General features: G+C 71.9%; 193 protein-coding genes, 1 tRNA gene, 2 pseudogenes and 2 riboswitches. Of the genes and pseudogenes, 79 read left to right on the top strand and 117 right to left on the bottom strand.

What is annotated here, in order from left to right:
• Together ACH4VO_RS20245 and ACH4VO_RS20240 are read right to left on the bottom strand one after the other, a co-directional pair.
• Nucleotides 1-492, bottom strand: a 492-nt coding sequence (locus ACH4VO_RS20245) for a helix-turn-helix domain-containing protein (protein ID WP_398441082.1), incomplete at its 3' end; no start/stop codon positions are given.
• Nucleotides 493-692: 200 nt separating this feature from the next.
• Nucleotides 693-2,420, bottom strand: coding sequence for a lytic transglycosylase domain-containing protein (locus ACH4VO_RS20240; RefSeq protein ID WP_360996217.1), 1,728 nt, complete (start codon nt 2,418-2,420; stop codon nt 693-695).
• Nucleotides 2,421-2,788: 368 nt separating this feature from the next.
• Between ACH4VO_RS20240 and ACH4VO_RS20235 the strand changes: the two genes are divergently transcribed.
• The gene (locus ACH4VO_RS20235; protein ID WP_360996215.1) at nt 2,789-3,661 is read left to right on the top strand and encodes a DUF4184 family protein; all 873 of its coding nucleotides are present in this window, start codon (nt 2,789-2,791) and stop codon (nt 3,659-3,661) included.
• Nucleotides 3,662-3,667: 6 nt separating this feature from the next.
• Here the strand turns inward: ACH4VO_RS20235 and polA are convergent, their stop codons facing one another.
• On the bottom strand, nt 3,668-6,379 hold the full coding sequence (polA, locus tag ACH4VO_RS20230) for a DNA polymerase I (RefSeq protein ID WP_360996212.1): 2,712 nt from the start codon (nt 6,377-6,379) through the stop codon (nt 3,668-3,670).
• Between the two features lie 166 nt (nt 6,380-6,545).
• On the opposite strand from polA, the gene ACH4VO_RS20225 reads away from it, so the two are divergent.
• From ACH4VO_RS20225 to ACH4VO_RS20195, 7 genes are all read left to right on the top strand, one after another.
• A complete protein-coding gene (locus tag ACH4VO_RS20225; protein WP_360996209.1) occupies nt 6,546-8,816 on the top strand; it encodes an FdhF/YdeP family oxidoreductase in 2,271 nt (756 codons plus the stop codon).
• A gap of 88 nt (nt 8,817-8,904) precedes the next feature.
• Entirely contained in the window at nt 8,905-9,375 is a 471-nt protein-coding gene (locus ACH4VO_RS20220; RefSeq protein WP_360996207.1) for a hotdog fold thioesterase, read from the top strand.
• Between the two features lie 593 nt (nt 9,376-9,968).
• Complete coding sequence (locus ACH4VO_RS20215) at nt 9,969-11,204, top strand: branched-chain amino acid ABC transporter substrate-binding protein (RefSeq protein ID WP_360996204.1); 1,236 nt, start codon at nt 9,969-9,971, stop codon at nt 11,202-11,204.
• Nucleotides 11,205-11,303: 99 nt separating this feature from the next.
• Complete coding sequence (locus tag ACH4VO_RS20210; protein WP_069172350.1) at nt 11,304-12,236, top strand: branched-chain amino acid ABC transporter permease; 933 nt, start codon at nt 11,304-11,306, stop codon at nt 12,234-12,236.
• Nucleotides 12,237-12,241: 5 nt separating this feature from the next.
• Complete coding sequence (locus ACH4VO_RS20205; protein ID WP_360996236.1) at nt 12,242-13,975, top strand: branched-chain amino acid ABC transporter permease; 1,734 nt, start codon at nt 12,242-12,244, stop codon at nt 13,973-13,975.
• A gap of 5 nt (nt 13,976-13,980) precedes the next feature.
• Complete coding sequence (locus tag ACH4VO_RS20200) at nt 13,981-14,865, top strand: ABC transporter ATP-binding protein (RefSeq protein ID WP_360996233.1); 885 nt, start codon at nt 13,981-13,983, stop codon at nt 14,863-14,865.
• Nucleotides 14,862-15,578 (top strand): ABC transporter ATP-binding protein, encoded by a 717-nt coding sequence (locus ACH4VO_RS20195; protein WP_360996199.1) that lies wholly within the window; start codon nt 14,862-14,864, stop codon nt 15,576-15,578. The genes ACH4VO_RS20200 and ACH4VO_RS20195 overlap by 4 nt, the downstream gene beginning before the upstream one ends.
• Before the next feature lie 71 nt (nt 15,579-15,649).
• On the opposite strand, the gene ACH4VO_RS20190 is transcribed toward ACH4VO_RS20195, so the two are convergent.
• Nucleotides 15,650-16,306, bottom strand: coding sequence for a response regulator (locus tag ACH4VO_RS20190; protein ID WP_360996197.1), 657 nt, complete (start codon nt 16,304-16,306; stop codon nt 15,650-15,652).
• Between the two features lie 94 nt (nt 16,307-16,400).
• On the opposite strand from ACH4VO_RS20190, the gene ACH4VO_RS20185 reads away from it, so the two are divergent.
• Together ACH4VO_RS20185 and ACH4VO_RS20180 are read left to right on the top strand one after the other, a co-directional pair.
• Nucleotides 16,401-16,483 (top strand) — tRNA-Leu (locus tag ACH4VO_RS20185).
• Nucleotides 16,484-16,568: 85 nt separating this feature from the next.
• Nucleotides 16,569-17,357 carry a helix-turn-helix domain-containing protein gene (locus ACH4VO_RS20180; protein ID WP_360996194.1) on the top strand — a complete coding sequence of 263 codons (789 nt, stop codon included), beginning with the start codon at nt 16,569-16,571 and terminating at the stop codon, nt 17,355-17,357.
• Between the two features lie 6 nt (nt 17,358-17,363).
• On the opposite strand, the gene pyk is transcribed toward ACH4VO_RS20180, so the two are convergent.
• The gene (pyk, locus tag ACH4VO_RS20175; RefSeq protein ID WP_360996192.1) at nt 17,364-18,797 is read right to left on the bottom strand and encodes a pyruvate kinase; all 1,434 of its coding nucleotides are present in this window, start codon (nt 18,795-18,797) and stop codon (nt 17,364-17,366) included.
• 339 nt (nt 18,798-19,136) lie between these two features.
• Here pyk and ACH4VO_RS20170 point away from each other — a divergent pair, with 339 nt between their 5' ends.
• Complete coding sequence (locus ACH4VO_RS20170) at nt 19,137-20,942, top strand: 5'-nucleotidase C-terminal domain-containing protein (RefSeq protein ID WP_360996189.1); 1,806 nt, start codon at nt 19,137-19,139, stop codon at nt 20,940-20,942.
• Between the two features lie 419 nt (nt 20,943-21,361).
• Here ACH4VO_RS20170 and ACH4VO_RS20165 read toward each other — a convergent pair whose 3' ends face one another.
• Entirely contained in the window at nt 21,362-22,678 is a 1,317-nt protein-coding gene (locus ACH4VO_RS20165; RefSeq protein ID WP_360996186.1) for a lipase family protein, read from the bottom strand.
• A 222-nt stretch (nt 22,679-22,900) separates the two neighbouring features.
• Between ACH4VO_RS20165 and ACH4VO_RS20160 the strand changes: the two are divergent.
• Nucleotides 22,901-23,228: pseudogene (locus ACH4VO_RS20160) on the top strand (transposase family protein); the annotation flags it as partial.
• Nucleotides 23,229-23,296: 68 nt separating this feature from the next.
• Here the strand turns inward: ACH4VO_RS20160 and ACH4VO_RS20155 are convergent.
• The 7 genes from ACH4VO_RS20155 to ACH4VO_RS20125 all read right to left on the bottom strand — a co-directional run bounded on the left by ACH4VO_RS20155 (nt 23,297) and on the right by ACH4VO_RS20125 (nt 33,839).
• Nucleotides 23,297-24,763: a serine aminopeptidase domain-containing protein gene (locus ACH4VO_RS20155; RefSeq protein WP_360996183.1), complete on the bottom strand. Its 1,467-nt coding sequence runs from the start codon at nt 24,761-24,763 to the stop codon at nt 23,297-23,299.
• Nucleotides 24,764-24,810: 47 nt separating this feature from the next.
• A complete protein-coding gene (locus tag ACH4VO_RS20150; protein ID WP_360996180.1) occupies nt 24,811-26,133 on the bottom strand; it encodes a prolyl oligopeptidase family serine peptidase in 1,323 nt (440 codons plus the stop codon).
• 405 nt (nt 26,134-26,538) lie between these two features.
• Nucleotides 26,539-27,945 carry a SidA/IucD/PvdA family monooxygenase gene (locus ACH4VO_RS20145; protein WP_360996177.1) on the bottom strand — a complete coding sequence of 469 codons (1,407 nt, stop codon included), beginning with the start codon at nt 27,943-27,945 and terminating at the stop codon, nt 26,539-26,541.
• Nucleotides 27,942-29,339: a pyridoxal-dependent decarboxylase gene (locus ACH4VO_RS20140; RefSeq protein WP_360996174.1), complete on the bottom strand. Its 1,398-nt coding sequence runs from the start codon at nt 29,337-29,339 to the stop codon at nt 27,942-27,944. The genes ACH4VO_RS20145 and ACH4VO_RS20140 overlap by 4 nt, the downstream gene beginning before the upstream one ends.
• A gap of 236 nt (nt 29,340-29,575) precedes the next feature.
• Complete coding sequence (gene pepN / locus ACH4VO_RS20135) at nt 29,576-32,134, bottom strand: aminopeptidase N (RefSeq protein WP_360996172.1); 2,559 nt, start codon at nt 32,132-32,134, stop codon at nt 29,576-29,578.
• 446 nt (nt 32,135-32,580) lie between these two features.
• Nucleotides 32,581-32,916 carry a chorismate mutase gene (locus ACH4VO_RS20130; RefSeq protein WP_360996169.1) on the bottom strand — a complete coding sequence of 112 codons (336 nt, stop codon included), beginning with the start codon at nt 32,914-32,916 and terminating at the stop codon, nt 32,581-32,583.
• A gap of 44 nt (nt 32,917-32,960) precedes the next feature.
• Entirely contained in the window at nt 32,961-33,839 is an 879-nt protein-coding gene (locus tag ACH4VO_RS20125) for an AraC family transcriptional regulator (RefSeq protein WP_360996167.1), read from the bottom strand.
• Nucleotides 33,840-33,963: 124 nt separating this feature from the next.
• Here ACH4VO_RS20125 and ACH4VO_RS20120 point away from each other — a divergent pair, with 124 nt between their 5' ends.
• Nucleotides 33,964-35,769: a beta-galactosidase family protein gene (locus ACH4VO_RS20120; protein ID WP_360996165.1), complete on the top strand. Its 1,806-nt coding sequence runs from the start codon at nt 33,964-33,966 to the stop codon at nt 35,767-35,769.
• A gap of 117 nt (nt 35,770-35,886) precedes the next feature.
• Here the strand turns inward: ACH4VO_RS20120 and ACH4VO_RS20115 are convergent, their stop codons facing one another.
• Nucleotides 35,887-36,663, bottom strand: coding sequence for a serine protease (locus ACH4VO_RS20115; RefSeq protein ID WP_360996162.1), 777 nt, complete (start codon nt 36,661-36,663; stop codon nt 35,887-35,889).
• A gap of 312 nt (nt 36,664-36,975) precedes the next feature.
• Between ACH4VO_RS20115 and ACH4VO_RS20110 the strand changes: the two genes are divergently transcribed.
• Nucleotides 36,976-37,908, top strand: a complete 933-nt coding sequence (locus ACH4VO_RS20110; protein ID WP_360996159.1) for a hypothetical protein — start codon at nt 36,976-36,978, stop codon at nt 37,906-37,908.
• 35 nt (nt 37,909-37,943) lie between these two features.
• On the top strand, nt 37,944-39,116 hold the full coding sequence (locus ACH4VO_RS20105; protein WP_360996157.1) for an ankyrin repeat domain-containing protein: 1,173 nt from the start codon (nt 37,944-37,946) through the stop codon (nt 39,114-39,116).
• A gap of 49 nt (nt 39,117-39,165) precedes the next feature.
• On the opposite strand, the gene ACH4VO_RS20100 is transcribed toward ACH4VO_RS20105, so the two are convergent.
• From ACH4VO_RS20100 to ACH4VO_RS20090, 3 genes are all read right to left on the bottom strand, one after another.
• The gene (locus tag ACH4VO_RS20100; protein WP_360996154.1) at nt 39,166-40,830 is read right to left on the bottom strand and encodes a DEAD/DEAH box helicase; all 1,665 of its coding nucleotides are present in this window, start codon (nt 40,828-40,830) and stop codon (nt 39,166-39,168) included.
• A gap of 194 nt (nt 40,831-41,024) precedes the next feature.
• Entirely contained in the window at nt 41,025-41,228 is a 204-nt protein-coding gene (locus tag ACH4VO_RS20095) for a cold-shock protein (protein WP_015607926.1), read from the bottom strand.
• 581 nt (nt 41,229-41,809) lie between these two features.
• Complete coding sequence (locus ACH4VO_RS20090; protein WP_360996151.1) at nt 41,810-42,553, bottom strand: VWA domain-containing protein; 744 nt, start codon at nt 42,551-42,553, stop codon at nt 41,810-41,812.
• Between the two features lie 323 nt (nt 42,554-42,876).
• Here ACH4VO_RS20090 and ACH4VO_RS20085 point away from each other — a divergent pair, with 323 nt between their 5' ends.
• Complete coding sequence (locus ACH4VO_RS20085; RefSeq protein WP_360996148.1) at nt 42,877-43,791, top strand: rhomboid family intramembrane serine protease; 915 nt, start codon at nt 42,877-42,879, stop codon at nt 43,789-43,791.
• A 197-nt stretch (nt 43,792-43,988) separates the two neighbouring features.
• On the opposite strand, the gene ACH4VO_RS20080 is transcribed toward ACH4VO_RS20085, so the two are convergent.
• From ACH4VO_RS20080 to ACH4VO_RS20070, 3 genes are all read right to left on the bottom strand, one after another.
• The gene (locus ACH4VO_RS20080; protein WP_360996145.1) at nt 43,989-45,449 is read right to left on the bottom strand and encodes a glutamate synthase subunit beta; all 1,461 of its coding nucleotides are present in this window, start codon (nt 45,447-45,449) and stop codon (nt 43,989-43,991) included.
• On the bottom strand, nt 45,442-50,019 hold the full coding sequence (gene gltB / locus ACH4VO_RS20075) for a glutamate synthase large subunit (RefSeq protein ID WP_360996142.1): 4,578 nt from the start codon (nt 50,017-50,019) through the stop codon (nt 45,442-45,444). Before gltB ends, ACH4VO_RS20080 begins: the two co-directional genes overlap by 8 nt.
• A 419-nt stretch (nt 50,020-50,438) precedes the next feature.
• Nucleotides 50,439-51,173 carry a VIT1/CCC1 transporter family protein gene (locus ACH4VO_RS20070; protein ID WP_069172369.1) on the bottom strand — a complete coding sequence of 245 codons (735 nt, stop codon included), beginning with the start codon at nt 51,171-51,173 and terminating at the stop codon, nt 50,439-50,441.
• A 246-nt stretch (nt 51,174-51,419) separates the two neighbouring features.
• Between ACH4VO_RS20070 and ACH4VO_RS20065 the strand changes: the two genes are divergently transcribed.
• The 7 genes from ACH4VO_RS20065 to ACH4VO_RS20035 are packed head-to-tail and all read left to right on the top strand — an operon-like array spanning nt 51,420 to nt 59,248.
• On the top strand, nt 51,420-52,484 hold the full coding sequence (locus tag ACH4VO_RS20065; RefSeq protein WP_360996230.1) for an ADP-ribosylglycohydrolase family protein: 1,065 nt from the start codon (nt 51,420-51,422) through the stop codon (nt 52,482-52,484).
• Nucleotides 52,481-53,845 (top strand): ADP-ribosylglycohydrolase family protein, encoded by a 1,365-nt coding sequence (locus ACH4VO_RS20060; RefSeq protein WP_398441072.1) that lies wholly within the window; start codon nt 52,481-52,483, stop codon nt 53,843-53,845. The genes ACH4VO_RS20065 and ACH4VO_RS20060 overlap by 4 nt, the downstream gene beginning before the upstream one ends.
• A complete protein-coding gene (locus tag ACH4VO_RS20055) occupies nt 53,781-54,974 on the top strand; it encodes an ADP-ribosylglycohydrolase family protein (RefSeq protein WP_360996139.1) in 1,194 nt (397 codons plus the stop codon). The genes ACH4VO_RS20060 and ACH4VO_RS20055 overlap by 65 nt, the downstream gene beginning before the upstream one ends.
• Complete coding sequence (locus tag ACH4VO_RS20050) at nt 54,971-56,338, top strand: ADP-ribosylglycohydrolase family protein (RefSeq protein WP_360996136.1); 1,368 nt, start codon at nt 54,971-54,973, stop codon at nt 56,336-56,338. The genes ACH4VO_RS20055 and ACH4VO_RS20050 overlap by 4 nt, the downstream gene beginning before the upstream one ends.
• Nucleotides 56,335-57,219 (top strand): ribokinase, encoded by an 885-nt coding sequence (gene rbsK / locus ACH4VO_RS20045; RefSeq protein ID WP_360996133.1) that lies wholly within the window; start codon nt 56,335-56,337, stop codon nt 57,217-57,219. The genes ACH4VO_RS20050 and rbsK overlap by 4 nt, the downstream gene beginning before the upstream one ends.
• Entirely contained in the window at nt 57,216-58,418 is a 1,203-nt protein-coding gene (locus ACH4VO_RS20040) for a CoA transferase (protein ID WP_360996130.1), read from the top strand. Before rbsK ends, ACH4VO_RS20040 begins: the two co-directional genes overlap by 4 nt.
• Before the next feature lie 2 nt (nt 58,419-58,420).
• Nucleotides 58,421-59,248, top strand: a complete 828-nt coding sequence (locus ACH4VO_RS20035) for a CoA ester lyase (protein ID WP_360996127.1) — start codon at nt 58,421-58,423, stop codon at nt 59,246-59,248.
• A 464-nt stretch (nt 59,249-59,712) separates the two neighbouring features.
• On the opposite strand, the gene lgt is transcribed toward ACH4VO_RS20035, so the two are convergent.
• The 11 genes from lgt to hisI form a co-directional block, all read right to left on the bottom strand.
• Nucleotides 59,713-60,708, bottom strand: coding sequence for a prolipoprotein diacylglyceryl transferase (lgt, locus tag ACH4VO_RS20030; RefSeq protein ID WP_360996125.1), 996 nt, complete (start codon nt 60,706-60,708; stop codon nt 59,713-59,715).
• Nucleotides 60,709-60,804: 96 nt separating this feature from the next.
• Complete coding sequence (locus ACH4VO_RS20025) at nt 60,805-61,629, bottom strand: thioredoxin domain-containing protein (protein ID WP_360996122.1); 825 nt, start codon at nt 61,627-61,629, stop codon at nt 60,805-60,807.
• 75 nt (nt 61,630-61,704) lie between these two features.
• Nucleotides 61,705-62,532, bottom strand: a complete 828-nt coding sequence (gene trpA, locus ACH4VO_RS20020) for a tryptophan synthase subunit alpha (protein WP_360996119.1) — start codon at nt 62,530-62,532, stop codon at nt 61,705-61,707.
• Complete coding sequence (trpB, locus tag ACH4VO_RS20015; RefSeq protein WP_360996115.1) at nt 62,529-63,797, bottom strand: tryptophan synthase subunit beta; 1,269 nt, start codon at nt 63,795-63,797, stop codon at nt 62,529-62,531. Before trpB ends, trpA begins: the two co-directional genes overlap by 4 nt.
• Before the next feature lie 148 nt (nt 63,798-63,945).
• Complete coding sequence (trpM, locus tag ACH4VO_RS20010) at nt 63,946-64,161, bottom strand: tryptophan biosynthesis modulator TrpM (protein ID WP_360996112.1); 216 nt, start codon at nt 64,159-64,161, stop codon at nt 63,946-63,948.
• Between the two features lie 9 nt (nt 64,162-64,170).
• Nucleotides 64,171-64,980: an indole-3-glycerol phosphate synthase TrpC gene (trpC, locus tag ACH4VO_RS20005; protein ID WP_360996110.1), complete on the bottom strand. Its 810-nt coding sequence runs from the start codon at nt 64,978-64,980 to the stop codon at nt 64,171-64,173.
• A gap of 115 nt (nt 64,981-65,095) precedes the next feature.
• Nucleotides 65,096-65,614, bottom strand: a complete 519-nt coding sequence (locus ACH4VO_RS20000; protein ID WP_398441067.1) for a DUF2752 domain-containing protein — start codon at nt 65,612-65,614, stop codon at nt 65,096-65,098.
• Between the two features lie 79 nt (nt 65,615-65,693).
• A complete protein-coding gene (locus ACH4VO_RS19995) occupies nt 65,694-65,945 on the bottom strand; it encodes an HGxxPAAW family protein (RefSeq protein ID WP_360996108.1) in 252 nt (83 codons plus the stop codon).
• A 139-nt stretch (nt 65,946-66,084) separates the two neighbouring features.
• Nucleotides 66,085-66,750, bottom strand: a complete 666-nt coding sequence (locus tag ACH4VO_RS19990) for a TIGR02234 family membrane protein (RefSeq protein ID WP_360996105.1) — start codon at nt 66,748-66,750, stop codon at nt 66,085-66,087.
• Nucleotides 66,751-66,792: 42 nt separating this feature from the next.
• Nucleotides 66,793-68,286 carry an anthranilate synthase component I gene (locus ACH4VO_RS19985; protein ID WP_360996103.1) on the bottom strand — a complete coding sequence of 498 codons (1,494 nt, stop codon included), beginning with the start codon at nt 68,284-68,286 and terminating at the stop codon, nt 66,793-66,795.
• A gap of 11 nt (nt 68,287-68,297) precedes the next feature.
• Nucleotides 68,298-68,678, bottom strand: a complete 381-nt coding sequence (gene hisI / locus ACH4VO_RS19980; RefSeq protein ID WP_360996099.1) for a phosphoribosyl-AMP cyclohydrolase — start codon at nt 68,676-68,678, stop codon at nt 68,298-68,300.
• Between the two features lie 84 nt (nt 68,679-68,762).
• On the opposite strand from hisI, the gene ACH4VO_RS19975 reads away from it, so the two are divergent.
• On the top strand, nt 68,763-69,395 hold the full coding sequence (locus tag ACH4VO_RS19975; protein ID WP_360996096.1) for a TIGR03085 family metal-binding protein: 633 nt from the start codon (nt 68,763-68,765) through the stop codon (nt 69,393-69,395).
• Between the two features lie 117 nt (nt 69,396-69,512).
• Here ACH4VO_RS19975 and ACH4VO_RS19970 read toward each other — a convergent pair.
• From ACH4VO_RS19970 to hisD, 11 genes and pseudogenes are all read right to left on the bottom strand, one after another.
• Nucleotides 69,513-70,885 (bottom strand): annotated as a pseudogene (locus ACH4VO_RS19970) (PucR family transcriptional regulator).
• Between the two features lie 224 nt (nt 70,886-71,109).
• Entirely contained in the window at nt 71,110-73,857 is a 2,748-nt protein-coding gene (locus tag ACH4VO_RS19965) for a LuxR family transcriptional regulator (RefSeq protein ID WP_360996093.1), read from the bottom strand.
• A gap of 372 nt (nt 73,858-74,229) precedes the next feature.
• Nucleotides 74,230-75,165, bottom strand: a complete 936-nt coding sequence (locus tag ACH4VO_RS19960) for an alpha/beta hydrolase (RefSeq protein WP_360996090.1) — start codon at nt 75,163-75,165, stop codon at nt 74,230-74,232.
• 364 nt (nt 75,166-75,529) lie between these two features.
• The gene (gene hisF, locus ACH4VO_RS19955) at nt 75,530-76,285 is read right to left on the bottom strand and encodes an imidazole glycerol phosphate synthase subunit HisF (protein WP_360996088.1); all 756 of its coding nucleotides are present in this window, start codon (nt 76,283-76,285) and stop codon (nt 75,530-75,532) included.
• Complete coding sequence (locus tag ACH4VO_RS19950) at nt 76,282-76,680, bottom strand: RidA family protein (RefSeq protein ID WP_360996085.1); 399 nt, start codon at nt 76,678-76,680, stop codon at nt 76,282-76,284. The genes hisF and ACH4VO_RS19950 overlap by 4 nt, the downstream gene beginning before the upstream one ends.
• Nucleotides 76,677-77,402 carry a bifunctional 1-(5-phosphoribosyl)-5-((5-phosphoribosylamino)methylideneamino)imidazole-4-carboxamide isomerase/phosphoribosylanthranilate isomerase PriA gene (priA, locus tag ACH4VO_RS19945; RefSeq protein ID WP_360996082.1) on the bottom strand — a complete coding sequence of 242 codons (726 nt, stop codon included), beginning with the start codon at nt 77,400-77,402 and terminating at the stop codon, nt 76,677-76,679. The genes ACH4VO_RS19950 and priA overlap by 4 nt, the downstream gene beginning before the upstream one ends.
• The gene (gene hisH / locus ACH4VO_RS19940) at nt 77,402-78,043 is read right to left on the bottom strand and encodes an imidazole glycerol phosphate synthase subunit HisH (protein WP_360996079.1); all 642 of its coding nucleotides are present in this window, start codon (nt 78,041-78,043) and stop codon (nt 77,402-77,404) included. Before hisH ends, priA begins: the two co-directional genes overlap by 1 nt.
• Before the next feature lie 11 nt (nt 78,044-78,054).
• A complete protein-coding gene (locus ACH4VO_RS19935) occupies nt 78,055-78,222 on the bottom strand; it encodes a hypothetical protein (RefSeq protein WP_351170823.1) in 168 nt (55 codons plus the stop codon).
• Complete coding sequence (hisB, locus tag ACH4VO_RS19930; protein WP_360996076.1) at nt 78,219-78,812, bottom strand: imidazoleglycerol-phosphate dehydratase HisB; 594 nt, start codon at nt 78,810-78,812, stop codon at nt 78,219-78,221. Before hisB ends, ACH4VO_RS19935 begins: the two co-directional genes overlap by 4 nt.
• Entirely contained in the window at nt 78,809-79,936 is a 1,128-nt protein-coding gene (locus ACH4VO_RS19925) for a histidinol-phosphate transaminase (protein WP_360996073.1), read from the bottom strand. Before ACH4VO_RS19925 ends, hisB begins: the two co-directional genes overlap by 4 nt.
• A complete protein-coding gene (gene hisD, locus ACH4VO_RS19920) occupies nt 79,933-81,255 on the bottom strand; it encodes a histidinol dehydrogenase (RefSeq protein ID WP_360996070.1) in 1,323 nt (440 codons plus the stop codon). The genes ACH4VO_RS19925 and hisD overlap by 4 nt, the downstream gene beginning before the upstream one ends.
• 160 nt (nt 81,256-81,415) lie before the next feature.
• Here hisD and ACH4VO_RS19915 point away from each other — a divergent pair, with 160 nt between their 5' ends.
• The 4 genes from ACH4VO_RS19915 (at nt 81,416) to ybaK (ending at nt 85,581) form a co-directional block, all read left to right on the top strand.
• Nucleotides 81,416-83,017 carry an oxidoreductase gene (locus ACH4VO_RS19915; protein WP_360996067.1) on the top strand — a complete coding sequence of 534 codons (1,602 nt, stop codon included), beginning with the start codon at nt 81,416-81,418 and terminating at the stop codon, nt 83,015-83,017.
• 223 nt (nt 83,018-83,240) lie between these two features.
• Complete coding sequence (locus ACH4VO_RS19910) at nt 83,241-84,275, top strand: hypothetical protein (RefSeq protein WP_360996064.1); 1,035 nt, start codon at nt 83,241-83,243, stop codon at nt 84,273-84,275.
• An 11-nt stretch (nt 84,276-84,286) separates the two neighbouring features.
• Nucleotides 84,287-85,063 (top strand): LON peptidase substrate-binding domain-containing protein, encoded by a 777-nt coding sequence (locus tag ACH4VO_RS19905; protein WP_360996061.1) that lies wholly within the window; start codon nt 84,287-84,289, stop codon nt 85,061-85,063.
• Nucleotides 85,064-85,080: 17 nt separating this feature from the next.
• Nucleotides 85,081-85,581 carry a Cys-tRNA(Pro) deacylase gene (ybaK, locus tag ACH4VO_RS19900; RefSeq protein ID WP_360996058.1) on the top strand — a complete coding sequence of 167 codons (501 nt, stop codon included), beginning with the start codon at nt 85,081-85,083 and terminating at the stop codon, nt 85,579-85,581.
• A gap of 442 nt (nt 85,582-86,023) precedes the next feature.
• On the opposite strand, the gene ACH4VO_RS19895 is transcribed toward ybaK, so the two are convergent.
• From ACH4VO_RS19895 to ACH4VO_RS19880, 4 genes are all read right to left on the bottom strand, one after another.
• Nucleotides 86,024-86,752 carry an ABC transporter permease gene (locus ACH4VO_RS19895; RefSeq protein WP_360996055.1) on the bottom strand — a complete coding sequence of 243 codons (729 nt, stop codon included), beginning with the start codon at nt 86,750-86,752 and terminating at the stop codon, nt 86,024-86,026.
• Between the two features lie 150 nt (nt 86,753-86,902).
• Entirely contained in the window at nt 86,903-87,754 is an 852-nt protein-coding gene (locus ACH4VO_RS19890; protein ID WP_398441059.1) for an ABC transporter permease, read from the bottom strand.
• A 37-nt stretch (nt 87,755-87,791) separates the two neighbouring features.
• The gene (locus tag ACH4VO_RS19885) at nt 87,792-88,775 is read right to left on the bottom strand and encodes an ABC transporter ATP-binding protein (RefSeq protein WP_360996219.1); all 984 of its coding nucleotides are present in this window, start codon (nt 88,773-88,775) and stop codon (nt 87,792-87,794) included.
• Nucleotides 88,776-88,880: 105 nt separating this feature from the next.
• Nucleotides 88,881-90,137 carry an NYN domain-containing protein gene (locus tag ACH4VO_RS19880; RefSeq protein ID WP_360996053.1) on the bottom strand — a complete coding sequence of 419 codons (1,257 nt, stop codon included), beginning with the start codon at nt 90,135-90,137 and terminating at the stop codon, nt 88,881-88,883.
• Between the two features lie 273 nt (nt 90,138-90,410).
• Between ACH4VO_RS19880 and ACH4VO_RS19875 the strand changes: the two genes are divergently transcribed.
• Nucleotides 90,411-90,578, top strand: coding sequence for a hypothetical protein (locus ACH4VO_RS19875; protein ID WP_360996050.1), 168 nt, complete (start codon nt 90,411-90,413; stop codon nt 90,576-90,578).
• 79 nt (nt 90,579-90,657) lie between these two features.
• On the opposite strand, the gene dnaE is transcribed toward ACH4VO_RS19875, so the two are convergent.
• Nucleotides 90,658-94,203 (bottom strand): DNA polymerase III subunit alpha, encoded by a 3,546-nt coding sequence (gene dnaE / locus ACH4VO_RS19870; RefSeq protein WP_360992561.1) that lies wholly within the window; start codon nt 94,201-94,203, stop codon nt 90,658-90,660.
• A gap of 245 nt (nt 94,204-94,448) precedes the next feature.
• Here dnaE and ACH4VO_RS19865 point away from each other — a divergent pair, with 245 nt between their 5' ends.
• The 4 genes from ACH4VO_RS19865 to ACH4VO_RS19850 all read left to right on the top strand — a co-directional run bounded on the left by ACH4VO_RS19865 (nt 94,449) and on the right by ACH4VO_RS19850 (nt 99,077).
• Nucleotides 94,449-95,783: a DUF2252 domain-containing protein gene (locus ACH4VO_RS19865; RefSeq protein ID WP_360992563.1), complete on the top strand. Its 1,335-nt coding sequence runs from the start codon at nt 94,449-94,451 to the stop codon at nt 95,781-95,783.
• Nucleotides 95,784-95,842: 59 nt separating this feature from the next.
• Nucleotides 95,843-96,568, top strand: a complete 726-nt coding sequence (locus ACH4VO_RS19860; protein WP_360992936.1) for a hypothetical protein — start codon at nt 95,843-95,845, stop codon at nt 96,566-96,568.
• Between the two features lie 43 nt (nt 96,569-96,611).
• Entirely contained in the window at nt 96,612-97,427 is an 816-nt protein-coding gene (locus tag ACH4VO_RS19855; RefSeq protein ID WP_360992566.1) for a DsbA family protein, read from the top strand.
• 669 nt (nt 97,428-98,096) lie between these two features.
• Complete coding sequence (locus ACH4VO_RS19850) at nt 98,097-99,077, top strand: zinc metalloprotease (protein ID WP_360992569.1); 981 nt, start codon at nt 98,097-98,099, stop codon at nt 99,075-99,077.
• A 63-nt stretch (nt 99,078-99,140) separates the two neighbouring features.
• Here ACH4VO_RS19850 and ACH4VO_RS19845 read toward each other — a convergent pair whose 3' ends face one another.
• Nucleotides 99,141-99,719, bottom strand: a complete 579-nt coding sequence (locus ACH4VO_RS19845; protein ID WP_360992571.1) for a dienelactone hydrolase family protein — start codon at nt 99,717-99,719, stop codon at nt 99,141-99,143.
• Between the two features lie 37 nt (nt 99,720-99,756).
• Between ACH4VO_RS19845 and ACH4VO_RS19840 the strand changes: the two genes are divergently transcribed.
• Complete coding sequence (locus tag ACH4VO_RS19840; protein WP_360992574.1) at nt 99,757-100,887, top strand: mechanosensitive ion channel domain-containing protein; 1,131 nt, start codon at nt 99,757-99,759, stop codon at nt 100,885-100,887.
• 23 nt (nt 100,888-100,910) lie between these two features.
• On the opposite strand, the gene ACH4VO_RS19835 is transcribed toward ACH4VO_RS19840, so the two are convergent.
• Genes ACH4VO_RS19835 through ACH4VO_RS19815 form a run of 5 tightly spaced genes read right to left on the bottom strand, consistent with a single transcriptional unit; the run spans nt 100,911 to nt 105,576 of the window.
• Nucleotides 100,911-102,497 carry a Na+/H+ antiporter gene (locus ACH4VO_RS19835; protein WP_360992577.1) on the bottom strand — a complete coding sequence of 529 codons (1,587 nt, stop codon included), beginning with the start codon at nt 102,495-102,497 and terminating at the stop codon, nt 100,911-100,913.
• A 42-nt stretch (nt 102,498-102,539) separates the two neighbouring features.
• Nucleotides 102,540-103,088, bottom strand: a complete 549-nt coding sequence (locus ACH4VO_RS19830; protein WP_360992580.1) for a GNAT family N-acetyltransferase — start codon at nt 103,086-103,088, stop codon at nt 102,540-102,542.
• Nucleotides 103,085-104,026: an RluA family pseudouridine synthase gene (locus ACH4VO_RS19825; RefSeq protein ID WP_360992583.1), complete on the bottom strand. Its 942-nt coding sequence runs from the start codon at nt 104,024-104,026 to the stop codon at nt 103,085-103,087. The genes ACH4VO_RS19830 and ACH4VO_RS19825 overlap by 4 nt, the downstream gene beginning before the upstream one ends.
• Nucleotides 104,027-104,049: 23 nt before the next feature.
• Nucleotides 104,050-104,658, bottom strand: coding sequence for a signal peptidase II (gene lspA, locus ACH4VO_RS19820; RefSeq protein WP_360992586.1), 609 nt, complete (start codon nt 104,656-104,658; stop codon nt 104,050-104,052).
• A 57-nt stretch (nt 104,659-104,715) separates the two neighbouring features.
• Entirely contained in the window at nt 104,716-105,576 is an 861-nt protein-coding gene (locus ACH4VO_RS19815) for a TraR/DksA C4-type zinc finger protein (protein WP_360992589.1), read from the bottom strand.
• A 566-nt stretch (nt 105,577-106,142) separates the two neighbouring features.
• Between ACH4VO_RS19815 and ileS the strand changes: the two genes are divergently transcribed.
• The gene (ileS, locus tag ACH4VO_RS19810) at nt 106,143-109,292 is read left to right on the top strand and encodes an isoleucine--tRNA ligase (RefSeq protein ID WP_360992592.1); all 3,150 of its coding nucleotides are present in this window, start codon (nt 106,143-106,145) and stop codon (nt 109,290-109,292) included.
• 461 nt (nt 109,293-109,753) lie between these two features.
• On the opposite strand, the gene ACH4VO_RS19805 is transcribed toward ileS, so the two are convergent.
• The 16 genes from ACH4VO_RS19805 to rsmH all read right to left on the bottom strand — a co-directional run bounded on the left by ACH4VO_RS19805 (nt 109,754) and on the right by rsmH (nt 127,807).
• On the bottom strand, nt 109,754-110,914 hold the full coding sequence (locus ACH4VO_RS19805; RefSeq protein ID WP_360992594.1) for a DivIVA domain-containing protein: 1,161 nt from the start codon (nt 110,912-110,914) through the stop codon (nt 109,754-109,756).
• 49 nt (nt 110,915-110,963) lie between these two features.
• Entirely contained in the window at nt 110,964-111,260 is a 297-nt protein-coding gene (locus ACH4VO_RS19800) for a YggT family protein (protein WP_069172417.1), read from the bottom strand.
• A 72-nt stretch (nt 111,261-111,332) separates the two neighbouring features.
• Complete coding sequence (locus ACH4VO_RS19795; RefSeq protein ID WP_069172418.1) at nt 111,333-111,944, bottom strand: cell division protein SepF; 612 nt, start codon at nt 111,942-111,944, stop codon at nt 111,333-111,335.
• Nucleotides 111,945-112,071: 127 nt separating this feature from the next.
• Nucleotides 112,072-112,791, bottom strand: a complete 720-nt coding sequence (locus ACH4VO_RS19790; protein ID WP_360992597.1) for a YggS family pyridoxal phosphate-dependent enzyme — start codon at nt 112,789-112,791, stop codon at nt 112,072-112,074.
• 3 nt (nt 112,792-112,794) lie between these two features.
• A complete protein-coding gene (gene pgeF, locus ACH4VO_RS19785) occupies nt 112,795-113,550 on the bottom strand; it encodes a peptidoglycan editing factor PgeF (RefSeq protein WP_398441052.1) in 756 nt (251 codons plus the stop codon).
• Nucleotides 113,547-114,758: a cell division protein FtsZ gene (gene ftsZ / locus ACH4VO_RS19780; protein WP_360992600.1), complete on the bottom strand. Its 1,212-nt coding sequence runs from the start codon at nt 114,756-114,758 to the stop codon at nt 113,547-113,549. The genes pgeF and ftsZ overlap by 4 nt, the downstream gene beginning before the upstream one ends.
• Nucleotides 114,759-115,034: 276 nt before the next feature.
• Complete coding sequence (locus ACH4VO_RS19775; protein WP_360992603.1) at nt 115,035-115,829, bottom strand: FtsQ-type POTRA domain-containing protein; 795 nt, start codon at nt 115,827-115,829, stop codon at nt 115,035-115,037.
• Between the two features lie 49 nt (nt 115,830-115,878).
• A complete protein-coding gene (gene murG / locus ACH4VO_RS19770; RefSeq protein WP_307127469.1) occupies nt 115,879-116,973 on the bottom strand; it encodes an undecaprenyldiphospho-muramoylpentapeptide beta-N-acetylglucosaminyltransferase in 1,095 nt (364 codons plus the stop codon).
• 6 nt (nt 116,974-116,979) lie between these two features.
• On the bottom strand, nt 116,980-118,437 hold the full coding sequence (gene ftsW / locus ACH4VO_RS19765) for a putative lipid II flippase FtsW (protein WP_360992607.1): 1,458 nt from the start codon (nt 118,435-118,437) through the stop codon (nt 116,980-116,982).
• 108 nt (nt 118,438-118,545) lie between these two features.
• On the bottom strand, nt 118,546-120,027 hold the full coding sequence (gene murD / locus ACH4VO_RS19760) for a UDP-N-acetylmuramoyl-L-alanine--D-glutamate ligase (protein WP_360992611.1): 1,482 nt from the start codon (nt 120,025-120,027) through the stop codon (nt 118,546-118,548).
• Complete coding sequence (mraY, locus tag ACH4VO_RS19755; RefSeq protein ID WP_307127466.1) at nt 120,009-121,079, bottom strand: phospho-N-acetylmuramoyl-pentapeptide-transferase; 1,071 nt, start codon at nt 121,077-121,079, stop codon at nt 120,009-120,011. Before mraY ends, murD begins: the two co-directional genes overlap by 19 nt.
• On the bottom strand, nt 121,076-122,494 hold the full coding sequence (murF, locus tag ACH4VO_RS19750; RefSeq protein ID WP_360992614.1) for a UDP-N-acetylmuramoyl-tripeptide--D-alanyl-D-alanine ligase: 1,419 nt from the start codon (nt 122,492-122,494) through the stop codon (nt 121,076-121,078). The genes mraY and murF overlap by 4 nt, the downstream gene beginning before the upstream one ends.
• Before the next feature lie 4 nt (nt 122,495-122,498).
• A complete protein-coding gene (locus ACH4VO_RS19745; protein ID WP_398441048.1) occupies nt 122,499-124,229 on the bottom strand; it encodes a UDP-N-acetylmuramoyl-L-alanyl-D-glutamate--2,6-diaminopimelate ligase in 1,731 nt (576 codons plus the stop codon).
• A 15-nt stretch (nt 124,230-124,244) separates the two neighbouring features.
• Complete coding sequence (locus ACH4VO_RS19740; protein ID WP_360992620.1) at nt 124,245-126,251, bottom strand: penicillin-binding transpeptidase domain-containing protein; 2,007 nt, start codon at nt 126,249-126,251, stop codon at nt 124,245-124,247.
• Nucleotides 126,252-126,255: 4 nt separating this feature from the next.
• The gene (locus ACH4VO_RS19735) at nt 126,256-126,792 is read right to left on the bottom strand and encodes a septum formation initiator family protein (protein WP_360992623.1); all 537 of its coding nucleotides are present in this window, start codon (nt 126,790-126,792) and stop codon (nt 126,256-126,258) included.
• A 49-nt stretch (nt 126,793-126,841) separates the two neighbouring features.
• Complete coding sequence (rsmH, locus tag ACH4VO_RS19730) at nt 126,842-127,807, bottom strand: 16S rRNA (cytosine(1402)-N(4))-methyltransferase RsmH (protein WP_360992626.1); 966 nt, start codon at nt 127,805-127,807, stop codon at nt 126,842-126,844.
• A gap of 406 nt (nt 127,808-128,213) precedes the next feature.
• Here rsmH and ACH4VO_RS19725 point away from each other — a divergent pair, with 406 nt between their 5' ends.
• From ACH4VO_RS19725 to ACH4VO_RS19710, 4 genes are all read left to right on the top strand, one after another.
• Nucleotides 128,214-128,771 carry a carbonic anhydrase gene (locus ACH4VO_RS19725; RefSeq protein WP_360992629.1) on the top strand — a complete coding sequence of 186 codons (558 nt, stop codon included), beginning with the start codon at nt 128,214-128,216 and terminating at the stop codon, nt 128,769-128,771.
• A 203-nt stretch (nt 128,772-128,974) separates the two neighbouring features.
• A complete protein-coding gene (locus tag ACH4VO_RS19720; protein WP_360992632.1) occupies nt 128,975-130,021 on the top strand; it encodes a MoxR family ATPase in 1,047 nt (348 codons plus the stop codon).
• Nucleotides 130,021-131,394 carry a DUF58 domain-containing protein gene (locus ACH4VO_RS19715; protein WP_360992635.1) on the top strand — a complete coding sequence of 458 codons (1,374 nt, stop codon included), beginning with the start codon at nt 130,021-130,023 and terminating at the stop codon, nt 131,392-131,394. Before ACH4VO_RS19720 ends, ACH4VO_RS19715 begins: the two co-directional genes overlap by 1 nt.
• Nucleotides 131,391-133,817, top strand: coding sequence for a DUF3488 and transglutaminase-like domain-containing protein (locus tag ACH4VO_RS19710; RefSeq protein WP_360992638.1), 2,427 nt, complete (start codon nt 131,391-131,393; stop codon nt 133,815-133,817). The genes ACH4VO_RS19715 and ACH4VO_RS19710 overlap by 4 nt, the downstream gene beginning before the upstream one ends.
• Nucleotides 133,818-134,427: 610 nt before the next feature.
• Here ACH4VO_RS19710 and ACH4VO_RS19705 read toward each other — a convergent pair.
• The 3 genes from ACH4VO_RS19705 to ACH4VO_RS19695 all read right to left on the bottom strand — a co-directional run bounded on the left by ACH4VO_RS19705 (nt 134,428) and on the right by ACH4VO_RS19695 (nt 136,687).
• Nucleotides 134,428-134,823, bottom strand: a complete 396-nt coding sequence (locus tag ACH4VO_RS19705) for a DUF3040 domain-containing protein (protein ID WP_360992641.1) — start codon at nt 134,821-134,823, stop codon at nt 134,428-134,430.
• 300 nt (nt 134,824-135,123) lie between these two features.
• Nucleotides 135,124-135,882, bottom strand: a complete 759-nt coding sequence (locus ACH4VO_RS19700; protein ID WP_360992644.1) for a methyltransferase — start codon at nt 135,880-135,882, stop codon at nt 135,124-135,126.
• 283 nt (nt 135,883-136,165) lie between these two features.
• Nucleotides 136,166-136,687: an SAV_6107 family HEPN domain-containing protein gene (locus ACH4VO_RS19695; protein WP_360992647.1), complete on the bottom strand. Its 522-nt coding sequence runs from the start codon at nt 136,685-136,687 to the stop codon at nt 136,166-136,168.
• 178 nt (nt 136,688-136,865) lie between these two features.
• On the opposite strand from ACH4VO_RS19695, the gene ACH4VO_RS19690 reads away from it, so the two are divergent.
• The 5 genes from ACH4VO_RS19690 (at nt 136,866) to ACH4VO_RS19670 (ending at nt 142,952) form a co-directional block, all read left to right on the top strand.
• On the top strand, nt 136,866-137,684 hold the full coding sequence (locus ACH4VO_RS19690; RefSeq protein ID WP_360992651.1) for an ATP-binding cassette domain-containing protein: 819 nt from the start codon (nt 136,866-136,868) through the stop codon (nt 137,682-137,684).
• Complete coding sequence (locus tag ACH4VO_RS19685; protein WP_360992654.1) at nt 137,656-139,758, top strand: YhgE/Pip domain-containing protein; 2,103 nt, start codon at nt 137,656-137,658, stop codon at nt 139,756-139,758. Before ACH4VO_RS19690 ends, ACH4VO_RS19685 begins: the two co-directional genes overlap by 29 nt.
• A 29-nt stretch (nt 139,759-139,787) precedes the next feature.
• Nucleotides 139,788-140,399, top strand: a complete 612-nt coding sequence (locus ACH4VO_RS19680; RefSeq protein WP_360992657.1) for a TetR/AcrR family transcriptional regulator — start codon at nt 139,788-139,790, stop codon at nt 140,397-140,399.
• Between the two features lie 398 nt (nt 140,400-140,797).
• Entirely contained in the window at nt 140,798-141,415 is a 618-nt protein-coding gene (locus tag ACH4VO_RS19675) for a DUF4126 domain-containing protein (RefSeq protein WP_360992660.1), read from the top strand.
• A gap of 31 nt (nt 141,416-141,446) precedes the next feature.
• Nucleotides 141,447-142,952 carry an NAD(P)/FAD-dependent oxidoreductase gene (locus ACH4VO_RS19670; protein WP_360992663.1) on the top strand — a complete coding sequence of 502 codons (1,506 nt, stop codon included), beginning with the start codon at nt 141,447-141,449 and terminating at the stop codon, nt 142,950-142,952.
• A gap of 34 nt (nt 142,953-142,986) precedes the next feature.
• Here ACH4VO_RS19670 and ACH4VO_RS19665 read toward each other — a convergent pair whose 3' ends face one another.
• The 6 genes from ACH4VO_RS19665 to ACH4VO_RS19640 form a co-directional block, all read right to left on the bottom strand.
• On the bottom strand, nt 142,987-143,943 hold the full coding sequence (locus ACH4VO_RS19665) for a hypothetical protein (protein WP_360992666.1): 957 nt from the start codon (nt 143,941-143,943) through the stop codon (nt 142,987-142,989).
• Nucleotides 143,944-143,990: 47 nt separating this feature from the next.
• On the bottom strand, nt 143,991-144,908 hold the full coding sequence (gene metF / locus ACH4VO_RS19660; protein ID WP_360992669.1) for a methylenetetrahydrofolate reductase [NAD(P)H]: 918 nt from the start codon (nt 144,906-144,908) through the stop codon (nt 143,991-143,993).
• A 145-nt stretch (nt 144,909-145,053) separates the two neighbouring features.
• Nucleotides 145,054-145,707, bottom strand: coding sequence for a thiamine phosphate synthase (gene thiE, locus ACH4VO_RS19655; protein WP_360992672.1), 654 nt, complete (start codon nt 145,705-145,707; stop codon nt 145,054-145,056).
• 256 nt (nt 145,708-145,963) lie between these two features.
• Nucleotides 145,964-146,329, bottom strand: coding sequence for an Rv2175c family DNA-binding protein (locus ACH4VO_RS19650; protein ID WP_360992675.1), 366 nt, complete (start codon nt 146,327-146,329; stop codon nt 145,964-145,966).
• 121 nt (nt 146,330-146,450) lie between these two features.
• Nucleotides 146,451-147,683 (bottom strand): FAD-dependent oxidoreductase, encoded by a 1,233-nt coding sequence (locus ACH4VO_RS19645; RefSeq protein WP_360992678.1) that lies wholly within the window; start codon nt 147,681-147,683, stop codon nt 146,451-146,453.
• A 28-nt stretch (nt 147,684-147,711) separates the two neighbouring features.
• Entirely contained in the window at nt 147,712-148,053 is a 342-nt protein-coding gene (locus ACH4VO_RS19640) for a hypothetical protein (protein ID WP_360992681.1), read from the bottom strand.
• 51 nt (nt 148,054-148,104) lie between these two features.
• Nucleotides 148,105-148,217: riboswitch (TPP riboswitch) on the top strand.
• On the opposite strand from ACH4VO_RS19640, the gene thiO reads away from it, so the two are divergent.
• From thiO to ACH4VO_RS19610, 6 genes are all read left to right on the top strand, one after another.
• Entirely contained in the window at nt 148,215-149,426 is a 1,212-nt protein-coding gene (thiO, locus tag ACH4VO_RS19635) for a glycine oxidase ThiO (protein WP_360992684.1), read from the top strand. Its footprint overlaps the riboswitch before it by 3 nt.
• A 74-nt stretch (nt 149,427-149,500) precedes the next feature.
• Entirely contained in the window at nt 149,501-149,731 is a 231-nt protein-coding gene (gene thiS / locus ACH4VO_RS19630; RefSeq protein WP_398441093.1) for a sulfur carrier protein ThiS, read from the top strand.
• 2 nt (nt 149,732-149,733) lie between these two features.
• On the top strand, nt 149,734-150,528 hold the full coding sequence (locus ACH4VO_RS19625; protein ID WP_360992690.1) for a thiazole synthase: 795 nt from the start codon (nt 149,734-149,736) through the stop codon (nt 150,526-150,528).
• A 137-nt stretch (nt 150,529-150,665) separates the two neighbouring features.
• Complete coding sequence (gene pknB / locus ACH4VO_RS19620) at nt 150,666-152,588, top strand: Stk1 family PASTA domain-containing Ser/Thr kinase (RefSeq protein ID WP_360992693.1); 1,923 nt, start codon at nt 150,666-150,668, stop codon at nt 152,586-152,588.
• A 44-nt stretch (nt 152,589-152,632) separates the two neighbouring features.
• Nucleotides 152,633-153,496: a deoxyribonuclease IV gene (locus ACH4VO_RS19615; protein WP_360992696.1), complete on the top strand. Its 864-nt coding sequence runs from the start codon at nt 152,633-152,635 to the stop codon at nt 153,494-153,496.
• A gap of 79 nt (nt 153,497-153,575) precedes the next feature.
• Nucleotides 153,576-154,109, top strand: a complete 534-nt coding sequence (locus ACH4VO_RS19610) for a DUF4396 domain-containing protein (protein WP_360992942.1) — start codon at nt 153,576-153,578, stop codon at nt 154,107-154,109.
• Between the two features lie 22 nt (nt 154,110-154,131).
• Here ACH4VO_RS19610 and ACH4VO_RS19605 read toward each other — a convergent pair whose 3' ends face one another.
• Complete coding sequence (locus ACH4VO_RS19605; protein ID WP_360992699.1) at nt 154,132-154,764, bottom strand: sulfite oxidase-like oxidoreductase; 633 nt, start codon at nt 154,762-154,764, stop codon at nt 154,132-154,134.
• A gap of 155 nt (nt 154,765-154,919) precedes the next feature.
• Between ACH4VO_RS19605 and bfr the strand changes: the two genes are divergently transcribed.
• The gene (gene bfr, locus ACH4VO_RS19600) at nt 154,920-155,399 is read left to right on the top strand and encodes a bacterioferritin (RefSeq protein ID WP_360992702.1); all 480 of its coding nucleotides are present in this window, start codon (nt 154,920-154,922) and stop codon (nt 155,397-155,399) included.
• Nucleotides 155,400-155,429: 30 nt separating this feature from the next.
• On the opposite strand, the gene ACH4VO_RS19595 is transcribed toward bfr, so the two are convergent.
• Nucleotides 155,430-155,696, bottom strand: a complete 267-nt coding sequence (locus ACH4VO_RS19595; protein WP_360992705.1) for a (2Fe-2S)-binding protein — start codon at nt 155,694-155,696, stop codon at nt 155,430-155,432.
• A 161-nt stretch (nt 155,697-155,857) separates the two neighbouring features.
• Nucleotides 155,858-157,210: a class II 3-deoxy-7-phosphoheptulonate synthase gene (locus tag ACH4VO_RS19590; RefSeq protein ID WP_398441039.1), complete on the bottom strand. Its 1,353-nt coding sequence runs from the start codon at nt 157,208-157,210 to the stop codon at nt 155,858-155,860.
• A 99-nt stretch (nt 157,211-157,309) separates the two neighbouring features.
• On the opposite strand from ACH4VO_RS19590, the gene ACH4VO_RS19585 reads away from it, so the two are divergent.
• The gene (locus tag ACH4VO_RS19585) at nt 157,310-157,366 is read left to right on the top strand and encodes a trp operon leader peptide (protein ID WP_079159714.1); all 57 of its coding nucleotides are present in this window, start codon (nt 157,310-157,312) and stop codon (nt 157,364-157,366) included.
• Nucleotides 157,367-157,463: 97 nt separating this feature from the next.
• Nucleotides 157,464-159,350 (top strand): anthranilate synthase family protein, encoded by a 1,887-nt coding sequence (locus tag ACH4VO_RS19580; protein WP_360992711.1) that lies wholly within the window; start codon nt 157,464-157,466, stop codon nt 159,348-159,350.
• 72 nt (nt 159,351-159,422) lie between these two features.
• Here ACH4VO_RS19580 and ACH4VO_RS19575 read toward each other — a convergent pair whose 3' ends face one another.
• The 4 genes from ACH4VO_RS19575 to ACH4VO_RS19560 all read right to left on the bottom strand — a co-directional run bounded on the left by ACH4VO_RS19575 (nt 159,423) and on the right by ACH4VO_RS19560 (nt 163,332).
• The gene (locus tag ACH4VO_RS19575) at nt 159,423-160,430 is read right to left on the bottom strand and encodes a 2-hydroxyacid dehydrogenase (protein WP_360992714.1); all 1,008 of its coding nucleotides are present in this window, start codon (nt 160,428-160,430) and stop codon (nt 159,423-159,425) included.
• Nucleotides 160,431-160,592: 162 nt separating this feature from the next.
• Nucleotides 160,593-161,300: a response regulator transcription factor gene (locus ACH4VO_RS19570; RefSeq protein ID WP_360992717.1), complete on the bottom strand. Its 708-nt coding sequence runs from the start codon at nt 161,298-161,300 to the stop codon at nt 160,593-160,595.
• Nucleotides 161,297-162,535 carry a MacS family sensor histidine kinase gene (gene macS, locus ACH4VO_RS19565; RefSeq protein ID WP_360992720.1) on the bottom strand — a complete coding sequence of 413 codons (1,239 nt, stop codon included), beginning with the start codon at nt 162,533-162,535 and terminating at the stop codon, nt 161,297-161,299. The genes ACH4VO_RS19570 and macS overlap by 4 nt, the downstream gene beginning before the upstream one ends.
• Nucleotides 162,536-162,612: 77 nt before the next feature.
• Nucleotides 162,613-163,332: a lysophospholipid acyltransferase family protein gene (locus ACH4VO_RS19560; RefSeq protein ID WP_360992723.1), complete on the bottom strand. Its 720-nt coding sequence runs from the start codon at nt 163,330-163,332 to the stop codon at nt 162,613-162,615.
• Between the two features lie 205 nt (nt 163,333-163,537).
• Between ACH4VO_RS19560 and ACH4VO_RS19555 the strand changes: the two genes are divergently transcribed.
• A complete protein-coding gene (locus ACH4VO_RS19555) occupies nt 163,538-164,317 on the top strand; it encodes an alpha/beta fold hydrolase (RefSeq protein WP_360992726.1) in 780 nt (259 codons plus the stop codon).
• Entirely contained in the window at nt 164,310-164,972 is a 663-nt protein-coding gene (locus tag ACH4VO_RS19550) for a hypothetical protein (protein WP_360992729.1), read from the top strand. Before ACH4VO_RS19555 ends, ACH4VO_RS19550 begins: the two co-directional genes overlap by 8 nt.
• 95 nt (nt 164,973-165,067) lie before the next feature.
• On the opposite strand, the gene ACH4VO_RS19545 is transcribed toward ACH4VO_RS19550, so the two are convergent.
• From ACH4VO_RS19545 to ACH4VO_RS19520, 6 genes are all read right to left on the bottom strand, one after another.
• Complete coding sequence (locus ACH4VO_RS19545; protein WP_360992732.1) at nt 165,068-165,829, bottom strand: endonuclease/exonuclease/phosphatase family protein; 762 nt, start codon at nt 165,827-165,829, stop codon at nt 165,068-165,070.
• A gap of 73 nt (nt 165,830-165,902) precedes the next feature.
• Nucleotides 165,903-166,844: an ROK family glucokinase gene (locus tag ACH4VO_RS19540; RefSeq protein WP_360992736.1), complete on the bottom strand. Its 942-nt coding sequence runs from the start codon at nt 166,842-166,844 to the stop codon at nt 165,903-165,905.
• Nucleotides 166,845-167,141: 297 nt separating this feature from the next.
• On the bottom strand, nt 167,142-167,621 hold the full coding sequence (locus tag ACH4VO_RS19535) for a DUF5304 domain-containing protein (RefSeq protein ID WP_360992739.1): 480 nt from the start codon (nt 167,619-167,621) through the stop codon (nt 167,142-167,144).
• Between the two features lie 80 nt (nt 167,622-167,701).
• The gene (locus tag ACH4VO_RS19530) at nt 167,702-168,883 is read right to left on the bottom strand and encodes an ArsA-related P-loop ATPase (protein WP_360992742.1); all 1,182 of its coding nucleotides are present in this window, start codon (nt 168,881-168,883) and stop codon (nt 167,702-167,704) included.
• Between the two features lie 4 nt (nt 168,884-168,887).
• On the bottom strand, nt 168,888-169,337 hold the full coding sequence (locus ACH4VO_RS19525) for an SRPBCC family protein (RefSeq protein WP_360992745.1): 450 nt from the start codon (nt 169,335-169,337) through the stop codon (nt 168,888-168,890).
• Nucleotides 169,338-169,456: 119 nt separating this feature from the next.
• Nucleotides 169,457-170,269 (bottom strand): metallophosphoesterase, encoded by an 813-nt coding sequence (locus tag ACH4VO_RS19520; RefSeq protein WP_360992748.1) that lies wholly within the window; start codon nt 170,267-170,269, stop codon nt 169,457-169,459.
• Nucleotides 170,270-170,549: 280 nt separating this feature from the next.
• Here ACH4VO_RS19520 and ACH4VO_RS19515 point away from each other — a divergent pair, with 280 nt between their 5' ends.
• The gene (locus ACH4VO_RS19515; protein WP_360992751.1) at nt 170,550-172,346 is read left to right on the top strand and encodes an AMP-dependent synthetase/ligase; all 1,797 of its coding nucleotides are present in this window, start codon (nt 170,550-170,552) and stop codon (nt 172,344-172,346) included.
• 109 nt (nt 172,347-172,455) lie between these two features.
• Here the strand turns inward: ACH4VO_RS19515 and ACH4VO_RS19510 are convergent, their stop codons facing one another.
• Entirely contained in the window at nt 172,456-173,598 is a 1,143-nt protein-coding gene (locus tag ACH4VO_RS19510) for a glycosyltransferase family 4 protein (protein ID WP_360992754.1), read from the bottom strand.
• 77 nt (nt 173,599-173,675) lie between these two features.
• Between ACH4VO_RS19510 and ACH4VO_RS19505 the strand changes: the two genes are divergently transcribed.
• Complete coding sequence (locus ACH4VO_RS19505; protein WP_360992757.1) at nt 173,676-174,944, top strand: glycosyltransferase family 87 protein; 1,269 nt, start codon at nt 173,676-173,678, stop codon at nt 174,942-174,944.
• Here ACH4VO_RS19505 and ACH4VO_RS19500 read toward each other — a convergent pair.
• The 4 genes from ACH4VO_RS19500 to ACH4VO_RS19485 all read right to left on the bottom strand — a co-directional run bounded on the left by ACH4VO_RS19500 (nt 174,901) and on the right by ACH4VO_RS19485 (nt 179,303).
• A complete protein-coding gene (locus tag ACH4VO_RS19500) occupies nt 174,901-176,154 on the bottom strand; it encodes a hypothetical protein (protein ID WP_360992760.1) in 1,254 nt (417 codons plus the stop codon). The two genes, ACH4VO_RS19505 and ACH4VO_RS19500, sit on opposite strands and share 44 nt — an antisense overlap.
• A 174-nt stretch (nt 176,155-176,328) precedes the next feature.
• Nucleotides 176,329-177,357 (bottom strand): C40 family peptidase, encoded by a 1,029-nt coding sequence (locus ACH4VO_RS19495; RefSeq protein WP_069173097.1) that lies wholly within the window; start codon nt 177,355-177,357, stop codon nt 176,329-176,331.
• Between the two features lie 304 nt (nt 177,358-177,661).
• On the bottom strand, nt 177,662-179,023 hold the full coding sequence (locus ACH4VO_RS19490) for an NYN domain-containing protein (protein WP_360992763.1): 1,362 nt from the start codon (nt 179,021-179,023) through the stop codon (nt 177,662-177,664).
• A 37-nt stretch (nt 179,024-179,060) separates the two neighbouring features.
• On the bottom strand, nt 179,061-179,303 hold the full coding sequence (locus tag ACH4VO_RS19485) for a hypothetical protein (RefSeq protein WP_360992766.1): 243 nt from the start codon (nt 179,301-179,303) through the stop codon (nt 179,061-179,063).
• A 168-nt stretch (nt 179,304-179,471) separates the two neighbouring features.
• Here ACH4VO_RS19485 and ACH4VO_RS19480 point away from each other — a divergent pair, with 168 nt between their 5' ends.
• Nucleotides 179,472-180,242 (top strand): rhomboid family intramembrane serine protease, encoded by a 771-nt coding sequence (locus ACH4VO_RS19480; RefSeq protein WP_360992769.1) that lies wholly within the window; start codon nt 179,472-179,474, stop codon nt 180,240-180,242.
• A complete protein-coding gene (locus ACH4VO_RS19475) occupies nt 180,239-180,520 on the top strand; it encodes an Lrp/AsnC family transcriptional regulator (RefSeq protein ID WP_003969641.1) in 282 nt (93 codons plus the stop codon). Before ACH4VO_RS19480 ends, ACH4VO_RS19475 begins: the two co-directional genes overlap by 4 nt.
• 84 nt (nt 180,521-180,604) lie before the next feature.
• Here ACH4VO_RS19475 and ACH4VO_RS19470 read toward each other — a convergent pair whose 3' ends face one another.
• The 6 genes from ACH4VO_RS19470 to ACH4VO_RS19445 all read right to left on the bottom strand — a co-directional run bounded on the left by ACH4VO_RS19470 (nt 180,605) and on the right by ACH4VO_RS19445 (nt 187,708).
• On the bottom strand, nt 180,605-181,981 hold the full coding sequence (locus ACH4VO_RS19470) for an aminotransferase class V-fold PLP-dependent enzyme (RefSeq protein WP_360992772.1): 1,377 nt from the start codon (nt 181,979-181,981) through the stop codon (nt 180,605-180,607).
• 179 nt (nt 181,982-182,160) lie between these two features.
• A riboswitch (SAM riboswitch) is annotated at nt 182,161-182,278 on the bottom strand.
• 84 nt (nt 182,279-182,362) lie between these two features.
• Nucleotides 182,363-183,427, bottom strand: coding sequence for an anthranilate phosphoribosyltransferase (gene trpD, locus ACH4VO_RS19465; RefSeq protein WP_360992775.1), 1,065 nt, complete (start codon nt 183,425-183,427; stop codon nt 182,363-182,365).
• A gap of 124 nt (nt 183,428-183,551) precedes the next feature.
• Complete coding sequence (locus tag ACH4VO_RS19460; RefSeq protein ID WP_360992778.1) at nt 183,552-185,177, bottom strand: ubiquinol-cytochrome c reductase cytochrome b subunit; 1,626 nt, start codon at nt 185,175-185,177, stop codon at nt 183,552-183,554.
• On the bottom strand, nt 185,174-186,226 hold the full coding sequence (locus tag ACH4VO_RS19455; protein ID WP_360992781.1) for a Rieske 2Fe-2S domain-containing protein: 1,053 nt from the start codon (nt 186,224-186,226) through the stop codon (nt 185,174-185,176). Before ACH4VO_RS19455 ends, ACH4VO_RS19460 begins: the two co-directional genes overlap by 4 nt.
• Nucleotides 186,223-187,032, bottom strand: a complete 810-nt coding sequence (locus tag ACH4VO_RS19450; RefSeq protein ID WP_360992784.1) for a c-type cytochrome — start codon at nt 187,030-187,032, stop codon at nt 186,223-186,225. Before ACH4VO_RS19450 ends, ACH4VO_RS19455 begins: the two co-directional genes overlap by 4 nt.
• Before the next feature lie 55 nt (nt 187,033-187,087).
• On the bottom strand, nt 187,088-187,708 hold the full coding sequence (locus ACH4VO_RS19445; protein WP_014045480.1) for a heme-copper oxidase subunit III: 621 nt from the start codon (nt 187,706-187,708) through the stop codon (nt 187,088-187,090).
• A 187-nt stretch (nt 187,709-187,895) separates the two neighbouring features.
• On the opposite strand from ACH4VO_RS19445, the gene ACH4VO_RS19440 reads away from it, so the two are divergent.
• A complete protein-coding gene (locus ACH4VO_RS19440) occupies nt 187,896-188,297 on the top strand; it encodes a hypothetical protein (RefSeq protein ID WP_360992789.1) in 402 nt (133 codons plus the stop codon).
• A gap of 48 nt (nt 188,298-188,345) precedes the next feature.
• Here the strand turns inward: ACH4VO_RS19440 and ACH4VO_RS19435 are convergent, their stop codons facing one another.
• The 4 genes from ACH4VO_RS19435 to coxB all read right to left on the bottom strand — a co-directional run bounded on the left by ACH4VO_RS19435 (nt 188,346) and on the right by coxB (nt 192,823).
• Nucleotides 188,346-189,599, bottom strand: coding sequence for an Ig-like domain-containing protein (locus ACH4VO_RS19435; RefSeq protein WP_360992792.1), 1,254 nt, complete (start codon nt 189,597-189,599; stop codon nt 188,346-188,348).
• A 127-nt stretch (nt 189,600-189,726) separates the two neighbouring features.
• Complete coding sequence (locus ACH4VO_RS19430) at nt 189,727-190,125, bottom strand: cytochrome c oxidase subunit 4 (protein ID WP_069172480.1); 399 nt, start codon at nt 190,123-190,125, stop codon at nt 189,727-189,729.
• Nucleotides 190,122-191,858: a cytochrome c oxidase subunit I gene (gene ctaD, locus ACH4VO_RS19425; RefSeq protein WP_360992795.1), complete on the bottom strand. Its 1,737-nt coding sequence runs from the start codon at nt 191,856-191,858 to the stop codon at nt 190,122-190,124. The genes ACH4VO_RS19430 and ctaD overlap by 4 nt, the downstream gene beginning before the upstream one ends.
• Nucleotides 191,855-192,823, bottom strand: coding sequence for a cytochrome c oxidase subunit II (gene coxB, locus ACH4VO_RS19420; RefSeq protein ID WP_360992798.1), 969 nt, complete (start codon nt 192,821-192,823; stop codon nt 191,855-191,857). The genes ctaD and coxB overlap by 4 nt, the downstream gene beginning before the upstream one ends.
• Nucleotides 192,824-193,094: 271 nt before the next feature.
• Between coxB and ACH4VO_RS19415 the strand changes: the two genes are divergently transcribed.
• A complete protein-coding gene (locus tag ACH4VO_RS19415) occupies nt 193,095-194,477 on the top strand; it encodes an aminotransferase class V-fold PLP-dependent enzyme (RefSeq protein ID WP_360992801.1) in 1,383 nt (460 codons plus the stop codon).
• Nucleotides 194,478-194,484: 7 nt separating this feature from the next.
• On the opposite strand, the gene ACH4VO_RS19410 is transcribed toward ACH4VO_RS19415, so the two are convergent.
• Nucleotides 194,485-195,459, bottom strand: a complete 975-nt coding sequence (locus ACH4VO_RS19410; protein WP_360992804.1) for a carbohydrate kinase family protein — start codon at nt 195,457-195,459, stop codon at nt 194,485-194,487.
• 157 nt (nt 195,460-195,616) lie between these two features.
• Between ACH4VO_RS19410 and ACH4VO_RS19405 the strand changes: the two genes are divergently transcribed.
• Entirely contained in the window at nt 195,617-195,814 is a 198-nt protein-coding gene (locus ACH4VO_RS19405) for a hypothetical protein (protein ID WP_360992807.1), read from the top strand.
• Nucleotides 195,815-195,948: 134 nt separating this feature from the next.
• A complete protein-coding gene (locus ACH4VO_RS19400; protein WP_360992809.1) occupies nt 195,949-197,394 on the top strand; it encodes a hypothetical protein in 1,446 nt (481 codons plus the stop codon).
• 83 nt (nt 197,395-197,477) lie between these two features.
• On the opposite strand, the gene ACH4VO_RS19395 is transcribed toward ACH4VO_RS19400, so the two are convergent.
• The gene (locus tag ACH4VO_RS19395; RefSeq protein ID WP_018103583.1) at nt 197,478-197,834 is read right to left on the bottom strand and encodes an iron-sulfur cluster assembly accessory protein; all 357 of its coding nucleotides are present in this window, start codon (nt 197,832-197,834) and stop codon (nt 197,478-197,480) included.
• Between the two features lie 221 nt (nt 197,835-198,055).
• On the opposite strand from ACH4VO_RS19395, the gene nadA reads away from it, so the two are divergent.
• A complete protein-coding gene (nadA, locus tag ACH4VO_RS19390; RefSeq protein ID WP_360992812.1) occupies nt 198,056-199,243 on the top strand; it encodes a quinolinate synthase NadA in 1,188 nt (395 codons plus the stop codon).
• Between the two features lie 143 nt (nt 199,244-199,386).
• Here nadA and ACH4VO_RS19385 read toward each other — a convergent pair whose 3' ends face one another.
• From ACH4VO_RS19385 to ACH4VO_RS19370, 4 genes are all read right to left on the bottom strand, one after another.
• Nucleotides 199,387-200,076, bottom strand: a complete 690-nt coding sequence (locus ACH4VO_RS19385) for a response regulator transcription factor (RefSeq protein WP_360992815.1) — start codon at nt 200,074-200,076, stop codon at nt 199,387-199,389.
• Nucleotides 200,073-201,347, bottom strand: a complete 1,275-nt coding sequence (locus tag ACH4VO_RS19380) for a histidine kinase (RefSeq protein ID WP_360992818.1) — start codon at nt 201,345-201,347, stop codon at nt 200,073-200,075. Before ACH4VO_RS19380 ends, ACH4VO_RS19385 begins: the two co-directional genes overlap by 4 nt.
• A 160-nt stretch (nt 201,348-201,507) precedes the next feature.
• Nucleotides 201,508-201,786 carry a hypothetical protein gene (locus tag ACH4VO_RS19375; protein ID WP_360992821.1) on the bottom strand — a complete coding sequence of 93 codons (279 nt, stop codon included), beginning with the start codon at nt 201,784-201,786 and terminating at the stop codon, nt 201,508-201,510.
• A 10-nt stretch (nt 201,787-201,796) separates the two neighbouring features.
• A complete protein-coding gene (locus tag ACH4VO_RS19370; protein WP_360992824.1) occupies nt 201,797-202,582 on the bottom strand; it encodes a PspA/IM30 family protein in 786 nt (261 codons plus the stop codon).
• Nucleotides 202,583-202,878: 296 nt separating this feature from the next.
• On the opposite strand from ACH4VO_RS19370, the gene ACH4VO_RS19365 reads away from it, so the two are divergent.
• From ACH4VO_RS19365 to ACH4VO_RS19355, 3 genes are all read left to right on the top strand, one after another.
• Entirely contained in the window at nt 202,879-203,478 is a 600-nt protein-coding gene (locus ACH4VO_RS19365) for a DUF3043 domain-containing protein (RefSeq protein ID WP_069172494.1), read from the top strand.
• 59 nt (nt 203,479-203,537) lie between these two features.
• Nucleotides 203,538-204,272, top strand: coding sequence for a class I SAM-dependent methyltransferase (locus ACH4VO_RS19360; protein ID WP_398441091.1), 735 nt, complete (start codon nt 203,538-203,540; stop codon nt 204,270-204,272).
• Between the two features lie 66 nt (nt 204,273-204,338).
• Nucleotides 204,339-205,412, top strand: coding sequence for a trypsin-like peptidase domain-containing protein (locus tag ACH4VO_RS19355; RefSeq protein WP_360992830.1), 1,074 nt, complete (start codon nt 204,339-204,341; stop codon nt 205,410-205,412).
• Nucleotides 205,413-205,481: 69 nt separating this feature from the next.
• Here ACH4VO_RS19355 and ACH4VO_RS19350 read toward each other — a convergent pair whose 3' ends face one another.
• Nucleotides 205,482-205,685, bottom strand: coding sequence for a hypothetical protein (locus ACH4VO_RS19350; protein ID WP_360992833.1), 204 nt, complete (start codon nt 205,683-205,685; stop codon nt 205,482-205,484).
• A gap of 85 nt (nt 205,686-205,770) precedes the next feature.
• Here ACH4VO_RS19350 and ACH4VO_RS19345 point away from each other — a divergent pair, with 85 nt between their 5' ends.
• Nucleotides 205,771-206,973, top strand: a complete 1,203-nt coding sequence (locus ACH4VO_RS19345) for a bifunctional adenosylcobinamide kinase/adenosylcobinamide-phosphate guanylyltransferase (RefSeq protein ID WP_360992836.1) — start codon at nt 205,771-205,773, stop codon at nt 206,971-206,973.
• A gap of 104 nt (nt 206,974-207,077) precedes the next feature.
• A complete protein-coding gene (gene cobT / locus ACH4VO_RS19340; RefSeq protein WP_360992839.1) occupies nt 207,078-208,223 on the top strand; it encodes a nicotinate-nucleotide--dimethylbenzimidazole phosphoribosyltransferase in 1,146 nt (381 codons plus the stop codon).
• 30 nt (nt 208,224-208,253) lie between these two features.
• Here the strand turns inward: cobT and ACH4VO_RS19335 are convergent, their stop codons facing one another.
• Nucleotides 208,254-209,021, bottom strand: a complete 768-nt coding sequence (locus ACH4VO_RS19335) for a hypothetical protein (RefSeq protein ID WP_360992842.1) — start codon at nt 209,019-209,021, stop codon at nt 208,254-208,256.
• Nucleotides 209,022-209,106: 85 nt separating this feature from the next.
• Here ACH4VO_RS19335 and ACH4VO_RS19330 point away from each other — a divergent pair, with 85 nt between their 5' ends.
• Nucleotides 209,107-209,886, top strand: coding sequence for an adenosylcobinamide-GDP ribazoletransferase (locus tag ACH4VO_RS19330; protein ID WP_360992845.1), 780 nt, complete (start codon nt 209,107-209,109; stop codon nt 209,884-209,886).
• Nucleotides 209,887-209,908: 22 nt separating this feature from the next.
• Here the strand turns inward: ACH4VO_RS19330 and ACH4VO_RS19325 are convergent, their stop codons facing one another.
• Nucleotides 209,909-210,748 carry an endo alpha-1,4 polygalactosaminidase gene (locus ACH4VO_RS19325; RefSeq protein WP_360992945.1) on the bottom strand — a complete coding sequence of 280 codons (840 nt, stop codon included), beginning with the start codon at nt 210,746-210,748 and terminating at the stop codon, nt 209,909-209,911.
• Between the two features lie 249 nt (nt 210,749-210,997).
• Between ACH4VO_RS19325 and ACH4VO_RS19320 the strand changes: the two genes are divergently transcribed.
• The 7 genes from ACH4VO_RS19320 (at nt 210,998) to ACH4VO_RS19290 (ending at nt 221,498) form a co-directional block, all read left to right on the top strand.
• The gene (locus ACH4VO_RS19320) at nt 210,998-212,554 is read left to right on the top strand and encodes a leucyl aminopeptidase (RefSeq protein ID WP_360992848.1); all 1,557 of its coding nucleotides are present in this window, start codon (nt 210,998-211,000) and stop codon (nt 212,552-212,554) included.
• A gap of 324 nt (nt 212,555-212,878) precedes the next feature.
• Nucleotides 212,879-214,267 (top strand): dihydrolipoyl dehydrogenase, encoded by a 1,389-nt coding sequence (gene lpdA / locus ACH4VO_RS19315; RefSeq protein ID WP_360992851.1) that lies wholly within the window; start codon nt 212,879-212,881, stop codon nt 214,265-214,267.
• A 58-nt stretch (nt 214,268-214,325) separates the two neighbouring features.
• Nucleotides 214,326-216,149 (top strand): 2-oxoglutarate dehydrogenase, E2 component, dihydrolipoamide succinyltransferase, encoded by a 1,824-nt coding sequence (gene sucB / locus ACH4VO_RS19310; protein WP_360992854.1) that lies wholly within the window; start codon nt 214,326-214,328, stop codon nt 216,147-216,149.
• Between the two features lie 148 nt (nt 216,150-216,297).
• Entirely contained in the window at nt 216,298-216,921 is a 624-nt protein-coding gene (locus tag ACH4VO_RS19305) for a GntR family transcriptional regulator (RefSeq protein WP_360992857.1), read from the top strand.
• A gap of 267 nt (nt 216,922-217,188) precedes the next feature.
• On the top strand, nt 217,189-219,870 hold the full coding sequence (gene aceE, locus ACH4VO_RS19300; protein WP_360992860.1) for a pyruvate dehydrogenase (acetyl-transferring), homodimeric type: 2,682 nt from the start codon (nt 217,189-217,191) through the stop codon (nt 219,868-219,870).
• Nucleotides 219,871-219,946: 76 nt separating this feature from the next.
• A complete protein-coding gene (locus ACH4VO_RS19295; RefSeq protein WP_360992863.1) occupies nt 219,947-220,915 on the top strand; it encodes a WYL domain-containing protein in 969 nt (322 codons plus the stop codon).
• A gap of 61 nt (nt 220,916-220,976) precedes the next feature.
• Nucleotides 220,977-221,498 (top strand): DUF4240 domain-containing protein, encoded by a 522-nt coding sequence (locus tag ACH4VO_RS19290; protein WP_360992948.1) that lies wholly within the window; start codon nt 220,977-220,979, stop codon nt 221,496-221,498.
• A 15-nt stretch (nt 221,499-221,513) separates the two neighbouring features.
• On the opposite strand, the gene ACH4VO_RS19285 is transcribed toward ACH4VO_RS19290, so the two are convergent.
• A complete protein-coding gene (locus ACH4VO_RS19285) occupies nt 221,514-222,041 on the bottom strand; it encodes an N-acetyltransferase (protein ID WP_360992866.1) in 528 nt (175 codons plus the stop codon).
• Between the two features lie 62 nt (nt 222,042-222,103).
• On the opposite strand from ACH4VO_RS19285, the gene ACH4VO_RS19280 reads away from it, so the two are divergent.
• Nucleotides 222,104-223,003, top strand: coding sequence for a TIGR01777 family oxidoreductase (locus ACH4VO_RS19280; protein WP_360992869.1), 900 nt, complete (start codon nt 222,104-222,106; stop codon nt 223,001-223,003).
• Nucleotides 223,004-223,269: 266 nt separating this feature from the next.
• Complete coding sequence (locus tag ACH4VO_RS19275; RefSeq protein WP_360992871.1) at nt 223,270-224,583, top strand: NAD(P)/FAD-dependent oxidoreductase; 1,314 nt, start codon at nt 223,270-223,272, stop codon at nt 224,581-224,583.
• A 16-nt stretch (nt 224,584-224,599) separates the two neighbouring features.
• On the opposite strand, the gene ACH4VO_RS19270 is transcribed toward ACH4VO_RS19275, so the two are convergent.
• Complete coding sequence (locus ACH4VO_RS19270; RefSeq protein ID WP_360992874.1) at nt 224,600-226,252, bottom strand: regulator; 1,653 nt, start codon at nt 226,250-226,252, stop codon at nt 224,600-224,602.
• Nucleotides 226,253-226,586 lie beyond the last annotated feature (334 nt).

Raw genomic sequence — 226,586 nt, 5'->3', positions numbered from 1 at the left:
CTTGCGGCCGGCCTGGCGGCCCAGGCTCTTGTGGCCGCCGCCGTCGGGGATGTTGCCGAGCTTCTTGATGTCCACGTGCACCAGCTCGCCCGGCGTGGACCGTTCGTAGCGGCGGATCACCCGTCCGGTGGCGCGGTCGAGATGAGCGAGACGGGCCAGCTTGTAGCGGGCCAGGACCCGGTGCACCGTGGACGGGTTCAAGCGCAGCAGGTAGGCGATGCGGGCCGGTCCCCAGCGGCGCAGGATGCGGACCTTGATGATCCGCCGCTCGGTGCGGGTCGGGGTCCGGCTCGGGCTGTGGTGCGGCCTGGACGAGCGGTCGCTCATGCCCGCCGCGCCGAGCTTGCGGTAGCGGTCCGCCCAACGCTGGGCCGTGGTCGGCGAGACCTGGAAGCGTTCGGCCGCCCTGCGCAGGGGCCAGCCGTCCTCGACCACGCAGCGGGCCAGACGCAGACGGCCAGTCTCCGTCAGGGGTGCATTACGGTGGGACACGAGGGCCTTTCTGTTGGTGTAGACGTCGCAATCCACACCGAACCGGAAGGCCCTCACCCGTTCAAGATCCCTCAGCCGAGACTTGGCTCACCCGTCCACAACCTCCCGGGACAGAACACCTAGGACCTGTATGGAGTTGTCCCGCGACTATGGAGTTGTCCCGCGGCGTCGCGGGACAACTCCATACAGGTCCTGCCGGATCAGGCGGCGGGCGCCTGGACCGTGAGCTCGACGGTGACCGTGGCACCGCTCGCGGTGGTGAGCCGCAGGGTGTAGGTGCCCGCGTTGTCGTCGGCGTGGATCTGCGGGAGCCGCAGGACTCCGTCGGCGCCGGTCGTCAGACCGAGCGTGCGGACGGGGGCGCCGGACGCGTCCTTGAAGTACGGGCCCTTGTCGTTCACGGCGGGTGCCTCCCCACCGGTGATCATCGTGGCCGTGACGGCGGTGCCGGCGACACCCACATTTTTGTAGGTGGCCTTGACCTCGACCGTGCCGGCGAACGCGGTGCCGGGGGCGGCCGTGAGGGCCTCGTCGCCGGTACGGACGAGAGTGTCGGCCCGGCGGGCGGTGACGGTCGCCGTGAAGGTGAGGGTGCGCGGCGCCGCGGTGCCGGCGACGGCGGTCACCGTGAACGTGCCGGTCTTCTCACCCGCCGTCAGGACCGGGGCGGTGACGGTGCCGTCGGCGGCGGTGGGCAGCGTGACCGCCGACTTCCCGCCGGCGAAGCGCGCGTCCGTGTCACCGGTGACCGTGAAGGTGACGTCCGTGCCGGCGAGCGGGGCGCCGAGGGTGTTCCTGGCGCGCACGCCGACGCGTCCGGCGAACTCCTCGCCCGCCGTGGCGGTGAGGGGGCCGGTGCCCGCGTTCTCCAGGCTGCCGAACCTCGCGGGCGGCGTCGGGGTGGGTGTGGGAGTCGGCCCGGTGGTGGGCGGCTTCGGCTCGGCGGGCGGGGTCGGCTTCGGCTCGGCGGGCGGGGTCGGCTTCGGCGACGGACCGGCCGTGCCCTTCCCGCCCGTGCCCGGTGTGCCGGGGGTCGGGTCCGCAGCCGTGTGCCTGCCGGGAGGCGTGGGCGAGGGCGAGGGCGTGTAGCCGCTGCCCCTGTCGGCAGGCAGGACGCCCGTACCGTCCGGGACCTCGTGGGTACCGCGCTTGTAGAACTCGAACCAGGAGCGCACCGTGCGCAGGTACTCCCGCGAGTGGTTGTAGCTCAGCACCGCCCGGTCGAGATCGGCCGCCACGGCCAGGTCGCGCGTGCCCGCGCAGAGGTAGCGTCCGGCGGCCAGTGCCGCGTCGTAGATGTTGTTGGGGTCCTTGCGCCCGTCACCGTTGCCGTCCTGGCCCCAGGTCGCCCAGGTCTGCGGGATGAACTGCATCGGGCCGACGGCGCGGTCGTGGGTGGAGTCCCCGTCGTACGCACCGCCGTCGGTGTCCTTGATGAGGGCGAACCCCTGGCCGTTGAGGGCCGGTCCGAGGATCGGGGAGAAGGTGGTGCCGTCGGCGCCGACCCTGCCGCCGCGTGCCTGCCCGGACTCCACCTTGCCGATCGCGGCGAGGAGCTGCCACGGCAGGCGGCAGGCCGCGTCGGTGCCCGCCACGTCCCGCTCGGCCTTCTTGTACGCGGCCAGGATGGAGGCCGGTATGCCTGCTTCCGCCTTGCCGGTCACCGGGAGGTTCACGGAGGTACCGGGCTTGTCGGGCGTGTTGAGCGGGGGCAGGTCCGTGTAGTAAGGCGAGTTGCCGGTGGCCGCGCCTCCGCCGTCACCGGTGGAGGTGGAGGTGGAACCGGCTGTCGGCTGGTCACCACCCGTCGCACTCCCGGCGAGTGGCGAGCCGGGAGCCTGGGAGGCGGACAGGGCCGCCACGGCGGCAGCCGCCACCGCGGTGGTGGTGGCCCCCCTGCGAAGCCGACGGCCGAATTGCGCTGCCATACGTTCTGGTCCCTCCCCGTCGACGGCTGTTCGCGCTCCCCGGCGCGAGGACTCAGGCGACCCTACGGCAACTCCTGCGGCCACAACACCGGCCCACGACCGCTTCTTACCGACTTTTCACGTTCCCGTCGCCACCTCGTTCCCGAACTCGTCCGAAGTGCTCCGAAGTCCTCCGAAGTGTTCCCGGCTCCTCGACGGCCGCCTCCGGGACGGCCGCTCCCCGACGACCGGTTCCTCGACGGCCGCCTCCGTGACGACGCTCCCCCACGACCGGTTCCGTGACGGCCGTCCCGGCGCGGGCCGCGCGGAGGCCACACCGCGGCGCCCGGCCCGGTGCGGGTGACGGTCACTCACGCATACTTGCCGCCATGCCGTTCACGCTCAGCCATGCCGCAGCCGTACTCCCCGGGATCCGCCGGTCCGGAACGGGCCGCGGTCCGCTGGTCGCCTCCGCCCTCGTCGCCGGTTCGTTCGCACCCGACCTGACCTACTACGCGGACACGGCGGTCCCCGGCGCCATGGAGTTCGGCGCCGTGACCCACGCCGTGTGGGGGGTCCTCACCGTCGACGTGCTCCTCACCGGAGCACTGGTCGCCCTGTGGCTGCTGCTGCGCGAACCACTCGTGGCGCTGCTCCCCACCGCCTCGCAGGGACGCGTCCACACCTTCCTGCGGGGGCGGCCGCGGACACCCGGCCGCCCGGCCCTGTCCGAGACCGCGTGGTTCGTCCTGTCCGCGGTCATCGGCTCGGGCACCCACGTCGTATGGGACGCCTTCACCCACCACGGCCGTTGGGGCACCGAACTGTTCCCCGTCCTCGGCCGGAGCGTCGGCGGCCATCCGGTCTTCCAGCTCGTCCAGTACGGGAGTTCGGCCGTGGCCCTCACCGTCCTCGTGTGGTTCACCCGCACCGGTCTGCGGCAGGCCGGCCCCGTCCCCCCGCCGCCGTCCGTGCCCGTGCTCGGCCGGACCCGCCGCCGGTGGGCGGGCGCACTGTTCACCGCGTGCGTGCTGCTGGGCGTACTCCACCGGTGCGCCCGCTGGTACGCCTACTTCGGGCACATCGACACCCCGCTCGACATCATCCCCACCGCCTGCTTCGGCGCGGGGGCAGGTCTCGCCGTAGGACTCCTGCTGTACGGGGCGTGGATGCGGCTGCCCGGACAGCCCGGCGCCCGGCCCGCGGACGGACCCGGAGCGGAAACCGCCCGGGCTCGTCCGGCCGGCAAGAACGCCGGCTGACCGGGATCAGTGCGCGGCGGACTCCCAGTCCGAGCCGACCCCGACGGACACGTCCAGCGGTGCACGCAGCTCCACCGCCGTGGACATCTCACGGCGCAGGATCTCCTCCACCTGCTTCCGCTCGCCCTTCGCGATCTCCAGGACGATTTCGTCATGGACCTGGAGCAGCATCCGCGACCTCAGCCCGGCCTCGGTCAGCGCCCGGTCCACGTGCAGCATCGCGACCTTCACGATGTCGGCGGCCGTCCCCTGGATCGGCGCGTTGAGCGCCATCCGCTCCGCCGTCTCACGCCGCTGACGGTTGTCGCTGTTCAGGTCGGGCAGATACCGGCGCCGGCCGAAGATCGTCTCCGTGTACCCGGTGGCCCTGGCCTCCTCCACGACCCTGCGCAGATACTCACGGACACCGCCGAACCGCTCGAAGTAGGTGTCCATCAGCCTGCGCGCCTCACCGGCCTCGATGTTCAGCTGCTGGGAGAGGCCGAACGCGGAGAGACCGTAGGCCAGGCCGTACGACATCGCCTTGATCTTGCGGCGCATCTCCGCGTCGACCGCCGACTTGTCGACGCCGAACACCTGCGAGGCGACCGTGGTGTGCAGGTCCTCCCCCGAGGTGAACGCCTCGATCAGCCCGGCGTCCTCCGACAGATGTGCCATGACCCGCAGCTCGATCTGGCTGTAGTCCGCCGTCATCAGCGTCTCGAAGCCCTCGCCGACGACGAACCCCCGGCGGATGGCCCGCCCCTCGTCCGTACGGACGGGGATGTTCTGGAGGTTCGGGTCGGTGGACGAGAGCCGCCCCGTCGCCGCGACCGTCTGGTTGAACGTGGTGTGGATACGGCCGTCCGCACCGATCGTCTTGATCAGGCCCTCGACCGTGACCCGCAGCTTGGCCTGCTCACGGTGGCGCAGCATGATGACCGGCAGCTCGTGCTCGGTCTGCCCCGCCAGCCAGGCCAGGGCGTCGGCGTCCGTGGTGTAGCCCGTCTTCGTCTTCTTCGTCCGGGGCAGCGCCAGCTCGCCGAAGAGGACCTCCTGCAGCTGCTTGGGCGAACCGAGGTTGAACTCGTGGCCCACCGCGGCGTGCGCCTCCTTCACCGCCTGCTGCACAGCGCCCGCGAACTGCTGCTCCATACTTTCCAGATGGGCCCGGTCGGCGGCGATGCCGTGCCGCTCCAGACGGGCCAGCATGATCGAGGTCGGCAACTCCATGTCATGCAGCAGCCCCGTGGCACCGACCTCCTCCAGACGCGTGGTGAACGCCTCCGAGAGGTCGAGCACCGCCCGCGCCTGCGCCATCAGGGCGTCGGCCTCCGCACGGTCGTCCGCGCCGAAGGCCAGCTGCCCGTCGGCCGCCGGGGCGGGGGCCAGCTCACGGCCGAGGTACTCCACCGCCAGCGCGTCCAGGGCGAAGGAACGGCGGCCCGGCTTGACCAGGTAGGCGGCGAGCGCGGTGTCCATCGAGACACCCTCCAGCTGCCACCCCTGCTCAGGGAAGACCCGCAGGGCGTTCTTCGCGTTGTGCAGGACCTTGGGCCGCTGCGGATCCGCGATCCACGCGGCGAGCGCCCGCTCGTCGGCCTCCCCGAGCCCGGCCGGATCGAGCCAGGCGGCCGCCCCGTCGGCGGCGGCCAGCGCGATCTCCGTGACCGTGCCCGTGCCCAGCGACCAGGTGTCCACCGTCATGACGCCCAGAGGCTGCCGCCCGTGGGCCTCCAGCCACGGCGCGACCTCGCCCTCCCCCAGCACCGCACCGTCCAGCTCGACACCGGCCGCGGGCTCCGGGGCCTTCGCCTCGGCGGCCCCGGGGTCGACGGCGAGCAGCCGCTCACGCAGGCTCGGGTTACGGATCTCCAGGATGTCCAGCACCCCGGTGACCGCCGTGCGGTCGTACGGGGCACGCTCCAGATCTGCGGGGAGCTTCGGCAGCTCGACGTCACGGACCATCTCGGTCAGGACGCGGTTCATCTTCACGGCGTCCAGGTGGTCCCGGAAGTTCTGGCCCGCCTTGCCCTTCACCTCGTCGGCCCGCTCCACCAGCTCCGCGAACGAACCGAACTGGTTGATCCACTTCGCCGCCGTCTTCTCCCCCACCCCCGGAATGCCCGGCAGGTTGTCCGACGGGTCCCCCCGCAGCGCCGCGAAGTCCGGATACTGGGCCGGCGTGAGACCGTACTTCTCCAGCACCTTCTCCGGCGTGAAGCGCGTCAGCTCCGAGACGCCCTTCGTCGGATACAGCACCGTCACGTTCTCCGTGATCAGCTGGAAGGAGTCACGGTCACCCGTGACGATCAGCACCTCGAAACCGGCCGCCTCGGCCTGCGTGGCCAGCGTCGCGATCACGTCGTCCGCCTCGAAGCCCTCCACCGCGAACCGGTCCGCGCGCATCGCGTCCAGCAGCTCGCCGATCAGCTCCACCTGCCCCTTGAACTCGTCAGGCGTCGTCGAACGGTTCGCCTTGTACTCCGGGAACTCCTGAGCGCGCCACGTCTTGCGCGACACGTCGAACGCCACCGCGAAATGCGTGGGCGCCTCGTCGCGCAGCGTGTTCGCCAGCATCGACATGAACCCGTACACGGCATTGGTCGGCTGCCCCGTCGCCGTCGTGAAATTCTCCGCGGGCAGCGCAAAGAACGCCCGGTACGCCAGGGAGTGCCCGTCCATCAGGAGCAGGCGCGGTCGGTTGTCTGCCGTCTTCTTCGATGCCGTCTCAGCCACGCCCCCGATCCTGCCACGGACCACTGACAATCCGGACCGGCCACCACCCGCCCCCCGCCACCGCCGGCCCGCCCCCGCCCGGCACCTCTCCCCGCCCTTCCCCCGGGGTCCCCACCCCGCGTGCGTGACAGGATCGGGGAAAGAAGCGAAGACGAAGGGGAGCACCATGGCCACCAAGCCCCCGACCGGTGACCCGGTCCAGGACGCCCCGCAGGTCCGGCCGGCCCGGCACGCCGCCGCAGGACTGACCGCCGTCGCCCACACCCTGCGCGTCGCCCAGCAGCAGATGGGCGTGCGCCGCACCGCCCGGACCCTCCTCAAGGTCAACCAGAAGGACGGCTTCGACTGCCCCGGCTGCGCCTGGCCCGAGGGCGACGAACGGCACACCGCCGAATTCTGCGAGAACGGCGCCAAGGCCGTCGCCGAGGAAGCCACCCTGCGCCGCGTCACCCCCGACTTCTTCGCCGCCCACCCCCTCACCGACCTCGCCACCCGCAGCGGCTACTGGCTCGGCCAGCAGGGACGCCTCACCCAGCCCATGTACCTCCCCGAAGGCGCCGACCGGTACGAGGCGGTGACCTGGGAACGCGCCTTCGAGATCATCACCGAGGAACTCACCGCCCTCGCCTCCCCCGACGAGGCGCTCTTCTACACCTCCGGCCGCACCAGCAACGAGGCCGCGTTCCTCCTCCAGCTCTTCGCCCGCGAATTCGGCACGAACAACCTGCCGGACTGCTCCAACATGTGCCACGAGTCCTCCGGATCCGCGCTCACCGAGACCATCGGCGTCGGCAAGGGCAGCGTCAGCCTCGACGACCTCCACCAGGCCGACCTGATCATCGTCGCGGGACAGAACCCCGGCACCAACCACCCCCGGATGCTCTCCGCCCTCGAAGAGGCCAAGGCCTCCGGAGCGAAGATCATCTCGGTGAACCCGCTGCCCGAAGCCGGCCTGGAACGCTTCAAGAACCCGCAGACCGCCCGCGGCATGGTCACGGGCACGGCACTCACCGACCTCTTCCTGCAGATCCGCATCGGCGGCGACCAGGCCCTCTTCCGGCTCCTCAACAAGCTGATCCTCGAGACCGACGGAGCCGTCGACACCGCCTTCGTCAGCGCCCACACCCACGGATACGACGCGTTCGCCGAAGCCGCCCGCGCCGCCGACTGGGACGACACACTCACCGCCACCGGCCTGGACCGCGAGGCCATCGAACAGGCCCTCGCCATGGTCCTCGCCTCCGAACGCACCATCGTCTGCTGGGCCATGGGCCTCACCCAGCACAAACACTCCGTACCCACCATCCGCGAAGTGGTCAACTTCCTCCTCCTGCGCGGCAACATCGGCAGGCCCGGCGCCGGCGTATGCCCCGTACGCGGCCACTCCAACGTCCAGGGCGACCGCACCATGGGCATCTTCGAACGCCCCTCCACCGCCTTCCTCGACGCCCTGGACAAGGAATTCGGCATCACCTCACCCCGCCACCACGGCTACGACGTCGTACGGTCCATCCAGGCACTCCGCGACGGCGACGCCAAGGTCTTCTTCGCCATGGGCGGCAACTTCGTCGCGGCCACACCCGACACGGCCGTCACCGAAGCCGCCATGCGCCGCGCCCGCCTCACCGTCCACGTGTCGACCAAACTCAACCGCTCCCACACCGTGACCGGCTCCCGCGCCCTGATCCTGCCCACCCTGGGCCGCACCGACAAGGACGTCCAGGCCGGCCGCAAGCAGTTCGTCACCGTCGAGGACTCCATGGGCCAGGTCCACTCCTCACGCGGCAACCTCACCCCCGCGAGCCCCCACCTCCTCTCCGAACCCGCCATCGTCGCCCGCCTCGCCCGCTCCGTCCTCGGCCCCCGCTCCACCACCCCCTGGGAAGACTTCGAGAACGACTACGCCACCATCCGGGACCGCATCTCCCGCGTCGTCCCCGGCTTCGAGGACTTCAACACCCGCGTCGCCCACCCCGGCGGCTTCTCCCTCCCCCACGCCCCCCGCGACGAACGCCGCTTCCCCACCGCCACCGGCAAGGCCAACTTCACCGCCGCACCCGTCGAGTACCCCCGACTCCCCGACGGCCGGCTCCTCCTGCAGACCCTGCGCAGCCACGACCAGTACAACACCACCATCTACGGACTCGACGACCGCTACCGCGGCATCAAGGGCGGCCGCCGCATCGTCATGGTCAACCCCGAAGACGCCCGCCGGCTCGGGCTCGCCGACGGCTCCTACACCGACCTCGTCAGCGAATGGAAGGACGGCGTCGAACGCCGCGCACCCGGCTTCCGCGTCGTGCACTACCCCACCGCACGCGGCTGCGCCGCCGCCTACTACCCCGAGACCAACGTCCTCGTCCCGCTCGACGCCACCGCCGACACCAGCAACACCCCGGCCAGCAAGTCGGTCGTCGTCCGGTTCGAGCAGACCTGAGACCCCCACGCCCTAAGCGTCCGCTCAGTCGTCTGATAAGAACAGTGCACACAGCACGGACGACCGCAGACGATCGGAGCAGGACGCCATGGGCGAGCACACCGCACCCACGTTCCCCCAGGAGATCATCGACGAGTACGCCGCACTCGGCGTCGACCTCCCCGCACTCTTCTCCGCCGGACACCTCGGCGAACGCATGGGCGTACGGATCGTCGAAGCCTCCGCCGAGCGCGTCGTGGGCACCATGCCCGTCGAGGGCAACACCCAGCCCTACGGACTCCTCCACGGCGGCGCCTCCGCCGTCCTCGCCGAGACCCTCGGCTCCATCGGCTCCATGCTCCACGGCGGCGCCACCAGGATCGCCGTCGGCGTCGACCTGAACTGCACCCACCACCGCGGCACCCGCAGCGGCCTCGTCACCGGCGTCGCCACCCCCGTCCACCGCGGCCGCTCGACCGCCACGTACGAGATCGTCATCACCGACGAGGACGGCAAGCGCGTCTGCACCGCCCGCCTCACCTGCCTGCTCCGCGACGCACCCCGCCCCGCCGCGGACTGACGCACCCTGCCCCACCCCCCGCTGCCCGGCCGGAAACGCACCGCATTCCGGACCGGGCAGACCCATATCCGCAACCCGGCCCACGCGTCGGCGGACACACACGGTCAACAGCCCTGACCTGCGCACACGTTCCCCCGGCCCGCACCCCATGCGAAGCGACGGTCTTCACAAGGGGCACACTTCTTCCAGATGTAACACTGCGTAACAAGTGTGCAATACACGAAAATTACCCGCACGCCCCCGCACCCCACCCCCGGGCAACGACACCGCGCCCCATGCGCCCCGATTCGGGCGACAGCACCAAGATCGCCCCAAGCCCCTTAGCAGAGCTGGGCGTTCTCACCATGCGGTCACTTCGGCGTCCAGGGAAAAGCCGTACATGTCCACACTCCGACCACCAAGCGTTCCCCATGGCATAACAAGACAGTCACATCATCAGCGGACCCGTCCCGCACCCCCTCACCTGCCCATAGAGTCACGGCCAGTCACCGCGCCGCCGGGCGACGGCACTGCACGGCCCTGTATCGACCAGTACAGCCCGGCGGACCACGGCACCTCATGCAGAGGAGGCCGCGCCAGGGAAAGGACCTTTCGTGCGACACCGTTCTTTGATCATCCTCACCACCGTGCTCACCACCGGTGCACTCACTCTCACCGCCTGCGGGTCGCGCGACGACAACAGCAAGGGCAGCAGCGACGGCGGCAGCAAGACCACCGTCGTCATCGGTGTCGACGCCCCGCTGACCGGCTCCCTCTCCGCACTCGGCCAGGGCATCAAGAACTCCGTGGACCTCGCGGCCAAGACCGCGAACAAGAACAACGAAGTCCCCGGCATCGAATTCAAGATCGAAGCCCTCGACGACCAGGCCGTCCCCGCCTCCGGCCAGGCCAACGCCACCAAACTCGTCGGCAACAAGGACGTCCTCGGCGCCGTCGGCCCCCTGAACTCCGGCGTCGCCCAGTCCATGCAGGGCGTCTTCGAGAAGGCCGACCTCACCCAGGTCTCCCCCGCCAACACCAACCCCGCGCTCAGCCAGGGCGACAACTGGGGCAAGGGCGACTCCAAGCGCGTCTTCAAGACCTACTTCCGCACCTGCGCCACCGACGTCGTCCAGGGCAAGTTCGCCGCCCAGTACCTCTTCAACGACGCCAAGAAGAAGAAGGTCTACGTCGTCGACGACAAGCAGACCTACGGCGCCGGCCTCGCCGCGATCTTCTCCGCGGAATTCGAACGCCTCGGCGGCAAGGTCGTCGGCACCGACCACGTCACGGTGAAGGAGACCGACTTCTCCAGCACCGCCGACAAGGTCAAGAGCTCCGGCGCCGACTCCGTCTACTACGGCGGCCAGTACCCCGAAGGCGGCCTCCTCTCCGACCAGATCAAGAAGACCGGCGCCAAGATCCCCACCATGGGCGGCGACGGCATCTACGACCCCGCCTTCATCAGCGCCTCCGGTGAGGCCAACGACGGCGACTTCGCCACCTCCGTCGGCTACCCCGTCGAAGCCCTCCCGACCGCCAAGCAGTTCATCGCGGACTACACCGCCGGCGGCTACAAGGACCCCTACGCGGCCTACGGCGGCTACTCCTACGACGCCGGATGGGCCATCATCCAGGCCGTCAAGGCCGTCGTCGCCGACAACGACGGCAAGCTCCCCGAGGACGCCCGCGCCAAGGTCACCGAGGCCATGGCCAAGGTCTCCTTCGACGGCGTGACCGGCAAGGTCTCCTTCGACGAGTTCGGTGACACCACCAACAAGCAGCTCACCGTCTACCAGGTCAAGAACGGCGCCTGGAAGGACGTCAAGAGCGCCACGTTCGAAGACTGACCACCCCGCACACCCACAGCACACGCTCCTGACCGCGCGAGGGCCCAAACAGCGCCCTCGCGCGGTGTCATATCCGACAAGCTCATCGGAGGCACTGCGGTGAACGAACTGCCGCAACAGCTGGCCAACGGTCTCGCACTCGGCGCGCTCTATGGCCTCATAGCCATCGGGTACACCATGGTGTACGGCATCGTCCAGCTCATCAATTTCGCCCACGGCGAGATCTTCATGATCGGGGGCTTCGGCGCCCTCACCACCTACCTGGCACTCCCCAGCGGAACATCGCTCATGGTGGTCATACCCCTCATGATCATCGGTGGCGCGATCGCCTCCGTCGCCGTAGCCACAGCCGCGGAACGCTTCGCCTACCGCCCCCTGCGCGGCGCCCCCCGCCTGGCCCCCCTCATCACTGCGATCGGCCTCTCGATCGTCCTCCAGCAGCTTGTCTGGGGCTTCTACCCCGACGCCAAAAAGCCGCGAAGCTTCCCCGAATTCCACGGCGAATCCTTCAAGATCTTCGACAACCTCTACCTCCAGCGCGCCGACGCCTTCATCCTCGTCCTCGCCCCCCTCTGCATGCTCGCCCTCGGCATGTTCGTCGCCAAGAGCCGCAGCGGCCGCGCCATGCAGGCCACCGCACAGGACCCCGACACGGCCAAGCTCATGGGCATCAACACCGACCGCATCATCGTGATGGCCTTCGCCATCGGAGCCGCGTTCGCCGCCGTCGCAGCCGTCGCCTACGGACTCGACAAGGGCCAGATCAACTTCGAGATGGGCTTCCTCCTCGGACTCAAGGCCTTCACCGCCGCAGTACTCGGCGGCATCGGCAACATCTACGGAGCCATGGTCGGCGGAGTCGTCCTCGGCCTCGCCGAAGCCCTCTCCATCGCCTACATCGAAGAAATCCCCGGCATGCAGCAGCTCGGCGGCGGCGCCTGGGCCAACGTCTGGGCATTCGTACTTCTCATCGTCGTCCTCCTCGTCAGGCCACAAGGCCTGCTCGGTGAGCGCGTCGCGGATCGGGCGTGAGAGCCATGACAACGGACACCACCACAACCGTCACCACCACCCCGGCCGACACCACCTCCCGGACCACCGGCCTGCGCCGCCTCACCGCCCTCGGCGGCATCGCGACCATCGCCAGCACCTTCCTGTCCTGGACCTACACCGACGAGTTCCCCGGCGACCTCACCGTCTACGGCTACCCCGGCGGCCTCCAGGTCCTCACCCTCGTCGCAGGCGCCCTCGTACTCCTGTACGCACTCGCCGCACTCGACATCAAGGGCCTCCGCTGGCTCGCCCCCACCGGCACCACCAAAGCCCTCCAACTCCTCGCCCTCGGCGCCTTCGGAACCACCTGGTTCACCGTCATCGCCATCGCCGTGGAACTCGGCGGCGTCGTCAACCTGGAACCCGGCGGCTACGTCGCAGCAGTGGCCTCCGCCATCCCGCTCGCCGCCTTCCTCCTCCCCGACGACACACACAAAGCCTCACGCCCCAGGAAACTCCCCTCCTGGGCCGAAATCCTCATCATCGTCGCCGCCTTCGGCACCGGCCTCTTCGTCGTCACCTACGGCATCGACACCGAATACGCCGAACTCTTCACCGGCTACATGCTCACCGCAGGCTTCGCCGTCGGCGCCCTGTTCAAATCCGGCCTCCTGGCCCGGCTCTCGGCACTCACCACCACCCACCGCTCCATCGCCGTAGCCGCCGCCTTCGTCGCCGCCGCCGCGTTCCCCTTCACCCAGACCACCGACCAGTACACCCTCATCGCGGTCAACATCCTCATCTTCGCGACCGTCGCACTCGGCCTCAACATCGTCGTCGGCCTCGCAGGCCTCCTCGACCTCGGATACGTCGCCTTCCTCGGCGTCGGCGCCTACACCGCCGCCCTCGTCTCCGGCACCACCGCCTCCGCCTTCGACGTCCACTTCCCCTTCTGGGCAGCCGTCCTCACCGGAGCAGCCGTCTCCCTCATCTTCGGCGTCGTCATCGGAGCGCCCACACTGCGCCTCCGCGGTGACTACCTCGCCATCGTCACCCTCGGCTTCGGCGAGATCTTCCGCATCACCGTCGGCAACCTCGACGGCGTATCCGGACCCCAGGTCACCAACGGCCCCAACGGCGTACCCAACATCCCCGACCTCGTCTTCTTCGGATACGACTTCGGCGAATCCCACACCATCCTGGGCATCGAACTCGGCGGATACGCCAACTACTACCTGCTCATGCTGCTCGCCATGATCCTCGTGGTCCTCGTCTTCAGCCGCGCAGGCAGCTCCCGCATCGGCCGCGCCTGGGTCGCCATCCGCGAGGACGAGACCGCCGCCACCGCCATGGGCATCAACGGCTTCCGCGTCAAACTCATCGCCTTCGCCCTCGGCGCCACCCTCGCCGGCCTCGCCGGCACCGTCCAGGCCCACGTACAGAGCACCGTCGTCCCGGAGATGTACGTCTTCGCCGGCCCCGTGCCCCCCAACTCCGCCTTCCTCCTCGCCGCAGTCATCCTCGGCGGCATGGGAACGATCAGCGGACCCCTCATCGGCGCCACGCTCCTGTACATGATCCCCGCGAAGCTCCAGTTCCTCCAGGACTACCAGCTTCTCGGATTCGGCCTCGCACTCATCCTGCTGATGCGCTTCCGCCCCGAAGGCCTCATCGCCAACCGGCGGGCCCAGCTCGAATACCACGAGACCGGCCAACTCGACACACCCGACGGCACACTGCCCGAATCCGGCGTCGGCACCGTGAAGGCGGGGGCGTGAACACCATGACGACCACCACCGAAACCACCACGCCCGTTCTGGACGCCGGCGGCGTCACCATGCGCTTCGGCGGCCTCACCGCCGTACGCGACGTCGACCTCAAGGTCAACGCCGGCGAGATCGTCGGCCTCATCGGCCCCAACGGCGCCGGCAAGACCACCTTCTTCAACTGCCTCACCGGCCTCTACGTCCCCACCGAGGGCACGGTCCGCTACAAGGGCACCGTCCTGCCCCCCAAGCCCCACCTCGTCACCCAGGCCGGCATCGCCCGCACCTTCCAGAACATCCGGCTCTTCGCCAACATGACTGTCCTGGAGAACGTCCTCGTCGGACGCCACACCAGGACCAAGGAAGGCCTCTGGTCCGCACTCCTGCGCGGCCCCGGATTCAAGAAGGCCGAAGCCGCCTCCCACGCACGCGCCATGGAACTCCTCGAGTTCATCGGCCTGCAGGACAAAGCCGACCACCTCGCACGCAACCTCCCCTACGGAGACCAGCGCAAGCTGGAAATCGCGCGCGCCCTCGCCAGCGACCCCGGCCTCCTCCTTCTGGACGAGCCCACCGCCGGCATGAACCCGCAGGAAACCCGCGTCACCGAAGAACTCATCTTCGCCATCCGGGACATGGGCATCGCCGTACTCGTCATCGAGCACGACATGCGCTTCATCTTCAACCTCTGCGACCGCGTCGCCTGCCTCGTCCAGGGCGAGAAGCTCGTCGAAGGCACACCCTCCGTCGTCCAGGGCGACGAACGCGTCGTCGCCGCCTACCTCGGCACCCCCTTCGAAGGGGACACCCCCGAGAAAACCGCCGCCCCCGCCGAGGCACCGGACACCACCGGCACGGACGAGGCGGAGCGCACCACCAGCACAGAAGGGGAAGGCCAGTGACCGCACTGCTCGAGGTCGAGGACCTCAGGGTCGCCTACGGCAAGATCGAAGCCGTCAAGGGAATCTCCTTCAGCGTCGAAGCCGGCCAGGTCGTCACCCTCATCGGCACCAACGGCGCCGGCAAGACCACCACCCTGCGCACCCTCTCCGGCCTCCTCAAGCCCTCCGGCGGCCGGATCCTCTTCGACGGGAAGCCCCTCAACGGGATCCCCGCCCACAAGATCGTGGCACTGGGCCTCGCCCACTCCCCCGAAGGCCGCCACATCTTCCCCCGCCTCACCATCGCGGAGAACCTCCAGCTCGGCGCCTTCCTCCGCACCGACAAGGCGGGCATCGAGAAGGACATCCAGCGCGCCTACGACCTCTTCCCCATCCTCGGGGAACGACGGAAACAGGCAGCCGGAACCCTCTCCGGCGGCGAACAGCAGATGCTCGCCATGGGACGCGCCCTCATGTCCCAGCCCAAACTGCTCATGCTCGACGAACCCTCCATGGGCCTCTCCCCGATCATGATGCAGAAGATCATGGAGACCATCGTCGAACTCAAGGCGGCGGGCACCACCATCCTGCTCGTCGAACAGAACGCCCAGGCCGCCCTCTCCCTCGCGGACCAGGGCCACGTCATGGAGGTCGGCAAGATCGTCCTCTCCGGCACCGGAGCGGACCTCCTGCACGACGAGTCCGTCCGCAAGGCCTACCTCGGCGAGGACTGACCCACCGGACAGAAGAAGGCCCGCACCCGGACGAACCGGGATGCGGGCCTTCTTCCGTACGCGGCACAGACCTACTCGGCGGCCTTCTTCTTCTCCTCGGCGTCCTCGATGAGAGCCTCGGCGAGCTGCTGCATGGACATACGCCGGTCCATCGACGTCTTCTGGATCCAGCGGAACGCCGCCGGCTCGGAGAGCCCGTAATCCGTCTGCAGGATGCTCTTCGCCCGGTCCACCAGCTTCCGCGTCTCCAGCCGCTGCGAAAGATCCGCGATCTCGCCCTCGAGCGCCTTCATCTCCGCGAACCGGGACACGGCCATCTCGATCGCCGGAACCACGTCGCTCTTGCTGAACGGCTTCACCAGGTACGCCATCGCCCCGGCGTCACGGGCCCGCTCGACGAGGTCGCGCTGCGAGAACGCGGTGAGCATCAGAACCGGCGCGATGGACTCCTCCGCGATCTTCTCGGCGGCGGAGATCCCGTCGAGGACCGGCATCTTCACATCGAGGATGACCAGGTCCGGCCGGTGCTCCCGGGCCAGCTCCACGGCCCGCTGCCCGTCACCAGCCTCGCCGACGACCGAGTAGCCCTCTTCCTCCAGCATCTCCTTGAGGTCGAGGCGGATGAGGGCCTCGTCCTCGGCGATGACGACGCGGGTCGTCAGCGGCGGGACGTGCGACTGGTCGTCGTCGACGGCGTCTACGGGCTGGGGCGACTCGGGGGTGGTCACGGGGGCTCCTTGTTCCAGGGCAGGTACAGCTCCCACGAGCCTACCTAGCAGCGCAGCACGTGTGGCACCCGGTACACTACTCGCGGGCTTTCCGGCCGGGTTGGTGGAAGGGTATACACGGATGTCTCAAACACATCTGTTCGAAAGAACATGCGGGTTCGAATCCCGCACCCGGCACAGTTCCAGGAAGCGGATTTTCACATACCGGTGAAAATCCGCTTTCTTTGCGTCCGGGGTCGGCCAGGGGACCCAAGCTTGTTATGTGAACTTCCACGGCCCCGAAAAGCGCCACCAGGCAATCACCTTGCTCAGGTCCGGCTCGACCGGTGCGGAGGTAGCCCGGCAACTGAACATCCCGCGCGGCACCATCTCCTACTGGCTGCACATGGACCGCTCCAAGCGGGGCGAATGCCCCGGCTCCCATGACCCGAAATGCCACCGGTGCGACGGCGCCCAGCTCGACGAGCGCGCCTACTCCTACCTCCTGGGGCTCTACCTGGGCGACGGCCACATCAGTCACCACTCACAGCACCGGGTTCCGAACCTCATGATCACCTTGGACGACTCCTGGCCCGGGATTCAGGAGGAAGCGGAAGCGGCGGTGCGCCGGGTATTCCCCGACAATGCCACGTGCCGCGTTCGTAAGGAGGGCTGCCACAACATCAAGGTGTATTCGAAGCACCTCCCCTGCCTCTTCCCGCAACATGGACCTGGGAAGAAGCATGACCGCGAGATCGTGCTCGACCCCTGGCAACAGAAGATCGTGGACGCACATCCATGGGCGTTCATCAGAGGCCTCATCCACTCCGACGGCTGCCGGATCATCAACTGGACCACTCGGCTCGTCGGCGGGGAGCGCAAGCGCTACGAGTACCCCAGGTACTTCTTCACCAACAAGTCCGACGACATCCGCAAGCTCTTCAGCGACACCCTGACCGCAGTGGGCGTCGAATGGACAACCCTTGCCCGAGGCAGCGACCCGTTCAACATCTCCGTAGCCCGACGGGCGTCCGTCGCTCTCATGGACGCTCACGTCGGGCCGAAGTACTGACGACCGTCACTTCGGGCTGTCGTCCTCGCCGATGTGGTGCACCCGCACCAGGTTCGTGGAGCCGGCGACCCCGGGAGGGGACCCTGCCGTGATCACCACGACGTCGCCCTTCCGGCAGCGGCCGATCCGCAGCAGTTCCTCGTCCACCTGGGCCACCATCGCGTCCGTCGACTCCACGTGCGGGCCGAGGAAGGTCTCCACGCCCCACGTGAGGTTCAGCTGCGCGCGGGTGGCCGGGTCCGGGGTGAAGGCCAGGAGCGGGATCGGGGAGCGGTAGCGGGAAAGGCGCTTGACGGTGTCGCCGCTCTGGGTGAAGGCCACCAGGGCCTTGGCGCCGAGGAAGTCGCCCATCTCGGCGGCCGCGCGGGCGACCGCGCCGCCCTGGGTGCGGGGCTTGTTGTGTTCGGTGAGGGGCGGGAGGCCCTTCGCGAGGATGTCCTCCTCGGCGGCCTCGACGATGCGGGCCATCGTGCTGACCGTCTCGATGGGGTACTTGCCGACGCTGGTCTCGCCGGAGAGCATCACGGCGTCGGTGCCGTCGATGACGGCGTTGGCGACGTCGGAGGCTTCGGCGCGGGTGGGGCGGGAGTTGTCGATCATCGAGTCGAGCATCTGTGTGGCGACGATGACCGGCTTGGCGTTGCGCCGGGCGAGTGTGATGGCGCGCTTCTGGACGATGGGCACCTGTTCCAGGGGCATTTCGACGCCGAGGTCGCCGCGGGCGACCATGATGCCGTCGAAGGCGGCGACGATGTCGTCGATGTTCTGGACGGCCTGAGGCTTTTCGATCTTGGCGATGACGGGGACGTGGCGTTCTTCCTCCTTCATGATGCGGTGGACGTCGTCGATGTCCCGTCCGCTGCGTACGAAGGAGAGGGCGATGATGTCGGCGCCGGTGCGCAGGGCCCAGCGGAGGTCGTCGATGTCCTTGTCGGAGAGTGCGGGGACGGAGACGGCGACGCCGGGGAGGTTGAGCCCCTTGTGGTCGGAGACCATGCCGCCTTCGATGACGGTGGTGTGGACGCGGGGTCCGTCGACCTCGGTGACCTCGAGGGTGACGCGGCCGTCGTCGACGAGGATGTGTTCGCCGGTGGTGACGTCGGTGGCGAGGCCGTGGTGGGTGGTGCCGCAGGTGTGGCGGTCGCCGTCCATGGGTTCGACGGTGATGGTGAAGTCGTCGCCGCGTTCAAGGAGTACGGGGCCTTCGGCGAAGCGGCCGAGGCGGATCTTCGGGCCTTGAAGGTCGGCGAGGATTCCTACGCTGCGTCCGGTTTCTTCGGATGCGGTGCGGACGTGGTCGTAGCGCGCTCGGTGTTCGGCGTAGGTGCCGTGGCTGAGGTTGAGGCGGGCGATGTCCATTCCCGCTTCGACGAGTGCCTTGATCTGGTCGTATGTGTCGGTTGCGGGTCCTAGGGTGCAAACGATTTTGGCTCGGCGCATGGTGCGAGCCTAGACCTTACCTACGGGTAGGTAATTGGCTCTGCATGACAGGGCAACAACCTTTCGATGAATGGCAATTGACAAGTGTTGAATTGTGCGGCGGGGTGCTCTGATGAGCATTTTTGCGGTGGGTGATTCGTGTGCGCGTTCGGGGGTGAGGAGCGGCCGGGGGGACGTCGCGGAGGTGGGTGCGGGTGGGGTGCACGGGTTCGCATGGCGGGGTGGTGCGGGTTGGTGCGGTGCTGGTGGTCATCAGATCGAAACCTGGGTGGGGTGTTGCGGGGGGTGGTGGCCGGGTCAGAATCTACGCGCGTTGTTCGTCTGGACGAGGAGTCAAGGATGCCGTTGAACCGTAGGACGTTTCTGGGCCGTTCGGCTGTGGCCGGTGCGGGTGTGGCGCTGGCCGGTGGGGCTGTGGCGGGGCCGGCGGCCGCCTCGGAGCCGCAGGGGCAGGGGCGTCCGGTGAAGCGGTACTCGTTCACCGTGATGGGGACGACGGACCTGCACGGCAATGTCTTCAACTGGGACTACTTCACGGACAAGGAATTCGACGACAAGGCGCACAACGATGTGGGTCTGGCGAAGATCTCCACGCTGGTGGAGCAGATCCGTGACGACCGGGGTCGCCGGAACACCCTGTTGATCGATGCGGGTGACACGATCCAGGGGACGCAGCTGTCGTACTACTACGCGAAGGTCGATCCGATCACGGCGCGGCGTGGTCCGGTGCATCCGATGGCTCAGGCGATGAACACGATCGGCTATGACGCGGCTGCGCTCGGGAATCATGAGTTCAATTACGGGATTCCGGTGCTGCGGAAGTTCGAGGAGCAGTGTGATTTCCCGTTGCTCGGTGCGAACGCGCTGGATGCGAAGACGTTGCGGCCGGCGTTCGCGCCGTATGTGATCAAGCGGCTGCGAACGCCGTACGGGCGTGATGTGCGGGTGGCGGTGCTGGGGTTGACGAATCCTGGTGTGGCGATCTGGGACAAGGCGAATGTGGGCGGGAAGATGGTGTTCCCGGGTCTTGAGGAGCAGGCGGCGAAGTGGGTGCCGAAGCTTCGGTCGATGGGTGCTGATGTGGTGGTCGTGTCGGCGCATTCGGGTTCGTCGGGTACGTCGTCGTACGGGGATCAGTTGCCGTATGTGGAGAATGCGGCGGGTCTGGTGGCGGAGCGGGTGCCGGGGATCGACGCGATTCTGGTGGGTCACGCGCATGCGGAGATTCCCGAGTACGTGGTGACGAACGAGGCGACGGGGAAGGGGGTCGTCCTGTCGGAGCCGTTGAAGTGGGGGCAGCGGCTGACGTTGTTCGACTTCGACGTGGTGTGGGAGAAGGGCCGTTGGGTGGTCGAGAGGGTCGGCGCGGAGGTGCTGAACTCGAACACGGTGGCGGAGGATCCGCGGATCACGTCGTTGCTCGGGGATGAGCACGCGAAGGTGGTGGCGTATGTGAATCAGGTGATCGGTACGTCGGTGGCGGCGATGTCGACGGCGGATGCGCCGTGGAAGGACGAGCCGGTCATCGATCTGATCAACCTGGTGCAGGCGGAGACGGTGCGGGCGGCGTTGGCGGGCGGGGAGTACGCGGCGCTGCCGGTGCTGTCGCAGGCGGCGTGTTTCTCGCGTACGGCGGGGATTCCCGCGGGTGAGGTGACGATCAAGGATGCTGCGGGTCTGTATCCGTTCGAGAACACGTTGGAGGCGCGGTTGCTGACGGGTGCGCAGTTGAAGGACTATCTGGAGTACTCGGCGAGGTACTACGTGCGGACGGCTGCGGGGGCGCCGGTGGACACGTCGGCGTTGACGAATGCGGAGAACATTCCGGATTACAACTACGACGTGGTGTCGGGGGTGACGTACAACATCGATATCGCGCAGCCTGTGGGTTCGCGGATCGTGGGTCTGTCGTTCGAGGGGAAGCCGGTTGATCCGGCGGCGCGGTTCGTGTTCGCGGTGAACAATTATCGGGCGAGTGGTGGGGGTAATTTCCCGCATGTGCCGGGTGCGAAGCAGGTGTGGGCGAATTCGGATGAGATCCGGAACACGATCATTGCGTGGGTGAAGGCGAAGGGTTCGGTGGATCCGGCGGAGTTCGCTTCGGTGGACTGGCGGCTGACGCGTGAGGGTGTGCCGGTGTTCTGAACGGCCGTCCCGCAATGCACGGCGGGCGCGCGGCGTCAGCGACGGCACCTCGCCGGGTTGTCGGGACGTCCTCATACGTCCAGTTTGCGGATGTCCCTCCGCCGTGCGATGCATCGGATCTGACGCCGCGTGCTGATCCACCGGGAGGTGTGGGACAACCTCTGCCGTTTCCGGTGCTTGTGTGTGCGTGAGGTTGTGGTGATGGCCCGTCGGTTGTTCCGGCGGGCCGTTGCGTTGGTGTGGGCCGTATGTCGGGGGTATGTCCGGGGGTGTGGCTCTCTCGTCGGGTGGCCGAGGTTCACCTCGGTGCGTGACCGCTGCGGCGTGGTTCGGGTGGTCGAGCCGTCCGGTGGGCCGGGAGCCCCGCTGTTCTGTGGTTTCTCGTGCGGGCGCCCGGGGGTTCCGGGGCGCCCGCGTGGTCACTTGCCCTGGGTCGGGTTGGTTTCGGAGGGCCGGCAGCGGTTGGTGGGCCGGGTGTCCTCCAGCCGGTTGTTCATCCAGGTGATGAGGTCGTGCTGGCCTGCGGTGGCTACGCCCAGGTGATCGACGCCGGGGTAGCTTTTCCAGTCGACGCTGTCCTTCTTGGCGCAGAGTTCGGTGATGAGTTGCGTGGTGCTCTCCGGGAGGACGACTTTGTCGTCCTCGCCCTGCAGCACCAGGATGGGTCCGGAGGATCTGCGCTGTGCCGGGTTCATGGAGTCGAGGAGCTTTTTGAGAGCGGGGTTCTTCGTTTCCCAGTTGGGGTTGAGTGTGCTGGTTTTCTTCTCCGGTGCGAAGAGCGTGAGGTACTCGTCGATCTCGTCCAGGCAGAGATTGTGGACTGCTGGTTCGGCAATTTCTTTGGCGAATCCGGGGGACAGCATGTCGTCGTACGGGAATTTCTTCGGGTTGTAGACGTGTGCGCTGACGGCGGTGTAGGCGAGGAGTCCGCGGAATCCTTCGAGGGAGAGACCGCGGTTCTGTTTGTCGACTGCGTTTCTCAGCGAGGCGGTCTGGTGAGCGGCGGGGGCGAATGCCGCGGTGCCGAGGAAGTGCATGTCCTCGGCCTCGGCGGCTTGTTCGCCGGCGCCCAGGGCGGCGTGGCCGCCTTGGGAGAGGCCTACGGCGAACCATTTCCTGCTCACCGCTCCCCTGTTGGCGTTGCGTGCCGCCAGTGCGGCGTGGGCGACGGAGTGGCCCTCTGCGCGCAGGTTGACGAAGGCGTGGAGCTTGCCGTTGGGGCCGAGGCCGGGATAGTCGGCGGCGACGACGGCGAAGCCCTGCCGTAGCCAGCTCGCCATCAGGGGGGTCATACCGCCGAGGTTGGTGGTCCGTGAGGGTGCGCACTGGGGTCCTACTCCGGTGGCGCCGTGTGCCCATGAGATGAGGGGCCAGCCGTCGGGGTCCTTGGGTGGGGTCTTGGGCAGGAGGAGGAATCCTGTTGCCGCGACGGGGTTGTCGTGCTCGTCCGCGGTGCGGTACATGATGCGTTGTGCCTGGGAGACGTCGGATGTCAGCAGGGATGTCGGCGGGGTGGGTATTTTCTGCGACTTCAGGATCTCGCCGGGCGCTGCCCGGTCGATGCGTGCCTGGTCGGGGTAGTCGTAGAAGGTGTCCTCCGAGTGGTCGGGCTGGGGGGCTGCCTGGGGTTTCGGCTGGGTCCGGGGGGTGGGTGGGGTGTGGGTGCTGAGGCCGCAGCCGACGGGGGCGGTGGCGAGGGCCAGCAGGCTGAGTACGGCTGTCGCTTTCCTGCGCATCGGGGGGGGCCTGTTCTCTCTCGGTGGTGTTCGCACCTGTGACAGTGGGAGGGGTCGGGTCGGCGCAGGTGCGAGAGGGGGTGCCGGGTCGGAATGTACGTAATTTCGTGGCAGGCACCCGGCTCGCCGGGGCGCTCATGCGGGTGACCCAGTGTGGGTCTGCCTGTTGGGCCGGGGGCTCGCCGGTTCAACTGGGGTACTGGTCAGGCTGGTTGGGCTTGCGGGGCCAGGAAGCGGGCTGCGGGTGTCGACGCCCGTCACCAGCTGGTGTTCGTCGACCGGCTGGTGACCACGCTGACCCAGCTGCGTCATGATCTGCCGCACTCGGTCCTGGGCCTGTTGTTCGGCGTCGACCGCTCCACCGTCATCCGCGCGATCGGGGAGATGCGTCACCTCCTGGCCGAGCGGGGGTGCGCGGTCCCCCGACCGCCCCGGCCTTCGTCCTCGGGCGCTGACGGACGTGTTCGCCTGTGCCCGGGCCGAAGGCATCGAGTTGAGGCTGGACGCCACTGACATCCAGGTCCGTAGACCGCCGGCCAACCGCGGCGGTGGCCCGCCAGGGCGTCGTTCGGGTGGTCGGCTGTCCGGTGGCCTGGGCGGGCCGGGGACTGGTGCGGGTCACCCGCGGGGGCCTCGGCGGCGTGTCAGGGCCATGATGGTGGCACCCAGGGCGAGGCTGGCGATGCTGAGGGCGGTGGTCCAGCGCAGGGCTGGGGACGTGCCGGTGGCGGCCAGCGCCCGCGCCGCGGTGGTGTGCCGTGGTGGGCAGGTGTCGGGTGCCTGTCGTCGGGCGAGCCGGTCGCTCATCCAGCGTGCGATGTCGGGGAATGCCCGGATCGGCAGGGTGTCGTGGTCCGCGCCCGGGAAGAGGCGGTACTGCACTGGGTCGCCGAGTTCGCACAGTTCGTAGTCGAGCCGGTTGGTCGCGGCCGGGGTCACGGAGAGGTCTTTCGTCCCCTGGAGGAGCAGGATCGGTCCTGATGAGCGCCGTTGCGCGGGCTCGCCGTCGGCATAGAAGCGTTGCAGCGCGTGATTGCGGCTCCAGTCCGGATTGACGAGGGCGCGGATGTCGGTGGTCCTGGCGAGGCGGGTGCTCAGTTGGTCCAGGCACATTCGTTCGGCTTCGGGGAGGTGGCGGGCGAGTTGGGGCGAGAGCAGGTCCGTGGGGCTGATGTGCTGGGGATCGAGTCGGCTGGCGCTCACCGCCTGGTAGAGCAGGTAGGCGGCGGCGTCGGACCAGCCGGGGAACGGTACGCGGAACTGCGGGAGGCTGAGGATGTCGGCGCCCTCGGCGGCGTGGCTTGCGGGTGCGAGGGCGATGGTGCCGAGGTAGTTCAGTGCGGGCTGCCGGTCGGTGGCTGCTTCGCCGGCGCCGAGGGCTGCCTGTCCGCCCTGGGAGTGGCCCATGGCGAACCATTGCCGTCCGAGTTCGGGGGCGCTGTGGCGTGCGGCTGTCACGCTGTCGATGACGGCATGGCGTTCGGGGTCGATCTGGAGGTAGCTGTGCAGTTGTCCGGGGATGCCCAGTCCGGGGTAGTCGGTGCCGACGACGGCGTAGCCGTCGTGCAGGAGACGTGCGATGAGGTCCTCGTACACCTGGTAGTCGGAGGGGTAGAGGTTGGGGTGGCGGGACGGGGCGCAGTCGGGTCCCACCCCTGCTGTGCCGTGTGCCCATGCGACGACCGGCCAGCCTGTGCGGGGGGCGGTGCCGCGTGGGGTGAGCAGGAAGCCTGTGACGGCGACCGGCTGGTCGTGCGGTCCTTGTGAGCCGTACATGATGCGCAGTCGGCGGGTGGACGCGTCGCGCAGTGTCCGGGTGGTGTCGAGTGGCTCGCTCGCCAGGAGTTCGCCGGGGCGGACGGTGGTGAGTCGTTCGGCGCTCGGGTAGGCGAAGGAGGTGTCCCCGCCTGGTGCCTGGGCGGGTGCGGCGGCTGCTGGGGAGGTGGTGAGTAATGCGAGGAGGGCCAGCGTGACGCTGGTCAGCGTGTGGCGTGTCCGGTGCGGCCGGGGGGTGGTGCCGGTGGGTGCTTCGGTGGTCGTGCCGTGGTCCGGTGCCGGCGTGCTGGTGCTGTGGTGTGTGCGCATGCGGTCTCCCTGTGGTCGGCGCCCGGGTTGTCCGGGCGCCGAAAGCGTCACTTGCCCTGTGTCGGGGAGGATCCGGCCGGTCGGCAGCGGTCGTTGGGCTGGGTGCCCCTGAGTCGGTCGTTCATCCATGTGCCGAGGTCGTCCAGGCCGGCGATCGCCACGTCTGCGTGGCCGACGCCTGGGTACGTCTTCCAGTCGACGCTGTCGTCCTTGGCGCAGAGTTCGGTGATCAGCTGTCGGGTGCCGGCCGGGGAGACCACGGGGTCGGCGTCACCTTGCAGTACGAGGACGGGGCCGGCCGAGGTCTTCTGTGCCGGGTTCACTGAGTTCAGGAACGTGCTGATCGCCGGGTTCCTGGTTTCCCAGTCCGGGTTGAGTGTGCCGTGCGTCTTCTTCTCCGGTGCGAAGATCTGCAGGTAGCCGTCGAGTTCGTCCAGGCAGAGGTCACGGACGGCGGGCTGGGCGATCTGTTCGGCGAGTTCGGGCGTCAGCAGGTCCTCGTAGGCGAACTTCTTCGGGTCGTAGACGTGGGCGCCGACGGCGATGTAGGAGAACAGATTGCGGTATCCCTCGAGGGATGCGCCGCTGGATTGCTTGGCCACCGCGCTTCTCAGCGCTGCGGCGTGGTGGGCGGCGGGGGCGAGGGCTGCCGTGCCGAGGAAGCGCATCCCCTTCGCCTGTGCGGCCTCTTCGCCGGCGCCCAGGGCGGCTTGGCCGCCTTGGGAGATGCCTACGGCGAACCACTTCTTGCTGACGGTGTTCCGGTAGGCGTTGTGCGCCGCCAGCGCGGCGTGGGCGACGGACCGGCCCTCGGCGCGCAGGTGGAGGTATCCGTGGACTTTGCCGTTGGGGCCGAGGCCGGGGTAGTCGGCGGCGGCGATGGCGTATCCCTCTCGGAGCCACTTCACGAGGAGGGGGACCGTTCCGCCGAGGTGTGTGGACCGGGAGGGTGCGCATTCGGGGCCTACTCCGGTGGTGCCGTGTGCCCAGGAGATGATCGGCCAGCCGTCGGCTTCCTTGGGTGCGGCCTTGGGGAGCAGGAGGACTCCTGTGGCGGCGACGGGCCTGCCGCGCTCGTCGGCGGTGCGGTACATGATGCGTTCTGCCCGGGAGACGGCGGATCCCAGCAGGGACGATGCGGGTGCCGGGAGTGGTTGTGACCTGAGGATCCCGCCCGGCGAGGTCCGGTCGATGAGGGCCTGGTCGGGGTAGTCGTAGAAGGTGGTGTCCCCTGTGTGATCGGGCTGCGGGGCCGCCTGCGGTCTCGGTTGCGTCTGCTGGGGGGCCGGGGTGGGGGTGGTGAGACCGCAGCCGGCGGCGCCTGCCGCCAGAGCCAGGATCCCGAGGGTGGCTATCGCATTCCTGAGCATCGGTGGGTACCTGCTCTCCGTCGTGTTCCGGCCTGCCGGGCGGGGGTGGTCCGGCCGGCTGCAGGCGCGAGGAAGTGTGCCGGGGTCGGAATGAACGTAAGCCAGCGGTAGGCGGCCTGCTCTTCAGGGCGCTCATGCGGGTGACCGGTGCGATGGGGTGCGGCGTGCGGGGGTGGTCGGGCGGTTCAACTGGTGGGCTGTCCGGGCTTGTCGGGTGGGTGGGTGGCGGGCCGGGGGTCTGCTTCTCGTGTCGGCTGTGCGCCGGATTTCGCGGTCGAGGCGGGTTGGCTGCCGTGGGGAGCCAGTGGGTGCGTGCGTGAGCAGGGGCCGGGGGTGCGGTGCCCGGCTGGGTGGGTCGGAGGTGGCGGCTGTTCTCCGGTGGGGGGGGTGGCCGCCGTTGTGTGTTCAGTGGCTGAGGGAGTGGGGGCCGGTGTTCTGGTCGGGGATGTGCGGTTGGTGGTGGGGGGTGAGGCCGAAGGTGGTGAAGGCGGTGCGGGGTGGGAGGGGGTAGGGATTGGTGCCGGTGAGGTCGTTGAGGATGGTGGCGCTGCGCCAGGCGGCGAGGCCGAGGTCGGGTGCGCCGACGCCGTGGGTGTGGCGTTCGGCGTTCTGTACGTAGATGTGGCCGGTGATGGCGGGGTCGAGGTCGAGGCGGTAGGTCTCGTCGATGCGGGGGCGTGCGGCGGCGTCGCGGCGGATGTGGGGGGTGAGGGGGGTGAGGAGGGTGTCGAGGGGGCGTTCGCGGTAGCCGGTGGCGAGGACGACGGCGTCGGTGGTGAGGCGGGTGCGGGTGCCTTGTTGGGTGTGTTCGAGGTGGAGTTCGATGCGTGTGCCGGAGATTCTGCCGGCGGTGCGGACGTGGACGCCGGGGGTGAGGGTGGCGTCGGGCCATCCTCCGTGGAGGGTGCGGCGGTAGAGCTCGTCGTGGATGGCGGTGATGGTGTCGGTGTCGATGCCTTTGTGGAGTTGCCATTGGCTGGGGACGAGGGTGTCGCGTACGGCTTCGGGGAGTGCGTGGAAGTAGCGGGTGTAGTCGGGGGTGAAGTGTTCGAGGCCGAGTTTTGAGTACTCCATGGGTGCGAAGGCGGGGGTGCGGGCGAGCCAGTGGATGCGTTCGGCCCCCAGGGGGCGGGCGCGGAGGAGGTCGAGGAAGATCTCGGCGCCGGACTGGCCGGATCCGATGACGGTGATGTGGTCGGCGTGGAGGAGGTTGTCGCGGTGGTGGAGGTAGTCGGCGGAGTGGATGACGGGGGTGGTGGGTGCGGTGGCGAGGGGGCGTAGGGGTTCGGGGATGAAGGGTTCGGTGCCGATGCCGAGGGCGATGTGGCGGGTGTGGGCGCGGCCGAGTGCTTCGGCTTCTCCGTGGGTGTCGAGTTGGGTGTAGTCGACTTCGAAGTGGGAGCGGTCGGGGTTCCAGCGGATGGTGTCGACCTGGTGGCTGAAGTGGACGGTGGGGAGTTGGTGGCTGACCCAGCGGCAGTAGGCGTCGTATTCGGTGCGGTGGGTGTGGAAGCGCTCGGCGAAGTAGAAGGGGTAGAGGCGTTGTCGGGTGCGTAGGTAGTTGAGGAAGGTCCAGGGGCTGGTGGGGTCGGCGAGGGTGACGAGGTCGGCGAGGAAGGGGACTTGGAGGGTGGCGCCGTCGATGAGGAGGCCGGGGTGCCAGTGGAAGGCGGGGTTCTGTTCGTAGAAGGCGGTGGTGAGGGGGTGGGGGGTGGTGTGGGCGAGGGCGGCGAGGGAGAGGTTGAAGGGTCCGATGCCGATGCCGATGAGGTCGTGCGGCCGGTCGGGGCGGGGGGTGGGCCGGTCGGTCATCGGGGGGTGCTTCCTTCGGTGAGGGTGGCGGCGGTGTGGGTGACGAGGGTGGTGAGGCGGTGGAGGTCCTGGGGGGTGGTGTGGGGGTTGAGGAGGGTCGCTTTGAGCCAGAGCCGGCCGTGGGCGTGGGCGCGGCCGAGTACGGCGTGGCCTTGGGTGAGGAGGGTGCGGCGGATGGTGGCGACGGTGGTGTCGTCGGCGTCGGTGGGGCGGAAGAGGACGGTGCTGATGGTGGGGTGGGCGTAGAGCTGGAGGGTGGGGGTTTCGGTGATGATGCGGGCGAGGTGGTGGGCGGCGGTGAGGGTGCGGTCGATGAGGTCGGCGAGTCCGTCGCGGCCGAGTGCTTTGAGGGTGACGGCGATTTTGAGGGCGTCGGGGCGTCGGGTGGTGCGGAGGGAGCGGCCGAGGAGGTCGGGGAGGCCTGCGTCGGTGTCGTCGTCGGCGTTGAGGTAGTGGGCGTGGTGGTGGAGTGCGTCGAGGTCGTGGTGGTGGGGGACGGCGAGGATGCCGGCTGATGCGGGTTGCCAGCCGAGTTTGTGCAGGTCGAGGGTGACGCTGTGGGCGCGGTGGAGGCCGGCGAGTTTGGTGCGGTGGGTGGGGCTGAAGAGGAGGGGGCCGCCGTAGGCGGCGTCGATGTGGAGGTCGGCGCCGTGGGTGGTGGTGAGGTCGGCGATGTGGGTGAGGGGGTCGATGTCTCCGGTGTCGGTGGTGCCTGCGGTGGCGGTGACGAGGAGGGGGCCGTCGAGGCGGGTGAGGGCGTCGTGGAGGGCGGTGGGGTCCATGACGCCGGTGGGGGCGGGGAGGACGACGGGTCGGGGGAGGCCGAGGAGCCAGGCGGCGCGGGTGATGCTGTGGTGGGCGTTGGCGGCGCAGATGGTCTGTACGGGGCCGTGGCGTTCGCGGGCGAGGAGGAGGGCGAGTTGGTTGGCTTCGGTTCCTCCGGTGGTGATGAGGGCGTCGGGTCGGGGGGCGTGGGGGTAGATCTCGGTGGCGAGTGCGGTGGTGAGGGTGGTTTCGAGGGCGGAGGCGGCGGGGGCCTGGTCCCAGGAGTCCATGGAGGGGTTGAGGGCTGAGGCGGCGAGGTCGGCTGCTGCGGCGAGGGCGAGGGGAGGGGTGTGGAGGTGGGCGGCGCAGTGGGGGTGTGCGGGGTCGGCGGCGCCTTCGGCGAGTGCGGTGACGAGGGTGCGCAGGGCGTGGTGGGCGCCGGTGCCGTGGTCGGGGATGAGGGGGTGGGTGGCGTCGTGCAGGTGCTGGGTGACGGTGGTGGGGCCGCCTGCGGGGAGGGGGCCGTTGCGGCGGGTGGCTCCGTGGTGGAGGGCGGTGAGGACGGTGTCGAGGAGGGGGCGCAGGTGGGTGGGGCCTGCGGTTCCTCCGGCGAGGGGCGGGGTGGGCATGGTGGTGTGGTCCTTCGGGTGCGCGGGGTGGTGGTGTCAGCCTGTCCGGTGTGCGGGGGGTTCGGCCGAAGAGCCCAACGATTGGGACCCGAAAGGGGTACTGCTGTGCGGTGTGGGTGGGGTGGGGGGCGGGGGGCTGGTATGGGCGTGCGGGGTTCGTACGGCTGTGCCCGGCCCTCGGGGTGTCGGGGGGCCGGGCACGGGTGCGGGTGCGGTAGGGGTGGCGCGCGGGTGGGTCAGTGGGCGTTGCGTACGGCGAGGGCGCGGCGGAGGTCGTCGAGTTGGTCGGTGAGTCCGCGGCGGAGGGCGGGGGTGAGGGTGGGGTCGTGGAGGGTGTCGGTGCCGAGTTGGAGGGTGTGGGGGTCGACGGCGTGGGTGGGGAAGGCGTGGCGTCCGGCGGCTTCGGCGATGGCGGGGCCGCGGCGTGCGGCGAGTGCGGTGGCGTCGGGGTAGTAACGGGCGATGTAGTCGTGGGTGAGTTCGCTCTGTTCGGGTTGCCAGAAGCCTTGGGCGGTGGCGGTGAAGAGGTAGGTGGAGAGTGTGTCGTCGGTGAACATGGCCTGCCAGGCGGCTTCTTTGGCCTGAGGGGTGGGGAGGGCGGCGCGGCAGCGGGCGGCGCCTTCCTGTCCGGTGGCGCTGGGGTCGTCGTGGAGTGCGCGGGTGATGGTGGTGTCGTCGGTGGCGCCGAGGACGGCGAGGCGGGTGAGGATGCGCCAGCGGAGTTCGGGATCGAGTTCGGGTCCGCCGGGGACGGTGCCCTGGTCGAGCCAGTCCTGGATGGTGTCGGGCTGGGTGGCGGCGTCGATGAAGTGGCGTACGGCGGTGAGGCGGAGGCCGGGGGCGGGGTTGGTGGGGTGGGTGGGGTCGGGGGTGTGTTCCCAGTCCTTGGCGGTGAGGCCTTCGGTGCGGCGTAGGAGGTCGCGGCAGAGGCTGGTGAGGGTCGCGAGGGCTGCCGGGCGGTCGTGGGGGGTGAGGTAGCGGTCGGTGATGTGGGTGGCGGCGAAGCCGAGGACGCCGTGGAGGAGGGCGAGGTCGGTTTCGTGGGGGAGGTGGGTGCGGGCGGCGGTGAGGTAGGCGGTGGGGTGGAGTTGGCCGTCGCGGACCATGTCGCGGGCGGTGTTCCAGAGGAGGGCCCGGGTGAGGGGGTCGGGGATGTGGGAGAGGCCGGTGAGGACGGTGTCCCATGAGGTGGGGTCGAGGCGGATCTTGGCGTAGGTGAGGTCGTTGTCGTTGAGGACGACGAGGGCGGGGCGGAGGCCGGGCCGGGTGGTGGGGGTGCCGGTGCCGGTCGGGGGGACGTCGAGTTCGAAGCGGTCGCGCAGGACGAGTTGGCCGGCGCCGGACTGGGTGTCGAGGCTGTGGTCGTAGGTGCCGACGGCGATGCGGTGGGGGCGGGTGCCGTGGTGGTCGACGGTGAGCGTCCAGGTGCGGGGGGTTGCTTCGACGTGGGCGGTGAGGGTGTCGATGCCGGTGGTGCGGAGCCAGGTGGCGGCCCAGGTGTGGACGTCGCGGTCGGTGGCGGAGGCGAGGTTGTCGATGAAGTCGGCGAGGGTGGCGTTGGCGAACTTGTGGCGGGCGAAGTGGGTGTTGATGCCGGTGAGGAAGTCTTCTTCGCCGAGCCAGGTGACGAGTTGGCGTAGGGCGGAGGCGCCCTTGGCGTAGGAGATGCCGTCGAAGTTGAGGAGCGCGGAGGCGGTGTCGGGGACGGCGTCGGGGTCGGGGGCGACGGGGTGGGTGGAGGGGCGTTGGTCGGCGTCGTAGCCCCAGCCCTTGCGGACGACGCCGAAGTCGACCCAGGTGTCGGTGAAGCGGGTGGCTTCGGTGAGGGTCTGGTAGCCCATGTATTCGGCGAAGGACTCGTTGAGCCAGATGTCGTCCCACCAGGTGAGGGTGACGAGGTCGCCGAACCACATGTGGGCCATTTCGTGGGCGATGACCATGGCGCGGGTCTGGCGTTCGGTGTCGGTGACGGCGGAGCGGTAGATGAATTCGTCGCGGAAGGTGACGAGTCCGGGGTTTTCCATGGCGCCGGCGTTGAATTCGGGGACGAAGGCCTGGTCGTAGGAGTCGAAGGGGTAGGGCTCGTCGAATTTCTGGTGGTAGCGGTCGTAGCAGGCGCGGGTGATGGTGAGGATCTCGTCGGCGTCGGTGTCGAGGTGGGGGGCGAGTGAGCGGCGGCAGTGGATGCCGAAGGGGAGGCCGGCGTGGTGGGTGGTCACGGAGTGCCAGGGGCCTGCGGCGACGGCGACGAGGTAGGTGGAGATCGGTGGGGTGGGGGCGATGGTCCAGTGGCCGTCGGGAGCGCGGGTGGCGGTGCCGTTGCCGAGGACGGTCCACTCTTCGGGTGCGGTGACCGTGAGGTCGAAGACCGCTTTGAGGTCGGGCTGGTCGAAGGCGGCGAAGACGCGTTGGACGTCGTCCATGAAGAGTTGGGTGTAGACGTAGGTGTGCCCGTCGGCGGGGTCGGTGAAGCGGTGCATGCCTTCGCCGGTGCGGGAGTAGCGCATGGTGGTGTCGACGCGCAGCTCGTGGGGGCCGGGGGTCAGTGCGGTGAGCGGGTAGCGGTTGCCGGCGAGGGCGGTGGGGTCGAGGGGCTGTCCGTCGAGGCTGAGCGAGCGCAGGGTCTCCGGCTTGAGCTCGACGAAGGTGTCTCCGGTGTGGTGCGCGGTGAACCGGATGACGGTGCGGGAGTCGAAGGTGTCCTCTCCCGTGGTCAGATCGAGGTCGATCGTGTACCGGTGTACGTCGAGGAGTTGGGCGCGGGTCTGCGCTTCGTTGCGCGTCAGTACGGACATGGCGCCCATGCTGCCGTACGGGTGGGGCGCTGTGCAGGGGGGTTCTCGTAGGCGGGGCAGGTCCTGCCGCGGCGTGCCCGTCGGGTGTGGTCGGTGCGGTGCGCCGGCCCGGGGCGGGGCACCTGTGGGCCGGGCGGGGGCCATGGCCGGGCGGACCGGCCCTGGGGGCGTGACCGGTGGACCGGCCCGGAAGCATGGCCGGGCGGACCGGTCGGGGGCCGGTCAGGGGTGGTGGTCGGCGGCCGGTGAGGCAGTGGTCCGGTGGGCCGGTCCGGGGCCGGCGGGCCGGCGGGCCGGCCCGGGGCGAGGGTCCGGCCCGCCCTGGTGAGGCGGGGGTGCCGCGGCGGGGTCTGCCGAGCGGTACGGGCCGGGCCGGCCGAGAGGTACACACCGGGATCGAGCGAGCGGTGCGCACCGGGATCGGCCGAGGGGTGCGGGCCGGGAGGTCAGGCGTGGGGGGCCGGGTGGTCGCCGGTGGTTTCCTCGGCGATGCGCTCGTGGTGGCGGATGACCTCGGCGACGATGAAGTTCAGGAGTTTCTCGGCGAATGCGGGGTCGAGCTTGGCGCTTTCGGCGAGCTGCCGCAGCCGGGCGATCTGGCGGGCTTCGCGGGCCGGGTCGGCCGGCGGGAGCTGGTGGGCGGCCTTGAGGTGGCCCACCTGCTGGGTGGCCTTGAACCGTTCGGCGAGCATGTGGACGACTGCGGCGTCGATGTTGTCGATGCTCTCGCGCAGTCGGTTCAGCTCGGCGGTGACGGCCGCGTCGATGTCGCTCGTGGTCATGGGCAGCGAGCTTACGGCCTCGGTGGAGGGGTGCGGGGCCCGGGTTACGGGGGTGTGATCATCGGTGGGTGGTCGGGGTCGGGGATGCGGTCGCTCCAGCCGCCGGGGACGCTGTGGCCCTGTTGTTCGCGGAAGCGGACCGGGGCGGTGCCGACGCGGCGGGCGAACAACCGGGAGAAGTAGGCGGGGTCGTCGTAGCCCACGCGTCGGGCGACGGCGGCGACGGGGAGGTCGGTGGCGGCGAGGAGTTCCTTGGCGCGGCCGAGTCTGATGCTGAGCAGGTAGTCCTTGGGGCTGCAGCCGGCTCCGCGCCGGACCGCGGTGCGCAGTTCGGCGGGCGTCATGTGGTGGCGGGCGGCGTGTTCGGCGACGGAGAGGGGGCGGCAGGCGTCGCGGGCCAGGGCTTTGAGTACGGAGTCCCCGTCGGGTCCGGTGTCGGCTCGTGCCCGGCGCAGGGATACGAGGAGTTCGTGGACGGCTGCGCCCGCTTCGACGTCCAGGAGGGGGTTGCCCCGGTGTGCGGCGCGCACGATGCGGCTGACGGCGGCGCGTGGGCCGGAGGTGTCGGTGAGGGGGACGAGGGGGCGTTCGGGCTCGATGTAGCCGAGTTCGGTGTAGGTGGTGGTGGCGGGTCCGGTGAAGTCGACGAAGCTCTCGTCCCAGCCGGTGGGGTCGGCGCCGTAGTGGTGGGGGGTGCCGGGGGTGAGCCAGATGAGGCTGGGCGCGGTGACGGCGGTCCGGCGGCCGTCGGTCGTGTGGAACCAGCCGCTGCCGGCGTTGATGAGGACGGCGACGTGGTGGTCGAGGGTGCGCGGTCCGACGGTGGGCAGGGCGCCGTGCTGGAGGCCGACGCCGAGGCAGGCGAGTCCGAGCCGGTGGTGGTGCGGGCTGGGTGTGAAGAAGCGCATCCAGGTGTGGTACATCGGCCTTCCACCTCCTGTCGGTGCTGCGTCCAAGCAGGAGTGATCTTTATCCATGGACGGCTCGGGCACCAGAGGGCGAGGCTGGAGCCCGGCATTGGATGGGCGCAGAGGAGCGTACGGGGCGATGGCTGAATTCACCGTGGACGATGACGGTTTCCGGAGGGACGGCAGCCCTGTGCGCCTGTTGTCGGGGGCGCTGCACTACTTCCGTGTGCATGAGGGGCAGTGGGGGCACCGGTTGGCGATGCTGCGGGCGATGGGCCTGAACTGTGTGGAGACGTACGTGCCGTGGAATCTGCACGAGCCGCGGGAGGGCGCCTTCCGGGACGTGGGCGCGCTGGGCCGCTTCCTGGACGCGGCGGGGCGGGCCGGGCTGATGGCGATCGTGCGGCCCGGCCCGTACATCTGCGCCGAGTGGGAGAACGGGGGCCTGCCGGTGTGGGTGACGGGGCGGTTCGGCCGCCGGGTGCGGACGCGGGACGCGGGGTACACGGCGGCGGTGGAGCGGTGGTTCGCCGAGCTGCTTCCGCAGGTGGTGCGGCGGCAGGTCACGGTGGGCGGCCCGGTGGTCATGGTGCAGGTGGAGAACGAGTACGGGAGTTACGGCTCCGACGCGGTGCACCTGGAGGAGCTGGCGGGGTTGCTGCGCCGGTGCGGGGTGACGGTGCCGCTGTTCACGTCGGACGGTCCGGAGGATCACATGCTGTCGGGTGGTTCGGTGCCGGGTGTACCGGCCACGGTGAACTTCGGTTCGGGGGCGCGCGAGGCGTTCGAGGTGGTGCGCCGTCACCGGCCGCGCGGGCCGCTGATGTGCATGGAGTTCTGGTGCGGATGGTTCGAGCACTGGGGGGCGGCGCCTGTCGTGCGTGATCCGGCGGAGGCGGCGGACGCCTTGCGGGAGATCCTGGAGTGCGGGGCTTCGGTGAATGTGTACATGGCCCACGGGGGGACGAACTTCGGCGGCTGGGCGGGGGCGAACCGTTCCGGTCCGCTGCAGGACGAGGCGCTGGCGGGGACGGTGACGTCGTACGACTACGACGCGCCCGTCGACGAGTACGGGCGGCCGACGGAGAAGTTCTGGCGGATGCGCTCGGTGCTGGCCGAGTACGGGGTCGGTCCGCTGCCGGGCCTGCCGAAGGAGCCGGTGGGGCTGGGTGCGCGGGTGCGGGTGGAGCTGACGCAGGGGGTGCCGTTGGCGGGTGTGCTGGAGGCGTTGGGTGATCCGGAGGGGCCGGAGTCGGGGGTGCCGCCCACGTTCGAGGAGCTGGGGGTGGACCGGGGTGTGGTGCGCTACCGGGTGGGGGTGCCCGGCACGCGGCAGCCGTATCCGCTGCGTGCGGCGGGATTGCGGGACCGGGCCGTGGTGTACGTGGACGGGGTCCGGGCGGGGGTGCTGACCGAGGAGGAGCCCACGCTGGAGGCGCCGGTCGCGGGTCCCGCGGAGGTGGAGCTGTGGGTGCAGTCGCTGGGCCGGGTGAACTACGGGCCGCGGCTGGGTGAGCCGAAGGGCATCACGGTCGGGGTGCTGCACGAGCGGCAGTTCCTGCACGGGGTGCGGGCCCGGGCGCTGCGGCTGGATGCCTTCGAGGCGCCGGGGGCGGTGGCGGGGCTGCGGTTCGGCGGGGTCGGGGAGGCGGGGCCGACAGGTCTGTTCCGGGGGGTCTTCGACCTGGCGGGGGTGGCGGAGGCGGATCACGCGGGCCTGGAACTCCCCGGCTGGGCTGAGGGGTTCGTCTGGGTGAACGGTTTCTGCCTGGGTCGCTACCGGTCGGCGGGGCCGCAGCTGACGCTGTATGTCCCGGGCCCGGTCCTCCGCGACGGCGCCAACGAGGTGTGGGTGCTGGAGCTGGAGGAGGCGGGGGCCCCGTACGTGGAGCTGGGCCCGGGGGCGCCCGTCAGGGCGGGCACCCCCGGGGTGGCGCAGGGATGATCCGGGGCGGGTGCGGCCGGGTTCGGACAGCCGCGGCCGGTTCCGACAGTCGCGCCCGATGCGAACGGTCTCGGCCGATATGAAGGGTCGCGGCCTACGCGGACGGTCCCGCCCGGTTCAGAGCGTCGCAGCCGCGGAGGCGATGGCGGAGGCGAAGGTCGAGACCTGGGTGTACACCCCGGGATAGCCGGCGCGGGCACAGCCCTCGCCCCAGCTGACGATGCCGACCTGGATCCACGCTCCGGCGTTGTCCTTACGGAACATGGGGCCGCCGGAGTCGCCCTGGCAGGTGTCCACGCCGCCGGTGCTCACGTATCCGGCGCAGATCTCCTCGCCGGGGACGAGGTCGCTGCCGTAGGACTGCTGGCAGACGGAGTCGGAGACGTAGGGGACCGTCGCCTTCAGCAGGTAGCGCTGCTGGCCCCCGCCTTCGGTGGCCGCGCCCCAGCCGGCGATGGTGAAGGTGCCCGAGTCGTAGGCGGTGGTGGTGGCGATCTTCAGGGTGGGCTGGTTGATCGGCTGGGCGAGCTTGATCAGGGCCCAGTCCTTGCCCGTTCCGTTGTAGCCGGGGGCCTGGAGGACCTTGGTGGAGCGGACCTTGACGGCGCCGGCCGACTGTAGGTCGACGACGCCCGTCGTGGCGGTGATGGAGGTGTTGTTGCCGGATCCGCTCACGCAGTGCGCTGCGGTGAGCACGATGTTCGGGGCGTAGAGCGCGCCGCCGCAGCCCATGGAGAGCCGGACCATGAAGGGGAATTCACCCTGGGCGGCGCGGGTGCCGCCGACGACGGGGGTGGGGGCCGCCGAGGCGCCGGAGGGTTGGAGGCTGATCGTGGCGAGGGCCACCGCGGCTATGACGGAACACCTTTTGAGCGCGCGCAGAAGCTGCTTCAACTGACTGCCTGCTTTCGTCTGGGGGAACGGTGGGGGGTGCTGGTGCAGGCGTGCGGAGGTGCTGATGTGCAGGCGTGCGGAGGTGCTGATGTGCGGGCGTGCTGATGTGCGGGCGTACGGCTCCGGTTCGGGGTGCCAGCACACGAGGAACTGAGCATGTCCCCGACAAGGACGGTCCGATTATCGGGAAGTGCTCTCCGATTCCACAAGGCCGGTTTTCCGGCCAAGATCCTGGAGCGGTCAACCCGCCTTCTCCCCCGCGTGTCCCCCTACAGTGAAGGTCCATCGGGCGTCATCGACGGGGGTCCGGAGATGAATGACGTGAACGGCGTGCGTGACGCGCCGGACGGCGGAAGCGGCAGCGGTCCGGTTGTCCGCGGGTTCCCGCATCTGGACACCGTCCGCTCCGCGATCACCGCGCTTTACCGGCGCATCTCTCCCGACGGTGTGGCCCGGTACGCCACCAGCCTCGTCCCGGCCGACGCCGCCTTCTCCGACGTCGACGACCTGCACCTCGGAGCGCAGCGGGTGGCCCACGCCCTGGTGCACCACCTGCGCCTGCCGGAGGCACGCGTCATCGTCGGTTTCCGGCCGATGGAGCACGCCGCCGCCGTGGAACTGACCGCGGGTCCCGAGTACTTCGTCGAGCTCAACGACCGCTTCCGCACGCACCGCAGGGACATCGGGGCCGCACTGGCCCACGAGATCACCCATGTCCTGCTGCACCGGCTGGGGCTGGAGTTCCCGGGGACCGGGGACAACGAGATCCTCACCGACACGGTGACGGCCTATCTCGGCGCGGGCTGGCTCCTGCTGGACGCCTTCCGTCAGGACGCGGACTCCAGCCAGAAGCTCGGATACCTCACCCCGGAGGAGTTCGGTTACGTCCTGGCCAAGCGTGCCCTGCTCTTCGGTGAGGACCCGTCCGTCTGGTTCACCAGCCCGCAGGCGTACACGGCGTACACCCGGGGCCGGGAGCAGGCCCTGCGCGACCTGCGCCGGCCGCCGCTGACCGCCGCCGGGTGGGCGGGACGTCACCGGTACGCGAAGGACCGGCGCCGGGCCCGCGAAGACCCGGGCGCCCGCCAGGACCCCGCCGTCCCGTACACGTTCGAGGGTGACGCCACCGGCCTGCGGGTCTCCTTCGCCTGCCCCACCTGCCACCAGCGCATCCGGGTGCCCGTCCGGGGCCGGGTGCGCGCCCGGTGCGGGCTGTGCGGCACGGTCCTGGAGTGCGACACCTGAGACGGCGGATACAGGGGCCGCCGTAGGGTTGGACCATGACGGACGGTCCGGCCGAAGGCGCGCGCAGCCTCCTCGATGCCCTGTACGAGGATGACAACGCCGTCCTACGGGCGCTGCGCGCGGGGGCGTCCGCCGAGTCGTGCGACGAGGAGGGGACCACCGCGCTGTACCTGGCGTCCGTGCAGGACCTGCCCCGCACGGTCCGGCTCCTGCTCGCGGCCGGCGCGGACCCGAACCGGGCGAGCGGCCCGGGCGGGGGTGACCTGCCGTTGTGCGGGGCTGCGTGCGGGGGTCACGCCGAGGTCGTCGAGGCGCTCCTGGCCGCCGGGGCGGACCCCGGTCTGCGCGAGGAATTCGGTTTCACGGCGTTGCGGTGGGCGGTCGGGCTGGGCCACGCGCGGGTCGCGGAGATCCTGCTCGCGCACGGGGCGGACCCGGACCTGCCGGGCCCGCAGGACGAGTCCCCGCTGCTGGTCGCGGCCCGGCGCGGCTCGGTGCCCACGGTTCGGGTGCTGCTCCGCCACGGCGCCCGTGATCTGACGCGGGCGCTGGAGGAGGCCCGGCGCACGACGGACGTGGAGGGGGAACTGCGCGAGACCCTGCGCGCGATGTACGGGGACGTGGCCGACGACGCCCGGGTGCGCCGTACGCCGGTGGACGGCGGGGTCACGGTCACCGCCGAACTGCTCCGGGACGGTGAGCCGTACGCGTCGGTGGACCGGCAGACGGGGCACGGCGCGATCGCGACGCTGCTGGAGAACGAACTGGGTCTGCGGGCCCCGTTCGAGGAGCTGGCCGCACGGGCGCTGCGCCACGGGGACCCGGGTTCGCAGGACTGGCTGGTGGTCGTCGGGACGCTGTGGGAGCGCGGCGACGAGGAGACGTTCCAGGCGGCGGCCGCGTGGACGGCGGGCGGCGATCCGTTGCGCCGGGTACTCGGCGTGGACGTGCTCGCGCGGCTCGGCTTCCGTGAGGGTGGGAAGCCGTTCGCCGCGCGGGCCGTGCCGTTGCTGCGGGAGCTGGCACAGGAGCCGGGGGGTGTGCCGGCGCCCCGGCCGGCGGGCGAACCGGCGCGCGGGCCGGTGGACCCGGCGGTGGCCGCCCGTGCGCGGCAGGCCCTGGGCCAGTACAAGGGTCTGGCGAACCGTTCCGCGGACGAGGACCTGGCCGACCGTTCCGCGAACGAGGGGCCGTCCGGGGCCCGCTGACCGGGTGCGGCGGCCGGCCGTGGCCGGCCGCCGCACCGGGAGTCCGCCGTCAGGCGGCCCGGCGTCCGCGTCCGGGCGCGCTGCCGCGTCCGGTGCCACCGGCCCGGCCGGCCCCGGCGCCGCGGCCGGACGCGCCCGCGCCGCCCGCACTGCCGCGCCCGGCGCCGCCGCGTGCCGCTCCGCCGCCGGCGCCGCCACGCGTGGCGCCGGCTCCCTGCGCTGCGGTGCCCGTACCCGTACCGGAACCGCCACGCCGTCCGCGGCCCCGGCTGCCCGAACGGACGGTGCCGCCCGTGCCCGCGGCCGAACCGCCGCCGCGCGTGCGCGGCTTGGGCTGCGTCGGCTGCGGCACCTCGATGACGACCGCTATGCCCGACGGCTCGCGGGCACCCGTGATCCGGGAGAGCTCCTCGTCGCTGGACTTGATCCGGGTGGTGCGGGGCGCGATGCCCGCGTCGGCCATCAGCCGGGTCATCTCCCGCTTCTCCTCGGGCAGTACCAGCGTGACGACGCTGCCGGACTCACCGGCGCGCGCCGTACGCCCGCCGCGGTGGAGGTAGTCCTTGTGGTCGGTCGGCGGGTCCACGTTGACGACCAGGTCGAGGTCGTCGATGTGGATGCCCCGGGCCGCCACGTTCGTCGCGACGAGCGCGGTGACCTGCCCGGTCTTGAACTGGTCCAGGGTCCGGTTGCGCTGCGGCTGGGACCGGCCGCCGTGCAGTGCGGCGGCCCGCACGCCACTGGCCAGGAGCCGCTTGGCGAAGCGGTCGGCCGCGCGCTTGGTGTCCACGAACATGATCACCCGCCCGTCACGGGCGGCGATGCGGGTGGCGACGGCCTTCTTGTCCGTCTCGTCCGCCACGTGCAGCACGTGGTGCTCCATGGTGGTGACGGCACCGGCGGACGGGTCGACCGAGTGGACGACCGGGTCGGTGAGGAACATCTTGACCAGCCGGTCGATGTTCTTGTCGAGGGTCGCCGAGAACAGCATCCGCTGCCCGTCCGGCTCGACCTGCTTGAGCAGGGCGACGACCTGCGGCATGAAGCCCATGTCCGCCATCTGGTCAGCCTCGTCCAGGACGGTGATCGCGACCTCGTCGAGCCGGCAGTCACCGCGCTCGATGAGGTCCTTGAGCCGCCCGGGGGTGGCGACGAGCACCTCGGCGCCGCGGCGCAGGGCCCCGGACTGCCTGCTGATGGACATGCCGCCCACGACGGTGGCCACCCGCAGGTTGACGGAGGTCGCGTACGGCGTCAGCGCGTCGGTCACCTGCTGGGCCAGCTCGCGGGTGGGTACGAGGACCAGGCCCAGCGGGGCGTGCGGCTCGGAGCGGCGGCCGGCGGTACGGGCCAGGAGCGCCAGGCCGAAGGCGAGGGTCTTGCCGGAGCCGGTGCGGCCGCGGCCGAGGATGTCCCGGCCCGCCAGCGAGTTCGGCAGGGTGGCGCCCTGGATCGGGAAGGGATCGGTGACGCCCTGCGCGGTGAGGGTCTTCAGCAGCGCGGCGGGCATGTCCAGGTCGGCGAACGCCTCGACGCCGGGCAGTGCGGGGGTCGTGGTCTCCGGAAGGGCGAATTCGCCGCCCTGCTGGGCCGCGGGCTTGCGCCGGGCCGGTGCCTTGCCGGTTCCTCGGGGGTTCGCCTGCACCCGGTCCGTTCCGCGTCCCCGTGCGGGGCGGTTGCGGGTCGGTCGGTCCTGGCGTTCGGAGCGGGTCATACGGAAGTGCCCTCCTGGGGGATTCCTGGGGTCACTGCCGACTGCTGCGGACTGCTTGATGTGCGCCCCAGGATGCAAGCACAGAGCAGGTGTCCCGGAAACGGAGCGAACCGGGAGGGTGAGCCGGGAACAGCACAAACCGGGGCCCGCACCTTCTCGGTGCGGGCCCCGGCTGCGAGGTACGCGTCCGGCAATCAGGCCGGGACGATGTTCTCCGCCTGCGGGCCCTTCTGGCCCTGCGTGACGTCGAAGGAGACCTTCTGGCCCTCCTGGAGCTCACGGAAGCCCTGGGTGGCGATGTTGGAGTAGTGGGCGAAGACGTCGGCGCCGCCGCCGTCCTGCTCGATGAAGCCGAAGCCCTTTTCCGAGTTGAACCACTTCACGGTTCCAGTAGCCATGTCATTCTCCTAAAAGAGGTGCAGTGCCGAGAATCCGCACTTCACGGATTCCAAGTCGCCGCATTGAGCCCCATCCGGAGAAAGCCGGAAAACAATAAAGCGCCTGAGGAGGGTTCCCGTCAGGCGCACATAAAGTTCATGGGTACCAAAACTGCAACGGGACAACCGTAGCACGTTCTTCCGGCGGGCGGCAGGACCGGTCCCCTCCGCCGCGCGGCGGACTTCGCTGACCAGCGTGGTCGGGGGCGCCGTACCCGTGGGTTCGGGAGAGGTTTCCCTGGGCGTTCTCCGTGGTTCTCCCCGATCCCCCCTTGGCTGCGGGCCCGCGCTGCCCCTGCGGGCGGGCCCCGGCCGCAGGGGCGCCAGGACGTGGTGCTTGTACTGCTGGAAGCGTTTCCGCACGGTGTCGGCGAAGACGGGTTCGGCCGCCAGGAAGTCGTGCCGTCGTGCCATGAACTCGGTGTCATGGGCGCCATGAACCACTGTGATCCCCACTCCCCCTGCCGGGCGTTCCGCCGACGTCACCGGATCGGACGCCGTCCGCCTGCGGGGCCGCGCCGCCCCGCCTGCGACGCGCAGGGTCACCGGACGATGCCCTGGGCCGTCGCCGCCGCCAGCCAGTGCGGGAATTCGGCGACCAGGCGCTCGTACAGCTCGGCGTCCGGGACGCGGCGCGGGTCGGCCCCGGCGTGGAAGAAGCCCGCGTTGTCGACGGGCCGCTCGGCGGGTACGGCCAGTTCGTCGAGGGTGCGCAGGAAGTCGAACTGGGTGCTGCGCTTGTTGCCGAAGCCGATGAACTGCCAGAACAGGGGCAGTTTCGCGGCCTTGCACAGATGGCGTCGCGCGGCGTGCTTGCTGACGGGTCCGCCGTCCGTCTGGAAGACGACGAGGGCGGGCGCGGTCGAGCCGCTGTCGAGGTAGTGGTCGATGACGGCGTCCATGGCCACGTGGTAGCTGGTCTTCCCCATGTGTCCGAGGCCGGCCACGATCGCGTCGATGCGGCCGTGGTGGTCGTCCAGCGATATGTCGGTGAGGCAGTCGACGTCGGTGGAGAAGAGGACGACGGGGACCCGGCCGTCGTCGTCGAGGTGGGCCGCCAGTCCCAGCACCCGGTCGGCCAGTGCCTGGACGCTGCCGTCCTTGTAGTACTCCCGCATCGAGCCGGAGTAGTCGAGCACCAGGTAGACGGCGGCCCGCCGGCCGCTCATCCCGTGCTTCTCCAGTGACACCTGCGCCCTCTTGTACAGGCTGACGAGCGCCGGCGCCGCCTCGCGGACCTTGCTCAGGCTGATGGCGGGGCCTGGGAGTTCGGGCGGGACGGCCATGCGGGGCTCCGATCCGGGGCGTCGTGGCCGGCGATGCGGGCTGTCGGCCGGTGGCCGCCACCGGCCGGGCGGTGGGGGCTCCCCGCGTTCCTGATCGCGGGAGCTCAGAGCCTAAGGGCTGAGGGGCGTCCCGTGTACCCGGCGGACCGGCCGGACCGGCGGTGCCCCGGGCCGGGGCGTGGTGGGTGCCGGGGAGCGAGGGCTCGGGGGACAGCGCCCGGGGCGCCCGCGCCCCCGGGTGCCCCGCCCTCCCCCGCGTTCGCTATCTTGATCGCCGCCGCCCCCGCGGCCCTCCTCCCCGTCCACGAACGAAGGAGCCGGCCATGGAGGCCGCCCCCACCGCGTGCTACCGCCACCCGTCGTACGAGACGTACGTGCGCTGCACGCGCTGCGACCGCTACATATGCCCCGACTGCATGCGGGAGGCCGCTGTGGGGCATCACTGCGTGGAGTGCGTGCGCGAGGGACAGCGTTCGGTCCGTCAGGCCCGCTCCGTGTTCGGCGGCGCCGTACCGCGGGCCGCGAAACCCCTGGTGACCTACGCGCTGATGGGGGTCAACATCCTCGCGTACCTCGTCCAGGTGGCGGTGGCCGGGACGGTGGACCGGTTCGGGATGCTGGGTGCGGCGCTGACCGACCCCGCGGGCGCGCAGTACTACTACAGGGGTGAGACCTTCGCCGGTTTCGATCTGGTCGGCGTGGCCGGCGGTGAGTGGTACCGGCTGCTCACCGGCGCGTTCCTGCACCAGCCGCCGGACGCCTCGTTCGGCGTGATGCACCTGGTCTTCAACATGTTCGCGCTCTGGAACGTCGGCCGGGCCGTCGAGGGCCAGCTCGGCCGGGCGCGGTACCTGGCGCTGTATCTGCTGTCCGCGCTCGGCAGTTCGGTCCTGGTGTACGTGCTCGCGCCGGACACCCTGACGGTCGGCGCCTCGGGTGCGGTCTTCGGTCTGGGCGCGGCGTACTACGTCATCAGCCGGCGTCTGGGCCGGGACATGCAGCCCGTCAACCGGTTCATGGCCGTGCTGCTGCTGTGGATGGTCGTCTCCGCCGCGGTCACCTCGTGGCAGGGCCACCTGGGCGGGCTGCTGACGGGTGGTCTGGTGACGTACGCGCTCGCCTACGCCCCGCCGAGGCTGCGGACCTCCGCGGCTCAGCTGGCCGGCGGGGCGGTCCTGATCGTGGTGCTGGCACTGGTGGTGACGGTGAGGACGGCCGCGCTGACGGGCGCCGCCTGACCGCCCGCGGGGCTGCGCCGGTACGAGCGCGCTCCTCCCGCGGGGGCGGCCGTCCGGTGGGCCGGGCCGGGAGGTCACGACCGGGGGCCGTGCCGGTGCCCCGGGCACGCCACGGCGCCCGCCCTGGTCCGGTCGGGGACGAGGCGGGCGCCGTGTTCAGTTCCGTACGCCGTTGTACGGGACGTCGTGTGCCGTGATCAGACCGTCAGGGAACGGTCCGTCGGGCGGATCGGGGCCGGCAGCGCACTGGCGCCGGTGAGGTAGCGGTCCACGCCGCGTGCCGCGGAGCGGCCTTCGGCGATGGCCCACACGATGAGGGACTGGCCACGGCCCGCGTCGCCGGCGACGTAGACGCCGTCGACGTTGGTCGCGTAGTCCTCGTCGCGTGCGATGTTACCGCGCTCGTCGAGGTCGAGGCCGAACTGCTGGACCAGGCCGTTGGCCTGGTCGGTGCCGGTGAAGCCCATGGCCAGGGTGACGAGCTGGGCCGGGATGACCCGCTCGGTGCCGTCCTTCTGCTCCAGCTTGCCGTCCTTGAACTCCACCTCGATCAGGTGCAGGGACTGGACGTTGCCGTGCTCGTCGCCCTCGAAGTGGGTGGTCGAGACGGAGTAGAGCCGCTCGCCGCCCTCCTCGTGCGCGGAGGTGACCTTGTAGAGCATGGGGAAGGTCGGCCAGGGCTGGTTGGCGTTACGCTCCTCGCCCGGCCTCGGCATGATCTCCAGCTGGGTGACGGAGGCCGCGCCCTGCCGGTGGGCGGTGCCGACGCAGTCGGCTCCGGTGTCGCCGCCGCCGATGACGACGACGTGCTTGCCCTCGGCGGTGATCGGGGAGACCGTCAGGTCGCCCTCCCGCACCTTGTTGGCGAGCGGGAGGTACTCCATCGCGAAGTGCACGCCGTTCAGCTCGCGGCCCGGTACGGGCAGGTCGCGGGAGACGGTGGCGCCGGCGGCGATGACGACCGAGTCGTAACGGCGGCGCAGCTTCGCGGCGTCGATGTCACGGCCGATCTCGGTCTCGGTGCGGAACTTGGTGCCCTCCGCGCGCATCTGCTCGATGCGGCGGTTGATGTGCGACTTCTCCATCTTGAACTCGGGGATGCCGTAGCGGAGCAGGCCGCCGATGCGGTCGGCACGCTCGTAGACGACGACCGTGTGGCCGGCCCGGGTCAGCTGCTGGGCGGCGGCCAGTCCGGCCGGGCCGGAGCCGATGACGGCGACGGTCTTGCCGGAGAGGCGCTCGGGCGGCTGCGGGGTGACGTCGCCGCTGTCCCAGGCCTTGTCGATGATGGAGACTTCGACGTTCTTGATGGTGACGGCGGGCTGGTTGATGCCGAGGACGCACGCCGACTCGCAGGGAGCGGGGCACAGCCGCCCGGTGAACTCCGGGAAGTTGTTCGTGGCGTGCAGGCGTTCGGAGGCGGCGGACCAGTCCTCGCGGTAGGCGTAGTCGTTCCACTCGGGGATGAGGTTTCCGAGGGGACAGCCGTTGTGGCAGAACGGGATGCCGCAGTCCATGCAGCGGCCGGCCTGCTTGCTGATGATCGGGAGCAGCGAACCGGGAACGTAGACCTCGTTCCAGTCCTTGACGCGCTCGCCGACGGGGCGGGTCTGGGCGACCTCGCGTCCGGTGGTCAGGAAGCCCTTGGGGTCAGCCATGGGTCGCCGCCTCCATCATCTTCTGGGTGGTCTCCTGCTCGGAGAGACCGGCGAGCTCAGCGGCGTCCTTGGCGGCGAGCACTGCCTTGTAGGTGGACGGGATGATCTTGCTGAACCGGGTCACCGCGGTGTCCCAGTCGGCAAGCAGCTTCGCGGCGACCGTGGAGGCGGTCTCCTCCTGGTGGCGGCGCACGACGGCGTGCAGCCACTGCTTGTCGGTGTCGTCGAGCGTCTGGACGGCGCCGAGGTTGCCGGTGTTGACGTTGTCGGGGTCGAGGTCGATGACGTAGGCGACGCCGCCGGACATGCCCGCGGCGAAGTTGCGCCCGGTCTCGCCGAGGACGACGGCGTGGCCGCCGGTCATGTATTCGCAGCCGTGGTCGCCCACGCCTTCGGAGACGACGGTGGCACCGGAGTTGCGGACGCAGAAGCGCTCGCCGGTCCGGCCGCGGAGGAAGACCTCGCCGCCGGTCGCCCCGTAGGCGATGGTGTTGCCCGCGATGGTGGAGTACTCGGCGAGGTGGTCGGCGCCGCGGTCCGGGCGGACGACGACCCGCCCGCCGGAGAGGCCCTTGCCGACGTAGTCGTTGGCGTCGCCCTCCAGGCGCAGGGTGACACCGCGTGGTACGAACGCTCCGAACGACTGGCCGGCGGAGCCCGTGAAGGTGATGTCGATGGTGTCGTCGGGCAGGCCCGCACCGCCGAACTTCCTGGTGACCTCGTGGCCGAGCATGGTGCCGACGGTCCGGTTGATGTTGCGGATCGCGATCTGGGCGCGGACGGGCTGGGCGGCCTCGGCGCTGTCGGCGCCGAGGGCGTCGGCGGCGAGCTTGATCAGCTCGTTGTCGAGCGCCTTGGCCAGGCCGTGGTCCTGTGCGGCGATCTGGTGGCGGACGGCGCCCTCGGGGAGTTCCGGCACGTGGAAGAGGGGCTCGAGGTCGAGGCCCTGGGCCTTCCAGTGCGTGACGGCCCGCTCGGTGTCGAGGAGTTCGGCGTGACCGACGGCTTCCTCGATGCTGCGGAAGCCGAGCTCGGCGAGGATCTCGCGGACCTCTTCGGCGATGAACTCGAAGAAGTTGACGATGTATTCGGCCTTGCCGGAGAACCGGTCGCGCAGGACCGGGTTCTGGGTGGCGATGCCGACGGGGCAGGTGTCGAGGTGGCAGACGCGCATCATGACGCAGCCGGAGACGACGAGCGGCGCGGTCGCGAAACCGAACTCCTCGGCGCCCAGCAGGGCGGCGATGACGACGTCACGGCCGGTCTTGAGCTGGCCGTCGGTCTGGACGACGATGCGGTCGCGCAGGCCGTTGAGGAGCAGGGTCTGCTGGGTCTCGGCGAGGCCGAGCTCCCAGGGGCCGCCCGCGTGCTTGAGCGAGGTGAGCGGGGACGCGCCCGTGCCGCCGTCGTGGCCGGAGATGAGGACGACGTCCGCGTGGGCCTTGGAGACCCCGGCGGCGACCGTTCCGACGCCGACCTCGGAGACCAGCTTCACGTGGATGCGGGCCGCCGGGTTGGCGTTCTTGAGGTCGTGGATCAGCTGGGCCAGGTCCTCGATGGAGTAGATGTCGTGGTGCGGCGGGGGCGAGATCAGGCCGACACCCGGGGTGGAGTGCCGGGTCCTGGCGACCCACGGGTAGACCTTGTGGCCGGGCAGCTGGCCGCCCTCGCCGGGCTTGGCGCCCTGCGCCATCTTGATCTGGATGTCGTCCGCGTTCACGAGGTACTCGCTGGTCACACCGAAGCGGCCGGAGGCGACCTGCTTGATGGCCGAGCGGCGGGCCGGGTCGTACAGCCGGTCCGCGTCCTCGCCGCCCTCACCGGTGTTGGACTTGCCGCCCAGCTGGTTCATGGCGACGGCGAGGGTCTCGTGCGCCTCCTGGGAGATGGAGCCGTACGACATGGCGCCGGTGGAGAAGCGCTTGACGATGTCGGAGACGGACTCGACCTCGTCGAGGGGCACCGGTGCGCGGCCGGACCTGCCGTTCTCACTCGTCTTCAGGGCGAACAGGCCGCGGAGCGTCATGAGGCGCTCGGACTGCTCGTTGACCCGGCCGGTGTACTTCTTGAAGATGTCGTACCGGCGGTTGCGGGTGGCGTGCTGGAGGCGGAAGACCGTCTCCGGGTCGAACAGGTGGGGCTCGCCCTCACGGCGCCACTGGTACTCGCCGCCGATCTCCAGGGCGCGGTGCGAGGCGGAGATGCCGGAGGCGGGGTACGCCTTGGCGTGGCGGGCGGCGACCTCCTTGGCGACGACGTCGAGTCCGGCGCCGCCGATCTTGGTGGCGGTGCCGTTGAAGTACTGGGCGACGAAGGCATCGTCGAGGCCGACGGCCTCGAAGACCTGGGCGCCACGGTAGGAGGCGACGGTGGAGATGCCCATCTTGGACATGACCTTCAGGACGCCCTTGCCGAGGGCGTGGATGAGGTTGCGAATGGCCTGTTCGGGCTCGATGCCCTCGATGAACGTGCCGGCGCGGACGAGGTCCTCGACGGACTCCATCGCCAGGTACGGGTTGACGGCGGCGGCGCCGTAGCCGATGAGCAGGGCGACGTGGTGGACCTCGCGGACGTCACCGGCCTCGACCAGCAGGCCCACCTGGGTGCGCTGCTTGGTGCGGATGAGGTGGTGGTGGACGGCGGAGGTGAGCAGCAGCGAGGGGATCGGCGCGTGCTCGGCGTCGGAGTGCCGGTCGGACAGGACGACCAGGCGGGCGCCGTCCTCGATGGCGGCGTCGACCTCGGTGCAGATCGCCTCGATGCGGGCGGCGAGGGCGTCGCCGCCGCCGCTGACCCGGTAGAGGCCGGCCAGGGTGGCGGCCTTGAGGCCCGGCATGTCGCCGTCGGCGTTGATGTGTATGAGCTTGGCCAGCTCGTCGTTGTCGATGACCGGGAAGGGCAGTGCGACGTTGCGGCAGGTCGCCGCGGTGGGTGCCAGGATGTTGCCCTGGGGGCCCAGCGTGGAGCGCAGCGAGGTGACGAGTTCCTCGCGGATGGCGTCCAGCGGGGGGTTGGTGACCTGGGCGAACAGCTGGGTGAAGTAGTCGAAGAGCAGCCGGGGGCGCTCGGAGAGGGCGGCGATCGGTGAGTCGGTGCCCATGGACCCGAGGGGTTCACCGGCGGTGCGGGCCATCGGGGCGATGAGGACGCGGAGCTCTTCCTCGGTGTAGCCGAAGGTCTGCTGGCGGCGGGTGACGGAGGCGTGGGTGTGGACGATGTGCTCGCGCTCGGGGAGGTCCTCGAGCTCGATCTCGCCGGTCTCCAGCCACTCCTCGTACGGCTTCTCGGCGGCCAGGGACGCCTTGATCTCGTCGTCCTCGATGATGCGGTGCTCGGCGGTGTCGACGAGGAACATCCGGCCCGGCTGGAGGCGGCCCTTGCGGACGACCTTGGCCGGGTCGATGTCCAGGACGCCCACCTCGGAGGAGAGGACGACGAGGCCGTCGTCGGTGACCCAGTAGCGGCCGGGACGCAGGCCGTTGCGGTCGAGGACGGCGCCGACCTGGGTGCCGTCGGTGAAGGTGACGCAGGCGGGGCCGTCCCAGGGCTCCATCATCGTGGAGTGGTACTGGTAGAAGGCGCGTCGGGCCGGGTCCATGGAGGCGTGGTTCTCCCATGCCTCGGGGACCATCATCAGCACCGAGTGCGGCAGGGAGCGGCCGCCGAGGTGGAGCAGCTCCAGGACCTCGTCGAAGGACGCGGAGTCGGAGGCGTCGGGGGTGCAGACGGGGAAGATCCGGTCGAGCCGGTCCTCTCCGAAGAGGCTGGAGGCGAGCTGGGACTCGCGGGCCTTCATCCAGTTGCGGTTGCCCTTGACCGTGTTGATCTCGCCGTTGTGCGCGACGAAGCGGTACGGGTGTGCGAGCGGCCAGCTCGGGAAGGTGTTGGTGGAGAAGCGGGAGTGGACCAGGGCGACCGCGGTGGCGAAGCGGCGGTCGGAGAGGTCGGGGAAGAACGGCTCCAGCTGTCCGGTGGTGAGCATGCCCTTGTAGACGATCGTGCGGGCGGAGAGCGAGGGGAAGTACACCCCGGCCTCACGCTCGGCGCGCTTGCGCAGGACGAAGGCCTTGCGGTCCAGGGCGATGCCGGTGCTGGTGCCGTCGGCGACGACCAGCTGGCGGAATTCGGGCATCACGGCGCGGGCGCCCTTGCCGAGGATGTCCGGCGTGACCGGGACCTGGCGCCAGCCCAGGACGTCGAGTCCCTCTTCGGCGGCGATCTTCTCGATGCGCCGGACGGCCTGGGCGGAGTCGTCGGCGGGCAGGAAGGCGATGCCGACGGCGTACGAGCCGGCCTCGGGAAGCTCGAAGGCCACCGCCTCGCGGAGGAAGGCGTCCGGAACCTGGAGAAGAATGCCGGCGCCGTCACCCGAGTCGGGCTCGGATCCGGTGGCGCCGCGGTGTTCGAGGTTGCGCAGTACGGTCAGCGCCTGCTCGACCAGCTCATGGCTGGCCACACCGGTCAGAGTGGCCACGAACCCGACGCCGCAGGCGTCGTGCTCGTTACGGGGGTCGTACATCCCCTGCTGAACGGGGCGACCGTCCATGGGCGACCAGGCGTCGGAACGCATCGGCTCTCCCGTCGTCGTCGTGGCATGTGCTGTGCCGAGGGACGACGTTGGCCCTCTGCGAAATTTCGTGCAGGTTACATGATGGAACGCTTCTCAGAAAGCGGATAGGTCGTTCCAGCATGCGGACACCACGGAGTCGTGGTGGCGGTGGTTCATGATCGGAAGGATCCTGATCGGATCACTGTCCGGAGGGGACCGCAGAGAGCAGGCGTCGTTGCCTGCGGTGTCTACGCTCTTGCCCGGCGGTCATGGAATTGAAACCGCCGGGTAACGGCTACTTATGTGTAGCTCTGCATAGCGTCTCATTTTAGGGTCGCCCCGGCCGATCCGCCCAGGGCCCTGCGCCACGACGTACGTCACACCGGGGTGAACACCGGGGGACGCCTTTTGCTTCCGGCCGCCGTTCCCGGCGGTCGCTCTCAGCTTCCGACCGCCACTCCGAAGAGGGTGCCCAAGCCGTAGGTGAGCGCCGCGGCGGCCCCGCCGAGCACGAGCTGGCGCAGTCCGCTGAACCACCAGCTGCGGGCCGTCACCCTGGCCACCAGGGCGCCGCAGGCGAACAGGCCGATCAGGGCGAGCAGCACGGCGGGCCACAGCGCGGACGCGCCGAGCAGGTACGGCAGGACGGGCAGCAGGGCGCCCAGCGCGAAGGCGCCGAAGGACGAGACGGCCGCGACGAGCGGGGACGGCAGGTCGCCCGGGTCGATGCCGAGCTCCTCGCGGGCGTGGATCTCCAGCGCCTGTTCGGGGTCCTTCGACAGCTGGCGCGCGACCTCCTGGGCGAGCGCGGGCTCGACACCCCGGGACTCGTACAGTTCGGCGAGCTCCCGCATCTCGTCCTTGGGGTGCTTGCGCAGCTCGCGGCGCTCGACGTCGAGCTCCGCCTCGACGAGTTCACGCTGGGAGGCGACGGAGGTGTACTCGCCGGCCGCCATGGAGAACGCGCCCGCGGCCAGCCCGGCCAGGCCGGTGATGACGATCGTCCGGTGGGAGACCGCTCCCCCGGCGACGCCGGTCATCAGGGCGAGGTTGGAGACGAGGCCGTCCATGGCGCCGAAGACCGCCGGGCGCAGCCAGCCGCCGTTCACGTCGCGGTGCGTGTGATTGTCGCGGTGCGCCTCGTGCAGTACGGCGTCGGTCTCGATGATGGCCACAGCTCTCCCCTTCTCCGGAACGGGCTTCTCGCGTTCCGCCCCCGCTCAACATCCTCGAAAGTACGCACGAAAAAGGCCTCCCGCCAGCAAGGAAGGCCGTACTTACCTGCCTCGGCGGCCGTCGTGCGGGCGTCAGCCGTGTGGCCGCTTTCCCGCCGGATCGGGCTCGCGCGGGACCTCGCGTGGAACGGATCGCACAGGCGGTGGACCGCCGGATGCGAGCGAAGGGTCGACGCGATGGAGCTGATGACGGGCAGGGCGGTGGAGCCGCCCTCGGGCAGCACGCCGGGTGGCACGGCCGACCGGGCGAGGGGCGCGTTGCTGGGGCTCGCGGTGGGGGACGCGCTCGGTGCCCCGGCGGAGAATCTGCGGCCGTCCGAGATCCGGCGCCGCTGGGGGCGGATCGAGGGCTTCGTGAGTGACGACCCGGCGGGGACGGACGACACGGAGTACGCCATCTTCTCGGGCCTGCTGCTGGCCCGGCACGGTTCGGCGCTGACGGTGTCCCACGTGGAACGGGCGTGGCACCACTGGATCGCCGACCTGGACGAGGGCCCGTTCCGGGGTGCCGGTTTCAGCGAGCGCGGCACGCTGGAGAACCTGCGCAGGGGTCTGGCGGCACCGATCTCGGCGCAGCACCGGCACGCGTGGAGCGACGGGCTCGCGATGCGGGCGGCGCCGTTCGGCGTCTTCGCGGCGGGTCGGCCGGCGGAGGCGGCGCGGCTGGTGGCGGTGGACGGGCGGGTCAGTCACGAGGGCGAGGGCATCTACGGCGGGCAGGCGGTCGCGGCGGGGGTGGCGGCCGCGATGGTGGGGTCCGGGCTGGCGTCGGTGATCGCCGCCGCGCTGTCGGTCGTACCTATGGACTCGTGGACGGCCCGCTCGCTGCGGCGCGCGGTGACGGCCGCGCAGCGCTCGTACCCGGACCGGCCGACGGCGGAGCGCGCGGTGCGCTCCGCGGTGGTGATCGGCGGCTATCCGTGGACGGACCTGGCGCCGGAGGCGGTGGGTCTGGCGTTCGGGGCGCTCACCGCGGCGCGCGGCGACTTCCGTACGGCGGTGCTGACGGCGGTGAACATGGGGCGGGACGCCGACACGACGGCGGCGGTCGCCGGGGCGCTGGCCGGGGCGCTGCACGGGGCGTCGGCGATTCCCCGGGACTGGGCGTCGGCGATCGGCCCGGTACGGGGCAGCTGTCTGCCGTCCATGCGGGGCTACCACGTGCTGGACATCGCGGAGCTGCTCACCCCGGACGACGGCGACTCCGCGGCCGGCGGGCCGGTCTCCGGTGGCGGGGAGGCCGGACGGTGACAGCCGCGCACGGGTCCACGGGCGGGCCCGCCCCGGGGCCCTCCGCCGGCTCGCCCTCCGCCGGCCCCGTCGGGCTCCGCGTCGCCGCGGAACCGTCCGGCGGCCCCCGGCCGGACCGTACGGCCGGGGCGCGGGCCGGTGAGCGGCGGCGCCCGGCTCCCGGCCGCCTGGCGAGGACCGAGGGGCTGCTGCTCGGACTGGCGGCCGGGGACGCGGCCGGCTGGCCCGCCGCCCGGCACCGGGCGGCGCGGATGCCCGAATGGACCCGGCGGCTCACCCGGGAGCTGGACACCTTCGCGGAGCAGAACGCGACGACGACCCTGCCGGTGCCCATCGCGCTCAACCAGCCGCCCGAGCCGCTGCGGCTCGGCCCGTCCGACGACGCCGAGTGGGCCGCGTTCGCCGCCCGTACGGTGCTGGCCGCGGCCGCCGACCACGCGCCCGGCCTCTCCCCCGGCCACCGGATGCGGGACGCGATCGACCGCTCGTGGAACGCCCTGGCCGCCGAGGTGGCCGCCGCCAGCGCCCGGGCCCCCGAGGTGGAGTCCGCGGTCCTGCCGCTCCGGGCCCGGATCTCCGTACGGGCCGGGCTCGGCAATCTGGCGGCGGGGCTGCGTCCTCCGGCCACCGGGCACGACAATCCGCACTACTTCGACGACGCGGCCTGCGTGAGGGCCGCCGTCCTGGCGGTGGTGCACCCCGGTGACCCCGCGGCCGCCGCCGGGCTCGCCGAGTTCGACGCCCGGTACACCCAGGACGGTGACGGGGTGCACGGTGCCCGGGCGGTCGCCGCCGCGATCGCCGAGGCGCTGGCCGGGGCGGACGTCGACACCGTGGTGAACGCGGCGCTCGCCCGGCTGCCCGAGGGCACCGAGATCGCCCGCAACGCCGTGCACGCGGTGCGGCTGGCCCGGGAGTTCGCGGGCGAGGCGGCGGGCGCCTTCGCCCTCGTCCCCGTCCTGGAACACCAGATCGTCGACCACGTCTACAGCTACGGCATCGCCGCGGCCGAGACCGTACCGGTCGCCCTCGCCCTGGCCACCGCGGCCCGGGGCGACATCGCGCAGGCCGTCCCCGCCGCGGCCTGCCTGTCCCGGGTCGCCGACTCCGCTCCCGCCCTGGCCGGGGCGCTGACCGGAGCCCTGGGCGGGATCGGCACCGTCCCCGCGGGCTGGCGGGAGGCCTGCCGCACGCTGGCGGGGTGCGCGCTGCCCCGGCTCGCCGGGACCGACCTGATGGAACTCGCCGGACTGCTGGCAGCCACGGAACCAGCCTCTCCGGGTGGACAATCCCGGCATGACACCCAGAATGCCCGCACCGTACGCGGCAGGCACGACCACCACGGCGCTCACGCTCGATGACCGGATCACCGGAGCGCTCGTCGGCGCGGCCGTCGGCGACGCGCTCGGCGGACCCGTCGAGGGCTGGACCCCCGAGCAGATCGCCGAGCGGCACGGCGGCCGGGTGACCGGCGTCGTCGGCCCCTGGCACGGGGACGACTGGCGTACCGCGCGCCCCATCGCCCCGTACCACAAGGGCGACGGACACGTCACCGACGACACCCTGATGACGCACGCCCTGGTCCGGGTCTACGGCGCGGTCCGCGACCACCTCGACGCGTACGCCGTGGCGGACCACCTCGTACCGGACCTGATGTCACGGCCCCGCTGGATCCCGGAACTGGAGGCGGAGGCGCTTCCCCTGCAGCGGATCTTCCTCGCCGAGAAGTGGATCGTCACCCGGCTGCACTACGGCCACGCCGACCCCCGCGAGGCGGGCTGCGGGAACATCGTCAACTGCGGGGCCGCGATGTACATGGCCCCGGTGGGCCTGGTAAACGCCGCTCACCCCGAGGCGGCGTACGCGGAGGCGCTGGACGTGACGGGGGCCCATCAGTCCTCGTACGGGCGGGAGGCGGCCGGGGTGCTCGCCGCCGCCGTCGCCGCCGCCTGTGCCCCCGGCGCCACGCCCGCCTCCGTCGTCGAGACCTGCCTGACGCTCGCCAAGGACGGCACCCGGTCGGCGATCGAGGCGGTGTGCGAGACGGCACAGCGCTACACCGACTTCGAGTCCGCGCTGGCTCCGCTGCGCGCCGCCGTGGCCCCCTTCGACACCGTCGGCCCCCATTACCGCGAGCCCTCGCTCGGTGCCCGCCGCCCCTCCCGGTTGCACTCGATCGAGGAACTGCCGGTCGCGCTCGGCATGCTGCTCGTCGGCGGGGGCGACTACCGGCACACGGTCCTCGGCTCGGTCAACTACGGGCGTGACTGCGACTCGATCGCCACGATGAGCGGCGCGCTCGCGGGCGCTCTGCACGGTGAGCGGGCGGTCCCCACGGGCTGGGCGAAGACGGTGGCCGAGGCCAGCCGCCTGGACCTGCACGCCCCGGCGCGGACGCTGGCGGCGGTGGCCCGTGAGATCTTCGGACGCGACACGGCCCGGCGCCGCGCGCACGAGGCGGCGTTCGTGTCACTGGCGGGCGAGCGGTGACCGTCCGGCTGACGTGGGTCCAGCCCGAGGACCTGGTGGGGCACGAGCTGCGGCAGGCGGCGCAGGACGGCCGGGACGCCGGGGACATCGAGCGCCGCTGGCACGCGGCGGGCGGCGCCCCGGCACCGGAGCGCGCGGGCGCCTCGCAGCCGCCCGCGCCACCCCGGCTGCGCGCCCTCGCCGAACAGCTGCTCGACGAACTCGGCTCGCTCGCGAACCCGTCGGCGGACGACGAGCCGACCGGCCTGTCCGCCATCCGGGCCGCCTGCCCGCGCTGGCCGGCGTCCCGCACCCGCGCCGTGTCCGTCGACCCCGAACGGCTGCACGCCGCCTGGCTCGGCCGTGCCGTCGGCTGCCTGCTGGGCAAGCCCGTCGAGAAGCTGCCGCTCGACAGCATCCGCGCGCTGGCCCGCGCCACCGGAAACTGGCCGCTCACCACCTGGTTCACCGCCCGGGGACTGCCCGCCGAACTGGCCGCCGCACACCCGTGGAACCGCCGCTCGGCCCCCACTTCCCTCGCCGAGAACATCGACGGCATGCCGGAGGACGACGACCTCAACTTCCCGTTGCTCACCGTGCTGCTGCTCCAGCGGTACGGGCACGGGTTCAGCACGGCCGATCTCGCCCGGCTCTGGCTCGACGAACTCCCCGCCGGCCGCGTCTTCACCGCCGAGCGCATCGCCTACCGCAACCTGCTGGACGGCGTCGAGCCGCCGGACACCGCCCGCCACCGCAACCCGTTCCGCGAATGGATCGGCGCCCAGATCCGGGCCGACGTGCACGGCTGGACCCACCCGGCGGACCCGGCCGCGGCCGCCGCGCAGGCCCACCGCGACGCGGTGCTCACGCACACGGCCAACGGCGTCTACGGCGCGATGTTCACGGCCGCCGCGCTCGCCGAGGCGGCCGGCGGCGAGACGGACGTCCACGGCTGCCTGGCCGCCGGCCTGCGGGTGGTGCCGCCGCGCTCCCGGTACGCGCGAGCGGTGCGCCTCGGCATCGGGACGGCCCGCGCCGAACCGGACTTCGACCTGGTGGTGGACCGGCTGCACGCCGTGTACGCGCCCACCCACCACTGGGTGCACGTCCTGCCCAACGCGGCGTTGCTGACCGCCGCCCTCACCCACGCGGACGGCGACTTCGGCCGCTCCGTCTGCCGCGCGGTGTCCGGCGGCTGGGACACCGACTCCAACGGCGCGACGGCCGGCTCGCTCGCGGGCCTGCTCGCCGGGCGGCCCTCCGCGCTGCCCGACCACTGGACCGCACCCCTCAAGAACCGGCTCGCCACCTCCGTGGGCGGCTTCGGCTCCCTCGGCTTCGACACCCTCGCCGCACTGACCTACCAGGAGGTACGCCGCCCATGACCGTGATCGCGGTGCTCGGCAGCACCAACATGGACCTTGTCGCCTACGTCCCCCGGGCCCCCGGACGCGGGGAGACCGTCACCGGGCGGGAGTTGCGTACCGTTCCCGGCGGCAAGGGTGCCAACCAGGCCGTCGCCGCGGCCCGCGCGGGCGGTGACGTGCTGATGATCGGCGCCGTCGGAACCGACGAGTACGGTTCACGGCTCCGGGCGAACCTGGAGCACGCCGGCGTGGACACGGACCTCCTGCACACCGCCGCGGGCCCCAGCGGCACCGCGCACATCGTCGTCGACGACGAGGGCGCCAACGCGATCGTGGTGATCCCCGGCGCCAACGGCACCGTGACCTCCCTCGGCCCCGGTGAGACCGCGGCGATCGCGGCGGCGGACCTGCTCCTGCTCCAGCTGGAGCTTCCCCTCACCGCCGTCACCGAAGGGGCCCGGAGCGCCCGGTCCCGGGGCGTGCGGACGATCCTCACCCCCTCCCCCGTACAGCCTCTGCCGTCCCGGCTGCTGGACTGCGTCGACCTGCTGGTCCCGAACGAGCACGAGGCGGCGGCGCTCTCCGGGTGCGGGGAACCGCACGCGGCGGCGGAGATGCTGCTCCGGCAGGTCCCGGAGGTCGTGATCACGCTCGGCCCGAAGGGCTGCCTCTACGCGGCCAGGGGCGGTGAGGCGGTCCTGTTCCCCGCTCCCGGGGTCACCGCCGTGGACACGACCGGTGCCGGCGACACCTTCGTCGGCACGCTGGCCGTGGCCCTCGGCGAGGGGCGCCCCATGCCCGAGGCGCTGGCGTGGGCATCGTCGGCCGCGGCCCTCTGCGTGCAGAGACCGGGCGCATCGACGTCGATGCCGTACCGAAGCGAGATCGGTGCCGCATGACTCCTTCCACGACGCCGCCGCCCCTGGCCGGTCTGCGGGTGCTGGACCTCGCCACGCTGTTCGCCGGGCCTCTCGCGGCCACGATGCTGGGTGACTTCGGGGCCGACGTGATCAAGGTGGAACATCCCCGCAGGCCCGACCCCTCGCGCGGGCACGGTCCGGCGAAGGACGGCATCGGCCTGTGGTGGAAACTCCTCGGCCGCAACAAGCGCGCGCTGACGCTCGACCTGTCCAGCCCAGGCGGCCGGGACCTGCTGCTGCGCCTGGCCGAGGAGACCGACGTGATCGTCGAGAACTTCCGGCCGGGGACGCTGGAACGCTGGGGCATCGGCTGGGAGGAACTGCGCGCCGTCAACCCCCGCCTGGTGCTGGCCCGGGTCACGGGCTTCGGCCAGCGCGGCCCGTACGCGCAGCGGCCGGGCTTCGGCACGCTCGCCGAGGCGATGAGCGGCTTCGCGGCCGTCACCGGGGAGCCGGACGGGCCGCCGACCCTCCCGCCGTTCGGGCTCGCCGACTCGATCGCCGCGCTCGCCACGGCGTACGCGGTGATGACGGCCCTCGCGGGACGTGACGCCACGGGGCTGGGCCAGGTGGTCGACATGGCGATCATCGAGCCGATCCTGATGGTGCTGGGGCCGCAGACGCTCTGGTACGACCAGCTCGGCTACGTCCAGCCCCGTACCGGCAACCGTTCCCGGAACAACGCCCCGCGCAACACCTATCGCACCTCGGACGGTCACTGGGTGGCCGTCTCCACCTCGGCCCAGTCGGTCGCCGAGCGCGTCATGCGGCTGGTGGGCCGCCCAGAACTGACCCGGGAGCCGTGGTTCGCGTCAGGGACCACCCGCGCCGAGCACGCCGACGAGCTCGACGAGGCGGTGGGCCACTGGATCGCCCGGCGCACCCGGGAGGAGGTGGTGTCCGCGTTCGAGAAGGCGGAGGCGGCCGTCGCCCCGGTCCAGGACGTACGGGACGTGATGGAGGACCCCCAGTACCGTGCGCTGGGCACGATCACCGAGGTCGACGATCCGGAGCTGGGGCCGTTGAGGATGCAGAACGTGCTGTTCCGGCTCTCCCGGACCCCGGGGGCGATCCGCTGGGCGGGCCGGCCGCACGGGGCCGACACGGAGGAGATCCTGACGGAACTGGGCCTCACGGCCGCCCGGATCGCGGCGCTCCGGGCCGAGGGCGCGCTGTGAGCGTGAGCGCGGCGAGGCCGCGGACGGTGGCGCTGACCTGGCTGTACGTCCCCGGGGACCGGCCGGACGTGGTCCACAAGGCGCTCGGCACGGGCGCGGACGTGGTGATCGTCGACCTGGAGGACGCGGTGGCGCCCGACCGCAAGGAGTACGCGCGGGCGGCGACCGCGGAGCTCCTCGCGGACCCGGCCACGGCGGATCCGGCGGCGGTGCCGGTCCATGTACGGGTGCACGGCGAGGACGACGTGACGGCCCTGGCGGGTCTGCCCGGGCTCGCCGGACTGCGGCTGCCCAAGACCACCCATGCGGCGTCCGTGCACCATGTGGCGGCGCTGGCGCCGGGCGTGCCGCTGTATCCGCTGCTGGAGTCGGCGCTGGCGGTCGAGCACGCCTACTCGATCGCCGGGGCGCACCACGACGTACGGGGCATCGCGCTGGGCGAGTCGGACCTGCGGGCCGACCTGGGCGTACGGGAGGACGCGGGGCTCGACTGGCCGCGCGGCCGGTTGGTGGTCGCCGCCCGGGCGGCCGGGCTCGACCCGCCCGTCATGTCGGTGTTCCCCGACGTCCGGGACCTGTCGGGGCTGCGGGCGTCCTGCGCGCACGGGCGGCGGCTGGGGCTGCTCGGCCGGGCCGCGATCCATCCCCGGCAGCTGCCGGTCATCGAGCAGGCGTTCCGGCCCACGGCGGGGGAGATCGAGGCGGCGGAACAGATCCTGGAGGCCTCACGGGAGCGGGCGGGAGCGCAGGCGCTGCCGGACGGGCGGTTCGTGGACGCGGCGGTGGTGGCGACGGCGGAGCGCACGCTGACGCTGGCCCGGCGGAGCTGACCGCGGGCCGGGAGGGAAGCGGCCGAGGAGGCCGGCGCGGGACCGCAGGCAGAGGCCGGATCCGGACTCCGGAGGCGTCGGGCGGGACCGACGCCCGGAAGCCGGGGCGATACCGCCGGAAGGGCCCGGCGCGGGACCGCCGCCATAAGCCCGCGCGGATCCTCGAACACGCCGGAGCCCGGCCGACCGCGGAAGCAGACGCATGGCCCACAGAAGCAGCCCGCGCAGCACCCACGACCGAAGCCGGAGCCGGACCCTCGAACACGCCGGAGCCCGGCCGACCGCGGAAGCAGACGCAGGGCCCACAGAAGCAGCCCGCGCAGCACCCACGACACAAGCCTGCGCGCCCGCGCCAGCCGCGCAGGCCTGGCAAGCCGGCCGGCGAAGCCCGGCCGGAGCAGGAACGACGGAAGGGGCTGCCGGACCTCGTGGTCCGGCAGCCCCTTCCTCGGGTACGTCGCGCGTCAGCTCTTGTCGGCCTTCTGCGGAACCCCGTCGGCCTCGGGATTGTTCGCCCCCGCCCCGGCGGCGTCCGCCTCGGCCTGAGCCCCGGGCTCCTCGGTGTCCGGCTCGCCGGCCCCGGCCGGCTCCGTGTCCCCGGCCGCCTCCTTGTCCTCGGCCGCCTCCGTGTCCTCGGCCGCCTCCACCGCGGAGGGTTCGACGACCTCCTCGCGGCCCGGGCGCACCTTCGCCGAGATAACGATGTACGTCACCGCGAGGACGAAGACGATGACGGCGGTCCACACGTTGAGCCGGAGACCCAGCACGTGGTGGGCCTCGTCGACGCGCATGTACTCGATCCACGCGCGCCCCGTGCAGTAGGCCGCGACGTACAGGGCGAACGCCCGGCCGTGCCCGAGCGTGAAGCGGCGGTCGGCCCAGATGACGAGGAGGGCGACGCCGACGCACCACAGGGACTCGTACAGGAACGTCGGGTGGTAGGTGCCCGCCACCCGGTTGGTGCCCTCACTGATCTTCAGCGCCCACGGCAGGTCCGTCGGCTTGCCGTACAGCTCCTGGTTGAACCAGTTGCCCCAGCGGCCGATCGCCTGGGCGAAGGCGATGCCGGGTGCCAGCGCGTCCGCCCAGGCGGGCAGCGGGATCCCGCGGCGGCGGCAGCCGATCCAGGCACCGACCGCGCCGAGCGCGATCGCGCCCCAGATACCGAGTCCGCCCTCCCAGATCTTGAAGGCGTCGACCCAGTCCTCACCGTCGCTGAAGTACAGCTGGTAGTCCGTGATGACGTGGTAGAGCCTGCCGCCGACGAGGCCGAAGGGGACGGCCCAGACGGCGATGTCGGCGACGGTGCCGGCACGGCCGCCCCTGGCGATCCAGCGCTTGTTGCCGAACCAGACGGCGACGAAGACACCGATGATGATGCAGAACGCGTAGCCGCGGAGCGGGATCGGGCCGAGCTCGATCACCCCGGTCGACGGGCTGGGAATGAAGGCAAGGTTCATGACGAGGACGACGCTACCCTGCCGGACAGGACGTACGGCAAGCCGCGGGGCAACTTCTGGGTAACGAGCACCCCGGGACGCGCCCCCGGAGGGCGGCTACGACGCCGAGGGAGACGCCCCGACCGTGCCCGGTTTCTTGCCCTTGTCGGCCTCGGTCACCCACTTCTCGAGGTTGGCGACGGAGATCTCCTCGTTCCCCTTCTTCGGGAAGACGGGCTCCCCGTTCAGCAGGACGGTCGGAGTGCCCTGGAACCCGCCCGCGGCGAAGGCCTTGTCGGACTTCTGCACCCAGCTGTCGTGCGTCCCGTCCTGCACACAGCTACGGAAGGCCGGTGTGTCCAGGCCCTCCACCTTCCCGGCCAGCTCGATCAGCCTGCTGTTCTCACCGAAGGCGTCGTCGGTCTCGGCGGGCTGGTTGCGGTAGAGGACGTCGTGGTACGGGGCGAACTTACCGACGTCCTGGGCGCAGGCCGCCGCGTTGCCCGCCCGCAGCGATCCGTCACCGCCGAGATTGCCGTCGATGATCGTGGCCAGGTGGTACTCCACCTTGATCCGGCCGCTGTCCGCCATGTCGGTGATCGTCTTGCGGAACGCGTTCTCGAACTGGGCACAGACCGGACAGCGGAAGTCCTCCCAGACGGTGAGCGTGGACGGCGCGTCGTCGGCGCCGACCTGGATGGCGAGTCCGTCCTTGCCGGTCGCCCCGGACGGGGTGACGGCCGGTCCGGCCTGACTGTCCTTGCCGCTCTTGCCCGCGTTGGCGGCGATCAGGCCGATCACGGCGGCGAGCGCCAGGACCCCCACCACCGCGGCGGAGACGATCAGCGTGCGGCGACGGCGCTGCCGGGCGCGGTCCTGCTCACGCTGCTGGACGAGCCGGTCTCGCGCGGCCCTCTTTCGGTCTTCGTTCTTCTCGCTCACACCGCGCCAACGAACCGGGGAGGCACGTGAGCGCCTCCCCGGTACCAGGTCCACCCGTACGGGTGACGAGCGGTGTCAGCGCTGTCGAACGCCTTCGGCCAGTTCGCCCGCCAGCTCACGGACGGCGGTGAGACCGGCCACCTCGTCCGGGGCGTCGAGCATCCGCTTGACGAAGGCGGAACCGACGATCACGCCGTCGGCGAAGCCCGCGACCTGCCGGGCGTGCTCGGCCGTGGAGACGCCGATACCGACGCAGACCGGGAGGTCCGTGGTGGCACGGGTGCGTCCCACCAGCTCCTGGGCCTGCTCCCCGACCGACTCGCGGGTGCCGGTGACCCCCATCAGCGAGGAGGCGTAGACGAAGCCGGAGCCCGCCGCCGTGATGGTGGCGAGACGCGCGTCCTTGCTGCTCGGCGCGACGACGAAGACGGTGGCGAGGCCGTGCTTCCCGGCGTGCTCGCGCCACAGCGCGGACTCCTGGACCGGCAGGTCGGGCAGGATGCACCCGGCGCCTCCCGCCGCGGCGAGCTCGGCGGTGAAGCGCTCCACGCCGTACCGGTCGACGGGGTTCCAGTACGTCATGACGAGGATGGGTGCGCCCGTCGCCTCGTACGCCTCGCGGACCGTGCGCATGATGTCGGCGATCCTGACGCCGCCGCGCAGCGCGATGTCGTCGGCGGTCTGGATGACCGGGCCGTCGAGCACGGGGTCGCTGTGCGGCAGCCCCACCTCGATGATGTCGGCGCCGCCCGCGACGGCCGCCTTGATCGCCTCGATGCCGGCGTCGACGGTCGGGAAGCCGCCGGGCAGGTAGACGATGAGGGCGGCCCTGTCCTCGGCGCGGGCGCGTGCGAAGGTCTCACCCAGCAGGCCGATGGTGCCGGTGTGCGTACCGGTGGTCATGACTGGGGCTCCCCCTCCGCGTCGGCGGCGACCTCGCCGTCGATGTCGTACAGCCCGAAGTACCGGGCCGCCGTGTCCATGTCCTTGTCGCCGCGGCCGGACAGGTTGACCAGGATCAGCCCCGCCGTGCCGAGCTCCTGCCCGACCTCCAGCGCGCCGGCCAGCGCGTGCGCGCTCTCGATGGCCGGGATGATCCCCTCGGTGCGGGAGAGCAGGCGCAGCGCCCGCATGGCGGCGTCGTCGGTCACCGCGCGGTACTCACCGCGGCCGCTGTCCTTGAGGTAGGCGTGCTCCGGGCCGATGCCCGGGTAGTCGAGGCCGGCCGAGATCGAGTACGGCTCGGTGATCTGGCCCTCGTCGTCCTGGAGGACGTAGGAGCGGGAGCCGTGCAGGATGCCGGGTTCGCCGGCGGTGAGGGTCGCGGCGTGCTCGCCGGTCTCGACGCCGTGTCCGGCGGGCTCGCAGCCGACGAGCCGGACACCCGCGTCCGGGATGAAGGCGTGGAAGAGGCCGATGGCGTTGGAGCCGCCCCCGACGCAGGCGACCGCGGCGTCGGGGAGCCGTCCGGTGCGCTCCAGGAGCTGACGGCGGGCCTCGACGCCGATCACGCGGTGGAAGTCGCGGACCATGGCGGGGAAAGGGTGCGGACCGGCGACCGTGCCGAAGAGGTAGTGGGTGCGGTCCACGTTGGCGACCCAGTCGCGGAACGCCTCGTTGATGGCGTCCTTGAGCGTCCGCGAGCCGGACTTCACGGCGATGACCTCGGCGCCGAGAATCCGCATGCGCGCGACGTTCAGCGCCTGGCGTTCGGTGTCGATCTCACCCATGTAGATGGTGCACTCGAGCCCGAAGAGGGCGCAGGCGGTCGCCGTGGCGACACCGTGCTGTCCGGCGCCGGTCTCCGCGATGACCCGGGTCTTGCCCATGCGCTTGGTGAGGAGTGCCTGCCCCAGCACGTTGTTGATCTTGTGCGAGCCGGTGTGGTTGAGATCCTCCCGCTTGAGGAAGACCCGGGCGCCACCGGCGTGCTCGGCGAAGCGCGGGACCTCGGTCAGGGCGCTGGGGCGGCCGGTGTAGTCGGCCATGAGTGCGTTGAGCTCGGCGGCGAAGGTGGGGTCGGCCTTGGCCTTGGCGTATTCGACGGCCACCTCGTCCACGGCGGCGACCAGCGCCTCCGGGATGAACGTGCCACCGAACGCGCCGAAGTACCCCTCGGCGCTGGGGATCAGACCCTCGGGGTCCGGGATGAAGAAGTCGGACGACATTGCGAGATGCTCCTCGGCCTTGCGACGGGTGGGTTCACCGTATGCGCCGTGGGCGGAGCGCCGCGCCGGCCGGGGACGGTCGGTGCGGTGGGTCGTGCCGGTCACTCCGGACGGGTGCCCGGGGGGACGCTGCGACGGCCGGGGCTCGCTACGGCGCGGACCCCGTGCGCCATCGCATGCCGTTGACCTGTCCGGGTTCGTCTCCGATGACGTACCGCACCCGCCGGCCGTGCACGCGGCGCGCGGGCGCGCGGCAGCCGCGCGGGCGGCAGCCGCGTGCCAGGGGCGCGTGCGGGTCCCGGGCCGGGGCCCCGGCGGGGCGCAGGCCCGGCCGGATGCGCGACGCGGGGCGGTCGGCGGTCATGGGAAGGGGTCAGCCCCGTCCGTGCCGGAGCGCGGGGTGGGCGCCGGCGGCGACGAGGTCGGCGACGGCTGCCCGGGGGTCGCGGCCGGTGACCAGCGACTCGCCGACGAGCACGGCGTCCGCGCCGGCGTTGGCGTAGGCGATCAGGTCGTGCGGGCCGCGCACACCCGACTCGGCCACCTTGACGATGTGGTCGGGGATCTCGGGCGCGACACGTTCGAACGTGGACCGGTCGACCTTGAGGTCCTTCAGGTTGCGCGCGTTCACGCCGATGACCTTCGCTCCGGCGTCCACGGCACGCTCCGCCTCCTCCTCGTCGTGCGCCTCGACGAGCGGCGTGAGGCCGATCGACTCGGCGCGCTCGATGAGCGAGACCAGGGCTTCCTGGTCGAGGGCGGCGACGATCAGCAGGGCGAGGTCGGCACCGTAGGCCCGTGCCTCCCACAGCTGGTACGAGGTGACGATGAAGTCCTTGCGGAGGATCGGGATGTCCACCTTGGCGCGGACGGCCTCCAGGTCCGCGAGCGAGCCGCCGAAGCGGCGCTCCTCGGTGAGGACCGAGATGACGGACGCGCCGCCGGCCTCGTAGTCCGCGGCGAGCGCGGCCGGGTCGGCGATGGCGGCCAGGGCCCCCTTGGAGGGGCTGGAGCGCTTGACCTCGCAGATGACGGTCACGCCCTCGCCGCGCAGGGCGGCGACTCCGTCCTTGGCCCCGGGAGCGCGGGCCGCGCGCTCCTTGAGCTCGTCGAGGCTGACGCGCGCCTGCCGCTCTGCGAGGTCGGCGCGAACGCCGTCGATGATCTCGTCGAGCACACTCACGCGAGCGGCCCCCTTCCGGAAGGATGATGAGGGAACAGGATCAGCCACTCCGATGGTATCCGCCAGAAGCCCGAGGGCCCGCATCCGGTGACCGCACGTCCCACCACCTGGGCACTCACGGGGCCAGGGCGGCGCCGACCGGCAGGTTCCGGACGACGGAGAAGACGACCAGGACCGCCCCCGCGGCCCACCAGTAGGCGGGCGCGAGGCCGATGCGCAGGGGCGCTCCCCGGCCGGCCCGGATCATCCAGAGCACCCAGACGGCAGCGAACACGGCGTAGCCGACGACGGCCAGGGCGTTGGAGCCGAGGGCCGCGGCCAGGTCGCCGTGGGCGACGTCGTAGGCGCTGCGCAGCCCCCCGCACCCCGGGCAGAGCAGGCCCGTGAGGCGGAGCAGGGGGCAGACCGGGTAGTGGCCGGGCTCGTGGGGGTCGACCGTGGCCACGTAGCCGAAGGCGCCGACGACGGCGGCCATGACGCCGGTGGGCGTGGCGAGCCGCCGGAACCGGGAGGCCGGCGCGGGGGCCGCGGGAAACACGGGCCCGTGGCCGGCGGGCGTCCCCGGCGGCGGGCCGGGGTGCCGCGGTGCGTGCGGTACGGGCTCGGGGGCGGGGGGAGATGCTGAGGCGTCCACCCGGCGATTGTCCCCGCTGACGTGCGAAGGCGCAGCCCCGTCCGGGCTGCGCCTCACGTGTCGTCTGCCGGCACGGTGCTCAGGAGCTGGTCTGGGCCTGCCCGGCGCGGGCCCTGGCCTCGGCCAGTTCGCTGGACTCCTTCGGCATGCCGAGACCGGCCATCTTCATGGCGAGACCGACGACCCCGCCGAGGAGGACGACGGCGATACCGGCCCAGAAGCCGAGCGGGTTCGCCGCGACCATGAAGAGGCCCGCGATGCAGAAGCCGATGAAGGAGATGATGACACCGGTCCAGGCGGCCGGGGTGTGTCCGTGGCTGCTGCCCGCCATGAGTTGCTCCTCGTTGGTGTTGCGCTGTAGGTGTCGCTGTTCGGGAAGGTGAAGGTGACGCTGTGCGGCAAGAGGTGACGCTGTTCGGAAAGCTCACTGCCATTGTCCCGTACGTGCCGGTGGGACCTGAGCGTGGGGGTCATGCCTCGCGCGTCGGGTCCTCGCCGCGGTCCAGGGCCTTCCAGAGGTCCTCGGGCCGGTCGGGGTCCGGGGCGGCGGGCGCGGCCCGGCGGGGTCGCGGGGTGCCGTCGCGTTCGTAGCGGCCCGACATGGCGGGCCACCGGCTGCCGTACCGCAGGGCGAGGAGCCCGGCGAGCAGGAGCAGCGCTCCGCCGACGGCCGTGACGTAGGGCCAGGCGGTGTGGCTGAGGGCCTCGACGGTGGCGGCGGTGTCGCCGGTGCTCTGTGCGGCCTTCTCGTCCAGGGCTGCGCTGTCGGAGGCGCCCGCCCAGGCGCTCACCGCGGCGCCGAGGCCGCTGAGGGCCAGCAGCCCGGCGACGATCGCCCGTCCGCCGCGGCGGACGGCGAACACGGCGACCAGGGCGGCCAGGCCGACGACGGCGAGGGCCGCAGGGAGGCCGGTGACGTCCTGGCCGTCCGCGCTCAGCGGCAGGGTGCCGCCGCCGACGGACGCCTCCCCCTCGGCCCAGGTCCGGCCGGAGGCGAGGAGGACGACGGTGGCTCCGGCCGCCCCGAGGATCAGGCCGGCGGCCAGGCTGCGGCGGCTTCCGGCGCTGTCGGACGGGGAAGCGGATGCGGATCGGGCACGGGGCTGGGGTACGGAGACAGCACTCACGTCCTCCACTATCCCCTACGGCTTCGGACCTCCCGGCAGTCGGGGGCGGTCTCAGGGGACGCGGAGCCGGTTCGCCGTGTGCACGGCGCGCAGGACCGCAGCGGCCTTGTTGCGGCACTCGGTGTCCTCGCCGACCGGGTCGGAGTCGGCGACGACACCCGCTCCCGCCTGCACGTACGCGGTGCCGTCGCGCAGCAGGGCCGTCCGGATGGCGATGGCCGTGTCGGAGTCCCCGGCGAAGTCGAGGTAGCCCACGCAGCCGCCGTACAGGCCGCGGCGGGTGGGTTCGAGCTCCTCGATGATCTGCAGCGCGCGCGGTTTGGGCGCCCCGGAGAGGGTGCCCGCCGGGAAGCAGGCGGTGAGGACGTCGAAGGCGCTGCGGCCCGCGGCGACGCGGCCGGTGACGGTGGAGACGATGTGCATGACGTGGGAGTACCGCTCGACCGACATGAAGTCGACGACCTCGACACTGCCGGGCTCGCACACGCGTCCGAGGTCGTTGCGGCCGAGGTCGACCAGCATCAGGTGCTCGGCGCGCTCCTTGGGGTCGGCGAGGAGTTCGTCGCCGAGCGCCTGGTCCTCCTGCGGGGTGGCGCCCCGGTGCCTGGTCCCGGCGATCGGGTGGACCATGGCCCGGCCGTCCTCGACCTTGACGAGCGCTTCCGGGCTGGATCCGACGACATCGAAGCCGTCGAAGCGGAAGAGGTACATGTACGGCGAGGGGTTGGTGGCGCGCAGGACCCGGTAGACGTCCAGCGCGCTCGCCGTGCACGGTGTCTCGAAGCGCTGGGAGGGCACGACCTGGAAGGCCTCGCCGGCCCTGATCCGCTCCTTGATCTCCTCGACGGCGTCCTGGTAGGCCGCGCCGCCCCACAGGGCGGTGTAGGGCGGGAGTTCGGAGGGCGGCAGGACGGCGGGGGTGTTCTCCACGGACCGGGAGAGGTCCCTCTCCATGGCGTCGAGGCGGGCGACCGCGTCGGCGTACGCCTCGTCGACGCCGGTGTCCAGGTCGTTGTGGTTGATCGCGTTGGCGATCAGCAGGACGGTGCCGTCGCCGTGGTCGAGCACGGCGAGGTCCGAGGTGAGCAGCATCGTCAGTTCGGGCAGCCTCAGGTCGTCGCCGCCGTGCTCGGTGATCTTCTCCAGCCGGCGTACGACGTCGTATCCGAGGTAGCCGACCATGCCTCCGGTGAAGGGCGGCAGTCCCTCGTCGGCGACCAGGTCGCGCGGGGTGTGCAGGGTCTCGACGGTGGCGCGCAGGGCCTGCAGCGGATCGCCCTCGCGGGGGACGCCGACGGGTGGGGTGCCGATCCAGTGGGCCCGGCCGTCGCGGGCGGTGAGCGTGGCGGCGCTGCGTACCCCGATGAACGAGTAGCGGGACCAGGTGCGGCCGTTCTCCGCGGACTCGAGGAGGAACGTACCGGTGCGCTCGGCCGCGAGCTTGCGGTAGAGCCCGACCGGGGTGTCACCGTCGGCGAGCAGGCGGCGGCTGACGGGGATGACGCGCCGGTCGACGGCGAGCTTGCGGAACGTCTCGAGATCCATGGCGGATGACCTTACTGGGACGGGGCGAGCGGGAGGACGTCCGCGTCGAAGCAGGTGCGGTCGCCGGTGTGGCAGGCGGCGCCGGTCTGGTCGACCCTCACCAGGACGGTGTCGGCGTCGCAGTCCAGGGCGACCGACCTGACCCGCTGGACGTGGCCGGAGGTGTCCCCCTTGACCCAGTACTCCTGGCGGCTGCGGGACCAGTAGGTGCAGCGGCCCGTGGTGAGCGTACGGTGCAGGGCCTCGTCGTCCATCCAGCCGAGCATCAGCACCTCCCCCGTGTCGTACTGCTGTGCGATTGCGGGGATCAGGCCGTCGGGGCCGCGCTTGAGGCGGGCCGCGATGGCCGGGTCGAGACTGCTGGCGGGCGCGGGGCCGGGCGTGCTGGTCATGCGCCCATTGTGCCGCGCCGGGCGGAGCCCTCCGGGCGCGCGTCCACTGGGCGGACCGCGGGCGGCGGCCGTACGCTGGCGGGCATGTCGACCCATGCCAAGCGTGAACGTCTTCTGCTCGCCGACCTGTTGGAAGCGGCGGGCCCCGAGGCCCCGACCCTGTGCAACGGCTGGAAAACCCGTGACCTGGCCGCCCACGTCGTCGTACGCGAGCGCCGGGCGGACGCGGCGGGCGGCCTCGTGCTGGGCGCGCTGAAGAACCGGCTGGAGCGCGTGCAGGCCGAGTTCGCCGCGAAGCCGTACGAGGAACTGCTCCAGCTCATCCGCACGGGCCCGCCCCGGATGTCGCCCTTCGGCCTGAAGCAGCTGGACGAGGCGGCGAACACCGTCGAGTTCTACCTCCACGCGGAGGACGTGCGCCGCGCCCAGCCCGACTGGTCGCGGCGCGACCTGGACCCGGTCTTCGCCGACACGCTGTGGTCGCGCACCGAGAAGACGGCCCGGATCATGGGCCGCCGGGCACCGGTGGGTCTGGTGCTGCGCCGCCCGGACGGCCAGACGGTGGTGGCCCACAAGGGCACCCCGGTGGTGACGGTCACCGGGGAGCCGGGTGAGCTGCTGCTGTTCGCCGCGGGGCGCCAGGACGCCGCCCGGGTCGAACTGGACGGAGACAAGGACGCGCTGGCCCGGCTCCGGACGGCCGAACTCGGCCTGTGACCTGCCCGCCGCCCCCGGACCGGCGGCCGCGTACCGCGCCGCGTTACTGCGGGGCCGGGTGCGGGCCGGTCGGCGGGGCCGGGGTACGGCCTCCCGCCTGCGGGGCCCGCGACCCGTTCAGCCCACCAGCAGCCGACGGGCCGCCAGCGCGAGGGACACCTCGACCGCGTCCGAGGGTCGCGTCAGGCAGCGGCCCGTCAGCTGCTCGAACCGCCGCAGCCTGTTCAGCACGGTGTTGCGGTGGCAGTACAGCCGCGCCCCCGCCCGCTGCGCGGACCCGTCCGAGTCGAGCCAAGCGGTCAGTGTCTCGATGAGCACGTCCTGGTCCGCCGGGTCGAGCCGTCCGAGCGGGCCGAGGACCCGGTCGGCGAGCGCCGTGCCGAGCGCGGGCGAGGAGACGACGAGGGCGGCCGGCAGGTGCTCGTCCAGCAGGACGGTACCCCCGGACGCCGGGCACGCCCGCAACGCGGTCTCGGCGAGGCGCCGGGCGTCACCGACCGAGGCGAGCCCCTCGACCACCGAGCTGATGCCGGTCCTGGTGCCGGGCGGAGCCGTCAGCCCGGCGGCCACCGCGGCGAGTTCGCCCCGCCCGGGCGGACCGGCCGCCGCCCCGGCCGCGTCGGCCGTCGGCGGGGCCCCCGCACCGGTGTCCCTCGCGCACGGGGGTTCCGAGCCCCCGTCGCCCGCCCCCAGCGGCAGGATCGCCAACTCCGTGCCGTTCCCCGCGTGCCAGAGGGCCGGCACCCCCGCCGCGAGGTCCAGCGGCGGGGGTGCCGGCCCGCACCGTGCGGGACCCGGCGGCCGGTGGCCACGGCCAGCACCGCGTACCGGCCCTGGACGGGGAGCCCGAGCATCGCAGCCGCGTCCGGCAGGTCCGCGATGCGGGCGGTGCCGTCCAGCAGGGCCGCCGTCATCAGGCACTGCCGGTTCTCACGGCGCCAGACGAGCCGGCGCTCGGCCTGCCGATAGGCCTCGGCCACCACCCCGCAGTGCACGTCGACGAAGTTCCAGACGTCCGCCGCGACGTGGACCAGCAGCCGGACGTCCTCCGGGTGGCGCCGGGCGGTCTCGTCGACCAGGTCCTGCCACACCATCGCCCCGCCCATCCGGAAGGCGTGCAGGACGGCGTCGAGCGGTACACCCTGTTCGGCGCGCGTCCCGCCGATCCACCGGGAGGTGCGGTGGGCGGCGTCACGTTACTCCCGGGGCTGGATCAGGGAGGCGACGTTGTGCCGCAGCGAGTGGTGGACCTCCTGCCAGATCTCGGCGGGCTCCGTCTCGATCGCCGTGCGGTAGCCGGGCTCCTGCTCCCGCAGGGCCTCGACGAGCCGGTCCGTGAGCTCCGGCAGCCCTTCCAGCAGCACCCGGGCCGCACGGTGGAGTACGGCGACGGCCTCGCGGTCGGCCAGGGACGTGAAGCGGCGCGGCAGCGGTGCGGCGGGGGGCGGCCCGTGCAGCGCCCTGATCCGTGAACGTACGACCTGCGGCATGGCGGCCTCCACCGGGAATCGGCCGGCTCCGGACACTCCGACCCGGTGCGCCCGGCCCGGCGTCGGGCAGGCGCACACCGAATGATCCTGACGACCGCAGAATGGCATACCGCCCGGTCGGTACCTAGGGGTCTGCGTCGTTCTTGTCATCACGGTCCTGCAACCACCCCCTCACGCGGCGGCGTCACGGGCGGCCCGGACGTCCACCCGACGGGGCAGGGGCCCTACCGGTCCAGCAGCCGGGCGAGTTCGGTCCGGGACCGGACGCCCAGCGCGGCGAAGACGTTGCGCAGGTGGTGGTCGACGGTCCGCGGGCTCACCGAGAGCCGCACCGCCACCTCACGGTTGGTGGCGCCCTCGGCCACGCAGCGCGCGATCCGCTGCTGCTGCGGGGTCAGCCCGGCCAGCGGGTCCCCGCCGCCCTGGTCCGGCACGTCCACCGCCTCTCCCGCCGCCCGCAGTTCACCCCCGGCCCGGTCGGCCCATACGCGGGCCGAGCAGCGTTCGAACGCGACGAGCGCGTCGCGCAGCGGGCCGCGGGCCTCCCTCGGGCGGCGCCGCCGGCGCAGGGACTGGCCGTGGAGCAGCTGCGTGCGGGCACGCTCGAAGTCGCCCCCGGCGCGGTCGTGGTGGCTCAGGGCCTCCTCGTACCGCGCCGCGGCCTCCTCGGGCGGCGCCAGCAGTGCACGGCAGCGGGCCAGCTGAGCGGGTACCTGGGGGTCGGTGGTCCGGGCGGTCCACAGTGCGAACTCCGCTACGGCGTGGTCGAGTTCGGCCGGCTCCTGGTCAGCGCGGCCGGAGAGCACCACCGCCTCGACGTAGCAGGGCACGGCCAGCAGCCGGGTGGCGAAGTGCCCCGTCCTCGGCCCGGGCCGCACGAGCGGCCCGAGCCGGACGGCCGCCTCACCGGGCCGGCCGGCCGCCAGGTCCGCGCGGGCGACCGCCCAGGTGGCGAGCGTCGCCGCCTGCGTCAGGCCGTGCGGTCCGGCGCCCGAGAGCGCCGCCTCGGCATGGGCGGCGCAGGCTTCGGCGGGCCCTTCCACGGAGGCGGCGAGGGCCAGCACGGCGTGCAGATGGGTGGCCGCGTTGGGCTGCCCGGTGCGCCGGGCGGCGTGCAGTCCCTCCAAAGCGTGGGCCCGCGCCCGCGCGTGGCGGCCGACGCGCAGTTCGGCGTAGGCCAGCCGTTCGAGGGCGCGCGGCAGCAGGGCGTCCGGCCCCCGGGTGCGTACGGCGGCCAGGGCCCGGGCACCGGTCCGGCAGGCCGCGTCGACCTCGCCGAGCACCAGGGCCGCGACGCCCGCGCGGAGGAGTTCGCCCGGGTCCTCGGCCCGGTCGGACCGGTCCAGGCAGGACCGCAGGAGGGCGTGCCCGCGGTCGGTGCGGCCGCCGAGCACGGCGCACATGCCGGCCCGGTACCGGGCCATGGCCCGGTCGGCCGCGGCGACCGGGATACGGGTCATGGCGTCCAGGTAGGCGATGGCGTCCCCCAGGTCCCAGGCGGCATCCGCCGCGCCGAACAGGGCCTCCAGGGCGCGTCGCGGGTCGTGCGGGGCGAGCAGTGCGGCCGCGGCCAGCAGGGCCTCGCGGGCGTCCGCGGCGGGTCCGTCGCCGAGGGTGAGCATGCCGCGTACGTACGGTGCGACGCCCCCCGCGGTGTGGGCGCCGGCCCGGGCGAGCAGGGCGCGGGCCCGGCCGGGGTCGCCGGCGAGCCGGGCGTGGTCGGCCGCCGCGGTGAAGCGTGCGGCGCGCTGTACGTCGTCGGTGGAGAGCGCGGCGGCGTGGGCCAGCGCGGCGGACCGCTCGGTGTGCGGGCGGGGGGCGAGGGCCGCCGCCTCCAGCTGCCCTGCGAGGGCGGCGTCCGGCCCCGGTGCGGCGCAGGCCCGCTGGACGAGGGCGGGCAGCGGGGGTGCGCCGCGGCCGGTGAGCAGGGCTGCGAGCAGTTCGTGTGCGGCCCTGCGCCGCCCGGGCGGGGCCCGGTGCAGGACCGCACGGCGCAGCAGCGGGTGGCTGAAGTGCACCCGGCCGCCCGCGCGCCGGAGGGCGCCCGCGGTCCCGGCGGGGGCGGACAGGACCCGGTCGAGGTGGGCGGTGGCGAGCCCTGCGCGCGCCCCGGCCCGCAGGAGCAGGGCCGCGTCCGTGCCGGCCCCCTCCGGTTCGTGCTCCTCGGCTGCCGCGGCCAGCAGGAGCAGGGTGTGGGTGTCCGGCGGGAGCCCGTCGAGGTGGGCGGCGTGGGCGTCGAGGACGCTCTCGGCCCCGGGCAGCGGATACGGCAGCGCGGTGCGGCCGGCGAGCTGGTCGGGGGTGAGGCGGCCGGCGAGCCCGGCCAGGAGCCGCGGGTTCCCGGCCGCCTCACGCAGGAGTTCGCCGCGTACGACAGGGTCGACCTCACCGCCGGCGGTGAGCCGGTCCAGGAGCGCGGCCGACGCGTCGCCGTCCAGGGGCGTGAGGCGCAACACGGGCAGTCCGGTGAAGCTCGTCTCGTCGGCGGCGCCGATCACCACGGCGACCCGGCTGCCGGTGCCCAGTCTGCGGGCGGCGAAGCCGAGCGCGGCCCGGGAGTCGGGGTCCCAGTCGTGTGCGTCGTCCACGCAGACCAGCAGGGGCCGCTGGGCGCCCATGTCCTTCAGCAGGCCGAGGAGGCCGTCGGGGGTGATGCCGGAGCGCAGGACCCGGTCGGGTGCGACGGGCAGCGGGCCGGGTGCGGAACAGAGCAGGGCGTGCAGTCCGCTGTAGGGCAGCCGTTGTTCGACGGGGGCCGCGGCGGCGTACAGGACGGTTCCGTCGCGTCCGTCGCGGTGGCCGGTGACCGCCTCGCGCAGCAGGGCGGTGCGCCCGAGGCCGGGCGGGGAGGTCAGTACGAGCGCTCCGCCGTCCCCCTGCCACAGCCGGCACAACAGGGTTTCCAGGACGGCGAGTTCACCGCTGCGGCCGTACAGCCGGAGCGGACTGTGCACGGTCGTCGATGGGGTCACGCTCTCACGATACTGATCCGTGAACAGTGCCGGAAGGTTGACCTCCGCACCGTCCGGCGGGGGGTCGCGGTACGGTGCCGGCTCCCAACGCGGGGCCGCCCTGGCTGTGCGCGGGCACAGTCCGGACCGGGTCGGCCGCGTGGCGCCGGTGACCTCCGCGCAGGGGGCCCGCAGACCTGACGTCACGTCATGGTCCGGGGCCGACAACCGGTGTCCACCCGCGCCCGTGAGGCCCGGGGGTGGCCGAAGGCGCCGCCACCGGGCGGCCCGGTCCGGCGGTGACCGGGCCTGGAGCCGTGAGCCCGTACGCCGCCCTCCCCGGGCGCACCGCAGGGCCGGACCGCCCGAGCGGTCCGGCCCCCGTCCCCCGGGTTACGAGGTGTGCGGGCAGTTGCCCCGGTACTCCGCGATCGTCAGGCTCGCCGACGGGATCGGGCAGAGGAACTGCTCGTAGCGGGTGTCGTTGTCGATGAAGCGCTTCAGCCACGAAATGCTGTACTTGGCGATCGTGGTGTTGGAGGAGTTGGGGGTGAAGTGCGTGGCTCCCCGCAGTTCCAGGTACGCCTTGTCCAGCGAGCTGGGCAGGGAGTTGTAGAACGGGCTGGAGTGCGTGGCGACGGGGGCGATCGTGTCGCCGTCCGCGCCGACGACCAGCGTCGGGGTCTTCAGCTCCGGCCAGGTCTTGTCGGTGTTCCAGCCGGTCAGCGGTATCGCCGCCTGCAGGGAGGGCCGGTCCTTCGCGGCTTCGAGGGTGCCGCCGCCGCCCATGGAGTGGCCCATCACGCCCAGCCGGGACGTGTCGATCCGGCCGCGCACCGAGCTTTCCTCGGTCAGGTAGTCCAGCGCGGCGAGGAGTTGGTCGCCCCGGCTGGCGGGCTGGTCCACCGTGGTGTTGGTGTCGATGGTGAAGACGACGAAGCCCTGTGAGGCGAGCCGCGGGCCGAGCCAGGCGATGCTCGACTGGTAGGCGGTGAAGCCGGGGGAGATGGCGATCGCGCCGAAGGTGCCGTCCGCTGTGGAGGTCGGGTAGTAGATCGTGCCGCCGCCGAAGCCGCTGACCCGCAGCGAGGAGACCGAGGTCTCCGACACGGCGTACGGACCGCGGGACGCCTCGATACTGGAATTGCTCGGCGCCGGACCGCGCTCGTACGGGTTGTCGGCGGCCTGGGCGCCTCCCGGGATCAGCGCGGTGAGCAGACCGGCGGTGGCGGCGGCCGCGGCCAACGCCCCCTTGACGGTGCGGGAGCGGCCCGTGGACAAGCGGGAGCGGCGGGGGGAGGTGTCGCCGGAGGGGAGGTGCTGCTGCACGAGGGGGGTCCTCTCGGTCGTGGCGGAACCACGACCGCGGCAGCCCTCGCCCCCCAGGCCGCGTTTCGGAAGTCCCGTCTGCCCGGCGACGCCTGGCACGCGCACTCGCCGCGTTGTCGGATCATCCCGATACATCCAGTATCGGGACGCCCCTCCGCCTTGCGATTGCACGCACCGGACGCCGCCGGACCTGCCCTTCGGGCAGACGACGCTGCTTTCGAAACACGGCCTGGTCCCGGGGTCTTCGGGGTGCACCGCGTGGGTACCGCCGTCATTCGTTGGCGGTCGCCACTTTCGCGGTGCACCCCGTGCGCGCACATCGGCGAGATCGCCGGTCTTCGCGACCGGCCCTTCCCGGCCCGGGTCAGCGCACCGGTGCTCCGGCCTCCCGGAGGGCGTCCTTGACCTCGGAGATCCGCAGGTCACCGAAGTGGAAGACGGACGCGGCCAGTACGGCGTCGGCGCCCGCCTCGACGGCCGGCGGGAAGTGCGCGAGCCGGCCCGCGCCACCGGAGGCGATGACGGGGACGGTGACGTGGGCCCGTACCGCCCTGATCATCTCGGTGTCGTAGCCGTCCTTCGTGCCGTCGGCGTCCATCGAGTTGAGCAGGATCTCACCGGCTCCGAGTTCGGCGGCGCGGTGCGCCCACTCGACGGCGTCGATGCCGGTGCCCCTGCGGCCGCCGTGGGTCGTCACCTCGAAGGTGCCCCCGGGCGTGCGCCGGGCGTCGACGGACAGCACGAGGACCTGGCGCCCGAAGCGTTCGGCGATCTCCCGGATGAGCTCGGGGCGGGCGATGGCGGCGGTGTTGACGCCGACCTTGTCGGCCCCGGCCCGCAGCAGCCTGTCGACGTCCTCGGCGGTGCGGACACCGCCGCCGACCGTGAGCGGGATGAAGACCTGCTCGGCGGTGCGCCGGACCACGTCGTACGTCGTCTCCCGGTCACCGCTGGACGCGGTGATGTCGAGGAAGGTCAACTCGTCGGCGCCCTCGGCGTCGTACAGCTTGGCCATCTCGACGGGGTCGCCCGCGTCGCGCAGGTTCTGGAAGTTGACGCCCTTGACGACGCGGCCGTTGTCGACGTCCAGGCACGGGATGACGCGTACGGCGAGGGTCATCGCTCACCTGCCCGGTAGGCCTCGACCTCGACCTCGACGACCAGCCCGGGGTCGACGAAGCCGGACACGATGATCATGGATGCGGCGGGGCGTACGTCGTCGAACAGCTCCTTGTGGGCGCGGCCCACCTCGTCGACGTCCCGGGCGTGGGTGAGGTACATGCGGGTGCGGACCACGTCCTCGCGGCCGAGGCCGGCCTGCTTCAGGGCGTCGAAGGCGATCCGGAAGGACGTGACGGCCTGCTCGTACGGGCTGTCCGCCGCGATCCGGCCGTCGACCACGGACGTGCAGCCGGAGACCAGCACGAGCCCGTTCGGCAGCTCTACGGCCCGGGAGTAGCCGAACGTGTCCTCCCAGGGGCCGCCGGAGGAGATCCGGCGTACGGAGTCCGTCATCCGGAGACCGCCTTGAGCGCCTCTTCCAGGGTGAACGCCTTCGCGTACAGGGCCTTCCCGACGATCGCGCCCTCGACGCCTTCCGGCACGAGGAGGGAGATCGCGCGCAGGTCGGCCAGCGAGGAGACGCCGCCGGAGGCGACGACGGGCCGGTCGGTGGCGGCGCACACGTCCCGCAGGAGCGCGAGGTTGGGGCCCTGAAGGGTTCCGTCCTTGGCGATGTCGGTGACGACGTAGCGGGCGCATCCCTCGGAGTCGAGGCGGGCGAGCGTCTCGTAGAGGTCGCCGCCGTCACGGGTCCAGCCCCGGCCGCGCAGCGTGGTGCCGCGGACGTCGAGGCCGACCGCGACCCTGTCGCCGTACTCGGCGATGACCTTGGCGACCCACTCGGGGCTCTCCAGGGCGGCGGTGCCGAGGTTGACCCGGCGGCAGCCGGTGGCGAGGGCGGCGGCGAGCGAGGCGTCGTCGCGGATACCTCCGGAGAGCTCCACCTTGATGTCCATGGCGCCGGCCACCTCGGCGATCAGCGCCCGGTTGTCGCCGGTGCCGAAGGCGGCGTCCAGGTCGACGAGGTGCAGCCACTCCGCGCCGGCGCTCTGCCAGGCGAGGGCGGCCTCCAGCGGGGAGCCGTAGGAGGTCTCGGAGCCGGACTCGCCGTGGACGAGCCGGACGGCCTGGCCGTCACGGACGTCGACGGCGGGGAGCAGTTCAAGCTTCGGCATTACAGCGTCTCGATCCAGTTGGTCAGCAGCTGGGCGCCGGCATCGCCGGACTTCTCGGGGTGGAACTGGGTGGCCCACAGCGCGCCGTTCTCCACGGCGGCCACGAAGCGTTCTCCGTGCGTCGCCCAGGTGACCCGGGGGGCACGGATCTTGGCGTTGGTCACTTCGAGGGACCAGTCGTGCGCCGCGTAGGAGTGCACGAAGTAGTACCGGGTCTCCGGGTCGAGTCCGGCGAAGAGCTGGGAGTCCTCCGGGGCTTCGACGGTGTTCCAGCCCATGTGGGGGACGACGTCGGCGTGGAGCGGGCCGACGGTGCCGGGCCACTCGTCCAGACCCTCCGTCTCGACCCCGTGCTCGATGCCGCGGCCGAACAGGATCTGCATGCCGACGCAGATGCCCATGACGGGGCGCCCGCCGGACAGCCTGCGGCCGATGACCCATTCACCGCGGGCCTTCTTCAGCCCGTCCATGCAGGCGGAGAAGGCACCGACGCCGGGGACGAGCAGTCCGTCGGCGTTCATCGCGGCGTCGAAGTCGCGGGTGATCTCCACGTCCGCGCCGACGCGGGCCAGAGCCCGCTCGGCGGAACGTACGTTGCCGAAGCCGTAGTCGAAGACGACGACCTTCTTCTTGTCGCTCACGGTCCTCTACCTCAGTCCCAGATTCCCTGGATCCGCATGACGCCCGCCACCAGGCACATCACGGAGCCGATCCCGAGAAGCACGACGACGCCCTTGGGCATGCCCTGCTTCCAGAAGGAGTAGACGCCGCCGGCCAGGAAGAGGCCGACGACGATCAGCACGGTGTTGAGGCCGGTCACAGGGCGCCCTTCGTGGAGGGGAGGATGCCGGCCGCGCGCGGGTCGTGCTCGCTGGCGTACCGCAGGGCGCGGGCCAGGGCCTTGAACTGGCACTCCACGATGTGGTGGGCGTTGCGGCCGTACGGGACGTGCACGTGCAGGGCGATCTGCGCCTGGGCGACGAAGGATTCCAGGATGTGCCGGGTCATCGTCGTGTCGTACTCGCCGATCATCGGCGCCATCTTCTCCGGCTCGGTGTGCACCAGGTAGGGGCGGCCGGAGAGGTCGACGGTCACCTGGGCGAGCGACTCGTCCAGCGGGACGGTGCAGTTGCCGAAGCGGTAGATCCCGACCTTGTCGCCGAGCGCCTGCCGGAAGGCGGCGCCGAGGGCGAGCGCGGTGTCCTCGATGGTGTGGTGCGAGTCGATGTGCAGATCGCCCTCGGTCTTGACCGTGAGGTCGAAGAGGCCGTGGCGGCCGAGCTGGTCGAGCATGTGGTCGTAGAAGCCGACCCCGGTCGCGACCTCGACCTTGCCGGTGCCGTCGAGGTCGATCTCGACGAGTACGGAGGTCTCCTTGGTGGTCCGCTCCACCCTGCCTACGCGGCTCATGCGTCGTGCTCCTTCTTCAGTTCGCGCACCGCATCGAGGAACGCGTCGTTCTCTTCCGGGGTCCCCGCGGAGACCCGCAGCCACCCCGGTACGCCGTTGTCCCGGACCAGGACGCCGCGGTCGAGGATGTGCCGCCAGGCGGTGTGGCTGTCGGCGAAGCGGCCGAACTGGACGAAGTTGGCGTCCGAGTCGGTGACGTCGAAGCCGAGCCCGCGCAGCCCGTCGACCAGCCGGTCGCGCTCGCTCTTGAGCTGCGCGACGTATCCGAGCAGCGTATCGGTGTGCTCCAGGGCGGCCAGCGCGGTCGCCTGCGTGACGGAGGACAGGTGGTAGGGCAGCCGGACCAGCTGCACCGCGTCGACGACGGCGGGATCGGCGGCGAGGTAGCCCAGGCGCAGCCCGGCGGCGCCGAACGCCTTGGACATCGTGCGCGAGAGCACGAGGTGGCGGCGGCCCGCGATCAGCGGGAGCAGCGAGGGGTGGTGGCTGAACTCGCCGTACGCCTCGTCGACGACGACCATCGAGGGTCCGGCGGCCTGGGCGGCGTCGTACAGCTCCGCGACGGTCGCGGCGTCCACCGCGGTGCCGGTGGGGTTGTTGGGCGAGGTGATGAAGACCACGTCGGGGCGGTGCTCGGCGATGGCCTTCCTCGCGGCCTCCACGTCGATGGTGAAGTCCTCGCGGCGGGGCCCGGAGATCCAGCCCGTCCCGGTGCCGCGGGCGATGAGGGCGTGCATCGAGTAGGAGGGTTCGAAGCCGATCGCGGTGCGTCCGGGACCGCCGAAGGTCTGCAGCAGCTGCTGGAGGACCTCGTTGGAGCCGTTGGCCGCCCAGACGTTGTGCAGGGTGACCTCGTGTCCCGCGGTGCGGGTGAGGTAGCGGGCGAGTGCGGTGCGGAGCTCGACGGCGTCGCGGTCGGGGTAGCGGTTGAGGCCGCGGGCGGCCTCGCGGACCCGTTCGGCGATGCGGTCGACGAGCGCGTCGGGCAGCGGGTAGGGGTTCTCGTTGGTGTTGAGCCGGACGGGCACGTCGAGCTGCGGTGCCCCGTACGGGGACTGGCCGCGCAGCTCGTCACGGATCGGGAGTTCGTCCCAGGCGTTGCCGGTGGTGCTGTCGTGCGTCACTGCTGGGGCACCTTCCACCCGAACCTGGCCTTGATCGCGGCGCCGTGGGCGGGGAGGTCCTCCGCCTCCGCGAGGGTGACCACGTGGTGGGCGACCTCGGCGAGGGCGTCACGGGTGTAGTCGACGATGTGGATGCCGCGCAGGAAGGACTGCACGGACAGGCCCGAGGAGTGGCAGGCGCAGCCGCCGGTGGGCAGTACGTGGTTGGAGCCCGCGCAGTAGTCGCCGAGGGAGACGGGCGCGTACGGGCCGACGAAGACCGCTCCGGCGTTGCGGACCCGGTCGGCGACGGCCGCGGCGTCCGCGGTCTGGATCTCCAGGTGTTCGGCGCCGTACGCGTCGACGACCCTGAGGCCGTCCTCGATGCCGTCGACGAGGACGATCGCGGACTGGCGGCCGGCCAGCGCGGGCTCGATCCGGTCGGTGACGTGCTTGGTCGCGGCGACCTGCGGGGCGAGCTCGGCCTCGGTGGCGGCGGCCAGTTCCTCGGAGTCGGTGACGAGCACGGCGGCGGCCATCGGGTCGTGCTCGGCCTGGCTGATCAGGTCGGCGGCGACGTGGACCGGGTCGGCACCCGCGTCGGCGAGGATCGCGATCTCGGTGGGGCCGGCCTCGGCGTCGATGCCGATACGGCCCTTGAGCAGGCGCTTGGCGGCGGCGACGTAGATGTTGCCGGGGCCGGTGACGAGGTTGACGGAGGGGCAGTCCTCGGTGCCGTACGCGAACATCGCGACGGCCTGCGCGCCACCGGCCGCGTACACCTCGTCGACGCCGAGCAGGGCGCAGGCGGCGAGGATCGTGGGGTGCGGGAGGCCGCCGAACTCCTGCTGCGGCGGGGAGGCGACGGCGATGCCCTCGACGCCCGCCTCCTGGGCGGGGACGACGTTCATCACGACGGACGACGGGTAGACCGAGCGTCCGCCCGGCACGTACAGCCCGACGCGCTCGACGGGGACCCACTTCTCGGTGACCGTGCCGCCGGAAACGACCTGGGTGGTGTGCGTGGTGCGGCGCTGCGCGCGGTGGACCAGGCGGGCGCGGCGGACCGACTCCTCGAGCGCGGCGCGCACGGCCGGGTCGAGGCGCTCCAGGGCGCCGCTGATCGCGTCGGCGGGAACCCGGACCGCGTCGATCCGTACACCGTCGAGTTTCTCCCCCCACTCGATCACTGCCGCGGAGCCACGATGGCGTACGTCCTCGCAGATGGGCCGCACCGTCTCCAGGGCGGCTTCCACGTCGAACTCGGCACGGGGCAGCAGGTCGCGCAGGGCGCCGCCCTCGGGGAGGGCGGTGCCGCGCAGATCGATTCGAGAGATCACACCGCAATTCTCTCAGACCGCTCCGGACGCCCGGTCCCCCGTATCACCGACTGATACGTCCCCCGGCCACCTCTGTTGACTACACGTGTTCATGTCGTCACACAGACGGGAAGAACGATTGTACGAAGCGTGGAGGTACCGCGCCGACGGAGGTGAGGCAGTGACCGAACCGCACGACGGGGAGATCCCCGACGGACTCAGCGCGGCGGAGCTGGGTATGTGGCAGGCCTTCCGGAACGGCACGACCTACGACCTGCGCTCCCACGATCCGCTGCGCGACGATCCGTTCGCGCCGCACGTCTGGGGTCCGGAGCGCAGCGTCGGCGCCCGGACGGTGGCGCGGCTGCTGCTGAGCGGGCCGCCCGCCCGGCCCGGGCGGGTGGCCGCCCTCAAGCTCCGCGGCGTGCGCGTCACGGGGAAGCTGGACCTGGCGGGCGGCCGGGTCTCTCCGTACGTCGAGCTGACGGGGTGCCGCTTCGAGCAGGAGGTGCTGGTACCCGAGTGCCATTTCACGACGCTGCGGATGGCGGGCTGCGCGGTGCCGAGACTGGACGCCGCCCGGCTGCGCACGGAGGGCGACCTGCATCTGCCGCGGTGCCGGATCGAGCGCGGCATCCGGCTGACCGACGCCCAGATCGGCACCGACCTGCTGATCAGCCAGCTCACCGTGGGCCCCGACCGGCTGGGCCGCGCCTTCGTCGGTGACGGGATGTGCGTCGCCCAGGACCTGCAGGCGGAGATGATCGAGACGCGCGGCGAGCTGAGTCTGCGCGGGGCGAAGGTCGGCGGTTCGCTGAGCCTGCGCGGGAGCCGGCTGCGCGCCGCGGACGGCCGGCGGGCGCTGAACGCCCCGCAGCTGAGCGTGGAGCGCACGCTGTACATGACCGAGGCCTGGGTGAGCGTCGACACGGGGATCCAGGGCGCCACTCCCCCCTACGGCATCGCCTACGGCGCCGGTCCGGTACCCGGGACCCGGGCGCAGGCCTTCGAGTGCCGGGGTGCCGTACGGCTGGACGACGGGCGTTTCGGGGACGCGGTGGACCTGCACAAGGCCCGGTTCGTGCTGGCCGGCCAGGAGGAGCTGTCGCTGCGCCGGATCGTCACCCCCGAGCTCCGCTTCAACGCGGAGCGCCCCCTGGAGGGCCGGGTCGTGCTGAACGGTGCGAAGGTCGTCACGCTGATCGACGTGTCGACCAGCTGGCCGGGGCCGGGCGGGCTGGCGATGGGCGGGTTCGTGTACGAGAACCTCGTCCCGTACGGCCACTTCCCGCTCTCCCGGCGCCTGGAGTGGGTGCTGGCCGCCACGCCGGAGTACGTGCCGGAGCCGTACGAGCGCCTCGCCACCGTGCTCCGCAACTGCGGGGAGGACGCGGACGCCCGTGAGGTGCTGCTGGCCAAGCAGCGGCGCAGGCGCGAGACCTTGCCCCTGGCGGGCAGGGTCTGGGGCTACCTGCAGGACTGGGCGGTGGCGTACGGCTACCGGCCGGGTCGGGCCCTGGTGTGGATGGCGGTGCTGTGGGCGGCGGGGGCCGTGGCCTTCTCGCAGTACCGACCGGCCTCGATCAAGGGGGACGAGCATCCGCAGTGGAACGCCGCGCTGTACGCGCTGGATCTGCTGGTGCCGGTGATCAACCTCGGGCAGGACGGGTACTGGCTGCTGGAGGGCGGTTGGCAGTGGGCGGCGGCGGCCCTCGTCCTGGTGGGGTGGATACTGGCCACGACGGTGGCGGCCGGGGCCTCCAGACTGCTGCGCCGCGGGTGACGGGGGCGGCGCCCTCACCGGGACCCGGATCCCTGACGTAGCGGCGATCGAACGGCCTGCCGGAACCCGGCCGGACGGCCGGGTGACGGTTGGCGGAAGGTCGCATTCCGGCCAGTCCTCACGCTTTCCTTTGCGCTGTCTTGACCTTTCCCAGGGCAACCCTCCCACTCGCCACAGAAGCTTCACAGGGCCCCTCTGGCGCCGCCCCCACCAGCGCTTTTCAATGGTCTGCACCATGGCCTTCCTCCGCGCTCTGCAGCGTTCCGCACGCTCGTTCCGGTACGGCCCCCGGCTGTCCGCCGGACTGCCCGGGGACGACGCGGTGCTGCTCGACGCCCCCGACGAGCGGTTGTCGCCCGCTCTGGTGGCAGCCGCGCTGGGGGACTTCGAACCTGCGGCCAAGCTGCTCGCGATGACCCGGGACGCCGCCGAGTGGGAGGTCCGGGACCGCTGTCTGACCGGCCTGACCGCCTTCGCCCACAGCCGCGACGCATGGCTCACCGACTGGCTCACCGCCGCCCCGCGCGATCCTGACGCCCTGCTCGTCAAGGCGGCGCTGGCCGTACGCCGCGCCTGGGCGTCCCCCGCCCACGCCGAGCTGCTGCGCGAGGCCGGCCCACTGATCACGGCGGCGGCCGAGGCCGGCCCCCGGGACCCGGTGCCCTGGCGGCTCGCGCTCGACCACGCCCGGGGCACGCACGCCGGCCACACGGTCTTCGAGGCGCTGTGGGAACAGGCCGTCCGCCGCTCCCCCCACCACCACGGCTGCCACGTGGCGGCGCTCGAATACCTCTCGGCCTCCTGGTACGGCTCGCACCGCGAGTGCCTCGACTTCGCCGAGCGGGCCGCCGAGGACGCCGCCCCGGACTCACTGGCGCAGGCGCTCCCGGTACGGGCGGCCTTCGGGCTGCTGTCCGACGAACGGGCCGCCGGGCGGACCACCTCCGTGCAGGACGACCGGATCGACGCCGCCGCCGACCTCGCGATCGGTTTCTCCGCACTCTTCCCCGGGGGCGATCCCTGGCCGGCCGAGGCCCGCAACGTCCTCGCGTACGTCCTGGCCGCACGGGGCCGCACCGCCGAGGCGCTGGAGCAGTTCCGGCTGATCGGGCCGTACGCCACCTCGTTCCCGTGGGCGCGCGTGTCCGACGACGCCCTCGGCGGATTCCTCGACACGAGAGCGGCGGTACGGCTCCGGGCGGGCTCTTGCGCGTCCTCTCGCGGACGGTCAGGACACGGCGGGCCCGGCGGCCATTAGGCTTGACCGTTGTGACCACCGCTCGCCTGCCCCTCTTCCCGCTGAACGCGGTGCTGTTCCCCGGCCTCGTGCTGCCCCTCAACGTGTTCGAGGAGCGGTATCGCGCCATGATGCGCGAGCTGCTCCGGATCGACGAGGACGAACCGCGCCGCTTCGTCGTGGTCGCGATCCGCGACGGCCGCGAGACCGCCCTCACGGCCACCGGGATGCCGGACACGGTCGCCGCCGCGGGACCGGTCGAGCGTGCTCCGGCCGACGGTTTCGGCCCCGACCCCATCCAGACCTTCCACCGCGTCGGCTGCGTCGCCGACGCGGCGAAGATCCGCGAACGCGCCGACGGCAGTTTCGAGGTCCTGGCGACCGGCACCACACGGGTCAGGCTGCTGTCCGTCGACGCGAGTGGGCCGTACCTGGCGGCCGAGGTCGAGGAGCTGCCCGAGGACCCGGACGGCAAGGAGGAGGACGCGCCCGCCGAGGACGAGGCGGGAGCCCTCGCCGAGGGCGTCCTGCGGGCTTTCCGCAGTTACCAGAAACGGCTCGCCGGCGCCGACGAGCGCTCCCTGACGACCGGCGCGGAACTGCCGGACGATCCGTCCGTCGTCTCCTACCTGGTGGCCGCCGCCACCGTGCTCGACGTCCCCACGAAGCAACGGCTGCTCCAGGCCCCGGACACCGCCACCCGTCTGCGCGAGGAGCTGACGCTCCTGCGCAGGGAGACCGCCGTCATCCGGCATCTGCCGTCACTGCCGGTGCTCGACCTGACCCGCGCCCCCACCCACCCCAACTGACCCGAGGAAGCGGCACGGTGGCCAAGAAGGCGAAGAAACAGCAGTCCGTCGGCACCCCGGCCACGGTCGTCCTGACCGCGGCCGGCACCGCGTTCACGGTCCACTCCTACGACCACGACCCGTCCTCCCCGTCCTACGGCGAGGAGGCGGCCGAGGCACTAGGGGTCGCTCCCGGCCGGGTCTTCAAGACCTTGGTCGCGGACGTCGACGGCGAACTGGTCGTCGCGGTCGTCCCGGTCGCCGGATCACTGGACCTGAAGGCACTGGCCTCGGCCGTGGGCGGCAAACGGGCGGCCATGGCGGACCCGGCCGCCGCGGAGCGCACCACGGGCTACGTACGCGGCGGGATCTCCCCCCTGGGCCAGCGCAAGCGCCTGCGCACGGTCCTGGACGCGTCGGCGGACACCCACCCCACGATCTGCGTCTCGGCGGGCCGCCGCGGTCTCGAGGTCGAACTCTCCCCCACCGACCTGGCCGCCCTGACAGGGGCGGTACTGGCCCCGATCGGCCGCCCGTAGACGCCGGCCCGACGGCAGACCGGATCCCCCCTGCCCCTCCAGGCCCGTCCGGCGTTTCGATGACCGGAGCAAGCCCCCTACCCGGCCCACCCCTTCAGCCCGGACCGCCCCACCACCCGCCTGGCGTCCGAGAACCGGGCTCCGGAGCACGGGGCTCGCACCCGGCCCGCCTCTTCAGCCCGTCCGGGCCTGAGCTCCCCCACCCAGCTCGCCTCTTCAGCCCGTACGGCGACGGACAACCAGGGCCCCGGGGGCCCGAAACGCGGGGTCCGGGCACCCCCGACCCACCCGCCTCCCCAGCCCGTCCGGCGACGGAGGACCGGGGTCCGGGGCGGAGCCCCGGTTTCGGGAAGGGGCGGGTAGGGGACAGGGCCCGCCGCAGGCGCACCACCCCGTACCGCACCACCCGCCGACACCATCGCAGGACCCCAGCCGGATCCGGCTAGCCCCGCTCCGGCCCGTCGCCCCCGGCACCCGGACCGGTACCCGGCCCGGGCCCGCCGTCAGGCGCGGGCCCGAACGCCTCTCCCACCGCCCCGTCGTCCCCGTACGGCGCCCCCCACTCCGGCTCCGGGTCCCGTGGCCCGAACAGCCCCGTCAGCCCCAGGTGCACGATCATCGCCGCGACGGGCCAGGCGAGTACCGCCGCCCCCACCGCGTGCAGCTTCAGCGGCGCGTCGAAGGTGACCCCCTTGCCGACCTCCTTGGCATGGGCGACCACGTCCGAGGTCGGCCCGAACCAGGTGCCGATCCCCCACGCGAGCAGGGAGCCGAGCAACCCGCCCAGGGCCAGACCCACCACCAGCGGAATGCCTCCGCGCCGGCGGAAGAAGAAGACGGCGGCGGCGGACACGAGGCCGAAGGCCAGCGCGAGCAGGACGAAGGTGCCGTCGGCCCCGATGGCCTCCTCGCCCTCACTGTTCTTGAGGAACACGGCGGTGTCGTCGGAGATCAGCGGAACCCGGGGCGCCAGCCACAGCCACAGCAGGCCGAGGAGGACACCGGAGGCCGCCAGCACAGCGGTGATCACGGCGCCCTGCACCAGCTCCGCGCGGAGGTCCGGCGCGTCGGCCGCGTCCTCCGTGGCGGGCACGGCATGGGACCCCGACGGCGGGGCCTGCCAGGAGTCGTGGGGCTCGGGCTGATGCGGCGGCGTCGACGGTGCGTTCACGCTGCCATCGTGCCAGGTGGCCCGGCGGTCCACCCCACCGGACCGGCCGGTCCCCGCGAGTGGCCGCGGGTGTCCGCCGGTGCCCGCGAATGTCCGCCCCGCGGTCCCCCGCGGCCCGCCCCACCCCGCGAGGCACCCGCCGCGCGGCCGTCAGCGCACCGCGGCCCGCCGGTAGGCCCACGTGGCGACGGCCAGGGACAGCACTCCGACTGCGGCGCACACCCCGAGGTCGAGGGTGACGGCCGCCCAGTCCGGGCGGGCGTCGAAGGACCGGGCCAGCGCCTCGACCCCGTACGTCGAGGGCAGCAGATCGCGCGCCCAGCCCACCGGCCCGGGCAGGCGTTCGGCGGGCAGTACGCCGAGCAGCAGCGCGGCGGACATCCCCAGCTGCCCCAGCAGCGTCGCCAGTTCCTGGCGTGGCGCGAGCAGACCGAGCGCGGCACCGAGCCCGGAGAGGGCGGCACCGGCCAGCGGGACGACGGCGGCGAGTACCCACAGGTGGGTCAGGGGCAGGCCGAACAGCACGCTGCCCGCGACCGCCGTGACGACGGTGCCTGGCACGGTGAACGAGGCGTACGCCCCCGCCGCGCCCAGCACCACCGCGGCCGCCGGCACGGGCAGGGTGGCGTAGTGGTCGAGGCCGCCGCCGGCCCGCAGCTGCCCGAAGTACTGGGCGAGCATGTTGAGCGCGACGAACGCCACGACCAGCACGCTCGACCCGGCGACGACCGCCCGCGCCTCGGCGCCCCCGTCGACGACCCCGCGCATCAGGACCATGATCCCGACGGACTGGAAGGTGGCGACGAAGAGCAGCGGGATCCGGGCGACCCTCGCCCGCGAGAGCTGCGCCCGGTACACGGCGGCCAGCGCGGGCAGCAGCCCGGCCCGTGGTGCGAGGGGCGCGGGTGCCGTACGGGACGGCAGGCCGGCCGGGGCCGCGGCGGCCGGGACCTGTGACCCGGCCGCGTTCTCCACGGGTCCGGCGGGAACGATGCTCGTCACCTGGCGCTGCTCCCGTTCGGCTTGCACACCTGCGTGATCACGCCTTCACCAGTCCTTCGGCCGCCCTGGCCGCGTCTCCGCCGAGGGCCAGGTAGACGTCCTCCAGGCTGGGCGTGGCCAGCGTGAAGTCGTCCAGCGAGGAGAACGCCGCCCCGCCCGTCACCGCGGCGACCGCCGCCCGTGCCGCGTCGGGGCCGAGCCGCAGGACCCACCGGCGTCCCGACTCCTGGGCACACGCGCGCAGCGCCGCCACCTCGGGGACGTCCAGCGGCGCCCTCTCGCGCCACACCAGCTCGACCCGGACCTCTCCGGCCACCTGTTCCTTGAGCCCGCCGGGGGTGTCGCAGGCGATGACCCTGCCGCGTTCCATGACGGCGACCCGGTCCAGGACCGTCTCCGCCTCGATCACGTTGTGGGTCACGAGGAGCACCGTCACGCCGTGCTCGGCGCGCCGCCGGTCGACGGCGGACCACACCGCGCGCCGGGCGACGGGGTCCATGCCCGTCGTCGGCTCGTCCAGGACGAGGACGGGGCGCTCCCCGACCAGCGTGGCGGCGAAGCAGGCGAGCCGCCGCTGGCCGCCGGACAGCTTGTTCAGGGGCCGCCCGGCGAGTTCGGTCAGTCCCAGCTCCTCCAGCACGGCGTCACGGGCGGCCCGTGCCGCACGCACCGGCAGTCCTCTGAGCCGCCCGGTGGTCTCGGCGGCGAGGGACACGGTCAGCTCGTCGAGGGCGGTGGACTCCTGGCCGAGGTAACCGATGAGCCGTGCGGCCCGCTCGGGGTGGCGTACGAGGTCGTGTCCCAGCACCTCGACGCTGCCCGAGTCGGGGCGCATGAGTCCGGTGAGCTGGCGTACGAGCGTGGACTTGCCGGCGCCGTTGGGGCCGAGCAGGCCGAAGATCTCTCCCTGCCGCACGTCGAGGCTGACCCCGTCGGTGGCGCGCACCTCGGGGGTGGCGGCGCGTCCGCGCCGGCCGCGGACGGCGGGATAGGTCCTGACCAGATCACGCACCGCGCACACGGTCCCGGTCCCGCTCCGCGCCTGTGCTGTGCCCGTACTCACGAGGTACGAGAGTACGGGGTCGGATGCCCCGTATTGCGCCCGGGGCCGGGCGGCGGCGCCCGGCTACTCCGCCGCGGGGACGTGTTCGGCGGCCGTCCGGACGTCGATCTCGCGCCAGAAGCCCGCCCGGATGGCGTACCGGTCGTGCTCGTCGATCTGGTCGTCCTTGTGCGCGAGGAGCCCGAAGCGTGCCGCGTACCTCAGCAGTTCGCCGTCGATGCGGTGCGGGATGCGCGGGTACATGGTGGAGAGCTTCTGCAGGTGGACGGTCTCCGGCAGCCGTTCCATCCAGCGGCGGGCGAAGACCTGGCCCACCTCGAAGGGGTCGCCGCCGACGGTGGTGATGTCCTCCTCCCGGTCCGCCCAGCGCTGTTCGGCGCTGGTGAGCTGGGCCAGGGTCGGCAGGGAGGCCGTCTCGGCGGGTTCGCCGAGGGGGCCGCCGCGTTCCACCCAGCCCTTGTCGGACGACCAGCGCAGAGTGGCGTTGGGGGCGGCGGGCTGGGCGGGGGCCGGGGTGGCCTGGGAGCCGGGGGCGCGCAGGCCGGCCAGGTCCTTGGGGGTGGGGACGCCCTTGTGGTGGGTGGTGGGCCGGTCGGGCACGGTGTCCTCGCCCGAAGGTGCGACGGTGCCGTTGCGCGCGGCGGCCTGCGCCTCGGAGGCCCGCTCGGCCGAGGCGGCGAGGGCGGCCTCGGGCAGCGGCGCGGAGAGGATGGCGGCGATCTCGGGGCGCGGGACGGGCGTGGGGGCGCAGACGCCGCCGATGTCCTTGGCCCGGACCGCCCTGGTGATCCAGATCCGGTCGAGCACGCGTCGTTCGTCGGCCTCGGCGACCAGATCCTCGGACTGGTTGTAGTCGCCGTCGGCGGCCTGGACGGCCCACAGGTGGACGGCGACCCCGTGTTCCTTCGCCGACATGAGTCCGGGCAGCAGGTCGCCGTCGCCGGTGACGAGGACGACGTCCGAGCAGGCGCGGTTCCTGGCGAGTTCGGTGAGCTCGGCGTGCATGGCCGCGTCGACGCCCTTCTGCGCCCACCGTCCGTCACTGCGTGTGAGCGCCCCCAGCCGTACCGTCACCCGGGGCATCACGCGCAGCCGGCGGTGTTCGGGCTGCGGGACGCGGTCGGGGGCGCCGTCGAACCAGTAGATCCGGAGCAGGGGCTGCTCCGTGTCGGCCTCGGCCCGCTCACGCAGACCCTGGATCAGGGCGGCGTGGTCGACGGTGATACGGGAACGGGCGGGTTCTCCGGCCAGCAGGCTCGCGGCTGCGCCCAGCAGATAACCGGCGTCCACCAGGACGACGCAACGGTCCACGCGTTCCACCCTCTTCCAGGAATCGGGAGCTGCCCGGCGGACCCGGTCGTGGGGGGGGCGGGTCCGCCTGTTCGGGGTGCGCTCACTCAGGGTTTCCTTCGAGTCTGCCCGACGGCACCGACGTTCAGGTCCGGAACTCGATCATCGGCGTGGCGGATCAAGGAGGACGGCGCATGATACCCCGCCTACTACGCACCGTAATGATCCAACATGCGGCCTTTTCGGTGCTATGTGAGTCTGACAGCGGTCCTGGCCCCGAGATTCCCCGTAGGAGGCATCACCATGGCCAAGAACAAGAACCGTAAGCAGGGCAGCCAGCACGACCGCGCGTCCACCGCGGAGCGTGGCGCGGAGGAGGCCAGGTCGACGGCGTACGAGTCGCAGTCGCAGGCTCAGGGCAGCCCCGCCGACGTGGCACGCAAGCACCAGAAGCGCTTCGGCCACAACTGACCGGTTCACGGGCCGTCAGGCCGAGAGGGGCGCCCCGCCGGTGGCGGGGCGCCCCTCTCGCTCTCTTGCGGTACGGCGGTCAGCCGGCCAGGCAGGACGGGCCGAGCAGCACCTTCAGGTCGCCGAAGAGGGCCGGGTCGGGCTTGACCCGGTGGCGGTCGAGCCGGAGCACGGTGGTCTTGCGCGGGCCTTGGAGTCGGATCCGCACCTCGGTGTCGCCCCGGTGGCTGCTGAGGACCTCGCCGAGCCGGCTGACCATGGGCGGGGTGATCTTGACCGTGGGGATGGTGAGGACGACGGGGGCGTTGGTCCCGGCCGACGAGATGTCGGGGACCTGCATCTCCATGGCGACCAGGCGGGGGATGTCCTCGCGCTTGTCGAGGCGGCCCTTGACGAAGACGACGGTGTCCTCGACGAGCTGGGTGGAGACCAGCTGGTAGGTCGCGGGGAAGAACATGCACTCGATGGAGCCGGCGAGGTCCTCGACGGTGGCGATGGCCCAGGCGTTGCCCTGCTTGGTCATCTTGCGCTGGAGGCCGGAGATGATGCCGCCGACGGTGACGATGGCGCCGTCCGCGTGCTCGCCGCCGGTGAGCTGGGAGATCGCCGCGTCCGACTTGTCGGACAGCACGTGCTCCAGGCCGAAGAGCGGGTGGTCGGAGACGTACAGGCCGAGCATCTCGCGCTCCTGCGCGAGCAGGTAGGACTTCTCCCACTCGATGTCGGAGAACTCCACGTCCAGCCCGAACCCGGGCTCGGAGGCGCCGTCGTCCGGTTCGCCCATGCCGCCGAAGAGGTCGAACTGCCCCTCGGCCTCCTTGCGCTTGACCTGCACCACGTTGTCGATCATCGGCTCGTGGTGGGCGACGAGGCCCTTGCGGGTGTGGCCCATCTCGTCGAAGGCACCCGCCTTGATGAGCGATTCGACGGTGCGCTTGTTGCAGACGACCGCTTCGACCTTGTCGAGGAAGTCGGGGAACGAGGAGTACTTCCCCTTCGCCTTGCGGGACCGGATGATCGAGTCGACCACGTTCTGCCCGACGTTGCGGACGGCGGTCAGCCCGAAGAGGATCACGTCGTCGCCCTGGGCGGCGAAGTTCGACTCGGACTCGTTGACGTTCGGGGGGAGCACCTTGATGCCCATGCGGCGGCACTCGTTGAGGTAGACGGCCGACTTGTCCTTGTCGTCCTTGACGGAGGTCAGCAGCGCCGCCATGTACTCGGCCGGGTAGTTGGCCTTGAGGTAGGCGGTCCAGTAGGTGACCAGGCCGTACGCGGAGGAGTGAGCCTTGTTGAACGCGTATCCGGCGAACGGCACGAGGACGTCCCACAGGGCCTTGATCGCCGCGTCGGAGAAGCCGTTCTTCTTGGCGCCGGCCTCGAAGAGGACGAAGTTCTTCGCCAGCTCGTCGGCCTTCTTCTTACCCATCACGCGGCGCAGGATGTCGGCCTCGCCGAGCGAGTAGCCGGCGACGATCTGGGCGGCCTTCTGCACCTGCTCCTGGTACACGATCAGGCCGTAGGTGAGGCCGAGGACCTCCTTGAGGGGCTCCTCCAGCTCCGGGTGGATCGGGGTGATCTCCTGGCGGCCGTTCTTGCGCTCGGCGTAGTTCGTGTGCGAGTTCATGCCCATCGGGCCCGGCCGGTAGAGGGCCGAGACGGCGGAGATGTCCTCGAAGTTGTCGGGCTGCATCTGGCGCAGCAGCGAGCGCATCGGCCCACCGTCGAACTGGAACACCCCGAGCGTGTCACCGCGGCAGAGCAGCTCGTACGTCTTGGGGTCGTCCAGGGGCAGGGCGAGCATCTCCAGGTCGACGCCCTTGTTGGCCTTCACCATCTTGATGGCGTCGTCCATGATCGTCAGGTTGCGCAGGCCCAGGAAGTCCATCTTGAGCAGGCCGAGCGACTCGCACTGCGGGTAGTCCCACTGGGTGATGGTGACGCCGTCGGTGTGCCGCACCCAGACCGGGGCATGGTCGACGATGGGCTCGCTGGACATGATCACGCCGGCCGCGTGGACACCCATCTGCCTCACCAGGCCCTCGACGCCCTTCGCGGTGTCGATGACCTTCCGGACGTCCGGCTCGTTCTCGTACATCCCCCGGATCTCGCCGGCCTCGCTGTAGCGGGGGTGCTTCGGGTCGGTGATGCCACTGAGGTCGATGCCCTTGCCGAGGACGTCGGCGGGCATGGCCTTGGTGAGACGGTCGCCCATGGCGTACGGGTAGCCCAGGACGCGCGCGGAGTCCTTGATCGCGTTCTTGGCCTTGATCTTGCCGTAGGTGCCGATCATGGCGACCTTGTCGGCGCCGTACTTCTCGGTCACGTACCTGATCACTTCGACGCGCCTGCGCTCGTCGAAGTCGATGTCGACGTCGGGCATGGAGACGCGCTCGGGGTTGAGGAACCGCTCGAAGATCAGCCCGTGCGTGATCGGGTCGAGGTCGGTGATGCCCATGGCGTACGCGACGATCGAGCCGGCGGCCGAGCCGCGGCCGGGGCCCACCGCGATGCCGTTGTTCTTGGCCCACATGATGAAGTCGGCGACGACGAGGAAGTACCCGGGGAACCCCATCTGGATGATGATGTCCATCTCGTACTCGGCCTGCTTCTGCCGGTCCTCGGGGACGCCGCCCGGGTAGCGGCGGTCCATGCCGGCCCGGACCTCCTCCTGGAACCAGGTGACCTCGGTGTAGCCCTCCGGGATCTCGAACTTGGGCATCAGGTCGCGCTTCTCGAACATGCCCGCGGTGTCGATCTGCTCCGCGACCAGAAGGGTGTTGGCGCAGCCCTCCTGCCAGGCGTCCGAGGAGTCGACGCCGTACATCTCGTCCGTCGTCTTGAGGTAGTAGCCGGTGCCGTCGAAGCGGAAGCGGTCAGGGTCGGAGAGGTTCTTGCCGGTCTGGATGCAGAGCAGGGCGTCGTGGGCCGTCGCCTCGTGGGCGTACGTGTAGTGCGAGTCGTTCGTCACGAGCGGCGGGATGCCCAGTTTCCGCCCGATCTCCAGGAGCCCGTCGCGGACCCGGCGCTCGATCTCGATGCCGTGGTCCATGAGCTCCAGGAAGTACCGGCCCTCACCGAAGATGTCCTTGTAGTCCGAGGCCGCCTTGACGGCCTCGTCGAACTGTCCGAGCCGCAGCCGGGTCTGCACCTCGCCGGAGGGGCATCCGGTGGACGCGATGAGGCCCTCGGACCACTGGGCGATGGTCTCCTTGTCCATGCGCGGCCACTTCTGCAGCCAGCCCTCGGCGTACGCGTCGGAGGAGAGCCGGAAGAGGTTGTGCAGGCCGGTGCTGTTCGCCGCCCAGATCGTCTTGTGGGTGTAACCGCCGGAACCCGAGACGTCGTCGCGCTTCTGGTGCGGCTGTCCCCACTGGATCTTGCGCTTGTGCTTGCGGGACTCGGGGGCGACGTAGGCCTCGATGCCGATGATCGGCGTCACCCCGGCCTTCTTCGCCGAGTGGAAGAAGTCGTACGCCCCGTGGAGGTTGCCGTGGTCGGTCATCGCGATGTGCGACATGCCCATGTCGTTGCACGCCTCGAACATGTCCTTCAGCCGCGCGGCACCGTCCAGCAGTGAGTACTGGGTGTGGACGTGCAGGTGCGTGAAAGGCGGCTTGCTCACAGCGCTGTTCCTCCGGGGCGGTCTTCAGGGCGGTCTTCAGGGCGGTCTTCAGGGCGGCGCGAAGCGCCTCGACGAGGGGTGGTGGTCGGGCGACGGGTGAGGGGCGACGGTCAGGGGGGACAGCGTGGAAGTCTACGTCCTGGCGGTCACGGACGACGGGCACTCCGGGGTACGGTCGCGCGTTGGAACGTCCGGGACGGCCGTCCCATTTGTCATGAACGCCATGTAGCAGGAGGCACTCAGCGATGTCGGACACGCAGACCCGCGCGCAGGAGCGCGGGGAGCAGATTCTCGCCGTTTTCGACACCGCTTTCGGGGAGCTCCTGGCCGCCGACCCCGCCGCCTTCCAGGTGAAGTTCCGCAAGATGGCGGGCTCCGCCTTCGCCTTCTACCGCGGTTCCGCCGGGCTGTTCTACGCCGATCTGGAGCGGGAGCAGCACGCCGGCCCGTATCTGGACGAGCGCACGAGCAGGGTGTGGATCCACGGCGACCTGCACGCTGAGAACTTCGGCACGTACATGGACGCCAACGGCCGGCTGATCTTCAACGTCAACGACTTCGACGAGGCCTATGTGGGCCCGTTCACCTGGGATCTCAAGCGCTTCGCCGCCTCCGTCGCCCTGATCGGTTACGCGAAGGCGCTGAGCGACGACCAGATCGGCGAGCTGGTGCGGATCTACGCCGCCGCCTACCGTGAGCGCATCCACGCGCTGGCGACGGGGAAGGGGAGCAGCGCGACGGCGGAGCTGCCGCCCTTCACCCTGGACACCGCCGAGGGCCCGCTGCTCGGCGCTCTGCGGGCCGCGCGGTCGCTGACCCGGTTCGGGCTGCTCGACTCGATGACGGAGATCCGGGACTTCGAGCGCAGGTTCACCGCCGGCGGCGGTGCGATCGACCTGGACGCCGCGACGCGCTACAAGGTGCTCGCCGCCTTCGACGGCTATCTGGAGACGCTGCCGGAGTCGAGCCTGACCCGGCCCGACTCCTACCGTGTGAAGGACGTCGTCGGCCGCCGCGGGATCGGCATCGGCTCGGCGGGCCTGCCCTCGTACAACATCCTCCTGGAGGGCAACAGCGACGCCCTGGAGAACGACGTCGTGATCTACCTCAAGCAGGCGCAGACGCCCGCGGTCTCCCGCCACATCACGGACGCGGCCGTCCGGGAGTACTTCCGGCACGAGGGCCACCGCACGGTCATCTCGCAGCGCGCGCTGCAGGCGCACGCCGACCCGTGGCTGGGCTGGACCGAGCTGAACGGCACCGGTCAGCTGGTCGCGGAGGTCTCGCCGTACGCGGTGGACCTGGACTGGTCCGACATAGACGAGCCGGAGGAGATCGCCGCGGTCGTGGCCGACCTGGGCCGGGCGACGGCGACGATGCACTCGGCGGCCGACGACGAGAGCGGGCACTCCCTGGTGCCCTTCTCCACGGAACGCGCGATCGACGCGGCGATCGCGGCGGACGAGCAGGGCTTCGCGGAGCTGCTGGTCGACTTCGCCCACGGCTACGGCGCCCGGGCCCGCGCGGACCACCAGATCTTCGTGGACCTCTTCCGCAACGGCCGTATCCCGGGGCTTTAGGACAGCACGACCGGGTCCTCAGGGCTCGCTTACAGGAAGCCATGGCACACTCTGCGGCGATGGACGTATCAGGGACGCAGATCAGGGCGGTACGCGCGGCGGTGTTCACCGCCCTCGTCGTCACGCTCTCCTCGGCGTCCCATGTGCTGCTCTCCCGGGTCCCGCTGCCCCTGACGGCGGTCGCGCTGCTGGCCGGTGCCGTGTTCGCCGCGGCCTTCGCGCTGGCCGGCCGCGAGCGCGGGTTCGGAGCGATCGCCGGACTGCTCGTTCCGCTGGAACTGGCGGCCGACACGGTGTTCACCACCGGGCAGCACCTCTGCTACGGGGCGGCGGGCGGGCCGATCGCGGGTCCGCTGCGCTCCGTGGGCGTGGACGTGCTCTGCGGCGGCGAAGCGGGTACGGGCTCCGACCGGCTCGCCGGGGTCGCCGCGGTGGGCACCCCGCTGGCCGGGGTGACCGGGGCCGGCGACCGTGCCGCCGCCCTGCTGGCCTCACCCGGCCCTGCCGTCCCGTGGCTGCTCCTGGCCACACACGTGACGGTGGGCCTGCTGGCCGCGGCCTGGCTGCGGCACGGCGAGTCCGCTCTGGCGGGGCTGCTGCGCGCGGCGGCCGCCGTCGCCTTCCGGCCGCTGCTGACCGCGGTCGCCGTGGTGGACACCGCCCGGCTCCGGGTGCGGAGGGGCCCCCGCAGCACGGGGCGGCCCCTCCCGCTCTTCCCTGCCCGGCTCCTCGTGCACTGTGTGGGACGGAGAGGACCTCCCGGCTCGGCCCGCGCCACCGCCTGAGCATCCGGAGATTCCCGAGCCACCCCACATACGGAGCAGTCCCATGAGCAAGCGCAACAGCCAGGCCAGCAAGTCCGCCGCCCGCGAGCGGCTGCGCCAGGAACGCGAGCGGCAGGCCAAGAAGGACAAGGTACGCAAGCAGGTCGTCGTCGGCGTCTCGGTGGTCGCCGTTCTCGCGATCGCGGGCGCCGTCAGCTACGGCGTGATGCAGCTGAACAAGCCCTCCGCCTGGGAGGCCGCCGCCGACGCGAAGAACGTCACCGCCCCGGAGAACACCTCCGGTGACGACGGCACGACCGTCGTGATCGGCAAGGCGAGCGCCAAGAAGACCCTGGAGCTGTACGAGGACTCCCGCTGTCCGATCTGCGCCACGTTCGAGCAGAACGTCGGCGAGACGGTCGCCAAGGACGTCGAGGCCGGCAAGTACAAGATCAAGTATGTCGGCGCGACCTTCATCGACAACTCCGACAGCGGTGAGGGCTCCAAGAACGCCCTGAGCGCGCTGGGCGCGGCGCTCGACGTCAGCCCTGAGGCCTTCATGGACTACAAGGCCGCGCTGTACTCCGCGAAGTACCACCCCGAGGAGACGGACGACAAGTTCGCCAAGGACAGCTTCCTGATCGAGGTCGCGGACTCCGTGGACGCGCTGAAGGGCAACGCGGCGTTCAAGAAGGACGTCGAGGACGGTACGTACGACGCCTGGGCGATCAAGATGTCCAAGGCCTTCGACAAGAGCGGCGTCCAGGGCACGCCCACGCTGAAGATGGACGGCAAGACCGTCACCGCCGAGGGCAGCAAGAACGCCCCGATGACGGTGGCCGAATTCGACGCCGCGATCTCCAAGGCCCTGAAGGGCTGACGGAGGGGAGCGGGGCGGGCACCGGGGCGACGGCCCCGGTGCCCGAGGCAGGGCAGGCGGGCGAACCTTCGGGTTCGCCCGTCTCTCTGTTCGGTCAGCGGACGGGGAGGGGCCCCTGCCGGACAGCGACGTGGCCGAACGTCGACGTGGCCGGCCGGCGTGGCGGCCGAAGAAACCCCTCCGCACCCGGCCGACATACGGACCGCAAGGGCGCCGCCGCCACCACGCCCGGCGCCTTAGCGCACGCGCCGCCACCGTCTGCGTCCGCACCGGCAACGCGATTGCGGGCATGACCTGGAAGAACGCGGCGGGGAACCCAATCCGCAATCCGCCGTGGGCAGCAGAGCGCACGGGGCGCAAACGGCAGGCACCCTCAGCACGTCACCGATCATTTCCAGCCATGCGTCACTCCGTTAACACGGTGACACGCCGTCATGTCGGACGGCGTCTCCTGGATTCCGTATGGGGACACATCGCCCGCGAAAGTGGCTCCCTGCATGACGTTCTCCTCTCACCCCCGGGGTGGCTCCGGAGGTTTTCCCGGCATTGCCCCGGTACGCACCAGCATTGATTGGGCTTGATCAATTCTCTTCAAGCGGTGACATGCGCACGTAATCTCCGGGCGGCGGGTGAGGAAGTACCTCCCCCACATGTCCGCGAGGAGTCACCGTGCGCGCTCTTGTACGCATATCGCCCCGTCTGCGCCGTTCCGTCCTGAGCACGGCCGTGCTGGCCGGAACCCTGGCCCTGACTCCGCTCTCCACGGCGCCGGGGAGCGCGGTCGCGGCGGCACCCTCCGCCGAGAAGTGCGCCGAGTCCCCCACGAGCGCGACGGCGCGTGAGGCCCGCCCCGGCGGGTCCGACCACGCAGCCGAGCCCAACGAGGTCAGCGCCGCCAAGGCCAAGGCCATGGACGCGGACCTCAGGAAGCGGCTCGCGGACCGAAGAGTGAACGGTTCTGCGCTCGCCGCGGGCGCGACCGTCCCGGTCTACTTCCACGTGATCCACGACGGGACCACGGGCAAGCTGACCTCGACGCAGGTCAGCAACCAGCTCAGCGTGCTCAACGCCGCCTACAGCGGCCAGGGCACCGGCAACACCGACTCCGGCTTCCGCTTCACCCTCGCCGGCACGGACTACACGGACAACGCCACCTGGTACAACCTGAGCTCCGGCTCGACCGCCGAGAAGGCGATGAAGTCGACGCTGCGCAAGGGTGGCGCGGGGGCGCTCAACGTCTACACCGCCAACCTGGGCGGCGGCCTCCTGGGCTGGGCCACCTTCCCGAGCTCCTACACGTCCAGCCCGTCGATGGACGGCGTGGTCATCCTCGACGCGTCGCTGCCGGGCGGAACGGCGACCAACTACGCCGAGGGCGACACCGCCACCCACGAGGTCGGCCACTGGATGGGCCTCTACCACACCTTCCAGGGCGGCTGCACCGGCAACGGCGACTACGTCACCGACACCCCGGCCGAGAAGAGCGCCGCCTACCAGTGCCCCACCGGCCGTGACACCTGCACCACCAAGACCGGCGTGGACCCGATCCACAACTTCATGGACTACACGTACGACGCGTGCATGTACCAGTTCACCGCGGGCCAGGTGCAGCGCATGGCTGACAGCTGGACCGCCTACCGGGCCGGCTGACCCCGCCCGCACAGAGTCGCGGGGGCCCCGCACCGGACCGGCCGGTGCGGGGCCCCCGCGCGGCTACAACGTGGCGAGGAACCCGAGCGCGACCTTCCAGGCCAGCTCGGCCGAGTCCTCGTCGTAGTCGGGCAGCTCAGGGTCGGTGAACAGGTGCCCGGCCCCCCGGTAGCGGTACACCTCGACGTCCGCGCCCGTCCGCTGCATCTGGAGGTACCAGCTGTTCAGCCAGTCGTGCGACTCGAACGGATCCGGGTCGGCGACGTGCAGCTGCACGGGCAGTTCGTCCACCGTCGCGCTCTCGGCGATGTCCGAGGTGCCGTGGAGCAGCAGCAGCCCGCGCGCCTTCGCGTCGCCGAGCGCCAACGTCTGCGCCACCGACGCCCCCAGCGAGAATCCCGCGTACACGAGGCCCTGGTCGGAGAAGGGCGCGGCGGCCAGCACGGCCCGCCTGAGCAGCTCTTCCTTGCCCACCTGCTCCTTGAAGGCCATTCCCTCCTCGACCGTGTCGAAGGTGTGCCCTTCGAAGAGATCGGGCACGCGCACCTCGTGCCCGGCCGCACGCAGCCGGTCGGCAGCCGCGTGCACGGCGGGCCGCAGACCGTAGGTCGAGTGGAAAAGCATGATGTTCATGCGTCCCATGGTGCCAGCTGTGCCCCGACGCTTGGAGGACGAAGGAATGGAGAACGTACTGCGACCGCTGCTGGTGGTCGGCGGATCGCTGGCGGTCACCCTGGTGCTGGGATGGCTGGTGGACCTGCTGCTGCGCAGAGCCGACGACCGGCACCACGACACCCCCCTGTGGGGACTCCTGCGGCGCTGCCGGCCGCCGCTGCAGGTGGTGCTCTGTACGGCGATGCTGCGGGCCAGCTTCGGCCAGATACGGCTCGCCGCCGTGCGCGACCACCGGGACGCCATCGGCCAGGTCCTGACCCTCGTGCTGATCGCGGCGTCCGCCTGGCTGGTGGTACGGGTCGCCGCCACCGTCGTGGAGTCCTCGTACGCCCGCTACGCGGCGGCCACCCGGGACGCGGCCCGGGTGCGCCGGGTCCGTACACAGGTCGCGCTCATCCAGCGCGTGGTCACCGCCGTCGTCACCACCGTCGCGATCGCCGCGATGCTGCTGACCTTCCCGGCGATGCGGACGGTCGGCACCTCGATGCTGGCCTCAGCCGGTGTGCTCGGCATCGTCGCCGGTGTGGCCGCCCAGTCGACCCTGGGCAATCTCTTCGCCGGGTTCCAGATCGCCTTCGGCGACATGGTCCGCCTCGGTGACACGGTGGTCGTGGACGGCGAGTGGGGCACCGTGGACGAGATCACGTTGACCTTCCTGACGGTGCGCACCTGGGACGAGCGGCGGATCACGATGCCCGTGTCGTACTTCACCAGCAAGCCCTTCGAGAACTGGTCGCGCGGCGGGGCGCAGATGTCCGGCACGGTCTTCTTCCAGCTCGACCACTCGGCGCCCATCGCCGCCATGCGCGACCAGTTGCGCGAGATCCTCGGCGAGTGCGCCGCCTGGGACGGCCGCGACTGGTCGCTGGCCGTGACCGGCACCACCACGTCGACGATCGAGGTGCGCGCGGTGGTCACCGCGAAGGACGCCGACGACATCTGGACCGTGCGGTGCGCCGTACGCGAGCAGCTGATCGGCTGGCTCCGCGACCACCACCCGTACGCCCTGCCGCGGGTCGTGACGTCCCCTGCGCCACTCCCGCCGGGCGACCGGTGGCCGGGACTCGCCGCCGCGGAGGACGCTCGGATCCCGGCCCCGGGCAGCGCCGCCGCACCCCGCACCGGCCGTGGCTGACCCCCACCGGACGGCGGGACGGCTCAGCGCAGGCTCCGCACGTCCAGATACCGCAGGACCCTGTCGACCACCTCGGGGTCCGATCCCGGCTCGCTGCGCGCGGCGAGCACCTCGTGCCGGGCGGCCGAGAGCATCTCGCGCTGGACCCGGTTCACCGCCCTGAACCGCTCGGCGCGCTGCGCGTAGGCCTCGCGCCGCTCCTCGTCGACCATGTCGGGGCTGATCCGCGCCCCGATGTCGTACGCGGCGCGCTGCAGCCTCTCCAGCACCTCCTCGGGAAAGTCCTCGCCGGCCTGGACCTCCTTGAGCCGCTGCTTGGCGGCCTGGGCCGCGCGGACCGCGAGGTCGTGCTCCAGCGCCTGCTCGGCCTTGGTGTCCGCCCTGACCCCGAGCCTGCGCACGAGCCAGGGCAGGGTCAGGCCCTGCAGGACGAGGGTGGCCATGATGACGGAGAAGGCGATGAAGACGATCTCGTCGCGGCCGGGGAAGGGCTTGCCGTCGTCCGTCCGCAGCGGGATGGCGAGGGCCAGCGCGACGGAGGCCACCCCGCGCATCCCGGCCCACCACATGACGACGGTCTCCCGCCAGCTGGTGGGGATCTCCTCGCTGTAGTCACGGCGGGTGTGCAGCCGCTTGGCCAGCCAGGTCGCGGGCAGCAGCCAGAGGAGCCGTACGCCGACGACGACCGCGACGATCGCCAGGCCCCAGCCCAGCAGCCGGAACTCGCGTCCGTCGGCGGTGCCGAAGACGCTGTGGAGTTCGAGGCCGATCAGGCCGAAGGCCACACCGGTGACCAGCGTGTCGACGATGTTCCAGAAGGACCGGCCGGTGAGGCGGCCGAGGACGTCGTCGGCGTCCGCCGTGTGTTCGGCGAGGAAGAGGGCCGTGGTGAGGACGGCGAGCACGCCCGAGCCCTTCAGCTCCTCGGCGAGCACGTAGCTCACGAAGGGCACGAGCAGGCTCAGGCCGACCTGGAGGGTGGCGTCGCCCAGGAGTCCCATCAGCTTGATGGTGAGCCAGCCCAGCACCAGGCCGACCACCACCGCGACGACCGCGGAGAGGAGGAGCAGGCCGAACGCCGCAGGCAGGGAGAAGGTCCCGCTCACGGCGGCGGCGACCGCCACGTGGTAGAGCACGATGGCCGTGACGTCGTTGAACAGGCCCTCGCCCTCCAGGATCGAGACGAGCCTGCGCGGCAGACCGAGGGAGCCCGCCACAGCCGTCGCCGCGACCGGGTCGGGCGGGGCCACGAGCGCGCCCAGGGCGACGGCGGCGGCGATGGGCAGCCCGGGGACGATCGCGTCGGCGACGGCGGCGACGGCCGCGGTCGTGACGAAGACGAGGGCCACCGCCAGCAGGAAGATGGGCCGCTTGTTGGCGGCGAACTGCCGCCACGAGGTGCGCTGCACGGAGGCGTAGAGCAGCGGGGGCAGCAGGGCGGGAAGGATGATCTCCGGCGGGATGTTCACGTCGGGGACGAAGCTGGCGAACGCCATGCCGATCCCGGCGAGCGTCATCAGCACCGGCGCGGGCAGGCCCAGCCGCTCCCCCAGCGGCACCGTGACCACCGCTCCGAGCAGGAGCAGGAGCAGCAGTGCCAGTTGGTCCACGGTGTGCCTTTCGCAGCGAGACGAGCCCCGGGGGCCCGTCGCTCAGCCGATCAGGCCATCAAGCGTGCCATGCCGGGGGCCGCGGACCGCGCGGCCCCCCGTGGCGCCGCCCGGGGGGAGGGTGCGGCGCATGGCCCGGTGCGGCATCCCCGCGTCGGGGAACTCGGGGCCGTACGCGACGTAGCCGAGCCGTTCGTAGAAGCCGAGCGCGTGCGTCTGGGCGTGCAGGTCGACGCCCGTCAGCCCCAGGAGGCGGGCCTCCTGCTCGATCGTGCGGACGAGCGCGGCCCCGACGCCGAGGCCGCGGGCCTCGCGGGTCACCGCGAGCCTGCCGAGCGATCCGACCGCGGGGTCGCTGCCGGTCCTGTCCGCCGCCGCCGCGCCGTGCAGCAGCCGTCCCGTACCGAGCGCCGAGCCGTCGGCGGCGACGGCCAGGACGTGCACCGCCGTGGCGTCGTGGGCGTCGTACTCGATCTCCTCGGGCACCTGCTGCTCCCCGACGAAGACCTGCTTGCGGATCCGGAAGCAGGCCTCGAGATCACTGTCGCCGACAGCGCGGCGAGTGCGGTACGGGGCCTGCCCGGGGTTCATTCGCTCTCCGCCGCGATGGTGTCGAGGGCGTGCTGGAGGTCGTCCGGGTAGGTGCTGGAGAACTCCACCCAGCCGCCGTCCGCGGGGTGCTCGAAGCCGAGGCGGACCGCGTGGAGCCACTGCCGGGTCAGGCCGAGGCGCTTGGCCATCGTGGGGTCGGCGCCGTAGGTCAGGTCGCCCGCGCAGGGGTGGCGGTGGGCGGACATGTGCACCCGGATCTGGTGGGTGCGGCCCGTCTCCAGCTTGATGTCGAGCAGGCTGGCCGCACGGTAGGCCTCGATGAGGTCGTAGTGCGTCACGGAGGGCTTGCCCTCGGCGGTGACGGCCCACTTGTAGTCGTGCTGCGGGTGGCGCCCGATAGGAGCGTCGATGGTGCCGCTCATCGGGTCGGGGTGGCCCTGCACCAGGGCGTGGTACTTCTTCTCGACGACCCGGTCGCGGAACTGGGCCTTGAGCAGGGTGTAGGCCCGCTCGGACTTGGCGACGACCATCAGGCCGGAGGTGCCGACGTCCAGCCGGTGCACGATGCCCTGGCGCTCGGCGGCGCCCGAGGTCGAGATCCGGTAGCCGGCCGCCGCCAGACCGCCGATGACAGTGGTGCCGGTCCACCCGGGGCTGGGGTGGGCGGCGACGCCGACCGGCTTCATGATGACGACGATGTCGTCGTCGTCATGCACGATCTCCATGCCCTCGACGGGTTCGGCGACGACCCGGACGGGAGCGGGCGCCTGCGGCATCTCCACTTCCAGCCAGGCACCGCCGTGCACCCGCTCCGACTTCCCGGCCACCGCGCCGTCCACCTGGACCTTCCCCGCGGCGGCCAGCTCGGCGGCCTTGGTGCGGGAGAAACCGAACATCCGGGAGATGGCGGCGTCGACACGCTCACCCTCCAGGCCGTCGGGTACGGGCAGGGTGCGGACCTCGGGATACGTACTCACCTGTCGAGTATGCCTTGCGCCCGCTAGTCCTTGTGCACGGTGCCGTCGGGGTCCAGGCCCTTGAAGGAGAGGATCACGATGAGGATCCCGCCGCACACGATCGCGGAGTCGGCGAGGTTGAAGACGGCGAAGTGCGCGGGGGCGATGAAGTCCACCACCGCGCCTTCGAACACACCGGGCGAGCGGAAGACGCGGTCGGTGAGGTTGCCGAGCGCCCCTCCGAGCAGCAGGCCGAGGGCGATGGCCCAGGGCAGGCTGTAGAGCTTGCGCGCGAGCCGCGCGATGACGACGATCACACCCGCGGCGATGACCGTGAAGATCACCGTGAACGCCTCGCCGAACCCGAACGCCGCCCCCGCGTTCCGGATGGCGTTGAGCTTGAGCCAGTCGCCGAAGATCTCGATGGGCTCCTGGTGCTCCAGCTTCGCGACCACGATCATCTTGCTGGCCAGGTCCAGGACGTAGGCGAGGACGGCCACACCGAGGAGGACGAGGATCTTCTTCCCGCCCCGCCCGCCGTCCGTGCCGCCGGCCCGGTCCGTGTCCTCGGAGAGCCGCTGGGGCTCCGCCCCTTCGGCCCCCTCGGCATCAGGGATGTCCGGCGTACCGATGATGCGCTCCGCCTCTGCCACGTGAGTCCCTCAACCTAGGTGCCTGACTGAGGACGAGGGTACGACACACCCGGGGCTTCAGCCCCGCCGCTCCTGCTTCTGCTTGTCCTCCACGCAGAGGGTGGCCCGGGGGAACGCCTGCATCCTGGCCTTGCCGATCGGCTTCCCGCAGACCTCGCACAGGCCGTAGGTCCCCGCCTCCAGGCGCGCCAGGGCGCGTTCGGTCTGGTCCAGCGTCTCCTGGGCGTGGGCGGCCAGGGACAGCTCGTGCTCGCGCGTGATGTTCTTCGTGCCGGTGTCCGCCTCGTCGTCACCGGCGCCGTCACCGGAGTCCCGCATCAGTCCGGCCAGGGCGGCGCCGGACGCCTCCAGCTCGCTGCGCAGGCGCAGGGCCTCGCCCGTGAGCTCGGTGCGCGCCTCGGCGACCTCCTCGGAGGTCCAGGGGTCCTCCCCCGGTCTGACCGCCAGCTCGCCGGGCGCCGTCGCGCCGGCCCGGGCCGGCGGCACCGCGCTCGGGCCGTCCTCCGGGACGGTCGTGGTCGGGCCGGCACTCTTCTTGGCTGCCACCGTGTGGGCTCCTGTCTGCTCGGCGGCCTGAGCCGCCCCCGTGGCCTTCTTCGAAGCCTTCTCGGCCGGCTTCTTCCCGGCCGTGCTCTTCTTCGCCGTGCTCTTCTTCGCCGCGGTCCTCTTCGCCGCGCTCTTCTTCCCCGGCGCCCGGTGCGCCGGATCCGGATCGTCCGGTTCCCCTTCCTGCGGCGGATGTCCCGCCGTGTTCCCGGCCGCCTCCGTCGCCGCCGTGCCCGCCGGCTCCGGCGCACCCGTCTGTGCGAGGGGAGCCGTACCGGCCTCCCCGCCCGCGTCCGCGGTCAACTCCCCGGCCGCCGCGACCGTGGATCTCGCGGACGCCGTTCTCGATACGGCGGTCTTCTTCGCCACCATGGCCGCGGCCCCTTCACATTTTGTGATCTTGCACGCGAATCGTGCTGGGACGATAAATCGACCTCAGCTCCGCGGCAACGGGGCACGCCGCCGGTTCGCCCCTCCCCGCGGCCGGGCATCGGCGCACCTCCAAGCGTTGTGCCCAGCTCTCGTCCCGGTAATCCGCTCCCGTGCGCCCACCGGGAATCCGTCCGCCCGGTCTGGCCATTCGGGTCAGCCGGCGCCCCGCGGATAAACCGGTCGGCCGTCGCCCGTACGGGCCCGTACACTGGCCGCAGCGAGAGGCATGGACGGGACGAGTAGCGTCGTACGCAGCCAGGAGCGACCCGGGGACGGTGCGAGCCCGGGGGCGAGCGCGGCGTGAAGATCACCCCGGAGCCGCCGGAAGAACGCTTTGGACCGTGGGCTCCGCCCCGGGCGCAAAGTCAGTAGAACCGGCATCGCGACCCCAATGAGGGGGCCGTCGGGCGCGCGCCCGGGGCCAAGGAGGGTGGTACCGCGGGAGCCGGTGACGGTTCTCGTCCCTCCGACGGAAGTGGAAGACGTCCGCCGGAGGAAGCCCGCACATGACATCGCCGCAGTACCGCCAGGTACCCGCCCAGGTCGACCTGCCCGCCCTCGAGCACGCCGTGCTCGACTTCTGGCGCGACAGCAAGGTCTTCGGAAAGAGCCTCCAGCAGTCCGAGGGGCGCCCCGAGTGGGTCTTCTACGAGGGCCCGCCCACCGCCAACGGCATGCCCGGGGCCCACCACATCGAGGCCCGCGTCTTCAAGGACGTCTTCCCGCGCTTCCGCACGATGCAGGGCTACCACGTCGGCCGCAAGGCCGGCTGGGACTGCCACGGCCTGCCGGTCGAGCTCGCGGTGGAGAAGGAGCTGGGCTTCAACGGCAAGAAGGACATCGAGGCGTACGGCATCGCGGAGTTCAACGCCCGCTGCCGTGAGTCCGTGACCCGGCACACCGACGCGTTCGCCGAGCTCACGACCCGTATGGGCTACTGGGTCGACCTGGACGACGCCTACCGCACGATGGACCCCGAGTACGTCGACTCCGTGTGGTGGTCGCTGAAGGAGATCTTCACCAAGGGCCTGCTGGTCCAGGACCACCGCGTCGCCCCCTGGTGCCCCCGCTGCGGCACCGGCCTCTCCGACCACGAGCTGGCCCAGGGCTACGAGACGGTCGTCGACCCGTCGGTCTTCGTCCGCTTCCCCCTGACGAGCGGCCCGCTGGCCGGCCGGGCGGCGCTGCTGGTCTGGACGACGACACCGTGGACCCTGGTCTCCAACACGGCGGTCGCGGCCCACCCGGACGTCACCTACGTCGTCGCGTCGAACGGCGAGGAGCAGCTGGTCGTCGCCGAGCCCCTGGCCGAGAAGGCGCTCGGCGAGGGCTGGGAGCTCACCGGCGAGACGTTCACCGGCCGGGAGATGGAGCGCTGGACGTACGAGCGCCCGTTCCAGCTCGTGGAGTTCCCCGCGGAGGCGCACTACGTCGTCAACGCCGAGTACGTCACGACGGAGGACGGCACGGGTCTGGTCCACCAGTCCCCCGCCTTCGGCGCCGACGACCTCGTCGTCTGCCGCTCCTACGGTCTCCCGGTCGTGAACCCCGTCCGTCCCGACGGCACCTTCGAGGAGGACCTCCCGCTGGTGGGCGGCGTCTTCTTCAAGAAGGCCGACGAGGCACTCACCGAGGACCTCGCCGCGCGCGGGAAGCTCTTCCGGCACGTCCCGTACGAGCACAGCTACCCGCACTGCTGGCGCTGCCACACCGCGCTGCTGTACTACGCGCAGCCGTCCTGGTACATCCGGACGACCGCCGTCAAGGACCGGCTTCTCCAGGAGAACGAGAAGACCAACTGGTTCCCGGACTCGGTCAAGAACGGCCGCTTCGGCGACTGGCTGAACAACAACGTGGACTGGGCGCTGTCCCGTAACCGCTACTGGGGCACCCCGCTGCCCATCTGGCGCTGCGAGGACGACCACCTCAGCTGTGTGGGCTCCCGCGCCGAGCTCTCCGAACTCACGGGCACCGACCAGTCGGAGCTCGACCCGCACCGCCCCTTCATCGACGAGATCACGTTCACCTGCACCCAGGAGAACTGCCAGCTGGAGGCGTACCGCGTCCCCGAGGTCATCGACGCCTGGTACGACTCGGGTTCGATGCCGTTCGCGCAGTGGGGCTACCCGTACAAGAACAAGGAGGTCTTCGAGAGCCGCTATCCGGCGCAGTTCATCTCGGAGGCCATCGACCAGACCCGCGGCTGGTTCTACACGCTCATGGCGGTCGGCACGCTCGTCTTCGACAAGTCCTCGTACGAGAACGTCGTCTGCCTCGGCCACATCCTCGCCGAGGACGGCCGCAAGATGTCCAAGCACCTGGGGAACATCCTGCAGCCCATCCCCCTCATGGACCAGCACGGCGCCGACGCCGTGCGCTGGTTCATGGCGGCGGGCGGCTCCCCGTGGGCGGCGCGCCGGGTGGGCCACGGCACCATCCAGGAGGTCGTCCGCAAGACGCTCCTCACGTACTGGAACACGGTCGCCTTCCAGGCGCTGTACGCCCGTACGTCCGGCTGGGCGCCGTCCGGGGCCGACCCCGCGCCGGCCGCGCGCACGGTCCTGGACCGCTGGCTGCTGAGCGAGCTGGGCACCCTGGTGGAGCAGGTCACCCAGGCGCTCGAGGGATACGACACCCAGCGTGCCGGCAAGCTGCTCTCGGCGTTCGTCGACGACCTCTCCAACTGGTACGTACGCCGCTCCCGCCGCCGCTTCTGGCAGGGCGACAAGGCGGCGCTGCGCACCTTGCACGAGGTCGTGGAGACGGTCACCCGGCTGATGGCCCCGCTGACCCCGTTCATCACCGAGCGGGTCTGGCAGGACCTGATCGTGCCGGTCACGCCGGACGCACCGGAGTCGGTCCACCTCTCCACCTGGCCGACGGCCGACCCTGCGTCGGTCGACCCGGCGCTGTCCACGCAGATGGCGCTGGTACGCCGCCTGGTCGAGCTGGGCCGGGCCACCCGCGCGGAGTCGGGGGTCAAGACCCGCCAGCCCCTGTCGCGGGCCCTGGTCGCGGCCTCGGGCTTCGAATCGCTCCCGCCCGAGCTGCGCGCCCAGATCACGGAGGAACTGAACGTCGCCTCCCTGGCCTCGCTGTCGGAGGTCGGCGGCTCCCTGGTCGACACCACGGCCAAGGCGAACTTCCGTGCCCTGGGCAAGCGGTTCGGCAAGGGCGTCCAGGCGGTGGCCAAGGCGGTCGCGAACGCGGACGCCGCAGCCCTCTCCCTGGCACTGCGCGAGGGTACGGCGTCGGTCGAGGTCGACGGCGAGCGGATCACTCTCGGCTCGGACGAGGTCATCATCACGGAGACCCCGCGCGAGGGCTGGTCGGTGGCGTCCGACTCGGGCGCGACGGTCGCCCTGGACCTGGAGATCACCCCGGAACTGCGGGCGGCGGGCCTGGCCCGTGACGCGATCCGGCTGATCCAGGAGGCCCGTAAGAACAGCGGCCTCGACGTGGCGGACCGGATCGCCGTCCGCTGGACCTCGGCGGCCACCGCGACGACCGAGGCGCTGACCGCGCACGCCTCCCTGATCAAGGACGAGGTACTGGCCGTGGACTACGCCCAGGGCGAGCCGGACGCCACGTACGGACCCGCCTTCGAGGACGAGGGCCTGGAGCTCACCTTCCACCTCCGCAGGACGGCACACTGACCCACCCCCGAGGGCCCGGCCGGACGCACCTGGATTCCAGGGCCCTGGCACCACTGCCTGGTTCCAGGTGGTGAGGAGATCACGCAAGACGCTCGGCCGGGGTACCCCGGCCGAGCGTCTTGCGTAGGCCGCTGCATTCCCGGCCGACGCCTCCTCCCCCTCAGGGGCGCGGTGCCCGGCCACACCCCACCGGCTTCGGAGCGCCCGTCAGTCCCGCCGGCGGGTGAGGCGCGGGTTCCGGCGTTGCCCGGGTCGAGGGGAGGGGCGGGGAACAGGTCCGTAGCGACCGCACGCACCGTGCCCCTCCAGGCCCCTTCAGGCCCCTTCAGGCCCTCACAGCCTGCCGACGGTCCCGCCCCGCCCGCCCCGCGGCCCGGGCGCACAAAGGGCCGGGCCCCGGGAAATCCCGGGGCCCGGCCCTCAGCCTGCCGACGGCTATGCGCTCAGCGAGCGCGCACCGCTCAGTTGTCGTCCTCGTCGATGAGGAACCCGCGCATCGGCGAAGGCGCCTGCTGCATCGGCTGCGGAGCCTGCGGCCGCACCGGCGCCATCGGCTGCGTCATCGCGGGCGACATCTGCTGCTGCCCGCCGTAGGACGGCGCACCGCCCATCGACTGGTTGCCTCCACCCATCTGCTGGTTGCCGTGGCCACCGTGGTTGCCGCTCATGCTGTGCCCCATCGCACCCGCGCCGGCCGGAGCCAGCGAGGGGGACGGCGGCAGCGAAGCGGCGGCCGGGGTCCGCGGCGGAGCCAGCGAGTCGTCCGCCTGGGTCTCCAGCTGACGCAGCTGGCTCTCCAGGTAGGACTTCAGACGGGTCCGGTACTCACGCTCGAAGCCACGCAGGTCCTCGACCTTGCGCTCGAGCGTCGCGCGGGCCGACTCCAGCGAGCCCATCGCCACGCGGTGCTTCTCCTGCGCGTCCCGCTCCAGGGCGTCCGCCTTGGCGCGGGCGTCGCGCTCCAGACCCTCGGCACGGCTGCGGGCCTCACCGACGATCTTGTTGGCCTCGGAACGGGCCTCCGCGATCGCCTGGTCGGCGGTCTGCTGGGCGAGCGAGAGGACACGGGCGGCACTGTCGCCGCCGGGGCCCTGACCGGGCTGCTGCATCTGCGGCTGCTGCATCTGCTGCATCTGCTGCTGCTGCGGTGCGTGACCGCCCATGGGGCCGCCCATCGGGCCGCCCATGGGACCGCCCTGCATCGGGCCGGGGCCGTGCGGGCCCTGCGGACCGGGACCGTGGCCGCCCTGGGGGCCATGGCCGCTGGGACCGGCGGGCAGCTGCGGAGCGCCTCCGGGCAGCTGGGGGGGACCCATCTGCGGGGGCTGCTGCTGCACCGGCGGACCCGATATGGCGGCGGGCACCGGTCCACCGGGCCGGTCCTGCGGCTCCGGCGGTTTGCGCATACCCTGCTGCTGCTGCTGTTGCTGCTGCTGGTTCTGCGCGGCCGCGCGCGTGGCGGCGGCCAGCTTGGCGCGCAGGTCCTCGTTCTCACGGAGCAGGCGCGTCAGTTCCGATTCGACCTCGTCGAGGAAGGCATCGACCTCGTCCTCGTCATAGCCTTCTCGGAGGCGGACGGTCGTGAACTGCTTGTTCCGCACGTCCTCGGGGGTCAGCGGCATCTCTTCTTCACCTCTACGTAGTCGTCGGCAGTCGGCAAGACCGTATCGTTCACACGCTGCTCGCAAGCTTGCCCACGATGTTGAGCAGAATGTAGACGATGATCATCAGAACGAAGAAGGACAGGTCAAGTGCCACGCCCCCGAGACGCAACGGCGGTATGAACCGCCGCAGAAGCTTCAGCGGTGGATCCGTGACAGTGTAGGTGCCCTCGAGAACGATCACCATCGCCTTGCCTGGCTGCCATGAACGTGCGAACTGGAAGACGTAGTCCATGATCAGCCGGAAGATCAGCACGATGAGGAAACACATCAGCGCGATATAGACCACATCCAGTGCGACGCCCATGTCCCGCGCTTCCCTCTCCCCTGGCTTTCGTTGCTCCGGCCTCGCGGCCGGGTCGTTCCCGGTGTCGTGTTCTCAGCTCTGGTTGAAGAATCCGCCCTCTGCGATGCGGGCCTTGTCCTCCGCCGTGACATCGACGTTAGCAGGCGACAACAGGAACACCTTCTGCGTCACGCGCTCAATGCTGCCATGGAGACCGAAGACAAGTCCTGCGGCAAAGTCGACAAGTCGCTTCGCGTCCGTGTCGTCCATCTCCGTCAGATTCATGATCACCGGAGTGCCCTCGCGGAAGTGTTCCCCGATGGTACGGGCCTCGTTGTAGGTCCTGGGGTGCAGCGTGGTGATGCGGTAGGGCTCCCGCTCGGACACGACCTTGGGCATGATCACCGGTGCGTTCTTCTCCATGTTCGGGCGTTCAGGTGTGATGGATGCCACGGGGGCGATTCGGGCGGGTCGTCCGCTTTCCGCCGGGAGCTGAACCGGCTCACGCTGTGCGGGGGGCTGCACCACTCGCACCGGTTCGTCCCGTTCCCGCTCCACCTGATGCGGGGGCTGATGCCGCCGCCGGTCCCGCTCGGGTTCCGGCTCGGGTTCGAATTCGTCATCGGGGTCGAACCCCGGACCGTCGTACCCATCGTCCTCCACGAGGCCGAGGTAGACCGCCATCTTGCGCATCGCGCCGGCCATGCTCCGAGTCCTCCGCTCTGTGGTGGATCGGCATTCGTGTCACCAAGTGCCCGCGATCCACTCCGGCCTGCCCGCCGTGAGCGGGAATGACCATATTTTCTGCTGTGGTCCGACTTGCTTCGCGACGTTACCCGAGCCGGGGTCGGACTCCGAGTACCGCCGTACCGACGCGTACATGTGTCGCTCCGGCCGCCACGGCGTCCTCGAGATCCGCACTCATCCCGGCGGAGACCATGTTCGCAGCCGGATGGTTCCCGCGCAGGCGGGATGAGAATTCCATCAGCCGGTCGAACGCGGCCCGTTGCCGGCCCGCATAGGGCCCCGCGAGCGGGGCGACGGTCATCAGACCGCCCAGCCGGAGCCCTGGCGCGGCTTCCACCGCCGCGGCCAACTCCTCGATCGCGTCGGGTGCGACGCCTCCCCGGTCGCCGCGTTCGCCGCTCTCCGCGTCGAGGGCGACCTGGATGAGACAGCCGAGTTCCCGCCCGGCCTTCACCGCCGCCGCGGACAGTGCGGTGACGAGCTTGATCCGGTCCACCGACTGCACCACATCGGCATAACCGGTCACGGAACGGACCTTGTTCGTCTGCAACTGCCCGACGAAGTGCCAGGTGAGCGACAGATCCGTACAGGCTGCGGCTTTGGGGGCCGCGTCCTGGTCGCGGTTCTCCGCGACATGACGCACACCGAGTTCGTGCAGGATCCGCACATCGCTCGCGGGGTAGGTCTTGGTGACCACGATGAGGGTCACTTCCTCCCGCGCGCGGCCCGCCACCGCACAGGCGGACGCGATGCGTTCCTCCACCTGCGCCAGGTTCGCCGCGAGTTGACCCTTACGATCCGTCATGTCCTACCTGTCCAACCAGACATATCCGGCGAGCCGACCCGTGGTGCGGTCGCGGCGGTACGAGAAGTGGTCGCCCGACTCCAGGGTGCAGAACGGCGAACGGTGCCGCTCACGCACGCCGAGCGCGTCGAGCTGGGCGTGGACTCCGGCGGTGACGTCCACGGCGGGGGTCCCCCAGGAGGTCTGCGACCAGGCCGCCGGAACGACCCGGGCGACCTCGGCACGCATCTCCTCCGGAACCTCGTAGCACCGCCCGCAGACGGCCGGCCCGGTACGGGCGACGATCCGTGACGGTTCGGCACCCAGGGCGGTCATCGCCTCGACGGCGGCCGGCACGACACCGGCGACCAGCCCCGGGCGGCCCGCGTGGGCGGCCCCGGCGACACCGGCCACGGGGTCGGCGAGCAGGACGGGCGTGCAGTCGGCGGTCAGCACCGCGAGCGGAAGCCCGCGCCGGGCCGTCACCACCGCGTCGACCGCCGGGATCTCCGCGAGGTCGCCCCACGGTCCGTCGACCACCGCCACCTCACGCCCGTGCACCTGGTTCATCCAGACGACCGTCCGCGGGTCCAGGCCGAGGGACCGGGCCGCGCGCTCCCGGTTCGCACCGACAGCGGCGGGGTCGTCACCGACCGCGCCGCCGAGGTTGAGCTCCTCGTACGGAACGGCGCTCACTCCGCCCCACCTGTCGGTGAAAGCGAAATGGGCGCCGCCCGCCGAAGCCACCGCGGTCCGTACCGCGTGCCGCGGATCTATCACTTCAAGAAATCCGGTACGTCCAGCTCTTCCGCCTGGCTGTCCTGGTAGGGACGGGCCGTCGGGACGTGCGGCGGCGAGACCGGCGGCAGCGAGCTCTCGTTCGCGGCGGGTGCCGGGTCGGCGGGCGCCGGGGTCTCCTCACGCGGGGGCACCGAGCCCAGCGTGCTCGTCTGGCGCACCGGCTCGGCGCTACGGGCCGGCGGCGCCGGCTCCTCGCGCTTGCCGCTCGCCCCGAGCACGGTCTCCCGGCGGGCCGGCGGCTGGCCGCCGTCGAAACCCGCGGCGATGACGGTGACCCGGACCTCGTCGCCCAGCGCGTCGTCGATGACCGCGCCGAAGATGATGTTGGCCTCCGGGTGGGCCGCCTCGCTCACCAGCTGGGCCGCCTCGTTGATCTCGAAGAGACCGAGGTCGCTGCCGCCGGAGATGGAGAGCAGGACGCCCCGGGCGCCGTCGATGGACGCCTCCAGGAGCGGTGAGGAGATCGCCATCTCCGCGGCCGCGACCGCCCGGTCGTCGCCCCGGGCCGATCCGATGCCCATGAGGGCCGATCCCGCCTCGGACATGACCGACTTGACGTCGGCGAAGTCGAGGTTGATCAGACCCGGGGTCGTGATGAGGTCGGTGATGCCCTGGACACCCGAGAGCAGCACCTGGTCGGCCGACTTGAAGGCGTCCAGGACACTGACCTGGCGGTCCGAGATGGACAGCAGGCGGTCGTTGGGAATGACGATGAGGGTGTCGACCTCTTCGCGGAGCTCGGCGATGCCGTCCTCCGCCTGGTTCGCGCGCCGCCGGCCCTCGAAGGTGAACGGGCGGGTGACCACACCGATCGTCAGGGCACCCAGCGAGCGGGCGATGTTGGCGACGACGGGTGCGCCGCCGGTGCCGGTGCCGCCGCCTTCTCCGGCGGTGACGAAGACCATGTCGGCCCCCTTGAGGACCTCCTCGATCTCCTCACGGTGGTCCTCTGCCGCCTTACGACCGACGGCCGGGTTCGCCCCGGCGCCGAGGCCGCGGGTGAGTTCACGACCGACGTCGAGCTTGACGTCGGCGTCGCTCATCAACAGTGCCTGCGCATCGGTGTTGATCGCGATGAACTCGACGCCCTTGAGGCCGACCTCGATCATTCGGTTGATGGCATTGACACCACCGCCGCCGACACCGATGACCTTGATGACTGCGAGGTAGTTCTGCGGTGCTGCCACGTCGAAGGCCTCTCGCCTCGAGTTACGTGTCGTCGCTTCGCGGTAGTCCCGCCGCGACGACGGATGCCGATTGGGACGGTCCGGACGCCGACCCAAACCCTAACCTTGAAGTTGAGGGTTACCAGTGTGTCTGCTTCTTGGACTCTTCCGAACAGGACACTAAGTCGACAAGTGGCGCACGTTCAACGAACACGCCGAACCTCCCGTTTTTCTTTTCACCCTATGTGATCACCCGTAGCGCTGACCAACCAGGGTGCTGGCCAGGCCAAACGGCCGTCAACTCTTCGACGCAGCGGGAGCGCTGGGCGCACTCACGTCGAAGTGCCCCGCTTCGGGAGACGCTTTCATGAGAGCGGTCAGAACCCGCGCCTTGACGGGCCCTTCTTCGCTACTGCCCCACATAACGGTGCGATTCCGGGTCAATCGGAGGACAACGGCATCGTATGAGGTGATCCTCACGACATCCGTCTCCCCCGCCACCTTCCCCGGCAGATCGCCCGCGACCCGCACCGCCTCCCTCACCAGACGGTCACCGCCGAAGCGGCGCAGGCTCGCGGACTGATCCGGCGTCATTTCCAGCAGCGGTACGCGACCGGGCGCTTTGTCCACCGTGGCGAAACGCACGCCTTTCGCGTCCACTTCAATGAACTTTGAGCCCTTTTCGACCAGCAGAACCGGCTTGCGTTCAGTCACTTCGAGGGTGATTCCGTGCGGCCACGACCGGACCGCCTCCACGGAGTCGATGCGGGGGAGCTTCCGGCGCAGGGTGACCTCCGTGGCATCGAGGTCCACGGAGACCAGCGGGGCCCCGACCGGGACCGCCGCCGCAGCCTTCACCTCCGCCGGTGTCAGAACCTCGGTACCCGAGGCCGTCACCTGCTCAACCCGCAGCCAGGAGGAGCCGTAGAGCACCCAGAGCACGCCTGCGGCGAGCAGTGCGGCGGCAACGGCGGCCAGGACCAGTCGCGTCCGGCCGGTCAGCCGACGCCCCTCGGGGCCGATGTGCGGAGGGCGGGCCGGGGTGTCGGCCCGCTTGGCTTCGCCGCGCTGGGCGGTCGTCGGTCCGGCCACACTCGCTCCTTCACCGGGCCCGGGGCGCACGCCCCGGGCCCGCACCGCCTCACGCCTGGCGGCGTGCGGCAATCGCCTCGTACACCATGCCGACGAGCAGGTCGTCGGCGTCCCTGCGCCCGAACTCGGCCGCGGCGCGGGACATTTCGTACAGCCGGTGCGGATCCGACAGCACCGGAAGGACGTTGCCCTGCACCCACTCGGGGGTGAGCGCCGCGTCGTCCACCAGCAGGCCGCCGCCGGCGTTGACCACCGGCTGGGCGTTGAGCCGCTGTTCGCCGTTCCCGATCGGCAACGGCACGTAGGCTGCGGGCAGCCCGACGGCGGACAGCTCTGCGACGGTCATCGCGCCCGCACGGCAGAGCATCATGTCGGCCGCCGCGTACGCGAGGTCCATCCGGTCCACGTACGGTACCGGGATGTAGGGCGGCATCCCGGGCATGTTGTCGATACGCGGCAATTCGTTCTTGGGGCCCACCACATGGAGGATCTGGATCCCGGAGCGCTGGAGCAGCGGTGCGACCCGCTGGACGACCTCGTTGAGGTGCCGCGCACCCTGGGAACCACCGGAGACCAGCAGCGTCGGCAGGTTGGGGTCGAGGCCGAAGGCGGCGCGCGCCTCCGGGCGGACCCGGGCCCGGTCGAGGGTGGCGATGGTCCGGCGCAGCGGGATGCCGATGTAACGGGCACCGCGCAGCTTGCTGTCGGGGGTGGAGACGGCCACGCCGTGGGCGTACCGCGAACCGATCTTGTTGGCGAGGCCCGGCCGGGCGTTCGCCTCGTGGACGACGATGGGGACCCCCGCCCGCTTGGCGGCGAGGTAGCCGGGCAGGGCGACGTAGCCCCCGAAGCCGACCACGCAGTCCGCCCTGGTGCGTTCCAGGATCTGCTCCGCGGCCTTGATGGTGCCGCGCAGCCGCCCCGGGACGGTGATCAGCTCAGGGGTGGGTTTGCGCGGCAGCGGCACGGCAGGGATCAGTGCCAGCTCGTACCCCCGCTCGGGTACGAGCCTGGTCTCGAGTCCGCGTTCCGTGCCGAGGGCAGTGATTCCCACGGCCGGGTCCTGCCTGCGCAGGGCGTCTGCGAGGGCAAGCGCGGGCTCGATGTGGCCGGCGGTCCCCCCGCCGGCGAGTACGACATGCACCGAAATTCACCGCTCTCCGGACGGACGCTTCGTGACGCGCCGTCTCATCGTCTTCCATCTGACCCCGGGCCTCCGCATGGCCAGGGCCGCTTTCGCCGCGGGATCGTCTCGCGCGAAGGCGATCATGAGCCCGACAGCGAACATGGTCGGCAGCAGGGCCGAACCTCCGTAGGAGAACAGCGGCAGCGGGACACCGGCGATCGGCAACAGGCCGAGCACCGCACCGATGTTGATCACGGCCTGGGCCGTGATCCAGGTGGTCACGCCTCCCGCTGCGTACCTCACGAAGGGGTCCTCCGTGCGTCCGGCCACGCGGATACCCGCATAGCCTAGAGCCGCGAAGAGGGCGAGTACCGACAGCGTCCCCGCCAGACCGAGTTCCTCCCCGGTGATGGCGAAGATGAAGTCGGTGTGAGGTTCGGGGAGTTGACCCCATTTTTCCACACTCGCACCCAGCCCGGAACCGAACCATCCGCCGGAGGCGAGGGCGTAGATTCCGTGCACGGCCTGCCAGCAGGAGCCGTCGGGGCCGGGTTCGCTGACTCCCATGCAGCTGAGCCGGGACATCCGGTTCGGGCTGGTCCTGATCAGCAGGAAGGCCAGCAGGCCCGCGACGGTGAGCACACCGGCGAAGAGCCGGGTGGGCGCGCCCACCAGCCAGAGCAGGCCGAAGAGGATCGCGGTGAGGATGATCGCCGTGCCCATGTCCCCGCCCAGCATGATCAGCCCGAGCAGCATGAACGCGACGGGGACGAGCGGAACGAGCATGTGCTTCCACTGCGTCAGCAGCCGCTTGTCCTGCTTGCGGGCGAGCAGGTCGGCGCCCCACAGGATGAGGGCGAGTTTGCCGAACTCGCTGGGCTGGAGCTGGAAGGGGCCGCCGAGGTAGATCCAGTTCTGGTTCCCGTTGACCGACATCCCTATCCCCGGCACCTGCACCAGGACCATGAGGAAGACCGTACCCATGAGCAGCGGGTAGGCCAGTGCCCGGTGGAGCTTGACGGGCATGCGGGAGGCCAGCAGCATCAGCGCGGCCCCGATGACGGCGGCGAGGAACTGCTTGCGGAAGAAGTACGTCCCTGGTTTGGCGAGCTCCAGCGCCTTGATCATCGAGGCGGAGTAGACCATCACGAGGCCGAGCACGGTGATCAGCAGGCTGGAGCCGAGGATCAGGTAGTACGCCGTCAGAGGGCGGTCCCAGGCCCGCCGCGCCTGCTCGTACATCCCTCGCACCCCCGCGCCGCGGGGCGGCCGGGAAGCCGGGGCCGGGCCGTGGCCGCCCCGCGGGGCGGCGGGGCGGCGGGGGCCCGCGGCGGGGCGGCTCCGCAGGAGGAGCCCTGCGGACAGTCCGGGGCCCGTGGGCAGCGCACCGGCGAGGCGGCCCGGGGTGAACGCCCTGCTGATCGCCGCGGTCGCCCGCGAGGGCACCGCTCCGCGTGCGGATGGGCTCTCGTCGGCCGGCATTGTCGCTGTCCCCTCCACTGCTCGTGCCCGGGGGCTGTCACCCGGGCCCGGGGCGGTGCCGCCGGTACCCCGGTCCTCCGGGGGAGTACGGCGCCCCGGCCGTGCCCGTCAGGCGCTCTCGTCGGCGAGCCGGCGCACCGCGTCCGCGAACGCCTCGCCCCGCTTGTTGTAGTTGGCGAACATGTCCATCGAGGCGCAGGCGGGTGCCAGCAGCACGGTGTCGCCCGGCCGGGCCAGCCGTGCCGCTTCCCGGACCGCCCCGGACATCGCCCCAGTGTCGGTCCGGTCGAGGTCGACCACCGGTACCTCGGGGGCGTGTCGTGCCAGGGCTTCGCGGATCAGCGCCCGGTCGGCGCCGATCAGCACGACGCCCCGGAGCCGCTTCGCCGCCCCGGTCACGAGCTCGTCGAAGGTGGCGCCCTTGGCGAGGCCGCCGGCGATCCAGACGATGGGGTCGTAGGCCGCGAGGGAGGCCTCGGCGGCATGGGTGTTGGTGGCCTTGGAGTCGTCGATGTACGTGACCCCGCCGGTCTCCGCCACGCGTTCGATGCGGTGGGCGTCCGGGCGGAAGGCCCGCAGCCCGTCCCGCACGGCCGCCGGTGGAACGCCGAAGGCGCGTGCCAGGGCCGCCGCCGCCAGGGCGTTGGCGATGTTGTGGGGGGCCGGCGGGTTCACGTCGCCGACCTCGGCGAGCTCCTGGGCCTGCTTGTGCCGGCCGGCCACGAAGGCCCGGTCGACGAGGATGCCGTCGACCACACCGAGCTGGGAGGGCCCCGGCGTACCGAGGGTGAAGCCGATGGCCCGGCAGCCCTCCACCACGTCGGCCTCGCGGACGAGGTCCTCGGTGGCGCCGTCCTGGGCGTTGTAGACGCAGGCGACGCTGTTGCCCTCGTAGATCCGGCCCTTGTCGGCCGCGTACCCGGCCATGGAACCGTGCCAGTCCAGGTGGTCGGGGGCCAGGTTGAGGACGGCGGCGGAATGGGCGCGCAGCGAGGGCGCCCAGTGCAGCTGGTAGCTGGAGAGCTCGACGGCGAGCACGTCGTACGGCTCGTCGCCGAGCACCGCGTCCAGCAGGGAGACCCCGATGTTGCCGACCGCCGCCGTGCGCAGGCCGGCCGCTTCGAGGATCGAGGCGAGCATCCGCACGGTCGTGGTCTTGCCGTTGGTCCCGGTGACCGCGAGCCAGGGTGCCGCCCCGGGGCCCCGCAGCCGCCAGGCGAGTTCGACGTCGCCCCAGACGGGGACGCCGGCCTCGGCGGCTGCGAGGAAGAGCGGCTTGTCCGGCTTCCAGCCGGGGGCCGTGACGATGAGCTCGGTGGACTCGGGCAGGGTCGCCCCGTCGCCGAGGCGCACGGTGATTCCCTCCCGTCGCCCACCACCGCCCTGGCCGGAGGCGCTGCGCGCGGCAGCCCATTCCTCCAGTTCGGCGGCCTGGGCGCGGGAGCGCTCGTCGTCGCCGTCGGTGACGACGGTGACGAGGGCGCCGCGCTCGTGCAGGGCGCGGGCGGCGGGGATACCGCTGACGCCGAGCCCGGCGACGGTGACGTGCTTGCCCTGCCAGTCCACGGTGCTCACTTCTTGGCTGCCCATCCCGCGTAGAAGAGGCCGAGGCCGACGATGACGCACATGCCCTGGATGATCCAGAAGCGGACCACCACAAGGACCTCGGACCACCCCTTGAGTTCGAAGTGGTGCTGGAGCGGCGCCATCCGGAAGACCCGCTTGCCGGTCATCTTGAAGGAGCCGACCTGGATGACCACGGACATGGTGATCATCACGAAGAGGCCGCCGAGGAGCGCGAGCAGGAACTCCGTGCGGGAGCAGATCGCGAGGCCGGCGAGCGCACCGCCGAGGGCGAGGGAACCGGTGTCACCCATGAAGATCTTGGCGGGTGAGGTGTTCCACCACAGGAAGCCGAAGCAGGCGCCCATCAGCGCGGAGGCGACGACCGCCAGGTCGAGTGGATCGCGTACCTCGAAACAGGCCTGAGGGTTGGTCAGCGTGGTGGCGTTGGCGCAGGATTCCTGGAACTGCCACAGCCCGATGAAGGTGTAGGCGCCGAAGACCATCACGGAGGCACCGGTCGCGAGGCCGTCCAGACCGTCCGTCAGGTTCACGCCGTTGGACATGGCGAGAATCATGAACAGAGCCCAGACGCAGAACAGCACCGGTCCGATCGACCAGCCGAAGTCCTCGACGAAGGAGAGCCGGGTGGAGGCCGGGGTGTTGCCCCGGGCGTCCGCGAACTGCAGGGAGAGCACCGCGAAGGCGATGCCGACGATCAGCTGGCCGGCCATCTTGGCCTTCGCCCGCAGACCCAGCGAACGCTGTTTGACGATCTTGATGTAGTCGTCGAGGAAGCCGACGAGGCCCATTCCCGCCATGAGGAAGAGGACCAGGACACCGGAGAAGCGCATCTCCTCACCGGTGATCACCTTCGCCAGGACGTACGCGATGATCGTCGCCAGGATGAAGGCGATACCACCCATGGTGGGCGTGCCCTGCTTGCTGCCGTGGGTACGCGGGCCGTCGTCCCGGATGAACTGCCCGTAGCCCTTGCGGGCCAGAAGTTTGATCAGCAGCGGGGTGCCGACCAGCGTCAGGAAGAGCCCTATGGCTCCTGCGAAGAGGATCTGCCTCATCGGACGGGGACCTCGCCCTCGGTCGTCTCCAGCAGTGCCAGGGCGACCTTCTCCAGGCCGACCGACCGGGACGCCTTCACCAGCACGACGTCTCCCGGGCGCAGTTCACTGCGCAACAGGTCGACGGCCGCCTGTGCGTCGGACACGTGCACCGACTCCTCACCCCACGAACCCTCGTTATATGCGCCCAGTTGCAGCCAGGAGGCTTCTCTTCCTCCGACAGCGACGAGCTTGCTGACGTTGAGCCGGACGGCGAGCCGTCCGACCGCGTCGTGCTCGGCGAGCGACGCGTCGCCGAGCTCGGCCATCTGACCGAGCACCGCCCACGTGCGTCCCCCCGCTGCCCGTGAGGCCTTGCCCATGGCGGCCAGCGCACGCAGCGCGGCTCGCATGGATTCGGGGTTCGCGTTGTAGGCGTCATTGACGACCGTCACACCGTCCGGACGCTCGGTGACCTCCATGCGCCAGCGGGAGAGGGTGCCCGCCCCGGAGAGCGCATCGGCGATCTCGGTCACGGACATGCCCAACTCATGGGCGACGGCGGCCGCGGCGAGCGCGTTCGACACGTGGTGCTCACCGTACAGGCGCAAGGTCACGTCGCTGCACCCGGTGGGTGTGCGGAGCGCGAAAGCGGGGCGGCCGTCGTCCGTGAGCCGGACGTTCTCTCCCCGTACGTCCGCATCCGGGGCCTCCCCGAAGAGGATCACCCGGGCTTTTGTGCGGGACGCCATCGCCCGCACCAGCGGGTCGTCGGCGTTGAGCACCGCGACACCGTCCTCGGGGAGGACCTCCACGAGTTCGCCCTTGGCCTGGGCGATCGCCTCACGGCTGCCGAACTCGCCGAGGTGGGCGCTGCCCACGTTCAGGACCAGCCCGATCCGTGGCGGGGTGAGCTCGGCGAGGTAGTGGATGTGACCGATGCCTCGCGCACCCATCTCGAGTACGAGGTGCCGGGTCTCGGGGGTGGCGCTCAGCGCGGTGAGCGGCAGGCCGATCTCGTTGTTGAGGGACCCCGGGGTCCACACCGTGGGGGCCTTGCGCTCCAGCAGCTGCGCGATCAGGTCCTTGGTGGAGGTCTTGCCGGCCGAACCGGTGAGCGCGACGACGGTGGTGCCGAGGCGCTCGACCACGGTCCGGGCGAGGGTGCCGAGCGCCGACACGACGTCGTCGACGACGATCGCCGGCACGCCGACGGGGCGGGCGGCGAGCACCGCTGCCGCGCCCGCCTCGACGGCGCGCCGCGCGAAGTCGTGGCCGTCGGCCCGCTCTCCCGCGAACGCGGCGAACAGGGAGCCCTGCCGCACCTCCCGGGAGTCGATGACGACGGGCCCGGTGACGAGGACGGACAGGTCCGGCGTGTCGTGCGGCTGCCCGCCGACGATGCCGGCGATCTCGGCGAGGGAAAGGGCGATCACTTGGTCATCCCTGACTGTTGTTCTCGTGGGTGTGTACGCGGTCGTCGGGGGCGTGCACGGCGCTCGCGGGCCCCGAGGCGCGCTCGATGGCCTCACGCAGGACCTTGCGGTCGTCGAAGGGCCGGACGACTCCGTGGACGTCCTGGCCCTGCTCGTGGCCCTTTCCGGCCACCAGCACGGTGTCGCCGGGCTCGGCGCGGGCGACGGCCGCGGCGATGGCCGCCGCCCGGTCCGCGTCGACGAGCACGTCGCCGCGCTCGTGGACGGGCACCTCGGCGGCGCCCGAGAGCATGGCGGCGAGGATCGCCAGGGGGTCCTCGGAACGGGGATTGTCCGAGGTCAGTACGGCGGTGTCGGCGAGGCGGGCCGCGGCGGCGCCCATGGGTCCGCGCTTCGTCGTGTCGCGGTCGCCACCGCAGCCGAGCACGATGTGCACCCGGCCCTCGGTGACCTTCCGCAGGGAGCGCAGGACGGACTCGACGGCGTCGGTCTTGTGCGCGTAGTCGACGACCGCCAGGTACGGCTGTCCCGCGTCGACGCGTTCCAGCCGGCCGGGGACCCCGGGGACGGCGGCGACACCGTCGGCGGCGGTCTGCGGGTCGACGCCGGCGGCGGCCAGCGTGACGATCGCGGCGAGGGTGTTGGCGACGTTGAAGGGGCCGGGCAGCGGCGCCCTGGCGGCGATCCGCTCGCCTCCGGGGGCGACCGCGGTGAAGGTGCTGTCCTGCGGACCCACTTCGACGTCCTCGGCCCGCCAGTCGGCGTCCGGGTGGCCCTCCGCGGAGAAGGTGACGACCGGGACGGTCGCCTCCGTGACCAGCCTGCGGCCGTAGGCGTCGTCGAAGTTGAGCACACCGAGCTTGCTGCGCCGCGGGGTGAACAGCTGGGCCTTGGCCTGGAAGTAGTCCTCCATCCCGGAGTGGAACTCCATGTGCTCCGGGCTGAGGTTGTTGAAGACGGCGACGTCGAAGACGCAGCCGTCGACCCGGCCCAGCACGAGTGCGTGGCTGGAGACCTCCATCGCCACCGCCTCGACACCGCGCTCGCGCATGACGGCGAACAGGGCCTGCAGGTCGGTCGCTTCGGGGGTGGTGCGCTCCGACTTGATGCGCTCGTCCCCGATCCGCATCTCGACCGTGCCGATCAGGCCGGTGCTGCGGCCGGCGCCGCGCAGGCCGCCCTCGACGAGGTAGGCCGTGGTGGTCTTGCCGGACGTCCCGGTGATGCCGATCTGCAGGAGATCCGCACCCGGGCGCCCGTAGATCTCGGCGGCGAGGTCGCCCATCCGGCCGCGTGGGTCGTCGGCGACCAGGACCGGGAGGCCGGTGGCCGCCGCGCGCTCGGCGCCCGCCGGGTCGGTGAGGATCGCAGCCGCGCCGAGGCCGGCGGCCTGGGCGGCGAAGTCCGCACCGTGCAGGCGGGCACCGGGCAGGGCCGCGTACACGTCCCCCGGGCGCACGGCCCGCGAGTCGTGGGTGATGCCGGTGACCTCCCCGGATGCCTGCGGTCCGGCGCCCAGCCGGGCTGCCAGCTCTCCGAGGGAAGTCGGCCGGAGCCGGTCCGGTCGGGGCGCTCCCGGATAGGTCACAGGCGCGTCCTTCTGAGTGGTTTGGAACTGATCAGCGTGGGGCACGGCGGTGAGCGTACCGGGCGGACCCGGCCTCCCGCGAAGCGAGGGGCCGGGGTCGCGGTACTTCTCGCTCCGGTTCCCTGGATCGGGGGTGATCGTCGTCACTGACGGTCTACCGCGTCACTCGCCGGGCTCGAAGGACACCGGCAGCCGGGCGGGAGCGGTGCCGGACGGGGCGGCCTGGAGGGTCTTGAGGGCGAACTCCATGACCTTCTTGTAGATCGGACCGCAGATCTGGCCACCGAAATAGCTGCCCGTGGTGGGGTTCTGGATGGCGCAGTAGACGGTGATCTGCGGATCGTCCGCGGGTGCGAAGCCCGCGAAGGACGCGGTGTAGCCCTTGTAGACACCGCGCACGGGGTCGACGCGGTTGGCGGTGCCGGTCTTGCCCGCGACCCGGTAGCCGTCGATGTGGGCCTTGGTCCCGGTGCCTTCCCTGTCGTCCACCACGGACTCCAGCATCCTCGCCAGGGTCCGGGCGGTCTTCTCGCTGACCACCCGGGTCTTCTTCGGGGCTTCGGCCGCGGTGTAGCGCCCGTCGGCGTCCTTGGTACCGCGCACCAGGGTCGGCGCGATCCGCATGCCGCCGTTGGCGATGGTCTGGTAGACGGACGCGGCCTGCATGGCGTTGAGCGAGAGCCCCTGGCCGAACGGGATCGTGTACTGCTGCGAGGTCGACCAGTCCTTCGGTTCGGCGAGGATGCCGGGCGTCTCCCCCGGGTAGCCGAGCCCCGTGGGGCTGCCGATCCCGAACTTGCGCAGGTAGGAGTGGAGGACCTTGTTGGCCTCGGTCTGGTTCCTGCCGAGCTGGCCGGTGGCCAGGATGGTGCCGATGTTGCTCGACTTGGCGAGGACGCCGTTGAGCGTCAGGTACCAGGTGGGGTGGTCGATGTCGTCCCGGAACAGCCGGTCGCCGCGGTGCAGCCGGTTGGGGACGGTGACGTGCGTACCGGGCGTCGCGACCCCCTCCTCCAGCACGGCGGCCATCGACATGACCTTGCTGGTGGAGCCGGGTTCGTAGACGTCCTGGAGCGCCGCGTTGCCGAGGGCCGCTCCGTCGACCCGCGAGAGGTCGTTCGGGTCGTAGCCGGGGGCGTTGGCCATGGCCAGCACCTCGCCGGTCCTCGTGTTCTGGACGACCACGTAGCCGCGGTCCGCCCGGGACTTCTTCACCTGGTCGGCGATGGCCCGCTGGGCCGCCCACTGGATGTCCCGGTCGATGGTCAGCTCGACATCGGTGCCGGCGACGGCCGGGATCTCCTTCGAGCCGGCGGTCGGTACGGGCCGGCCGCCGGCCTGGGCGTACCGGATCGTGCCGTCCTCGCCCTCCAGCCGGCCGTTCAGCTGGGCCTCCAGGCCGCCGCCGCCCTTGCCCTCGGCGTTGACGAATCCCAGTATTCCGGCGGCGAGGTCACCGTTCGGGTAGACCCGCTTCGTGGTGGGCTCCTGCAGGACCCCGGCCAGTACGTTGGCGCCCCGGCCGCCGGCCGCCAGGTCCTTGGCCGCCTTCTCGGCGAACACGGACTTGAGGTCCTTGATCTGCTTCCAGACCTGCGGCGTCTGCCGCCTCGCCAGCACGGTGTACCGGCTCTTGGGCGCCGAGAGCTTCTTCGCCAGGTCCACGGCGTCCTTGCCGAGGATCGGGGCGAGCAGAGCCGCCGCCTGCTGCGGGGCGTCGGGGGCCTTGCTCTCCTCGGGCGTGAAGAGCTTCGGGTCGGCCGTGATGTCGTGGGCGTCGACGCTGGTGGCCAGGGCGATGCCGCTGCGGTCGGTGATCTCTCCGCGCTCGGCGGCGATCGTGTACTCGAGGTAGCGGTTCTTGTCGGCCTTGGCCGCGTAGGCGCTGGCGTCGACGGCCTGCACCTGGAGGAGCCGGACGACGAACGCGAGCATGACGAGAGTCAGGCAGAGGCCGACGAGGCGCAGCCTCGGGCGGGGACTTCCCAGCCGGATGGTCCGCCGGGGGCCGCCGCCCGCCGCCCCGGTCCGCGGCCGCCGCGTCGCCGGGCGGGACGGCCGCCGCGCCTCGGGGCGGGAGGCGGTCCGGGGGCGTCCGGCGCCGTTTGCCGCGTTACGAGGGCGGGCGGGGCCGGGCACACGGCGGCGCGGCGGTTCCTTGGACGGCACTTCGTCACCTGCCGGGGCTCGTCGGGGACGGGGTGGGGAAGGTCGTGACAGGCGGCGGTCCGGAGGCGGCCGGCGGGACCGCGGAGGCGGTGGGAGACGCCGCCGCCCCGGGGGATCCGGCCGGGGCGGCCGTGCTCGCCGCCGGAGAGGGCGCGGTCAGGGGGGACGGCGCGCCGGTGGCCCGCTCGGGTACGCCCCGTACGGTGCCGTCCGGGTTCAGGAAGGCGGGGCTGCCACCGGGCACCATGCCGAGTTCGCGGGCGCGCCGCTCCAGCGCGTCCGGCTCGGAGTAGCTGTCGACGTCACGCTGCAGGGCCTGCTGCTCGTCGGTGAGTTCGGTGGTCTGCTTCTTCAGCCTGCTCAGCTTGAACGATCCTTCGTTCAGAGCGGAGTTCAGCAGGAGGAGCGAGATCAGGCCACCCGCGAGGAGCAGCACGACCAGCAGGACGAAGGGGGTACGGGCCGCGGTGCTCGGCCCCGACGGCATCAGCCGGGCGAGCCGTCCGGCCCGTCCCTTCCTCTGCTCGGCCGTTCCGGTCACCGCCGTGCCCCCACCCTTCGCCGTGTCCCGACCGTCCGGCGGCGCGCGCTCATCGCTCCTCCTCGCGGATCCGCTCGGCGCCGCGCAGCCTGGCGGGGGCGGCCCGCCGGTTCTCGGCGACCTCCTCCTCGGTGGGCAGTTCGGCGCCGCGGGTCAGCAGTTTCAGCCGGGGCTGGTAGCGCTCGGGGACGACGGGCAGTCCGGGCGGCGCCGTGTTGGCCGCCCCGGCCGCGAAGACCTGCTTGACCAGCCGGTCCTCGAGCGAGTGGTACGACAGGACGGCGATCCGTCCCCCCACGGCCAGGCTCCCGACCGCGGCCGGGACGGCCCGCTCCAGGACGGTGAGCTCCCCGTTGACCTCGATGCGCAGGGCCTGGAAGGTGCGCTTGGCCGGGTTGCCGCCGGTGCGCTTGGCGGCCTGGGGCAGCGAGTTCCGGATCAGCTCGACAAGCCGGGCGCTGTTGCTGAAGGGCTCCTTCTCGCGTTCGCGCACGATCGCGGAGACGATCCGCTTGGCCTGCTTCTCCTCGCCGTACGCGCGCAGGATCCGTACGAGCTCGCCCGGCGGATAGGTGTTGAGCACCTCGGCGGCGCCTATGCCGGTCGTCTGGTCCATGCGCATGTCGAGCGGGGCGTCCTGGGCGTAGGCGAAACCGCGGTCCGCCTCGTCCAGTTGCATGGAGGAGACGCCCAGGTCGAACAGGATGCCCTGGACCTTGGGGATCCCCAGCCGGTCGAGCACCTCGGGCAACTCGTCGTAGACGGCGTGCACCAGGGTGGCCCGGTCCCCGTACGGCGCGAGGCGCTCACCGGAGAGCCGCAGCGCTTCCCTGTCCCGGTCCAGCGCGACCAGGCGCGCGGTGGGGAAGGCGGCGAGCAGGGCCTCGCTGTGGCCGCCGAGTCCGAGGGTGCAGTCCACGACCACGGGCGGCTGCGGTCCTGGCGCCTCCAGAGCCGGGGCCAACAGGTCCAGGCACCGCTGGAGCATCACCGGGACGTGTCGGGTCTGGCTCAATGCGCCCTCTCAGGCTCAGTCCGGTGGGCCGCACCTGCGGTCCGGTCCCCGCCCGCTCGGAAGGGGAGGCCAGCCGGCGCCGGGGAAGGGGCGTCGGCCGACCGCCGAGCGGGAGAGGGCCGGACCGCAGGTGCGCCGCACCTCACGGGGAATTCGAAACGTGCAAAAATATGCAGAATGTACGGGCGTGTCGATAACTTGGCGTCACTTTAGTCCACCCTGCCATTCGATCGATTCCCGATCAACGAAGCGGGTAGCGCGTCGCCCGCCGCGGAAGGGCGGACCGCTCACGCGGCCGGGCGCGGGACTGTGAGCCTTGTGGATTACCTCACAACCCGTGCCGTTGACGTCCTTTGCCCCCTCCCCCAGCACGCCGGACACGCCTGTGAGCGATAACGTCCTCACCATGTCGACTTCCGCACAGACCTCCGCCGACACCGAAACCTCCTCCGTCGCCCGCTCGGGCGGGACGGTCACCGACCGGCTCGTCCAGGCGAACGCCCTTTACGCGGACCGGTTCAGCGATCCCGGCATGGACGCCCGGCCCGTGCTCAACGTCGCCGTGGTGGCCTGTATGGACGCCCGCCTCGACCTCCACGCCGCGCTCGGCCTGGAACTCGGTGACTGCCACACCATCCGCAACGCGGGCGGTGTGGTCACCGACGACGTCATCCGGTCGCTCACGATCAGCCAGCGGGCGCTCGGCACCCGCAGCGTCATCCTCATCCACCACACCAACTGCGGCCTCGAGAGCATCACCGAGGAGTTCCGGCAGGAACTGGAGCACGAGGTCGGCCAGCGTCCGGTCTGGGCGGTCGAGGCATACACGGACGCCGACCAGGACGTCCGGCAGTCGATGCAGCGCGTACGGACCTCGCCGTTCCTCCTGCACACGGACGATGTGCGCGGCTTCGTCTTCGACGTGACGACCGGCCTGCTGCGCGAAATCCTCCCCGCCTCCTGAGGTTCCAGCCCCGGCCTACCCCGACATACAACCCACACCCGGCATATCGCTCCTACTTATCCACAGGCGAGTGACACGACGCGGTAACGCCAACAAGAATGCGGGTGTGACATCTCTCCGGGTCCTCCGGCGAGGGTCCGTATTTCGGGGCGGGCCGGGCGGTTTCGTTGTCGGCCCGTGCACAAGGGGCCGAGGAGGGCCGGGTGACGACCTATGACGATCGAGCGAGCCTCACGGATCTGACCACCACGGTGGAGCGGGTGCGCAGGTCGGTGGAGAGTGTGATCGAGGGCAAGCCCGAGGTCGTACGCCTGTCGCTGACCGTCCTGCTCGCCGAGGGGCATCTGCTCATCGAGGATGTGCCGGGGGTCGGCAAGACGATGCTGGCGAAGGCCCTGGCCCGGTCCATCGACTGCTCCGTGCGGCGGATCCAGTTCACACCGGATCTGCTCCCTTCGGACATCACGGGTGTGTCGATCTTCGATCAGCAGCGCCGGGACTTCGAGTTCAAGCCCGGTGCGATCTTCGCCCAGATCGTGATCGGCGACGAGATCAACCGCGCGTCCCCCAAGACCCAGTCGGCACTGCTGGAGTCGATGGAGGAACGCCAGGTCACCATGGACGGCCAGACCTACGAACTGCCCGATCCGTTCATGGTCGTGGCCACCCAGAACCCGGTGGAGATGGAGGGCACGTATCCGCTGCCCGAAGCGCAGCGGGACCGTTTCATGGCCCGGGTGTCGATCGGTTACCCCAGCGCGGAGGCCGAGCTCCGGATGCTCGACGTGCACGGCGGTCTCTCCCCGCTGGACGACCTCCAGCCGGTGGCGCACGCGCACGACATCGTGAAGCTGATCGACGCGGTGCGCGCGGTGCACGTGGCCGATTCCGTGCGGCGGTACGCGGTGGAGCTGGTCGGGGCCACCCGCCACCATCCCGATCTCAGACTCGGGGCCTCGCCGCGCGCGACCCTGCATCTGCTGCGCGCGGCGAAGGCTTCGGCCGCCCTCGGCGGGCGGGACTACGCCCTGCCGGACGACGTGCAGGCGCTCGCGGTCGCGGTGCTCGCCCACCGTCTGCTGCCGACGGCTCAGGCCCAGCTCAACCGCCGTACCGCCGAGCAGGTCGTGCTGGACATCCTGCAGCGCACGCCCGTGCCGACCTCCGGTACCGCGGCCGCCCCGGCGCAGCCGCAGCACCTGCCCGGCGGCCCGGTGTACGGCCGGCAGCCCGGCGCCCGGCGGCTGTGATGGCGGCCGGTGCGCCCGGCCCCGTGGACAGCGGCGACGCGAAAGGCGGCCTCCGCTCGGCCGTGCACGGCCTGACGACACGGGGCCGGTCCTTCCTCGCCGCCGGTGTGGCCGCCGCGGTCTGCGCCTATGTGCTGGGCCAGGGCGATCTGTTGCGGGTCGGGCTGCTGCTGGCGGTGCTGCCCCTGGTCTGTGTGATCGTGCTCCACCGCACCCGCTACCGGGTCGCCGGCAGTCGGCGGCTGTCGCCGTCGCGGGTGCCGGCGGGCTCGGAGGCGCGGGTGCACCTGCGGATGGACAACGCCTCCCGGATGCCCACGGGGCTGCTGATGCTCCAGGACCGGGTGCCGTACGTCCTGGGGCCCCGGCCCAGGTTCGTGCTGGACCGGGTGGAGGCGGGCGGCAGACGTGAGGTCTCCTACCGGGTCCGGTCCGATCTGCGCGGCCGTTATCCGCTCGGGCCCCTGCAGTTGCGGCTGAGCGATCCGTTCGGCATGTGCGAGCTGACCCGCTCCTTCAGCGCGCACGACACGCTCGTCGTCATTCCCCGCACGGAGCCGCTTCCGGCGCTGCGGCCGTCGGGCGAGTCTGCCGGTTACGGCGACGGCAGACAGCGTTCGCTCGCCCTGGCGGGCGAGGACGACCTCATTCCGCGCGGGTACCGCCACGGCGACGACCTGCGGCGGGTGCACTGGCGCTCCACCGCGCGCTACGGCGAGCTGATGGTGCGCCGGGAGGAGCAGCCGCAGCGGGCCAGGTGCACGGTGTTGCTGGACACCCGGCGGATCGCCTATCAGGGCGCCGGGCCGGATTCCGCCTTCGAGTGGGCGGTCTCGGGAGCGGCCTCCGCGCTCGTGCACATGCTGGAGCGCGGCCTCGCCGTGCGTCTGCTGACGGACGACGGCAGGGCTGTGCCGGGCGAGGGCTCCGACGGCTTCTCGCCGGTGGGCCAGGAGTCTGCCGAGGCGGCGGGCCTGATGATGGACAGCCTGGCGGTGGTCGACCACTCCGACGGAGGCGGTCTCTCCCGGGCGTACGACGTGCTGCGGCGGAACACCGAGGGGCTGCTCGTCGCCTTCTTCGGCGACCTGGACATGGAGCAGACGGCGGTGGCGGCCCGGATGCGGCAGTGCAGCGGTGCCGCCGTCGCCTTCGTTCTGGACAGCTCCGCGTGGGTGCGCGGCAGGAACGCGGCGGGCGCGGCGCCGGCCGCCGCCCGGTTGCGGCTCCTGCGCGAGGCGGGCTGGACCGCGGTGGCGGTGCCGCCCGGGGTGGAGCTCGCCCGGCTGTGGCAGCAGGCGGACGGGGACCCCTCCGGCACACACTCCGGCACGGCCGACACGGCGACAGGGTTTTCCGGAGGATGGTCATGAGCGCGCGTACTCGGCTGGCGCTGTGCGCCTTCGCGGCGACGATGACGGCTGCCGTCGCACTGATGCCCCTGGTCGAGACGTCCAGGTGGATCCTGCAGGCGGCGTTCCTGTTGGCGGTGCAGGGCGGCGTCGGGGCGCTGGCCCGCCGGGTCTCGCCGGCACGGGTCCTCACCGTCTCCCTGCAGGTGGCGGTCACCCTGATGCTGCTGACCGCGGCGTTCGCCCGGGAGCACGCGCTGTTCGGCCTGGTGCCCGGCCCGCAGGCGGTCAAGCGGCTCGCGGAGTTGCTCACGGCGGGCTCGGAGGACGTCAGCAGGTACGCCACTCCGGCGCCCGCGACGGACGGCATCCAGCTGATGCTGATCGGCGGGGTGCTGCTGATAGGGCTCACCGTGGACGCCCTCGCGGTGACCTTCCGTACCGCGGCACCGGCGGGCCTGCCGCTGCTCGCGCTCTACTCGGTCGCCGCCGGGCTCTCCGACGGTGGGGCGGGCTCGTTCCGTTTCCTGCTCGCGGCGGGTGGCTACCTGCTCCTCCTGCTGGCCGAGAGCCGGGACCGGCTGGCGGCGTGGGGGAAGGTCTTCAGCGGGATCTCCCGGTCGTCGGGAGGCCTGGCCTCCGGTCTGGAGGGGCGGTCGGCGGCGGCACGGGCCCCTGTCCGCACCGGCCGCCGGATCGGCGCCGTGACGATGGGGATCGCGCTGGTGATCCCCGCCGCGCTGCCCGCTCCGGACGGCGGGCTGCTGGGCGGCCGGGGCGGCGGCACGGGCAAGGGGAGCGGCGGGGGCACGATCTCCGCGGTCAATCCGCTGGTCTCGCTGCAGAACAACCTCAACCAGCCGGAGAACCGGGAGGTGCTGTCCTACCGCACCGACGCCGGGAATCCGCAGGACTTCTATCTGCGCATCCTGGCCCTCGACCAGTTCGACGGGAGCGAGTGGCGGCCCTCGACGCGCCGGCTGAAGGACGTGCCCGACAGGCTCCCGCAACCGGCGGGCCTGGGGGCGGACGTCGCCGTCACCGAGATCCGGACGAACATCTCCGCCTCCCCGTCGTACCAGCAGACGTATCTGCCGCTCCCCTACCCGGCGAGCGAGGTCGACGTCGACGGCCGCTGGAGGTACGAGCCCGAGGGGCGGACCCTGGTCGGGGACGGGGGCCAGACGACCCGCGGCGCCCGGTACGAGGTCAGCAGCCTGGTGGTGGAGCCGACGGCCGAGCAGCTCGCCGGGGCGAGGGCGCCGGATGCGGAGCTGACACGTGAGTACACCCGGGTTCCCGGTTCACTGCCGGACGTGGTCGAGGAGACCGCCGAGCAGGTGACGCGAGGCGCGGCCGACGACTACGAGCGGGCGGTGAAACTGCAGGACTGGTTCGCGTCCCGGGGCGGCTTCCGCTACGACACGACGGTGACGTCCGGGACCGGTGTGTCGGCGATCGAGCGCTTCCTCAAGGACAAGGAAGGCTTCTGCGTCCACTTCTCGTTCACGATGGCCGCCATGGCGAGGACGCTGGGGATCCCGGCCCGGGTCGCAGTGGGCTTCACGCCGGGCACGGTCCAGGCCGACGGTTCGGTGTCGGTCGGGCTGCGGGACGCCCACGCCTGGCCCGAGCTGTACTTCGAGGGTGCGGGCTGGACCCGCTTCGAGCCCACGCCGTCCCGGGGCACCAGCCCCTCGTACACCCGGCCCGACGTGCCCGCGCAGGGTGGCCCGAGTAGCCCGGCCGAGGTCGCGGAGGGCGCCTCCGCCGCGCCCACGTCGGCACCGTCCACGTCGGAGACCTGTCCCGCGCAGATGCGACGGCAGGGTGAGTGCGGTGCGTCCGAGGCACCCGGAGCGGTGAACCCCACCGATCCCGGGACGCCTGCGGGCACCGTCGCGTTGTGGGCGTTCGGTGCCCTCCTGGTCCTCGCGCTCCCCCTGTCGCCGATGCTGTGGCGCCTGCGGACCCGCGCGCGGCGGCTGGGCTCGTCGGCAGGCCGTAGGCCTGCCGACGCGACGGGCCGGGTGATGGCCGCCTGGCGGGAGGTCACCGATACGGCCTGGGACCACGGCATCGCACCGGACGAGTCGCAGACGCCCAGGAAGGCGGCGGCCCGTGTCGTGCGGCTGGGACGGCTCGACGGCGCGGCGGCGGCCGCGGTCCACCGGCTGGCGGGGGCGGTCGAGCAGGTGCTGTACGCCGCCGAGCCGCGAGCGGTCACCGGGACGGCGGACGACGTGTCGGCCCTGCGTGAGGGGCTGTGGGCCTCGGCCGGGCGACTGGACCGGCTCCGGGCGACCTTCGCCCCGCGTTCGGCCGTTCGGGTGGTATGGGCCCTGTCCGAGCGCCGTACGGCGCTTGCCCACCGATGGGCGCGGCGACCGGGCCGCGACCGCTGGTCCGCCCGCCTGCGCCGCCCCTCTCGTCAGCAGGGCTGAGCCCGCTCCCCGGGCCCCGCATCTCCGGCCCGCGTGGCTCGGGGCGCGCCCGGGTCGGGAAGTGCCCGGCTCGGGAGCTCGGGGGCGTGCCCTGCTCGGCGCGTGCCCGGCTCGGGAGCCCGGGAGCGTTCCCGGCTCACGGCGTGCCCGGCTCAGGGGGTGTTCCCTGCTCGGGGCCAGACCGGCTGACCCGGGCGAGCCCCGTGCCCGACCGTGCCGACCGGCTTGAGCCCGCCCCGCGGGCCCCGCATCTCCGGCCCGCGTGGCTCGGGGCGTGCCCGGCTCGGGAAGTGCCCGGCTCGGGAGCTCGGGGGCGTGCCCTGCTCACGGCGCGCCCGGATCGGGGCGTGTTCCCTGCTCGGGGCCGGACCGGGCGACCCGGGCGAGCCCCGTGCCCAGCCGTGCCGACCGGCTCGGCTTCGGCCGGACCGGGTGGGCTCGGGCCGGTCCGGCGCCGCATGGCACGCGAGGCGGTGTGCCGGCATGCGTGAGGGGCGGTCGCCGGGAAGGCGACCGCCCCTCACGTGGAAGGTCCGGCGTCACGCTGTCGGTGTGCGCGCTCCACAGCCACGGCCGGGGGTCGCCCGGCGCCGGCCGGGGCTCGGCACGCTCACTGACCTTGTTCGTCGCGGCGGCGCTGCCACCGCTGCTCGATCCGGTTCATCATCGACCGGCGCTGCCTGGGATGTCGGCGTTCGCCTCCGCCCCCGCTCCCTGCCGGCTGCTCACCAGGTTTGGGCGCCTTGCGCCACCCGGTGACCGCCAGCACGGCACAGCCCAGCATGACGAGGAACCCCACCACGCTGATCCAGATCTGCTGGGCGACCATTCCGGCCATGAGGAGCGCGATACCCACCAGAAAGCCGACCACCGCCTGGTAGACCCGTCGCCGGGTGTACCTGCGCAGCCCGCTTCCCTCAAGCGCTGTCGCGAACTTGGGATCTTCGGCGTACAGCGCTCGCTCCATCTGCTCGAGCATGCGCTGCTCGTGCTCCGAGAGCGGCACGGAGTCCTCCTCGTCGTCGGCCGCGGGGGGCGACCGGTATGCGGCCCTTCCAGGATAGGCAGGGATTCGCCCCCGTGAAACCTGCCCTCTAGCCCTAGCCAGTCAGGACCGCCATGACGGCCCGGCTGCTGAGGCGTAGATTCCCCGACCTCCGATCCGTCATGCCGGATGGTGTCACCCGATCATACGGGGCCCGGGCCCCGATCGGGTGCTCCGAGCTGTACTCCGTCTGCAGCTGCGTTGCTGATCAGCCGCGCTCCGGTCACTCCGGGGTGCGCCCCGGCGACCCGTCCGCCTGGCTCAGGCGCGCTTCTCGCCCAGAACGTGCAGCTGGGTCGCCACCGAGTGGAAGGACGGCAGTTCCGCGACGGCTGCTTCCAGCCTCAGGAGGGCCTCCATGGCACCGGGCTCGGTGTCCACCAGCGCACCCGGCACGAGGTCGGCAAAGACCCGCACGCCGTGAACCGCGCCGACCTCGACACCCGCGGCGGCGACCAGGCCGGTCAGCTGCTCCGCGGTGAACCTGCGAGGCACGGGGTCACCTTCACCCCAGCGTCCCGCCGGGTCCGTGAGCGCCTGCCGGGCCTCGGTGAAGTGCCCGGCGAGTGCCCGCGCCAGAACGGCGCCGCCGAGCCCCGCGCCGAGGAGGCTGAGGGCGCCGGACGGCCGGAGCGCGTCGACCGCGTTCCGTACCCCCTCGGCAGGGTCGTCCACGTACTCCAGGACCCCGTGACACAGGACCGTGTCGTATCCCGCGCGGTCCACCACCTCGAACAGGCCGAGGATGTCGCCCTGGACACCCCGGACCCGGTCCGCGACGCCCGCCTCGGCCGCGCGGCGCTCCAGGGCGAACAGGGCGTTGGGGCTGGGGTCCACGACCGTGACCCGGTGGCCGAGCCGCGCGACGGGCACCGCGAAGTTGCCGGTGCCGCCGCCGGTGTCGAGGACGTCCAGGACCTCCCTGCCGGTCGCCTTGGCCCGGCGCTCGAGAGCATCCTTGAGGACCTCCCAGACCACAGCGGTACGGAGGGAGGCGCGGGGGCGCAGCTGGTCCGACACGGCAGTTGACTCCTCGGCACGGTGCCGCCGCGGACGGCGGAGCGTGAACGGTGCAGGTGGTACGGGTGCTCTCCACCCTATTGCCTCGCACCGCCGCCCCGGTCACCCGCGTACGGTCACCTGCCGGGGGCAGGCCGGGGTCCCGCCGGGGTCCGCCCGGCCTGCCGTCGTCCGCCCGGCCTGCCGTCGTCCGTGCCGTGCCCCGGCCCCGGCCTGTTTCCGCCGACCGGGGCCGTGCCGCGGGCCATGGGCGCGGTCGTCGCCGGCCATGGCCCGTGGGCCGCTACCCGGTCCGGTCCCTGCGGGGCTGCGGGAGCACCGGCTCAAGCACCAGGAGCCGCTCGACCAGACGCAGGAACATCGCCGCGTCCCGCAGCAGGTCATCGGCGTCGCGGCTGCTGGCCGCACCGGGTATGCCCGCTTCCGCACGGGCACGGCGCCCCGCTCCCGAGGCGAACAGGGCGCTCCACTCGGTGAGTTCCGGCGCGATCTCCGGGAGGACATCCCAGGCGCTGCGGATCCTCTCGCGGCGGCGCCTGTTCGTCTCGGGCCGGCCTCGGGCGGCGAGGACGGCGGCGGCGGTGCGCAGCGCCGCCAGGTGGGCGGTGGCGTAGCGCTCGTTGGGCGCGTCCAGGACAGCGGCCTCGTCCAGGCCCGCGTGCGCCTGGACGAGCAGATCGAGTGCGGCGGGCGGTGCCGTGGTGCGGCGCAGCACGGGGTGGACGTCGGTTGCCGGGCCGGTCGGTGAGGGGGCAGGGCTGCCTGCGCGGCGCCGCGGAGCGGCGGCTGCGGACGAGCTGGCCATGACGAACCTCCTGTCGTGTGACGGCGCGGTGGCCGTATGTGTCCATCGTGACGCCAGGCACTGACAATCCCTCAGAAACCGGCCCTGACCTCCCACTTTGCTTCGGGCGCGAGTTCGGACTAGTTTTTTGCACTGACCAGTCAGTGTAAAAGATGGACGGATTTCGGGGGTGGGTGCCGTGGACTGCCCGCAGGGTGCGGCGGTGAGCGCCGAGGACTTCGGACTGAAGGGGCCGCGTGGCTGGGCCTTCCGGGGCGTGGATCTCCACGCGGATCCGGGGACGCTCGTGGCGATCGAGGGCCCGTCGGGCTCGGGACGCACCTGTCTGCTGCTCGCCCTCACCGGTCGGATGCGCTTCACACAGGGGCAGGCCGAGGTCGCGGGCCTGCGTCTGCCGAACCGGGCGGCGGCGGTGCGGCGGATCAGTGCGCTCGGCCCGGTACCCGGCGTCAGCGAGCTGGACCCGGCCTTCACCGTCGCCGAACACCTGCGGGAGCGGGCCCTGTTGCAGCGCCGCTTCGACGGTTCGCCGCGCTCCCTGCTGCGTTCGCCCGCCGCACGGGCCGCCACGGCGCAGGCGACGATCGACGCCGCCCTGGAGGCGGCCGGGCTGGATCTCACGGCCCTGCCCAAGGCCGGACGGACCTCCGTACGCGACCTGGAGCGCATCGAAGCGCTGCGCCTGTCCGTCGCCCTCGCACTGATGGGCGGTCCACGACTGCTTGCGGTGGACGACACCGACCTCAAACTCCCGGCGGCCGGCCGGTCGCAGGCCTGGCAGCTCCTGCGCTCCCTCGCGGACCGCGGGACGACCGTGCTCGCCGTGTGCAGCGAAGCCCCCGAGGACACGCTCACCGTCCGGACCGGGACCCCGCCGGCCGCCGTCCCGGCCGGGAGCCCCGAGACCATCACCGCCACGGCCGACGACCCGGCGGCCGACGACACCACGACCGAGAAGGAGAGGGCGGATGCGAGCGCCGAAACTGGCCGCGCTTGAGCTGAGGCGGTTCGGCCGGGGGCGTATGCCCCGCGCCGCGCTGGTGGCCCTCCTGCTGCTGCCCCTGCTGTACGGCGCCCTGTACCTGTGGTCGTTCTGGGATCCGTACGGACGGCTCGACCGCGTCCCCGTCGCACTCGTCAACAACGACAAGGGCGTGCACACCGAGGGCGGGCGTCTCGCGGCAGGTGACGAGATCACCGGCAGGCTGCTCGACTCCGAGGTCTTCGACTGGCACGAGGTCGGCTCCGCCGAGGCCGAGCGGGGCGTCGAGGACGGGACGTACTACCTCTCGCTGACCATGCCGTCCGACTTCAGTGAGCGGATCGCCTCCAGCGCGGGCGCCTCCCCGGAGACCGGCGCCCTTCAGGTCCGTACGAACGACGCCAACAACTACATCGTGGGGCAGATCTCCAGGACGGTGTTCGCCGAGGTCCGCAGCGCCGCCTCGGCCAAGGCCTCGCGCGGGTTCCTCGACCGGATCTTCATCAACTTCTCGAACCTCCACGACGCGACGGCGAAGGCGGCCGCGGGGGCCGGGGATCTGGAGAGCGGGATCGCCAAGGCCGCGAAGGGCTCCAAGGACCTCGTGGACGGGCTCAAGAACGCCAAGTCCGGCAGCGGCAGGCTGTCCGCAGGGGTCACCCGGCTGAACAAGGGGGCCGGAGACCTGGAAACCGGTTCCCGCCAGGTCGCCGACGGCACGCAGCAGCTCTCCGACAAGGTCGACAAGGCCGCCGCCGACGTCCGGCCGTTCCTGAAGGACAACGGCAAGACGATCGGGAACACGGCCCGGCTCGTCTCCCGTTCCGCGAAGGCCGTACGGGACAACCTCGACCTGCTCGTGGAGGCGGCGCCCCCCGCCTCGGCCGCAGCCCACAAGGCCTCCGACGACCTCGCCGAGGTCTACCGGCTCCGCTGCGAGGCACCGGAGCCGGCGGAACAGGAGACGGCCGCCACCGCCGGCTGTCCCGAGCTGAAGCGCGCGAGGACCGCGGCGGCGGACGTGGCGGACGTCGCGGACGACCTGCAGGCCCTGGTCACCGCGGACGACGGCGACCTGACGAGTCTGCGGACCCGGCTGGCGACGCTGCAGAAGCAGGCCGACGCCCTCGCGAAGCGCTCGCCGCACCTGGACACCGACGTCGAGGCCGCCGTCAGGAAGATCCACGCGCTCAACACCGGGGCCCACAAGGTCGCCGAGGGCGCCGACGCCCTGCACACCGGGCTCGGCACCGCCAGGACCGGGGCCAAGGACCTGGACGCCGGGATCAAGAAGCTGAAGGCGGGTGCCGGGAGCCTGGACAGCGGGCTCCACCGGCTCGGCGACGGCTCGGCCACCCTCGCACAGGGGCTCCACGACGGCGTCGGCAAGATCCCCGACTACGACAAGGACGACCGCGACGCCCGCACCGGCGTCATGGCCGACCCCGTCCAGCTGGCCTCCTCGTCGCTGCACGCCGCGCCCAACTACGGCACCGGTTTCGCCCCTTACTTCATCCCGCTCTCCCTCTGGGTCGGCGCGATGGTGGCGTACATGCTGATCCAGCCGCTCAACCGGCGCGCGCTCTCGGCGGGGGCTCCCGCCTGGCGCATCGCCGTCGCTGGCTGGCTGCCGGTCGCGGGGATCGGCCTGCTCCAGACCGGCGCCCTGATGGCCGTCCTGCACTGGCGACTGGGACTGCAGATGACGCACACCGCGGGGACGATCGCCTTCCTGGCCCTGGTGACCTGCTGTTTCGCAGCGATCGTCCAGTGGCTGAACGCCCGCTTCGGGGCGGCGGGGCGGATCCTCGTCCTCGCGGCGCTGATGCTCCAGCTGACCTCGGCCGGGGGCACCTACCCCGTGCAGACCAGCCCCGGCTTCTTCGGGGCCGTCCATCCGTACCTGCCCATGACCTACGTGGTGGACGGGCTGCGCCGGCTGATCACGGGCGGCGGGCTCGGCCCGGTCTGGCTGGGATGCGCCGTCCTGTCGGCCTTCACCGCCGGCGCGCTGGCCCTGACCGCGCTCGCCGCCCGCCGCAAGCAGGTGTGGACCCTGGACCGCCTCCACCCGGAGCTCAGTCTATGAGCGCCCCGCAACCTGTGAGAATCGGTGGCATGGACAGCAGTAGCACCACGCGCCGGCAGGCCACCCGGCAGAAACTCTACGAGGCGGCGGTCACCCTCATCGCGGAGAAGGGCTTCTCGGCGACCACGGTGGACGAGATCGCCGATCGCGCCGGAGTGGCCAAGGGCACGGTCTACTACAACTTCAAGAGCAAGACGGAACTCTTCGAGGAGCTGCTGCGGCACGGCGTCGGTCTGCTCACCCGGTCGCTGCGCTCCGCCGCCGAGCAGACCGACGAGCGCGGTGGCACCCGGGTGGAGGCCCTGGACGCGATGATCAGGGCCGGTCTGGCCTTCATCGACCGCTACCCGGCCTTCACCCAGCTGTACGTCGCCGAACTCTGGCGCACCAACCGCGCCTGGCAGTCGACACTCCTGGTGCTGCGGCAGCAGGCTGTGGCCGTGGTCGAGGAGGTCCTGCGGGACGGAGTGGCGGCCGGTGAGCTCAGCGAGGAGATCGACATCCAGCTGACGGCCGCCGCGCTGGTGGGAATGGTCCTCGTGGCCGCCCTGGACTGGCAGGCGTTCCAGCCGGAACGGACGATCGACGACGTGCACTCGGCGCTGTCCCTGTTGCTGCACGGCCGCGTCAGCGGGCGCTGAGCGCACCCCGGGGCGTGCGGCTGTCGCAGGGTGCGCCGGGAAACGGCCGCGCCCTCCGGTCGCCGCACGGACGTACGACGCCGGGTCCGGCGCGACGCGATCCCCCTCGCGTTGCGCCGGCCCCGGCGTCCTCGTATCCGCGGAGCCCTCCCCCGTGCCCTCGATCCCCCGTGGTCACGGGCCCCGCGTCGTGCCCCCGTTCGGTCCGGGATGCGGCGCCGTTCCGCCGCCCCGTGCCGGCGGTCCGGGCGCCGCGCCCCTTCCGTGGTCCCCACTCTTCCGTCCGCCCGGGTGGGAGCCATCCGCGCGCGTACTCATCTCCCCCACTGGGTAGGGATACTCAGGCCTGCGTTCCGCAGCCTGTCCGGCCGTGTCGGCGACTGGCTACGATCGCCTCCGTGTCCGTACTCCCCCTGGTGTTCACGAGCGGCTGGGCGAGCGGGGTCAACGCCTACGCGGTGATCCTTCTGTTCGGCTTCCTCGGCGCGACCGGCCTGACCGACGAGGTGCCCGAGTCGCTGCAGCGCCCCGACGTGCTCGTGGTCGCCGGCGTGCTCTTCCTGTGCGAGGCGGTGGCCGACAAGATCCCGTACGTCGACTCGGCCTGGGACACCGTCCACACCGTGGTGCGGCCGGTGTCCGGCGCGGTCGTCGCGGCCCTGCTGGCCGGTGAGAGCGGGTCGCTGCCGGAGCTCGCCGCAGGGGCCGTGGGCGGGTCGGCCGCCCTGATGAGCCATCTGGTGAAGGCCGGCACCAGGATGGCGGTCAACACCTCGCCCGAGCCGTTCAGCAATGTCGGCGTCAGCCTCGCGGAGGACTTCGGCGTCGCCGGGATCATCGTCTTCGCCGTCTTCCATCCAATCGCCGCGGCCGTCGTCGCCGGGACCCTGCTGCTGCTCGGCATGGTGGTACTCCTCTTCCTCGCCTCCCGGATCCGCCGTTTCCTGCGCCGGCGGGCGCGGCGGCGTGAGGAGAGGAACCTGGCGGGGGCGGGCAGCCACCGGCCCCAGGGGTGAGCTGTCGGTGGCACCCCTTAGGGTCACTGACATGGCACGCATTGCGGTGATCGGCGCCGGGACCGGCGCGATGGCGGCGGCCGCGCGGCTCGCCGTGGCAGGCAACCGGGTGACGGTGTACGAGCGGTCGCAGACCTACGGCGGCTCCATGGGCCGGTATGCCCGTGACGGCTTCGTCTTCGACACCGGCCCCTCGCTGCTGCATCTGCCCGCGGTCTACCGCGACCTGTTCGTGAAGACGGGCAGGGAGCCGCTGGAGCAGTGCGTGACGCTCACCCAGGTCGACCCGGCGAGCCGCCACCTCTTCGCGGACGGCACCGCCGTCTCCCTGCCCAACGCCTCGCGGGCCGGGGTCCTCGGTGCGCTGGACCGGGCGCTCGGCGAGGGCGCCGGGGCCCGCTGGGGCGCGTTCATGGACCGGGCGGGGACCGCCTGGGAGCGCTCGCGCAGGCCGCTGCTGGAGGAGCCCCTGCCCGCTGACCCGCGGGTGCTGCACGAAGACCCCTACCCCGCGGTGCGCCGGCGCAGGCTGTTCCGCGCCGCACGGCAGGCCCGGACGGTGGCCGACGTGGGCGCCCACGAGCTCGTGGATCCCCGGCTGGCCGCTCTGCTGGACGGATACGCCCTGTCGTACGGCCTGGACCCGCGGCGCGCTCCGGCCGCCGCGGCTCTGCTGCCGTACATGGAGCAGACCTTCGGCAGCTGGTATGTCGCCGGAGGGATGCGGGCCCTCGCCGACGCGGTGTACGAGCGCTGCCTGGCCCGCCGGGTGACGTTCGTCTTCGGTGCGGACGTGGTCCGGGTGGCCGAGAAGGACGGCCGCGCGGCAGGCGTCGAGTTGGCGGACGGTACGAGCGTGGAGGCCGATCACGTCGTCCTGGGCGCGCAGCCGCGTCCCGGGCTGATACCCGGTCAGGAGACCGGAGCGGGCGCCGGAGAGCCGGCGGGGGGCGGTTCGGTGCCCGGCCGTTTCCTGGTGCTGCTGTCGTTGCGCGGCGCGCGTGAGCCCGGCACCGTGCACCGGACAGTGGTGCACACCGGTGACGGAGCCGCGGAGCAGGAAGCGGTGTTCGGCGGCAGGACGGCCGGGCGCCCCACGGTGACGGTGCTGCGCCCCGACGACCCCGGCACCCGCCCGGACGAGGCGCACGAGGCGGTGACCCTGATGGCGACGGTGGCACCGCAGGGCCCCGTGGACTGGACGGACGCGGCCCTGCGCGACCGGTTCGCGGACACCCTGATCGGCAGGGCGGCGGCGGCCGTCCCGGACCTGCGCGAGCGGATACTCCACGCCGAGCCGCGCACCCCCGCGGACACGGCTGCCGACACCGGTGCCGAGGGGGGTTCCGTGCCCGCACCGGCCCTCGCCGGGGCGGACGGCGCCTGTCTGCACGGCGGGAACCGCACCGCGCTGCCCGGCCTGTACCGGGCGGGTGGCTGGTCGCACCCGGGTGGCGGTCCGGCTCACGCCGGGATGTCGGGCGCGCTGGTCGCCGGGCTCGTGGTGGAGGGCGACGGCTTCCGCGGGTCGCGGTGACCCGCGGCCCGTCGGCCTCCGGTCCGCTCGCGGTTCAGTAGCGGTACTGCTCGTTCTGGCCGGTGTCGTACCCGTTGCCGTACGGGGCGGGCCCGGTGGGCGCCTCGGGGGGCAGTGGGGGGTGCTGCCCGGGACCGCGCTGCTGCGGGACCCAGACACCGCCCGGCGGGGTGTCGGAGGGGTCGTACGGCCCGGCGTGGGGCTCGGGCTGCTGCTGCCCGTAGGGCTCGTAGGCAGTGCCGTAGCTCTCGTAGGAGGCGTACTGCCCGGTGTCCGCGGTGGCGCCCGTCCCGGTGTAGGGGTCCGGGTAGGCGGCGTAGTCGCCCTGGGGCGTGCCGTAGCCGTAGGGGTCGCCGTAGCCGGCGTCCTGGCCCTGGAAGGTGCCGGGGTCATGGTAGGCGCCGGGGTCCTGGAAGGTGCCCTGGGAGCTGTAGGCGTCCTGGGGCTGGGAGCCGGGCTGGGGTGCGTACCCGCCGTACGGATCGTAGCCGTCGTACGGCGTCTGCCCGTCCTGGCGGTCCTGGCGGTCCCCGCCGCCCGGAGTGCCGTCGGCGGTGTCCGTGTAGACGCCGTACTGCCCGGTGTCGTCCGGGAGCGGCTGCGGTTCGTAGACGGCGGTGGCCGGGTCCGGGGCTGCGGCACCCGGGCCGGCTTCCTCGTACTCCAGACCGGAGACCTCCAGCGTGGGCTTCCGCGCCCGACCGCCGGACGCCTTGCGGCGGCGGCTCGCACCCGGGTTTCCGCCCAGCGCCCAGCCGGTCGAGAAGCCGCGCCGGAAGGACAGCGTCACGTACGTCTGGCCGGTGGCGAAGGCGATGGCGCCGACGGCGATGACCAGCACGGAGGGGACCAGTACGCCTACGACCACGCCGAGGAAGCCGGCGAAGGCCAGCAACCGCCAGCGCAGCCGCGCCTTGTACTGCAGCAGCACCTCGCCCAGCAGCCACAGTGCCACCATGCCGAATGCGATGTAGAGGACCGTCCAGCCCACGCCCGCCCCCTTCTACGGCCGCCCCGGTCGGTGACGGATGCGGCCCGTCAGGACTGCTTGTGCAGTCCGAGATTCTCGTAGATCTCGAGCGTTGCCGTCGAATTGTTGAGCGTGATGAAGTGCAGCCCCGGGACACCCTCGGAGAGCAACTTCGCGCAGAACTCCGTTGCGAACTCGATGCCAGTGGAGCGTACAGCGGCCGGGTCGTCCTTGACGGCGAGGATCCGCTCTTTCAGCTCGGACGGCACGACCGCGTTGCTGAGTTGGGCGAATCTCTCCAGTTGCCGGACGTTGGTCAACGGCATCACCTCGGGAATGACCGGGGTGTCACAACCCGCTGCGACCACCCGGTCACGCATCCGCAGATAACTCTCCGGCTGGAAGAACATCTGGGTGATCGCGTAGTCCGCCCCGGCCCGGCACTTGTCGACGAAATGCCGGGTGTCGGTCTCCCAGTCTGCCGACCTCGGGTGCATTTCGGGGAAAGCCGCGACGCCGACGCAGAAATCGCCGGATTCCTTGATGAGCCGGACGAGATCGGCTGCGTAGCGCACGCCCTCGGGGTGCTCGACCCACTCACCCATCGGATCGCCCGGCGGGTCCCCGCGCACCGCGAGGATGTTCCTGATACCGGCGTCGGCGTACTGGCCGACCATGTTGCGCAATTGCGCCACGGAGTGGTCGACCGCGGTGAGGTGGGCGACCGGGGTGAGGGTGGTGTCGGCGGCGATCTGCTGCGTCGCCCGCACCGTCCCCTCCCGCGTCGAGCCGCCCGCCCCGTAGGTCACGGAGACGAAGCTCGGGCGCACCGCCTCGACCCGCCGCAGGGCGTTCCAGAGGTTCCGTTCGCCCTTCTCGGTCTTGGGCGACGGGAACTCGAAGGAGTACGACGTCTTACCGGTCGCAAGCAGATCCCGCACGGTGCGTGCGTGATCAGTCCTGGTGGAAGGTGTGCCAAGGGCCATACTGGGAGGTTAACCAGGGCGGAGCGGTACCCCAACCGCGTCAGCGGAATTGCCCGGAATGAGGTGGTTGTTGTCCACCCTTCGGACAGCTGCCCCGGCGGCGGGGAAAGCCGTCGCGGCCGGCGTCCGCCGGGCCTCTCCCTGGTCAGAGGGCGGCGCGCTCCCCGATGCGGGCGGCCAGCGCCTTCGTGGCCGCGGCCGGGTCCTCCGCCTCGGTGATCGCCCGGACGACGACCACCCGGCGGGCGCCCGCGTCGAGCACCTCGTCCAGGTTGCCGGCGTCGATCCCTCCGATGGCGAACCACGGACGGGACGGGCGGAGCGAGGCGGCGTAGCGCACGAGGCCGAGGCCGGGCGCGTGCCGGCCGGGCTTGGTGGGGGTGGGCCAGCAGGGGCCCGTGCAGAAGTAGTCGACGCCTTCCTCGGCGACGGCGGCGTCGACCTCCGGCTCGGCGTGGGTGGAGCGGCCGATCAGCACGTCCTGGCCCAGGACGGCCCGGGCGGCGGGCACCGGCAGGTCGCCCTGCCCCAGGTGCAGCACGTCGGAACCGATGGCATGGGCGACGTCGGCCCGGTCGTTCACCGCGAGGAGCGTGCCGTGACGCCGGCAGGCGTCGGCGAACACGGCCAGGTGGTCGAGCTCCTCCGCGGCCTCCATCCCCTTGTCGCGCAGTTGCACGACGTCCACGCCGGAGGAGAGCACGGCGTCGAGGAAGGCGGGCAGGTCGCCCTGGCGCCTGCGGGCGTCCGTGCACAGATAGAGCCGGGCGTCGGAAAGCCGGGCGCGAGGCGTGGACATGATGGTTCCCCCGTTACGTCGGTGGATCGCGTGGATCGTGCGTCGCGCACATCGGTGCTTCGCGCACGCGTGCGTCGCGTACATGGATACGTCCCGAACGCGTACCTCCAGCCGTCCCGGACGTGTACCTCGTGGGCACGCACGCCGGCGGAGCACGTACGCCGGCGGCTCGCGCCGTCGCCACCGTGTCGACGCGCCGGAGACGGCGGGACGCGGGCCGTATGCCACGGCCCGCCTCCCGCTCACGGTCGTCCGGTCAGACGGCGAGCGCCTGGGCCCGGCGCTTCACCTCCGTACCGCGATTCTCGCTCAGGGCCTGCGCCGGGGTTCCGGGCAGGGTCGGGTCGGGGGTGAAGAGCCACTCCAGCATCTCTTCGTCGTTGTAGCCGTCGTCCCTCAGGAGCGTCAGGGTCCCCGCGAGGCCCTTGACCACCTTGTTGCCGTCGATGAAGGCGGCAGGCACCTGGAGCGTCCGGTTCTCACCACGGCGTACGGCGATGAGCTGGCCCTCCTTGACCAGCTGCCTTACGCGCGTCACCTGAACATCGAGCATTTCCGCGATGTCGGGAAGGTGGAGCCAGGCGGGGACGAGAGCATCGATCTTTGCGTCAATCTCGGTCACAGGGACAAGCCTGCCATCCCGGACCGACAGCCGGTAGCCGGGCCGCCCGGACGGGGTGCGTGCGGCGCGGCGCGCGGCACCCCGTCGGCCCCCGCTTCCGGGCCTCTCCGCGCGCCCGGCGCTACAGCGTGGCCGACTTCAGCGGGACGGAGGGGTCCGCCACCCGCACCGGGTCCACGCGCGCCCCCGCCTCGAGGAGCCGGCGCCCCTGGGCGAGGTCGCGCGGCCTGCTGACGGCCAGCAACGCGACGAGGACCCCTTGCCGCAGCCAGCACACCGTCCAGGACGGATCGGCGGGGTCGCCCCGCCACAGCAGCGTGTCGGCGCCGGCGTGGTGGCCCGCGTACTGCACGAAGCGGCCGAACTGCTCGGACCAGAAGTAGGGCACGGGGTCGTACGTCCGGGGGCGGCCGTCCGTGATGGCGGCGGCGACCGTCCGGGGCCCCTGGAGGGCGTTGTCCCAGTGGTGGACGAGCAGCCGTTCGCCGTAGCGGGCCGAGGGGAAGGAGGCGCAGTCGCCCACCGCGTAAACGTCGGGGAGCGAGGTGTGCAGCGAGCGGTCGGCGAGGACCGAGCCGTCCGGGCCGAGGGCGATGCCGGAGCCGGCGAGCCAGCCGGTGGCGGGCCGCGCGCCGATACCGACGATCACCGCTCCGGCCGGGACGGCCCGGCCGTCCGTCAGGTGGACGGCGCCCGGTTCGACGCGGTCGACGCGGGCGCCGGTGAGGAGCTCGGCCCCGCTCTCGGCGTACCAGGCGGCCATCGGCGCGGCGACCTCGGCGGGCAGGGTGCCCGCGAGGGGGCGGTCGGCGGCTTCGACGACGGTGACGGCGCATCCCGCGGCGCGGGCGGCGGTGGTGAACTCGGCACCGATCCAGCCGGCGCCCACGACGACGACGTCGTGCTGCCGCTCCAGGACGGGCCGCAGCCGCGCGGCGTCGTCGAGGGTGCGCAGCAGATGGACGCCGGGCACCCCGTCGGAGCCCGGCAGTCCGACGGGTTCGGCGCCGGTGGCCAGGACCAGGACGTCGTACGGCACGGGTCCGTACGGAGTGTCCAGTTCGTGTGCCCCCGCGCGCAGGCCGGTCACGTCGACCCCGAGGCGCAGGGTGATGTCCAGCGCCTCGAAGTCGACGTCGAAGGCGGAGTCCTCGGCCTTGCCGAGCAGGACCGCCTTGGACAACGGGGGGCGGTCGTAGGGCTGGTGCGGTTCGGCGCCGATGAGGGTGACGGGGCCGGAGAACCCCTGCTCACGCAGGGCCACGGCCGTCTGCACGCCCGCCATTCCCGCGCCCACCACCACGACGCCGCGGGGCGGCCGTTCCGCTGCCGGTTCCGGTGTCTGCTCGCTCACCCGTCCACCCTAATCATCTGACGATCGCTCAGGGAACGAGCTGCTCCACGACGCTCGTACCGCTGCCGGCCTGGGACTCCCATTCCCACCGCTCGTCCAGCCGCACCCGGCCGTCGGGCAGCTCCGTGACGGCCGAGACGCAGTGGCCGCCGGACGTCGTCCCGTCCTGCTTCAGCTGGACGTACCTGAAGTCGAGGGTGTCCGCCTCCCGGGTGCCGACGAGGTGGCCCCGGACGACGTCACCGCCCGCGTACTCGGCCCAGATCCGGCCGTCCCGTTCGTGGTACGTGAACCGGGTCCGGGTGCCGACCTGGCCGGGCGCCTGGTCGGCGACGGGTGAGAGGACGAGTCCGTCGAGTGAACGGGCCACGGTGGCTGCTCCCTTACTGGCCGTGGGCGGCGGGGTCTAGGCTGGCCACCGTAGAACACTCGCGGGAGCCCGGACGCACCGGGCTGAGAGGGAGGCTGACCGGCCTCCGACCGTACGAACCTGATCCGGGTCATGCCGGCGAAGGGAGGGGCTGGACGCCCATGCGCATCTCCGGGAACCACTGCGACGTCCTGGTCGTCGGGGGCGGCATCATCGGTCTGGTGACCGCCTGGCGGGCGGCCCAGCGCGGTCTGCGCACGGCGCTGGCCGACCCCGATCCCGGCGGAGGGGCCGCCCAGGTCGCCGCGGGCATGCTCGCCGCTGTCACCGAACTCCACTACGGCGAGCAGACGCTGCTCGGCCTCAACCTGGCCTCGGCGGCCCGCTATCCGGCGTTCGTCGCCGAGCTGGAGGAGGCGAGCGGGCAGGCCACCGGCTTCCGCGCCTGCGGCACCCTGTCCGTCGCGCTGGACGCGGACGACCGGGCCCATCTGCGGGAACTGCACGCCCTGCAGCAGCGGTCGGGCCTGGAGTCCGAGTGGCTCAGCGGCCGTGAGTGCCGCCGCCTGGAGCCGATGCTCGCCCCCGGCGTCCGGGGCGGGCTCCGGGCCGACGGCGACCACCAGGTGGACCCGCGGCGGCTGGCCTCGGCGCTGGTCACCGCGTGCGAGCGGGCCGGGGTGGTGTTCCACCGGGCCTGGGTCGGGCGGCTGTCCGTCACGGGCGGCCGCGCGAGCGGCGGGGTGCTCGCCGACGGTACGGAGCTGGGGGCCGGCCAGGTCGTCCTCGCGGGCGGGAGCCTCAGCGGGCGGCTCGAAGGGGTGCCCGAGGCGGTGCTGCCGCCGGTCCGCCCGGTCAAGGGGCAGGTACTGCGGTTGACCGTGCCACCGGCGTACGCCCCCTTCCTCAGCCGGACCGTACGGGCCGTCGTACGCGGCAGCCACGTGTACCTCGTGCCGCGCGCCGACGGCGAGCTGGTCGTCGGCGCCACCAGCGAGGAGCTGGGCTGGGACACCACGGTCACCGCGGGCGGGGTCTACGAACTGCTGCGCGACGCCCACGAACTGGTGCCCGGGATCACCGAACTCCCGCTGACGGAGACCCGCGCCGGGCTGCGCCCCGCCTCCCCCGACAACGCCCCGCTGCTGGGCCCGACGGCACTGCCCGGCCTGCACCTCGCGACCGGCCACCACCGCAACGGGGTGCTGCTGACGCCCGTCACGGGTGACGTGATGGCCCAGGTGCTGGTCACCGGGGAGCTGCCGGAGGTGGCGCGCCCCTTCGCTCCGCACCGCTTCCACCGCTCCCCCGCGGCCCCTTCCCGCGACGACGTCCGAGTCTCCGTCCCCGCCTCCCAGGAGCAGCCCGCATGACCGAGCCCGCCCCCGCGTCCGTACCGGCGTCCGTCCCCGCGCCCTCCGCGCCCGCGTCCCCGTCCGCCGCTTCCGTGCCCGTGCCCGTGCCCGTGTCCGTGGCCGTGCCCGTGTCCGTCAACGGGCAGGCACGCGGTGTCCCGGCCGGTACCACCCTGGACTCCTTGGTCGCGGGCCTGACCCGGGCACCCTCCGGGGTCGCCGCCGCGGTCAACGAGAGCGTCGTCCCGCGCGGCGAGTGGTCCGCCACCGTGCTCCGCGACGGTGACCGGGTCGAGGTCCTCACCGCCGTCCAGGGAGGCTGACGATGCCCGACGATCCGTTCACCCTCGGTTCCGCCGCGTTCTCGTCCCGGCTGATCATGGGAACGGGCGGTGCCCCCAGTCTGGAGGTGCTGGAACGCTCCCTGCTCGCGTCGGGCACCGAGCTGACCACCGTCGCGATGCGCCGGCTCGACCCGACGGTCCAGGGCTCCGTGCTCTCCGTCCTGGAGCGGCTCTCCATCAGGGTCCTGCCGAACACCGCCGGCTGTTTCACCGCGGGCGAGGCGGTGCTGACCGCCCGGCTGGCCCGGGAGGCACTCGGGACGGACTGGATCAAGCTGGAGGTGGTGGCCGACGAGCGGACCCTGCTGCCCGATCCGATCGAGTTGCTGGACGCCGCCGAGATCCTGGTCGACGACGGCTTCACCGTCCTGCCGTACACGAACGACGACCCGGTCCTGGCCGCGAAGCTGCAGGACGTGGGCTGCGCGGCGATCATGCCGCTCGGCTCGCCCATCGGTTCCGGCCTCGGCATCCGCAACCCGCACAACTTCCAGCTGATCGTCGAGCGGGCCGAGGTCCCGGTGATCCTGGACGCGGGCGCGGGGACCGCCTCGGACGCGGCTCTGGCGATGGAGCTGGGGTGCGCCGCCGTGATGCTCGCCTCGGCCGTGACCCGGGCCCAGGAGCCGGAGCTCATGGCCGCGGCGATGCGGCACGCGGTGGAGGGCGGGCGCCTGGCCCACCGGGCCGGCCGCATCCCCCGCCGCCACTTCGCCGAGGCATCCTCGCCCGTGGAGGGCCGGGCGGCGCTGGATCCGGAGCGCCCGGCCTTCTGAGCGAACGCGTCCGCCGGGGCGGGCACCGTGTTCCCGGTCACAGCGCACACATGTCCCTGTCACGGATCGGCTCCAGAACGGTTCCGGCCTCCCCCGGGGCCGTCCGGGGTGTCCTCGGCGACTCGTAGACTCGCCCCGTGGACACGACCCTCCAGGACCCGCTCGTCGGGCAGCTGCTCGACGGCCGCTATCGCATCGACGCGCGCATCGCCGTCGGTGGTATGGCCACGGTCTACCGGGCCGTGGACACCCGGCTCGACCGGGTGCTCGCGCTCAAGGTGATGCATCCGGCACTGGCGACCGACACCGCGTTCGTCGAGCGCTTCATCCGTGAGGCCAAGTCCGTCGCCCGGCTCGCCCACCCCAACGTGGTGGCCGTCTTCGACCAGGGTGCCGAGGGCGCCTACGTCTACCTCGCGATGGAGTACGTCGCGGGGTGCACCCTGCGCGACGTCCTGCGCGAGCGCGGTGCCCTGCAGCCCCGGGCGGCGCTGGACATCCTGGAGCCGGTCCTGGCCGCTCTGGGCGCGGCGCACCGGGCGGGTTTCGTACACCGTGACATGAAGCCGGAGAACGTGCTGATCGGGGACGACGGCCGTGTGAAGGTGGCGGACTTCGGGCTCGTACGGGCCGTGGGCACGGTCACCGACACCACGGGGTCCCTGCTGGGCACCGTGTCCTACCTCGCACCGGAGCAGATCGAGCACGGCACCGCCGACACCCGCGCCGACGTCTACGCCTGCGGCGTCGTGCTGTACGAGATGCTGACGGGCGTGAAGCCGCACACCGGCGACACCGCCGCCCAGGTCATCTACCAGCACCTCAACGAGGACGTACCGGCGCCGTCCCGTGCCGTACCCGGGCTGGCGGCGGAGCTGGACGAGCTGGTGGCCACCGCCACGGCCCGCGACCCCGACGTCCGGCCGCGTGACGCGGTGGCCCTGCTCGCCTGCTCCCGGGTGGCCAGGGAGGCCCTCACCGAGGAAGAGCTGGACGCGATGCCCCCGTTGGCCGTCAGCGAGGTGCACGACGCGGCCGAGGACCGTACGAGCGTCATCCCGCGCGTGATCCCGCCGGGTCAGGGCACCGCGCACCACACCAGCCGTCTGGAGATGCCCCCTCCTCCGCCGTCGGGGAGGACGCGGGGCGGCCGGGGCCCGTTCGCGGCGGTCCCGCGGCGCGGGCTGCTCGCCGCCCTCGTCGGCCTGCTGCTGGTGCTGGGAGCCGGCACCGGCGTCTGGTACATCAACTCGGGCCAGTTCACCCGCGTCCCCTCCCTGCTCGGCCAGACCCAGAAGGCCGCCGAGAAGAGGCTCTCCGAGGCCGGCCTCGATGTGAAGGGCGTCGGCCACGCCTACAGCGACACCGTGGAGCGCGGCACGGTGATCAGCAGCGATCCCGCCTCGGGTGAGCGGATCCGGGGCAACGACGCGGTGAAGCTGGTCATCTCACGGGGCCCGGAGATCGTGGCGGTCCCCGACGTCGAGGGCCTCTCGCTCCCCGACGCACGGCGCGAGCTCAAGAAGGCGGGACTCGAGCAGGGGATGGTGACCCGCGAGTTCAGCGAGGAGACGGCGCGCGGCAATGTGGTCCGCACCGATCCCGCCATCGGCACCGAGCGCCACGCGGGCTCCGCGGTCGCCCTCGTCCTCAGCAAGGGCAGCCCGGTGGACGTCCCCGACGTCACGGGCCTCAGCGTGGCGGACGCCACCGCCGCTCTGGACGAGGCGGGTCTGGAGGCGAAGGTGCTGCCTCAGCGCGTCCACTCCGCCGAGGCCGCGGGCGCCATCGCCCGGCAGACGCCCGCGGAGGGCGAGGAGGCCGCCGAGGGCGACGCCGTCGAGCTGACGGTGTCCGAGGGGCCACGCATGATCGAGGTCCCGGACGTCACCGGGAAGGACGTCGACGAGGCCCGGAGCACGCTGGAGGAGGCGGGCTTCGAGGTCAAGGTCGACCGCCCGTTCCTCTCCTTCGGCGACACGATCGCGAGCCAGTCCGTCGACGGCGGCGAGAAGGCCGCCGAGGGTTCCGAGATCACCATCAGGACGAAGGGGCTCTGAGGCCGCGGACGGCGGCCCGGGCCCATGGAGGACCGGTCACACACATGCGCAACCCGGTAGGCGGTCATGTCCCCGTGGCCGGCGGTCTCGCCAAGGTCGGCCTCGGCTACGCCCGGGAGCTGGCGGCGGAGGCCGTGCAGGTCTTCGTCGCCAATCCGCGCGGCTGGGCGACCCCGCCCGGCAACCCGGCGCAGGACGAGCTGTTCCGTTCGGAGTGCGCGGCGCGGTCCGTACCGGCGTACGTCCACGCCCCGTACCTGATCAACTTCGGCTCGCACACCGAGGCCACGGTCGAGAGGTCCGTCGAGTCGCTCCGCCACTCGCTGCGCCGGGCCAGGGAGATCGGTGCCCTGGGGGTGGTGGTGCACACCGGTTCGGCGACGGGCGGGCGCCCGAGGTCCGAGGCCCTCGCTCAGGTCCGTACGCACATGAGACCGCTGCTCGACGAGCTGACCCACGACGACGACCCGTTCCTGCTGCTGGAGTCGACCGCCGGCCAGGGCTCCTCGCTCTGCTCGCGGACCTGGGACTTCGGCCCGTACTTCGACGCCCTGGACTCCCATCCCCGGCTGGGCGTCTGCCTGGACACCTGCCACATCCACGCGGCGGGGCACGACCTGGCCGGCCCCGCCGGTATGCGGCAGACGCTGGACCTGCTGGTGGGGACCGTGGGTGAGGGCCGGCTGAAGCTGATCCACGCCAACGACTCCAAGGAGGCGGTGGGGGCGCACAAGGACCGGCACGAGAACATCGGCGCCGGGCACATCGGTGCCGAGCCGTTCCGTGAGCTGTTCTCGCACCCGGCCACGGAGGGGGTGCCGCTGATCATCGAGACGCCCGGCGGCACGCAGGGGCACGCGGCGGACGTGGCGCGACTGAAGGATCTCCGGGGTCCCGTCACCGCGTGAGAAAAGCATCGCGGAATACCCCCGAGGGGTATACGGTTCCTGAAGTCGACAGGCACCGTCATCCGGCTTGGGGGCACTCATGCAGTACGACGCGCATCACGGACACGCCGACCACGCACACACCGGGCACGCACACGCCGAACACCAGCACACCGGCCACGACGGCATCACCGGCCCGGCGAGCTGGCCGATGGCGGCCCGCGCCACCCTGCACTGCCTCACGGGCTGCGCGATCGGCGAGGTACTCGGCATGGTGGCAGGCACCGCGCTGGGCTGGGGGAACACGGGGACGATGGCGCTGGCGATCGCTCTGGCGTTCCTCTTCGGCTACGCGCTGACGCTGCGCGGGATCGTCCGGGCCGGCGTCGGGCTCCGCGACGCCGTCCGCGTCGCCCTCGCCGCCGACACGCTGTCCATCGCCGTGATGGAACTGATCGACAACGGAGTGATCGCCCTGTGGCCGGGAGCCATGGACGCCCACCTGTCGGACGTGACGTTCTGGACGGTACTGGCCCTCGCACTGGCGGCGGCCTTCGTGATCACGACCCCGGTCAACAAGTGGATGATCGGCCGCGGCAAGGGCCACGCCGTGGTCCACCGGTACCACCACTGACCGACGCGTTCACCGCACGGGCTCAGAGCTCGGGACCGTCCCCGGGCTCTTCCTGGTAGGAATAGCGCTGCTCACTCCACGGGTCACCGATGTTGTGATAGCCGCGCTCCTCCCAGAAACCCCGACGGTCGGCCGTCATGTACTCGATGCCCCGGACCCATTTGGGGCCCTTCCAGGCATACAGATGAGGGACGACCAGCCGCAGCGGGAAACCGTGTTCCGCGGTGAGCAGTTCGCCGTCCTTGTGGGTGGCGAACAGGGTGCGGTCCGAGGCGAAGTCGGCCAGTCGCAGATTCGCGCTGAATCCGTACTCGGCCCAGACCATGACGTGGGTCACGCGAGGGGCGGGTGGTGCGAGTTCCACGACCTCACGGGCCAGGATTCCGCCCCATTCGGCGCCCAGCATGCTGAATTTGGTCACGCAGTGGAGGTCGGCCACCACCGAGGAGAACGGCAGTGCCGTGAATTCCTGATGGGTCCAGCAGTGCTTCCCGCCGTCGGCCGTCGCACCGAAGACGCGGAACTCCCACCGGTCCGGCTTGAACTTCGGCACGGGACCGTAATGGGTGACCGGCCAGCCGCGCTGCAGGCGCTGCCCCGGGGGTAGCCCGGACTGCTCTGCTGTGCCGCGTTCCCGGCTTTCCGGCTGACCCATGCCTCCATGGTGACAGACAGCCAGGGGTGGTCATGACCAAGGGAGAGGCGATTCGGGCACATCGCACTAAGCATGCACTTACTGGACTGCCGGTGGGTGCGGTGCGAGGATGCGCGCACACGTGCCCAGTTCACCGGTTGGAAGGAGCCTCTGCGATGCAGGGCGACCCCGAGGTCCTCGAGTTCCTGAACGAACAGCTGACCGCCGAATTGACTGCCATCAACCAGTACTTCCTGCACGCGAAGATGCAGGAGAACTTCGGCTGGACGAAGCTCGCGACGTACACCCGGGCCGAGTCGTTCGACGAGATGAAGCACGCCGAGATCCTCACCGACCGGATCCTGTTCCTGGACGGCCTGCCCAACTACCAGCGGCTTTTCCACGTGCGGGTCGGCCAGACGGTCACCGAGATGTTCCAGGCCGACCGCCAGGTCGAGGTGGAGGCGATCGACCGCCTCAAGCGCGGCATCGAGGTGATGCGCGGCAAGGGCGACATCACCTCGGCGAACATCTTCGAGTCCATCCTGGCGGACGAGGAACACCACATCGACTATCTCGACACCCAGTTGGAACTCGTCGCGAAGCTGGGCGAGCCGCTCTACATCGCCCAGCTGATCGAGCAGCCGAAGAGCTGACGGCGCACGCGCGGCCCGGGCCTGAGGGGGTCAGGCGGCGCCGGAGAGGCGGGCGCCCTGAGCGCCGAGGGCGGCTGGCGCACCGGCCGGGACTCCCGTCGCCCGGACGCGTCCGTCGTGGGGCTCGCGGCTGGGGCACTCGCCGCGGCCGAGAAGTGCCTGGATCCTGCGGACGCAGCCGCCGCAGTCCGTGCCCGCCTTGCAGGCCGAGGCGATCTGGCGGGGCGTGCACGCCCCGTCGTCCGCATGCTGCTTGACCTGTTGCTCCGTGACGCCGAAGCAGGAACAGACGTACATGCGGTTCACCTCCCGAGGGGATCGTTCGTGGGCGCCGCCCCGACTACTCGGTGAGGCAAACCTAACCTTACCCGCCCGGTCCGGGGCGGAAAACCCCCGACAGGCCTGTGGGGCACGGATCACATGGATCCGTGCCCCACAGACGTCGCAACGGGCGATCCCTACTGGTCGCGGTACATCTCGGCGACGAGGAAGGCCAGGTCGAGGGACTGGCTGCGGTTGAGACGCGGGTCGCACGCCGTCTCGTAGCGCTGGTGCAGGTCGTCCACGAAGATCTCGTGGCCGCCGCCGACGCATTCGGTGACGTCGTCACCGGTCAGCTCGACGTGGATGCCACCCGGGTGCGTCCCGAGGGCCTTGTGCACCTCGAAGAAGCCCTTGACCTCGTCCAGGACGTCGTCGAAGCGGCGCGTCTTGTGGCCGGACGCGGCCTCGAAGGTGTTGCCGTGCATCGGGTCGGTCACCCAGACCACCTTCGCGCCCGAGGCGGTGACCTTCTCGACCAGCTCGGGGAGCTTGTCGCGGACCTTGTCGGCGCCCATCCGGACGATGAAGGTGAGCCGGCCCGGCTCGCGCTCGGGGTCGAGGCGGTCGATGTAACCGAGCGCCTCGTCGACGGTGGTCGTCGGGCCGAGCTTGATGCCGATGGGGTTGCTGATCCTGGAGGCGAACTCGATGTGGGCACCGTCCATCTGGCGGGTGCGCTCACCGACCCAGACCATGTGGGCCGAGGTGTCGTACAGCCGGCCGGTACGCGAGTCGGTGCGGGTGAGCGACGACTCGTAGTCCAGCAGCAGGGCCTCGTGCGAGGCGTAGAACTCGACGGCCTTGAACTCGGCCGGGTCCGTGCCGCACGCCTTCATGAAGTTGAGCGCGTTGTCGATCTCGCGGGCCAGGGCCTCGTACCGCTGGCCGGAGGGAGAGGACTTCACGAAGTCCTGGTTCCAGGCGTGGACCTGGCGCAGGTCGGCGTAGCCACCGGTGGTGAAGGCGCGGACCAGGTTCAGCGTGGAGGCGGAGGCGTGGTACATCCGCTTCAGCCGCTCGGGGTCCGGGATGCGGGCCGCCTCGGTGAACTCGAAGCCGTTGACCGAGTCGCCGCGGTAGGTCGGCAGGGTCACGCCGTCGCGGGTCTCGGTCGGCTTGGAGCGCGGCTTGGAGTACTGGCCCGCGATCCGGCCGATCTTGACGACCGGTACCGAGGCCGCGTAGGTCAGGACGGCGCTCATCTGGAGCAGCGTCTTCAGCTTCGCCCGGATCTGCTCGGCCGACACGGCGTCGAACGCCTCGGCGCAGTCACCGCCCTGCAGCAGGAACGCCTCGCCCTCGGCGACGGCTCCCAGGCGGGCACGCAGCTGGTCGCACTCACCGGCGAAGACGAGCGGCGGATACGACGCGAGGTCCGCGAGTGCGTCGCGCAGGGCCTCGGCATCGGGGTACTCGGGCTGCTGCGCCGCGGGAAGGTCTCGCCAGGTGTTGCCACCGGCGACGAAGGTATTGGCGTTCACGGTCACCTCCCCAACATTACGGGGTCGGCGAGCCCGTCCAGCCGTCCGCTCAACAGTTGAGACGACTGCTCGTCCGTACCGCCTCCGTCGGCTAGGGTGCGGAGCATGTTCGCGCAGACGATCCAGAACTGGTGGTGGACCGCACATCCGGCGGCCCGCTGACCCAGACGCGCGTACAGACTTCGCGAAGGCCGCCCGAGGGGCGGCCTTCTTCGCGTTCGCGAGCCGGGAGCCGTTCCTCCGTCCGGAAGGAACCCCGATGCCCGACCCCGTCACCGATCTCCTGCGCGGACTGCTGCGGGACGACAGCCCGCCCTTCGCACTGCTGCGCCGGCGCACGCCCGGCCGGGACCACGACCTCGTCGAGGTACTGATCGGCCCCGTGCGCGAGGTGGACCGGCTCTCCCAGCTCCCCGTGGGCGAGCGCCCCTCGCTGGCCCTGGTGCCGTTCCGGCAGATCGCCGAGCGCGGTTTCGACGTACGCGACGACGGCACCCCGCTGGCGGTGCTGGTCGCGGACGAGTCCTACGAACTGCCGCTGGACGAGGTGCTCGCGCGGCTGCCCGACCATGCCGTACGGGTGGAGGGCGGTGCCTTCGACGTCGGCGACGAGGAGTACGCGGACATCGTCGGGCGGGTGATCGCGGACGAGATCGGGCAGGGCGAGGGGGCCAACTTCGTCATCCGGCGGACCTTCGGGGGCACGGTCCCCGGTTTCGGCCGGGCCGACGCCCTGGCGCTGTTCCGCCGGCTGCTGGCCGGTGAGCGCGGCGCGTACTGGACCTTCGTCGTCCACACCGGGGACCGCACGCTGGTCGGCGCCAGCCCCGAGGTGCACGTCCGGATGTCGGGCGGCACGGTCGTCATGAACCCGATCAGCGGGACGTACCGCTACCCCCCGCAGGGGCCGACCGCCGAGAGCCTGCTCGGCTTCCTCGGCGACCGCAAGGAGACCGAGGAGCTCTCCATGGTGGTCGACGAGGAACTGAAGATGATGTGCACCGTGGGCGACATGGGCGGGGTCGTGGTCGGCCCGCGGCTCAAGGAGATGGCACATCTCGCCCACACCGAGTACGAGTTGCGGGGCCGCTCATCCTTGGACGTGCGCGAGGTCCTCAAGGAGACCATGTTCGCGGCGACGGTCACCGGCTCGCCCGTGCAGAACGCCTGCCGGGTGATCGAACGGTACGAGGCCGGCGGCCGCGGTTACTACGCGGGCGCCCTCGCCCTCCTGCGCCAGGAGCCGGGCGGGGCGCAGACACTGGACTCGCCGATCCTGATCCGCACCGCCGACATCTCGGCCGACGGCCGGCTGCGCGTACCGGTCGGGGCGACGCTCGTACGCCACTCCGACCCGGCGGGCGAGGTCGCCGAGACGCACGCGAAGGCCGCCGGGGTGCTCGCGGCCCTGGGCGTCCGGCCCGGCCGGCCCGGGGCGGAGGCGAGCCGTCCGGGCCTGGCCTCCGATCCGCGGGTGCAGGCGGCGCTGGAGGACCGCCGCGGCGGGCTCGCGCCCTTCTGGCTGCGGATGCAGGAGCGCGCCCATGACCTGTCGGGCCACGCGCTGGTCGTGGACGGCGAGGACACCTTCACGGCGATGCTGGCGCATCTGCTGCGCTCCTCGGGACTCACGGTCTCGGTGCGCCGGTACGACGAGCCGGGCCTGCCCGAGGCCGTACGGGCGCACCGGGGCCCGGTCGTGCTGGGCCCGGGTCCCGGAGATCCCGGGGACACGGCGGATCCCAGGATGCGGCTGCTGCGGGGGCTGGCGGCCGAGCTGGTGCGGGATCACCGCCACGGGCTGCTGGGCGTCTGCCTGGGGCACGAGCTCATCGCGGCGGAACTGGGCCTGGAGATCGTGCGCAAGGCCGTGCCGTACCAGGGTGCGCAGACGCGGATCGAGCTGTTCGGCCGGCCGGAGACCGTCGGCTTCTACAACAGCTTCACGGCACATTGCGACGACGCGGCCGCCGCGGAACTCGGTGCGCACGGCATCGAGACGAGCCGGGACGCCGCCTCCGGCGAACTCCACGCGCTGCGGGGGGAGGGTTTCGCCTCGGTGCAGTTCCATCCGGAGTCGGTGCTGACCCTGCGCGGCTCCACGATCGTCAGCGAGCTTCTGGCGGCGCTGCCCGTGCCGCGCTGAGGGGAGCGGGGCAGGAGGGGACCGGTGCCGCCGGCCCCGCAGGGGGCGGGCCGTACGGGCCGGTGCGCTCCGTCAGGCGGCGGGGGCGGGCCGGGGGACGAGGACGTTGGGGCCGGTCCGCCCGGCCAGGTGGTCCATGACGTTCTGTACGGTCGCCTCGATGATCTGGCTCACCGCCTCGGCCGTGTAGTAGGCCTGGTGGGAGGTGACGATGACGTTCGGGAAGGTGACGAGCCGGGCCAGGGTGTCGTCGTCGATGCCCTCCAGGGACTTGTCGACGTAGAAGAGCCCCGCCTCCGCCTCGTAGACGTCGAGACCGACGCCGGTGAAGCGGCCGGCGCGCAGTTCCGCGACGAGCGCGGTGGTATCGATCAGCCCGCCGCGGCTGGAGTTGACGAGGATCGCGTCGTCCTTCATGACGGCCAGGGCGTCCTTGCCGACGATGTGCTGGGTGGCGGGCATCAGCGGTACGTGGAGGCTGATCAGGTCGGCCTCCGCGAAGAGCCGCTCCTTGTCGACGTACGTCATCCCGAGCGCCGTGCAGGCGGGGTTCTTCACGACGTCCCAGCCCAGCAGGTTCATGCCGTAGCCGTGGGCGATCCGGGTGAACGCCTCCCCGATCCTGCCGGTGCCCAGCACGCCCGCGGTGCGGCCGTGCATGTCCCGCCCGAGGAGCCCGTCGAGCCGGAAGTCGAAGTCGCGGGTGCGGCTCACCGCGCGCACGACGCGGCGGTTGACGGCCATCGCGAGGGTCCAGGCGAATTCGGCGACCGAGTACGGCGAGTAGGCGGAGACCCGGGCGACCCGCAGGGCGAGGCGTTCGGCCACCTCGAGGTCGATGTTGTTGAAGCCCGTGGAGCGCTGGGCGATCATCTGCGTGCCGCCCTTCGCGAGGGTCTGCAGGACCGAGGCGCCGAGATCCGCGTTGACGCTGGTGGAGATGATCTCGTAACCCGCGGCGATCGGGGCGGTGTCCTCGGTGAGGAAGACGTCCAGACACCGGACGTCGTGCTTGCCCGCGAAGGCCTTCTCGATGAGCGGCTTCTCGTCGGACTGCACGCCGAAGGCCAGGATTTCCACGGTGACTCCCGGGTCGTGGGTACGGGCTTCGGCGAATATACGGCCCGCACGCCGGCTGAGCCCCCCTCAGCTCCGGCGTGCCGCCCGGCGGGGCCCGCTCGGGGCGCGGCCCGGGACCGGCCGCGCCCCCGATGTTCCTTACGGAGCACGCCGTTGAGGCCGTCAGGCGTCGTCGAGGCCCGTCTCGATCACGTACCGCACGAGCTCCACCCTGTTGTGCAGCTGGAGTTTGCCCAGGGTGTTCTGGACATGGTTCTGCACGGTGCGGTGGGAGATGACCAGGCGCTCGGCGATCTGCTTGTACGAGAGCCCCTTGGCGACCAGCCGCAGCACCTCGGTCTCGCGGTCGGTGAGCTGAGGGGCCTTCGGTTCGTCGGAGGCGGCCGGGGCGGGGTCGGTGGCGAGCCTGCGGTACTCGCCCAGGACCAGTCCGGCGAGCCCGGGGGTGAAGACGGGGTCGCCGGCCGCGGTGGCGCGCACGGCGTCGGTCAGCTCCTGGGTGCTGGCCGACTTGAGCAGGTAACCGGTGGCGCCGGACTTCACGGCCTCCAGCACGTCGGCGTGCTCACCGCTGGCGGAGAGCACCAGGACGCGCAGGCCGGGATGCGAGCCGACGAGCTCCTTGCACACCTGGGCGCCGGGCATGCCGGGCAGGTTGAGGTCGAGCACGAGGACGTCGGGTCCGGCCGCCCTGGCCCGGCGCACGGCCTGCGGGCCGTCCCCGGCGGTCGCGACCACGTCGAACCCGGACTCGGCCAGGTCACGCGCCACGGCGTCGCGCCACATGGGGTGGTCGTCGACGACCATGACCCTGACGGGCCTGTCGCCCGGTTCCCGGGTCCCGGACGCCTGGGTGTTCGGTGTACTCATCGGGACGATCCCGCCTTCCCCCGTGAAGCCTTCGTGTCTTTCGGAACCTTCAACTCGACCTCGGTGCCCTGACCGGGTACCGAGATCAGCTCTGCCGTGCCGCCCAGATCGCGCAGCCGTCCGCGGATGGACTGGGCAATACCGAGCCGGCCCTCGCCCTCCGCCTGGTCGAGACGGCCCGCCGGGATACCGGGCCCGTCGTCTCGGACCGTGACGATCACCTCGTCCGGCTCGTCCTCGACCAGGATCCAGGCCTGTGCGCCGGGACCCGCGTGGGCCCTGACGTTGTCCAGGGCGGCCCCCACCGCCGCGGCCAGCTCGCGCGCCGTGCCGGGCGCGAGCAGGACCGGGGCGCCGGGTTCGGCGAAGCTGGTCCGGGACCCCGCGTGCGGGGCGAGCAGGGCGCGCAGGTCGAGTACGGACGGTCCGGAGTCCGCGTCGCCGGATGCGGTGTCCACGGTGCGGACCACCGCGCCCTCGGCACTGTCCTCCGAAACCCTGCTCGTGGGGACCAGGCCGCTGGTGACCAGGGTGCGCAGGGCGACCTCCTGCTCCCCCGCCATCCGGCCCAGCTCCGCCGCCTCACCGCCCAGTGCCGTTCCACGGCGCTGGACCATCGCGAGGACCTGCAGGACGCTGTCGTGGATGTCGCGGGCGAGCCGTTCCCGTTCGCGGGTCGCGGCCTCGATCTCCAGGGCGCGGGCCAGGGTGCGTTCACTGGCACGGGCGACCTCGACGACGTATCCGATCGCGATGGAGGCCACCCAGACCAGCAGCACGTTGTGGACGGTGTCCCGGCTGGGCTCGCCGCGTTCGACGATGTTGGCGGCGGCCACCAGGGTGGACGCGAAGGCGGCCCAGCGCCAGCCGCCCTTGAGCGCGAAGGCGAGGACCGCCCCGGCGGTCCAGATCGACGGAAGCGTCGATCCGTCCTCGAGCCGGGCGTCCGCGTCGGCGAGGGGGGTCAGCAGGATGCCGGTCAGGGCGACGGCGAGGTCGATGCCGAGGAACCGCTTGGTGCAGGCGGCGGCGCCCGCCACCCTGGAGAGGGTGAGGAGGGTCCACAGGCCCAGGGCGGCGAGGAAGGCGGCGGCCACCCACGGCCGTTCGTAATCCCCCCGCCCGAAGAAGGCGAGCAGTACCGCATAGACCAGGGTCAGTACACGGTAGGCGGTCAGGGCGCGCCAGAGCGGCTGCTCGACCGACATGCGTACGACCCGCTCGCGCCCGGCCATGGTCGTCCCTCCCCCGTTTCCTGTCCTGTCCTGTGCTCTCCTGGCCGTGTGGACGGCCCGGACGGTGGGCGGCGCCGTCAGGCACCCGGCCCGTGCGTTCCCTTGGTCTTCGCCTCTTCGGCGATCCGCCGCTTGGCCGCGGTGGCGTAGATGTCCACGTACTCCTGGCCGGACAGCTTCATGATCTCGTACATGACCTCGTCGGTCAGCGAGCGCAGGATGAAGCGGTCGCCCTCCATGCCCTGGTAGCGGGTGAAGTCCAGCGGCCTGCCGATCCTGATGCCGGGGCGCATGAGCCGGGGCACGACCTGGCCGGGCGGCTGGATCTTCTCCGTGTCGATCATCGCGACGGGGATGACGGGGGCGCCGGTGGCGAGGGCCACCCGGGCGAGACCGCCGGGCTTGCCCCGGTAGAGCCGTCCGTCGGGCGAGCGGGTGCCCTCCGGGTAGATACCGAAGAGGCCACCGCTCTCGATGACCTGGATACCCGCCTTGATCGCCGCCTCACCGGCGCCGCGGGCACCTGAGCGGTCGACCGGGAGCTGGCCGACGCCCTTGAAGAAGGCGGCGGTCAGCTTGCCCTTCACACCGGGCGCCGTGAAGTACTCGGCCTTGGCGATGAAGGTCACCTTGCGGTCCAGGACGGCCGGCAGGAAGAAGGAGTCCGAGAACGACAGATGGTTGCTCGCGAGGATCGCCGGCCCGTGTGCGGGGACGTTCTCCAGGCCCTCCACCCACGGCCGGAAGGCCAGTTTGAGGGACCCGCCGATGGAGAACTTCATTGCGCCGTAGATCAACTCGGGTGCCTCCTGTGTGCCGTGGATGAGACCTTAACCCGTACGGCCGCAGCCGCTCCCGCCCGCCGCCGGACCGGGACCCCGCGGGCGGCCGCCGTCCGCACGGTGACGGCCCTGGTCGGTGTCGGTCCGGTCGCGTACGGTGAAGTAGTCCTTTCGCACTCCCCCCGCACGCCCCCGCCCCGCTCATGAACAGGAGACCCCGGTGCCGGTCCTTCCTGGAGCCGAGCCGTTCCGCCACGAGGGCGGAGAGGTCGGCGTCCTCCTCTGTCACGGATTCACGGGTTCACCGCAGTCGCTGCGCCCCTGGGCGGACCGCATGGCCGAGCGCGGGCTGACCGTGTCGCTCCCGCTGCTGCCGGGGCACGGCACACGCTGGCAGGACATGGCGGTCACGGGCTGGCAGGACTGGTACGCGGAGGTCGACCGGGAGCTGCGCTCGCTGCGGGACCGGTGCCGGCAGGTCTTCGTCTTCGGCCTCTCCATGGGCGGCGCGCTCTCGCTGCGCCTCGCGGCCAAGCACGGGGACGTGATCTCGGGCCTGGTGCTGGTGAACCCGGCGAACAAGGTCCACGGCCTGTCGGCGTACGCCCTGCCGGTCGCCCGGCATGTCGTACGGACGACGAAGGGGCTGACGAGCGACATCGCGCTCGAAGGCTCCGAGGAGATCGGCTACGACCGGGTGCCGCTGCACGCCGCGCACTCGGTGCGCAACTTCTTCCGGCTGGTGGACGCCGAGTTGCCCCAGGTCACCCAGCCGCTCCTGCTGCTGCACAGCCCGCAGGACCACGTCGTGCCGCCGGCCGACTCGGCCCGCATCCTCAGCCGGGTGTCGTCCACGGACGTCCAGGAGATCCTGCTGGAACAGAGCTACCACGTGGCGACGTTGGACCATGACGCGGAGCGTGTCTTCGACGAGAGCTGTCGGTTCGTCGAACGCCTCGCACCCAGCGTCGGCAAGAAGGGGAGCACGTCAGGTGGCTGAGCACGACGCGGAGCGCGCGGGCAGTGACGAGGAGCGCGAACCGCGCCCCACGGAGGGTACGGGCGTTCCCGGCGGCCCGGAGGAGGCCCGCCCGCTCGACGAGGCGGCGGCCTGGGAGGCGATCGTCGCGGGATACGGCGAGGAGCCGCCCGACCCGCCGGGCGCCAAGCCGTTCAAGTCGATCGAGGACCTGGCCCTGCTGGAGGACGACCAGCTCAACACCCTGCCGGGCCCGGAGCCCGGCGCCGGGGACGACGCGGACAAGGGAGCGGACAAGAAGGCGCCCGGCGGCCCGCCGGAGAGGAAGCCGCTCGGCAGTTCCGTCGTCTTCGCTCCCGGGGTCGCCGGTCCGCGCGACTACGAGGTGGCGGAGCCCGGCGACGGCGGCGATCCGGACGACGGCGGGGAGGGGCACTTCGTCCCCCCGGAGCCGCCGCCGCTCCCGGAGGCCGATGCGACGGCGAAGTTCGCCTGGCTCGCGGTCGTCGGCGGCCCGGTGCTGATGCTCGTCGCGGTGCTGCTCCAGTGGGAGATGACGTGGTGGCTCACCACGCTCTGCATCGGCGGCTTCCTGGGCGGCTTCGCCACGCTGGTGGCCCGCATGCCCGACGACGACGAGGAGAGCGACGACCCGGGGCGCGGCGCGGTCGTCTGACCCCTGGGGCGCGGCGCGGTCGTCCGACCCCGGGGCGACGCCCGGTGCAGGGCCTCCCGACGAAGGATGGCCGGGCCCCGCGCCCCGGTCGGTCCTCAGGGCCCGGCGGGCACCCTGAGCGCGGCCAGCACGGGCAGGTGGTCGGTGGCCGCGCGCAGGTCCGCCCCGGTGATGCCCGGCAGGTCCGCCGGGACACCGCAGCCGAGCACCTCGATCCCGCCCGTCGCGAACACCGCGTCGATGCGCTTGCGCGGCGCGTCGGGCGGGAAGGTGTGCTCGCCGCCCCACGGGCGCACGGCCCAGCAGTCCTGGAGCCGCCCGGCCAGCCGCCGGAACGCCCGCCCCTGCGGTACGTCGTTGAGGTCGCCCGCCACGACGGCGTGCGGAACGCCCATCGCGTCGAGGCGGTCCAGCACCAGCCCCGCCTGGGAGTCCCGTTCCTCGCCCTGCAGGCTCAGGTGGCAGCTCACCACCCCGAGCCGGGTCCCCGCGATCCGGACGACGGCCGTGGCCAGCCCCCGGCGGTGCAGCCCCGGGGTGCGCGGCAGCAGGACGTCCTCGGTGCGCTCCACCGAGGCGCGCAGCGAGCAGAGAAGCAGCGGCCCCGCCGCCGTGGCGCCGCCGCCGAGGACCACCAGGTCGGTCATGGCGGCGAGCCGGGCCGCCGCCTTGCGCCAGCGGAAGAAGCGCGGGGCCTCCTGCACGCACACCAGGTCGGGTGCGCAGGCCCGGATGACCCGGGCCAGTGCCTGCGTGTCGTCACGCAGGGAGCGGACGTTGTAGCTGAGCACCCGGACGACGGCCGAACCGTCCGGCTCGGTACGGGAGTCGGGCAGGGGCATCGGCGTCGTGACCATGGGAGGCACGATACGACGGACGCCCGCCGCTCCCCGGAGGGCGCGACGGGCGTCCGGCGTACCGCGGGTGCCGTCAGCCCTGGCGGGCCAGGTCCGCCGCGCCGACCAGACCGGCCTTACCGCCAAGTTGGGCCGCGAGGACCTGCGCGTGCGGGCGCCACTCGCCGCCGATCAGCCAGCGCCGGAAGGACTTGCGGATCGGGTCGAGGACCAGCTCGCCCTCGTCCGAGACCCCGCCGCCGACGATGAAGGCCGACGGGTCGAAGAGCGAGGCGAGGTCCGCCAGCCCGGCTCCGGCCCAGCGGGCCAGTTCGCGGAACGAGTCGACGGCCACCGGGCAGCCCTGCCGGGCGGCCTCACTGATGTGCTTGCCCTCGATGCCGTCCACCGTGCCGTCGCCGAGCGCCAGCAGGATCGTGGCGTTCTCCGGGGTGGCGTTGGCGCGCTGCTTGGCGTACCGGACGAGCGCGCGCCCGGACGCGTACTGCTCCCAGCAGCCCTGGCTGCCGCAGCCGCACAGCAGCCCGTCCGGGACGACACGGATGTGCCCGAACTCGGCCGCGACGCCGAAGCGTCCACGGCGCAGCTTGTTGCCGATGATGATGCCGCCGCCCAGGCCGGTGCCGAGCGTGATGCAGATGACGTCGTCGTGGCCCTGGCCGGCACCGAAGCGGTATTCGCCCCAGGCCGCCGCGTTGGCGTCGTTCTCGACGACGACCGGCAGGCCGACGCGCTGTTCGACCTTGTCCTTGAGCGGTTCGTGCCGCCAGTTGATGTTCGGGGCGAACAGCACGGTGGCGCGCTTGTCGTCGACGTATCCGGCCGCGCCGATGCCGACGGCCTCGACGTCATGACCCTCGCTCGCTCCGGCCACGGCTGCGCAGATCGCGTCGACGATGCCCTCGGCCGTCGGCGGAGTCGGTACCTTGAACGTCGAGAGGATCCGGCCCTCTTCGTCGACCACTCCAGCCGCGATCTTCGTGCCGCCGATATCGACGCCGATGGTGAGTCCCATGAATCCCTCAGTTTCGGTCGAGCCCCGCTACGGCCAACCGTACCCGAGCCGGGGACGGGTACTTCCCTGACCGCCGGGCCGCCCGTCGCGGACCGGGCAGGAGGTGGCGGCAGCCGCGGTAGGGCGTGTTCCGCCCGGAGGACTGTCCCCGGATCCCTGGTGGATCGGCGCGCGGCGTCAGATGCGGTGGAGGGCCGTCCGCAACCGGATGTGTACCGGAGGTGTTCGGGAGTTCCGACGACACGGCGAGGCGCCGCAGCTGTCGTCGGGCGCCCGCCAGGGGTTACGGGAGAGCCCTCAGTCCAGGTCGATGTGTTCGCTGCCGCCGGGGCCCTCGTCGCGCGGGTCGGGGCGGTCTTCGGCCGGCTTCTTCGCGGGTCCGGAGGCGGTTGTGGTGCCTGAGGCGCCCTCGGTCCCCTTGGTCCAGCGGCTTTCCTGGCCTTCGACGGCGGAGCGGTAGGCGGCCAGGATCTCGTTGCCCGCGGCGGCGAGGTGGTCGAAGACGTCGGGGTTGCGCTCGATGACGGGCTCGACCGCCGACCTGGCGTGGCGGATCACCTGCTGGACGGTGCCCTGGGCGGCCATGCCGAGCAGCGGGGTCTGCAGCGAGGAGACCTTTTCGGCCACCGCGTCGATCAGTTTGCGGAGTTCCTCGGCGGCGGTTCCCGGCGGCTGTCCGTAGGGGGCCCGCCGGCGGGCCTTCTCGGCCTCCAGGTCCTCGGCGCAGGCCTCCGCCCACGCGTCGTCGTCGGCGGGACGATCGGTGGCTTCACTCATGGCGGACTCCTGCGACGCGGTTGCCGGCGTGACCGTGCGGGCCACGTACCACCGACGTTACCCGAACGGTGGCAGGCCGTTCATCGTGAACGCGGCCAGAGCTCCGGGTCAGGCGTGAAGCGGACGCGAAGGACCCCGTCGGCCAGGGCGGCGCCGGAGACGGTGCAGCGGCGCAGCGCCGACTCCAGGCGCACGGTCCGGTGGAACGGGCCTGCCCCGATGAGCAGTTCGTCGCCGCGCCGGACGAGCCGCAGGTCCTCCTTGACGGCTCCGGGCAGCGGCAGGCACCACAGGAGGACACCGTCGCCGTCGTCCTCCGTCCACCAGGGGCCGTCTGCGTGTCCCGGTTCCCGGTCGTCGGGCGGCCGGACGCCGTCCGGCAGGGCGAGCTCGTCCAGGGTCCGCGGGTCGCGTCCGAGGTGGCCGGCTTCGTGTACGGGGGTTCCGGGCGCCCACTCCTGGCGCCAGTGGTCCAGGCACTTGCCCTGCTGGGCGGCGAGACCGGCGAACCAGGGGTCGGACGAGTGCCCGGGCAGCACCCGGTTGGCCACGACCGCGTCGACACGCAGGCCGTACAGCGCGAGTCCCGTACGGGCGGCGCGCAGGGCGTCCCCGGCGGCGGGCCCCGGTTCGGCGACCAGCCGCACGGTCGTCGCGGTGTCGCCGATCAGGGACTCGACCGCGGCCAGTTCGGCGTCCTTCCGGGCGGCGGCGTCGTACAGCCACTGGGCGGGCATGGGGACCCCGGCGAACTGCGCGAGCAGTGGCCGCAGCGCGCGGGCCGCCTGGCGTTCCCGGGGCAGCAGGCGGCGCAGGTAGCGGCGCAGCTGGCCGGGCAGGGCGAGGAGGGCGAGGGCCTCGTTCAGCGGGGGGAGGTCGACGACGAGCGTCTCGTAGCCGCGCTGCGACCAGTCGCCCTCGGCGGCCCGGCGCAGGGCGTGCAGGACGGCGAGCCGGTCGCTGCCGGGCAGTTCGGTGAGTTCCTCGCCGTCCAGCCGGTTGGCGCCCAGCAGGTCGAGTACGCCGGAGGCCCGGTCCTGGAGGGCGAGGAACTCGTCCCGGAAGTGCCCGGCGGAGTCGGTACGGGCGAAGTCGAGCCGCTCCGTGACCTCTGCGGGGCCGGGGCCCGCCGGGAAGCCGGGAACGGCGTCGGCGGAGACGAGGAGCGTGCGCCGGCCGGTTCGGGCCGAGGCCAGGGCGGTTGCCGCCGCGACGGTGGTACGGCCCGCGCCGCCGAGTCCGGTGACCAGGACCGTACGCACGCGGTCAGGCCTTCGGGACGGATTCGACGCGCTTCTTCAGTCCGGCCAGGGCGCGGTCGATGATGACCTTCTCGGCCTTGCGCTTGATCATGCCGAGCAGCGGGATCTTGACGTCCACGGCGAGACGGTAGGTGACCTCGGTGCGGTCGCCGACGCCGAGGGGCGCCAGGGCGTAACTCCCGTCGAGGGCACGCAGCATCTGGGACTTGACGAGGGTCCAGCTGACCTCGTACTCGCCGTTCCAGGTGTAGGAGAGGACGTGGTCGTCCTTGATGGCGCCGGCGTCCAGCACGAGCCGGACCTGCTCGGCGCGGCCCCGGTCGTCGGTGGCGAGGATCTCGGCCTCCTTCACCTCGCCGGTCCATTCCGGGTAGCGGGCGAAGTCGGCGATCACTCCCATGACGTCGGCCGGTGCCGCCTCGATCGTGATGCTCGAGCTGGTGTGTTCAGCCATCGCCGTGGCCCTCCAGTGCGGTGTACCGGTCGCGTTCGGCAGAGGCCTGCCGTGTGCAGGTTATCGCGTGCCCGGCGGCGGTCCGGCCACGCCCCGGCGTCCGCCCGGTACCGGGCCGCTCACCACTCCAGCGCCCAGGGCCGCCCGGTCGAGGCGAAGTGGCCGACGTTCACGCACTCGGTGACGCCGATCCGCATCCGCCGGACCAGCGGCTGGTGGACATGGCCGAAAAGCGCATACCGGGGACGGGTGCGGTGGATGGCGTCCAGCAGCGCGCGGCTGCCCCGCTCGAAGCGGCGGGCCACGGTGTCGTACGTCAACTCCGGCACCTCGGGCGGAATGTGCGAGCACAGGACGTCGACGGGCCCGAGCGCCTCCACCTTCGCCGCGTACTCCTCGTCGCCGATCTCGTACGGGGTGTTCATCGGGGTCCTGAGGCCACCGCCGACGAACCCGAAGACGCGCCCGCCGATCTCCACCCGCTCCCCGTCGAGCACGGTGGTGCCGGGCCCCGCGTACTCGGGCCAGAGCGCGGGCACGTCGACGTTGCCGTAGGTGGCGTAGGTGGGGTCGGGCAGGGCGGCGAACATCTCGGCGTACTGCTTGCGGACGCCTTCGAGGATCACGGTGTCGCGGTCCATGCCCGCCCACAGGGCGCGGCCGAAGTCACGCGCCTCCTCGAAGCGGCGGGCGGTGCGCAGGGCCACGATGCGGTCCGCGTTCTCCACCCCGAACAGGTCGGGGAAGATGCCGCGCGAGTGGTCGGCGTAGTCGAGGAAGAGCACCAGGTCGCCCAGGCAGATCAGGGCGTCCGCACCGTCGCCGGCGCGGGCCAGCGCCCGGGTGTTCCCGTGCACGTCGCTGACCACGTGCACACGCGTCCTACGGGTGGGGGAGGTGGTCGTGCGGCTGTCCGGTCCGGTGCCTGGCATGGCGCTCAGCCTAGATCCAGGCGGCTCCCGGTGGGTAGGGGCCGCCGGACCTGCGGTTACTTCCTGGCCGTCGGAGGTGTGCACTACTGTGCGCCTCAGGACCGTCTGTATGTGTGATGCATAAGACATCTGGCCGGAACCCCCTATCGGGAACCGATACCGGTGGGTAACGTCCGGCCAGTCCAGTCGTGCTCACCCCCTTGAGCACCAGCCAGTCTTGGACCGCATCCGGTGCGTCACACAGAGCCGTGGAACCGGAGCCCGATGAGGAGCAGCAGTCTTGCGCGAGTTCAGCCTTCCGGCCCTGTACGAGGTCCCGACGGACGGCAACCTGACGGATCTCATCCGCCGCAACGCCGCTCAGCATCCCGACGTCGCGGTGATGAGCCGCAAGGTGGCAGGCGTCTGGACGGACGTCACGGCCACCCAGTTCCTGGCTGAGGTGGAGGACGCCGCCAGAGGCCTGATCGCGGCGGGCATCGAGCCCGGCGACCGGGTCGCCCTCATGTCCCGCACCCGCTTCGAGTGGGTGCTGCTGGACTTCGCCATCTGGAGCGCCGGCGCGGTCACCGTGCCGGTGTACGAGACCAGCTCCCCCGAACAGGTCCAGTGGATACTGGGCGACTCGGGCGCGGTGGCGGTCGTCGTCGAGAGTGACGGCCACGCCGGGTCGGTCGCCTCCGTACGCGACCGGCTGCCCGCCCTGCGGCACGTGTGGCAGATCGACAAGGGCGCGGTGGCCGAGCTGGCGGCCTCGGGCGCCGGGGTCTCCGACGAGACGCTGGGCCTGCGCACGGTGAGCGCGAAGGCGGACGACCCGGCCACCATCGTCTACACCTCGGGCACCACCGGGCGTCCCAAGGGCTGCGTGCTGACACACCGCAGCTTCTTCGCGGAGTGCGGCAACGTGGTGGAGCGGCTGAAGCCCCTCTTCCGCACCGGCGAGTGCTCCGTCCTGCTCTTCCTGCCCGCCGCCCACGTCTTCGGACGGCTGGTCGAGGTCGCCTCGGTGATGGCCCCGATCAGGCTCGGCTGTGTGCCGGACATCAAGAACCTCACGGACGAACTGGCCTCGTTCCGGCCGACGCTGGTCCTGGGCGTGCCGCGGGTCTTCGAAAAGGTCTACAACTCGGCGCGCGCCAAGGCCCAGGCGGACGGCAAGGGCCGGATCTTCGACCGTGCGGCGGACACGGCGATCGCGTACAGCCGCGCGCTGGGCACCCCCCAGGGCCCGTCGTTCGGCCTGCGGGTCACGCACAAGCTCTTCGACAAGCTGGTGTACAGCAAGCTGCGCGCGGTGCTCGGCGGCCGGGGCGAGTACGCGATCTCCGGCGGTGCGCCGCTGGGCGAGCGGCTCGGGCACTTCTTCCGCGGTATCGGCTTCACGGTGCTCGAGGGCTACGGCCTCACCGAGACGTGCGCGGCCACGGCGTTCAATCCGTGGGACCGCCAGAAGATCGGTACGGTCGGCCAGCCGCTGCCCGGCTCCGTGGTGCGGATCGCCGACGACGGCGAGGTGCTGCTGCACGGCGAGCACCTGTTCAACGGGTACTGGGGGAACGAGGCGGCGACGACCGAGGCGCTGGCCGACGGCTGGTTCCACACCGGCGACATCGGCACGCTCGACGAGGACGGCTACCTCGCGATCACCGGGCGCAAGAAGGAGATCATCGTCACCGCGGGCGGCAAGAACGTCGCCCCGGCCGTGATCGAGGACCGCATCCGCGCCCACGCGCTGGTCGCCGAGTGCATGGTGGTCGGCGACGGACGGCCCTTCGTGGGCGCGCTGATCACCCTGGACGAGGAGTTCCTCTCCCGGTGGGCCGAGGAGAACGGCAAGCCGCCCGGCTCGACGGCGGCGTCGCTGCGCGAGGACGCCGACCTGCTGGCCGAGGTGCAGCGGGCGGTGGACGACGGCAACGCGGCAGTGTCCAAGGCGGAGTCGGTACGCAAGTTCCGCGTCCTGCCCTCGCAGTTCACCGAGGAGGCGGGCCACATCACGCCGTCGCTGAAGCTGAAGCGCAACGTGGTGGCGAAGGACTTCGCGGACGAGGTCGAGTCGATCTACCGCGGCTGAGCACACCCGTGAGGAGAGGCCCGCACACCCGGTGTGCGGGCCTCTCCTCGTCGTGCGGGCCCGCTGGTCGTGCGGGCTCCCTCGTCGTGCGGGCCCGCCCGTCGTGCGCTCAGAGCAGCGCCTTCAGCTCCTCGGCGAGCAGGTCCCAGCGCCACTTCTCCTCGACCCAGGCCCTGCCCCGCTCCCCCATCCGCCGCCGCAGCTCCGGGTCGCCGAGCAGGGTGACGATCCGGTCGGCGCACTCCTCGGCCGAGCCGCCCCGCACCACCCACCCGGTCTCGCCGTCGAGTACGGCGTCGGGGGCCCCTCCCGAGTCGCCCGCCACCACCGGCAGACCGGTCGCGGACGCCTCCAGGTAGACGATCCCCAGGCCCTCGACGTCGAGGCCCCCGCGCCGGGTGCGGCAGGGCATGGCGAAGACGTCCCCGGCCCCGTAGTGCGCGGGCAGTTCCTCCCAGGGCACCGGCCCGGTGAAGCGCACGGAGTCCGAGACACCGGTCTCGGCGGCCAGCTTCTCCAGCTGCCGGGCGTACGGGCCGCCGCCGACGATCAGCAGGACGGCGTCCGGCTCCCGCGCCAGGACGGCGGGCATGGCGAGGATGAGGGTGTCCTGGCCCTTGCGCGGGACGAGCCGGGAGACGCACACGACGACGGGCCGGTCGGTGAGCCCGAGCCGGGCCCTGACCCGGTCCCCGCCCGAGCCCGGGTGGAAGGTCTTCTCGTCGACCCCCGGCGGCAGCCGCACCATGCGCCCGGCGGCCTGCGCGGTGAGCGCGGGAGCGATCCTGGACCGGGTGTACTCGCCGAGGTAGGTGAGGGTGTCCGTCCCCTCGCCGATGCGCCGCAGCAGCCGGCGTGAGGCGGGCAGCTGGGCCCAGCCGGCCTCGTGCCCGTGCGTGGTGGCCACGATCCGGCGCGCTCCGGCCCTGCGCAGCGCCGGTGCCATCAGCCCGAGCGGGGCGGCGGCGCCGAACCACACGGAGGAGCAGCCGTGCGCGCGCAGCAGCCCGACGGCCTGCCGGGTGACCCGGGGGGTGGGGAGCAGCATCGTCGTACGGTCGCGTACGACGGTGAAGGGCTGTTCGGCGTCGAAGGCGGCGGTGGCCTCGGCACCCTCGGCACCGCGCTTCCAGGTGGAGGCGTAGACGACGAGCCGGCCGGGGTCCAGACGCAGCGCCATGTTGTGCAGGAAGGCCTGGATCCCGCCGGGGCGGGGCGGGAAGTCGTTCGTCACGATCAGGGTCTTGTCCATCGCCGCCGACAGTACCGGGCGGCCCGACGGCCCTGCCTGACGGCTCCCGCACGGGTGGAATGCGCATCATGTCCTGCATGACGGTCAGGACGGGCACGGGCGGCCGGGGTGCTGCCCTCGCTGTATGGGGCATCACCCGCGCGGTGCTGCTGCTCTGCGTTTTCAAGGTGTCCGGCGCCTTCACGGTGCCGGGTCCGGACGTCACCAGTGACGTCTCGGGGATCTACCGGGGCTGGTACGAGGTCCTGCGATCCGGTTCGTACCCCCTGGACGACGTCACCTGGCAGTACCCGCCGGCCGCGGCGCTCGCGATCCTCTCCCCCGCGCTGCTGCCCTTCCTGGAGTACGCCGCCGCCTTCTTCGTGATCGTCCTGGTGTGTGACGCACTGACGTTCGGTCTCCTGCTGTACGCGACCGGGCGCCCCGGCACGCGCGGCGCGGGCGTCTGGATGTGGGTGGTGGGCGTACCGCTGCTCGGTCCGACCGTGTACGCGCGGTACGACCTGATGGTGACGGCCGTGGCGGTGGCGGCGCTGCTGGCCGGGGTGCGCCACCCGCGGGTCATGGGCGCGCTGGCGGCGTTCGGCGCGCTGCTGAAGGTGTGGCCGGTGCTGCTGCTGGCGGGCACGGCCCGGGGGCGGGCGACACGGCGGGCCTGGGTGGCGGCCGCGGTGACGGCCGGTGTGCTGGCCCTCGCCGCCTCGGCGGCGCTCCCCGGGGCGTTCGCGTTCCTGACGTTCCAGCGGGACCGGGGTCTGGAGGTCGAGTCGCTGGGGGCGCTGGTCTTCCACGGGGCGCGGCAGTTCGGCTGGGAGGGCCGGGTGGAACTGCGCTACGGCTCGATGGAGTTCGCCGGGCCGAACGTGGCGCTGGTGAGCACGCTGGCCCTGGCGCTGAGCGTGCTCGGCTTCGGCTGGCTCCTGCTGTGGCGCCTGCGGGCCCGCGTGTTCGCGGTGCACACCACGGCGGACGCGGCTTTCACCGCGGTGCTGCTGTTCACGGTGACGAGCCGCGTCATCAGTCCGCAGTACATGGTGTGGCTGGTCGGGCTCGGCGCGGTGTGCCTGGTGTTCCGGGGCAGCCGGATGGTGCTGCCCGCCCGGCTGGTCCTGGTGGCCACCGGTGTGACCCTGCTGGAGTTCCCGCTGGGTTTCGCGCAGGTGGTGGCCAGCGACGCGTGGGGGGTGGTGCTGATCGCCGTACGCAACGGTCTGCTGGTCGCGGCGACGGTCACCGCCGGGTGGCGGCTGTGGCGGGAGACCGTGCCGAAGGCGGGGCACGGGCGCGGGGAGGCGGAGGGGATCAGCCGAGCCGGGCGCGCAGATACTCCCGCCAGCGCGCCGTGAAGTCCTCGGGGGTCGTGCCCAGGACCGACTGCAGGGCCTTCTCCACCGCCCCGTCGCGCCCGGTATGGCTCCCCACGGCCCGGTAGAAGGCGATCAGCCCGTCCTCGCCCCAGTCCCGCGCGATCAGCGCGCAGGCCAGCCAGCCGCCCTCGTACGCCCTCGCCAGCTCCGCCGGGTCCTCGCCGAAACCGAAGTCCCCGTCCGCCGGCAGCGCCGCGGGCAGCTCGCCGTGCCGGACGGCTTCGGCCAGCTCGGGGGCAATCTCCCGGGCGGTGCGGCCTTCTTCACGGTAGGCGGCCCAGTCGGCGAAGCCCTCGGACAGCCAGACGGGGGTGGCTGCCGTGGTGACGGCCCGGGTCGCCACGTGCGTCGTCTCGTGGGTGAGGACGACCCGCTGCCCGAACTCGCCGAGCATCCCGTACGCCTGCGGGTTGACGACGACCCGGTCCGCGGGCGTCCGGCCGCTGCCGCCGACCTCACCCGTGGTGACGGCCGCTATGCCCCGGTAGCTCGCCGCGGGCGATCCCAGGAGCCCCGCCATGTCCTCCACGGACCGGGGGACGAGCACCACCACCCGCCGGGCCCAGCGCTCCGGCCAGGCTCCGGAGACGGCCGGCACGGCCCGGTCCGCGGTGGCGGCGATCCGCCGGAGCTCCTCGCCGCTCCGGCCGACCCCGAGGACGAGGCTGCGCGTGCCCCGGACGACCTCGACGTCGCCCTGCTGCCAGAGCAGCCCGGGGGCGTCCTCGGCGGGCCGGTCGGCGGCGATGTACCAGTGGCCGCCCTCGCCCCGGCGGACCAGTTCCACCGTCCTGGAGGCGGACATGGGGGCGCTGTCGTACCCCGTGATCCGGTAGCGGAGCTCGACGTCCGCGGTGGCCCGGTCGGCGCCCCGGCCGGTCACGTCCTTCACCTCGTACGCCCAGGACTCCAGGGGTACGTCGGCCAGGTTGGCCAGCTCGGTGCGCTGGGCCGCCCGGAACGACACGGCCCGGGGGTCGGTCCCCGCCAGGTACCCCTCGGGGTCGTGGGCCATGACCGCGGCGGCACGCCGGTCCAGGGCGCCGCCGACGTCCTCGGCGGTGAGTCCCGGTGCGGGCTCCCGGGGTGCGGCGCAGGCCGACGTGAGGAGCAGCCCGGCGAGCACGGCACCCGCCGCGCTCCGAGTGCGGGTACGCCCCCGCCGCGCGTCCTGCGTTCGAACAGTCATCCAGCCGATCGTACGGTCGGACGCGGGTGACCGAGGAGACGGGCGGCCGGCCGAGGGGGCAGGGCACACCGGTACGCGGAGGTGCGGGGCGCGGACGACGGCGCCCCGCCGGTGACCTGGGGTCTCCGGCGGGGCGGGCGTCGGTGCGGGGGCGGCGGTTCGCCCGTTCGGGGGTCAGCTGATGCGCACGCCGAACTGGAAGGAGCCGAGGTACTCCATCGCCTCGTACCGGACGTTCTTGCCCGGGTACGGGGCGTGCAGGACCTGGTTGTTGCCGGCGTAGATGCCGACGTGCGAGGTGCTGCTGAAGAAGACCAGGTCGCCCGGCTTGAGCGCGCTGCGGCCGATCCGCACGCCGTCGTTGGCCTGCGTGTAGGTCGTGCGGGTGATCTGGACGCCGGCCTGGGCGTAGGCCCACTGGGTCAGACCCGAGCAGTCGTACGAGTTGGGGCCCGTGCCGCCGCGGAAGTACGGCTTGCCTATCTGCGTGGCGGCGGCCTGGAGGGCGGCGGCGCCGCGGCCGGACGCGGGGGCCTCGTTGCCGAGCTCGACCCGGTCGCTGGCGGCACGGCTGGCACGCTGGTCGTCCTCGGCCATCTTGGCGCGCTCGGCGGCGGTGAGGGTGTTCAGCAGCTGGCGGGCGTCGGTCAGCTTGACCTGGTACTTCTTCTTGTTCTCGGTCAGCGTCTTGCGGACCTCGGCGAGGTCGTCGAGCTTGCCCTGGGCCTCCAGGCGCTGCTGCGCGAGGGTGCGCTGCTTGGCCTGGATCTTCTGGAGCGACTGGGCCTGCTTGGCCGTCAGCTGGTCGAGCGCGGAGGCCTGCTCCAGGAAGTCGTCCGGGTCCGAGGAGAGCAGCAGCTGGACGGACGGGTCGAGGCCGCCGGAGCGGTACTGCGCCGTGGCGAGCGAACCCAGTTCACCGCGCAGGGTGTTGAGCTCCTCCTGCCCGCGGGCCACCTTGTCCTGCAGCGCGTCGACCTGCTTCTTGAGCTTGTCCTGCTTCTCCTTGGCGCCGTTGGCCTTCTCGTTGACGATCTCGGCCTCGTGGTAGAGCTTGTCGACCTTTGCCTTGACCTCGCTCTTGGTCGGCTTGGGGTCGGCGTGAGCGGCCTGGGAAGTCAGGGCCACGGCAGCAGCGGCGGTTGCGGTGAGCACGGTCACGCGGGCGCGGCTCGGCTGCTTGGGACGACGGTGGGACCCCACGAAGGCGAGCTCCTTCTTCCTCGGGCCGCCTACCGGGCTATGGGGGGAGAAGAGATCCCCGGCTCCGTGCACGTCACGGACTCGGCGGTTCCTTCGCCGTCACCCCGAATGGGCGATCAACCGTGCGAAGGTTCGAGGCCTGACCTTAGTGACCATCTTGTGATCAGTTCAAATCCTCACAAGAAAAATCTCGTCACACCCTGCACATCTCTACTTTCATCCCACCGCGTGTGACCGGGAATTGACGGTACGTTCCCCGAAAACCGACAAGGCACCCAGGGTCGCCGACGGCACACAAGACTCGCTAGACGCGCGAAAGCCGCTTCAGGAGCAATACGGACGCCACCGGTCTCGCGCCCGCCTTCGCCACTCCGTCGGCCACTTCACGGTCGGTCGAGACCACCACGACGGGTCTGCCCGGCGGTTCGGCACGCGCCAGTTGTCTGATCAGCTCGTCGGCGGTGACCCCCGCCTTGCTGAACAGCACCCGTACCCCGCGCGGCGGGGCGAGCAGGACCGGGGCGGCGAGCTCGGCCCCGTCGAACACGCAGGTCATCTCGGCCCCCGTCTGCGCCGCGAGGAGCGAGAGCCCACCCAGGAGCCTCAACCGCTGCTTCTCCAGCGGCATCTGCGGATACCCGGTCTTCGTGACGTTGTAGCCGTCGACGATCAGATGCGCTTGCGGCAGGGCGAGCAACTGGTCCAGAAGGGCCGGATCGGTCTCCGAAAGGGCCCTGGCCGCAATGTCCTTCGGCGACATCCGGCCGGGCTCCACCGCCTCGACGCCGTCCGCCGGGCGGATCGAGGAGGGCGGCAGGGCCAGCTCGCGGCGGAGTCCCTGAGCGGCGTCCAGCACGGTGTCCAGGAGCAGCCGCAGCCGCATGTCCTCGACCGAGCGCCCCTCCCTGGCCGCCCTGCGGCTCGCCTCCACGGAGGCCTCCGCCTCGGCCAGACGCGCCTTGAGGCGCCGGGACTCGCTCTCGGCGGCGGAGACCTGCGCCGCGGCCTCGGCGCGCACGGCGTCGGTCTCGGCCGCGTTCTTGCGCAGCGCCGCCTCACCGCGCTTGACCTCGCTGAGCGCACTGCGCAGCTTGCGCTGCAGGGAGTCGGCCTCCTTGCGGGTGGCCTCCAACTCCGCGCGCAGCCGTTCGGTCTCGGTCCTCGTCCGGACGCGGGCCCGGCCGAGTTCCTCGCGGAGCCTGTCCAGTTCGCGCCGGGTCTCCTCGTCCACGCGCTCGGCGCCGGCCCGCTGGACCTCCTCGCCCGCGGCGGCCACCAGTTCGGCCCAGCCGGACGGACGCAGCACGTAGGCCGCCGCGGCCACGTCGGCCGGATCGGCCGCCGCGGGCGGCGCGCCGCTCTCCAGCGCGTCCGCCAGTTCCGGCTGGCTCCGGCCGACCCGCTCGGCGATGCGCCGGCGGAAGACCGGGTCGCTCGCCAGTGCGGCCGCCATGGCGTTCCCCGCGAACTTCACCCGCCGGGTCGGTGTGAAACGGGCGTACTGGCGCAGCTGCGGGGGGAGTTCGGTCACGGTCAAACCGCCGAAGGCGTCCGAGACCAGCGTCACGACCCTTCGGCGTACGCCTTCGGGCAGCGGACGGTCGAGCGACTCCGCGTCGCCGCCGGCCGTGTCGGCCGGTTCGGCGCCGCCTGTCGGCTGCTCCACCATCCATCACCCCAACATGTCTGTCCGCACGGCCCCGTCAGGAGTCGGCACCCGGCTTGGCGACCAGCTCGATCTGGTCGACCGCGTTGCACCAACGGCAGCGCACCGACTCGATGGTCTCACTGACCACCTCGCGCTCCTCGACACTCGACTCCCCGGCCAGGTCGAGATGCACGTACTCCACGACCTTCGAGGAGCGCGTCACATCGAAACGGGTGAGATTGCCGCAGAGCGTGCACCGCCAGCGGGTCCCGTCCGTCGGCAGGGGAACCGTCGTCATCGTTGCGTCCTCTTTCGTCGTCCGTCGAGTCTTCTTGCGTACCGGGCTTCGGTCTCGCGGTGCGTCGTCGAACTGCGATGTCCTGCGGCAACCCTACGGCCTTGTGGATACCCTTCAATACGGCGAGGCGGTCTGTCCCGTTCTTCGCCGGTGCGTCATGCTCTGTACGTGATCGATTGGCGGCATGTCGACTGGCGGAAGCGGGCCGGGGAATGGGCGGCGGCAGCCGCGTCAGGCAGCGGCCCCGTCACGCACGGACTCATCGCGCTGTGCAGCGCCGTCTTCCTGGTCAGCCCGCTCTCCGGCTTCAATCCCACCTACGGCGGCGGTCCGGACGCCCTGCTCGCCGCCCAGGCCGGGTACTTCGAACGGTGGGGCGTCATCCCCAGCGAGCTGCGCGGCGGCTCAGCCCACGCGGCGCTCACCCCGCTGACCGCGCTCTTCGTCCACGGCAGCTGGCTGCACCTGCTGGGCAACATGCTCTTCCTGTACGTCTTCGGCGCCATGGCCGAGGAGCGCATGGGCCGCGTCGAGTTCACCTTCTTCTACGTCTGCTGCGGCTACTTCGCCCTGGTGGTCTACGCGGTCGTGCACTCCGGCTCGGACCAGACCCTGGTGGGCGCGTCGGGGGCGATCTCGGCGGTCCTGGGGGCGTTCCTCTACCTCTTCCCCAGGGCCCGGGTCACCAGCCTCTTCCCGTTCCTGTTCTTCCTGCCGCTGCGGTTCCCCGCCTGGATCGTGCTCGTGTTCTGGTTCGTCCTGCAGTGGCTGGCCGCCCAGGGAGCCGGCAGCGGCCCCGGCGTGGCCTACCTCGCCCACGTGGCGGGCTTCGCCGCAGGGTTCCTCTACGCCTGGGGACGCTACCGGGGCAGGGCTCCGGGGGGAGGCTCTAGAGTGAAGTCTCCAGCCACGGCCACCGAGGGAGAAAGCCACCCGTGATCACCGCGATCGTGCTCATCAAGACCAGCGTGGACCGGATTCCCGAGATCGCCGAGGCCATCGCCGCGCTGGACAGCGTCAGCGAGGTCTTCTCGGTCACCGGGACGTACGACCTGATCGCCATGGTCCGGGTGGCCCGGCACGACGACCTGGCCGACGTCATCCCCGGCCGCATCAGCAAGATCCCGGGCGTCGAGGGCACCGACACCCACGTCGCCTTCCGTACGTACTCCCAGCACGACCTCGAGGCGGCCTTCGCCATCGGCCTCGACGCCTGAGGTCCGGCCGCAGGGCGTACGGCTTCGGCCGGGAACGGCACCGCCTCCCGTTCCCGGCCGAAGCCGTACGCGTACCCCCGCCGGTCAGACCTGGGCCGTGCCCCGGTCCGGGACGCAGCGGCCGTCCTCCGTGCGGTAGGTCCAGCGGGCACCCCCGCTCACCAGCTCCCGGACCGCGCCCAGGAACCGGTCGATGTGCTCGTCCGGCGTCCCGGCCCCGAAGCTCACCCGGATGGCGTTGAGGGACCTCTCCCCCGGCTCGGTGTCCGGCGCGCCGCACTCGCCCGGGTCCTGGGCCTCGGCGCCCAGCAGGGTACGCACGAGCGGGTGCGCGCAGAACAGCCCGTCCCGCACGCCGATGCCGTACTCCGCGGAGAGCGCGGCGGCGAAGTGCGAGCTGTTCCAGCCCTCGACGACGAAGGAGAGGACACCCACCCGCGGGGCGTCGTCGCCGAACAGCGAGAGGACCCGCACCTCGGGGACCGCGGCCAGCCCCTCACGGACCCTGGCGACCAGCTGCTGCTCACGCGCGACCAGCCGGTCGAACCCGGCCTCGGTCAGCGCCCTGCAGGCCGCGGCGATCGAGTAGACGCCGATGACGTTGGGCGACCCGGCCTCGTGCCGCGCCGCGGTGGTGTGCCACTCGACGTCCACCCCGCCGTCGGTGCGCCGGGCTACCTTGCGGGAGGCCCCGCCGCCCGCCAGATACGGCTCCGCGTCCCGCAGCCAGTCGGCCCGTCCCGCGAGCACACCCGAACCGAACGGCGCGTACAGCTTGTGCCCGGAGAAGGCGATCCAGTCGACGTCCAGCGCGGTGATGTCCACGGGGTGGTGGGGGGCCAGCTGCGCCGCGTCGAGCACGATCCGCGCGCCGTGGGCGTGGGCGGTGGCGGCCAGCTCCTGCACCGGCCACAGCTCGCCGGTGACGTTGGAGGCTCCCGTCACGCAGACCAGCGCCGGGCCGTGGGAGGCGCGGCCGGCGAGCGCCCGCTCCAGTGTCTGCACCGCCTGAGCCGGGGTGCGCGGCGCGTCGAGGTACGTCACCGGGGCGTCCCGCCAGGGCAGCAGGGAGGCGTGGTGCTCGGTCTCGAACACGAACACCTGGCAGCCGGCGGGCAGCACGGCGGCCAGCAGGTTGAGGGAGTCGGTCGTGGACCGGGTGAACACCACCTGGTCGTCCGCACGGCAGCCGAGGAAGTCCGCCACGGAGGCCCGGCTGCTCTCGAAGAGGTCGGTGGAGAGCTGGGAGAGGTACCCGGCACCCCGGTGCACGCTGCCGTAGTACGGCGCGTAGGCGGCCACGTCGTCCCACACCCGCTGGAGTGCCGGGGCGCTGGCCGCGTAATCGAGGGCGGCGTAGGTGACGTTGCCGCCCGTGACGAGCGGAACGGTGACATCCGCGCCCAGAACCGGCAGCGGGGCACACACGGACGGGTCGACGGCAGCGGTGGAGACAGACATGGCGAACTCCCGTAACAGGCAGGCGACATCCTCGTGCGGCGGTCCGGAAACACACGGCGGCACGGGGAAGGAAAGAAGAAAGGTGTGCGGAGGAGGGCGTGGCGCCCTATCGCATTCGCTTGCTCACAAGAGGCTCCCTGGGACCAGGACCCCAAGGGGTGGCATACGAGATGCCGAGGGGCCCGCGCTTGCCGCAGACCTCGCTGCCTGCGGCCCGGTCTTCACCCGGGGCACCCCGCCACGGACGGAGGGTTGCCGGACAGCGGGCCGGGGCCGTAGTCGCTGTCACTCATGACCTGCGCAGCATCTTGCCATACCTGTCCGCACGCGCAAGGGCGCAGTCCGCGATCCGGACTGCGCCCTGCTCGGGACGGTGCCGCCTCAGGCGTGACTGGCCACCACCCAGCGTTCCAGCGCGCGCTTGGCCGCGCCCGAGTCGATCGACTCGGCGGCACGCGCGATCCCTGCGGCGAGCCGCTCGGTGAGCGTGCCCTCGCCCGGGTCCAGCGCGACCAGTGCGGCGGCCGAGTTGAGCAGCACGGCGTCGCGCACCGGCCCCGTCCCCCCGTCCAGCAGCCGGCGGGCGACGTCCGCGTTGTACGAGGCGTCCGCGCCTCGCAGCGCCTCGACGGGCACCAGGTCGAGGCCGACGTCCCGGGGGTCGAACGGCTCCTCGCGGACCGTGCCGTCGCGCACGGTCCAGACCCGCGAGGTCGCCGTCGTCGTCAGCTCGTCGAGGCCGTCGTCGCCGCGGAAGACGAGTGCGGAGTTGCCCCGTTCGGCGAGCACACCCGCGACGATGGGCGCCATCCTGAGGTCGGCGACCCCGATGGCCTGGGAGCGCACCTGGGCGGGATTGGTGAGCGGGCCCAGGATGTTGAACGTGGTCTGGGTGCCCAGCTCCTTGCGGGCCCGCGCCGCGTGGCGCAGGGCCGGGTGGAACTTCACCGCGAAGCAGAAGGTGATGCCGGCTTCCTCGGCGACGTCGACGACGCGCTGCGGGCTGAGTTCGAGGTTGACGCCGAGCTTCTCCAGGACGTCCGAGGCGCCGCTGGCCGAGGACGAGGCGCGGTTGCCGTGCTTGACGACCTTGGCGCCGGTCCCGGCGACGACGATCGCCGACATGGTGGAGATGTTCACCGTCTTGGCCATGTCGCCGCCCGTGCCCACGATGTCGACCGTGCGGCCGGGGACGTGGATGGTGTGGGCGTGCTCGTACATGGCACGGACGAGGCCGGTGACCTCCTGGACGGTCTCCCCCTTGGCCCGCAGCGCGATCGCGAACCCGGCGATCTGCACGTCGGTGGCCTCGCCGCTCATGATGCGGTCCATGGCCCACGCGGTGTCCTCGGCGGTCAGGTCCTCACCGCGCAGGAGGGGGGTCAGCACGCCGGGCCAGGTACGGGCCGCCACGCTGTCGCCGCCGTCCGGGGTCGCAACGTTCATGGTCCGCTCCTGGGGGTCCACAGCCGATAGGGGTGATGACTCCACCCTATCCAGCCGCCAGGACAGCGAAGAGCCCCGTCCATCGGATGGACGGGGCTCCCGCTGTGGCGTTCAGCTGGGTCGATCAGTGGTGGCCGTGGCCGCTGGTGATCTCCTTGTACTCCTCGGCGGTGGGCTTGGCGATCTGGTTGCCCTCGCCGTAGTAGCTCCGGCTGAGCCTGGCGCGCAGCTTCTGCAGCGCCGACGGCTTGCGCTCGACACCGTTCTCGTCGACCGTCGGGCCGATCTCGAGCGGCTTGTACTGCTCGTGCGCCGTGAGCGCGTACAGCTGCTCCGGGCCGAGCGGCTCGTGGATCTCGACGAACTCACCGTGCGGCAGGCGCTTGATGGTGCCGGACTCGCGTCCGTGCAGCACCTTCTCCTTGTCGCGGCGCTGGAGGCCGAGGCAGATCCGCCGGGTGGCGATGAACGCCAGGACCGGGCCGAGGAAGAAGGCGATCCGTACGAACCAGCTGATCGCGTTGAGCGACAGGTGGAAGTGGGTCGCCCAGATGTCGTTGCCGCCGCCGATCAGCATGACGAAGTAGATCGTCACCCAGGCGACACCGAGCGCGGTGCGGGTCGGGGCGTTGCGCGGCTTGTCCAGGATGTGGTGCTCGCGCTTGTCCCCGGTGATCCAGGACTCGATGAACGGGTACAGGGCCAGTGCCGCGAGGATCACGCCGAAGAGGACCAGCGGGATGAGCACGCCCAGGACCAGGGTGTGGCCCCAGAGGTTGATCTCCCAGCCGGGCATCACGCGGACGAAGCCTTCGGCGAATCCCATGTACCAGTCCGGCTGGGCGCCCGTGGACACCTGGTCGGGACGGTACGGGCCGAGCGCCCAGATCGGGTTGATCGTGGCGATGGCCGCGACGATCGAGATGAAGCCGAAGACCAGGAAGAAGAACCCGCCGGCCTTCGCCATGTACACCGGCAGCAGGGGCATGCCGACGACGTTCTTGTTCGTCTTGCCCGGACCCGCGAACTGCGTGTGCTTGTGGAAGAACACCAGGATGAGGTGGCCGACCACGAGACCGAGCATGATGCCCGGCAGCAGCAGGATGTGGATCGAGTAGAACCTCGCGATGATGTCGGTGCCGGGGAACTCCCCGCCGAACAGGAACATCGAGATGTACGTACCGACGATCGGCATCGACAGGATGGCGCCCTGCGTGAACCGCACACCCGTACCGGAGAGCAGGTCGTCCGGGAGCGAGTAGCCGGTGAACCCGGTGAACATGCCGAGGACGAACAGCAGGAAGCCGAACAGCCAGTTGATCTCACGCGGCTTGCGGTACGCGCCGGTGAAGAACACTCGGAACATGTGCACGAACATGCCGGCGAGGAAGATCACCGCGGCCCAGTGGTGGATCTGCCGGACGAGCAGACCACCACGGACGTCGAAGCTGATGTCCAGGGTCGAGGCGTACGCCTCCGACATCCGGATGCCCTGCATCGGCTCGTACGAGCCGTGGTACACGACCTCGTTCATGCTGGGGTGGAAGAACAGCGTCAGGTACACACCCGTGAGGATGATGATGATGAAGCTGTAGAGGCAGATCTCACCGAGCATGAAGGACCAGTGGTCCGGGAAGATCTTGCGCATGTTGGCCTTGGCCAGGCCGTAGATGCCCAGCCGGCCGTCCGCCCAGTCGGCCACCCGCTCGCCGGCGGGCGCCTTGCGCTTGGTGTCTGTCACAGTGCTCATCCGCGCTCCCAGAAGGCAGGACCGACGGGCTCCGCGAAGTCGCCGAGCGCCTCGAGGTTGCCCTCGCTGTTCACACCGATCCGCAGCTGCGGAAGCGGGTGACCGGCCGGGCCGAAGATGACCCGGGCGCCGTCGGAGAGGTCGAAGGTGGACTGGTGGCACGGGCAGAGGACGTGGTGGGTCTGCTGCTCGTAGAGGCTGATCGGGCAGCCGACGTGGGTGCAGATCTTGGAGAAGGCCACGATTCCCTCGTGGGCCCAGTCACGCTGCTGCTTGTTCTTGATGTCGTCCGGCTCGATGCGGACGATCATCAGAGCGGCCTTGGCGATCTGGTTCTGGAAGTCGTGCGCGTCCTCCTCCAGGCCCTCGGGCATGGCGAAGGTCAGCGAACCGACGACGATGTCCTCGGGACGCAGCGGCTCCATGGTGTTCATGTTGACGAGCTGCTTGCCCTTGGCCCACAGGGTCTTGCGGAGCTTCTTCTCCGGCAGCGGACCCAGGTCGCGCAGCAGGACCACACCGGAGAGCGGCACCAGGGCAAGCGCGCCGAACATGGTGTTGCGGATCAGCTTGCGCCGGCCCAGCGCGGACTCCTGGGCACCGGCCGCGAAGTCGGCGAGAACCTTCGCCTTGACCTCGGGTGCGGCCTCGATGGGGTGCCGGTCGTCGGCGACCTCCACGTCGGACATCAGGGTGCGCGCCCAGTGGACGGCGCCCGTGCCGATGAGGAACAGGGCCAGGCCCAGGGTCAGACCCAGGGAGAAGTTGAGCGCGCTGACATGGCCGAACGGCCAGATGAAGACGATCTTGTCGACCGGGAAGATGACGTAGGAGGCGATGAAGCCGACCGTCGCCAGCATGGACATCGTGAACATGAAGGCGACCGTGCGCTCGGAGCGCTTGGCGGCCCGTTCGTCGATGTCCTGGATGCGCGGCCGGTGGGCCGGCAGCCCCGGGTCGGCGAACGGATCGTCCGCGACCTGGACCGCGCCGTGCGCGGTGTCCTGCTCTGCGGGCAGGCTCTCTTCTGGAATCTCGTGGCTACTCATGACTTCTTGGCCTTAGCGGTGTGGGCCGCGACCCAGACGGCGATGGCGATCAGTCCGCCCAGTCCGAAGATCCAGCCGAAGAGACCCTCGCTGACGGGACCGAGGCCACCGAGCGAGAGCCCGCCGGGGCTCGCGGAGTTGTCACCGTTCACGGTCTTGATGTACGCGATGATGTCTTTCTTCTCCTGCTCCGGCATGGTCGTGTCCGGGAAGGAGGGCATGCTCTGCGGGCCGGTCTGCATGGCCTCGTAGATGTGCTTGGGGCTGACGCCCTCGAGGTCCGGGGCGTACTTGCCGTGCGTCAGTGCGCCGCCCTTGCCGGTGAAGTTGTGACACTGCGCGCAGTTCGTGCGGAACAGGTCACCGCCCTTGGCGACGTCCGCACCCGCGGGGTCGACCTGTCTCTCGCTCGGCGTGATCGGGCCGGCGCCGAGCGACGCCACGTAGGCCGCGAGCTGGTCGATCTCGGCCTGGGTGTAGATGACCTTCTTCTTCGGCACCTGGGCGCCCGGCTGCTGAGCCGGCATGCGCCCGGTACCGACCTGGAAGTCGACGGCGGCGGAGCCGACGCCCACGAGCTGCGGCCCGTCGGTGGTTCCCTGACCGCCGGTTCCGTGGCAGCTGGCGCAGCCCACGGAGTAGAGCTTCTTGCCCTCGTCGATGGCGAGGGACTGGGCGGTTTCGTCGGCCTGCGCCTTACCCGCAGGCGCGAACGCGGCGTACAGCCCCCCGGTAGCCGCCAGCGCGAGGAGTAGTACGACGACCGCCGCCAGCGGATGGCGTCGTCGTGCGGAGAGCTTTTTCACGGATTACCCCGGTGTCAGGATCTTCTGCGTCGATGGTGGGCGGGTGCGAACCCGGTTACTTGATCATGTAGATCGTGGCGAACAGACCGATCCAGACGACGTCGACGAAGTGCCAGTAGTAGGACACGACGATGGCGGCTGTGGCCTGCTCGTGGGTGAATCTCGAGGCCGCGTAGGTCCTGCCCAGAACGAGCAGGAAGGCGATGAGGCCGCCTGTCACATGCAGACCGTGGAAGCCGGTCGTCAGGTAGAACACCGAGCCGTAGGGGTCGGAGGACAGGGAGAGACCCGCCTCCTTGACCAGCTCGGTGTACTCGAGGACCTGACCTCCGATGAAGATCGCACCCATCACGAACGTGATGATGAACCAGGTGCGGAGCTTCTTCACATCGCCCCGCTCCGCCGCGAAGACGCCGAGCTGGCAGGTGAGAGAGGAAAGCACCAGGATCGTGGTGTTCGTCGCCGAGAACGGGAAGTTCAGATGGTGGGCCATCTCCTTCCAGTGATCGGGTCCCATCACCGATCGCAGGGTGAAGTACATCGCGAAGAGGGCCGCGAAGAACATCAGCTCGGAACTCAACCAGATGATGGTTCCGACGCTGGTGAGGTTCGGCCGATTGACCGACGGGTGCGCGTGCCCGGTTTCTACTGTCGTTGCTGTCGCCACGACCGACATTATGTCGGTCGCTTATCCCGCCCTCACTCCGGGGGGTGCCGTTCGGTGTGTCAGTGGGGTGTGTCCTCACCGAACGGCCCAGCGAAAAGCTGTCCTTACCGGTGCTGACAGGCTGTCCGCCGGAGTACGATCCGCCCATCGGTTCATGCCCCGAGAGCCCCGAAGACACAGATGTCACGGAGGAACAATGCAGCCGACCGCCACGGTCCTGGTCTACAGCGACGACGCCAACACCCGTGAGCAGGTGAGGCTGGCAGCCGGTCGCAGGCCTGCGGCGGACGTGCCGCAGGTGGAGTTCCTGGAGTGCGCCACGCTGCCGGCCGTCCTGAGCGCGCTGGACCGGGGCGGCGTCGACGTCTGCGTGCTGGACGGGGAGACGGCTCCCGCGGGCGGCATGGGCGTCTGCCGGCAGATCAAGGACGAGATCTTCCACTGCCCGCCCGTGCTGCTGCTGATCGGGCGCCCGCAGGACGCCTGGCTGGCCACGTGGAGCCGCGCGGACGCCGCCGTGACCCATCCGGTGGACCCGGTGGACTTCGCGGACGCCCTGGCGGGCCTGCTGCGCCGCCGACTGTCCGTCCAGGCCTGAGGCCCCGCGGGCGGGGCCCCAGGCGTCGCGGCACCCTCCCCCGCCGGCTCAGACCTGGGGGCGCAGCCGCGCCGTCCGGACGTCCGTCCCGGCGTCCGGCGTGGCGCGGTGCAGCGCACTGCCCTTCTGCCAGGCGTCCCAGTCCAGGTTCCAGTCGCCGAATCCGTTGTCGAACGGGGTCATCGTCTCGCCCTCGCTGCCGACGACCTTGACGATGTCGCCCTCGCGCACGGTGTCGAAGAACCACTCGGCGTCGGCGGTGCTCATGCCGGTGCAGCCGTGGCTGACGTTGGCACTGCCCTGGGAGCCCGTGGACCAGGGCGCCGCGTGGACGTACTCGCCGCTCCAGGTGACCCGTGTCGCCCAGTAGACCGGAAGGTCGTAGGACTCCGAGGAGCCGGCGGCGATGCCGACGGTCTCCCCGCGCATGCGTACGAACTGCTCCTTGGCGAGCACGACCTTGACACCGTTGCGCGTGTCGAAGCCGGGCTTGCCGGTGGTGACCGGGATCGTGTTGATCACCTCGCCGTTGCGCATGACCGTCATCGTGTGCTCGGAGGCGTCCGTGATCGCCTCTATCCGGTCGCCGGTCGCGATCTTCAGGGGCTTCGTGGCGTCTCCGTGGAGGCCGTTGGTGACCTTGATGCCCTTGAGGTTGCTGCGTACGTCGATGCTCGCGCCGGCGGGCCAGTACTCCTTGGGCCGGTAGTGCAGGGTCTTGTCGTCGACCCAGTACCAGGACCCGGTGACCGCCGGGGTGGAGCGCACCTGGAGCCCGCGCTCCACGGTGGCCCTGGAGGCCCGGTCCGTGACCGGAGCGCTGAGTTCCGCCGTGATGGGCTGTCCGACGCCGTAGGTGCCCGCCTGCGGGCCGAAGGAGACCTTCAGCAGCTTCTTGGCCGCGTTCGTGCCGAAGGCGTACGTCAGGGTGCCGGGAGCGCCGTCGCCGTTCTCGGTGGCGACCTTGACGGTGTACCGGGTACCGGCCGCCAGGGTGGTGGTGGAGTGCCACCGCTTCCCGTCGGCGTCGAGTTCGCCCGCCAGGTGACGGCCCTCGGTGTCGACGGCCGTCACGTCCGTGATGGTGACGTCGTCGTCCTCGGCGGTGACTTCTATCGGCTTGTCGGGGTCGGCCTTGGCGCCCTTGCCGGGGCCGTTGAACGAGACCGCGTCGGCCGCGTCGTACGGCTTCCGCGACAGTTGGTGACCATCGGGCTCGCCACAGGCGGTCGCACCTGCGACGAGGGTCACGACCACCAGGGTGCAGTTCACTACGGTGCGGATGCGCTGCGTGTGGTTCATGAACTCACGCTAAGAAGATTCATCCGATCCAGCGCGTTCAATGACTGCAAACGGGGGCCCTGCCCGCTCGTTGCCGAGCGGGCAGGGCCCCCGTAAGGGTGATGCGGCCGTCCGTGGACGGCGGGTCTCACTGGGTGCGGTTCTCACCGCGGTAGTACTCGAAGACCCAGCCGAAGAGGCCGATCAGGAGCAGCGGGGCCGCGAAGTAGGCCAGCCACCAGCCGAAGACGACGCCGAGGAAGAGGAAGGCGCCGCCGATCGCGAGGGAGAGGGGCTGCCAGCTGTGCGGGGAGAAGAACCCCACCTCGCCCGCCTCGTCCGCGATGTCGGCCTCCTTGTTGTCCTGGGCCATCGCGTCGACCCTGTTGGCCGTGAACGCCAGGTAGAAGCCGATCATGACGGCCAGGCCGAAGGACAGGACGAGCGCGGTCGTGCCCACCGGCTCCTTGGACCACACGCCGTACGTGACGGCCATGGCCAGCAGGAAGACGCTCAGCCAGATGAAGAGCTTGCCTTGGATCTTCACTTGCCGGCCTCCTTGCCGCCGACGAGGACCTTGTCGTCGTCGGAGAGGTGATCCAGCTGCTCCAGCGCCGCGATCTCCGGGTGGTGCAGGTCGAACGCCGGGGATTCGGAGCGGATCCGCGGCAGGCTGAGGAAGTTGTGCCGCGGGGGCGGGCACGACGTCGCCCATTCGAGCGAACGGCCGTAGCCCCACGGGTCGTCGACCTCGATCTTCTTGCCGTACTTGGCGGTCTTCCACACGTTGTAGAAGAACGGCAGGATCGACATGCCGAGCACGAACGAGGAGATCGTCGAGATGGTGTTCAGCGCGGTGAAGCCGTCGGCGGCGAGGTAGTCCGCGTAACGACGCGGCATGCCCTCGGCACCCAGCCAGTGCTGCACCAGGAACGTGCCGTGGAAGCCGACGAACAGCGTCCAGAACGTGATCTTCCCGAGCCGCTCGTCCAGCATCTTGCCGGTGAACTTCGGCCACCAGAAGTGGAATCCGGCGAACATCGCGAAGACCACGGTGCCGAAGACGACGTAGTGGAAGTGCGCGACGACGAAGTACGAGTCGGAGATGTGGAAGTCCAGCGGCGGCGAGGCCAGGATCACGCCGGTCAGACCACCGAAGGCGAAGGTGATCAGGAAGCCGACCGACCAGAGCATCGGTGTCTCGAAGGACAACGACCCCTTCCACATCGTGCCGATCCAGTTGAAGAACTTCACACCGGTCGGGACCGCGATGAGGAACGTCATGAACGAGAAGAACGGCAGCAGCACACCGCCCGTGACGTACATGTGGTGCGCCCACACCGTCACGGAAAGGCCGGCGATGGCGATCGTCGCGCTGATGAGGCCGACGTAACCGAACATCGGCTTCCGGCTGAAGACCGGAATGATCTCGGAAATGATCCCGAAGAACGGCAGGGCGATGATGTACACCTCTGGATGGCCGAAGAACCAGAAGAGGTGTTGCCACAGCAATGCGCCGCCGTTGGCCGCGTCGAAGATATGTGCGCCGAATTTACGGTCGACCTCCAGCGCGAAGAGCGCGGCGGCCAGGACCGGGAAGGCCAGCAGGACCAGGACACCGGTCAGCAGGACGTTCCACGTGAAGATCGGCATACGGAACATCGTCATGCCGGGGGCGCGCATGCAGATGATCGTGGTGATGAAGTTGACCGAGCCGAGGATCGTGCCGAAGCCGGAGAAGGCCAGACCCATGATCCACATGTCGGCGCCGACACCCGGCGACCGGACCGCGTCCGACAGCGGGGAGTAGGCGAACCAACCGAAGTCCGCCGCACCCTGCGGGGTGAGGAAGCCGGCCACGGCGATGATCGAGCCGAAGAGGTACAGCCAGTAGGCGAACATGTTCAGCCGCGGGAACGCCACGTCGGGCGCCCCGATCTGCAGCGGCATGATCCAGTTCGCGAAACCGGCGAACAGCGGCGTCGCGAACATCAGCAGCATGATCGTGCCGTGCATCGTGAACGCCTGGTTGAACTGCTCGTTCGACATGATCTGCGTACCCGGTCGGGCCAGCTCGGCGCGCATGAAGAGCGCCAGAAGTCCACCGATGCAGAAGAACGCGAACGACGTGACCAGGTACATCGTGCCGATCGTCTTGTGGTCAGTGGTGGTCATCCACTTGACTACGACACTCCCCGGCTGCTTGCGCCGCACCGGCAGCTCGTCCTCGAACGAGTCGTCTGCTGCCGCGGCACCCTGGGATTCATTGAGGATGCTCACAGTTTGTTGGTCTCCGCATTCCTGGCCGGGTCCGTCTGCTCGATGCCTGCCGGCACGTAGCCCGTCTGACCCTTCTGCGCCAGCTCCTTGAGGTGCTGCTGGTAACGCTCGGGAGAGACGATCTTGACGTTGAAGAGCATGCGGGAGTGGTCCACGCCGCAGAGCTCGGCGCACTTACCCATGTAGGTGCCCTCCCTCTTCGGCGTGACCTCGAAGGAGTTGGTGTGGCCCGGAATGACGTCCTGCTTCATGAGGAACGGCACCACCCAGAAGGAGTGGATGACGTCACGCGAAGTCAGGATGAAGCGGACCTTCTCGCCCTTCGGCAGCCACAGGGTCGGACCCGGGTTGCCGTTCTGCGGGTTACGCGTACCGGGGATGCCCACGTCGTAGACGCCGCCGGCGCCCTGCGGGAAGTCCGCGCGGTACTTGTCGGGGATGGCGTCGAGCTCCTTGGGGATCCCGCCGCCGGCGGAGGGCTGGCCCTCCACCTTCTCGATGTAGTTGAAGCCCCAGCTCCACTGGTAGCCGACCACGTTGATCGTGTGGGCCGGCTTCGGGCTGAGCTCGAGGAGCTTCGATTCGTCGCGCGCGGTGAAGTAGAACAGCACCGAGACGATGATGAGGGGGACCACTGTGTACAGCGCCTCAATGGGCATGTTGTACCTGGTCTGCTGAGGTACCTCCACCTTGGTCCTGCTACGCCGGTGGAAGATGACGCTCCACAGGATCAGCCCCCAGACAAGGACACCCGTGGCGAGCGCTGCCGCCCACGAGCCCTGCCAGAGGGAGAGGATCCGAGGGGCCTCTTCCGTTACCGGGGTGGGCATTCCGAGGCGGGGGAAATCCTCCCAGTTGTATGAACAACCGGAGGCTGTCGCCAGGACCAGGCCCGCAGTCAGCACCTGCGGCAGCTTCCGCCGCATCGGGCGCCGCGACGAGCGGTCGGAGCCGTTGGGACTCACGTAGCGCCTTCCCGAGAGTCTCGCCCGCACGGTCGGCGCGGCCGTGTCGCTTGGTCGGTCGCCGGCCCTGACGCGGGCAGGGGTTTGGATGTTTATGCGGACCAAACCCTACTGGACGCTATTTGGGGTCGCGCGGGGAGGGTGCCCAACGCGCCGCCCGGCACCCCGAAGGGGTGGAATCCGGGCCTCCGGCCCCTGTCTGACGCCCCCTCTTCCCCCTCCCCCGGCGCCCCGCTCCTGGCCGGCGCCCCCGGAGGGCTAGCGTGGCGGTGTGCCCTACTTCGACGCCGCCTCCTCCGCTCCCCTGCATCCCGTCGCCCGCCAGGCGCTGCTTGCCTCCCTGGACGAGGGCTGGGCCGATCCGGCCAGGCTGTACCGCGAGGGGCGGCGGGCGGCCATGCTGCTGGACGCCGCCCGTGAGACCGCCGCGGAGGCCGTCGGCTGCCGGCCCGACGAGCTGGTCTTCACCTCTTCGGGGACCCGCGCGGTGCACTCCGCGGTCGAGGGGGTTCTTTCCGGCCGTCGGCGTGTCGGCCGCCATCTGGTGGTCTCCGCGGTCGAACACTCGTCGGTGCTCCACGCGGCCGAGGCCCTGGAGGCGGCGGGCGGCTCGTTCACCGAGGTGCCGGTGGACCGGTACGGGGCCGTGGACGCCTCGGCGTACGGCCGGTCGCTGCGCGCGGACACCGCTCTGGCCTGTCTGCAGTCCGCCAACCACGAGGTGGGCACCGAGCAGCCGGTGGCGGAGGCCGCCGAGATCTGCGCCGCCGCCGGCGTACCGCTCCTGGTGGACGCCGCCCAGTCGCTGGGCTGGGGGGCGGCCCCGGGCCGCTGGTCGCTGCTGACCGCGAGCGCCCACAAGTGGGGCGGCCCCGCGGGCGTCGGGCTGCTGGCCGTGCGCAAGGGCGTCCGGTTCGCGGCGCCGGGGCCGGCGGACGAGCGGGAGTCGGGGCGGGCCGCCGGGTTCGAGAACATCCCGGCGATCGTGGCGGCCGCGGCCTCGCTGCGCGCGGTGCGGGCCGAGGCCGCGGCGGAGTCGGTACGGCTGCGCGCCCTGGTGGACCGCGTCCGGGCGGCGGTGGGCACCCTGGTGCCCGACGTGGAGGTGGTCGGCGACCCCGTGCGGCGGCTGCCGCACCTGGTCACCTTCTCGTGTCTCTACGTCGACGGGGAGACCCTGCTCCACGAACTGGACCGGGCCGGCTTCTCCGTCTCGTCCGGTTCCTCCTGTACGAGCAGCACCCTGACGCCCAGCCATGTCCTCAAGGCGATGGGCGTGCTCACCGAGGGGAACATCAGGGTGTCGCTGCCCCCCGGGACCACCGGGGCCGACGTCGACCGCTTCCTGGAGGTGCTGCCGGCTGTGGTGGCGGAGGTGCGGGACAGGCTCGGCGCCCCCGCGGCGGCGCCCCTCTCCGCGGCGCCGCAGGCGTCCCTGGTCGTCGACGCGCTGGGCAGGCGCTGTCCGGTCCCCGTGATCGAACTCGCAAAAGTGATCGGAGAGGTACCCGTGGGCGGGACAGTGACGGTGCTCGCCGACGACGAGGCCGCCCGTCTCGACATTCCCGCCTGGTGCGACATGCGGGCACAGGAGTACGTGGGTGAGGAGCCGGCGGAACGAGGTTCGGCCTACGTGGTCCGCCGGCTCCTGTGAACCTCCGTCAGGAGAGGTGCGCCCGCACCTCGGTCGCCGCCTCGTCGCCGTACGCCTTGGTGAAGCGCTCCATGAAGTGGGTGCGGCGCAGGGTGTACTCCTGCGTGCCGACCGTCTCGATCACCAGGGTCGCGAGCATGCAGCCGACCTGCGCGGCCCGCTCCAGCCCCACACCCCAGGCGAGGCCGGAGAGGAACCCGGCCCGGAAGGCGTCGCCGACGCCGGTGGGGTCGGCCTTCTGCTCCTCCTCGGCGCAGCCGACCTCGATCGGGTCCTCTCCGGCGCGCTCGATGCGCACGCCGCGGGCGCCGAGGGTGGTCACCCGGTGACCGACCTTCGAGAGGATCTCCTCGTCGCTCCAGCCGGTCTTGGACTCGATGAGCCCCTTCTCGTACTCGTTGGAGAAGAGGTAGGTGGCGCCGTCGAGGAGGATGCGGATCTCCTCGCCGTTCATCCGGGCGATCTGCTGGGAGAAGTCCGCGGCGAACGGGATGCCGCGTGAGCGGCACTCCTCGGTGTGGCGGAGCATCGCCTCCGGGTCGTCGGCGCCGATCGAGACGAGGTCGAGCCCGCCCACGCGGTCGGCGACGTGCTTGAGCTCGATCAGCCGGGCCTCGCTCATCGCGCCCGTGTAGAAGGACCCGATCTGGTTGTGGTCCGAGTCCGTCGTGCAGACGAAGCGCGCCGTGTGCAGGACCTCGGAGATCCGCACGGAGCCGGTGTCGACACCGTGCCGGTCGAGCCAGGAGCGGTACTCGTCGAAGTCGGCCCCGGCCGCGCCGACCAGGACCGGCCGGGTGCCGAGGACGCCCATCCCGAAGGCGATGTTGGCACCGACGCCGCCGCGCCGCACGTCCAGGTTGTCGACCAGGAAGGAGAGCGAGACCGTGTGCAGCTGATCCGCGACCAACTGGTCGGCGAATCGGCCGGGGAAGGTCATGAGGTGGTCGGTTGCGATGGAGCCGGTGACTGCAATACGCACGGGAAGCTGCTCCTGCGGAAGGCGGAGGCACACCTGTGCGTGACCTCCGGGACGGCGTGACAGTTCACGCTACCCGGTCACGCCAGTAGGCCTGAAGGGGAAAATTACCCGATAGTAGGTCTTACTGCCCGAGTCCTCCCATGCGTACGGTGCCGTTATGTGCAACGACATCGCTCCGCGTGAGTCCGAGATGAGTCTGGCCGAGCTGCGCGGTGACTGCGCGCGGATGGCCCCGCACTGGGTCGCTCCGGCGAAGCGTGCCACGGAGCCCGTCGCACCGTCGCTGATCCACGGGGTCACGGTGCCGTCGTCCTCCGCCCGGCTGGTCGACGCCATGCCCGGGTACGGGGACTGAGCCCGGACCCGCCCCGGGCGGCTCCCCCGCGCACCCGGTGGAACCGGGCGCTCCCCCGCTCCGTCCCACCGTCGTCCCCACCCGGGGGCCAGGCGATGAGCCGGTGGCGGCTGTGCAGGTGAAGGAGCGATCCGGTGAGCACCGAGCGACCCGAGAACGAGACGACCATTCCCCGGCGGCGTCCGCGGTACGCCGTGGCGTCGGTGGCGGCGGCCGTACTGCTGGCCGGAGGCGGTGGCGCGTACTGGGCCTCGACCGCTTCGGGCGAGAGCGCGGACACGGACCGTTCCGCCCCGGCGGACTCCGGGGCCCCCCTGCTCGCCCTCGACCTCCCGGCGGACAGTCCTCCGGCGCCGCCGCCTCAGGGCATCGCCCCCGGCGAGCCGGACCCGCACGGCAGCGGGGTCGTCTACCGCGCCGCGGGTGATCTGCCGGACGGTCCCGCGACGGCGCCCGTCCACCGGCCCGGAGGCCCGGTGACCGCGGCGGAGGTCGCCCGCCTCGCGAAGGCCCTGAAGGTCGAGGGCACCCCGCGCACCGACGGTACGGCGTGGAAGGTGGGCGGCGACGGGGACGGCTCCGGGCCGCTGCTGCGGGTGGCGAAGCAGGCTCCGGGCACCTGGACCTTCGCCCGGTACGCCTCGGGCGGCACGGACGACTGCGCCTCGGGCTCCGTCTGCGGGAAGCGGGACCGCTCGCCGGGCTCCGGCCCTCCGGTCGGCGAGCGGGCCGCCGAGGCGGCCGCAGCGCCGGTACTGGAAGCCGTGGGGCAGGGCGACGCGGCGCTGGACGCGCGCCAGGTGATGGATTCCGTACGGGTGGTCAACGCCGATCCCGTGGTCGGCGGGCTGCCGACGTACGGCTGGCCGACCGGCGTGCAGGTGGGCTCCGGCGGCGAGATCGTCGGCGGCAGCGGGCATCTGAAGGGCCTGGAGAAGGGCCACCACTACCCGGTGATCAGCGCGGAGGAGGCCCTGGGCCGGCTGAACGCGGAGAGCCGGCACGGCGTGAAGGCCGGGACCGGCGGCTGCGCGACGCCCGTCCCGCTGGAGGGTGACCCGGCCGGGCCGAAGACGGGGTGCGCCTCGCCGGACGGGACCCCGCCGGCGGCCGTCATGACGGTCGAGAAGGCCGTACTGGGCCTCTCCGCGCAGCGCTCGGACGGCGAGCAGGTGCTCGTGCCGTCCTGGCTCTTCACCGTACGGCCGGAGGGCGGCGGCCCCGAGGAGACCGTCGTACGGGTCGCGGTCGCCCCGGACCACCTGGCACGGAGGAGCACCCCGCCCGCCCCGGACCCCTCGAAGGACCCGCGGGCCGGGGGCCCGGCCGTCATCGGCTACAGCGCCGACGGGCGGACGCTGGAGGTGACGTTCTGGGGCGGCGTGTGCAGCGCGTACACGGCGCACGCCACGGAGAGCGGCACGACGGTACGGGTCACGGTCACGGAGACGAAGCCGGACCCGGGGAAGGTCTGCGTCATGATCGCCAAGACGCAGACCCGGACGGTGACGCTGGACGCACCGCTGGGCGGCCGCGCGGTGGTCGACGCGGCGTCGGGCGCCGCGGTTCCCCGCGCCTGACACCCGACAAGCCCCCTCCGCACGACGACGGCGGCGCTCCCGGCATCGGACGGCCGGGAGCGCCGCCGTCGGCGCGTGCGGACTCAGCTGAAGGAGTCACCGCAGGCGCAGGAGCCCGTGGCGTTCGGGTTGTCGATCGTGAAGCCCTGCTTCTCGATGGTGTCCACGAAGTCGACGGAGGCGCCGCCCAGGTACGGGGCGCTCATCCGGTCGGTGACGACCTTGACGCCGTCGAAGTCCTTCACGACGTCGCCGTCGAGGGAACGCTCGTCGAAGAAGAGCTGGTAGCGCAGGCCCGAGCAGCCTCCGGGCTGGACGGCGACGCGCAGCGCGAGGTCGTCACGGCCTTCCTGCTCCAGCAGGGCCTTGACCTTGGCTGCGGCGGCGTCCGACAGGAGGATGCCGTCGCTCACGGTGGTGGTCTCGTCCGATACGGACATCTGCTTCTCTCCCGGGTTGTTCGGACTGCTTGCCGACGGTCCAACCATCGGGGCCGCGGATTCATTCCGGGCCAAGCGCGTATCTGTTCCCTTCATGCTCGCACACCGCCCCCACCCGGGGATGCGTCACATCGACACGATCGGCATCGTCAATCTGACGTGAAGCGGCTATGATAGATAGCGTCAATTAGACGAAAAGGCAAGTTCGCAGAAAAGAAAGGGTGCGTGTCGTGACCACCGCCCAGCCCCTGGATGTCCAGCCGACGCCCCTCGCCCTGCTTCTGCTGGGCCGCGAGGCCGACCCGCGCAGCGAGCGCGGTGTCGAATGCCCCGGCGACCTGCCGTCCCCCTCCGACCCGGACCTGGTGGAGCGCGCCCGCGCCGCCAAGGAGAAGCTCGGGGACAAGGTCTTCGTCCTCGGCCATCACTACCAGCGTGACGAGGTCATCCAGTTCGCGGACGTCACCGGCGACTCGTTCAAGCTCGCTCGGGACGCGGCGGCGCGGCCCGAGGCCGAGTACATCGTCTTCTGCGGCGTGCACTTCATGGCCGAGTCCGCGGACATCCTCACCGGTGACGACCAGAAGGTGGTCCTGCCGGACCTGGCGGCGGGGTGCTCGATGGCCGACATGGCCACCGCCGAGCAGGTCGCCGAGTGCTGGGACGTGCTGACGGAGGCGGGCGTCGCCGACCAGGTGGTGCCGGTGTCGTACATGAACTCCTCGGCCGACATCAAGGCCTTCACCGGCAGGCACGGCGGCACGATCTGCACCTCGTCCAACGCGAAGCGCGCCCTGGAGTGGGCCTTCGAACAGGGCGAGAAGGTGCTGTTCCTGCCGGACCAGCACCTCGGCCGCAACACGGCCGTCCGGGACATGGGCATGAGCCTGGAGGACTGCGTCCTCTACAACCCGCACAAGCCGAACGGCGGTCTGAGCGCCCAGGAGCTGCGGGACGCGAAGATGATCCTGTGGCGCGGGCACTGCTCGGTCCACGGGCGCTTCTCGGTGGAGTCCGTCAACGACGTGCGCGCGCGCATCCCGGGCGTCAACGTGCTGGTGCACCCGGAGTGCAGGCACGAGGTCGTGGCGGCCGCGGACCACGTCGGCTCGACGGAGTACATCATCAAGGCCCTGGAGGCGGCGCCTGCCGGTTCGAAGTGGGCGATCGGCACGGAACTGAACCTGGTGCGCCGGCTGGCGAACCGTTTCGCCTCGGAGGACAAGGAGATCGTCTTCCTCGACCGGACGGTGTGCTTCTGCTCGACGATGAACCGGATCGACCTGCCGCACCTGGTGTGGACGCTGGAGTCGCTGGCCGAGGGGAACCTGGTCAACCGGATCCAGGTCGACGCCGAGACGGAGAAGTACGCGAAGCTGGCGCTGGAGCGGATGCTCGCCCTGCCGTAGCCGGGCCCGGCCGGGACGAGGAAGGGTTCCCCGGCGCCGCCGTGCGGCGCCGGGGAACCCTTCCGGGTGGCTGCGGTGCGGTGATCGTCGATGCTTTCTCACGCCGCGCCTACCGCAGCGGGAGGACTCCGGATCTCCGCCCGTCACTCCGCCCGGGGACGCACCAGGCCCGATTCGTAGGCGATGACGACCAGTTGGGCGCGGTCCCGGGCGCCCAGCTTCGCCATCGCGCGGTTCACGTGCGTCTTGACCGTGAGAGGGCTGACGACGAGCCGCTCGGCGATCCGGTCGTTGGAGTGCCCGCCCGCCACCTGCACGAGCACCTCGCGTTCGCGTCCGGTGAGAGCGGCGAGCCGTTCGGAGTACTCGGCGGTGTCCGGGGCCCCCTCCGCGGCGCTGTCCTGCGCGAGGAAGCTGGCGATGAGGCCCCTGGTGGCCGCCGGGGAGAGCAGCGCGTCGCCGGCGGCGGCGACCCGTACCGCGTTGAGCAGTTCCTCGGGTTCGGCGCCCTTCCCCAGGAAGCCGGCGGCGCCCGCGCGCAGCGACTGGAGTACGTACTCGTCCACCTCGAAGGTGGTGAGCATGACGATCCGTACCCCGGCCAGGTCCGGGTCGGCGCTGATCGTCCGGGTGGCGGTGAGTCCGTCGGTGCCCGGCATCCGGATGTCCATCAGGACGACGTCCGCGCGCGTCGCACGGGCCAGGGCGACCGCCTCGGCGCCGTCCGCGGCCTCGCCGACGACGTGCATGTCGGGCTCCGAGTCGACGAGCACCCGGAACGCGCTGCGCAGCAGGGCCTGGTCGTCGGCGAGCAGCACCTTGATCGGTGTCATGGGTGTCCCCCCAGCGCGTCCGTCGTGCCCGGCCCGTCCGGCCCGCCCGTGCCGGGTACGACGGGCAGGATCGCATGGACGCGGAATCCACCGCCGTAGCGGGGGCCGGCGGTGAGGGTGCCGCCGAGCGCGGTGACGCGCTCCCGCATGCCGACGAGGCCGTGGCCGCCGCCGTCGCCGTGCTCCGGGGGATGCTCCGCCGCCGCGCCCGTGCCGTCGTCCAGCACGGTCACCTCGGCAGTGCCCCCGACCCGTACGACGCTCACCTCGGCCTTGACGCCGGCGCCCGCGTGCTTGCGTACGTTGGTCAGGGCCTCCTGGATGACCCGGTAGGCCGCCAGGTCCACGGCTGCGGGCAGCGGGCGGTCCGGGTCGGTGCGGGCCACCTCCACGGGGAGTCCGGCGTTGCGGAAGGTGCCGACCAGCGCGTCCAGGACGGCGAGCCCGGGGGCCGGTTCGGTGGGCGCCTCCGGGTCGCCGGACTGGCGCAGCAGCCCGACGGTCGCCCGGAGCTCGTCGAGGGCGGAGCGGCCGGCCTCCCGTACGTGCGCCAGCGCCTCCTTGGCCTGGTCGGGGCGTTTGTCCATGACGTGGGCGGCCACCCCGGCCTGGACGTTGACCAGGGCGATGTGGTGGGCGACGACGTCGTGGAGGTCGCGGGCGATCCGCAGCCGCTCCTCGGCGACCCGGCGGCGTGCCTCCTCCTCACGGGTCCGTTCGGCCCGTTCGGCCCGTTCCCGGATGGCGTCGACGAACGCGCGCCTGCTGCGCACGGCGTCCCCCGCGGCGCAGGCCAGCCCCGTCCACGCGAGGACGCCGACGTTCTCCTGGCTGTACCAGGGTGAGGAACCGACCGCCATGGCGGTGCCGGTCAGCACCACCATGGTCAGCAGGCCGGCCCGCAGCGTGGTGGGGCGGTCGGTGCCGGCCGCGACGGTGAAGAGTGCGACGACCGCGCTCATCACCACGGGGGCGGGCGGATCCGCCAGGACGAACTCGGCGGTCGACAGCAGCCCGGTCACGGCCAGCACCGTCATGGGCCGGCACCTGCGCGCCACCAGCGCCGCCGCGGCGAGCACCATCAGCAGGACGCTCCAGCCCCCGGGGGTGCGTTCGCCGAAGATGGGCGTCCCGTGCCCGGGGTTCGGTTCGGCGAACGACGCGAGGACCATGCAGGTCAGCACGGCGACGGCGAGCGCCCCGTCGAGGGCGAGGGGGTGGCCGCGCAGCCAGTGACGGACGCGCACAAGCCCGGTTCCGAGGGTGGTCACGCCCAGAACGGTACGGCGTGTCGTACCCGGCCCCGTCCCGGTGCCGTACGGATACGGCCATGCATGCGGCCCCGCCCCACCCCGCCCGGACAGCGCCGTGCCCCGCACCGGTGGGACCGGGGCGGGGCACGGCGGGGAGTGTGGAGCGGGGCTGCCCTGTTCAGCCGGGGATGAGGCCCCCGTCGCCGAGCATGGCGCGCACCTCTTCGAGGGTGGCCTCCGGAGCCGGCAGGATCAGCTCTGAGGGCTCCAGGGAGTCGTCCGGCAGCGGCGAGCCGAGCTCGCGCACCTTGTCCAGGAGCGCGTGGAGCGTGGCCCGGAAGCCGGGTCCGTCACCGCTTTCCATCTCCGCGAGCAGGACGTCGTCGAGCTTGTTCAGCTCGGCGACATGACTGTCGGCCAGTTCCACCTGGCCCTCCCCCATGATCCGTACGATCATGACGCCGCCCTCACTGCTTGTCGAACTTGTGCGGGGCCTGCTGCGACTGCGGTGCCGCGTCGTCCTGCGCACCGCCCTCGATGGCCTGCTGCTGCGCGGAGGGGCCACCCGCCAGCTCGGCCTTCATCCGCTGCAGTTCCAGTTCTACATCCGTACCACCGGAGATCCGGTCCAGCTCGGCGGCGATGTCGTCCTTCGCCGTCCCGGACGGGTCGTCCAGGGCTCCGGAGGCGAGCAGCTCGTCGATGGCGCCGGCCCGCGCCTGGAGCTGCTGGGTCTTGTCCTCGGCCCGCTGGATCGCCAGGCCGACGTCGCCCATCTCCTCGGAGATGCCGGAGAAGGCCTCCCCGATCCGGGTCTGCGCCTGGGCGGCGGTGTAGGTGGCCTTGATGGTCTCCTTCTTCGTGCGGAAGGCATCGACCTTGGCCTGCAGCCGCTGCGCCGCGAGGGTGAGCTTCTCCTCCTCGCCCTGCAGCGTGCGGTGCTGCGTCTCCAGGTCGGTGACCTGCTGCTGGAGGGCGGCGCGCCGGGACAGCGCCTCGCGGGCGAGATCCTCCCGGCCGAGCGCGAGGGCCTTGCGCCCCTGGTCCTCCAGCTTGGTCGACTGCCCCTGCAGCTGGTTCAGCTGCAGTTCGAGCCGCTTGCGCGAGGTCGCCACGTCGGCGACGCCGCGGCGCACCTTCTGCAGCAGTTCCAGCTGCTTCTGGTACGAGTAATCGAGGGTTTCGCGCGGGTCCTCGGCCCGGTCAAGGGCCTTGTTTGCCTTCGCGCGGAAGATCATTCCCATACGCTTCATGACACCGCTCATGGGCTTCGCGCGCCCCCTTCTGACGGACTGAGCTCCGGCACTCCAACAGAACCCACAGTACGGGCCCTGTCTCTATTACCGCACTGTTCGGGCACGGATGTGCTCCTACCCAAGGACGACTGCCTGCCGTGACCGCTCCCGCGCAGGGAGTAGACGAACATCGGGGAAAGAGGCGGCATCGTCCGTTCTGCCCCTGTCGGGGCACCTTTCAGGACGCGGGCCGTTGCCGGATCGTTCCCGCCCGGTCCGCTGCCGCCTGTGTCGACCCCGTACCCTTGGGCCTTGTGTTCCGTAGCCGTTCCAAGGAAGAGAAGGCCCCCACCGGCAAGGTGACGGCGGACCTCTCCAAGCAGCCCCGCGACCCTCAGGCTCCCAAAGGTCGCCCCACCCCCAAGCGCAGCGATGCCCAGACGCAGCGCAGGCGTGCCTCGAGCGGTGCGCCGGCCGACCGCAAGGAGGCCATGAAGCGTCAGCGCGAAGCGCGCCGCGCGGACATGGCCCGCCAGCGTGAGGCACTCGCGTCGGGCGACGAGCGTTATCTGCCGGCGCGTGACAAGGGGCCCGTGCGGCGCTTCGTCCGTGACTTCGTGGATTCGCGCTTCTGCATCGCGGAATACTTCCTGCCGCTCGCGGTGATCATCCTGATCCTCAGTGTGATCCAGGTCCAGAACATCCAGAACATCTCGCTGCTGCTCTGGCTCGGCGTGATCGTGCTGATCGTGGTCGACTCCATCGGCCTCGCGTTCCGGCTCAAGCGGCAGCTGGCCCAGCGCTTCCCCGACACTCCGAAGCGCGGCGCGGTGGCCTACGGCCTGATGCGTACGCTCCAGATGCGCCGGCTGCGGCTTCCGAAGCCGCAGGTCAAGCGGGGAGAGCGGCCCTGAGCACGGAGCCCTCCGGCTTCACGGGCGGTTCCTCCCAGTGGCTGGCCGGGCTCGGCGGGCTGCGCAACACGGTCCGTCAGGAGCTCGTGGCCCGGCAGCTGGACGAGCAGATAGCCGCCCGCTTCCCGGTGGGGAAGCGGCTGCGGGTGCTCGACGTCGGTATGGGCCAGGGCACGCAGGCCCTGCGTCTGGCGCGGGCCGGGCACTCGGTGACAGGCCTGGAGTCGGACGGCGAGATGCTGGGGACCGCTCAGGAGGCGCTCGCGGGCGAGCCCGAGGGCATCCGGGAGCGCGTGCGGTTCGTCGAGGGCGACGGCCGGGACACCGGTGTGCACTTCCTGCCCGGCAGCTTCGACGTGGTGCTCTGTCACGGGGTGCTGATGTATGTCCCGGAGCCGGACCCCATGCTGGCCGGGCTGGCCCGGATGCTGGCCCCGGGCGGGCTCCTCTCGCTTCTCGTACGCAACGGTGACGCGCTGGCGATGCGACCCGGGTCGGCCGGCGACTTCGGCGCGGCCCTCGCCGCCTTCGACACGGACACGTACACGAACAGGCTCGGCCTGGACGTCCGGGCGGACCGGCTCGACGCGCTGACGGACACCCTCGCGGGCATCGCCGCGCCGCTGCACGCCTGGTACGGCGTGCGGGTCTTCACGGACAACGTGCCGAACGAGGCGGCGCTGCCGGAGCCGGAGGAGCTGGCCCGCGTGCTGGCCGTGGAGGACCGGGCGGGGCGCACGGACCCCTACCGCGGGGTGGCCGCGCTGCTGCACCTGTGCGGCGTACGGGGCTGAGCCGCCGTACGCCCGACCGGCCCAGCAGCGCGGGCCCGGGGCGGCGGCCCTGGCGATACTCCGGGCATGCGCGTATCCCACTCCGGCGGCCCGGCCCGCCGCGCCTCGCTGTCCCTGGCCGCCGGTGTGTGCGCGGTCGCCCTCGTGGGCGGCTGCGCCGGCCCCGCCCCCTCGTCCTCCGGCGCGCCGCTGAGACCGCCCGCTGCGCCCCGGGCCACGAACGACCTGGAGCAGCAGTACCGGACCGTCATCGGCGACGTGCTCCCCTCGGTCGTGCAGATCGCCGCCGGGGACACCCTCGGTTCCGGAGTCGTCTACGACGACAAGGGCCACATCGTCACCAACGCCCACGTCGTGGGCAACGGGAAGTCCTTCGACGTCAGCGTGGCCACCGGCGAGCGGGTCATCAAGGCGTCGCTGGTCTCGTCCTACCCCGAGCAGGACCTGGCGGTGGTCAAGCTGGACGAGGTGCCTGAGGGGCTGAAGGCCGCGAAGTTCGGCGACAGCGGCGGGGTCGAGGTCGGTCGGATCGTCCTGGCGATGGGCTCGCCGCTCGGCCTGGCCAGCAGCGTCACGCAGGGCATCGTCTCGGCCGTGGGCCGTACCGTCAGCGAGAGCGACGGGGGTGGCGGCACGGGGGCGACGCTCGCCGACATGGTGCAGACCTCGGCGGCGATCAATCCGGGCAACAGCGGCGGCGCGCTCGTCGACCTGGACAGCGAGGTGATCGGTATCCCCACGCTCGCGGCGACCGACCCGCAGCTGGGCGGCAGCGCCGCACCGGGGATCGGGTTCGCCATCCCGTCCTCGATGGTGCGGACGGTCGCCGACCAGATCATCAGATCCGGCAAGGTCACCGACTCGGGGCGGGCCGCGCTGGACATCACGGGCCGCACGGTCGTCGACGCGGAGTACCGGCCCGCCGGTGTCGCGATCGTCAGCGCCCGCAAGGGCGGGGCCGCCGCGGAGGCGGGCCTGCGGGCGGGCGACGTCATCACACGGCTGGACGACACCCCCGTCACGACGATCACCTCGCTCTCGGAGGCGCTGGCGGAACACAAGCCGGGCCAGAAGGTCACGGTGACGTACACGCGCGGCGGCGAGCGGAAGACGGCCGGGGCGACCCTCGGCGAGATCTGACGGGCCGTTCACGGCGGTGGCCCGCCCCCGGCCGGGCCCGGGGCGCGGAGCGGGGGCGGGTCCCGGGCCCTATCCGGCCTGGAGACTCATCGGGCCGTAGATCTTCACCGAGTCCTCGAAGAGCGTCACCTGGTCGGCGCCGCCTTCGAGGAGCTCCTTCCAGAACTCACCGATCCAGGACTCCGCGTCGCCCTGGGTGGTGAACTCCTCCGGCTGCAGCGCCGGCTCCGTCTCCGTACCGTCGGACTTCTCGAACCGCCACGTCCACGCCATGTCCGCCTCCTGGGTCGCGTTGCTGCCCGAAGCCTAGTGGGTGCCCGGACGCGCAGGGGCAGCACGGACACGGGAGGATCGGACCGTGGAACTGACTCTGCTGGGCACCGGAGCCCCCGACGGGCTGCCCCGGGCCGACTGCCCCTGCGCCGCCTGCGCGTCGGCCCGTGGTGTGCGGGCGCGTGCCGCGACCGCACTCCTCGTCGACGACGCGCTGCTGCTCGATCTCACCCCCGGCGCCGTGTTCGCCGCAGCCCGGGCCGGTCGTTCGCTCACGGCCGTGCGGCAGGTGCTGCTGACCCACCCCCACGACGGGCCCGCCGTGGAACTGCCGGCCTCGCTGCCGCCTGCGGGGCGGGTCCCCGACGGCCAGGAACTGACGCTGATCAGCGGGCACCGGGTCCGCGCCGTGGCGATGGACGCTCCGGGCACCGGGTACGAGGTCACCTCGCCGGAGGGCGAGCGGCTGCTCTACCTGCCGCCCGGCGCCGCCCCCTCGGGTCTGGCCCGCCGGGTGGCGGAGCCGTACGACATGGTGCTCTGCGACGTGATCGCGCGGCCCGACGCCGTCGCCCGGCTGCGGGCCGTGGAAGCGGTCGGACCCGCCACCGAGGTGATCGCCGTCCATCTGGGCCACGACGCCCCGCGCGGGGACGAGCTGGACCGCCGGCTCGCCGCGGGAGGGGCGCGCGCCGTACCGGACGGCACGACGCTCCCGGTGGGCGGCTACCACGCCGTGCCGGCCGTACCCCGGCGCACGCTCGTCACGGGCGGCGCCAGGTCGGGGAAGTCCCTGGAGGCCGAGCGCCGTCTGGAGACCTTCCCCGACGTGGTGTACGTGGCCACGGGCGGCCGCCGGGAGGGCGACACGGAATGGGCGGCGCGCATCGGGCTGCACCGGGAGCGCAGACCGGCCGCGTGGCGCACCGAGGAGACCTGCGAGCTGGCCGGCCTGCTGGAGTCGGACGGCCCTCCGCTGCTGATCGACTGCCTGTCGCTGTGGCTGACGGACGCGATGGACCGTACCGACGCGTGGGACGGCGCCCTGTGGGCGGACGGCGGGGAGGAGGCCCTGCGCGCCCGGGTCGCCGAACTGGTGCACGCGGTGCGCGGCACACGCCGTACGGTCGTCGCCGTGACCAACGAGGCCGGCTCCGGCGTGGTCCCCGCGACCCCCTCCGGGCGGCGCTTCCGGGACGAACTGGGCCGCCTGAACGCCGCGTTCGCCGCCGAGTGCGAGCACGTCCTGCTCGTGGTGGCGGGGCAGGCGCTGGTGCTGCGGGACTGAGTGCGCGGGCCCGGGGGGCGCGCGGGAGCGGCGGGTACTGTTCCCCGCAGGAGCCCCGCGCCGGGTTCCCGCCCACCCTGTGACGACCCGCGAGGCAGACCCCCGTGAATCTGGACGACTTCTCCGACCTGATCGAGCGCCCCGACGGGGGCGTACGACGTGATGCCGAGGAACGCCGGGAGCGGCTGGCGGTTCCGCCCGGCGCCCTCGGCCGGCTCGACGAGCTGGGCGAGTGGCTGTCCGCGGCCCAGCAGTCGGTGCCGGTCAAGCCCGTCGACCGGCCGCGTGTGGTGCTCTTCGCCGGGGACCACGGGGTGGCGGAACTGGGTGTGTCAGGCCGGGCCGCCGGCACCGCGTACGAGCTCGTGCGCGCCGTTCTGGACGGCGCCGGCCCCGTCGCCGTGCTGGCCCGCCGTTTCTCCGTGCCCGTGCGCGTCGTCGACGCCGGACTGGACTGCGACCCGGAACTGCTGCCCGAGGCGGTCGTCCGGCACCGGGTGCGGCGCGGCAGCGGCCGCATCGACGTCGAGGACGCCCTGACGGCCGAGGAGGCCGAGCAGGCCGTGCGGCTGGGGATGCGGATCGCCGACGAGGAGGCCGACTCCGGCACCGATCTCGTGGTGCTGGGCGACCTGAGCGTCGGCGGCACGACGGCGGCCTCGACGCTGATCGCGGCCCTGTGCGGCACGGACGCCTCGGTCGTGACGGGACGCGGCGGCGCCGGCATCGACGACCTGGCGTGGATGCGCAAGTGCGCGGCGATCCGGGACGCGCTGCGCCGGGCCCGGCCCGTGCTCGGTGACCAGCTGGAGCTGCTGGCCGCGGTGGGCGGGGCGGATCTGGCGGCGATGACCGGCTTCCTGCTGCAGAGCGCGGTGCGCCGGCTGCCCGTGGTGCTCGACGGTGTGGTCTCGGCGGCCTGTGCGCTGGTGGCCCAGCGGGCGGCGTTCCGGGCTCCGGACTGGTGGCTCGCCGGTCAGGTGAGCGGCGAGCCGGCCCAGACCAAGGCCCTGGACCGGATGGCGCTGACCCCGCTCCTCGACCACGGGGTGACGGTCGGTGAGGGGAGCGGGGCCCTGCTGGCACTGCCGCTGGTCCAGGCCGCGGCGGCGCTGGCCGCAGAGCTTCCCGAGCGGGCGGCCGACGAGGACAGGGCCTCCGAGGAGGCGGCCGGCGAGGGACCCCCGGATGAGAAGTCCTCCGAGGAGGCGGCGGCCGGCGGGACCGAGCCCGCCGGGAACACCGCCTGATCCCGGCGGCCGCCCGGCCCGGTTCAGTTCTCAGGGCCGGGCATCCGGGCCGGGCAGCGTGGTCCGGTCCGGTGCCCCGCCGATCAGGTCCTGGAACCTGCGGCGCGGCCCCGCCCACCGGACGTCGTGGTGGTAGGCGCGCAGTACCGCCCTGGAGCGGGCCCGGGGGCGGTGCCGGTAGAAGCGCCTCGCCCACGGGGAGACGGGCCGGGCCAGCCGGAGCGCGCCGAAGATCGCGATGAACGGGACGAGGGTCCCGATCACGGCCATGCGTGCCTTGCCCTTGAACAGGCAGACCAGGACGAAGCCGAAGTTGACGAAGTAGGTCAGGACGACGCCGAACCGGTTCTGCTTGTCCGCGTCGCTCAGCTCGTTGACACCCAGCGGCGAGAACCCGGCGAGTACGAGGACGACCAGCGAGGCGGTGAGGACGACGACCTCCACGCTCCTGCGGCCCTCCTCGGTCCAGTACACGTCGTCGAGGTGCACGATCAGCGCGAACTCGTCGAGGACCAGGCCCGCTCCCATGCCGAAGACGACCGCGAAGACTCCCGCGGAGACACTGTGCCGCTCGGTCGCCACCGCACCGAAGCCGCCGATCACCGAGAGCACGACGCCCGGCACCACGTGGTGGACGTGCACACCACCCGGCGTGATGTTGCGGAAGGGCCCCTTGCCCGCCCTGATCATCCGGGTGATGACCCGGGTGATCGCGAAGGTCAGTACGAAGGCGGTCAGGGCGAGCAGCAGCGGAAGTTTGCCCGGCTCGACGATGTTCTGGTGGAACCAGTGACCCATGCCACCCCATCCTGATGTCCACTTCGAGGCTTTTGTTGTGCTTCGCACAATCTAGCGCCGGGCGGCACCGGCTAGCCTGCCCGCGGTGATCTCCCTGAACAGCCACGGCCTGCGTTTCGCCTTCGGCACCCTGACCGTGCTCCCCGTCCGGGTCCTGCGCTGGGACCGTGAGGCGGCCCGCGCCGGCATGCTCTGCGCCCCGCTCGCCGGACTCGTCGTGGGGCTGCTCGCGGCCGCGGCGGGGGCGGCGTTCCTGCTCGCCGGATCGGGGCCCCTGCTCGCGGCGGTCGCCTCGGCCGCGCTCCCGGCCGCCCTCACCCGCGGCCTGCACCTGGACGGGCTGGCGGACACCGCGGACGGGCTCGGCAGCGCCCGGCCCGCCGAGGACGCGCTGCGCGTCATGAAGCAGTCGGACATCGGTCCGTTCGGGGTGATCACTCTGGTGTTCGCCCTGCTGGCGCAGGTCGCGTCGCTCTTCGAGCTGTACGGCCGGGGCTGGGCGCACGGGGCGCTCGGCGCGGTGGCCGCCGCGGCCGTCGCCCGGTCGGCACTCACCCTGGCCTCCCGCCGCGGCGTGCCGCCCGCCAGGCCGGAGGGGCTGGGCGCGGCGGTGGCGGGGACCGTGCCGCCCGGCGCGGCGGCGGCCGTCGCACTGGTGGTGGCCGCCGGCTGCGCGGGGGCCGGCGCGCTGCTGGGCGGGTACGGGGCGCTGAGCCACGGGCTCGCCGCCCTGGCGGGTCTGGGGGCCGCGGGGCTGCTGCTGCGCCACTGCGTGCGGCGCTTCACCGGAGTGACCGGCGACGTGTTCGGGGCCCTGGAGGAGACCGCGGCCACCGCGGTCCTGGTGGTCCTGACCGTCGGTTAGGTATCCGCGAGGGGGCCGGTCCTCAGCAGCCCTGGCGCCACACGCCGAGTTCGTACTTCTTGAGCAGCGAACTCAGCCGCAGCCGCCGGGACTCGGCGCAGAAGTCCTCGACGGGCACCTCGTACTCCGCGTGGAAGACGGCCTTGCCCGCCTCGATGAACGGGGTGAGGGTGTCGCACTCGTCGTACTGCGCGCACTGCTCGTTGACCGCGAAGTCGAAGTCGTCCACCAGCTCCGGGATCTGGGGCAGGTCGTTCTTCAGGCCGACGGCCATGCCGTGGCGGTGGGCGAGAGCGGCGATCAGCCGGTTGTAGCGGAGCTGGTCGCGCGCGGTGAGCGGGAAGCCGGTGGAGTTGAGGTAGCCGTCCATGTTGTCCGGCTCCACCGCGTCGAACCCCTTCTTCGCGCACATCGCGATCCGCTTCTCCATCAGGGGCTCCAGGACGTCGGTACGGCGGATGTCGAGCCACCACTCCCCCTCCCAGCCGTTGCTCCTGCCGCGTACGGAGGCGGGGAACTCCTCCGCGTCCGGCCGGAAGTCCTCCCAGGCGCCCGTCGAGAGGTAGCAGATGACCTTGCGGCCCTTGCGGTGCAGCGCGGCCACCGTCGCGGCGTCCTGATCGAACCCGTCGATGTCGTAGACCGGGGCGTCGACCGTCGTGTCCACCCGGCCCGAGAGCTGCCACTGCCAGTCCACGCCGGGCTCCGGCTGCCAGCGCCGTACGGTCTGCGGTGCGCCGGAGGCGGCCGGCGGGTCCTCGGGCCCCGCGCCCGGCGCGCAGCCGGCCAGCACCGCCAGGAGGACCAGCACGGCGAGCGGCGCCGGGCCCCATGTCCTCGTACCGGCCGTACTGCCCCGCATCGTGCTCCCCCGCTCGTCCCGTCCGGCTCGTCCCGGCACGCCGGACGACCCTATCGGCGCTGCCCGGCCCCCGGCACGGAGGGACGCCTTCCCCGTGCCGGACCCGGACGGCCCGCCCCCGTGAGCCGGACGCAACGGCGCGCGTAGGCTCATTCCCGGCACATTGCGGCGGCGTCTACGATGCGCCGGGCACGGTCGGCCCACCCCTCGACCACCTACACCACTCAACGGAAGCGAGATTTCACCACCGTGACTGCTCTCACTCTCAGCACCTCCGGGGCGGCGACGCTGCGCGCCGACGCACTCGTCGTCGGCGTCGCCAAGAGCGCCGGGTCCAAGGCCGGGAGCCTGGTCCTCGCACCGGGCGCCGAGGCCGTCGACAAGGCGTTCGACGGAAAGCTCGCCACCGTCCTGGAGACCCTGGGTGCCTCCGGTGCCGAGGGCGAAGTGACCAAGCTCCCCGCGCCGTCCGGGCTCAAGGCCCCGGTCGTCCTCGCGGTCGGACTCGGTCCGGTCCCGGGGAAGGACGGCGCCTACGACGCCGAGGCACTGCGCCGGGCCGCCGGGAGTGCGGCGCGCGCCCTGTCCGGTGCGAAGAAGGCCGGTTTCGCGCTGCCGACGGAGTCCGTGGAGGACGCGGGCGCCGTCGCGGAGGGCGCCCTGCTCGGCGCGTACGCCTTCACCGCCTACCAGGGCGGCGAGAACAAGCTGGCCCCCAAGGACGCCAAGGCAGGGAACGGCGCGAAGCAGCCGCTCGCCGAGGTCGTCCTGCTGGGCGCCAAGCCGCGCGACAAGGCCCTCAAGGCGGCCACCGAGCGCGCCCTCGCGCTCACCGAGGAGATCAACCGCGCCCGCGACCTGATCAACACCCCGCCGAACGACCTGTACCCCGAGTCCTTCGCCGCCGTGGCCACCGCCGCCGGCAAGGAGCACGGCATCAAGGTGCAGGTCCTCGACGAGAAGGCGCTCGTCAAGGGCGGCTTCGGCGGTCTGCTGGGCGTCGGCCAGGGCTCCACCCACGGCCCGCGCCTGGTCCGGCTCGCCTACACGCACCCGAAGGCGGAGAAGACCCTGGCCCTCGTGGGCAAGGGCATCACCTACGACTCGGGCGGCATCTCACTCAAGCCGGCCGGGCACAACGAGACGATGAAGTGCGACATGAGCGGTGCCGCCGCCGTGTTCGCCGCCGTCGTCACCGCCGCCCGCCTGGGCCTCAAGGTCAACGTCACCGGCTGGCTGGCGCTCGCCGAGAACATGCCGTCCGGCAACGCCACCCGCCCGGGTGACGTCCTGCGCATGTACAGCGGCAAGACCGTCGAGGTCCTCAACACCGACGCCGAGGGCCGGCTGGTCCTGGGCGACGCGCTGACCCGCGCCTCGGAGGAGCAGCCGGACGCGATCGTCGACGTGGCCACCCTGACCGGTGCCATGGTGCTGGCGCTGGGCAACCGCACCTTCGGCATCATGGCCAACGACGACGCCTTCCGTACGTCGATCCACGAGATCGCCGAGGAGGTCGGCGAGGCGTCCTGGCCGATGCCGCTCCCCGCCGACCTGCGCAAGGGCATGGACTCCCCGACCGCCGACATCGCCAACATGGGCGAGCGGATGGGCGGCGGCCTGGTGGCCGGCCTGTTCCTGAAGGAGTTCGTGGGCGAGGGCATCGCCTGGGCGCACCTGGACATCGCGGGGCCGGCCTTCCACGAGGGCGCGCCGTACGGCTACACACCCAAGGGCGGCACCGGCTCCGCGGTCCGCACGCTGGTCAGGCTGGCCGAGCGCACGGCCGCGGGCGACCTCGGCTGATCCCCGGGCGCGGCGGTGTTCGCGCGCAGCGGATACGGCCCCGGGCATAGGTCCGGGGCCGTGCGCGTTCACCGGAGCGGCCTTGACCGGCCGATTTTTCCGAACTTTTGTACGCATGATCGACCGTCCAAGCCGGATGTCCGTCCGGCTCGGACCAGGGGCCCGCGTCCCGCCCACCCTCAACAAGTGCGAAGATGGGTTCTCGGCAGGACAGGGCCCCCACCACAGGGCCGAATAACGCAAGCGGCCGAACACCAGCCGACCGGCCGGTCACACCCCAGCGACGGGGCCCGGCATACGGCGCACATGCATGGAGGACGTGACGTGGCGAACGACGCCAGCACCGTTTTCGACCTAGTGATCCTCGGCGGTGGTAGCGGCGGTTACGCCGCGGCCCTGCGCGGAGCGCAGCTGGGCCTGGACGTCGCACTGATCGAGAAGGGCAAGGTCGGCGGCACCTGCCTGCACAACGGCTGTATCCCCACGAAGGCGCTGCTGCACGCCGGCGAGATCGCCGACCAGGCCCGCGAGGCCGGTCAGTTCGGCGTGAAGGCCACCTTCGAGGGCATCGACATGGAGGCCGTCCACAAGTACAAGGACGACGTGATCTCGGGCCTGTACAAGGGCCTGCAGGGACTCATCGCCTCGCGCAAGGTGCACTACATCGAGGGTGAGGGCCGGCTCTCGTCGCCCACCTCGGTGGACGTCAACGGCCAGCGCGTCCAGGGCCGCCACGTGCTGCTCGCGACCGGTTCCGTACCGAAGTCGCTGCCCGGCCTGGAGATCGACGGCAACCGGATCATCTCCTCGGACCACGCCCTGAAGCTGGACCGTGTCCCGAAGTCCGCCATCGTCCTGGGCGGCGGCGTCATCGGCGTCGAGTTCGCCTCGGCGTGGAAGTCCTTCGGCACCGACATCACCATCGTCGAGGGCCTCAAGCACCTGGTCCCCGTCGAGGACGAGAACAGCTCGAAGCTCCTGGAGCGCGCGTTCCGCAAGCGCGGCATCAAGTTCAACCTCGGCACCTTCTTCGACAAGGCCGAGTACACGCAGGACGGTGTCCGCGTCACGCTCGCCGACGGCAAGACCTTCGAGGCGGAGCTCCTGCTGGTCGCGATCGGCCGCGGCCCGGTCTCGCAGGGTCTGGGTTACGAGGAGGCCGGGGTCGCCATGGACCGCGGCTACGTCCTCGTCGACGAGTACATGCAGACCAACGTGCCGACGATCTCGGCCGTGGGCGACCTGGTCCCCACCCTCCAGCTGGCCCACGTCGGTTTCGCCGAGGGCATCCTGGTGGCGGAGCGGCTGGCCGGCCTCAAGACCGTGCCGGTCGACTACGACGGCGTGCCGAAGGTGACGTACTGCCACCCCGAGGTCGCCTCCGTCGGCATCACCGAGGCCAAGGCCAAGGAGATCTACGGTGCGGACAAGGTCGTCGCCCTCAAGTACAACCTCGCGGGCAACGGCAAGAGCAAGATCCTGAAGACCGCGGGCGAGATCAAGCTCGTCCAGGTCAAGGACGGTGCCGTGGTCGGCGTCCACATGGTCGGTGACCGTATGGGCGAGCAGGTCGGCGAAGCTCAGCTGATCTACAACTGGGAGGCACTGCCGGCCGAGGTCGCGCAGCTCATCCACGCCCACCCGACCCAGAACGAAGCAATGGGCGAGGCCCACCTGGCCCTGGCCGGCAAGCCTCTCCACTCCCACGACTGATCCAGTCCGGGCGCGACGACCGACCACTTCCGCACTTTCGTAAGGAGCAACCGAAACCATGTCGGTTTCCGTAACCCTTCCGGCGCTCGGTGAGAGCGTCACCGAGGGCACCGTCACCCGCTGGCTGAAGGCCGAGGGCGAACGCGTCGAGGCAGACGAGCCGTTGCTCGAGGTCTCGACCGACAAGGTCGACACCGAGATCCCCGCCCCGGCGTCCGGCGTCCTCTCGTCCATCAAGGTCGCCGAGGACGAGACCGTCGAGGTCGGCGCCGAGCTGGCCGTCATCGACGACGGTTCGGGCGCACCCGCGGCCGAGACCGCTCCGGCCGCCGAGCCGGCCCCCGAGCCCGCCGCGGTTCCGGCCCCGGCCGCCGCCGAGGCACCCGCCGCCCCGTCGACCGAGACCGAGGCACCGGCCGCGGCTCCGACCGCCGAGGCCACCACCGGCGCCTCCTCCGCCTCCGGCACGGACGTCACCCTTCCGGCGCTCGGCGAGAGCGTCACCGAGGGCACCGTCACCCGCTGGCTGAAGGAGGTCGGCGAGGAGGTCGCGGAGGACGAGCCGCTGCTCGAGGTCTCCACGGACAAGGTCGACACCGAGATCCCCGCCCCGGTCGCCGGCGTGCTGCTGGAGATCGTCGTCGGTGAGGACGAGACCGCCGAGGTCGGCGCCAAGCTCGCCGTCATCGGTGCTCCCGGTGCAGCTCCGGCCGCCGCTCCGGCGGAGGCAGCCCCGGCCCCCGCGGCCGCTCCGGCGGAGGCCGCCCCGGCAGCTCCGGCTGCCGCACCCGCGCCCGCCGCACCGGCCCCGGCTCCCACCCCCGCTCCGGCACCGGCACCGGCTCCGGCCGCGCCCGCCGCACCGGCGGCTCAGGCACCGGCCGCGCCGGCGCCCGCGCCCGCCGCTCCGGCACCCGCCACCCCCGCTCCGGCCGCGTCGGCCGGTGACGAGGGCGCGTACGTCACGCCGCTGGTCCGCAAGCTCGCCGCCGAGAACGGCGTCGACCTGGGCGCGGTCAAGGGCACCGGCGTCGGTGGCCGCATCCGCAAGCAGGACGTAGTGGCCGCAGCCGCCGCCGCGGAGGCCGCCAAGGCCGCCGCACCGGCTCCGGCCGCCGCCGCCCCGGCCGCGGCGAAGGCGCCGAAGCTCGAGGCGTCCCCGCTGCGCGGCCAGACGGTCAAGATGACCCGCATGCGCAAGCTCATCGGCGACAACATGATGAAGGCGCTGCACTCGCAGGCCCAGCTGACCACGGTCCTCGAGGTCGACATCACGAAGCTGATGAAGCTGCGCAACCAGGCGAAGGACTCCTTCGCCGCCCGTGAGGGCGTCAAGCTGTCCCCGATGCCGTTCTTCGTGAAGGCGGCGGCCCAGGCGCTGAAGGCCCACCCGGTCGTCAACGCCCGGATCAACGAGGACGAGGGCACCATCACGTACTTCGACTCGGAGAACATCGGCATCGCCGTGGACGCCGAGAAGGGTCTGATGACCCCGGTCATCAAGGGTGCGGGCGACCTGAACATCGCCGGCATCGCGAAGAAGACGGCCGAGCTGGCCGGCAAGGCGCGTGGGGGCGGCCTCACCCCGGACGACATGTCCGGTGCGACGTTCACCGTCAGCAACACCGGTTCGCGCGGTGCGCTGTTCGACACGGTCATCGTGCCGCCGAACCAGGCGGCCATCCTGGGCATCGGTGCCACCGTCAAGCGTCCGGCGGTCATCGAGACCGCCGAGGGCACCGTCATCGGTGTCCGCGACATGACGTACCTCTCGCTCTCCTACGACCACCGTCTGGTGGACGGCGCGGACGCCGCCCGCTACCTGACGACGGTCAAGGCGATCCTGGAGGCCGGCGAGTTCGAGGTCGAGCTCGGCCTCTGAGCTCTGCGGCTGTAACCAGCCTCACCAGCGGCGCCCCCGTCCGGAACGCTTCCGGACGGGGGCGCCGCCGTATGGTCTAGGGACCACGGGCCGTTCTCTCGGCCGCGTTGGTGGAGAGCAGCCCCGGTTCGCCCCGAAGGAGCCCGTCATGACCCCGCCCGTCGTCCACTCGCTGCGCGAACAGATCCGCGAGCACATCGTGGACGGGATCGTCAGCGGGCGCTGGAAGCCGGGCGAGCGGATCGTGGAGCGCCGTATCGCGACCGAGCTCGAGGTCAGCCAGACACCCGTGCGGGAGGCACTGCGCGAACTGGAGACCCTGCGGCTGATCGAGTCGGCGCCCAACAAGGGCGTCCGGGTACGCAATCTCACCGCGGCCGACCTGGAGGAGAGCTACCCCGTACGCGCCGGGCTGGAGCAGATCGCCGCGGAACTCGCGGCCCCCACCCTCGCCGAGGACTGCTCGGCGCTCACCCCGCACGTGGCGGCGCTGTACGAGGCGGACCGGCTGGCCGACGGCGAGGCGCAGGTGCGGCACACGGTGGCCTTCCACCGCGAGATGGTGCGGGCGGCCGGGAACGCCGTGCTGCTGCACACCTGGGAGGGCCTCGGCATCGAGGTGTTCACCGCCCTGTCGATCCGCTGGCTGGGCACGGTGCAGAAGTCGTACGCGGAGGAGCACGAGGCGCTCATCGAGGCGTTCCTCCGGCGCGACCCGCGGATCGCCGTACTGGTCAAGGAGCACGTCCTCGGCTGCGCGCCGCGCGCCTGAGCGTCGTCGGACCGAGGCGCCCAGGTGTGCCGCCGAGCGCTCCGCCGTGCAGGTCAGCGCCCCTTTTTCCCGCTTGGTCCCGTCACTGCGTGCCCCATTTCGAGGCACCGCATGCCACTTTTCTTCATATCGAGAAGTTTTGCCTTTCACCCTTTGATCGATCATCGATCGGCGCCTTACAGTTCACTCGCGGGCCCACCGGCCCGATCGCCCTGTCCTGCCAGTCAGGGCCTTCTCCACCCCCCTCCATACCGGAAGGCGGCGATCATGACCGACCCCGTAGCAAAGCTTCCGAGCGAGCTCGACCAGCTCCCGGACCGCGACCCCGAGGAGACCGCCGAGTGGGCGGCCTCCCTGGACGCCGTCACCAAGGCCGCGGGCCCGCACCGTGCCGCGTACCTGATGCGGCGCTCGCTCCAGCACGCGGAGGGCGCCGGTATCGCGCTGCCCAAGCTGCTGGAGACCGATTACGTCAACACCATCCCCACCTCCGCGGAGCCCGCCTTCGACGGCGACCTGGAGATGGAGTCCAGGATCACCGCGTGGAACCGCTGGAACGCGGCCGCGATGGTCACCCGGGGCGCCCGGTACGGCGTCGGCGGTCACATCGCCACGTTCGCCTCGGCCGCCTGGCTGTACGAGACCGGCTTCAACCACTTCTTCCGTGGCAAGGAGGGCGACGGCTCCGGCGACCAGCTCTACATCCAGGGCCACGCCTCACCCGGCATCTACGCCCGCGCCTTCCTCGACGGCCGTCTCAGCGAGCAGCAGCTCGACAACTTCCGCCAGGAGTCCGGGGGCGACGGCCTGCCGTCCTACCCCCACCCGCGGCGGCTGCCGTGGCTGTGGGAGTTCCCCACCGTGTCGATGGGCCTCGGCCCGCTCTCGGCGATCTACCAGGCGCGCTTCAACCGCTATCTGACCAACCGCGGCATCAAGGACACGTCGAACTCGCACGTCTGGGCCTTCCTGGGCGACGGCGAGATGGACGAGCCCGAGTCGACCGCGGCCCTCGCCCTCGCGGCCCGTGAGCGGCTCGACAACCTGACCTTCGTCATCAACTGCAACCTGCAGCGCCTCGACGGCCCGGTACGCGCCAACTTCCGCGTGGTCCAGGAGCTCGAGGGCGCCTTCCGCGGGGCCGGCTGGAACGTCGTCAAGACGCTCTGGGGCAACGCCTGGGACGAGCTGTTCCAGCTGGACACCACGGGCGCGCTGATCCGCCGCCTGCGCGAGGTGCCGGACGCGCAGTTCCAGACGTACGCGACCCGCGACGTCGCCTACATCCGAGACCACTTCTTCGGCGCCGAGCCCGCGCTCGCCGAGCTGGCGAAGCTGCTGAGCGACGCGAAGATCGCCGAGTGCTTCTACAGCTCCCGCGGCGGCCACGAGGCCCGCAAGGTGTACGCGGCCTACCGTGCCGCCCTCGAGCACGAGGGCGCGCCGACCGTGATCCTGGCCCAGACGGTCAAGGGCTACACGCTCGGCAAGGGCTTCGAGTCCAAGAACGCCAACCACCAGATGAAGAAGCTGTCGATCGACGAGTTCAAGAGCATGCGTGAGCTGCTCGGCCTCCCGATCCCGGACAGCGCCTTCGAGGGCGGGCTGGTGCCCTACGGCCACCCGGGCGCCGACTCCCCCGAGGTCCGCTACCTCCAGGAGCGCCGTGCCGCCCTCGGCGGCCCGGCCCCCGCCCGCCGGGTGCACGCCGTCGCGCTGCCCCAGCCGGAGGAGCGTGCCTTCAAGGCCCTGTACAAGGGGTCGGGCAAGCAGGAGATGGCCACCACCATGGCGTTCGTCCGCCTGGTGAAGGACCTGATGCGGGACAAGGAGACCGGCAGGCGCTGGGTGCCGATCGTCCCCGACGAGGCCCGGACCTTCGGCATGGAGTCCCTCTTCCCCTCGGCCGGCATCTACTCGCCGCTCGGCCAGACGTACGAGCCGGTCGACCGCGACCAGCTCATGTACTACAAGGAGGCCAAGGACGGCCAGATCCTCAACGAGGGGATCACCGAGGCCGGCGCCATGGCCGACTTCATCGCCGCCGCGTCGTCGTACGCCACGCACGGCGAGACGATGATCCCGTTCTACATCTTCTACTCGATGTTCGGCTGGCAGCGGACCGGCGACCAGATGTGGCAGCTCGCCGACCAGCTCGGCAAGGGCTTCATCGTCGGCGCCACGGCGGGCCGTACGACCCTGACGGGTGAGGGCCTCCAGCACGCGGACGGCCACTCGCACCTGATCGCGTCCACGAACCCGGCGTCGCTCAACTACGACCCGGCGTTCGCGTACGAGATCGCGGTGATCGTCAAGGACGGTCTGCGGCGGATGTACGGCCAGGCCGCGCCCGGCGAGGACGCGAACGTCTTCTACTACCTGACGGTCTACAACGAGCCGAAGCCGCAGCCGGCGATGCCCGAGGGCGTCGAGGACGGCATCGTCAAGGGCCTGTACCGCTTCAAGGAGGGCGTGCCCGCCGCAGCGGGCGCGCCGCGCCTCCAGCTGCTCGCCTCCGGCACGGCGATCCACTGGGCGCTGGAGGCCCAGGAGCTGCTGGCCGCCGATTGGAACGTCACGGCCGACGTCTGGTCCGCCACCTCGTGGGGCGAGCTGCGCCGTGACGCGCTGGCCGCCGAGGAGGCGATGCTCCGCGGCGAGGAGCGCGAGCCGTACGTGACCCAGGCGCTCTCCGGCGCTCCGGGCCCGGTCCTCGCGGTCAGCGACTGGATGCGCGCGGTCCCCGACCAGATCAGCCAGTGGGTCGAGCAGGACTGGTTCTCGCTGGGCACGGACGGCTTCGGCCTCTCCGACACCCGCGCCGCGGCCCGTCGCCACTTCGGCGTGGACGCGCAGTCGATCACCGTCGCGGCTCTGGCCCAGCTGGCCCGCCGCGGCGAGGTGCCGGCCTCCACGGTCAAGGAGGCGCGCGAGCGCTACGGTCTCTGACCAGGCCGGGCGGGGCAGGGGCCGGGTCAGCCGGGTCCCTGCCCCGCCGTTGTCCCGGGCCCCGCACAATGGCTCCATGCGTGCTGCCCGGCTCATCAAGATGGTGCTGCTCCTGCAGTCCCGCCCCGCCATGACCGCCGCCGAGCTGGCGACGGAGCTGGAGGTGTCGGAGCGCACCGTGACCCGGGACGCCCAGGCGCTCTCCGAGGCGGGCGTGCCCGTCTACGCGGACCGCGGCCGGGTCGGCGGGTACCGGCTCGTCGGCGGGTACCGGACCCGGCTCACCGGGCTGGCCCGGCACGAGGCCGAGGCCCTGTTCCTGTCCGGGCTGCCCTCCGCCCTGCGGGAGATGGGGCTCGACGACGCCGCGTCCGCCGCCCGGCTGAAGGTCTCGGCCGCCCTGCTCCCCTCCCTCAGCGACGCCTCGCGGACCGCCGCCCAGCGCTTCCACCTGGACGCCCCCGGCTGGTTCCAGGAGCCGGAGACACCCGACCTGCTGCCCGCCGTCGCCGAGGCGGTGTGGGACGACCGGATCGTCACGGCCCGCTACCACCGCGGCCCGAGGGGTGAGGTGGAGCGGGAGCTGTGCCCGTACGGGCTCGTGCTGAAGGCCGGTGTCTGGTACCTGTGCGCGCGGGCGGGCGACGACTTCCGGGTGTACCGCATCGACCGGTTCACGGCGGTCACCGTGTCCGGGGCCCGCTTCACCCGGGACGAGGACTTCGACCTGCCCCGCTTCTGGGAGGAGCGGGCGGCGCAGTTCGCCCGCTCGATCCTGCGGACCGAGGTGACGGTGCGGCTGACCGCTGCGGGCGTGCGGCAGCTGCCGCACGCCGTGGACCGCGCGGCCGCCGAGGAGGCGCTCGCGGCGGCCGGGACGCCCGATGCGCAGGGGCGGCTGACCGTGACTCTGGCGGTCGAGTCCCTGGAGGTCGCGTACGGCCGGCTGCTCGCCCTCGGACCCGAGTTGGAGGTCCTCGCCCCGGCCGCTCTGCGCGAACTCCTCGCCGACGCCGCCGAACGCCTGCGCGACCTCTATCGCTGAAGGCTTCAATTCGGTGTCTCCGCGTGCATCGTCCGCCGCGAAGGCAGATGCTGGACCCGTGATGGACGAAACGGAGTTCTGGGAGATCATCGACAGCACCCGCGAGGCCGCCGACGGCGACCCCGAGGACCATGCGGACCTGCTGGTGGAACGGCTGGTGCGGCTCGACCCCGACTCCGTGCTGGACTTCGCCCGGCACTTCGAGGCGCGCTACAACCGCGCGTACCACTGGGACCTGTGGGGTGCGGCCGCCGTGCTGCTCGGCGGGGCGGGCGACGACGCGTTCGACTACTTCCGCTGCTGGCTGATCGGTCAGGGCAGGGAGGTCTTCGAGGGCGCGGTCCAGGATCCCGACAGCCTGGCCGAACTGCTGGACGACTTCGACGAGGAGATCGACGGGGACGGCGAGGAGCTCGGCTACGCCGCCGACGAGGCGTACGAGCAGCTCACCGGGGCGGTCTCCCCGGACCTGGGCCTGCCTCCCGCGCCCGCGAAGCCCGCGGGGACGCCCTTCGCCGTGGAGGACGACGACGTACTGGCGGAACGCCTCCCCGCGCTCTGGGAGCGCTTCGGCGCGGGCTGAGACGGGTCCCGCAGGTCAGGCTGTGAGGGAACGCCCCATCAGGACGTCGTCGACGTAGCTTCCGTCCAGGAAGAACTCGCCGGGAAGGACCCCCTCGACGGTGAACCCCTCGGAGGCGTAGAGGGCGCGTGCGGGCGTGTTGTGGCCGAGCACCCGCAGCGTGATCCGTCCGGCCCCCTGCCGCCGCGCCTCGGCGTACGAGGCGCGCAGCAGCGCCCGGGCGACGCCGTGCCCCCGCGCCCAGTCGGCCACGGCGAGCCCCTGTATCTGCCGTACGTGCGCGTTGCAGGCGAGGGGCGTGGGCGCGGCCAGCCGCAGGTACCCGGCGACGCGCTTCCCGCCCGCCCCGGTGGCGGCCTCGGCGACGAGGTAGTCCTGCGGCCGGTGCCGGTCGTCGAAGAACGGCTCGTAGGGAGGCTGCGGCCTCGGCTGGACGGCGTGCAGGGTCGACCAGGTGGCCCGGTCGAGCTCCCCGAGAGCCGTTTCGTCGGCGGCTGCGGCGGGACGGACGGGGAGGAGGGCGCGGAACGTCGGCTCGGACATGCCGGCCACTGTGCCATGCCGGGTTCCGCGTACCGCACGTCCCATGGGGCAGGATGGACGCCATGCCTCACTCCCGTATCGCCGTCACCGGATCGACCGGCCTCATCGGCGCGGCGCTCGTGCGCTCGCTGCGGGCCGACGGGCACGAGGTGGTGCGCCTCGTGCGGCGCCCCCCCGCGAGCGGTGACGAGGTGGAGTGGGATCCGCGGCGAAGTTACGTCGACGCGGCAGGTCTGGTCGGCTGCGACGCCGTCGTCCACCTCGCCGGCGCCGGGGTCGGCGACCGGCGCTGGACCGAGGCGTACAAGCGGGAGATCCGGGACAGCCGGGTGCTGGGCACCGCGGCGATCGCCGAGGCCCTCGCCTCCCTCGACACCCCGCCGAGGGTGCTGGTCTCCGGGTCCGCGATCGGTTACTACGGCGACACCGGGGACCGCGCGGTCGACGAGAGCGCGCCGCCCGGCGAGGGGTTCCTGCCGTCCGTGTGCGTGGAGTGGGAGGAGGCCGCGGCCCCTGCCGAGGAGGCGGGCATCCGCACGGTCTTCGCCCGGACCGGACTGGTCGTGGCCCGGGAGGGCGGGGCGTGGGGGCGCCTCTTCCCGCTGTTCCGGGCGGGTCTCGGCGGGCGGCTCGGGAACGGGCGGCAGTACTGGAGCTTCATCGCGCTGCACGACCACATCGCGGCGATGCGGCACATCCTGGACACGGAGAGCCTCGCGGGCCCGGTGAACCTGACCGGCCCCTCCCCCGTCACCAACGGTGAGGTGACGGCCGCGATGGGGCGGGTCCTGCGCCGCCCGACGCTGTTCACCGCACCGGCGCCCGCGCTGCGGATCGCACTCGGCGGCTTCGCCGAGGACGTCCTCGGCAGTCAGCGGGTGCTGCCCGGCCAACTTCTCGACTCGGGCTTCACGTTCGCCTTCCCCGGCATCGACGCCGCCATCCGCGCCGCCCTGCGCTGAGGGAGGCCGCGCCGTCGCCGCGGCCGGCCCGCCCCGCCCGCGAAGCGGCGCAGGTCGCAAGCCGTCCGCCGCCGCCCGGCGCCTCGCCGGCCATCGCCCCGGCGCGCCCCGTCGGGCCGCCGTGCGACCCCGTGCACCGGTGCCCGGGGTGCGTGCGACTGTTCCCACATCGGCCATCCCCCTAACTTCGATCCGAACCGGTGCGTTCCGGGGGCCTGTCGAGGGCAGTAGCCCCCCAGCAGTCGCGCCGAATCGGGGAGGGGCTCGTGCTCACGGCACACACGGCACACCATGCGGACGTGGTCATCATCGGGGCCGGGATCGCCGGCCTGTCAGCGGCCCACCGGCTGACCGGCGCGGGAGTGGACGTCAGCGTCCTGGAAACCGCTCCTGACGTCGGTGGCCGCATGGCCACCCAGGAGGTGGACGGTTTCCTGCTCGACGACCTGGGGGCCCTGCTCAGCTCCGCCTATCCGGAGCTGAGCGGCACACCGGGACTGGACGGGCTGGTCCTGCGTGACTTCGCGCCGGGGGTGCTGGTCCACAGCGGGGGCCGCCGGTACCGCGCCGGGGACGTACGGAGCGCGAGGGGCGCACTCAAGGCGGTGCGCTCCCGGCCGGGCGCCCCCACGGCCCCGCTGGGCGGGACCGTCGAACAGGCCAGGCTCGGCGCCTGGCTGGCCAGGCTCGCCGCCACCCCCACGGAGCGGATACTGGCCCGCCCCGACCGCCCCGCGCTCCCCGCCCTGGCCGCCCGCGGCCTCCCGTCGCGCACGGTCGGCGGCTTCCTTCGCCCGCTGCTCTCGGCGATGCTCGGCGATCCCACGCTGGCCACGTCGAGCCGCTGCGCCGACCTCACCCTGCGCAGCTACGCACGCGGCGGGCTCTGCGTGCCGGCGGGCGGTGCCGCGACGCTGCCGCGGCTGCTGGCAGCCGCTCTGCCGCCGGGGACCGTCCGCACCGGGGTCCACGTCACGGCTGCCGACATCACGTCCGTACGCACCAAGGAACACGGGGAGCTGGGCTGCCGGGCCCTGCTGCTGGCGACCGGAGCGGGTGCCGCCGCGGAACTGCTGCCCGGCCTGCGGACACCGGAGTTCCATCCGGTGACCGTCCTGCACCACACGGCGCCCGTCCCCCCGCCGACCGGTTCCCGCCTGCTCCTGGACGCGGACCGCTCCGGTCCGGTCGCGCACACCGCCGTGATGAGCGCGGTCGACCCCTCGCGCGCACCACGGGGCCGGACACTGATCACCTCCACGGTGCTGGGCCCCCCGCCGGCCGATCTCGACCGCACGGTCCGGGCCCACCTCGCCCGGCTGTACGCCGTGCCCACGCACGACTGGGAGCTGCTGACGGCCCGTCATGAGCCCGAAGCCGTCCCCGCGATGCCACCTCCGCACGATCTGCGGCGCCCGGTGCGGGTGCTGGACGGACTCTACGTCTGCGGCGACCACCGCGACACGAGCACGGTCCAGGGCGCCCTGCACTCCGGCCGCCGGGCGGCCTCGGCGATCCTCGCCGACCTGGGGGTGCGGCAGGGACCGGAGGGCGGGACGGCGCTGCCCGCCGCCGCGTGACGGCCGGCCGGGCGGGTCAGCCGAGCGCGGCGACGCGGTCGCGGTAGCCGCGTACGGCGACGGCGTCGTGGTACGGCTCCAGGCGGCGCTCGAAGTCCCGTACGTACTCCGTCGCGCGCGCCGACCGCATCTCCGACGCCTGCTGGGCCGCCTCGGCGCCCAGCAGGCAGGCCTGCTCCAGCTCGCCGAGGCCGAGCCGGGCGGAGGCGAGCACCACCCGGCAGAACAGCCTGCTGCGGGCGTACGCCGGAGCGCGCAGCTGGAGCGACCGCTCGGCGTGCTGCGCGGCGGCGCGGTACTGCTGGAGGTCGCGGTGGCAGTGGGCGAACTCGTCGGCGAGCTGGGCCTCGTCGAAGGAGCGCGCCCAGTGGGGCACGTCGTCGCCGGGCCGGGCGGCCTCCAGCGAGCGTTCCGCCCGCACGAGCGCGGCCCCGCAGGCGCGGGTCTCGCCCAGCACCCCGTGGCCGCGCGCCTCGACGGCGTGCAGGAGGGCCATGACGACGGGCGGCGCCGACGCACCGATGCCCTGCTGGGCGACGCGGGTGAGCTGGACGGCCTCCCGGCCGTGTCCGAGGTAGACGGCCTGCCTGCTCATGGTGACCAGGACGTAGGCGCCGTAGGCCCGGTCGCCCGCGGCCTGCGCGAGCCGCAGGGCCTGGACGAAGTAGCGCTGGGCGAGCCCGTGCGCGGCGATGTCGTACGAGGTCCAGCCCGCCAGCCTGGTGAGGTCGGCCACCGCCGAGAACAGCCGACGGCCCACCGCCTCGCCGTAGCTCCCGCGCAGCATGGGTTCGGCCTCGTGCTCGAGGTACCTGACGAGGGCCTGGCGGGCGTGGCCGCCGCCGTAGGTGTCGTCCAGCGTGCGGAAGAGCTGGGCGACCGAGCGCAGGGCCGCGACGTCACCGCTGCCGACGCGCTGGCCCGGACCGCGGTCGGTCCGCCGCTGGCGCGGGACGCTCGGCGGTGGCTCGCCGGGTACCGGCGGACGGGGGTGGCCGGGTCCGCGGGTGCCGGCCCGGCCGCCGTGGACGCCGGCTCCGTGCGCTGCCGCCCCGGGGGCGCGCAGCGTGCCGGCCCCCGCGGCGGGGTGGGCTCCGGTGCTCTGCTGCGGTCCGTTCGTCCGGAGCCCGTGCGGCGCCCACGGGCCGCCGGCCCCGACGGGAGCGCGCGGGGCGGGCAGTACGGTCGCCGCCTCCGCCTGCGACGCCGGGTCCGCGCGCCCGACCCGGTCGTCGGCCCGCCCGATGAGCCAGTCCCTGCTGGGCACGACGAGACCGGCCGGGGTGAAGGCGATCTTGCGCAGCTCGGCATGGCTGCCCGAGTCCTTGCGCCACAGGCCGCTGACGATGTCGACGGCCTCGGCGGGCGTGGCCGCGAACTCCAGGCCGGCGTAGACGGGCGCGCAGGCGTCCAGTCCCAGGTCCTGGGTGGAGAGGCGGCGTCCGAGGCGCCGGGTGAAGACCTCGGCGATCAGCGCCGGCGTGGTGCCCCGGGGCTGCTGTCCGCGCAGCCAGCGGGTGACCGAGGTCTTGTCGTACCGCAGGTCGAGGCCGTGTTCGAGGCCGAGCTGATCCACGCGTCGGGCCAGACCCGCGTGGGAGAACCCGGCTTCCGCGATGAGCGCAGCGAGCCGCCGGTTGGGGGTGCGCTGCGGAGGTCGTTCCGACATCAGCTGTACGGTCTCCTGCCTTCGGGGCCCGGCGGGCAGCCCTTGTGACTCCTCCCCCCTCGTGGGCGAGGGGGCTTCTCGCTACGCCTGGTTGGCGTCGCGACGGACCAGCCCGGCCCGTAGAACACGGAACGGCGCGAATTTAGCGGCCCGGGTGCCGGCGCCGACGACGTTCGCTCCACCTTCATCCGATCGTGTGAGGATTGTGCGCATCACTGACGGTCGGCCCGGCAGGCCGTGCCCGGCCCCTGGCTCGCGACCTGCCGGACTCCTCGCGGCCGACCGGTCGTACAGTTGCCGAGGGCGCACATCAGTGCAGGGTGACGTGGCTCCG

Source organism: Streptomyces sp. NPDC020780, from assembly GCF_044334475.1.
Classification (GTDB): domain Bacteria; phylum Actinomycetota; class Actinomycetes; order Streptomycetales; family Streptomycetaceae; genus Streptomyces.
The sequence above is the reverse complement of the archived record's forward strand: the minus strand, read 5'-3'. Positions and strand labels throughout refer to the sequence as shown.

Coding starts and splice junctions, on each gene's coding strand:
- ACH4VO_RS20240 (WP_360996217.1), bottom strand. CDS start 2,420: ATGGCAGCGCAATTCGGCCGTCGGCTTCGCAGGGGGGCCACCACCACC.
- ACH4VO_RS20235 (WP_360996215.1), top strand. CDS start 2,789: ATGCCGTTCACGCTCAGCCATGCCGCAGCCGTACTCCCCGGGATCCGC.
- ACH4VO_RS20225 (WP_360996209.1), top strand. CDS start 6,546: ATGGCCACCAAGCCCCCGACCGGTGACCCGGTCCAGGACGCCCCGCAG.
- ACH4VO_RS20220 (WP_360996207.1), top strand. CDS start 8,905: ATGGGCGAGCACACCGCACCCACGTTCCCCCAGGAGATCATCGACGAG.
- ACH4VO_RS20205 (WP_360996236.1), top strand. CDS start 12,242: ATGACAACGGACACCACCACAACCGTCACCACCACCCCGGCCGACACC.
- ACH4VO_RS20200 (WP_360996233.1), top strand. CDS start 13,981: ATGACGACCACCACCGAAACCACCACGCCCGTTCTGGACGCCGGCGGC.
- pyk (WP_360996192.1), bottom strand. CDS start 18,797: ATGCGCCGAGCCAAAATCGTTTGCACCCTAGGACCCGCAACCGACACA.
- ACH4VO_RS20170 (WP_360996189.1), top strand. CDS start 19,137: ATGCCGTTGAACCGTAGGACGTTTCTGGGCCGTTCGGCTGTGGCCGGT.
- ACH4VO_RS20165 (WP_360996186.1), bottom strand. CDS start 22,678: ATGCGCAGGAAAGCGACAGCCGTACTCAGCCTGCTGGCCCTCGCCACC.
- ACH4VO_RS20155 (WP_360996183.1), bottom strand. CDS start 24,763: ATGCGCACACACCACAGCACCAGCACGCCGGCACCGGACCACGGCACG.
- ACH4VO_RS20150 (WP_360996180.1), bottom strand. CDS start 26,133: ATGCTCAGGAATGCGATAGCCACCCTCGGGATCCTGGCTCTGGCGGCA.
- ACH4VO_RS20145 (WP_360996177.1), bottom strand. CDS start 27,945: ATGACCGACCGGCCCACCCCCCGCCCCGACCGGCCGCACGACCTCATC.
- ACH4VO_RS20140 (WP_360996174.1), bottom strand. CDS start 29,339: ATGCCCACCCCGCCCCTCGCCGGAGGAACCGCAGGCCCCACCCACCTG.
- pepN (WP_360996172.1), bottom strand. CDS start 32,134: ATGTCCGTACTGACGCGCAACGAAGCGCAGACCCGCGCCCAACTCCTC.
- ACH4VO_RS20130 (WP_360996169.1), bottom strand. CDS start 32,916: ATGACCACGAGCGACATCGACGCGGCCGTCACCGCCGAGCTGAACCGA.
- ACH4VO_RS20125 (WP_360996167.1), bottom strand. CDS start 33,839: ATGTACCACACCTGGATGCGCTTCTTCACACCCAGCCCGCACCACCAC.
- ACH4VO_RS20120 (WP_360996165.1), top strand. CDS start 33,964: ATGGCTGAATTCACCGTGGACGATGACGGTTTCCGGAGGGACGGCAGC.
- ACH4VO_RS20110 (WP_360996159.1), top strand. CDS start 36,976: ATGAATGACGTGAACGGCGTGCGTGACGCGCCGGACGGCGGAAGCGGC.
- ACH4VO_RS20105 (WP_360996157.1), top strand. CDS start 37,944: ATGACGGACGGTCCGGCCGAAGGCGCGCGCAGCCTCCTCGATGCCCTG.
- ACH4VO_RS20100 (WP_360996154.1), bottom strand. CDS start 40,830: ATGACCCGCTCCGAACGCCAGGACCGACCGACCCGCAACCGCCCCGCA.
- ACH4VO_RS20095 (WP_015607926.1), bottom strand. CDS start 41,228: ATGGCTACTGGAACCGTGAAGTGGTTCAACTCGGAAAAGGGCTTCGGC.
- ACH4VO_RS20090 (WP_360996151.1), bottom strand. CDS start 42,553: ATGGCCGTCCCGCCCGAACTCCCAGGCCCCGCCATCAGCCTGAGCAAG.
- ACH4VO_RS20085 (WP_360996148.1), top strand. CDS start 42,877: ATGGAGGCCGCCCCCACCGCGTGCTACCGCCACCCGTCGTACGAGACG.
- ACH4VO_RS20080 (WP_360996145.1), bottom strand. CDS start 45,449: ATGGCTGACCCCAAGGGCTTCCTGACCACCGGACGCGAGGTCGCCCAG.
- gltB (WP_360996142.1), bottom strand. CDS start 50,019: ATGCGTTCCGACGCCTGGTCGCCCATGGACGGTCGCCCCGTTCAGCAG.
- ACH4VO_RS20065 (WP_360996230.1), top strand. CDS start 51,420: ATGACGGGCAGGGCGGTGGAGCCGCCCTCGGGCAGCACGCCGGGTGGC.
- ACH4VO_RS20055 (WP_360996139.1), top strand. CDS start 53,781: ATGACACCCAGAATGCCCGCACCGTACGCGGCAGGCACGACCACCACG.
- rbsK (WP_360996133.1), top strand. CDS start 56,335: ATGACCGTGATCGCGGTGCTCGGCAGCACCAACATGGACCTTGTCGCC.
- ACH4VO_RS20040 (WP_360996130.1), top strand. CDS start 57,216: ATGACTCCTTCCACGACGCCGCCGCCCCTGGCCGGTCTGCGGGTGCTG.
- lgt (WP_360996125.1), bottom strand. CDS start 60,708: ATGAACCTTGCCTTCATTCCCAGCCCGTCGACCGGGGTGATCGAGCTC.
- trpA (WP_360996119.1), bottom strand. CDS start 62,532: ATGACCACCGGTACGCACACCGGCACCATCGGCCTGCTGGGTGAGACC.
- trpB (WP_360996115.1), bottom strand. CDS start 63,797: ATGTCGTCCGACTTCTTCATCCCGGACCCCGAGGGTCTGATCCCCAGC.
- trpM (WP_360996112.1), bottom strand. CDS start 64,161: ATGACCGCCGACCGCCCCGCGTCGCGCATCCGGCCGGGCCTGCGCCCC.
- ACH4VO_RS19995 (WP_360996108.1), bottom strand. CDS start 65,945: ATGGCGGGCAGCAGCCACGGACACACCCCGGCCGCCTGGACCGGTGTC.
- ACH4VO_RS19985 (WP_360996103.1), bottom strand. CDS start 68,286: ATGGATCTCGAGACGTTCCGCAAGCTCGCCGTCGACCGGCGCGTCATC.
- hisI (WP_360996099.1), bottom strand. CDS start 68,678: ATGACCAGCACGCCCGGCCCCGCGCCCGCCAGCAGTCTCGACCCGGCC.
- ACH4VO_RS19975 (WP_360996096.1), top strand. CDS start 68,763: ATGTCGACCCATGCCAAGCGTGAACGTCTTCTGCTCGCCGACCTGTTG.
- hisF (WP_360996088.1), bottom strand. CDS start 76,285: ATGACCCTCGCCGTACGCGTCATCCCGTGCCTGGACGTCGACAACGGC.
- ACH4VO_RS19950 (WP_360996085.1), bottom strand. CDS start 76,680: ATGACGGACTCCGTACGCCGGATCTCCTCCGGCGGCCCCTGGGAGGAC.
- priA (WP_360996082.1), bottom strand. CDS start 77,402: ATGCCGAAGCTTGAACTGCTCCCCGCCGTCGACGTCCGTGACGGCCAG.
- hisB (WP_360996076.1), bottom strand. CDS start 78,812: ATGAGCCGCGTAGGCAGGGTGGAGCGGACCACCAAGGAGACCTCCGTA.
- ACH4VO_RS19910 (WP_360996064.1), top strand. CDS start 83,241: ATGGTCTGCACCATGGCCTTCCTCCGCGCTCTGCAGCGTTCCGCACGC.
- ACH4VO_RS19875 (WP_360996050.1), top strand. CDS start 90,411: ATGGCCAAGAACAAGAACCGTAAGCAGGGCAGCCAGCACGACCGCGCG.
- ACH4VO_RS19865 (WP_360992563.1), top strand. CDS start 94,449: ATGTCGGACACGCAGACCCGCGCGCAGGAGCGCGGGGAGCAGATTCTC.
- ACH4VO_RS19860 (WP_360992936.1), top strand. CDS start 95,843: ATGGACGTATCAGGGACGCAGATCAGGGCGGTACGCGCGGCGGTGTTC.
- ACH4VO_RS19855 (WP_360992566.1), top strand. CDS start 96,612: ATGAGCAAGCGCAACAGCCAGGCCAGCAAGTCCGCCGCCCGCGAGCGG.
- ACH4VO_RS19845 (WP_360992571.1), bottom strand. CDS start 99,719: ATGGGACGCATGAACATCATGCTTTTCCACTCGACCTACGGTCTGCGG.
- ACH4VO_RS19840 (WP_360992574.1), top strand. CDS start 99,757: ATGGAGAACGTACTGCGACCGCTGCTGGTGGTCGGCGGATCGCTGGCG.
- ACH4VO_RS19830 (WP_360992580.1), bottom strand. CDS start 103,088: ATGAACCCCGGGCAGGCCCCGTACCGCACTCGCCGCGCTGTCGGCGAC.
- ACH4VO_RS19815 (WP_360992589.1), bottom strand. CDS start 105,576: ATGGTGGCGAAGAAGACCGCCGTATCGAGAACGGCGTCCGCGAGATCC.
- ileS (WP_360992592.1), top strand. CDS start 106,143: ATGACATCGCCGCAGTACCGCCAGGTACCCGCCCAGGTCGACCTGCCC.
- ACH4VO_RS19805 (WP_360992594.1), bottom strand. CDS start 110,914: ATGCCGCTGACCCCCGAGGACGTGCGGAACAAGCAGTTCACGACCGTC.
- ACH4VO_RS19800 (WP_069172417.1), bottom strand. CDS start 111,260: ATGGGCGTCGCACTGGATGTGGTCTATATCGCGCTGATGTGTTTCCTC.
- ACH4VO_RS19795 (WP_069172418.1), bottom strand. CDS start 111,944: ATGGCCGGCGCGATGCGCAAGATGGCGGTCTACCTCGGCCTCGTGGAG.
- ACH4VO_RS19790 (WP_360992597.1), bottom strand. CDS start 112,791: ATGACGGATCGTAAGGGTCAACTCGCGGCGAACCTGGCGCAGGTGGAG.
- ftsW (WP_360992607.1), bottom strand. CDS start 118,437: ATGCCGGCCGACGAGAGCCCATCCGCACGCGGAGCGGTGCCCTCGCGG.
- murD (WP_360992611.1), bottom strand. CDS start 120,027: ATGGGCAGCCAAGAAGTGAGCACCGTGGACTGGCAGGGCAAGCACGTC.
- mraY (WP_307127466.1), bottom strand. CDS start 121,079: ATGAGGCAGATCCTCTTCGCAGGAGCCATAGGGCTCTTCCTGACGCTG.
- ACH4VO_RS19725 (WP_360992629.1), top strand. CDS start 128,214: ATGTCGACTTCCGCACAGACCTCCGCCGACACCGAAACCTCCTCCGTC.
- ACH4VO_RS19715 (WP_360992635.1), top strand. CDS start 130,021: ATGGCGGCCGGTGCGCCCGGCCCCGTGGACAGCGGCGACGCGAAAGGC.
- ACH4VO_RS19710 (WP_360992638.1), top strand. CDS start 131,391: ATGAGCGCGCGTACTCGGCTGGCGCTGTGCGCCTTCGCGGCGACGATG.
- ACH4VO_RS19695 (WP_360992647.1), bottom strand. CDS start 136,687: ATGGCCAGCTCGTCCGCAGCCGCCGCTCCGCGGCGCCGCGCAGGCAGC.
- ACH4VO_RS19685 (WP_360992654.1), top strand. CDS start 137,656: ATGCGAGCGCCGAAACTGGCCGCGCTTGAGCTGAGGCGGTTCGGCCGG.
- ACH4VO_RS19680 (WP_360992657.1), top strand. CDS start 139,788: ATGGACAGCAGTAGCACCACGCGCCGGCAGGCCACCCGGCAGAAACTC.
- ACH4VO_RS19670 (WP_360992663.1), top strand. CDS start 141,447: ATGGCACGCATTGCGGTGATCGGCGCCGGGACCGGCGCGATGGCGGCG.
- metF (WP_360992669.1), bottom strand. CDS start 144,908: ATGGCCCTTGGCACACCTTCCACCAGGACTGATCACGCACGCACCGTG.
- thiE (WP_360992672.1), bottom strand. CDS start 145,707: ATGTCCACGCCTCGCGCCCGGCTTTCCGACGCCCGGCTCTATCTGTGC.
- thiO (WP_360992684.1), top strand. CDS start 148,215: ATGCGCATCTCCGGGAACCACTGCGACGTCCTGGTCGTCGGGGGCGGC.
- ACH4VO_RS19625 (WP_360992690.1), top strand. CDS start 149,734: ATGCCCGACGATCCGTTCACCCTCGGTTCCGCCGCGTTCTCGTCCCGG.
- ACH4VO_RS19615 (WP_360992696.1), top strand. CDS start 152,633: ATGCGCAACCCGGTAGGCGGTCATGTCCCCGTGGCCGGCGGTCTCGCC.
- ACH4VO_RS19610 (WP_360992942.1), top strand. CDS start 153,576: ATGCAGTACGACGCGCATCACGGACACGCCGACCACGCACACACCGGG.
- ACH4VO_RS19605 (WP_360992699.1), bottom strand. CDS start 154,764: ATGGGTCAGCCGGAAAGCCGGGAACGCGGCACAGCAGAGCAGTCCGGG.
- bfr (WP_360992702.1), top strand. CDS start 154,920: ATGCAGGGCGACCCCGAGGTCCTCGAGTTCCTGAACGAACAGCTGACC.
- ACH4VO_RS19595 (WP_360992705.1), bottom strand. CDS start 155,696: ATGTACGTCTGTTCCTGCTTCGGCGTCACGGAGCAACAGGTCAAGCAG.
- ACH4VO_RS19580 (WP_360992711.1), top strand. CDS start 157,464: ATGCCCGACCCCGTCACCGATCTCCTGCGCGGACTGCTGCGGGACGAC.
- ACH4VO_RS19570 (WP_360992717.1), bottom strand. CDS start 161,300: ATGAGTACACCGAACACCCAGGCGTCCGGGACCCGGGAACCGGGCGAC.
- macS (WP_360992720.1), bottom strand. CDS start 162,535: ATGGCCGGGCGCGAGCGGGTCGTACGCATGTCGGTCGAGCAGCCGCTC.
- ACH4VO_RS19545 (WP_360992732.1), bottom strand. CDS start 165,829: ATGGTCACGACGCCGATGCCCCTGCCCGACTCCCGTACCGAGCCGGAC.
- ACH4VO_RS19540 (WP_360992736.1), bottom strand. CDS start 166,844: ATGGGACTCACCATCGGCGTCGATATCGGCGGCACGAAGATCGCGGCT.
- ACH4VO_RS19535 (WP_360992739.1), bottom strand. CDS start 167,621: ATGAGTGAAGCCACCGATCGTCCCGCCGACGACGACGCGTGGGCGGAG.
- ACH4VO_RS19525 (WP_360992745.1), bottom strand. CDS start 169,337: ATGGCTGAACACACCAGCTCGAGCATCACGATCGAGGCGGCACCGGCC.
- ACH4VO_RS19520 (WP_360992748.1), bottom strand. CDS start 170,269: ATGCCAGGCACCGGACCGGACAGCCGCACGACCACCTCCCCCACCCGT.
- ACH4VO_RS19510 (WP_360992754.1), bottom strand. CDS start 173,598: ATGGACAAGACCCTGATCGTGACGAACGACTTCCCGCCCCGCCCCGGC.
- ACH4VO_RS19505 (WP_360992757.1), top strand. CDS start 173,676: ATGACGGTCAGGACGGGCACGGGCGGCCGGGGTGCTGCCCTCGCTGTA.
- ACH4VO_RS19500 (WP_360992760.1), bottom strand. CDS start 176,154: ATGACTGTTCGAACGCAGGACGCGCGGCGGGGGCGTACCCGCACTCGG.
- ACH4VO_RS19485 (WP_360992766.1), bottom strand. CDS start 179,303: ATGACGACGGTTCCCCTGCCGACGGACGGGACCCGCTGGCGGTGCACG.
- ACH4VO_RS19470 (WP_360992772.1), bottom strand. CDS start 181,981: ATGTCTGTCTCCACCGCTGCCGTCGACCCGTCCGTGTGTGCCCCGCTG.
- trpD (WP_360992775.1), bottom strand. CDS start 183,427: ATGAACGTTGCGACCCCGGACGGCGGCGACAGCGTGGCGGCCCGTACC.
- ACH4VO_RS19460 (WP_360992778.1), bottom strand. CDS start 185,177: ATGAGCACTGTGACAGACACCAAGCGCAAGGCGCCCGCCGGCGAGCGG.
- ACH4VO_RS19455 (WP_360992781.1), bottom strand. CDS start 186,226: ATGAGTAGCCACGAGATTCCAGAAGAGAGCCTGCCCGCAGAGCAGGAC.
- ACH4VO_RS19445 (WP_014045480.1), bottom strand. CDS start 187,708: ATGTCGGTCGTGGCGACAGCAACGACAGTAGAAACCGGGCACGCGCAC.
- ACH4VO_RS19440 (WP_360992789.1), top strand. CDS start 187,896: ATGCAGCCGACCGCCACGGTCCTGGTCTACAGCGACGACGCCAACACC.
- ACH4VO_RS19435 (WP_360992792.1), bottom strand. CDS start 189,599: ATGAACCACACGCAGCGCATCCGCACCGTAGTGAACTGCACCCTGGTG.
- ACH4VO_RS19405 (WP_360992807.1), top strand. CDS start 195,617: ATGTGCAACGACATCGCTCCGCGTGAGTCCGAGATGAGTCTGGCCGAG.
- ACH4VO_RS19395 (WP_018103583.1), bottom strand. CDS start 197,834: ATGTCCGTATCGGACGAGACCACCACCGTGAGCGACGGCATCCTCCTG.
- ACH4VO_RS19385 (WP_360992815.1), bottom strand. CDS start 200,076: ATGACACCGATCAAGGTGCTGCTCGCCGACGACCAGGCCCTGCTGCGC.
- ACH4VO_RS19375 (WP_360992821.1), bottom strand. CDS start 201,786: ATGATCGTACGGATCATGGGGGAGGGCCAGGTGGAACTGGCCGACAGT.
- ACH4VO_RS19370 (WP_360992824.1), bottom strand. CDS start 202,582: ATGAAGCGTATGGGAATGATCTTCCGCGCGAAGGCAAACAAGGCCCTT.
- ACH4VO_RS19355 (WP_360992830.1), top strand. CDS start 204,339: ATGCGCGTATCCCACTCCGGCGGCCCGGCCCGCCGCGCCTCGCTGTCC.
- ACH4VO_RS19350 (WP_360992833.1), bottom strand. CDS start 205,685: ATGGCGTGGACGTGGCGGTTCGAGAAGTCCGACGGTACGGAGACGGAG.
- ACH4VO_RS19335 (WP_360992842.1), bottom strand. CDS start 209,021: ATGGGTCACTGGTTCCACCAGAACATCGTCGAGCCGGGCAAACTTCCG.
- ACH4VO_RS19325 (WP_360992945.1), bottom strand. CDS start 210,748: ATGCGGGGCAGTACGGCCGGTACGAGGACATGGGGCCCGGCGCCGCTC.
- sucB (WP_360992854.1), top strand. CDS start 214,326: ATGTCGGTTTCCGTAACCCTTCCGGCGCTCGGTGAGAGCGTCACCGAG.
- ACH4VO_RS19305 (WP_360992857.1), top strand. CDS start 216,298: ATGACCCCGCCCGTCGTCCACTCGCTGCGCGAACAGATCCGCGAGCAC.
- aceE (WP_360992860.1), top strand. CDS start 217,189: ATGACCGACCCCGTAGCAAAGCTTCCGAGCGAGCTCGACCAGCTCCCG.
- ACH4VO_RS19295 (WP_360992863.1), top strand. CDS start 219,947: ATGCGTGCTGCCCGGCTCATCAAGATGGTGCTGCTCCTGCAGTCCCGC.
- ACH4VO_RS19290 (WP_360992948.1), top strand. CDS start 220,977: ATGGACGAAACGGAGTTCTGGGAGATCATCGACAGCACCCGCGAGGCC.
- ACH4VO_RS19285 (WP_360992866.1), bottom strand. CDS start 222,041: ATGTCCGAGCCGACGTTCCGCGCCCTCCTCCCCGTCCGTCCCGCCGCA.
- ACH4VO_RS19280 (WP_360992869.1), top strand. CDS start 222,104: ATGCCTCACTCCCGTATCGCCGTCACCGGATCGACCGGCCTCATCGGC.
- ACH4VO_RS19270 (WP_360992874.1), bottom strand. CDS start 226,252: ATGTCGGAACGACCTCCGCAGCGCACCCCCAACCGGCGGCTCGCTGCG.